Annotated in this window: 189 protein-coding genes and 12 pseudogenes (2 of these 201 running past the window's edge); 111 read left to right on the top strand and 90 right to left on the bottom strand. The window is 66.8% G+C overall.

Going from position 1 to position 230,686, the window contains the following annotated elements; all coding sequences use genetic code 11:
• Positions 1-1,222, bottom strand: the 5' portion of a protein-coding gene (locus LPA45_RS19340; RefSeq protein WP_317920588.1) for an AMP-binding protein. It extends 719 nt beyond the left edge of the window; the window shows 1,222 of its 1,941 coding nt (coding positions 1-1,222); its start codon is at positions 1,220-1,222; the stop codon falls past the left edge of the window.
• A 273-nt stretch (positions 1,223-1,495) separates the two neighbouring features.
• Between LPA45_RS19340 and LPA45_RS19335 the strand changes: the two genes are divergently transcribed.
• Both LPA45_RS19335 and LPA45_RS19330 read left to right on the top strand, forming a co-directional pair.
• On the top strand, positions 1,496-2,584 hold the full coding sequence (locus LPA45_RS19335) for a porin (RefSeq protein WP_116322721.1): 1,089 nt from the start codon (positions 1,496-1,498) through the stop codon (positions 2,582-2,584).
• Positions 2,585-2,894: 310 nt separating this feature from the next.
• Positions 2,895-3,323 (top strand): NUDIX domain-containing protein, encoded by a 429-nt coding sequence (locus LPA45_RS19330; protein WP_116322746.1) that lies wholly within the window; start codon positions 2,895-2,897, stop codon positions 3,321-3,323.
• On the opposite strand, the gene LPA45_RS19325 is transcribed toward LPA45_RS19330, so the two are convergent.
• The 3 genes from LPA45_RS19325 to ilvD all read right to left on the bottom strand — a co-directional run bounded on the left by LPA45_RS19325 (position 3,320) and on the right by ilvD (position 6,976).
• Positions 3,320-3,604 carry a DUF3574 domain-containing protein gene (locus LPA45_RS19325; RefSeq protein WP_317920587.1) on the bottom strand — a complete coding sequence of 95 codons (285 nt, stop codon included), beginning with the start codon at positions 3,602-3,604 and terminating at the stop codon, positions 3,320-3,322. The genes LPA45_RS19330 and LPA45_RS19325 overlap by 4 nt on opposite strands.
• Positions 3,605-3,869: 265 nt before the next feature.
• Positions 3,870-4,922: an alpha/beta fold hydrolase gene (locus LPA45_RS19320; protein WP_116322723.1), complete on the bottom strand. Its 1,053-nt coding sequence runs from the start codon at positions 4,920-4,922 to the stop codon at positions 3,870-3,872.
• A 194-nt stretch (positions 4,923-5,116) separates the two neighbouring features.
• Positions 5,117-6,976 (bottom strand): dihydroxy-acid dehydratase, encoded by a 1,860-nt coding sequence (gene ilvD, locus LPA45_RS19315; RefSeq protein ID WP_317920585.1) that lies wholly within the window; start codon positions 6,974-6,976, stop codon positions 5,117-5,119.
• 320 nt (positions 6,977-7,296) lie between these two features.
• Here ilvD and ligD point away from each other — a divergent pair, with 320 nt between their 5' ends.
• From ligD to LPA45_RS19300, 3 genes are read left to right on the top strand one after another with little or no spacing between them, the layout of a single operon-like run.
• Positions 7,297-9,822, top strand: a complete 2,526-nt coding sequence (ligD, locus tag LPA45_RS19310) for a DNA ligase D (RefSeq protein WP_317920584.1) — start codon at positions 7,297-7,299, stop codon at positions 9,820-9,822.
• 30 nt (positions 9,823-9,852) lie between these two features.
• Positions 9,853-10,749, top strand: a complete 897-nt coding sequence (locus LPA45_RS19305) for a Ku protein (protein ID WP_317920583.1) — start codon at positions 9,853-9,855, stop codon at positions 10,747-10,749.
• On the top strand, positions 10,746-11,564 hold the full coding sequence (locus LPA45_RS19300) for a tetratricopeptide repeat protein (RefSeq protein ID WP_317920582.1): 819 nt from the start codon (positions 10,746-10,748) through the stop codon (positions 11,562-11,564). The genes LPA45_RS19305 and LPA45_RS19300 overlap by 4 nt, the downstream gene beginning before the upstream one ends.
• A 36-nt stretch (positions 11,565-11,600) precedes the next feature.
• Here LPA45_RS19300 and LPA45_RS19295 read toward each other — a convergent pair whose 3' ends face one another.
• The 3 genes from LPA45_RS19295 to LPA45_RS19285 all read right to left on the bottom strand — a co-directional run bounded on the left by LPA45_RS19295 (position 11,601) and on the right by LPA45_RS19285 (position 14,308).
• Positions 11,601-11,855, bottom strand: a complete 255-nt coding sequence (locus LPA45_RS19295; RefSeq protein ID WP_116322728.1) for an RNA-binding protein — start codon at positions 11,853-11,855, stop codon at positions 11,601-11,603.
• Between the two features lie 53 nt (positions 11,856-11,908).
• The gene (locus LPA45_RS19290) at positions 11,909-12,757 is read right to left on the bottom strand and encodes a DUF2950 domain-containing protein (RefSeq protein ID WP_233528357.1); all 849 of its coding nucleotides are present in this window, start codon (positions 12,755-12,757) and stop codon (positions 11,909-11,911) included.
• A gap of 78 nt (positions 12,758-12,835) precedes the next feature.
• Positions 12,836-14,308 (bottom strand): DUF3300 domain-containing protein, encoded by a 1,473-nt coding sequence (locus LPA45_RS19285; RefSeq protein ID WP_317920581.1) that lies wholly within the window; start codon positions 14,306-14,308, stop codon positions 12,836-12,838.
• A 357-nt stretch (positions 14,309-14,665) separates the two neighbouring features.
• Here LPA45_RS19285 and ppk2 point away from each other — a divergent pair, with 357 nt between their 5' ends.
• Positions 14,666-15,547: a polyphosphate kinase 2 gene (gene ppk2, locus LPA45_RS19280; protein ID WP_116322731.1), complete on the top strand. Its 882-nt coding sequence runs from the start codon at positions 14,666-14,668 to the stop codon at positions 15,545-15,547.
• A 30-nt stretch (positions 15,548-15,577) separates the two neighbouring features.
• Here the strand turns inward: ppk2 and LPA45_RS19275 are convergent, their stop codons facing one another.
• Both LPA45_RS19275 and LPA45_RS19270 read right to left on the bottom strand, forming a co-directional pair.
• Positions 15,578-15,979, bottom strand: coding sequence for a hypothetical protein (locus LPA45_RS19275; RefSeq protein WP_116322732.1), 402 nt, complete (start codon positions 15,977-15,979; stop codon positions 15,578-15,580).
• Between the two features lie 76 nt (positions 15,980-16,055).
• Entirely contained in the window at positions 16,056-17,783 is a 1,728-nt protein-coding gene (locus tag LPA45_RS19270; protein WP_317920580.1) for a SulP family inorganic anion transporter, read from the bottom strand.
• 332 nt (positions 17,784-18,115) lie between these two features.
• Here LPA45_RS19270 and LPA45_RS19265 point away from each other — a divergent pair, with 332 nt between their 5' ends.
• The 3 genes from LPA45_RS19265 (at position 18,116) to LPA45_RS19255 (ending at position 21,316) form a co-directional block, all read left to right on the top strand.
• Complete coding sequence (locus LPA45_RS19265; protein ID WP_116322734.1) at positions 18,116-19,456, top strand: MFS transporter; 1,341 nt, start codon at positions 18,116-18,118, stop codon at positions 19,454-19,456.
• Between the two features lie 15 nt (positions 19,457-19,471).
• Positions 19,472-20,041, top strand: coding sequence for an alpha/beta hydrolase (locus LPA45_RS19260; RefSeq protein ID WP_116322735.1), 570 nt, complete (start codon positions 19,472-19,474; stop codon positions 20,039-20,041).
• A gap of 111 nt (positions 20,042-20,152) precedes the next feature.
• Positions 20,153-21,316: a porin gene (locus tag LPA45_RS19255; RefSeq protein WP_317920579.1), complete on the top strand. Its 1,164-nt coding sequence runs from the start codon at positions 20,153-20,155 to the stop codon at positions 21,314-21,316.
• A 149-nt stretch (positions 21,317-21,465) separates the two neighbouring features.
• Here LPA45_RS19255 and phaZ read toward each other — a convergent pair whose 3' ends face one another.
• The 5 genes from phaZ to LPA45_RS19230 form a co-directional block, all read right to left on the bottom strand.
• Positions 21,466-22,299 (bottom strand): poly(3-hydroxyalkanoate) depolymerase, encoded by an 834-nt coding sequence (phaZ, locus tag LPA45_RS19250; RefSeq protein ID WP_116322747.1) that lies wholly within the window; start codon positions 22,297-22,299, stop codon positions 21,466-21,468.
• Positions 22,300-22,359: 60 nt separating this feature from the next.
• Complete coding sequence (locus LPA45_RS19245) at positions 22,360-22,791, bottom strand: phasin family protein (protein WP_116322737.1); 432 nt, start codon at positions 22,789-22,791, stop codon at positions 22,360-22,362.
• A gap of 58 nt (positions 22,792-22,849) precedes the next feature.
• Positions 22,850-24,520: an alpha/beta fold hydrolase gene (locus LPA45_RS19240; protein ID WP_317920578.1), complete on the bottom strand. Its 1,671-nt coding sequence runs from the start codon at positions 24,518-24,520 to the stop codon at positions 22,850-22,852.
• 56 nt (positions 24,521-24,576) lie between these two features.
• A complete protein-coding gene (locus LPA45_RS19235; RefSeq protein WP_116322739.1) occupies positions 24,577-25,041 on the bottom strand; it encodes a MaoC family dehydratase in 465 nt (154 codons plus the stop codon).
• Positions 25,042-25,277: 236 nt separating this feature from the next.
• Positions 25,278-26,276 (bottom strand): AraC family transcriptional regulator, encoded by a 999-nt coding sequence (locus tag LPA45_RS19230; RefSeq protein WP_376790669.1) that lies wholly within the window; start codon positions 26,274-26,276, stop codon positions 25,278-25,280.
• A 250-nt stretch (positions 26,277-26,526) separates the two neighbouring features.
• Here LPA45_RS19230 and LPA45_RS19225 point away from each other — a divergent pair, with 250 nt between their 5' ends.
• From LPA45_RS19225 to LPA45_RS19195, 7 genes and pseudogenes are all read left to right on the top strand, one after another.
• Positions 26,527-27,582, top strand: coding sequence for a 3-keto-5-aminohexanoate cleavage protein (locus LPA45_RS19225; RefSeq protein ID WP_116322741.1), 1,056 nt, complete (start codon positions 26,527-26,529; stop codon positions 27,580-27,582).
• 84 nt (positions 27,583-27,666) lie between these two features.
• Entirely contained in the window at positions 27,667-27,870 is a 204-nt protein-coding gene (locus tag LPA45_RS19220) for a DUF1289 domain-containing protein (protein ID WP_116322742.1), read from the top strand.
• A gap of 58 nt (positions 27,871-27,928) precedes the next feature.
• Positions 27,929-28,627, top strand: coding sequence for a DsbA family oxidoreductase (locus LPA45_RS19215; RefSeq protein WP_116322743.1), 699 nt, complete (start codon positions 27,929-27,931; stop codon positions 28,625-28,627).
• 124 nt (positions 28,628-28,751) lie between these two features.
• Positions 28,752-29,729: a tripartite tricarboxylate transporter substrate binding protein gene (locus LPA45_RS19210; protein WP_317920576.1), complete on the top strand. Its 978-nt coding sequence runs from the start codon at positions 28,752-28,754 to the stop codon at positions 29,727-29,729.
• Between the two features lie 481 nt (positions 29,730-30,210).
• Positions 30,211-30,789: pseudogene (locus LPA45_RS19205) on the top strand (contractile injection system protein, VgrG/Pvc8 family); the annotation flags it as partial.
• Between the two features lie 212 nt (positions 30,790-31,001).
• Positions 31,002-33,431: a hypothetical protein gene (locus tag LPA45_RS19200; protein ID WP_317920575.1), complete on the top strand. Its 2,430-nt coding sequence runs from the start codon at positions 31,002-31,004 to the stop codon at positions 33,429-33,431.
• Positions 33,428-34,171 (top strand): hypothetical protein, encoded by a 744-nt coding sequence (locus tag LPA45_RS19195; RefSeq protein WP_317920574.1) that lies wholly within the window; start codon positions 33,428-33,430, stop codon positions 34,169-34,171. Before LPA45_RS19200 ends, LPA45_RS19195 begins: the two co-directional genes overlap by 4 nt.
• Before the next feature lie 105 nt (positions 34,172-34,276).
• On the opposite strand, the gene LPA45_RS19190 is transcribed toward LPA45_RS19195, so the two are convergent.
• The 3 genes from LPA45_RS19190 to LPA45_RS19180 are packed head-to-tail and all read right to left on the bottom strand — an operon-like array spanning position 34,277 to position 37,787.
• Complete coding sequence (locus tag LPA45_RS19190; protein ID WP_116322917.1) at positions 34,277-35,923, bottom strand: fatty acid--CoA ligase; 1,647 nt, start codon at positions 35,921-35,923, stop codon at positions 34,277-34,279.
• A gap of 22 nt (positions 35,924-35,945) precedes the next feature.
• Positions 35,946-36,794 carry a TauD/TfdA family dioxygenase gene (locus LPA45_RS19185; protein ID WP_317920572.1) on the bottom strand — a complete coding sequence of 283 codons (849 nt, stop codon included), beginning with the start codon at positions 36,792-36,794 and terminating at the stop codon, positions 35,946-35,948.
• A 12-nt stretch (positions 36,795-36,806) separates the two neighbouring features.
• Positions 36,807-37,787, bottom strand: coding sequence for a quinone oxidoreductase (locus LPA45_RS19180; RefSeq protein ID WP_116322919.1), 981 nt, complete (start codon positions 37,785-37,787; stop codon positions 36,807-36,809).
• A gap of 191 nt (positions 37,788-37,978) precedes the next feature.
• Between LPA45_RS19180 and LPA45_RS19175 the strand changes: the two genes are divergently transcribed.
• Together LPA45_RS19175 and LPA45_RS19170 are read left to right on the top strand one after the other, a co-directional pair.
• Complete coding sequence (locus LPA45_RS19175) at positions 37,979-39,007, top strand: AraC family transcriptional regulator (protein WP_317920571.1); 1,029 nt, start codon at positions 37,979-37,981, stop codon at positions 39,005-39,007.
• A gap of 54 nt (positions 39,008-39,061) precedes the next feature.
• Entirely contained in the window at positions 39,062-40,087 is a 1,026-nt protein-coding gene (locus LPA45_RS19170; protein WP_317920570.1) for an AraC family transcriptional regulator, read from the top strand.
• A gap of 23 nt (positions 40,088-40,110) precedes the next feature.
• Here LPA45_RS19170 and LPA45_RS19165 read toward each other — a convergent pair.
• Positions 40,111-40,209 (bottom strand): annotated as a pseudogene (locus LPA45_RS19165) (VOC family protein); the annotation flags it as partial.
• Positions 40,210-40,330: 121 nt separating this feature from the next.
• Here LPA45_RS19165 and LPA45_RS19160 point away from each other — a divergent pair.
• The 6 genes and pseudogenes from LPA45_RS19160 to LPA45_RS19135 all read left to right on the top strand — a co-directional run bounded on the left by LPA45_RS19160 (position 40,331) and on the right by LPA45_RS19135 (position 51,593).
• Positions 40,331-41,185, top strand: a complete 855-nt coding sequence (locus LPA45_RS19160) for an ESPR-type extended signal peptide-containing protein (RefSeq protein ID WP_317920569.1) — start codon at positions 40,331-40,333, stop codon at positions 41,183-41,185.
• Positions 41,091-42,626 carry a filamentous hemagglutinin N-terminal domain-containing protein gene (locus tag LPA45_RS19155; protein ID WP_317920568.1) on the top strand — a complete coding sequence of 512 codons (1,536 nt, stop codon included), beginning with the start codon at positions 41,091-41,093 and terminating at the stop codon, positions 42,624-42,626. The genes LPA45_RS19160 and LPA45_RS19155 overlap by 95 nt, the downstream gene beginning before the upstream one ends.
• A 17-nt stretch (positions 42,627-42,643) precedes the next feature.
• The gene (locus LPA45_RS19150; protein WP_317920627.1) at positions 42,644-47,998 is read left to right on the top strand and encodes a hemagglutinin repeat-containing protein; all 5,355 of its coding nucleotides are present in this window, start codon (positions 42,644-42,646) and stop codon (positions 47,996-47,998) included.
• Positions 47,961-49,145: a hypothetical protein gene (locus tag LPA45_RS19145; protein ID WP_317920566.1), complete on the top strand. Its 1,185-nt coding sequence runs from the start codon at positions 47,961-47,963 to the stop codon at positions 49,143-49,145. The genes LPA45_RS19150 and LPA45_RS19145 overlap by 38 nt, the downstream gene beginning before the upstream one ends.
• Positions 49,142-49,396: a hypothetical protein gene (locus LPA45_RS19140; RefSeq protein WP_147316297.1), complete on the top strand. Its 255-nt coding sequence runs from the start codon at positions 49,142-49,144 to the stop codon at positions 49,394-49,396. The genes LPA45_RS19145 and LPA45_RS19140 overlap by 4 nt, the downstream gene beginning before the upstream one ends.
• 473 nt (positions 49,397-49,869) lie before the next feature.
• Positions 49,870-51,593: pseudogene (locus tag LPA45_RS19135) on the top strand (ShlB/FhaC/HecB family hemolysin secretion/activation protein).
• Positions 51,594-51,679: 86 nt separating this feature from the next.
• Here the strand turns inward: LPA45_RS19135 and LPA45_RS19130 are convergent.
• Positions 51,680-52,162, bottom strand: coding sequence for a VOC family protein (locus LPA45_RS19130; protein WP_116322923.1), 483 nt, complete (start codon positions 52,160-52,162; stop codon positions 51,680-51,682).
• Between the two features lie 153 nt (positions 52,163-52,315).
• Positions 52,316-53,677, bottom strand: a complete 1,362-nt coding sequence (gene mdtD / locus LPA45_RS19125) for a multidrug transporter subunit MdtD (protein ID WP_317922424.1) — start codon at positions 53,675-53,677, stop codon at positions 52,316-52,318.
• A gap of 178 nt (positions 53,678-53,855) precedes the next feature.
• On the opposite strand from mdtD, the gene LPA45_RS19120 reads away from it, so the two are divergent.
• Positions 53,856-54,713, top strand: coding sequence for a LysR family transcriptional regulator (locus LPA45_RS19120; protein ID WP_116322925.1), 858 nt, complete (start codon positions 53,856-53,858; stop codon positions 54,711-54,713).
• Between the two features lie 12 nt (positions 54,714-54,725).
• Here LPA45_RS19120 and LPA45_RS19115 read toward each other — a convergent pair whose 3' ends face one another.
• The 3 genes from LPA45_RS19115 to LPA45_RS19105 are packed head-to-tail and all read right to left on the bottom strand — an operon-like array spanning position 54,726 to position 58,296.
• Positions 54,726-56,174: an amidohydrolase family protein gene (locus tag LPA45_RS19115; RefSeq protein ID WP_317922423.1), complete on the bottom strand. Its 1,449-nt coding sequence runs from the start codon at positions 56,172-56,174 to the stop codon at positions 54,726-54,728.
• A gap of 26 nt (positions 56,175-56,200) precedes the next feature.
• On the bottom strand, positions 56,201-57,280 hold the full coding sequence (locus LPA45_RS19110) for an asparaginase (RefSeq protein ID WP_317922422.1): 1,080 nt from the start codon (positions 57,278-57,280) through the stop codon (positions 56,201-56,203).
• Between the two features lie 26 nt (positions 57,281-57,306).
• Entirely contained in the window at positions 57,307-58,296 is a 990-nt protein-coding gene (locus LPA45_RS19105; protein ID WP_116322928.1) for a tripartite tricarboxylate transporter substrate binding protein, read from the bottom strand.
• Positions 58,297-58,468: 172 nt separating this feature from the next.
• On the opposite strand from LPA45_RS19105, the gene LPA45_RS19100 reads away from it, so the two are divergent.
• Positions 58,469-59,368 carry a LysR substrate-binding domain-containing protein gene (locus LPA45_RS19100; RefSeq protein WP_317922420.1) on the top strand — a complete coding sequence of 300 codons (900 nt, stop codon included), beginning with the start codon at positions 58,469-58,471 and terminating at the stop codon, positions 59,366-59,368.
• 41 nt (positions 59,369-59,409) lie between these two features.
• Here the strand turns inward: LPA45_RS19100 and LPA45_RS19095 are convergent, their stop codons facing one another.
• Genes LPA45_RS19095 through LPA45_RS19085 form a run of 3 tightly spaced genes read right to left on the bottom strand, consistent with a single transcriptional unit; the run spans position 59,410 to position 62,415 of the window.
• Positions 59,410-60,180: an enoyl-CoA hydratase/isomerase family protein gene (locus tag LPA45_RS19095; RefSeq protein ID WP_116322930.1), complete on the bottom strand. Its 771-nt coding sequence runs from the start codon at positions 60,178-60,180 to the stop codon at positions 59,410-59,412.
• Positions 60,181-60,211: 31 nt separating this feature from the next.
• A complete protein-coding gene (locus tag LPA45_RS19090; protein WP_317922419.1) occupies positions 60,212-61,423 on the bottom strand; it encodes a CaiB/BaiF CoA-transferase family protein in 1,212 nt (403 codons plus the stop codon).
• Positions 61,424-61,440: 17 nt separating this feature from the next.
• Positions 61,441-62,415: a tripartite tricarboxylate transporter substrate binding protein gene (locus tag LPA45_RS19085; protein WP_116322932.1), complete on the bottom strand. Its 975-nt coding sequence runs from the start codon at positions 62,413-62,415 to the stop codon at positions 61,441-61,443.
• A gap of 136 nt (positions 62,416-62,551) precedes the next feature.
• On the opposite strand from LPA45_RS19085, the gene LPA45_RS19080 reads away from it, so the two are divergent.
• The 5 genes from LPA45_RS19080 (at position 62,552) to LPA45_RS19060 (ending at position 70,578) form a co-directional block, all read left to right on the top strand.
• Positions 62,552-63,517, top strand: coding sequence for a LysR family transcriptional regulator (locus tag LPA45_RS19080; protein WP_116322933.1), 966 nt, complete (start codon positions 62,552-62,554; stop codon positions 63,515-63,517).
• A gap of 299 nt (positions 63,518-63,816) precedes the next feature.
• Positions 63,817-65,214, top strand: a complete 1,398-nt coding sequence (locus LPA45_RS19075) for a hypothetical protein (RefSeq protein ID WP_116322934.1) — start codon at positions 63,817-63,819, stop codon at positions 65,212-65,214.
• A 34-nt stretch (positions 65,215-65,248) separates the two neighbouring features.
• On the top strand, positions 65,249-65,833 hold the full coding sequence (locus tag LPA45_RS19070) for a hydrolase (protein WP_116322935.1): 585 nt from the start codon (positions 65,249-65,251) through the stop codon (positions 65,831-65,833).
• A gap of 106 nt (positions 65,834-65,939) precedes the next feature.
• Positions 65,940-69,341 carry an adenylate/guanylate cyclase domain-containing protein gene (locus tag LPA45_RS19065; protein ID WP_317922417.1) on the top strand — a complete coding sequence of 1,134 codons (3,402 nt, stop codon included), beginning with the start codon at positions 65,940-65,942 and terminating at the stop codon, positions 69,339-69,341.
• Between the two features lie 4 nt (positions 69,342-69,345).
• On the top strand, positions 69,346-70,578 hold the full coding sequence (locus tag LPA45_RS19060; protein ID WP_116322937.1) for a polysaccharide pyruvyl transferase family protein: 1,233 nt from the start codon (positions 69,346-69,348) through the stop codon (positions 70,576-70,578).
• Between the two features lie 71 nt (positions 70,579-70,649).
• Here LPA45_RS19060 and LPA45_RS19055 read toward each other — a convergent pair whose 3' ends face one another.
• Positions 70,650-71,360 carry an SDR family NAD(P)-dependent oxidoreductase gene (locus LPA45_RS19055; RefSeq protein WP_116322938.1) on the bottom strand — a complete coding sequence of 237 codons (711 nt, stop codon included), beginning with the start codon at positions 71,358-71,360 and terminating at the stop codon, positions 70,650-70,652.
• 298 nt (positions 71,361-71,658) lie between these two features.
• Between LPA45_RS19055 and LPA45_RS19050 the strand changes: the two genes are divergently transcribed.
• Complete coding sequence (locus tag LPA45_RS19050) at positions 71,659-72,570, top strand: LysR family transcriptional regulator (RefSeq protein ID WP_116322939.1); 912 nt, start codon at positions 71,659-71,661, stop codon at positions 72,568-72,570.
• Positions 72,571-72,579: 9 nt separating this feature from the next.
• On the opposite strand, the gene LPA45_RS19045 is transcribed toward LPA45_RS19050, so the two are convergent.
• Positions 72,580-73,044 carry a RidA family protein gene (locus tag LPA45_RS19045; RefSeq protein ID WP_116322940.1) on the bottom strand — a complete coding sequence of 155 codons (465 nt, stop codon included), beginning with the start codon at positions 73,042-73,044 and terminating at the stop codon, positions 72,580-72,582.
• A 313-nt stretch (positions 73,045-73,357) separates the two neighbouring features.
• On the opposite strand from LPA45_RS19045, the gene LPA45_RS19040 reads away from it, so the two are divergent.
• The 11 genes from LPA45_RS19040 (at position 73,358) to LPA45_RS18990 (ending at position 84,500) form a co-directional block, all read left to right on the top strand.
• Positions 73,358-74,098 (top strand): IclR family transcriptional regulator, encoded by a 741-nt coding sequence (locus LPA45_RS19040; protein ID WP_116322941.1) that lies wholly within the window; start codon positions 73,358-73,360, stop codon positions 74,096-74,098.
• A gap of 29 nt (positions 74,099-74,127) precedes the next feature.
• Positions 74,128-74,877, top strand: a complete 750-nt coding sequence (locus tag LPA45_RS19035) for an SDR family NAD(P)-dependent oxidoreductase (RefSeq protein WP_116322942.1) — start codon at positions 74,128-74,130, stop codon at positions 74,875-74,877.
• A complete protein-coding gene (locus tag LPA45_RS19030; protein ID WP_116322943.1) occupies positions 74,870-76,033 on the top strand; it encodes an acyl-CoA dehydrogenase family protein in 1,164 nt (387 codons plus the stop codon). The genes LPA45_RS19035 and LPA45_RS19030 overlap by 8 nt, the downstream gene beginning before the upstream one ends.
• A gap of 29 nt (positions 76,034-76,062) precedes the next feature.
• Positions 76,063-76,563 (top strand): MaoC/PaaZ C-terminal domain-containing protein, encoded by a 501-nt coding sequence (locus LPA45_RS19025; RefSeq protein ID WP_116322944.1) that lies wholly within the window; start codon positions 76,063-76,065, stop codon positions 76,561-76,563.
• Positions 76,560-78,695 (top strand): acetate--CoA ligase family protein, encoded by a 2,136-nt coding sequence (locus LPA45_RS19020; RefSeq protein ID WP_116322945.1) that lies wholly within the window; start codon positions 76,560-76,562, stop codon positions 78,693-78,695. Before LPA45_RS19025 ends, LPA45_RS19020 begins: the two co-directional genes overlap by 4 nt.
• Complete coding sequence (locus LPA45_RS19015) at positions 78,689-79,459, top strand: citryl-CoA lyase (RefSeq protein ID WP_317922412.1); 771 nt, start codon at positions 78,689-78,691, stop codon at positions 79,457-79,459. The genes LPA45_RS19020 and LPA45_RS19015 overlap by 7 nt, the downstream gene beginning before the upstream one ends.
• Positions 79,460-79,578: 119 nt before the next feature.
• A complete protein-coding gene (locus tag LPA45_RS19010; protein WP_116322947.1) occupies positions 79,579-80,319 on the top strand; it encodes an IclR family transcriptional regulator in 741 nt (246 codons plus the stop codon).
• A 150-nt stretch (positions 80,320-80,469) separates the two neighbouring features.
• The gene (locus LPA45_RS19005) at positions 80,470-81,252 is read left to right on the top strand and encodes a crotonase/enoyl-CoA hydratase family protein (RefSeq protein WP_116322948.1); all 783 of its coding nucleotides are present in this window, start codon (positions 80,470-80,472) and stop codon (positions 81,250-81,252) included.
• 70 nt (positions 81,253-81,322) lie between these two features.
• Positions 81,323-82,294: a Bug family tripartite tricarboxylate transporter substrate binding protein gene (locus tag LPA45_RS19000; RefSeq protein WP_376790668.1), complete on the top strand. Its 972-nt coding sequence runs from the start codon at positions 81,323-81,325 to the stop codon at positions 82,292-82,294.
• A 41-nt stretch (positions 82,295-82,335) separates the two neighbouring features.
• Positions 82,336-83,481 carry a CaiB/BaiF CoA-transferase family protein gene (locus LPA45_RS18995; RefSeq protein ID WP_116322949.1) on the top strand — a complete coding sequence of 382 codons (1,146 nt, stop codon included), beginning with the start codon at positions 82,336-82,338 and terminating at the stop codon, positions 83,479-83,481.
• A 95-nt stretch (positions 83,482-83,576) separates the two neighbouring features.
• On the top strand, positions 83,577-84,500 hold the full coding sequence (locus LPA45_RS18990) for a LysR family transcriptional regulator (protein WP_116322950.1): 924 nt from the start codon (positions 83,577-83,579) through the stop codon (positions 84,498-84,500).
• Between the two features lie 609 nt (positions 84,501-85,109).
• Here the strand turns inward: LPA45_RS18990 and LPA45_RS18985 are convergent.
• The 10 genes from LPA45_RS18985 to LPA45_RS18940 form a co-directional block, all read right to left on the bottom strand.
• Positions 85,110-85,880, bottom strand: coding sequence for an SDR family NAD(P)-dependent oxidoreductase (locus LPA45_RS18985; protein WP_116322952.1), 771 nt, complete (start codon positions 85,878-85,880; stop codon positions 85,110-85,112).
• A gap of 27 nt (positions 85,881-85,907) precedes the next feature.
• Complete coding sequence (locus tag LPA45_RS18980) at positions 85,908-87,011, bottom strand: acyl-CoA dehydrogenase family protein (RefSeq protein WP_116322953.1); 1,104 nt, start codon at positions 87,009-87,011, stop codon at positions 85,908-85,910.
• Positions 87,008-88,147 (bottom strand): acyl-CoA dehydrogenase family protein, encoded by a 1,140-nt coding sequence (locus LPA45_RS18975; RefSeq protein ID WP_116322954.1) that lies wholly within the window; start codon positions 88,145-88,147, stop codon positions 87,008-87,010. Before LPA45_RS18975 ends, LPA45_RS18980 begins: the two co-directional genes overlap by 4 nt.
• A gap of 24 nt (positions 88,148-88,171) precedes the next feature.
• The gene (locus tag LPA45_RS18970; RefSeq protein ID WP_116322955.1) at positions 88,172-88,942 is read right to left on the bottom strand and encodes an enoyl-CoA hydratase/isomerase family protein; all 771 of its coding nucleotides are present in this window, start codon (positions 88,940-88,942) and stop codon (positions 88,172-88,174) included.
• Positions 88,943-88,955: 13 nt separating this feature from the next.
• Positions 88,956-90,140, bottom strand: coding sequence for an acetyl-CoA C-acyltransferase (locus LPA45_RS18965; protein WP_116322956.1), 1,185 nt, complete (start codon positions 90,138-90,140; stop codon positions 88,956-88,958).
• A 24-nt stretch (positions 90,141-90,164) separates the two neighbouring features.
• Positions 90,165-91,184 (bottom strand): acyl-CoA dehydrogenase family protein, encoded by a 1,020-nt coding sequence (locus LPA45_RS18960; protein WP_116322957.1) that lies wholly within the window; start codon positions 91,182-91,184, stop codon positions 90,165-90,167.
• A gap of 13 nt (positions 91,185-91,197) precedes the next feature.
• Positions 91,198-92,361, bottom strand: coding sequence for an acyl-CoA dehydrogenase family protein (locus tag LPA45_RS18955; protein ID WP_116322958.1), 1,164 nt, complete (start codon positions 92,359-92,361; stop codon positions 91,198-91,200).
• A gap of 19 nt (positions 92,362-92,380) precedes the next feature.
• Positions 92,381-93,601: a CaiB/BaiF CoA-transferase family protein gene (locus tag LPA45_RS18950; RefSeq protein WP_116322959.1), complete on the bottom strand. Its 1,221-nt coding sequence runs from the start codon at positions 93,599-93,601 to the stop codon at positions 92,381-92,383.
• A 226-nt stretch (positions 93,602-93,827) separates the two neighbouring features.
• Positions 93,828-95,003: a porin gene (locus LPA45_RS18945; RefSeq protein ID WP_116322960.1), complete on the bottom strand. Its 1,176-nt coding sequence runs from the start codon at positions 95,001-95,003 to the stop codon at positions 93,828-93,830.
• A gap of 334 nt (positions 95,004-95,337) precedes the next feature.
• Positions 95,338-96,174 carry an enoyl-CoA hydratase/isomerase family protein gene (locus tag LPA45_RS18940; RefSeq protein WP_317925234.1) on the bottom strand — a complete coding sequence of 279 codons (837 nt, stop codon included), beginning with the start codon at positions 96,172-96,174 and terminating at the stop codon, positions 95,338-95,340.
• Between the two features lie 236 nt (positions 96,175-96,410).
• On the opposite strand from LPA45_RS18940, the gene LPA45_RS18935 reads away from it, so the two are divergent.
• On the top strand, positions 96,411-96,884 hold the full coding sequence (locus LPA45_RS18935; RefSeq protein ID WP_116322857.1) for an acyl-CoA dehydrogenase family protein: 474 nt from the start codon (positions 96,411-96,413) through the stop codon (positions 96,882-96,884).
• 75 nt (positions 96,885-96,959) lie between these two features.
• Here LPA45_RS18935 and LPA45_RS18930 read toward each other — a convergent pair whose 3' ends face one another.
• The 8 genes from LPA45_RS18930 to LPA45_RS18895 all read right to left on the bottom strand — a co-directional run bounded on the left by LPA45_RS18930 (position 96,960) and on the right by LPA45_RS18895 (position 107,927).
• The gene (locus LPA45_RS18930; RefSeq protein ID WP_317925232.1) at positions 96,960-97,970 is read right to left on the bottom strand and encodes a tripartite tricarboxylate transporter substrate binding protein; all 1,011 of its coding nucleotides are present in this window, start codon (positions 97,968-97,970) and stop codon (positions 96,960-96,962) included.
• A gap of 67 nt (positions 97,971-98,037) precedes the next feature.
• Positions 98,038-98,493, bottom strand: a complete 456-nt coding sequence (locus tag LPA45_RS18925) for a MaoC family dehydratase (protein WP_116322859.1) — start codon at positions 98,491-98,493, stop codon at positions 98,038-98,040.
• Positions 98,490-99,656, bottom strand: a complete 1,167-nt coding sequence (locus tag LPA45_RS18920; RefSeq protein WP_317925230.1) for an acyl-CoA dehydrogenase family protein — start codon at positions 99,654-99,656, stop codon at positions 98,490-98,492. Before LPA45_RS18920 ends, LPA45_RS18925 begins: the two co-directional genes overlap by 4 nt.
• Before the next feature lie 15 nt (positions 99,657-99,671).
• Positions 99,672-100,877 (bottom strand): acyl-CoA dehydrogenase, encoded by a 1,206-nt coding sequence (locus LPA45_RS18915; RefSeq protein ID WP_116322861.1) that lies wholly within the window; start codon positions 100,875-100,877, stop codon positions 99,672-99,674.
• 15 nt (positions 100,878-100,892) lie between these two features.
• Positions 100,893-101,804, bottom strand: a complete 912-nt coding sequence (locus tag LPA45_RS18910; protein WP_116322862.1) for an SDR family NAD(P)-dependent oxidoreductase — start codon at positions 101,802-101,804, stop codon at positions 100,893-100,895.
• A gap of 235 nt (positions 101,805-102,039) precedes the next feature.
• On the bottom strand, positions 102,040-105,849 hold the full coding sequence (locus LPA45_RS18905) for a LuxR C-terminal-related transcriptional regulator (RefSeq protein WP_317925228.1): 3,810 nt from the start codon (positions 105,847-105,849) through the stop codon (positions 102,040-102,042).
• Between the two features lie 141 nt (positions 105,850-105,990).
• Entirely contained in the window at positions 105,991-106,767 is a 777-nt protein-coding gene (locus LPA45_RS18900; protein ID WP_158577737.1) for an AMP-binding protein, read from the bottom strand.
• 125 nt (positions 106,768-106,892) lie between these two features.
• Positions 106,893-107,927, bottom strand: coding sequence for a tripartite tricarboxylate transporter substrate binding protein (locus tag LPA45_RS18895; RefSeq protein ID WP_116322865.1), 1,035 nt, complete (start codon positions 107,925-107,927; stop codon positions 106,893-106,895).
• Between the two features lie 372 nt (positions 107,928-108,299).
• Between LPA45_RS18895 and LPA45_RS18890 the strand changes: the two genes are divergently transcribed.
• The 7 genes from LPA45_RS18890 (at position 108,300) to LPA45_RS18860 (ending at position 115,331) form a co-directional block, all read left to right on the top strand.
• A complete protein-coding gene (locus tag LPA45_RS18890) occupies positions 108,300-108,839 on the top strand; it encodes a hypothetical protein (protein WP_317925226.1) in 540 nt (179 codons plus the stop codon).
• Positions 108,820-109,395, top strand: a complete 576-nt coding sequence (locus tag LPA45_RS18885; RefSeq protein WP_116322866.1) for a DUF2889 domain-containing protein — start codon at positions 108,820-108,822, stop codon at positions 109,393-109,395. The genes LPA45_RS18890 and LPA45_RS18885 overlap by 20 nt, the downstream gene beginning before the upstream one ends.
• A 50-nt stretch (positions 109,396-109,445) precedes the next feature.
• The gene (locus LPA45_RS18880; RefSeq protein ID WP_116322867.1) at positions 109,446-110,429 is read left to right on the top strand and encodes a tripartite tricarboxylate transporter substrate binding protein; all 984 of its coding nucleotides are present in this window, start codon (positions 109,446-109,448) and stop codon (positions 110,427-110,429) included.
• 96 nt (positions 110,430-110,525) lie between these two features.
• Positions 110,526-111,692 (top strand): thiolase domain-containing protein, encoded by a 1,167-nt coding sequence (locus LPA45_RS18875; protein ID WP_116322868.1) that lies wholly within the window; start codon positions 110,526-110,528, stop codon positions 111,690-111,692.
• Positions 111,693-111,720: 28 nt separating this feature from the next.
• The gene (locus LPA45_RS18870) at positions 111,721-112,119 is read left to right on the top strand and encodes a Zn-ribbon domain-containing OB-fold protein (RefSeq protein ID WP_116322869.1); all 399 of its coding nucleotides are present in this window, start codon (positions 111,721-111,723) and stop codon (positions 112,117-112,119) included.
• A gap of 42 nt (positions 112,120-112,161) precedes the next feature.
• On the top strand, positions 112,162-114,267 hold the full coding sequence (locus tag LPA45_RS18865) for an acetate--CoA ligase family protein (RefSeq protein WP_116322870.1): 2,106 nt from the start codon (positions 112,162-112,164) through the stop codon (positions 114,265-114,267).
• A gap of 92 nt (positions 114,268-114,359) precedes the next feature.
• Positions 114,360-115,331, top strand: a complete 972-nt coding sequence (locus tag LPA45_RS18860) for a bifunctional helix-turn-helix transcriptional regulator/GNAT family N-acetyltransferase (RefSeq protein ID WP_116322871.1) — start codon at positions 114,360-114,362, stop codon at positions 115,329-115,331.
• A gap of 13 nt (positions 115,332-115,344) precedes the next feature.
• Here the strand turns inward: LPA45_RS18860 and LPA45_RS18855 are convergent, their stop codons facing one another.
• The gene (locus LPA45_RS18855; RefSeq protein WP_317925122.1) at positions 115,345-115,758 is read right to left on the bottom strand and encodes a PPC domain-containing DNA-binding protein; all 414 of its coding nucleotides are present in this window, start codon (positions 115,756-115,758) and stop codon (positions 115,345-115,347) included.
• A 79-nt stretch (positions 115,759-115,837) separates the two neighbouring features.
• Entirely contained in the window at positions 115,838-116,764 is a 927-nt protein-coding gene (locus LPA45_RS18850; protein ID WP_116322912.1) for a LysR family transcriptional regulator, read from the bottom strand.
• 140 nt (positions 116,765-116,904) lie between these two features.
• Here LPA45_RS18850 and LPA45_RS18845 point away from each other — a divergent pair, with 140 nt between their 5' ends.
• From LPA45_RS18845 to LPA45_RS18810, 8 genes are all read left to right on the top strand, one after another.
• A complete protein-coding gene (locus LPA45_RS18845; protein WP_158577738.1) occupies positions 116,905-118,287 on the top strand; it encodes an MFS transporter in 1,383 nt (460 codons plus the stop codon).
• Between the two features lie 135 nt (positions 118,288-118,422).
• Positions 118,423-119,622, top strand: coding sequence for a 3-hydroxybenzoate 6-monooxygenase (locus tag LPA45_RS18840; RefSeq protein WP_116322874.1), 1,200 nt, complete (start codon positions 118,423-118,425; stop codon positions 119,620-119,622).
• A gap of 47 nt (positions 119,623-119,669) precedes the next feature.
• Positions 119,670-120,368 (top strand): fumarylacetoacetate hydrolase family protein, encoded by a 699-nt coding sequence (locus LPA45_RS18835; protein ID WP_116322875.1) that lies wholly within the window; start codon positions 119,670-119,672, stop codon positions 120,366-120,368.
• A 13-nt stretch (positions 120,369-120,381) separates the two neighbouring features.
• A complete protein-coding gene (maiA, locus tag LPA45_RS18830; RefSeq protein WP_116322913.1) occupies positions 120,382-121,020 on the top strand; it encodes a maleylacetoacetate isomerase in 639 nt (212 codons plus the stop codon).
• 24 nt (positions 121,021-121,044) lie between these two features.
• Entirely contained in the window at positions 121,045-122,088 is a 1,044-nt protein-coding gene (gene gtdA / locus LPA45_RS18825; protein WP_116322876.1) for a gentisate 1,2-dioxygenase, read from the top strand.
• Between the two features lie 17 nt (positions 122,089-122,105).
• Positions 122,106-123,608 (top strand): fumarate hydratase, encoded by a 1,503-nt coding sequence (locus tag LPA45_RS18820; RefSeq protein WP_116322877.1) that lies wholly within the window; start codon positions 122,106-122,108, stop codon positions 123,606-123,608.
• A gap of 180 nt (positions 123,609-123,788) precedes the next feature.
• The gene (locus LPA45_RS18815; protein WP_116322878.1) at positions 123,789-124,250 is read left to right on the top strand and encodes a DUF6130 family protein; all 462 of its coding nucleotides are present in this window, start codon (positions 123,789-123,791) and stop codon (positions 124,248-124,250) included.
• A 114-nt stretch (positions 124,251-124,364) separates the two neighbouring features.
• Complete coding sequence (locus tag LPA45_RS18810; protein WP_233528379.1) at positions 124,365-125,315, top strand: tripartite tricarboxylate transporter substrate binding protein; 951 nt, start codon at positions 124,365-124,367, stop codon at positions 125,313-125,315.
• A 118-nt stretch (positions 125,316-125,433) separates the two neighbouring features.
• Here LPA45_RS18810 and LPA45_RS18805 read toward each other — a convergent pair whose 3' ends face one another.
• The gene (locus LPA45_RS18805; RefSeq protein WP_116322880.1) at positions 125,434-126,150 is read right to left on the bottom strand and encodes a DUF899 family protein; all 717 of its coding nucleotides are present in this window, start codon (positions 126,148-126,150) and stop codon (positions 125,434-125,436) included.
• 26 nt (positions 126,151-126,176) lie between these two features.
• Positions 126,177-127,706, bottom strand: a complete 1,530-nt coding sequence (locus LPA45_RS18800; RefSeq protein WP_116322881.1) for a PLP-dependent aminotransferase family protein — start codon at positions 127,704-127,706, stop codon at positions 126,177-126,179.
• An 82-nt stretch (positions 127,707-127,788) separates the two neighbouring features.
• Here LPA45_RS18800 and LPA45_RS18795 point away from each other — a divergent pair, with 82 nt between their 5' ends.
• Together LPA45_RS18795 and LPA45_RS18790 are read left to right on the top strand one after the other, a co-directional pair.
• Positions 127,789-128,412, top strand: a complete 624-nt coding sequence (locus LPA45_RS18795; RefSeq protein WP_116322882.1) for an FMN-binding negative transcriptional regulator — start codon at positions 127,789-127,791, stop codon at positions 128,410-128,412.
• Between the two features lie 103 nt (positions 128,413-128,515).
• Positions 128,516-129,759 (top strand): IS3 family transposase gene (locus LPA45_RS18790; protein ID WP_317924294.1). Its coding sequence is split into 2 segments (ribosomal slippage): positions 128,516-128,869 and positions 128,872-129,759, totalling 1,242 coding nucleotides; the frame shifts between segments, so codons are not numbered across the junction.
• Positions 129,760-129,818: 59 nt separating this feature from the next.
• On the opposite strand, the pseudogene LPA45_RS18785 reads toward LPA45_RS18790, so the two are convergent.
• From LPA45_RS18785 to LPA45_RS18720, 14 genes and pseudogenes are all read right to left on the bottom strand, one after another.
• A pseudogene (locus tag LPA45_RS18785) lies at positions 129,819-131,545 on the bottom strand (tannase/feruloyl esterase family alpha/beta hydrolase).
• Positions 131,546-131,867: 322 nt separating this feature from the next.
• On the bottom strand, positions 131,868-132,890 hold the full coding sequence (locus LPA45_RS18780; protein ID WP_116322884.1) for a class I fructose-bisphosphate aldolase: 1,023 nt from the start codon (positions 132,888-132,890) through the stop codon (positions 131,868-131,870).
• A gap of 98 nt (positions 132,891-132,988) precedes the next feature.
• Positions 132,989-133,259: pseudogene (locus LPA45_RS18775) on the bottom strand (peroxidase); the annotation flags it as partial.
• A 100-nt stretch (positions 133,260-133,359) separates the two neighbouring features.
• Positions 133,360-134,397, bottom strand: a complete 1,038-nt coding sequence (fba, locus tag LPA45_RS18770; RefSeq protein WP_116322885.1) for a class II fructose-bisphosphate aldolase — start codon at positions 134,395-134,397, stop codon at positions 133,360-133,362.
• A 41-nt stretch (positions 134,398-134,438) separates the two neighbouring features.
• On the bottom strand, positions 134,439-135,674 hold the full coding sequence (locus LPA45_RS18765; RefSeq protein WP_116322886.1) for a phosphoglycerate kinase: 1,236 nt from the start codon (positions 135,672-135,674) through the stop codon (positions 134,439-134,441).
• A 54-nt stretch (positions 135,675-135,728) separates the two neighbouring features.
• Positions 135,729-136,418, bottom strand: a complete 690-nt coding sequence (gph, locus tag LPA45_RS18760) for a phosphoglycolate phosphatase (RefSeq protein ID WP_116322887.1) — start codon at positions 136,416-136,418, stop codon at positions 135,729-135,731.
• Positions 136,415-138,430 (bottom strand): transketolase, encoded by a 2,016-nt coding sequence (gene tkt, locus LPA45_RS18755; RefSeq protein ID WP_317924331.1) that lies wholly within the window; start codon positions 138,428-138,430, stop codon positions 136,415-136,417. Before tkt ends, gph begins: the two co-directional genes overlap by 4 nt.
• Before the next feature lie 26 nt (positions 138,431-138,456).
• Positions 138,457-139,335, bottom strand: a complete 879-nt coding sequence (locus LPA45_RS18750) for a phosphoribulokinase (RefSeq protein WP_116322889.1) — start codon at positions 139,333-139,335, stop codon at positions 138,457-138,459.
• 11 nt (positions 139,336-139,346) lie between these two features.
• Entirely contained in the window at positions 139,347-140,441 is a 1,095-nt protein-coding gene (locus LPA45_RS18745) for a class 1 fructose-bisphosphatase (RefSeq protein WP_116322890.1), read from the bottom strand.
• A 51-nt stretch (positions 140,442-140,492) separates the two neighbouring features.
• Positions 140,493-141,209, bottom strand: a complete 717-nt coding sequence (gene rpe / locus LPA45_RS18740; RefSeq protein WP_116322891.1) for a ribulose-phosphate 3-epimerase — start codon at positions 141,207-141,209, stop codon at positions 140,493-140,495.
• A gap of 1 nt (position 141,210) precedes the next feature.
• Entirely contained in the window at positions 141,211-141,975 is a 765-nt protein-coding gene (locus LPA45_RS18735) for an HAD family hydrolase (RefSeq protein WP_116322892.1), read from the bottom strand.
• A gap of 3 nt (positions 141,976-141,978) precedes the next feature.
• Complete coding sequence (cbbX, locus tag LPA45_RS18730) at positions 141,979-142,914, bottom strand: CbbX protein (protein WP_116322893.1); 936 nt, start codon at positions 142,912-142,914, stop codon at positions 141,979-141,981.
• 144 nt (positions 142,915-143,058) lie between these two features.
• On the bottom strand, positions 143,059-143,478 hold the full coding sequence (locus LPA45_RS18725; protein WP_116322894.1) for a ribulose bisphosphate carboxylase small subunit: 420 nt from the start codon (positions 143,476-143,478) through the stop codon (positions 143,059-143,061).
• Between the two features lie 39 nt (positions 143,479-143,517).
• A complete protein-coding gene (locus LPA45_RS18720) occupies positions 143,518-144,978 on the bottom strand; it encodes a form I ribulose bisphosphate carboxylase large subunit (protein WP_116322895.1) in 1,461 nt (486 codons plus the stop codon).
• Positions 144,979-145,129: 151 nt separating this feature from the next.
• Here LPA45_RS18720 and LPA45_RS18715 point away from each other — a divergent pair, with 151 nt between their 5' ends.
• The 5 genes from LPA45_RS18715 to LPA45_RS18695 all read left to right on the top strand — a co-directional run bounded on the left by LPA45_RS18715 (position 145,130) and on the right by LPA45_RS18695 (position 150,766).
• Positions 145,130-146,080, top strand: coding sequence for a LysR family transcriptional regulator (locus LPA45_RS18715; protein WP_116322896.1), 951 nt, complete (start codon positions 145,130-145,132; stop codon positions 146,078-146,080).
• A 169-nt stretch (positions 146,081-146,249) separates the two neighbouring features.
• On the top strand, positions 146,250-147,929 hold the full coding sequence (locus LPA45_RS18710) for an ABC-F family ATP-binding cassette domain-containing protein (protein WP_367395087.1): 1,680 nt from the start codon (positions 146,250-146,252) through the stop codon (positions 147,927-147,929).
• Between the two features lie 182 nt (positions 147,930-148,111).
• Complete coding sequence (locus LPA45_RS18705; RefSeq protein ID WP_317924328.1) at positions 148,112-148,321, top strand: hypothetical protein; 210 nt, start codon at positions 148,112-148,114, stop codon at positions 148,319-148,321.
• A 144-nt stretch (positions 148,322-148,465) separates the two neighbouring features.
• Entirely contained in the window at positions 148,466-150,049 is a 1,584-nt protein-coding gene (locus LPA45_RS18700) for an isocitrate lyase (RefSeq protein ID WP_116322898.1), read from the top strand.
• 375 nt (positions 150,050-150,424) lie between these two features.
• Positions 150,425-150,766: a YciI family protein gene (locus tag LPA45_RS18695; protein WP_317924327.1), complete on the top strand. Its 342-nt coding sequence runs from the start codon at positions 150,425-150,427 to the stop codon at positions 150,764-150,766.
• Positions 150,767-150,869: 103 nt separating this feature from the next.
• Here LPA45_RS18695 and LPA45_RS18690 read toward each other — a convergent pair whose 3' ends face one another.
• Both LPA45_RS18690 and LPA45_RS18685 read right to left on the bottom strand, forming a co-directional pair.
• Positions 150,870-152,981 (bottom strand): cache domain-containing protein, encoded by a 2,112-nt coding sequence (locus tag LPA45_RS18690; protein WP_317924326.1) that lies wholly within the window; start codon positions 152,979-152,981, stop codon positions 150,870-150,872.
• Positions 152,954-154,357 (bottom strand): sigma-54 dependent transcriptional regulator, encoded by a 1,404-nt coding sequence (locus LPA45_RS18685; protein ID WP_116322901.1) that lies wholly within the window; start codon positions 154,355-154,357, stop codon positions 152,954-152,956. The genes LPA45_RS18690 and LPA45_RS18685 overlap by 28 nt, the downstream gene beginning before the upstream one ends.
• Positions 154,358-154,654: 297 nt before the next feature.
• On the opposite strand from LPA45_RS18685, the gene LPA45_RS18680 reads away from it, so the two are divergent.
• From LPA45_RS18680 to LPA45_RS18640, 9 genes are all read left to right on the top strand, one after another.
• Entirely contained in the window at positions 154,655-156,094 is a 1,440-nt protein-coding gene (locus tag LPA45_RS18680; RefSeq protein WP_116322902.1) for an OFA family MFS transporter, read from the top strand.
• A gap of 35 nt (positions 156,095-156,129) precedes the next feature.
• The gene (locus tag LPA45_RS18675; protein WP_271815722.1) at positions 156,130-156,252 is read left to right on the top strand and encodes a hypothetical protein; all 123 of its coding nucleotides are present in this window, start codon (positions 156,130-156,132) and stop codon (positions 156,250-156,252) included.
• A 285-nt stretch (positions 156,253-156,537) separates the two neighbouring features.
• Positions 156,538-157,989 (top strand): cytochrome ubiquinol oxidase subunit I, encoded by a 1,452-nt coding sequence (locus LPA45_RS18670; RefSeq protein WP_116322903.1) that lies wholly within the window; start codon positions 156,538-156,540, stop codon positions 157,987-157,989.
• 20 nt (positions 157,990-158,009) lie between these two features.
• Positions 158,010-159,017: a cytochrome d ubiquinol oxidase subunit II gene (gene cydB / locus LPA45_RS18665; RefSeq protein WP_317923697.1), complete on the top strand. Its 1,008-nt coding sequence runs from the start codon at positions 158,010-158,012 to the stop codon at positions 159,015-159,017.
• 11 nt (positions 159,018-159,028) lie between these two features.
• Complete coding sequence (locus tag LPA45_RS18660; protein WP_233528378.1) at positions 159,029-159,154, top strand: DUF2474 family protein; 126 nt, start codon at positions 159,029-159,031, stop codon at positions 159,152-159,154.
• A gap of 2 nt (positions 159,155-159,156) precedes the next feature.
• Positions 159,157-161,241, top strand: coding sequence for an FUSC family protein (locus LPA45_RS18655; RefSeq protein ID WP_116322905.1), 2,085 nt, complete (start codon positions 159,157-159,159; stop codon positions 161,239-161,241).
• The gene (locus LPA45_RS18650; protein WP_116322906.1) at positions 161,228-161,440 is read left to right on the top strand and encodes a DUF1656 domain-containing protein; all 213 of its coding nucleotides are present in this window, start codon (positions 161,228-161,230) and stop codon (positions 161,438-161,440) included. The genes LPA45_RS18655 and LPA45_RS18650 overlap by 14 nt, the downstream gene beginning before the upstream one ends.
• Positions 161,437-162,240 carry an HlyD family secretion protein gene (locus tag LPA45_RS18645; protein ID WP_116322907.1) on the top strand — a complete coding sequence of 268 codons (804 nt, stop codon included), beginning with the start codon at positions 161,437-161,439 and terminating at the stop codon, positions 162,238-162,240. The genes LPA45_RS18650 and LPA45_RS18645 overlap by 4 nt, the downstream gene beginning before the upstream one ends.
• 168 nt (positions 162,241-162,408) lie before the next feature.
• Positions 162,409-163,089: a radical SAM protein gene (locus LPA45_RS18640; RefSeq protein WP_317923699.1), complete on the top strand. Its 681-nt coding sequence runs from the start codon at positions 162,409-162,411 to the stop codon at positions 163,087-163,089.
• 5 nt (positions 163,090-163,094) lie between these two features.
• Here LPA45_RS18640 and LPA45_RS18635 read toward each other — a convergent pair whose 3' ends face one another.
• From LPA45_RS18635 to LPA45_RS18615, 5 genes are all read right to left on the bottom strand, one after another.
• Complete coding sequence (locus tag LPA45_RS18635; protein WP_116322909.1) at positions 163,095-163,361, bottom strand: Rrf2 family transcriptional regulator; 267 nt, start codon at positions 163,359-163,361, stop codon at positions 163,095-163,097.
• Positions 163,348-164,808 (bottom strand): PLP-dependent aminotransferase family protein, encoded by a 1,461-nt coding sequence (locus tag LPA45_RS18630; protein ID WP_317923694.1) that lies wholly within the window; start codon positions 164,806-164,808, stop codon positions 163,348-163,350. The genes LPA45_RS18635 and LPA45_RS18630 overlap by 14 nt, the downstream gene beginning before the upstream one ends.
• 206 nt (positions 164,809-165,014) lie before the next feature.
• Positions 165,015-165,866 carry a formate dehydrogenase accessory sulfurtransferase FdhD gene (gene fdhD / locus LPA45_RS18625; protein ID WP_317923693.1) on the bottom strand — a complete coding sequence of 284 codons (852 nt, stop codon included), beginning with the start codon at positions 165,864-165,866 and terminating at the stop codon, positions 165,015-165,017.
• Between the two features lie 102 nt (positions 165,867-165,968).
• On the bottom strand, positions 165,969-168,296 hold the full coding sequence (locus LPA45_RS18620; RefSeq protein ID WP_317923691.1) for an FdhF/YdeP family oxidoreductase: 2,328 nt from the start codon (positions 168,294-168,296) through the stop codon (positions 165,969-165,971).
• Between the two features lie 210 nt (positions 168,297-168,506).
• Positions 168,507-170,438 (bottom strand): feruloyl-CoA synthase, encoded by a 1,932-nt coding sequence (locus LPA45_RS18615; protein ID WP_317923690.1) that lies wholly within the window; start codon positions 170,436-170,438, stop codon positions 168,507-168,509.
• Between the two features lie 273 nt (positions 170,439-170,711).
• Between LPA45_RS18615 and LPA45_RS18610 the strand changes: the two genes are divergently transcribed.
• The 5 genes from LPA45_RS18610 to LPA45_RS18590 are packed head-to-tail and all read left to right on the top strand — an operon-like array spanning position 170,712 to position 175,935.
• Positions 170,712-171,665 (top strand): hypothetical protein, encoded by a 954-nt coding sequence (locus LPA45_RS18610; RefSeq protein WP_317923689.1) that lies wholly within the window; start codon positions 170,712-170,714, stop codon positions 171,663-171,665.
• Complete coding sequence (locus LPA45_RS18605) at positions 171,662-172,546, top strand: ThiF family adenylyltransferase (protein WP_116321383.1); 885 nt, start codon at positions 171,662-171,664, stop codon at positions 172,544-172,546. Before LPA45_RS18610 ends, LPA45_RS18605 begins: the two co-directional genes overlap by 4 nt.
• Positions 172,539-173,792 carry a hypothetical protein gene (locus LPA45_RS18600; RefSeq protein ID WP_317923686.1) on the top strand — a complete coding sequence of 418 codons (1,254 nt, stop codon included), beginning with the start codon at positions 172,539-172,541 and terminating at the stop codon, positions 173,790-173,792. The genes LPA45_RS18605 and LPA45_RS18600 overlap by 8 nt, the downstream gene beginning before the upstream one ends.
• Positions 173,789-174,916, top strand: coding sequence for a GNAT family N-acetyltransferase (locus tag LPA45_RS18595; protein WP_317923684.1), 1,128 nt, complete (start codon positions 173,789-173,791; stop codon positions 174,914-174,916). The genes LPA45_RS18600 and LPA45_RS18595 overlap by 4 nt, the downstream gene beginning before the upstream one ends.
• A gap of 2 nt (positions 174,917-174,918) precedes the next feature.
• The gene (locus tag LPA45_RS18590) at positions 174,919-175,935 is read left to right on the top strand and encodes a hypothetical protein (protein WP_317923682.1); all 1,017 of its coding nucleotides are present in this window, start codon (positions 174,919-174,921) and stop codon (positions 175,933-175,935) included.
• Here the strand turns inward: LPA45_RS18590 and LPA45_RS18585 are convergent.
• Together LPA45_RS18585 and oxlT are read right to left on the bottom strand one after the other, a co-directional pair.
• Positions 175,932-177,587 (bottom strand): hypothetical protein, encoded by a 1,656-nt coding sequence (locus tag LPA45_RS18585; RefSeq protein WP_317923680.1) that lies wholly within the window; start codon positions 177,585-177,587, stop codon positions 175,932-175,934. The two genes, LPA45_RS18590 and LPA45_RS18585, sit on opposite strands and share 4 nt — an antisense overlap.
• Before the next feature lie 206 nt (positions 177,588-177,793).
• On the bottom strand, positions 177,794-179,116 hold the full coding sequence (gene oxlT, locus LPA45_RS18580) for an oxalate/formate MFS antiporter (RefSeq protein ID WP_116321388.1): 1,323 nt from the start codon (positions 179,114-179,116) through the stop codon (positions 177,794-177,796).
• 906 nt (positions 179,117-180,022) lie between these two features.
• Between oxlT and LPA45_RS18575 the strand changes: the two genes are divergently transcribed.
• Both LPA45_RS18575 and LPA45_RS18570 read left to right on the top strand, forming a co-directional pair.
• Entirely contained in the window at positions 180,023-180,250 is a 228-nt protein-coding gene (locus tag LPA45_RS18575; protein ID WP_116321389.1) for a hypothetical protein, read from the top strand.
• 3 nt (positions 180,251-180,253) lie between these two features.
• Positions 180,254-180,826, top strand: a pseudogene (locus LPA45_RS18570) (molybdopterin cofactor-binding domain-containing protein); the annotation flags it as partial.
• Here the strand turns inward: LPA45_RS18570 and pgaD are convergent.
• Genes pgaD through pgaA form a run of 4 tightly spaced genes read right to left on the bottom strand, consistent with a single transcriptional unit; the run spans position 180,783 to position 187,180 of the window.
• Complete coding sequence (gene pgaD / locus LPA45_RS18565; protein WP_116321390.1) at positions 180,783-181,277, bottom strand: poly-beta-1,6-N-acetyl-D-glucosamine biosynthesis protein PgaD; 495 nt, start codon at positions 181,275-181,277, stop codon at positions 180,783-180,785. The pseudogene LPA45_RS18570 and the gene pgaD overlap by 44 nt on opposite strands.
• Positions 181,274-182,611, bottom strand: coding sequence for a poly-beta-1,6-N-acetyl-D-glucosamine synthase (gene pgaC / locus LPA45_RS18560; RefSeq protein ID WP_317923678.1), 1,338 nt, complete (start codon positions 182,609-182,611; stop codon positions 181,274-181,276). Before pgaC ends, pgaD begins: the two co-directional genes overlap by 4 nt.
• Positions 182,608-184,638: a poly-beta-1,6-N-acetyl-D-glucosamine N-deacetylase PgaB gene (gene pgaB / locus LPA45_RS18555; protein WP_116321392.1), complete on the bottom strand. Its 2,031-nt coding sequence runs from the start codon at positions 184,636-184,638 to the stop codon at positions 182,608-182,610. The genes pgaC and pgaB overlap by 4 nt, the downstream gene beginning before the upstream one ends.
• Before the next feature lie 25 nt (positions 184,639-184,663).
• A complete protein-coding gene (pgaA, locus tag LPA45_RS18550) occupies positions 184,664-187,180 on the bottom strand; it encodes a poly-beta-1,6 N-acetyl-D-glucosamine export porin PgaA (protein ID WP_317923676.1) in 2,517 nt (838 codons plus the stop codon).
• Positions 187,181-188,100: 920 nt separating this feature from the next.
• Between pgaA and LPA45_RS18545 the strand changes: the two genes are divergently transcribed.
• The 8 genes from LPA45_RS18545 to LPA45_RS18510 all read left to right on the top strand — a co-directional run bounded on the left by LPA45_RS18545 (position 188,101) and on the right by LPA45_RS18510 (position 199,364).
• On the top strand, positions 188,101-188,793 hold the full coding sequence (locus tag LPA45_RS18545; protein WP_116321393.1) for a cytochrome c biogenesis CcdA family protein: 693 nt from the start codon (positions 188,101-188,103) through the stop codon (positions 188,791-188,793).
• A gap of 47 nt (positions 188,794-188,840) precedes the next feature.
• Positions 188,841-189,371 (top strand): thioredoxin family protein, encoded by a 531-nt coding sequence (locus LPA45_RS18540; RefSeq protein ID WP_116321394.1) that lies wholly within the window; start codon positions 188,841-188,843, stop codon positions 189,369-189,371.
• A 306-nt stretch (positions 189,372-189,677) separates the two neighbouring features.
• Positions 189,678-190,226: a fimbrial protein gene (locus LPA45_RS18535; protein WP_116321395.1), complete on the top strand. Its 549-nt coding sequence runs from the start codon at positions 189,678-189,680 to the stop codon at positions 190,224-190,226.
• 92 nt (positions 190,227-190,318) lie between these two features.
• A complete protein-coding gene (locus LPA45_RS18530) occupies positions 190,319-191,116 on the top strand; it encodes a fimbria/pilus periplasmic chaperone (RefSeq protein ID WP_116321396.1) in 798 nt (265 codons plus the stop codon).
• 160 nt (positions 191,117-191,276) lie between these two features.
• A complete protein-coding gene (locus LPA45_RS18525; RefSeq protein ID WP_317920394.1) occupies positions 191,277-193,892 on the top strand; it encodes a fimbria/pilus outer membrane usher protein in 2,616 nt (871 codons plus the stop codon).
• A 195-nt stretch (positions 193,893-194,087) separates the two neighbouring features.
• Positions 194,088-195,284: an EAL domain-containing protein gene (locus tag LPA45_RS18520; RefSeq protein ID WP_116321398.1), complete on the top strand. Its 1,197-nt coding sequence runs from the start codon at positions 194,088-194,090 to the stop codon at positions 195,282-195,284.
• 293 nt (positions 195,285-195,577) lie between these two features.
• Positions 195,578-198,634, top strand: coding sequence for a PAS domain-containing hybrid sensor histidine kinase/response regulator (locus tag LPA45_RS18515; protein ID WP_317920391.1), 3,057 nt, complete (start codon positions 195,578-195,580; stop codon positions 198,632-198,634).
• An 88-nt stretch (positions 198,635-198,722) separates the two neighbouring features.
• Complete coding sequence (locus tag LPA45_RS18510; RefSeq protein WP_116321400.1) at positions 198,723-199,364, top strand: response regulator transcription factor; 642 nt, start codon at positions 198,723-198,725, stop codon at positions 199,362-199,364.
• Positions 199,365-199,382: 18 nt separating this feature from the next.
• Here LPA45_RS18510 and LPA45_RS18505 read toward each other — a convergent pair whose 3' ends face one another.
• Positions 199,383-200,015 (bottom strand): M23 family metallopeptidase, encoded by a 633-nt coding sequence (locus LPA45_RS18505; protein ID WP_116321401.1) that lies wholly within the window; start codon positions 200,013-200,015, stop codon positions 199,383-199,385.
• A 148-nt stretch (positions 200,016-200,163) separates the two neighbouring features.
• Here LPA45_RS18505 and LPA45_RS18500 point away from each other — a divergent pair, with 148 nt between their 5' ends.
• Entirely contained in the window at positions 200,164-200,478 is a 315-nt protein-coding gene (locus LPA45_RS18500) for a zf-TFIIB domain-containing protein (protein ID WP_317920383.1), read from the top strand.
• Positions 200,479-200,531: 53 nt separating this feature from the next.
• Here the strand turns inward: LPA45_RS18500 and LPA45_RS18495 are convergent, their stop codons facing one another.
• The gene (locus tag LPA45_RS18495; protein WP_317920381.1) at positions 200,532-202,172 is read right to left on the bottom strand and encodes a hypothetical protein; all 1,641 of its coding nucleotides are present in this window, start codon (positions 202,170-202,172) and stop codon (positions 200,532-200,534) included.
• 173 nt (positions 202,173-202,345) lie between these two features.
• Here LPA45_RS18495 and LPA45_RS18490 point away from each other — a divergent pair, with 173 nt between their 5' ends.
• On the top strand, positions 202,346-203,182 hold the full coding sequence (locus LPA45_RS18490; protein WP_317920379.1) for a penicillin-binding transpeptidase domain-containing protein: 837 nt from the start codon (positions 202,346-202,348) through the stop codon (positions 203,180-203,182).
• Between the two features lie 46 nt (positions 203,183-203,228).
• Here LPA45_RS18490 and LPA45_RS18485 read toward each other — a convergent pair whose 3' ends face one another.
• A complete protein-coding gene (locus tag LPA45_RS18485; RefSeq protein ID WP_317920377.1) occupies positions 203,229-203,573 on the bottom strand; it encodes a hypothetical protein in 345 nt (114 codons plus the stop codon).
• 218 nt (positions 203,574-203,791) lie between these two features.
• Between LPA45_RS18485 and LPA45_RS18480 the strand changes: the two genes are divergently transcribed.
• From LPA45_RS18480 to LPA45_RS18450, 7 genes are all read left to right on the top strand, one after another.
• Positions 203,792-205,054, top strand: a complete 1,263-nt coding sequence (locus tag LPA45_RS18480) for an ROK family protein (RefSeq protein ID WP_317920375.1) — start codon at positions 203,792-203,794, stop codon at positions 205,052-205,054.
• Entirely contained in the window at positions 205,041-206,645 is a 1,605-nt protein-coding gene (locus LPA45_RS18475) for a sugar ABC transporter ATP-binding protein (RefSeq protein ID WP_367395086.1), read from the top strand. Before LPA45_RS18480 ends, LPA45_RS18475 begins: the two co-directional genes overlap by 14 nt.
• A gap of 136 nt (positions 206,646-206,781) precedes the next feature.
• A complete protein-coding gene (locus LPA45_RS18470; RefSeq protein WP_317921597.1) occupies positions 206,782-207,813 on the top strand; it encodes a ribose ABC transporter permease in 1,032 nt (343 codons plus the stop codon).
• 38 nt (positions 207,814-207,851) lie between these two features.
• Positions 207,852-208,826: an ABC transporter substrate-binding protein gene (locus LPA45_RS18465; protein WP_317921598.1), complete on the top strand. Its 975-nt coding sequence runs from the start codon at positions 207,852-207,854 to the stop codon at positions 208,824-208,826.
• A 61-nt stretch (positions 208,827-208,887) separates the two neighbouring features.
• On the top strand, positions 208,888-210,375 hold the full coding sequence (gene zwf / locus LPA45_RS18460) for a glucose-6-phosphate dehydrogenase (protein ID WP_317921653.1): 1,488 nt from the start codon (positions 208,888-208,890) through the stop codon (positions 210,373-210,375).
• A gap of 11 nt (positions 210,376-210,386) precedes the next feature.
• On the top strand, positions 210,387-212,036 hold the full coding sequence (gene pgi / locus LPA45_RS18455; RefSeq protein ID WP_317921599.1) for a glucose-6-phosphate isomerase: 1,650 nt from the start codon (positions 210,387-210,389) through the stop codon (positions 212,034-212,036).
• A gap of 21 nt (positions 212,037-212,057) precedes the next feature.
• The gene (locus LPA45_RS18450; protein ID WP_317921601.1) at positions 212,058-213,014 is read left to right on the top strand and encodes a carbohydrate kinase; all 957 of its coding nucleotides are present in this window, start codon (positions 212,058-212,060) and stop codon (positions 213,012-213,014) included.
• Here the strand turns inward: LPA45_RS18450 and LPA45_RS18445 are convergent.
• Both LPA45_RS18445 and LPA45_RS18440 read right to left on the bottom strand, forming a co-directional pair.
• Positions 212,971-213,687 carry a hypothetical protein gene (locus LPA45_RS18445; protein ID WP_317921602.1) on the bottom strand — a complete coding sequence of 239 codons (717 nt, stop codon included), beginning with the start codon at positions 213,685-213,687 and terminating at the stop codon, positions 212,971-212,973. The genes LPA45_RS18450 and LPA45_RS18445 overlap by 44 nt on opposite strands.
• A 352-nt stretch (positions 213,688-214,039) precedes the next feature.
• Entirely contained in the window at positions 214,040-215,011 is a 972-nt protein-coding gene (locus LPA45_RS18440) for a tripartite tricarboxylate transporter substrate binding protein (RefSeq protein WP_116321412.1), read from the bottom strand.
• A 206-nt stretch (positions 215,012-215,217) separates the two neighbouring features.
• On the opposite strand from LPA45_RS18440, the pseudogene LPA45_RS18435 reads away from it, so the two are divergent.
• The 4 genes and pseudogenes from LPA45_RS18435 to LPA45_RS18420 all read left to right on the top strand — a co-directional run.
• Positions 215,218-215,592, top strand: a pseudogene (locus LPA45_RS18435) (GlxA family transcriptional regulator); the annotation flags it as partial.
• Between the two features lie 4 nt (positions 215,593-215,596).
• Positions 215,597-215,761 (top strand): annotated as a pseudogene (locus LPA45_RS18430) (ABC transporter permease); the annotation flags it as partial.
• Positions 215,760-216,335, top strand: a pseudogene (locus tag LPA45_RS18425) (proline racemase family protein); the annotation flags it as partial. The pseudogenes LPA45_RS18430 and LPA45_RS18425, both read left to right, overlap by 2 nt.
• A gap of 156 nt (positions 216,336-216,491) precedes the next feature.
• Positions 216,492-216,671 (top strand): hypothetical protein, encoded by a 180-nt coding sequence (locus tag LPA45_RS18420; protein WP_317921607.1) that lies wholly within the window; start codon positions 216,492-216,494, stop codon positions 216,669-216,671.
• Between the two features lie 49 nt (positions 216,672-216,720).
• Here the strand turns inward: LPA45_RS18420 and LPA45_RS18415 are convergent, their stop codons facing one another.
• The gene (locus LPA45_RS18415; protein WP_317921608.1) at positions 216,721-216,924 is read right to left on the bottom strand and encodes a hypothetical protein; all 204 of its coding nucleotides are present in this window, start codon (positions 216,922-216,924) and stop codon (positions 216,721-216,723) included.
• A 317-nt stretch (positions 216,925-217,241) separates the two neighbouring features.
• Between LPA45_RS18415 and LPA45_RS18410 the strand changes: the two genes are divergently transcribed.
• Positions 217,242-218,585, top strand: a complete 1,344-nt coding sequence (locus LPA45_RS18410; protein WP_116321420.1) for a nucleobase:cation symporter-2 family protein — start codon at positions 217,242-217,244, stop codon at positions 218,583-218,585.
• A 209-nt stretch (positions 218,586-218,794) separates the two neighbouring features.
• Here the strand turns inward: LPA45_RS18410 and LPA45_RS18405 are convergent, their stop codons facing one another.
• Positions 218,795-219,964 (bottom strand): M20 aminoacylase family protein, encoded by a 1,170-nt coding sequence (locus LPA45_RS18405; RefSeq protein WP_116321421.1) that lies wholly within the window; start codon positions 219,962-219,964, stop codon positions 218,795-218,797.
• Between the two features lie 142 nt (positions 219,965-220,106).
• Between LPA45_RS18405 and LPA45_RS18400 the strand changes: the two genes are divergently transcribed.
• The gene (locus LPA45_RS18400; protein ID WP_317921610.1) at positions 220,107-221,066 is read left to right on the top strand and encodes a LysR substrate-binding domain-containing protein; all 960 of its coding nucleotides are present in this window, start codon (positions 220,107-220,109) and stop codon (positions 221,064-221,066) included.
• Between the two features lie 76 nt (positions 221,067-221,142).
• Here the strand turns inward: LPA45_RS18400 and LPA45_RS18395 are convergent, their stop codons facing one another.
• Both LPA45_RS18395 and argH read right to left on the bottom strand, forming a co-directional pair.
• On the bottom strand, positions 221,143-222,111 hold the full coding sequence (locus tag LPA45_RS18395) for a tripartite tricarboxylate transporter substrate binding protein (RefSeq protein ID WP_116321422.1): 969 nt from the start codon (positions 222,109-222,111) through the stop codon (positions 221,143-221,145).
• A 29-nt stretch (positions 222,112-222,140) separates the two neighbouring features.
• Positions 222,141-223,640, bottom strand: coding sequence for an argininosuccinate lyase (gene argH / locus LPA45_RS18390; protein ID WP_116321423.1), 1,500 nt, complete (start codon positions 223,638-223,640; stop codon positions 222,141-222,143).
• Positions 223,641-223,765: 125 nt separating this feature from the next.
• Between argH and LPA45_RS18385 the strand changes: the two genes are divergently transcribed.
• Entirely contained in the window at positions 223,766-224,644 is an 879-nt protein-coding gene (locus LPA45_RS18385) for a LysR substrate-binding domain-containing protein (RefSeq protein WP_116321424.1), read from the top strand.
• Between the two features lie 219 nt (positions 224,645-224,863).
• Here LPA45_RS18385 and LPA45_RS18380 read toward each other — a convergent pair.
• Both LPA45_RS18380 and LPA45_RS18375 read right to left on the bottom strand, forming a co-directional pair.
• Positions 224,864-226,144, bottom strand: a pseudogene (locus LPA45_RS18380) (PQQ-dependent sugar dehydrogenase); the annotation flags it as partial.
• Between the two features lie 72 nt (positions 226,145-226,216).
• Positions 226,217-226,528: a MarR family winged helix-turn-helix transcriptional regulator gene (locus tag LPA45_RS18375; RefSeq protein ID WP_376790696.1), complete on the bottom strand. Its 312-nt coding sequence runs from the start codon at positions 226,526-226,528 to the stop codon at positions 226,217-226,219.
• On the opposite strand from LPA45_RS18375, the pseudogene LPA45_RS18370 reads away from it, so the two are divergent.
• The 4 genes and pseudogenes from LPA45_RS18370 to LPA45_RS18355 all read left to right on the top strand — a co-directional run.
• Positions 226,476-226,604: pseudogene (locus LPA45_RS18370) on the top strand (MarR family transcriptional regulator); the annotation flags it as partial. The gene LPA45_RS18375 and the pseudogene LPA45_RS18370 overlap by 53 nt on opposite strands.
• Positions 226,601-227,323, top strand: a pseudogene (locus LPA45_RS18365) (sulfatase-like hydrolase/transferase); the annotation flags it as partial. The pseudogenes LPA45_RS18370 and LPA45_RS18365, both read left to right, overlap by 4 nt.
• Before the next feature lie 65 nt (positions 227,324-227,388).
• A complete protein-coding gene (rocF, locus tag LPA45_RS18360) occupies positions 227,389-228,309 on the top strand; it encodes an arginase (RefSeq protein ID WP_317921611.1) in 921 nt (306 codons plus the stop codon).
• Positions 228,310-228,475: 166 nt separating this feature from the next.
• Entirely contained in the window at positions 228,476-229,000 is a 525-nt protein-coding gene (locus tag LPA45_RS18355; RefSeq protein WP_116321427.1) for a host attachment protein, read from the top strand.
• A gap of 73 nt (positions 229,001-229,073) precedes the next feature.
• Here LPA45_RS18355 and LPA45_RS18350 read toward each other — a convergent pair whose 3' ends face one another.
• A complete protein-coding gene (locus LPA45_RS18350) occupies positions 229,074-229,334 on the bottom strand; it encodes a hypothetical protein (protein ID WP_158577691.1) in 261 nt (86 codons plus the stop codon).
• 321 nt (positions 229,335-229,655) lie between these two features.
• The gene (locus LPA45_RS18345) at positions 229,656-230,366 is read right to left on the bottom strand and encodes a GntR family transcriptional regulator (protein WP_116321428.1); all 711 of its coding nucleotides are present in this window, start codon (positions 230,364-230,366) and stop codon (positions 229,656-229,658) included.
• A 196-nt stretch (positions 230,367-230,562) separates the two neighbouring features.
• Here LPA45_RS18345 and LPA45_RS18340 point away from each other — a divergent pair, with 196 nt between their 5' ends.
• A protein-coding gene (locus tag LPA45_RS18340; protein WP_317921613.1) for a GMC family oxidoreductase crosses the window boundary here: on the top strand, positions 230,563-230,686 show its beginning. The gene runs 1,553 nt beyond the window's last position; only the first 124 of its 1,677 coding nucleotides appear in the window; its start codon is at positions 230,563-230,565; the stop codon falls past the right edge of the window.

Below are 230,686 nucleotides of genomic sequence, written 5' to 3'. Positions count from 1 at the left end.
GGCCACCGCCGAACGCCTGCTGGAACCACAGGAAATGCTCGGGCGCGATGCTCTCGCCCGCGGTGATCAGCAACCGGACCGTCGAGGTATCGCCTTGCGTGGCGACCGCTTCATTGGCGGCCAGGCCGCGGATCAGCGTCGGCGCCGAGCCGAAATGCGTCACGCCGTAGCGCTCGACGATGCGCGACATGCGCGACCAGTCCGGGTAGTCGGGGGCGCCGTCGTAGCAGACCAGCGTCGCGCCGCGCAGCAGCGCGCACGACATCACCAGCGTGCCGGCGACCCAGCCCATGTCAGCCGGCCAGCAGAACACGTCCTTCGGGCTCAGGTTAAAGTGGATCGCCGCGTCATGCGCGATCTTCATCGGGAAGCTGCCGTGCGTATGGACGGTGCCCTTGGGCTTCCCGGTGGTGCCCGAGGTATAGATGATCATGAAGGGATCATCCGGCGACATGACCGCAGGCGCGGCATCCGGCTGCGCACCGGCGACCTGCTGCCAGTCCGCCACCTTGCCGCCGAAGGCGATGTCCTCGCCTGCATGCTTCCAGACCGTGGTGCCGAGTTCCGGCAGGCGCGACAGCGCCTGGTCGACCAGGCTGCGGGTATCGACCCACTTGCCTCTGCGCGAGAAGCCGGTGGTAGCCACCAGCGCGCTGGCCGAGCACGACTCGAGGCGCGACACGATCGCATCGACGCCGAAGCCGCTGAACAGCGGCACCGCCACCGCGCCGATCCACGCGATGGCCAGCGCCGTCACCGTGGCCTCGACGCCGTTTTCCATCAGCAGGCCAACACGGTCGCCACGCCGGATGCCAAGGGCTTTCAGGCCGCCGGCAAAGCCGGCCACCTTGCGCGCCAGGTCGGCGTAGCTCAGCTGCTCGACCGCACCGCCCTCCTTTTCTGCCACCACGGCGGCCCGCGACGCCATCGCGGCATCGTCGGCCCAGCGCAGCGCGGACTTGACCCAGTTGAGCTTTCCGCCTGGAAACCACCGCGGAAACGGCTGCCCCCTGGAAGCGTCGACGTATTGCTCGTACGGCACGTCCCAGACCATGCCGCAGTAGTCGATGACGGCGTTCCAGTACGCGTCCGGCTTTTCATTCGAGAACGCCAGCAGCGCGTCGTAGTCCTTCAGGCCCAGGCGCGCGGCCAGCGCCGATACGTTCGCCGTGGCGATATCGTCGCTTGTCGGGACCCAGTCATTGTGCAGAGAATCACTCATCGGAAATCCAGCGGTAGGGTTGCACGGTTGCCGCGGCGCGATACGGCAGGGCCGGCTCGTGCCGCGTCGGCAGCGCCTTGGGACGCTCGCCATCGCATGGATTCAGCGTGCTCGCCGGCCTGGCCGCAGTCAACCGGCATGGGCGCGTTGTGCCGTACTTTGAAACGGCGCCGACGGGATTTTCATTGCACGGCACAATTGCGGCGTGCGCTTTGACGCGCCCCCATGGCATCTCCAGACTCCGCCCACACAAGACCACAACGGAGGAGATGCATGAAGACCCGGATCTACGCAGCAATGCTGTTATCGGCGGCCGCGCCATTCGCCGCCGCGCAATCGTCCGTCACGCTGTACGGCGTGGCGGATATCGGACTGGAATACCTGAGCCACGCCAACGCCGCCGGCGACAAGCTGTTCCGCATGACGTCCGGCAACGTGTCGGGTTCGCGCTGGGGCCTTCGCGGCGTCGAGGACCTGGGCAGCGGCATGAAGGCGGTGTATGCGCTGGAAAGCGGGTTCGAACTCGACAGCGGCGTTTCCAGCCAGGGCGGCCGGCTGTTCGGGCGCCAGGCCTTTGTCGGGCTTGACCACCAGTGGGGGCGCCTGACGCTGGGCCGGCAGCAGAACGCGCTGTTCGACCTGCTGATCAACTACGAGCCGATGGTGCTGGCGGCCCGCTACTCGGCGCTGGCGATCGATGCCAACCTGGCGGGCCGCTATGACAACACCGCCAAGTACACCGGCAAGTTCGGTCCTGTCACCGCCACCGCGCTGTACAGCTTTGCGCGCGGCACCAGCATCACCAGCGGCGGCACCACGACACTGGCGACCGAAGTGCCCGGCGACGTGAAGAGCGACCGTGCCTTCGGTGCCGGGCTCGAATATGCCGGCGGCAATTTCGGCGCCACCCTCATCTACGACCAGCAGCAAGGCACGCGCGGCATCACCGGCCAGAACTCGGGCCAGACCGACCGGCGCATCGCGGCGGCGGCAAATGCCAGCTTCGGCAGGTCGACGGTGCTGGCGGGCTACCGCTGGTTCAATGGCGATATCGGCGTCGCGCCGGGTTCGCCGCAGCGCCGCAACGACCTGTTTTGGCTGGGCTACCGCTTCCAGGCGACGCCTGCCCTGATGCTGACCGGAGCCGGCTACTACCTGAACAACAAGCGCAACGGGCAGGATCCGTGGATGCTGGTGGCATCGGCCAACTATGCGCTGTCCAAACGCACCGACGCGTTCCTGAACGTTGGCTACGTGCGCAACAAGGACAACTCCAACCTCGGCCTCAACGGCTTCGGCAGCACCGTCACGCCGGGCGAGAACCAGACCGGGGTGATGGTCAATATCCGGCATAAGTTCTGACGGCCGGGGAGTGGCCCGCTGCCTGTCCGGTTCTGGAGCACCTACCGGGCATCGCCATCGATGCTGGCCGATGTGCGGCCCGGCACGCAATGACCACCGGAAGCGTCACCGATCCGATCCAATAGTCATCGGCCGCTGGTGGTATTTCCTCCAGGCGGGCACCTGCACGCCCGACTCCCCTTGCGGGTGCCTCATGGTTCGCTTGATCTCCCCGCGGTAGCGCCGGAAGATGGCTTGTTGTGACACAAGTCCCGGACCCATGGCGTTCCGGGTGGCGCAAGTCCGCGCAAATCCTTACAGGGACATTCAGATGACACCAACCAAAGCCTGTCCGATTGTCCTCAGACGCACGCAGAACCGTGTGGAGATCCTCGCCTTCGAGCATCCCCTCTCCGGATTCCAGATCGTCAAAGGCACGATCGAGCCTGGCGAACCCCCGGCAGATGCCGCAGTGCGCGAACTGCGCGAGGAGTCAGGGATAACGGGCGTGGCTACGGCCGACCTGGGCTTGTGGGAATCCGGATTCGAACAACAGATATGGTCGCTCCATCTCTGCGAGCCAACGCAGCCGCAGCCGCTGCCGGACACCTGGGAGCATCACACCGCCGATGATGACGGCCATGTGTTCAGGTTCTTCTGGCATCCCTTAGGCGAGGCTCCATCCGAGCAGTGGCAATCGTTGTTCAGGGATGCGCTTTCCGTCATCGGCGAGCGACTGGCAAGGATGGGAAAGTCCTAGAGCGACATGCAGGCGTAGCTGCGGACCCTGAGCACCGCTTCCTGCTGGAAGCTGGTTTTGTACTCGCTGGCGATGGCGCGTGCCGCCGCCTCGCTGCGCTCGTCGGGGGCATGCATCAGGCTTAGCACGCGCGTGGCCTCGCTGACGACCTTGCCGTTTGCGCCGCGCCATTGGCCGGAAGCCGGCCAGACCGTGAAGCCGTCCGGGAAGCGCGGTGCCACGGAGGTTTGAACGAAGGCGTCCCATTCCGCCTCCGACACCGTTCCGCCGGGCTTTGCCATGCCGAAGTACAGCAATTCGCTGATCGCCGCCTGTTCTCCGGCCGGGCATGTGGGAGATGGCGCCGTTGCGCAACCGGAAAGCGCGGTTGCCAGCGCGATGGCGATGGCATTCCCGGCACGAGACGAAGGCAGGCAACGAATCTGCATCCGTGCAGATTAGTGCAGCGTCCAGCCTTCGTAAATGGCAAACGCGGTGAACGCGGTGAACGCGGTGAGTGGAGTGAACGATGCCGGATCCGCCTGCCTACCGGCATCCCTCCATGCCTCAGCGGCTATCAACGTCCAATACCGCCTGCGCAAACGCCACCGGCGCCTCGTGCGGCGGATTGTGGCCGATCCCGCCGGTCAGGTCGCGGTGCTCATACGGCCCGGTGAACTTGCTCGCATACGAACTGGGCGTCGGATGCGGCGCGCCGTTCGCGTCGCCTTCCATGGTGATGGTTGGCACGCTGATGGTCGGCGCGGTGGCGAGGCGCTTTTCGAAGTCGTCGAACCGCGCCTCGCCGGCAGCGAGACCCTGGCGCCAGCGGTAGTTGTGGATGGTGATGGCAACGTGATCCGGATTGTCCAGGGCAACCGCGCTGCGATGGAAGGTGGCATCGTCGAACTCCCATTTCGGCGACGCCAGTTTCCAGATCAGCCTGGCAAACTGGTGCGTGTATTGCTGGTAACCGGCCTGGCCACGGTCGGTGGCGAAGTAGAACTGGTACCACCATTGCAGTTCGGCCTCCGGCGGCAGCGGCTTCTTGCCGGCGGCCTGGCTGCCGATCAGGTAGCCGCTGACCGAGACCAGCGCCCGGCAACGGTCCGGCCACAGCGCGGCCATGATGCCGGCGGTGCGCGCGCCCCAGTCAAAGCCGGCGACCACGGCGGTCGGGATGCGCAGCGCGTCCATCAGCGCGATCATGTCGGCAGCGATGGCCGACGGCTGTCCGTTGCGCATCGTGGCAGACGACAGGAAGGTGGTCGAGCCGAAACCGCGCAGATAGGGAATGATCACGCGATAGCCGCGTGCCGCGAGCAGTGGCGCCACGTCGGCAAAACTGTGGATGTCATACGGCCAGCCGTGCAGCAGCAGCGCGACGGGCCCGTCGGCCGGGCCGGCTTCGGCGTAGCCGACGTTGAGTACCCCGGCGTTGACCTGGCGGATCGCCGCGAAAGTCTTATGGGTGCCTGGCGCGGTCGGCGGCAACGGGGCCGTCTTGCGAAATCCGGCCTGGGGCTGGGCGGCATGCGACAGGCTGACGTGCGCGGCGGCCAGCGTCAGGGCGGCGGCGCCCAGGAAGCCGCGGCGCGGCAGATCGATGGTTGTTGACATCCTTTTCTCCTAGCAAGTGATCGAACCGAAAACGAGTCTAGGAGGCGAAGGCAAGCGCAATGTGTCGAATTGCAGGGGGTCTTGTATCCGCATGTATCTGGGAGCACATGTCAGATACGCCGATACAAAATCGGCGCAAGAAAAAGGCCGCTCCGGAGAGCGGCCTTCTGCCGAGCGCGAAATCCGCGCGGGCGTCAGTCGTCCAGCAGCGACAGGTCGCGCACGGCGCCCTTGTCGGCCGACATGACCAGCTTGGCGTAGGCCTTCAGCGCCGCAGACACCTTGCGCGGGCGCGCCTTGGCCGGCTTCCAGCCCTTGGCGTCCTGCTCTTCGCGGCGGCGCGCCAGTTCCTCGTCGGACACCAGCACGTCGATGGTGCGGTTGGGGATGTCGATGCGGATCTTGTCGCCGTCGCGCACCAGGCCGATCGCACCGCCGGCTGCCGCCTCGGGCGAGCAGTGGCCGATCGACAGGCCCGAGGTGCCGCCCGAGAAGCGGCCGTCGGTCAGCAGCGCGCAGGCCTTGCCCAGGCCCTTGGACTTGATGTAGCTGGTCGGGTACAGCATTTCCTGCATGCCGGGGCCGCCCTTGGGGCCTTCGTAGCGCACGATCACCACGTCGCCGGCCTTGACCTTGTCGGCCAGGATGTTTTCCACCGCTTCGTCCTGCGACTCGGTGACATGCGCCGTGCCCTCGAACACCAGGATGCTCTCGTCCACGCCGGCGGTCTTCACCACGCAGCCGTCGAGCGCGATATTGCCCGTCAGCACGGCCAGGCCGCCTTCCTTGGAGAACGCGTGCTCGTAGGAGCGGATGCAGCCCTCGGCGCGATCCAGGTCCAGGCTCGGCCAGCGCGTGTTCTGGCTGAACGCGACCTGCGTCGGAATGCCAGCGGGGCCGGCCATGTAGAAGGTGCGGACCGCTTCGTCCTGCGTGCGGCCGATGTCCCACTGCTCCAGCGCATCCTTGAGCGTCGGGGCGTGGACCGTCGGCACGTCGGTATGCAGCTTGCCGGCGCGCTCCAGCTCGCCCAGGATCGCCATGATGCCGCCGGCGCGGTGCACGTCTTCGATGTGGTACTTGTTGGTGTTCGGCGCCACCTTGCACAGCTGCGGCACGACGCGCGAGAGGCGGTCGATGTCGTCCATGGTGAAGTCGATGCCCGCTTCCTGCGCGATCGCCAGCAGGTGCAGGATGGTGTTGGTCGAGCCGCCCATGGCGATGTCCAGCGTCATGGCGTTCTCGAACGCCTTGAAGCCCACCGAGCGCGGCAGGATGCGCGCGTCTTCCTGCTCGTAGTACTGGCGTGCCAGTTCCACCACGCGGCGGCCGGCGCGCTTGAACAGTTGCTCGCGGTCGGCGTGGGTGGCGACCACCGTGCCGTTGCCCGGCAGCGACAGGCCCAGCGCTTCAGTCAGGCAGTTCATGGAATTGGCCGTGAACATGCCCGAGCACGAACCGCAGGTGGGGCATGCGGAGCGCTCCACCTCGGCCACGTCGGCGTCGGAATAGGCGCTGTCGGCCGCCATCACCATGGCGTCGACCAGGTCCAGCTTGCGGAACTCCATGGTCTTGGTGACGGGGTTGGCCAGCCGCGTCTTGCCGGCTTCCATCGGGCCGCCGGAGACGAAGATCACGGGGATGTTGAGGCGCATCGCGGCCATCAGCATGCCCGGGGTGATCTTGTCGCAGTTGGAGATGCACACCATGGCGTCGGCACAGTGCGCGTTGACCATGTACTCGACCGAGTCGGCGATGATGTCGCGGCTGGGCAGCGAGTACAGCATGCCGTCGTGGCCCATGGCAATACCGTCGTCGACCGCGATGGTGTTGAATTCCTTGGCCACGCCGCCGGCAGCCTCGATTTCGCGCGCGACCAACTGGCCCAGGTCCTTCAGGTGCACGTGCCCGGGCACGAACTGGGTGAACGAATTGACCACCGCGATGATGGGCTTGCTGAAATCTTCGTCTTTCATGCCGGTGGCACGCCACAGCGAGCGGGCCCCCGCCATGTTGCGGCCGGCGGTAGAGGTTTTGGAACGGTATGTGGGCATTGTTTTGCTAAGGAATGTCGCCAGAAAGGTTGCGGGCCACGGGATGACCGGCCCTGCGCGCGCCCGTGCGGACAACCTCTTGAGCTGCGCCCTGGGCAAACCGGGGATTATCCCATAACAGGTCGGGAATCAGGCCCCCGGCGAGGCAGCGGGCCGAGAGCCAGCGGGAAAAACCTCAAACAGGCATGCCGATAACCGCACTTTCCCCCCGCACTTTCCCCCCGCGCGTAAGACGCCGCCCGATACACCGCCTCCGTGGCACCCCCTAGACTTCTTGAATCGCGGGCGCTCTCGTGGCGCGGCTGAGGCGCGTGAGTCTTATGGCAACGAATGCAAGGGCGACAACGGCCAGGCGCCGCGCAGCGGAGCAGCCGGACAGCCTCCAGGACTACCAGGAAAAGCGGAATTTCCACATCACCCCCGAGCCTGCCGGCTCTCGGCGCAGGGGTAAGGCGCAGCCGTTGCGTTTTGTCGTGCAAAAGCACTGGGCCCGGCGCCTGCACTACGATTTCCGGCTCGAACTGGATGGCGTGCTGCTGAGCTGGGCCGTGCCCAAGGGACCCAGCTACGATCCTGCCGAAAAGCGCATTGCCATCCATGTCGAGGACCACCCGCTTGACTATGCGGACTTCGAAGGCGAGATTCCGCCGAAACAATACGGCGCCGGCGCGGTCATCGTCTGGGACCGCGGCACCTGGGCGCCCGTCGGCGACGCGCATGACGGCATGGCGGCCGGCAAGCTGGTGTTCGACCTGTCCGGCGAAAAGCTGGCCGGCCGCTGGGAACTGGTCCGCATCGCCCGGCCGGGCGACAAGTCGGAACAATGGATTCTCTTCAAGAAGCGCGACGCTTGGGCGCGCCCGTTGTCGGAGTTCGACGTACTGGCAGCGCTGCCGGACAGCGTCATCGCCAGGCCGCTGGGCGCGTTGAACGCATCCGGGCCGGGCGTCGTCGAAGACGCGGCCGAGGCCATCAGGCACGCGCCACGCGCGCCGCTCCCGGCAAGACTGACGCCGCAGCTCGCCACGCCCTCGCCCACGCTGCCGGACGGCGCCGGCTGGATCATCGAAACCAAGTTCGACGGCTACCGCATCCTGGCGAGGATCGACGATGCCCGCGCAACGCTCTACACCCGCAACGGCCATGACTGGACCAGGAAGCTGGGCTCGGTGGCCGCCGAAATCGAGAAGCTGGATATCTCGCAGGGCTGGCTGGATGGCGAGATCGTCGTGCTGCGCGATGGCATGCCGGATTTCAATGCACTGCAGAACGCCATCGACGGGCATCGCCACGATGCGATCGTCTTCTTTGCCTTCGACCTGCCCTACTGGGAAGGGCGCGACCTGCGCGGCTTGCCATTGTCCCAGCGCCGGGAAAAGCTGGCCGAGCTGGTCGGCGCGCGCACCGACCGCGTCCGCTTCAGCGAGGCCTTCGAAGCGCCGCCCGCGCAGATGTTCCAGGCGGCGTGCCGGCTGGGGCTGGAAGGGCTGATGTTCAAGCGGGCGGACGCGGCCTACGTTTCGGCGCGCACGCAGAGCTGGCTCAAGACCAAGTGCAAGCTGCGCCAGGAGTTTGTCATTGGCGGGTTCGCGGACCGCGAAGGGTCGAAGACTGAAATCGGCAGGCTGCATCTTGGCGTCTATGACGAGGGCGATGAAGGCGGCCTGCTCTACGTCGGCGGCGTCGGCACCGGCTGGGATAGCGAGATGGCCGCGAAACTGCGCAAGCGGCTGGCGGCATTGCAGGTTGACGACAGCCCGTTCGCGACCGAGGCGCGTGCTAGCGGGCGCTGGGGCCGCGGCCGTGCTGCGCCGGGGCGATGGGTCAGGCCAACCCTCGTGGCGGAGATCGAGTTCTCCGACTGGACCCCGGAAGGACAGATCCGCCACGCCTCCTTCAAGGGCCTGCGCAGCGACCGCCCCGCCAGGTCGGTCCGACGCGAAGCGGTCCAGACCGCCGTGACGCCGCATGGCATGGCCGCCATCAAGGTCACCAACCCAGATCGCATCATCGACAAGGCCAGGGGCATCACCAAGGTCGAACTGGTGCGCTATTACGAGAGCGTCGCCAGCCTGATGCTGCCGCACCTCGCCGATCGCCCGCTGTCGCTGGTGCGCGCGCCGGAGGGCATCGACGCGCCGACGTTTTTCCAGAAGCATGCGGAGACGGCAATGCCGGGGCTGACCGAACGCCCCGCGTCGCTCTGGCCCGGCCATGGCGCACTGCTGACGGCCGACTCGGCCGACGCCATCGTCGCCGCGGCCCAGATGAACGTGGTCGAGTTCCACACATGGAATTCCACCGCATGCCATATCGACCGCCCTGACCGTGTGATCTTCGACCTCGACCCCGGCGAGGGCGTGGCGTGGGAGTCGATGCTCGAAGCCGCCATGCTGGTACACACGCTGCTGGATGAACTCGGCCTGCAGTCCTGGCTGAAGACCAGCGGCGGCAAGGGCCTGCACGTGGTTGTGCCGCTGGCGCCGCACCGCTCGTACGACGAGGTCAAGGCGTTTTCGCGGGCCGCAGTGCAACACCTGGCGGCCACCCTCCCCCAGCGCTTCACTGCCCGCTCCGGCGCGGCCAACCGCAAGGGGCGGATATTCGTGGACTACCTGCGCAACGGCTTTTCCCAGACCACCGCGGCCGCGTTCTCGGCCCGCGCCAGGCCGGGGCTCGGGGTATCCATGCCGGTGTCGTGGGAGCAACTTGGCAAGCTGAAAAGTGGCGCACAGTGGACGATCCGTGATGCCCGCGAGTACCTCAGCTTCCAGATCGCCGACCCGTGGCAGTCCTATTGGGACACAAGCCAGACTTTGACCGCCGCCATCGAGCGCTTAAGCTGATTCCAGCCGTATTGCATTGCGGAGACCTCCATGCCTGCCCGATCCCTCGCCTCGCTGTCCCTGTCCTTCGGTCTTGTCTCGATCCCCGTCAAGCTCTACACGGCCACCGAAGCCAGCTCGGCAGTGCGTTTCAACCTGCTGAGCAAGGAGGGTTCGCGCCTGAAGCAGCAGTACATCTCCGAGCAGACGCAGAAGGTGGTCGAGCGGGCCGAGATGGTGAAGGGCTACGAATTCGAGAAAGGGCGCTTCGTGACCTTCTCGCCGGACGAACTCAAGGCGCTGGAGGAAAGCGCCAGCCACATGGTCGATATCGTCGCGTTCATTCCCGAGCAAAGCGTCGATCCGCTGTACTACGACAAGGCCTATTTCATCGCGCCGGACAAACGCGGCGGCAAGCCCTACAGCCTGCTGCGCGAAGCCATGGCGAAGACCGGGCGGTGTGCCATCGCCAAGTGGGCCGCCAAGGGCAAGTCGCATATCGTGCAGATCCGGCCGGTCGAAGGCGGCCTGGTGTTCCAGCAGCTGTTGTTTGCCGATGAGGTGCGCAGTATCACCGAACTGCATATCGAGGATGTGTCGGTCTCGGATGCCGAACTGAAGCTTGCGATCCAGCTGATCGAGCAGGCATCGGAAGACCAGTACGATCCGACCCAGTACAAGGACGAAGAGAAAGCCAGGGTGCTCGCCGCCATCGACGCCAAGATCACCGGCAAGCAGATCGTGTCGCCGGAGCCGGCCGAAGTCGCCGCCGGCGGCGAGGTCATCGACCTGATGGATGCGCTGCGCGCCAGCCTGTCCAGGAAGGGCGCGCCGGCGGCCAAAGGCAAGGCCGCCGCCGACACTGCATCAGCCCGCCGTCCCGGCAAACGCGCGGCAACGCCGGCGGCGCCCACGCCGATCCGGCGCACCGCGAAGAAATCGGCGTGAACCGCAGCGAAGGCCTGACCACGCGAGCGCTGGAGGCGCGCCTGGGCGTGTCGCGCCGGCTGATCGGCAGCCTGGTCAGCGCCGGGCTGGTCACGCCTGCCCGCGGCCCGCGCGGCGAACATTTGTTCTCCTTCCAGGACGTGGTACTGATCCGTACCGCGGCCTCCCTGTACCAGGCGCGCGTGGCACCGGCGCAGATCCTGCGGGCGCTGCATCGGCTCGAACGGCTGGCGCCGGACCGGCACCTGTCAGGCGTGCGCATGTCCGCCAGCAGCGGCAAGGTATCTGTGCGCGACCGTCACGGCGCGTGGCTGGTGGAGAGCGGGCAACGGCTGATGGAATTCGAGCCGGCCCCGGACGACGTGCGCGTCGTTGAACTGGCACGCGCGGCCGCCAGCGAAGCGGCGGCCGACGAGGTATTTGCGCGCGCGCAGGCGCTGGAGCCCTTCGACGCCGTAGCTTCCGAAGCCGCTTACCGGCGCGCACTGACGCTGTCGCCCGGCATGCTGGACGCGTACCTGAACCTGGGGTGCCTGCTGTCCGACCAGCAGCGCTTCGATGAAGCGATCGCGCTATATGAGGGCGCGCTGGCCTGCCTGCCGGACGCGCCGCAACTGCATTTCAACCTTGGTGTCGCGCTGGAAGATATCGGCGCACCCCAGTCTGCGCTGTCCGCCTACGATCGCTGCATCGAACTGGCACCCGGCGATGCCGATGCGCATTACAACGCCGCGCGGCTGCATCATGAACTGGGGCACTTCCAGAAGGCGGTGCGGCACTTCAACCAGTATCGAAGGCTCAACCGCGCGGAGTAGCCGGCAGGCCGATGGGCACGCGGATGGCTGCCTGCTTCAGCTGAAGCGCTCCCGCAATACCAGCGCGCTGACCTTGTGGCCATGCCAGAACATCTGGTGGATGCGGGCCTTGAGCTTGTCCAGGGTGTCATCGTCCAGCGTGTCGAAGGTCAGCCGGACGGACGGCCTGCTGCCGTCGCCATCCAGGTGCTCGATGCTGTTGTATTCCGGGAAGCCGTATTTCACCAGGAAGGCGCCGATGTCTTCATCGGTGACTTCGGCATCGATGTTGCTGAGCATGAGAACGGACATGATTCACCTCCGTAGGTCGCGCAAGGGTGTCCAGCGTGCCGTCACCCGGGGCGTCATGGTTTGACCTCGGTCCACCCCGGCCCCGGGTCGAATGACCGGATCGCGCCGGCCCGGGCCGCGCTGTCCGGGCCCAGGTCGCGCTCGAAGACGCGGCCGTCGTGGCTCACCATGAAAGTCTTGACGCCGGTATCCCCGTAGCGGAGCGGCCACGCGATCACGGCAAACCCGCCAAAGAGCTTGCCGCCGACGACATAGTCATACTTGCCGCCGGGCGCATGCGTGCCTTGCGAGGTCAGCAGCCGGTAGCGATATCCATGGTAGCCGCCGCCCGGCGCGCTGCGATGTTCGGCGCTGAGGAACGCGGGGCCAAGCGGGCTTTCCGGTTCGCCGGAGCGGGTTGGCCAGTACAGGCCATCGTGCTTGCCGGGCGAACTGACCAGCTTCGATGCGTACGCTGTCACGCCGCGGTCCTGGCGCATCAGCTGCGCATACTCGTTCTGCGCATCGCACACGGCAAGCAAGGTCTGCATCACCGACAGTTCGTTGCGGCCGATCCGGCGCAGGCGCATCTCCTCGACCCCGGCGCGCGTGTCGAAATGCCAGCCCTTTGCCGTCTTCACCAGCGGAACCGGCATGGTCCAGTCGTCCTTGCCCGCGGCAATGCGGGCCCGGTCGGGTCCGTCGGAACGAATCGCGTGCGATTGGTGCCAGGCCTCCAGGAACTTGTAGCGGATATCCGCGCCGACCGGCGGGATCAGGTCGGTGTAGCGGGCGCCGAGCAGAGACTTCATGGCGGCGTCGTCGCTGGTGGCGACGGCTTCGCCGAAGGCATTCATTGCGGCCTCGGGCGTAGCGAAGTCCTTTTGCGCATAGGCTGGCGCCGTCGCCAATGCGACCAGCATCCCGCCGAGGGACAACGCCTTGCGGCACGGCCATGCCAGGCCCGATCGTTTCGTGCGCTGCATATCGCTGTCCCCCGCTCAACGCCGTCCGCCACCGCCACGGCCACCGCCCCCGCCACCGCGGCCACCCCCGCTGAAGCCCCCGCCGCCGCGGCCGCCGCCGCCACTGAAGCCACCCCCGCCGCCGCCACGCTGGCCGCCCCCGCTGAAGTTACCGCCACCACGCTGGCCGCCACTGTCGCGGTACGAGGCCGATTGCGTGCTGGCACGGCCGCGGTCAAAGTCTCGCTGCGCGGCCGCGCCTCCACCGCCCACGCCCTGGAACGCGTTGTCGCGTCCGCCGCCCGCGGCCCGGTCAGAAGTGCGAGCCCGGTCGGATGCTCCGGCCCGGTCGGAAGTGCGCGCCCGGTCGGATGCTCCAGCCCGGTCGGAGACGCCGGCGCGATCTCCTGCACCGCCACGTTCGCCAAGGCTTCCGCGCTCACCGCCGCGGTCGCCAAAGCCTCCGCGTTCGCCGCCACGGTCGCCGCCGAGATCACCGCGCCCACCGCGATCCCCGCCTGCCATACGGTCCGACACGCCACCGGCGCCGTCGCGGCCGCGGAATTCGTTGCGCCGGTTGGCGCCGGCGGCATCCCTGCCACCAAACTTCTCGCGCGAAGCGTTATCCCGGTATGCCACGCCTTTCCGGTGCGAGGCGTCATGCTGCCATTTCCCTCCGCCCTGCACCTTGGTGCGGTCGAAGTTGCGGTCGATATTGGCGGCCTTGTTGACGTTGATATTGACGTCGCCGCCGCCCCAGTTGCAGTTGCCGAAGATGGCACCCGCCGCGGCCAGGCCGACGCCCCAGGCAAAGCCGGTCATCAGCGCGGCGCCAGGATAGTAAGCGGGATAAGGGGGCCAGTAGTACGGCGGGTAGGCGGGATAGCTCCAGGCCCCATACACCACCGTCGGGTTGTAGGCTGGCACGTAGATGACTTCCGGGTTCGCCGGCTCGATTCGCACGATGGTCTGCGACGCCTGTGCCGGCGGTGCCTCCTGCCCCGCCTGTACCGGTGGCGCCGGCGCAGGCTCGACGATTACCTTCTGCTGCTCGTTCGACTTCAGGTTGCCCGATTGCTGCGCACGCGCCCGCAACCGCTGCACGGCGTCGAGCACCTCCTTCTCCTGGCCGAGGAAGGCGTCGCCCAGCTTCTGCGTCCAGTCGAGCTTGTCGTTCAGCGGCTCAAGCACCTGCGGGAAGGCCACCAGCGACTTGACGCTGACATCCCAGGGCTGGCTCTCGACTGCCTTCAGCGCGGCGTCGCCCTTCACCTTGGGGTTGGCCTTGACCCAGCGGGCCGCCTGCACGATCTCGAGCGGATACGTGGAGGCCATCAGCACCTGGGACAACACTGAATCGGGATAGAGCGCGATGGGGGCGACCAGCGCTTCAAGTTCTTCCGGCTTGAACGGCGCCTGCGCGGCTGGCGCATCCTGCGCATGGACATTCAGCGCCAGGCATGCCAGGCCGGCGCACAGACAGGCGCCGACCCGGCGCCACAGACGCATCCCCCGCCCCTCCATGGCCAGTCTCCCTTGCCCCGTTGCCGGACCACCGTCCGGGGCTGAACTTCCGGCCTGCCGCCAGCGCCCTGCCCGCGCCAGGTCCGGGAAACGATAAAAGCGATCGCGACGTCTTATTGCCCTGAGAAACTATAGGTGTCGGCGCCTGCCGCAGAGATGAAAAATTTACGAAAGTGATATAGGAAAAACTTTTGCGGCGAGAGCCAGGACACCACGCGCAATGCTCGAGATCCGATATTGCTGTCCGAATTGTCTATTGTGAGGAATGTGAGGAAGGTGAGACAGCACAACAACCCCGGACGTCTTGCCGTTCGAGGTGTCCGAACCCAATGGAGGTGGAAGATGGCCAAGCACAAGGACAAGCGCCACGACAGGGAGCAGGCCGAGACCGAGCCGCCGCGCCCGCGGGATGACGCCGGGGAGCGCCCGGATGCAGCGGACGAGCCGCGCGAACGCATGTCCGAGAAGGCTTACCAGAAGGAACTCCGCCACCTGCATGGCGAGCTGGTCAAGCTGCAGCTATGGGTGCAGGCCAGCGGCACCAAGGTCTGCGTGGTGTTCGAAGGCCGCGACGGCGCCGGCAAGGGCGGCACCATCAAGGCCATGACCGAACGCGTCAGCCCGCGCGTGTTCCGCGTGGTCGCGCTGCCCGCCCCGACCGAACGCGAAAAAAGCCAGATGTACGTCCAGCGCTATCTGCCGCACCTGCCTGCGGCAGGCGAGATCGTCATCTTCGACCGCAGCTGGTACAACCGCGCCGGGGTCGAGCGCGTGATGGGATTCTGCAGCGAAACGCAGGCCGAGGAGTTCCTGCGGGCCGTCCCGCTGGTGGAGCGGGCCATTGTCCATTCCGGCATCATCCTGATCAAGTACTGGCTGGAAGTCAGCCCCGAAGAGCAGACCCGCCGCCTGAAGGGACGCATCCACGACGACCGCAAGACCTGGAAGCTCACCGACATGGACCTGCGCTCATACAGCCGCTGGTATGACTATTCCCGCGCGCGCGACGCCATGTTCGCGGCCTCCGACAGCGACTACGCGCCGTGGTTTGTCGCCGATTCCAACGACAAGCGGCGGGCGCGGCTGAACATCATCCAGCACATGCTGGACCGCATCCCGTACAAAGAGGTCGAGCGCAAGCCGGTCAAGCTGCCGGCAAGGCAGAAGGCACACGGATACCAGGAACCGGACTACCCGTACCGGTACGTGGAGTCGCGCTTCTAGGCCGCTGCAGCAGCTGCAGGCCGCGATCGCCTAGCTGGCGAGCTTGCGCGACTTCCAGTCGCCGCTCCTTTCCCTGCAGTACCAGCCGGTCCAGCTCTCCGATTCGCCGGCACGGCGGAACTCGCTGTGCAGCTGCCGGCACCGGTCGCCGCGGTCCTGCCGCGTGCGCAATGGCGTGAAAGCGCCTTCCACCGGGCGCTCCCGCATGTCGGGCGGCAGCGTAAACGGCACGCGGGCACCATCGGCGCCCTGCTCCAGCGTCTTGCGAAAGACGCCGGTCAGGACTTCGAGCTGGCTCTTTGTCAGCGTGCCGACGATGGTGCCGGAGAGGTAGTGATCGAAGTAGGCAACGGCCGTCCCTGCCGGTGCCAGACCAGCAAGGCATGCGGCGACGCATGCCAGCACGTGCAAGACCCGGTATCGGCTGTTCATGTCGGCTCCTTCGAGGTGGTGCCCCGGTGAGCTTGGCGTGACCTGCAAGCGCTGCGGCCGGGCATCGGGCCCGGCGTCAGTCTGGCTTGCCAAGGTAATCATCGACCGCGCTGCCCACGGTGGGATGGAACTTGTCGCCGAACGATTCCATCAGCTCAAAGCGCTTGAGTTTGTCCCGTACCGGATCCTTCATCTCGGCGAAATGCAGGTCGATACCGCGCTCGCGCAGGATGCTGCCCAGGTCGCGCAGCATGTCGGCCGAGGTGACGTCGACGCTGGTCACCGGTTCCGCTGCGACCACAACGCGGCGCACGGGTGTCGGCGAGGCGTCGATCGCTTCTATCAGGCGTTCCTGGAACAGTTCGGCATTGGCGAAGAACAGCGGCGCGTCCCAGCGGAACAGCACCAGTCCGTCGATCAGCCTGGCCTCCGGGTAGCGCTCGATATCGTGGTATCCACGCAGCCCGTCCACTTTCCCCAGCACGGCGTAGTGCGGCCGCCAGCCGTCCCAGAGGAATTCGATCACGGCAATGACCACGGCCAGGAAAATCCCCTGGATGGTGCCGAACACGGCAACGACCGCGAAGCAAACCATCGACAGCCAGAACTCCCACTGCTGGATGCGGTAGATGCGCTTCAGGTCGCCGATCACAAACAGGCCGATGGCCGCGGCGATGACCACCGCGGCCAGCGCGCTGCTTGGCAGGTACTGAAGCAGGTTCGGCGCGAACAGCAGCAGGATGGCCACGGACAGCGCGCCGACCACGCCGGTGAGCTGTGTCTTGGCGCCAGCGGCTTCGGCCACCGGCGTGCGCGAAGCGCTGCTGCTGACCGGGAAGCCCTGGAACAGTCCGGCCGCCAGGTTGGCGGCGCCCAGCCCCACCATCTCCTGGTTCGGGTCGACGCGGGTGTTGGTGCGTGCCGCATAGGTGCGCGACAGCACGCTGGTGTCGGCGAAGGCAATCAGCGCGACCGCGCATCCGCCCAGCACGATCTTCATCAGGTCGGCGCCGTCCAGCCACGGCAGGACAAAGGCGGGAAGCCCCTGCGGCGTCTTGCCCAGCACTTTCACCCCGTGCTGGTCCAGGTCGAACATGCTGACCGCGAGCGTGGCGATGACCACCGCGATCAGGATGCCCGGCACGCGCTCGAAACGCTTCAGGCCCAGGATCAGCGCCAGACTACCGGCGCCGACGGCAAAGCTGTACCAGTTGGTCTGCCCGTCCAGGATGGCTCTGCCCAGTTCGAGCATCTCCCGCAGCGGCCCGGCATCCTCGACCGGGATGGCGAACAGCTTGGGCAACTGGCTGACCAGCACCGTCAGGGCGATGCCATTCATGTAGCCGTAGCGGATCGGCTTGGACAGCAGTTCGGCGACAAAGCCAAGGCGCAGCAGCCCCATCACGATGCAGACCGCGCCAGAGACTACCGCCATCATGCTGGCCACCAGCACGGCGCGCGCCGGATCGCCGCCGGCGACCTGCAGCACCACCGCCAGGATCGGCGCGGCCAGGGCCGAATCCGGGCCCAGCACCAGGATGCGGCTCGGCCCGAACAAGGCGTACACGAGCAGCGGGACCATGGTGGCGTAGAGCCCATAAACGCCGGGCACGCCGGAGGCTTCGGCGTAGGCGATGCCCACCGGCATCAGCATGGTGGTCAGCACCAGTCCCGCCGCCAGGTCCCGTGGCAGCCAGTCCGGCCGATAGGACTTCAGCACCCGGACGCCGGGGAGCCAGCGTAGCCAACCGACGGCCTTGCCGGCGTCCTGCCCTGCGAAGTGCGTCAATTTCTGGGGCTCCATGTGCAGCAATCTCGTTCGACACGCATCGACTATAGGCGGTGGCGACACGGTCTCGCCATGCCATGGCCCGGGCGCTTGCCGGCGGCGCCAGGTCGCGCGCCAAACGCACGGCGAGGTCGCGGCGCCGTCTGCCCCGGCCGCCCCCACGCGGCTCCCTCTCGTTTTCCCCGATTGTCCCTGAATGCAAAGGAGATGTCCCGCCAGGCCAAACCCGCGGTCGCCAATATCCGATACTTCGCCAGTCGCAACCGGCCTGCGACCACGCCCCAGAGGACTGCTTTTTCCTGCTGGCAACGCCGTGGCTCAGCCGGTCCACTACTGGAAAAATTCTCATGATCGGGCAACCCACTACCCATCGCACCGTTGCAACGCCGTCGGACAAGACATCGCGCTCAAGCCTCTATGCCTGGCTTGTCTTTGCCCTGAGCTTTGGCCTGCTGCTGTCGGACTATATGTCCCGCCAGGTGCTCAACGCGGTATTCCCCCTGCTGAAGGCCGAATGGTCGCTTAGCGACACCGAACTGGGTGCGCTGGGCGGCATCGTGGCGCTGATGGTCGGCTTGCTGACGTTCCCGTTGTCGATCCTGGCCGACCGCTGGGGCCGGGTCCGCAGCCTGGTGCTGATGGCGGCGCTGTGGAGCCTGGCGACGCTGGGCTGCGCACTGGCAAACGGCTTTGGCCAGATGTTCATCGCGCGACTGTGCGTGGGCATCGGCGAGGCAGCATACGGCAGCGTCGGCATTGCCGTGGTGCTGTCGGTATTCCCGCGCCACCTGCGCGCCAGCCTGAGTTCCGCCTTTATCGCCGGCGGCGCGTTCGGCTCGGTGCTGGGCATGGGGCTCGGCGGCGCCTTGTCGGCGCATTTCGGCTGGCGCTGGGCCTTTGCCGGCATGGCGGTGTTCGGGCTGGTGCTGGTGGTGGTCTTCCGCCTGATCGTGACCGAACCGCGGCTGCGGGCACGGCGCAAGGAGCTCGGCGAAGACGCTGATACCGGAGCGCGCGGGCCCGCCATGCCCCTGCGCCCGCTGCTCGCCGCGCTGTTCTCCGCGCGCTCGATCCTCTGCGCCTATGTCGGCAGCGCCCTGCAGCTGCTGGTGATGGGCGCCCTGATCACCTGGATGCCCAGCTACCTGGCGCGCTACTACGGCATGGCGACGGACCGCGCCGGCGCGGTCGCCGCGGGATTCGTGCTGGCCGGCGGCGTCGGCATGGTGCTGTGCGGGGCGATGACAGACTGGCTGGCCCGGCATGCGCCTTGCCGCAAGTGGGTGATCGCGACGGCCTACAGCCTGATCTGCTGCGCCCTGCTGCTGACGGCGTTCCGTCTGCCGGCGGGCACCTTGCAACTGGTACTGATCGGTGCCGGCATGCTGTTTGTCGGCGGCGCCGCCGGCCCTGCCAGCGCCGCGGTCGCCAACCTGACCCGCCCGGCCATCCACGCCACCGCCTTTGCCACGCTGACGCTGGCCAACAACCTGCTGGGGCTGGCGCCCGGGCCGTTTGTCACCGGCCTGCTGGCCGACCACATCGGCCTGCGCGGTGCGTTGCAGCTGGTGCCGATGGCGTCGCTGCTGGCCGCCGCCGCGTTCCTTGCCGGACGCCGTTACTACGCTGCGGACCTGCGCCGCCTGGAGAGCCGGCACGAGGCCTGCGCTTCCCGAACTTCTGACTGACATTCCTGCAGAACCATGAGCCTTTCCCCTGATACCACCGTGCTGCTGGTGCCCGGCCTGCGCGACCACGTGGCCGAACACTGGCAGACCCTGCTCCAGGCACAACTGCCCAACGCGCGCTCCGTGCCGCCGCTGGAGCATGACAAGCTGAGCCGCGATGCCCGCGTCGCGGCGCTGGACGCCGCCCTGGCCGACATCGACGGCCCGGTCGTCCTGGTCGCGCATAGCGCCGGCGTCATGATCACCGTGCACTGGGCCGCCCGGCACCACCGCAAGATCCGCGGCGCGCTGCTCGCCACGCCAGCCGACCTGGAAAGCCCCATGCCGGCCGGGTACCCGGACATCGCCACGCTCGCAGAGCACGGCTGGCTGCCGATCCCGAAGGACCCGCTGCCCTTCCCGACCATCCTCGCCGCCAGCCGCAACGATCCGCTGGCGAGCTACCCGCGCGCGGCCCAGATGGCCAGCGACTGGGGCAGCACACTGGTCGACCTGGGCGAAGTCGGCCACCTCAATCCCGCCGCGGGCTACGGCCCCTGGCCACGCGCGACCGCCCTGATCGACGATCTGCTGCGCGCCAACTGAAGCACGCGAAGAACGCGAAGAAAACGCATTGAATCGCAGTACCCGGCAATACCAGACCAGACGGAATTCATCCGCATCCCAAACCAAAGGAAAAGAAGGGGAGAACACTCCATGAAGCTCAGGACCATGGCTGCAGCCGCAGCGCTAACCTGCTCAGGCAGCGCCCTCGCGCAGTCAACCGTCACGCTATACGGCGTGGTGGACATCAATGTCGAATACGCAAACCATGTCGGCGCCGTGCCGGTGGCGAGCAACCAGTTCAACCGCGGCCCGGCGAACGACGTCTACCGCATGAACTCGGGCGGCGTCTCCGGGTCGCGCTGGGGCATGCGCGGTACCGAGGACCTCGGCGGCGGCCTGAAGGGCCTGTTCGTGCTGGAAAGCGGTTTTAACCTCGATACCGGCACGATGCAGCAAAGCAACCGCCTGTTCGGCCGCCAGGCCTTCGTCGGCCTGCAGAAGGCAGGCATCGGCCAGATCAGCCTGGGGCGCCAGTACACCTCGATGTTCGAAGCCCTGGCGAACTTCTCGCCGGCCGCCTATGCCACCCAGTACGAACCGGTGGTGCTGCAATCCGGCCCGAACTTCCGCGCCGACAACACCATCAAGTACACCGGCCAGTTCGGCCCGGTCACGGCGCTGGCGCACTGGTCCTTCGGGACCGGCCTGGCGCTGCCGGCGACCGTGGGCATTGCCACGCCGATCGGCGGCAACGGCGAAGTGCCCGGCCAGTTCCGGCGCGACACCGCCTGGGGTGCCGCGGTGGCCTACCAGGGCGGCCCGTTTGGCGTGACCTTCGGCTACGACCAGTGGAACCCGACCATCGGCACGAGCAACGGCGAGATCAAGAAGGCCGTGGTCGGCGCCAGCTATTCGTATGGTCCGGCAAAGATCATGGGCGGCTACCGCTGGGGCCAGAACAAGAACGCCGCGGACGTGGTGATCCAGCGTGACGATTTCTACTGGATCGGCGGTACCTACCAGGTCACTCCGGCCATCGGCCTGACGCTCGAATACGCCTACGACAACGTCAAGACCCTGTATGGCGATACCCATGTCCCCAACCCATGGCAGGTCGCCTTCATTGCCAACTACGCGTTCTCCAAGCGTACCGACGTGTACCTGACCACGGCCTACGCCAAGAATGCCGGCCTGATGATGGAATCGCTGGCCACGGTCTACGCCAACAGCCTGTCTCTGGGCAACAGCTACGCGCTGGCCAACGGGCAGAGCAACATGTTCGGCGCGGCAGTGGGCATCCGCCACAAGTTCTGACAACGCGTCTGGCAGCATCGACCCTGCAACCGATGCTCTTTTGCGGCCGCCCGGATTCCGGGACGGCCGCTTTTTTTTATGGGTGGTGGTTGGGGGTGGCTCCGGCGGCCACGAGCCGAAAGCGCCGTTGCTGGCGCTTCAATGCCGTGTCAGCGGCGCAAAAAGCCGTGGACGATGCCGGCCGCATGCTCCGGCCCGGTCACCAGGAAGAGGTGGCCGTCTTCGACCATCTGCAGCGTCGAGTCGGGGATGCGGGCTGCCAGGATCCTGGCATTGACCGGCGGCACGATCGGGTCGTCGCTGCCGTGCATGACCAGCGTGGGCTGTCGCAGCGCGCCCAGCCACGGCAGGCTGCTCCAGCCCCACGCCGCCAGCAGTTGGTAGAGATAGCCGCGCCCGGGCGGTGGCTGCATGTGCCGGCCGTGTTCGTCGAGCAAGTCCGGATCGCGGCGGAAGGCGCCACCGTAAAGGTCGGCGCCGATTCTGCGCAGGTATTGCGGATCGGTATAGCGCCGCACGCCGATCATCTTGGTGAGCACCGACAGGCTGCCCGGCACCATGAGCACGCCGGGCGACGTGGCGGCAAGCACCAGGCGCCGGCATCGCGCGGCATAAAGCCGGGCAAACTCCTGCGCCAGCGCCCCGCCCCACGACACGCCGAGCACATCGACCTGGCCCTGATAGCCGAGGTGCGACAGCAGGCGGTCAGCCAGCACGCAAACACTGGAAAGGCGATACGGCAGCACCGGCGCGGGCGAGCCGCCGGCGCCGGGAACGTCGAAAAGAATGACTTCGATGCCCGGAAGGGCATCGACAAAGGGGGCGAGCAGTTCAAGGTTGGCGCCGATGCCGTTGAAGATCAGCAACGGCGGCCCGGCATCGCTGCCGGGCCGGATACCGGCCTTTACTACCTGGCCGTCCAGGTCCACGGTCAGGACCTGCAGCTTGTGACCGGCATGCGTGCCGGCGTCTGTTGTTGTCATCAGTTCATCCTGGAGACGCAGCGCACGGGCATGGCCGGGGGCAGCCATGCCCGCCGCCACTTATTGTTTCGGGCGCAGGATCCCCTTCGCCTCCTCAACGTTCTCGGCGAGGCGGCGTCCGACCACCGAAATGCTGTCGGCCTGGGCCTTGTACAGCGTGTCGGTCAGGCCGCGCACGCCGGCTACCGCCTTCTGCAGCGAGCGCGGCAGGGCTTCCGCCAGCTTCGCGGGGGCCTTGCCGTCGACAGCCTGGCTGCCGCGCGACAGCGCCTGCAGGTCGGCGGCGGCATCGCACAGGAACTCGGCCTGCTGGCGCACCAGCGATTGCAAGCCGCCCAGCAGCATCACGTTGACGCTGGCAAGCGCCTCGATGTCCTTGCGGCGCGATTCCAGGACCGCGGACGGGTCCAGGCGGTTGTTGCGCACGAAGTCGAGCAGTTTCTTGTGCGGGGCCTGTGCGGCCGATGCACCTGCGGTGTTGGTCGTTTCCATCTTGGTTTCTCCTGACAGTTGGGTTGAGGAATTCAGATTGCAGTGTTCCGGCGGCGCATCAGGCCTCGGTCACATAACGGCCCGGGGCTTCGCCCAGGGGGGGAAAGTTCAGGCTGCCGGGCTCGGCGGGCGCATTGCGCTTCGGGCCCGAGCGCTTCTTCAGCCACTGGGTCCAGTGCTCCCACCACGAGCCCTGCTCGGCGGAGGCGCCTTCCAGCCAGGTCTCGGGCTGCGCATCGGGCGTGCCGTTGCGGAAATACTTCGCCTTGGCATTGCCGGGAGGATTGACCAGGCTTTGCACGTGGCCGCTGGAACTCAGCACGAACTCGGTGCGCCCGCCAAACGCCTGCGCCGAGCGGTACACGGCCTTCCACGGCGTGATGTGGTCGGTCATGCCGGCCAGCACGTACTTGTCGCAGTCGACGTCGGACAGCGAAATGGCGTGGCCAAGCACGTTCAGCGCGCCTGGCGTGGCGAGCTGGTTCAGCGTCAGCATGTCCAGGAACTGGCCATGCAGCCCAGCCGGCAGGCGCGTGGTGTCGTTGTTCCAGTAGAGGACGTCGAACGCCGGCGGCGCGTTGCCGAGCAGGTAGTTGTTGACCCAGTAGTTCCACACCAGGTCATTGGGCCGCAGCCAGGCAAAGACCCGGCCCAGCGCCTCGCCGTCGAGCACGCCTTGCGACGCGCTGCCATGCCGCGAGGCCGTAACCGCCTCGGGCGTGCTGAACAGGCCGAGTTGCGACTCCGCATCGAGCCCGAACACTGCCACCATCAGCGTGACGGCATGCACAAGCTTTTCGCCACTCGCCGCGCAATAGCCCAGCAGTGCGGCCATCGTCATCGCGCCGGAGCAGGCGCCATGCAGGTTGACGTCGGCACTGCCGGTGATATCGCGTATCGCATGGATCGCCTCGACCAGCGCGCCGACATAGGTATCGAGATTCCAGTCGCGCTGCGCCGCCGTGGGGTTGCGCCAGCTGACCACGAACACCTGCAGCCCCTGGCCCAGCATGTACTCCACCATGCTCTTGCCCGGTGCCAGGTCGAACACGTAGAACTTGTTGACCTGCGGCGGCACGATCAGCTGGGGCCGCGCATGCACTTTCGCGGTGGTCGGGGCGTACTGGATCAGCTCCAGCACCTCATTGCGGAACACCACGACGCCAGGCGTGGCAGCCAGGTTCTTGCCCACGCTGAATGCGCTCTTGTCGACCTGTGCGGGCATGCCGCCATTGGTCAGGACATCGGTGGCCAGGTTGACCAGACCGCTGACCAGGTTCATGCCGCACGACTCGAAGGTCTTGCGCAGTGCCGCCGGGTTGCCCGCCAGCGTGTTGGTCGGCGCCAGCGCATCGGCCAGCAGCGACGTGAAGTACTGCGCGCGATGCTTGCTGCGCGGGTCCATCACGGAACGCCGCACCGTGCCCTCGAGCGCGTCACGCCAGGCCTGGTAGCCTTGCAGCGACATCCGGAACAGCGGATGTTCGCGCCAGGCATCGTCAGCAAAGCGCCGGTCGCGCGCCGACGGCATCGGTGCCGAACCATCCAGCACGCTGACCAGGTCATGGGCCAGCTGCGCCTGCTGCTCGAGCACCAGCACCGGCTCCTGCACGCACTGTGCGCCGATCTGCTGCGCGGCCGTGATGAAGTCTTCGGGACGGATCCCGACGAAGGGATTGGGTCCCGCCAGAAGGTCGGTTGGCGCCTCCACGTTGGCTGCACTTGTCATGTTGCTTCTCATCTTTCGTTCCTGCTTGCTTTCCTGCTATATCCGCTGTTGCCACTTCACGCCATGACAAGCGCCAGGGCTTCGGCCACCATGGCCGGCTTGGCTTCGCCCTCGATTTCCATCGTGTTTTCCGTGCGCAGCAGCACGCGGCCATCGCCCTTGCTGTCGGCCGACATCAGCCTGACGCGATTGCGCACGCGCGCCCCCGTCTTCACCGGCGCCAGGAAGCGCGTCTTCTCTACGCCGTAGTTGACCGCGGCACGTGCATCCGCGGGTACCACGCCCATCTCGACCAGCTTCCCTGCCAGCAACGACAGCGTCAGGTAGCCGTGCGCGATGGTGCCGCCGAACGGGCTTTCGCGGCGCGCGCGTTCCACGTCCACGTGGATCCACTGGTGGTCTCCGGTGCATTGCGCGAATGCATCGATGCGCGCCTGATCCACCTCCATCCATTCCGAAACGCCGAGCTCCGTGCCGACGAATGCGCCGAGCGTGCTCATGCTGTAGCCTTCAATAGCCATATGCCTCCTTGCTAACCCTGGTTCTGTGCCTCCGACCGCGTCGGACACACGCTTGTTTGTCTGCCGCATCGTAGTGGCAAGGCGCGCCAGAACAGCTACCAAAACCTGCCCAATCGTTGACAATGCTTGCCGCTTTGCACGGCCTCGGCGCAGCGTGCGCGCAAAGCGCTGCCGAGTCCTCCCGGGATGGCACGATTTGTCAGTCACGCGGCCGGCATTGGCAGCCGCATGCGCGGCTACGGCGCGCGGCGGTACGTGTTGGGCGTGCTGCCGGTCCACTGCCGGAAGGCACGATGGAAGGCTGTGGGATTGTCGAAGCCCACGTCGAAGGCAATGGCCGCGATCGCGTCGCCGGTGCGTGTCAGGCGCTGGATGGCGATGTCGCGACGCACGTCATCCTTGATCGCCTGGAAGGTGGTGCCTTCCGCGGAGAGCCGGCGGCACAGCGTTCGCACGGAACAGTGCAGCGCCGCCGCCACCGCCTCGATCGTCGGCGCGACCGGCAGGCAATCCGCCACGTGCTGCCTGACGCGATGGCAGGTCATCGGCTCCGCGAACGTGACGAAGATCCAGTCCTCGGGCGCGCGGGCGAGAAATTTTTCAAGGTCGGCCTTGCGCTGCCGCACCGGCATGCCGAGGTATGCCGCGTCAAAGACGATAGCGCCGCGCTGGCAGCCGAAGTGCACCGGGCCAGGAAACAGGTAGAGATGGTCGCTTGCCTGCGCGGGCCGCCCGGACGGCAGCTGTACCGCCTGCAGCGGGATCTTTTGGCGGATCAGCCATGACGCCACGCCATGCACCAGCTTCAGCATCAGCTCGCGCGCCATCGCGTTCACCGTCGGCCCCGCGGCGGGCTCCACCAGCTCCACATAGGCCGCGTTGCCGTCGCGCCGCGACTCCACGCGGAACTCGTCCAGCAGCAGGCGGAAGAATTGCCCGAAGCGATGCAGTGCCACTTCCAGCCGTGGCGCATCCAGCAAGCTCAGGCACAGGTACTTGAGCGTGCCATTGCGCAGCGGACGGCTGAAGATGCCGGGCATTTCATCGTCGAGTTCGTGCGCCAGCAGCCGGTACAGGGTCGCGAACTGCTCCTGCGTCACGCGCGCCGCGGGCTCGTCCATCAGCTCCGTCGCAATGCCAGAGCGGGCTGCAAGCCGCGCGATCAATGCCGGGTCGGCACCTGGCAGGAAGCCATGGACGAAGGAGACCGGGACGGTGGGGGACAGGCAGTTCACTGGGGGGACGGAGAGGAAAGACGGCGCGTGCTGCGCCAACGCTCCGACACTTTGCAACGTCGCCCGATCCCCGCACATCGTGTTTTCCCTGACTGTCCCGAAATGCCAAACAAGCGTCCCGGATCGCCAAATCTCCGGACGCCGTTCGCCGATACTTCGATACATCCGAATGGCCACGACTACAGGCTCACGGACTGCGAGCCGGCGTGCTCGCAAGCGCCCATGCCGACAAATCACAGGAGCAACACACATGCAATTCCTCGACGATTCCCTGCACCCCGAGAACCAGGACAAGGTGGTTATCACCGTGGCCCCGTATGGCCCCGAGTGGATGCCGCAGGACTTCCCCGAAGACATCCCGGTGACCATGGAAGAGCAGGTGCAAAAGGCCGTGGATTGCTATAACGCTGGCGCCACCGTGCTGCACCTGCATGTGCGCGAACTGGACGGCAAGGGCTCCAAGCGCCTGTCGAAGTTCAACGAGCTGATCGCCGGCGTGCGCGCCGCCGTGCCCGACATGATCATCCAGGTCGGCGGCTCGATCTCGTTCGCGCCGGAAGACGATGGCCAGGCTGCCAAGTGGCTGTCCGACGACACCCGCCATATGCTGGCTGACCTGGACCCGAAGCCGGACCAGGTCACCGTGGCGATCAACACCACGCAGATGAACATCATGGAGCTGCTCTATCCCGAGTACCTGAAAGGTACCTCGCTGGAGCATCCCGCCTACCAGGCTGCCTACCGCGAAATGACGGTGCCGGCCGGCCCGGGCTGGGTGGAAGAGCACCTGCGCCGCCTGAGCAACGCCGGCATCCAGCCGCACTTCCAGCTCACCGGCATCCACGCGATGGAAACGCTGGAGCGCATGGTGCGCGCCGGCCTCTACAAAGGCCCGCTGAACCTGACGTGGATCGGCATCGGCGGCGGCTTCGACGGCCCCAACCCGTTCAACTTCTTCAACTTCGTCCACCGCGCGCCGGATGGCTGCACGCTGACCGCGGAGTCGCTGCTGAAGAACGTGCTGCCGTTCAACATGATGGCGATGTCGATGGGCCTGCACCCGCGCTGCGGCATCGAGGACACCATCATCGACCAGCACGGCAACCGCATGACGTCGGTGCAGCAGATCGAGCAATGCGTGCGCGTGGCCAAGGAACTTGGCCGCGAGATCGCCTCGGGCAAGGAAGCGCGCGAGATCTACCGCATCGGCACCTGGTACGACAGCGCCGATGAAACTCTTGCGGCGCACGGCATGGCGCCCAACCGCAAGGCCGGGGAGAAGAACCTGCCGCGGCGCGCTGCCTGACGTGCGTCGCCTGGCCGCGGGCCCCGGTCCCGGCCAGGCGTTTACCGGCCCACCCGCCGAGCGAACCACCACACTGCTGAAGTCATGAACCCTGCTGTCGCCGTCGCCAACCCGTGCCTCAACATCTGCCGCCTGGACGTGGCCGGCAAGTACTGCCAGGGCTGCGGCAGGACACCGCTGGAAATCGGCACCTGGGACAGCATGACCGACACCCGGCGCGCCGAGGTGCTGGCCGAACTGCCTGCCCGCCAGCCCTGGCGCCGCACGCAGGCCGCGACCGCGCCCTGACTCCCCATCGCCCGCTGGCAGGCACGCATGCGCCGGCGGGCGTCATCGAGCTGTTGCCATGAACCACCCATCCACGCTTACGGTCGATGCCTACTTCGACCTGATCTGCCCCTGGTGCATGATCGGCAAGAAGCACCTGGAAACCGCCATCGAATGGCTGGGCCAGGAGCACCCGAACGTTGCCGTCCAGGTTGCATGGCGGTCTTACCCACTGCTTCCAGTCACGCCACCGGAAGGCACGCCTTACCGCGAGTTCTACCTGGCACGGCTGGGAGGCCCCGATGCCCTGGCCGCGCGCCAGGCGCAAGTCTGCGCCGCGGCACTCGACGCTGGCATCGCGCTGGCGCTGGACCGCATCGAAACCTTTCCCAGCACGCTGCTGGCCCACCGCCTGGTACGCCACGCCGTGCAGCAAGCCGGCCCCGCTGCCGCTTCGCCGCTGCTGGACGAACTGTTCACGCGCTACTTCATCCGTGGCGAGAACATCGGCGATCCGCTGGTCCTGCGGCGCGCGGCGGCAAGCTGCGGCATCGCATTGCCTGACGACGGCGCCAACGCCGGCCGCCGGGACCTGGACTGGCTGCCACCACTGCACGACACGGAAGACCGGCCGCTGCGCGCCGGCTCCGGCGTGCCCTATCTCGTTTTCAACGGCACGCACAGCGTGTCGGGCGCACGACCGCCCGCCGTGCTGCTCGAAGCCATGAAGCGGGCCCTTGCGCGCGCAAAACAGCGCGCCACGCTGGCCGCCGGCTGAATCTGCCTGCGCCGGCACACCGGCGCACGCGCCCCCGATCTCTTCAAACCTGACCCCATGACCGTCCCGGCAAGAAGGCTGGCATGGGCCAGTTCCATCTCATATCTTTAAATTGGAGACAACCATGTCAACCCGCCCCACCCTGTTCCGTCCCCGCCACGCCGCGGTTGCCGCCATGCTGGCACTGGCAATGCCCGCCGCCATGGCCTGGACCAGCAAGCCCGTGCGCATGCTGGTGCCGGCGCCTGCCGGCGGCACCATGGACGTGATCGCACGCCTGCTGGCCGACCAGCTTTCGGCCGACCTCGGCACGCCCGTGGTGGTCGACAACAAGCCGGGCGCCGGCGGCGGCATCGCGATCAGCGCCATGCTGGCCGCGCCGCCCGACGGCCAGACCATCATGGTGACCGCGACCAACGTGCTGACGGAAGTGCCGCACGTGCTGAAGACCCCCTACAACACCATGAAGGACATCCGCCCGCTGGCCGCGGTGGCGCGGTCGCGGCTGCTGCTGGTGGGCGCTCCCACGCTGCCCGCCAAGGACTTCAACGGCCTGGTGAGCTACGCGCGTGCCAACCCCGGCAAGCTCAGCTTCGCTTCCTACAGCGCCGGCACGGCGTCGCATTATGCAGGCGTGATCGTGAACCAGAAGACCGGCATGGACCTGCAGCACGTGCCGTTCGCCGGTTCGGCGCCTGCGCTGGCCCAGGTGATGGGCGGACAGATCGCGGTGATGTACGACGGCATGGTAACGTCGCTGCCGATGATCAAGGCGGGCAAGCTGCAGCCTTATGCCGTGGCGTCGAAGAGCCGCTCGCCGCTGCTGCCGCAGGTACCGACCTTCGCGGAACTGGGCTATCCGGATGTCGAGTTCAGCAACTGGGTTGGCGTAATCGCCTCCGCGCGCGTGCCGGTCGAGCTGGCGCAGAAGATCCAGACCGCAACCTACAAAGCCGCGGCAACGCCGAAGGTGCAGGAGCGGATGCAGGCGCTGAGCTATGAACCGATGCCGGCGCAGTCGTTGCAGCAGCTTGGACAGTCGCTGCACGATGAGTTCGAGCGCAATGGCGCGATTGTGAAGGCGTTCAATATTCAGCCTTGAGCGGGCACTTCTTTTCCGACGGTTTGCTGCCTTCGTCGTCGGGCCCGCCACCCTCACGTGATAAAGAGCGGCGGGTTTTCTTACCCAAGGAGCCTGCCTGCCGTTTTCCAAAGACCGGCCACGTCGGCCATCTCTCCCATCTCTCCCATCCCCTCCCGCCTGAGCCCTGATCACCATCGACAACTCGTTCGCCACCGACGCCCGGTACGACGCGGGCGCGCTGGGGCACCTGCCAATGAAAATCATTCTGGCGAATTCAGATTATCTTAATACTGATTTCAGCGTGATCGGATGATTTCCAGGAGGCGTCCGATATTCCGCTGCGCCCCTTCCGTACCGTTCGACATCTATTGATGCGTCTCAAATGCGGGCGCAGCGATGCTCCGCACAATTGCCAATCCCTGGCTGCCTGCGGCAGCGAATGTCCAACCTGGCACGAAGTACCAAGCGTAACGGTATGGCGAAAGCGGAGTGAACAAGAATGGCGGAAGGATTTGACGAACTCAAGGCTCCCGGCGCCCGCGCACTCAACGAGCTGACCACCGGGCGGCAGGCTTACTTCCTCGAAGTACCCGGCACGGCCAGCGCCGCCGCGCTGTCGGTGGTGTCCTTCGAAGCGGTGGAACGGATGGGCGCCCCCTATGTCGTCACCATCCAGCTCACGCACCCGCTGGCACTCTCCCGTGCCGACTACCTGGGCCGCGAAGCGACCTTCCTGATCGCTCCCGCCAACGGCGGCGAGCCACGCAAGTTCGCGGGGTGCATCACCCACTTCCGCCAGACCCGCCAGACCCGCGATTTCGGTGGCTACGAGAGCGTGGTCGGGCCGCTGGTCGCGCGACTGCCGCTCACGCGCGCCAGCCGAATCTACCAGCAGCAGACCGCTCCGCAAATCATCGAGGCGATCCTGCGCCGGCACGACCTCAAGGGCCACCGGTTCATCTTCAAGACACGCCACAAATGCCCGCGCCACGCCTTCCGCATGCGGTATCAGATGCCGGATTGGGACAATATCCGGCTGTTGATGGCGCAGGAGGGCCTGTACTGCTGGCCTTCCCCGACGGCAACCACGCTGCCAAGAAGGCCGTGACAGGCAGCAGGGTGCCTACCTGCATTCGACGGCCACAGCGCCACCTTCCATTGCTCCGGCGCCTTCAAGGTGAAAGCCGCGTCCTTTACGTTCGAAGGTCCGGACGGGATGGACTTTGCCTTGCCGACCCTGCCGAATAGCCAATTGCAGCTCAGCAACCTGTATCCATCATCCCACTGATCATGATCATCAGCCCCCCCTTCCTGCCGGCCAACGGCATGGAATCCAGCGATCCGGCCAGGATTGACCCGATGATGGATGTCGTGGACAAGCTCGAATTGCCCCATCACGGCGTCTACCCAATCGCGTTTGACCGCCGCTGGCATTGCGGTGCGCATCTGCAGCCAAGCCTCCAGAATGAGGCGGTCCGAGCCATCGCGGATGGTGAAGTCGTTGCCTATCGCGTCAGCCAGAAAGCCATTGGAGATGGGCAAAAGAAGAACGACGGCAGCGATGCACTGAACTCGAACACCGGCTTTGTACTGCTCAAGCACACCACAGAGACAGGGGATGGCAGAACCATTACCTTTTATTCGTTGTACATGCACCTGCTGGATCTCGAAAGCACGCGCACGAACATCAAGCCGTTGCCGGCTAACCCACCGGCGGTCGGATCATCCACGGTGCTTCCGAAATGGCTTTGCTATCCGAGCGATGGCGTGAAGGTGCCGCAAAACCTGAAGGTCTACCGCAAGGACATGCTCGGATATCCCGGAGCCTGCCACGGGCAATCGCACCTTCACTTCGAGATCTTCATGACCGAAGTCGACTTCGGGGCATGGTTCGAACAGGCTGGCCACACGGTGCAGCTTGGAAATGCGGCTCCCACTACCCCAGCGTCAAAAGACTACTGGGGGCATAGCTACTTCGTCATCACAGGCCCTCAAGCGTTCGTCAGTACTCCGAATGCGGTCGGAGCAGCCGCCGAGTACTTTCCAGCGCTGCAGGCGGGCACACTGGACGCCGGCAACAAGCTGTATGTCGAAGCCTATTTTCACAAGGGCCAACGCTACACACGTTCCTGGCTGGAAAAGGTCGACACCATTACGCTGCTGACGCCTGCTCCAGAACGGGACGCCTATGCAGACTACGAGTACAAGATGTACGCGCGCGCCACCGCGCTCTATCCGTCATGCCCGAGCGACGGCTACGAGATGCTCCGGTTCGGGCGGATTTTAAGCAAAGATCTGACTCCGCCTGCTGCCCCGCCAAAGACGTGGGTGGCGGTGACCTTCGATGCGGGCAAGCAGGGCTATGTTGATATCAGCCAGAGCACAATCCAGAAACTCTCCGATGCGAATTTCCCGTTCTTTACGGGCTGGCAGAAGATCGACGAAGGCAATGCGCTGTTCAGCCAGGACGGACTCTGCGATCAAGACGCACTGCGCAACATTGTCAAGGTAGTCGAGGACCTGGAAACACCAACCGAGCGTTTGCGCCCTGAATGGGGGCAGGAAGACAAGCTGGCCGCTTACATCCAAACTCACGCCGAGGTAAGGGAAAAACTCAAGGGTTTCATTTGCCACGCCCCGAGCGAATGGGATGCAAGCGGCAACGAGGAGCGCTACGAGCGGTTGAATGACCCGAATGGGTTCTTCGGAAAGCGTAAGGAAACCGATCCAAATGGCTACAACAATTTCCTCAAATTCCAGAAGCAACTTCAGTTTCTTGACAAGACACCGCTGGACAGTGGGCAGAAATTCTGGTTCTTCCACCCCCTGGCGTTTGTGCGCCATTTCAGGAAATGTGGGTGGCTGGCTAGAAATGAACTTCTGCAACTTCTTCCTGCCTTTACATTCGATAAAAACGGGGCGAACTGGCTGTGGTCGAATATATCATTGAATGGAGCCGCATCGCTTCTTTCCAATGATTGTAGTGATGCCATTTCTCGCCGGCTCGAACTAAATGCAGCACTCCGAAAATACGGAATAACCCCTCTAGTTCGCATGGCTTGTTTCTTTGGAAATGCAACCCAAGAAACGCAGTGGTTTCAAAAATATCATGAGGGGTCGCCATACTGGTATAGGCCGTGGGATGGGCGAGGATTCCTCCAACTCACTCACGCAGCCAATTACATCAAATACTGGACATTTCGCGGGCTTACCACCAATGAACAGAGTAAGCTTATTTTGCAGCAGCATACCACCCAGGCGAATAATAATCGTCCCGTTATTAACGGCAAGAGGACGATGTTCGACCCAGCAAATTCGTTGAGCGACACATCGACACATATTTCTGCCGAAATTATAAATCGAAGAAATGACACAAAGAATGCATTCGAGGCTGCAGATAGCGCGGGCTCCTACTGGGCCTGGTCGAATGCGGCTTCTGGAGCCGATGAATATTATTCCACACCAAACGGAACTTTGAAGGTTCTCAACACCAATAGTGGCCCAAGGCATTATTATGAGAACAGAGCTTTTGGGAAAGTTGCCGGCACCGTCAATACCGGATCCCCCTCAAGCAGTTATTCAGCCATATGGGGCATCCAGGCTAGATTTCTGGCTTTTGGGAACGCACAAGTTGTATTGCTAGATGCACCGGCATTCAACCAGATAGACGGAAGTTTTAGCCAGATTCCAGTAGATTACGTTCGCCGGGAGATTCCGTGAAAAACGCAAACATGGCAGCAAAAGCCATTGGGATGACATTCATCCTGTCAAGCAATTTAACATTCGCTGAAATAGCGCCAGTACCAAAAACCTCCGTGGGAAACGATATTGGAAGCTCACAGTTCGCTGATGGGCCCGGAAATATCGCTGTTACCCTAGGGGATTGCAAATTTTCGATTAATCTTGCCAAAGACGACCACATTCGATTCAATGATCCTGATATGATTATTTATCGATCAGCGACGCGATTTTCTGATAATAGAATGCCATATCTTTCGCAGACCGAAATGGCGGCCGGCTATGATTGGTCGTTCAAAAAGAAAGGGAGACTTGATGACAGATGGATTGGAATAATGTGCGAAAGCACATCCAACTTTTCATGGGGTATTAAAAATATCGAAAATGTCACTCCGGAATTGACGCAAATAATAGCCACAAATTCATACAGGTGTCCAGCCAAATTTACCAACAATGCCTGGAATCCAATTTCAATGGGTAAAGGCGTGAAGTTTCGCGCGCTTGATGGGAAAGGATGGTCGGGAGTCGTAGTTGCATATCTCCATCGCAATAATCAAACCAAGCTTGAGCGAATAAATATTTGCATCGTTCAAGGCAGCAATGTATTGATTGGGGCGTCGGAAAATTTTAATGGAACTCTGCGTATTCCCGTTTCGTTTTTTGATGAAATCGCTGAACTCATGTCGTCCATAGAGTTTGATCACAGCGACAAAGAGAGATGAAATCCAACTCACAATCATCACTTGTCGAGGCGCGTTCATATAGGAGCCAAAAAAAAGGCGCCAGTCCCCGCCTGAGGACTGGCGCCAAGCTCCTTACCTTCTCTCTCAGGCTGCGTCTTCCCGCAGCTGCTTCTTGTTGATTTTGCCTACGCTGGTCTTCGGGATCGCATCGACGAACGTGATGCGGTCGGCCTCGGGCACCGCGTACTTGCTGATGCGCTGCGACGCGACATGTCCCAGCAGATGCCCGCGAACCTGCTCCGCATCCACCTCCACGCCCGCCTTGCGCACCACGAAAGCCATCGGCCGCTCACCCCACCGTGCATCCGGAACGCCGATCACCGCGCATTCCAGCACGCCGGGCACTTCGGTGATTAGGTTCTCCACCTCGATCGACGACACCCACTCGCCGCCGGTCTTGATCACGTCCTTGATGCGGTCGACGATCTGCACAAAGCCATCCTGGCCCATCACCGCGACGTCCTGCGTATGCAGGTAGCCGCCTGCCCACAGGTCTTCCGATGCCGCCGGCTTGCCGAAGTACGCCTTGGTCAGGAACGGCGCACGCAGCACGATCTCGCCCCGGCTCTTGCCGTCACGCGGCAGGTCCTGCATGTCTTCGCTGACGACGCGGTAGTCCACCAGCGTCACCGGACGGCCGGTGGAGCAGCGCATGCGGACTTCTTCCGCACGGTCCTTCGGCTTGCGGCCGGGCGGCAGCTGCGCCAGCGACACGATCGGGCCGGTCTCCGACATGCCGTAGCCGGCAAAAATGTCGATGCCGCGGTCCAGGGCCGCCTCGCACAGCGCCGGCGGCAGCGCCGAGCCTCCGATGATGATCTTCCAGCCGGACAGGTCCGGCTTGCCGTTGGCGGACGCCTGCAACAGCATCTGCAGGATGGTCGGCACGCAGTGCGAGAAGGTGACCTTCTCGGTCTCGCGCAGCTTCAGCAGCTGGTCGGGCACATAGCGGCCCGGCAGCACCGTGCGCAGCCCCAGCATCACGGCGATGTAGGGGATGCCCCACGCCAGCACGTGGAACATCGGCGTGATCGGCATGTAGACATCTTCGCGATGCATGCGCTGCCCTTCGCGCGGCGAGCACAGGCTCGTCGCCGACGCCAGCGTGTGCAGCACGATCTCGCGGTGGCTGTAGCAGACACCTTTCGGGTCACCGGTGGTGCCGGTCGTATAGAAGGTGGCCGCCTTGGTGTTCTCGTCGAAGTCCGCGAACTCGAAGTCCGGCGACGCCTGCGCCAGCAGCGCCTCGTACTCGCCGGCGAACGGCACGCTGGTCTTCGGCACGTCCTGGCCATCGGCCAGCAGCACGAAGCGCGGGTTGCCGGTCAGCTGCGGGCGGATCTGCTCGATCACCGGCAGGAAGTCCGGGTGCACCAGCACGATCGCGGCGCCGGCATCGTTGAGGGTATAGAGGATCTGCTGGGGCGACAGCCGCACATTGACGGTGAACAGCGTGGCCCCCATCATCGGCACGCCGAAGTAGCATTCCAGGTAGCGGTGGCTGTCCCAGTCCATCACGGCAACGGTGCTGCCATGGCGGACGTCCAGCGCAGCCAGCGCCGAGGCCAGCTTGCCGATGCGGTGGCGGAAATCGCGGAACGTATAGCGCATCTCGCCGCGGTAGCTGATCTCCTGGTCGCCATAGAGGCTCAGGGCGTTGGTCAGCAGCTGCTTGACCAGCAGCGGATAGGCGTAGGCCGACTTGGCCGGTGTAATCAGGTTGTCTTGCATGCTCTTTTGCTCTAAGCCTTGTTCAGTACGGGCGCGTGCCGATGATGCCGGCGCGTTCCATCTTGCGGTGGCAAGGCGGGTAATCCATCACCGCATAGTGCTGCGTGGCGGTGTTGTCCCAGATCGCCATGCTGTCCGGCGCCCAGCGCCAGCGCACCTGGTATTCGGGGATGTAGGCCTGGCTTACCAGGTAGCGCAGCAGGTCCCCAGCGCCCGGATTGGCGTCCTGGCCGAATCGCACGCGTGCGGCGGTGTGGTAGTTGGTGAAGTGCGTGGTGAAGGCGTTGACGTAAAGCACCTTCTCGCCGGTGTCGGGGTGCGTGCGCACGACCGGATGCTCGGCATCGGGATACTGCGCCTTCAGCGCCAGGCGCTTTTCGATCGGCATGGCGGCGCCAAAGCTGGCTTCGATACTGTGGCGTGCGCGCAGTTCGGCGATCTCCGACTTGATGTGGTCGGGCAGCCGTTCGTACGCCAGCGCCATGTTCGCCCACATGGTGTCGCCACCGACCGGCGGGCATTCCAGGCAGCGCAGCACTGCGCCGAACTGCGGCGCCTCGCGCCACGTGGTGTCGGAGTGCCAGGCGTTCTCGTAGCGGTCATTGGGCTGGTCGGGCGTCTTGTAGATGCGCACCAGGCCCGGGTGTTCCGGGTCGCTGCCGGCCACCGGGTGGTCTTCCAGTTCGCCGAAGCGGCTGGCGAAGGCAACGTGATCGGCCCGGCTGAGCTTCTGGTCGCGCAGGAACAGCACGCGGTGCTGCAGCAGCAACGCGCGGATCTCGGCGAACAGGCTGTCGTCGCGTACGGCATCAGCCAGGTTGACGCCGCTCAGTTCGGCGCCCAGCGCGCAGGTGAGTTGTTGGACTCGCATGGCTTTGGCTCCTTAAATGACAAAGATCGACGAACCGGTGGTCTTGCGCGACTCCAGGTCGAGGTGCGCCTGCACCGCGTCTTCGAGCGCGTAGCGCTGGTTGATCTCGATCCGGATGCGGCCGGAGCCGACGTGATCGAACAGTTCCCCGGCCAGCTGAGCCTTCTCGGCAGGATCGAAGATGTAGTCGGCCAGCGCCGGGCGGGTCAGGAACAGCGAGCCCTTCATCGCCAGCAGCACCGGGTCGAACGGCGGGATCGGTCCCGAGGCCGTGCCTACGCAGACCATGGTGCCGCGGCGCCGCAGCGAATCCAGCGACGACGCGAAGGTGCTCTTGCCGACGCTGTCGAACACCACCGAGACGCCGACGCCGTCGGTCAGTTCGCGCACGCGCTTGGCCACGTCTTCATGGCTGTAATTGATGACGTGGTCGCAGCCATGGGCGCGCGCCACTTCGCCCTTGGCCTCGCTCGACACCGTGCCGATCACGGTCAGGCCCAGCAGCTTGGCCCATTGCGAAACGATCAGGCCCACGCCGCCAGCGGCCGCGTGCAGCAGGATGGACTCGCCCGGCTGGAACGCATGGATGCGGCGCATCAGGTAGGCCGAGGTCAGGCCGCGCATGGTCATGGCCGCCGCGGTCTCGAAGCCGATGGTGTCGGGCAGGCGGATCAGCGGCGCGGCCGGCACCAGGCGCTCGGTGCTATAGGCACCCAGCGTGTTGATGAAGCCGGTATACGTGACGCGATCGCCCACGGCAACGTTGGTCACGCCCGGGCCGATGGCCAGCACCACGCCCGCGGCTTCCACGCCCATGCCGGACGGCAGCGGCACCGGATAGGTGCCATTGCGGAAGTAGGTATCGGCGTAGTTCAGGCCCACCGCCACGTGGCGGATGTGCACCTGCCCCGCGCCGGGCTCTCCCACCGGTGCGTCTTCGTAACGCAATACCTCGGGGCCGCCAGTCTCATACATACGGACGATCTTTGCCATGCACTTGTCTCCTTGAAACGTTGCGGCACCGATGTGTGCCGCGCATGCATGCAATGTAGGACGCCGCGGCCCGGCCAGCTTTGCAATAGACTCCAGCGGCTTTGCATTTCATGCCAACCCCGCCTATCATGCCGCTGCAAAGACAATGCGGCGGCCTTCCGACGGCCCGCCGCCATAAGTGGGAGACAACCTTGGACACGTTGGTACGGGCGGCGGTACTGACCAATTTCTTTGAAGTGGCCGGCGCGCTTGGCCTCAATACGCAGCCCTTGCTGCGCACCGCCAGGCTCAGCCAGGCGCTGCTGGCGGAGCCGGACCAGCGCATCCCGGTGGGCGCCTGCGCCACGCTGCTGGAAGCCGCCGCCAAGGCCGCGGACTGCCCGACCTTCGGGCTGCGCATGGCGGAATCGCGGCAGTTGTCGGACTTTGGCGTGATGAGCCTGCTGATCAGCCAGCAGCCCACGTTGCGCGCCGCGCTCGCCACCATCATCCGCTACCGGCACCTGGTCAACGAATCGGTGTCGATCCTGCTGGAAGAAGCCGGCGGCGCGGTCATCATCCGCCAGGAAATCGTGCTGGACCAGCCTTCGCGCCAGGGCACCGAGCTGGCGCTGGGGGTGTTGTTCCGCCTGTGCCGGGCCTTGCTCGGCTCGCACTGGCGCCCGCTGAGCATCAATTTCACGCATCCGGCGCCGGACGACCTCCGGGTCCACCGGCGCCTGTTCGGCTGCCCGATCGAGTTCGACAGCGAATTCAACGGCATCGTGTGCCGGGCGGCCGACCTCGACGCGGCCAACCCGACCGGCGATCCGGCCATGGCGCGCTATGCCCAGCGCTTTGTCGACACGCTGCCGCGCATCAACGCGCCGAGCATCGGGCGCGACGTTCGCAATGCCGTCTACCTGATGCTGCCGATGGGCCGCGCCACCTGCGAAGGCGTGGCGCAGGGACTGGGACTGAGCCTGCGTACCATGCAACGCCAGCTCGACGAAGCCGGCGAAACCTTTACCGACATCCTCAATGAAGTGCGGCGCGATCTGGCGCTGCGCTATGTGGAGAATCCGCAATACGCCCTGCTGCGGGTGGCGGAGCTGCTGGGCTACAGCTCGGCCAGCACGTTCACGCGCTGGTTCTCGATCCAGTTCGGCGAACCGCCGCTGACATGGCGCCGGCGCCACGCCACCGCAAGCGCGCCCGGCGCCGAGGGCACGCAACGATGAGCGCCGCCCGTCCGGACGCCATCCGCTTGCATTTCGCGACTATCGGATAACGCGATGTCTTACTACCTCCGCAGCGCCAGCCTCACCCACTACGTCGAAGTCGCCCGCGCCGTCGGCCTCGATCCGCACCAGCAAATGCGCGCGGCCAAGATCAGCCGCGACGTGCTGCTCGATCCCGATATCCGCATTCCCGCCGCGCTGGTGGGACGCCTGCTGGATGCTTCGGCACGCGCCGCACGGGTGGATGACTTCGGCCTGCGCATGGCGGAGCTGCGCCAGTTCTCGAACCTGGGGCCACTGGCCTTCGTGGTGCGCGAGCAGCCCACGCTGCGCCGCGCGCTGGAATCCATGGTGCGATACATGGGCCTGCAGAACGAAGCGCTGGCCATGCGCATAGAGGAAGGCGAAGGCCTGGTCCTCATCCGGCTCCATGTCCTGAGCGAGGAGCCCGGCGTGCTGCGCCAGGCCACCGACCTCGCCGTAGGCGTAATGTTCCGCATGCTGAGCCTCTTCCTGGGGGCGTCATGGCGCCCGCGCAGCATTTGCTTCACCCACCCCGCCCCCGCCAGCGGGGCGACCTGTATGCGCGTGTTCGGCATCGAGCCGCTGTTCAACCAGGACTTCGACGGCATCGTCTGCTCCGCCGCCGACCTGGAGGCCCCGCTGCCGTCCTACGATCCGGTGATGGCAGGCCAGGTCAAGCGCTACCTCGGCGGCCTGCTGGCGCAGGCCAATGCCACCGCGCCGGACAAGGTGCGCAAGCTGGTCTATGTGCTGCTGCCCACCGGCATGTGCTCGGTGGACCGGGTGGCGCAGCACCTGGGGGTGGACCGACGCACCATCCACCGCCGCCTGGCGCGGGAAGAAACCAGCTATTCCGAAATCCTGAACCAGGTGCGCGCGGGGCTGGTGGTCGGCTATATCGAGAACCCCGACAGGCCGTTGTCCGAGGTGGCAACGCTGCTGGGATTTACTTCATTGAGCACGTTCTCGCGCTGGTTCAGCGGGGAGTTTGGCTGCAGCGTGTCAAAGTGGCGGACCCAGCAGGTGCAGCAGGTGCCGCAGGCGCAGCACGTGTAGGCGCGGGGGCGCCAGCAGCCGGATCAGGCTCCCCGCCGCGCCGCCTCGATCTTGGCGATGTCGATTTTCCGCATCGTCATCATCGCTTCGAAGGCGCGCTTGGCCGCCGCGGGATCGGAGTTCCCTGTGACGCCGGTTCGCCAACCCTGCCGTCAGGCCCGCCACCCTCGTTTGGCGGCGAACCGGGCTCCCCACTTGCAACTCAGCCTCGAACGCTGCTAGGTCGAGATCGCTTTCTGGCGCGTGCTCGACGTCATCGCGGGTTTCGAGAAACCATCAACTGAGCCTGTCGCGCGCATCCAACGCAAAGTCAACGAGTGTGACATTTCGGCTACACCTATTCCTTCCGCAAGCCGCAGACCCGACAGTAATTGGATAAAGAAAAAGAACTCGAATTCAAGGTTACATAATTTTGTATTCAGTAATTTTTATTCCGAAAATCCCTCTCGTTTTCGGAATCGTCCGATTTTATTCCAGACCTCGATTCGCTATTTTCGGCCCAGCTTAGGCGCAGTGCGGCGTTACCCAAGCCCATGGCGGGCTTGCTCGTTTCTCCCCGACACGTACCCAATGAACAACAAAATTCATCGCCTGGTTTTCAGCGCCGCACGCGGCATGCTGGTGGCAGTACAGGAAAGTGCGGTGGGACGCGGCAAGGGCCGCCATGGTAGCGCGGCACGTCAGGGTGACGGCATGACGTTCGCGCCGGTATTGTGGCTGACGGTGCTGGCGGCATCGATGATGGGCATTCCCGTGGTACTGGAGCAGTCCGCACACGCGCAAACGCTGCCCATCCAGGTGGACAAGAGCGCGCCGGGTGCACGCCCGGTGGTGGGCGTGGCCGCGAATGGCGTCCCGGTTGTGAATATCGCACCGCCCAACCACAATGGCCGTACCAGTGTGAACAACTTCACGCAGTACCACGTCGGACCGTCTGGCCTCGTGCTGAACAACTCCGGCCAGAACTCGCAGACTCAAATTGCAGGGCTGGGTACAAGGGAACATGCAGCTGGGCAACAACAGCGCCAGCGTGATCGTCAACCAGGTCACCGCGCCCAACCCATCCCAATTGCTCGGGATGCAAGAAGTGGCGGGTAGCCGCGCGACAGTAATCCTGGCCAATCCTGCGGGCATCAACTGCTCGGGCTGCGGCGTGATCAATGCGGATCGCTTCACGCTCAGCACGGGCCGACCGGTATTCGGTGCCGATGGCAATCTGGCCGGCTTCGACGTACGCGCGGGGCACATTGCCATCGATGGACAGGGTCTGTCCAGCCCGCAAGCGCAGGTGGATTTGTTGGCGCGCTCAATCTCGATCAATGCCGAACTCTGGACCAAACATCTCAATGCCGTGACCGGTGCCAACCAGGTCGATTACCAGAGCCTGAATGCCACCGCCCAGGTGGGCAGCGGTGCCGCACCCCAATTCGCGCTCGATGCCTCCGCAGTGGGCTCAATGTTCGCGAATGGCGCAATCCGCCTGATCGGCACCGAAAAGGGCCTCGGCTTCAACCTGGGCGGCGTAGTTGGCGCGCGCGGTGGCGATATCACGGTGGACAACAACGGCGATGTCCGCGTGCTGGCAAGCGGACGGGTGCAGGCCGAAGGCGGCGCCACGATGACCGGTGCAAACATCAGCAATGCGGGCACCGTCACAACGCGCAGCAGCATCACGGCCACCACGCCGGGCCAGTTGACCAACAGCGGCACCCTGGCGGCGGGCATCGACCTGCTGGGCATGGCCGACCGGATCGCGAACACGGGCACCATCGGCGCGGGGGTGGACGCCAACACCAATGTCACCGGTGCGGGCACGGCGAACCTGGCCGCACGCACCGCCATCCAGTCCAGCGGCAAAATCGTCACCGGGGCGGATACCAACCTTTCGGCGCCGACGTTGGACCTGTCCAACGGCACAACCGTCGCGCACATCACCGCCAACCTGTCGGCTTCTGGCGACATTGTGAGCCGTAACGCCCGCGTCGAGGGCGCGGCGCTCCAGGTCGTCGCAGGTGGCAACGTGGACAACCAGGGCGGCGCACTGGTGGCGGGTGCCTATGGTGGGCAAGTCAATGGCGCCAGCATTCTGAATCAGAACGGCGCCATCACCAGCACCGGCGCGCTGGGTGTGTCCGGCACGCAGGCGGTGGACAACACCGGCGGCACCGTTGCAGGTAACGGCACCACCACCCTTTCCGCTCCCAGCCTCGTCAACCGCAGCGGCACCATCGGCTCGGTAAATGACAAGCTACTTGTTACCGGCGCGCTCGACAACACCTCGGGCAAGGCGCTGGCCGCCACCGACCTGACTGTAGCGGGCGGCAAGATCATCAATGACCATGGGCTGATTTCTGCAGCCAGAACTTGCGCCTGGATACCGCCGGGCAAGAACTGGTCAACACCTCGGGCGGCATTGCTGGCAGCAACGTCCATACCGATTCAGCTCTCTTCGATAACCACGCGGGCATCGTGCAGTCCACCGGCCTCCTGGTGGTCGACACGCACGGGCAACTGTACGACAACAGCCAGGGCGGGCTGACCGTGGCCACCGGCGCCATGAGCCTCCATACCGGCGCCTTCAACAACCAGGACGGTACCGTCTCGGGGCAGCAGGCCGTCACCGTGACGGGCACCGCGCTGAATAACACGAGCGGCAAGATCGTGTCCGGCAGTTCGCTGGCCGTGAAAGGCGATAGCCTCGCCAACCAGGATGGCTATCTCGCCACGAATGGCGACGCGAAGATCCAGCTAACCGGCGCCTTCGACAACACCGCAGGCTTTACCCACGCTGGCGGCCTGCTCGACGTGCAGGCGAGCACGGTGGTGAACCGCAGCACGCTCGGCGGCACAGACGCGTCTCCCAAGGGCATGGAAGGCGGCACTGTCCAGATTGCCGCTAGCACCATCGACAACATCGACGGCGCGCTGCGGGCTGACACGGCCATGACCGTTGGCGCGACGAAGCTGGATAACAGCCGTGGCGAAGTGACCTCGGGCGGCACGGCGCAACTCCAGGTTGGCGCCACCACCAACACCGATGGCCTGCTGTCCGCCAACAGCCTGCTTGGCATCGAGGGCAGCAGTCTTACCAGCGATGGCACGCTGCAGTCGAATGCGGGTGACGTCACTGTCAAGCTTCAAACCGATTTCCATAACACCAAGACCTTGGCCGCTGCGCAAGACCTCCAGGTCTTGATCGAGGATGGTAACGGCAACGCCATCGGCGACATCACCAATGATGGCAAGATGGTGGCTGGACGGGACGGCAGCTTCCACGGGAAAAATGTGAACAACAGCGGTGAACTGTTCGGAGCCCGCGCCAATACCGTCCGTGCCGACGCGGCGGTTACCAACAGCGGCCTGATCGACGGTGGCGCGGTGCGCGTGCAGGCCGGCATAACGGTCACCAATACCGACCGCATCTTCGGCGACTCTGTCGCCATCGGCGCGGGCGTGCAAATCCTGAACGACCGGAACGCCGCCACCGGTAAGGGGGGCGTGATCGCCTCGCGCACAGGCGATGTGGACCTTGGCGCGCCGGACATCGTCAACCGGGAGCACGCCCTTATCCTCTCCTCGCGGGACCTGAGGGTGGGTGGTGCGCTGGATGCCGAGGGCAAGGCCACGGGACAGGCCAACTCGCTGACCAACGCCTCGGCTGTTATCGATGTGGCGCGCGACGCCAACATTAATGCGGCCAGCATCCGCAATAAGAACAGCCATTTCGAAACGCAGGTGAAGGACACTGGCGTCCAAACGTCGCTGGTCTATCGTCTCAAGGGCTCCCTGGAGGATATCGACGCCACGACGGCGCTCATCTTCGATTGGAGCGGTAAGGACGATTACTTCCATCCTGGCACGGATGTAGGCTGGCTGTACCGAGACGGCAACCAGAAAGGTGTCGCACGCGTACTACTGCTGCCCTCGGAGCAGTATCCATTTGCTGAGTTCGGCCCGCCGTTCGCCTGGTCACGCGGCCTTGATGGCAAGGCGGGACCTGTCATGCCTTGGCAAAGCGCCTGGCTAGGCTTCTCTAACCCGGACTTCTACGGCGGACTGCCAGAAGACCATTGGTCGCCGGTGGGATTGGCCTATACATCGGGCTACGTGACGGATGCCAACAACGATCCGGTGACGGAGCAATACCACTACCCGTTCGACCACCCGATCTGGGATAAGCTGAAGGTCGCGCGGCCCGACAGCGCGCCACCGCCCTATGCCGCACCCTGCGAGGTCAACGCCCCGCCAGCGTGTCTTGCGGCGCGCCAGCAGTACGTGGACTGGCAGACGGTCAACAACGACCGGTATAAGGTGCTGAACGACAAGATCATCGCCTTCAACCAGGACTTCCACGCGCGCACCGTCGACGAATTCTACTCCGTCGATAAGCAGACGCAGATGCGCGAGGAAGTCGTTCTGCATACCGATCCCGCCCGAATTCTGGTCGGCGGCAATGCCGCGCTCAATGGGGCCGTGGTCAATGACAAGAGCGAGATCGCCATTGGCGGCACGCTGACCGTGCCTGCACCGGTGCGCAACGAAGGCTATACCGGCACGCGGTACGAGACAGAAACCGGCACGCAGGCGTGGCACTACATCAACCATGGCGTCAATGCCCCGGACCGGCGCAGCGATAGTTCCACCTTGCCGCCGCTCAATCTGACGCTCCCGCTGGTACTGGCAACCGGCACCACGCAGGAGCACTTGCAGACTGTCCCGGGCAGCGGCGCCGCCCTCGACCCGAGGGCAGGTCTCGCCCCGATTGCCACGGCGCCAACCTTGACGCAGGTGTCGCTCAACCCAGGGGGCAGCACCGCCGGGGGCCGTCTGGGCGGCGAGGTGATCCGCACCGTCACGCCCTCGCTGGCGATGCCCAACAATGCGCTCTTCGTCACGCGCACCGATCCCGGCGCGCGCTACCTGATCGAGACCGACCCGCGCTTCACTAACCAGCGCCAGTGGCTATCAAGCGACTTCATGCTGACGCAACTCGGCCAGGACCCGACCCGGGTCCTCAAGCGCCTCGGCGATGGCTACTACGAGGCGCGACTGGTGGCCGACGCCGTGATGCTCGCCACCGGCCAGCGCTTCATGGGCGACTACACCGACAACGAGTCGCAGTACAAGGCGCTGATGCAGTCTGGCGTGGAGTTCGCCAAACAGTTCTCCCTGAACGTCGGCACGGCTCTGACCGCCGAACAGATGCGGGCGCTGACCACCGACATCGTCTGGCTGGTCGAGAAGACCGTCACGCTGCCGGACGACTCCACCCAGCAGGTGCTGGTGCCGCAGGTGTATCTGAAGGTACGCGAGGGGGACCTCAAGGGCGACGGCACGCTGATCACGGCGCGCAACATGGCGATCCAGACCGGCGGGGATGTGAAGAACAGCGGCACGATCGCGGCACGGGACGTGATGCTGATCGACGCGGGTAATATCCGCAACGAGCGCGGCACGCTGTCCACCGGCGCCATGGGCCTGAATGCAAAGCAGGATATCGACAACCTGGCGGGCAAGATCAGCGCAGGCAACCTGGCGGCGACGGCAGGCCGGGACATCAACCTGACCACCACCACGGCATCGGCCAGCAACAAGGTCGGCGAATCGACTGCCAGCCGCACCGTCATCAGTGGGGTCGCCAGCGTGGACGTGGACAATGCCATCCTCGCGGCGGGCCGCGACGTCAATAGCCAGGCGGCCAGCATCACGGCAACCGGCAGCCTCGGCATGGGCGCGGGGCGGGACATCAACCTGGACACCGTGAAGGTGGCCGACAGCTTCGATGCCGTCGTGGACGCTAAGAACCGCACCAGTGTGGCGCGCAGCGCGGAGATCGGCTCCCAGATCACAGGCCACGACGTGGCGCTCGTTGCCGGCCAGGATATCAATGCCAAGGCTGCGTACGTGAACGCCGATGGCGCGCTCGCCGTCAGCGCAGCGCGTGACATCAACGTGAAGGCCGGCGAGGCCAGCGCCACCATCCGCGACGAGCAGTCGAAGCAAAGCGGCGGCGTCCTGTCGAAGAAGTCCACCCATACCATCGATGCGGCGAGCCGCAGCGAGGCCCTGGGCAGCACCTTCTCGGGCAATACGGTTGACATGGCGGCGGGACGTGACCTGACCACCTCAGGCAGCACCATTGCGGCCACGCACGATGTGAACCTCGACGCGGGGCGCAACATTACCGTCGGCACCGCCGAAACCACGTCGTCGGCATACAGCTTCAAGGAGGAGAAGAAGACCGGTTTCGGCGCCACCGGTTCCGGCCTGTCCTACGGCAAGCGCGAGCAGAAGGACACCGTCAACGACAATGGCACGCAGCAGGTGGGCAGTCTGGTCGGCTCCACGGATGGCAGCGTGCACATGAATGCGGGCAGTACACTCAAGGTCACGGGCAGCGACCTGATCGCCGCGAAGGACATCACTGGCGTGGGCGCTGACGTGACCATCGAGGCCGCACAGAACCGCCAGCACCACGACGAGACGCACGAGGTGAAGCAAAGCGGCTTGACGCTGGGCGTGTCGGGCGGTGCCATCGGCGCGGCGATCAACGCGGGCAACAAGGTCAGTTCGGCCAGCCAGAGCCAGGACGGACGAGCGTCTGCGCTGTGGAGTATGGCCGCCGGACGGGATGCATACGACGCCGCCAAATCGCTCGCCAAGGACGGACTTACCGGCGGCGCCGCGCTTACGCTGTCTTTCGGCACCAGCCAGAGCAAGCAGACGCTCACAGAGGACAGCCTCAGCCATAACGGATCCAACGTGTCGGCAGGCGGAACCACTGCCTTCATTGCCACCGGCGTCGATGCCAATGGCAACAAGACGGCAGGCAACCTGAACATCATCGGCTCGAACATCGACGCCAACAAGGTTGCGCTCGGTGCCAAGAACGACATCAACATCGTGGCGGCCACGGACACGAACGAGAGCCACAGCACCAACAAGTCGAGCAGCGCCAGCGTGGGTGTCTCCTACGGCACTGGTCCAAACAACGCAGGCTTCGGCGTATCGGCCTCGGCCTCCAAGTCCACGGGTAACTCGGACAGCCAGGGCACAACCCAGGCGAACAGCCATGTGACCGGCAAGGAGTCCGTCACCTTCGTCTCCGGCAATGACACCAACATCCTGGGCGCCACGGCCACCGGCGGCAAGGTGATGGGCGATGTGGGCGGCAACCTGAATATCGCGAGCCGGCAGGACACCGAGGAGATGCGCGCCAAGCAGGAAAGCATGGGCGGCGGCTTCAGCATCAGCCAGGGCGGAGGCTCGGCGAGCTTCTCGGCGAGCAAGGGCAAGGCCAGCGGCAGCTATGCGAACGTGAGCGAACAGTCGGGCATCCAAGCGGGCGAAGGTGGCTTCGATATCCGCGTGGAAGGCAATACGGACCTCAAGGGGGCAGTGATCGCCAGTACTGCAGGCAAGGACAAGAACCACCTCGACACCGGCACGCTCAGCTTCAGCGACATCCAGAATCATTCCGACTACAGCGCAACCTCGTTCGGCGTGGCGGGAGGCATTACCGCTGGCCCACAGAACAGCGAGAAGAACAGCGGTCAGACCGCCGGCAGAAACACCGGCGGCATCAGTCCGATGATTCCGCAGCACGAGAGCGGCAGCCAGGACGGCGTGGCGCACAGTGCTATTGCGGACGGCACCATCACGATCCGCGATGAGGCCAGTCAGAAGCAGGACCTGGCGGACCTCAAGCGGGACACCACTGGCGCCAACACCACGGTGGGCAAGAACCCCGACCTGAAGCACGTGCTCGACAAGCAGTCGGACATAATGGCGGCGGCGCAGGCAGCGGGCGAGGCGGTTGCCAAGACCGTAGGGGATATCGCGCAATCGAAGCTCGATGATGCCAACAAACGATATGCCGCAGCAGAAAAAGGCAAACAAGCTGAATCCTAGCGCCGAGAACCAGACTGCAATGGACGCGGCGCAAGCCGACATTGACGGTTGGAAGGACGGAGGCAGCTACCGAGCAGCGCTACACATCGCCGGTGGTGCACTGATTGCCGGTCTTGGTGGCGGCAATGCGCTGGCAGGAGCCGCTGGAGCTGGAGCCGCATCGCTTGCTGGTGGGAAGCTTGGCGAGCTGAGCGGCGCGGTGGCTGGCGGTGCCGATACCGGCAACGCGGCACTGAACGAGACTCTCGGCAATATTGCCGCCAACATCGTAGCGGGGAACATCGGCGCAGTAGTGGGCGGCGGGTCTGGTGCGGCTACGGCAGCGAATGTAGACCGCTACAATCGTCAGTTGCATCCCGATGAAAAGCAACTTGCGAGAAAGATGGCTGCAAACAGCGGCGGCAAGTACACCGCCGAGCAGATCGAAGCGCAAATGCGTCTGTCGGATCGAGTGGATATGAACGGGAAGGTACTGGAATACGGCACGCCCGACCAAATCGATGCAGCCAAGACCAAGCCGAGCGACACAGGTGTGGAATGGACATCGATCGCAGGTACGACTCAGGCCAAGGAAGTTCAAGCGAAACCGGACGCTGAAGCTATTGCATACATCCAGGCCCAGCAGACAACCATGCAAGGTGACGTCCCATATACCAGCCGGCTTGACTTTGGCAACGCACAGAAGACCAGCTACGCACCGGGAGTCTTAACGACTGCGAAGTGTGGCGCCGGCCAAGCGGACTGCGCTGCCGGTCTTCCTGCAGGCTACAGCGCTGAGGAAATTGCGAATCGAAGGACAGCGGTCGCTGACGCAGCGAGCTACTTGGGAACTCAGGCTGGGCGCGTAGGTGCCGCAGCGACAGCTGCGGGAACTGTACCCGGGCCTCACGTCGTCGCAGCTGACGCACTCGCGGCAGTGGCCACCGCCGCAAACCTTGCGATAACTGCTATTCAGCAGGTTGCGAAACCTAATCCCGGAGGACTGGCAGCGGACACTATCTCGGCTGGATTGGGGGAGGCGGCAAATGCTATACCTGGCTATGGAAAGGCGCTGGCGCCGGTTGTAAATGAATTTATCGAACTCGGCAAGAATTCAGCAGCTTCTTCTGCAGCACAGGATAAATTGAACAAGGCCCTTCAGAAATGAAATATCTCTTAAAAGACGGAAACCTAAGTGGCTTCGCGATTATTGTCCTGCTGGTGGTAGGTTTGTTGCTGGTATATGCCTGTGTCTCCTGGATTGAAAGCTATCTTGGTCGACTTGCCAGCTTCTCAGTGGGCCTTGTGTGTGTCGCATCTGCGGGATATGCGGGAAGGGCCAAAGCACTAGGATTGCGCCCGTTCGGAGAATCGCCGTGGCGCAAAGCGAAAAGAACTTATGAAGAAAAGGATAAATAGCAAGCCACTTTCATAAGTTCCGTTTCCTGGCCCTCCAACCGTAGCAATACATGCCGATCACCAATCCGTGATGGTGTCTTAGCAATACGATCAAACAAGTCAAGGAAAAGAAACAATGAGCTTGGAAATTGGTACGGCAATACTAACGGCATTATCGCTAATCTTAACCTGGTTAATTTTTGGAAAATCCTTAGATGGGACCGGGAAGGGTCGATTTTTATACTGGCTTAAGTCCACAGCAATCACCAGCGGTGTCTTGTTGGCTTGGCTGTTGTATAAGGAGCCTTCTCTTGGATATTGGATGGCAATAGCTATTGCCGTACTGATTTCCGCAGTCGTGAATCTTGTTCGCTCTCAATGGGTGTTCTTGATTCCATAAAAACGCCTAATCGCTATAGCAAGAAGGAACGCCACCAAGTGAACATTGATTCGAAATATCGCAATCAATAAAGCCGTCGCAGACAATTTGATCCATGTTACAGAGTTTATGCACCACGCGCCGCAAGACGCGCGGCGTCTCCCCTTTTGTCCCTTTTTTCCTGGCCCTGCCCTCGCTGGCGGTGGCCCAGGCGCTGCCGTTCTTCCCGCCGGTCACGCCGAACGACGCCATCGAGCGGCGCCAGGAGCAGCAGCAGGAAGCGGCTAAGCAGCGCGCCATGGCCCGGCCCGATGTGCTCTCTCCCACCACCACCGAGCCCGCGCCATCCGGCCCGCTGCTCCTGCCCGCCGAAGCGCCCTGCTTCCCGGTCCAGACCGTGACCTGGGAGGGCGCAGGGGACTTCCCCTGGCTGCAGGCCGAAGTCGGCATTCTTGTGGGGCAGTGCGTCGGAAAGCAGGGACTGGAAGCCATCCAGGATTACTTTTCCGCGCGTCTGGTCAGCCATGGCTACATGACCACGCGCGTGCTGATCCCGGACCAGCACCTCGCCAGCGGCGAACTGCGGCTGCGCGTCGTCGCCGGACATATCACCGGCGTCAAGTCTGACGACACCGCAGGCTGGTGGCGCACCGCCCTGCCGACCGGCCCCGGCGGCGTGGTCAACCAGCGCGACCTGGACCAGGGCATGGAGAACATCCGCCGCCTGCAGGGCCAGGCCGATGCCAGCATCGACCTCGTGCCCGGCGAGGCGCCGGGGGCCACCGACCTGGTCATCAAACCCGGCACCGGCAAGCGCTGGCACGCTCTCATCACCGGCGACAACGCCGGCCTGGAGAACACCGGCAAGTACCAGATGGGCGGCACGCTGACGGTGGACTCGCCCCTCTTCCTCTACGACAGCCTGACTCTCTCCGCCAACACCAATGCCAACTATGGCAACGGCGCGGCGGGTACGCGCTCCTCGGCCATCAACTACAGCATCCCGTTCGGTTACTGGAATGCCTTCTTCAATGCCAATCAGTCGCGCTACAAGCAGACCGTGGCAGGCTTCGAGGAAAACATCGTCTACGGCGGGCGCAGCACGCAGATCGAGGCGGGCCTGGGCTATGTGCCCTTCCGCAATGCCTCGGGCAAGGCCAGCCTCTACGGCAAGGTTTTCCGCAAGACCGCGCGCACCACCATCAATGGCCTGGACATCCCGGTGCAATCCCGGGACTTTGTCGGCTACGAGGTCGGCGCCGCGCATCGCCAGTACTTCGGCGCGAGCGTGCTCGATCTCGGTGTTGGCTGGCGCGCGTCGTTACCGGCCCACTCCAAGTCCCCCGGCTTCGTCCTGGGGGATCCGACCTGGGATGGCAAGTCCGGGATCCTGCTGGCTAATGCCGGCCTGATGGTGCCGCTCCAGGCCGGAAGCCAACGCCTGCGCTACCAGGGCAACGTGCGCGCCCAGTACGCCCGCACGCGCACCCTGCCGTCCGACTACTTCACTATCGGTACTCGGTGCGCGGCTTCGATGAGCAGCTGACTTTGGCCGCCGAGAACGGCGTGACTATGCGCAACGACCTGGCGTGGCAGCTCGGCAGCGCCGGGCAGGAGGCTTTCGTCGGTTTCGACATGGGCCATGTCAGCGGGCCGTCCGCCGCGTTCCTGGTGGGACAGACACTGATAGGCGCCGTGATAGGGGCCCGAGGCCGCTGGGCAGCCAGCCGCTATGCCGCGCTGACCTACGAGATAACGCTGGGCTGGCCGGTCAAGAAGCCGGAGTTCTTCCGCACCCACTCACCCAACATCGCCGCCCAGATCGGGCTCGAATTCTGAACGCCCCCGCCCCGCTCGCCTCGCGCGAGTTCCACTAACCTTGGGTCATCGCAGCACGTGTAGGCGCGGGGGCGCAAGCAGCCGGATCAGGCTCCCCGCCGCGCCGCCTCGATCCTGGCGATGTCGATTTTCCGCATCGTCATCATCGCTTCGAAGGCGCGCTTGGCCGCCGCGGGATCGGAATCGAAGACCGCCGCGGTAAGCGCCCGCGGGGTGATCTGCCACGACAGCCCCCACCGGTCCTTGCACCAGCCACATTCGCTTTCCTGCCCGCCATTGCCGACGATCGCATTCCACAGGCGATCGGTCTCGGCCTGGTCGTCCGTTGCGATCTGGAAGGAAAACGCCTCGCTGTGCTTGAAGTGCGGGCCGCCGTTCAGGCCAAGGCAGGGAATGCCGGCGACCGTGAACTCGACTGTCAGGACATCGCCCTGCTTGCCATCGGGATAGTCGCCGGGGGCGCGGTGGACGGCCTTGACAGCGCTGTCGGGGAAGGTCTCGGCATAGAAGTTCGCGGCATCCAGCGCATCGCGGTCGTACCACAAACAGATCGTATTCTTGCTCGGCATACTGTGTCTCCTGGAAAGGTGAGCACGGGGCATCCGTGGTCGTCGAACACTCCAGGGCAGCGGCCGGGCACGGTGTGCCGGTCGTCCGCCTCAGACGTCGATATTAGCCCTATCTCGCCGCCCCCAATATGCCGTGAGCGCCACACACAGGCACTAGCGTGCCTGCACCGCCTCGCGCTTCACGCTCTTGGGATTGATCTGCCCGGCATCGAGTCGGCGGAAGACCAGCCCGGACAGTACGGTAACCAGGCCCATGCTGAGGAAGGCGAGCCGGTAGGCCGGCGCGGCCACCCCGAGCTTGGCCGAGAACAGGCTGACCAGCCCGCCGCCGATGGTCACGCCCAGGCCGATCGCCAGCATCTGCACCATCGAGAACAGGCTGTTGCCGCTGCCGGCGTCCTCGCGCGACAGGCCCTTCAGCGTGACGCTGTTCATCGCGGCGAACTGCATCGAATTGGCGCAGCCGAAGACCGACAGTTGCAGGATCGACAGCGCCAGCGGCCAGCCCGGCGCCATGGCCGCGAACGATGCAATGGACACGCCCACGATCCAGGTGTTGACCAGCAGGAACATGTCGTACCCGAACCGGTTCACCAGCGGCACGATCCAGCGCTTGGAGATCGTGCCCGCGATGGCGATCGGCAACAGCATCAGGCCCGAATGAAACGGCGAGTAGCCAAGCTGGAGCTGGAATAGCAGCGGAAGCAGGAATGGCACCGCACCCGAGCCGATCCGGCAGACGAGGTTGCCGACCAGGCCGACGCTGAAGTTCGGCTCGCGGAACAGCGCCAGCCGGAACAGCGGCGTGGCGTGGCGCCTGGCATGCGGGATATAGAGCAGTCCGCTGCCGAGACTGACGGCGATCAGCAATGCGCTCCACAGGCTATGCGCGCCGTTTTCCAGCGCCAGCGAAAACGTGACCATGCATAGCGACAGCAGGCCGCAGCCGATCCAGTCGAACGGCGGCGCCACGCCCGCCTCGCCCTTTGGCAGGTAGCGGCGCACCGCGAACAGGCCGACCAGCCCCACCGGCACGTTGATCAGGAAGATCCAGTGCCATGAGGCGCTCTGCACCAGCCATCCACCCAGGACCGGGCCGAAGATCGGGCCAACCTGGCCGGCAATGGACACGAAGGCCAACGCGGCGATGTACTGCTCGCCCGGGACATTGCGCAAGACGGCCAGCCGGCCGATCGGCAGCAGCATCGATCCGCCGATGCCCTGCAGCACGCGCGCGACCACCAGTTGCGGGAGCGTCCAGGCAGTGGCACAGAACACCGAGCCGAGCACGAAGATCAGGATTGCGCAGAAATAGACGCGCCGCGTGCCGAACTTGTCCGCCAGCCAGCCCGATGCCGGCGTCAGCAGCGCCATGGTCAGCGTATAGGCCACCACCACCGGTTTCAGGTCGAGCGGGCTTTCGCCGAGACTGCGCGCCATCGACGGCAGCGCGGTATTGACGATCGTCGTGTCCAGCGTCTGCATGAAGAAGCCGGCAAAGACGATCCAGAGCATGGCTTTGCGGGAAAAATCCTGTCCTGCGGCGGGGGCTGAGGCGGTATGCATGGGAACCTTCGGTGATGCCTGCCCGGAGAGCTCGGGCAACTGTCTTGCATGCTACGCATGCGCCGCCTCATCGGGAACCCCTCTGGCCTTATTGACTGTCATCGGCAAATCCGATGACAATGCCGCGATGCTCAACCCCATATGGATCCAGACCTTCGCCACGGTGGCCACGGCGCACAGCTTTACCGACGCCGGGCGCCAGCTCGGCCTGTCGCAGTCATCGGTCAGCGATCACATCCGCCGGCTGGAACAGAGCGTGAACCGGCGGCTGTTCGTGCGCGACACCCACTCGCTGTCGCTGACGCCCGATGGCGAGGCACTGCTGGTGCATGCGCGCCTGATTCTTGAGTCCCTGGCGCGCGCCGAGTCGCAATTCAGCGGGCCCCGGCTGCAGGGCCGGGTGCGGCTGGGCACGTCCGAGGACCTGGCGCAGGGACCGCTGCCCAACCTGCTGGCGGCGTTCCGGGCCACGCACCCGGACGTCGAGCTGGAGATCACGATCGCCATGACCAGCAAGCTGTATGAGGGCATCGAGGCCGGCACGCTGGACCTGATCGTCGGCAAGCGCCGCGAAGGCGAGCGCCGTGGCGTGCCGCTGTTCCTGGGCCAGCTCGAATGGCTGGCGCGGCCCGGCACCGTTGTCGACGTGGGCCAGCCGGTGCCGCTGATCCTGGTCAACGAGCCGAGCGTGACCCGCTCGGTGGTGCTGGACACGCTGGCCAAGGCCGGCTGGCGCTGGCGCGTGACCTGCACCAGCAGCAGTCATTCCGGCTGCATTGCGGCGGCGCGCGGCGGCCTCGGGATTACGGTGCGGGCACAGAACCTGACCGGCGGCGGGCTGGTGCCCCCGGTCAATGTCGAGGCCTTGCCGCCGCTGCCCGGCGTCGAATTCATCACGCTGGCGGCGCGGCGCCTGAGCAAGCCCGCCGAGACGCTCCAGCAACTGATCCGCAAGAGCGACCTGCGCGCGGGGCGGGTGGACTGAACGCGAGGCCTCTCATTCCGATCGGCCATGCCGCAGCACCCTGCCCGCGTGCACATCGACCGTCCGGCCGTTCCGGCAGGCGAGCTTGCCATTGACGAACACCGCGAGGATGCCGGTACTGACCGCCGTCGGGTTCTCGAAACTCGCGGTACCGCTGACGGTCGCTTCATCGAACACAACCACGTCGGCATGAGCGCTCTCGGCAAGCACGCCCCGGCCTGCCAGGCCAAATCGGGCTGCACTCAGGCTAGTCATCTTGTGGACAGCCTGTTCGAGCGCCAATATGCGCCTTTCGCGCACATAGTGCCCCAGCACTCGGGGAAACGTGCCCCACAGCCGCGGGTGCGGGCTCACGTCATGTGCCAGCCCATCGGATCCGACCATGGTCAGCGGATGCTGCAGGATGCGGCTGACGTCGTCCTCGCTCATGGCGAAGTAGATCGCGCCGGCCGGCTGCAGCGTCTGCGCCAGTTCTTCAGGCGCCACGCCGCGCTCGCGCGCCAGGGCAAACAACGAGCGCCCGGCAGCGCTCGGGTCCGCCTTTGACCAGGTGACCCGCACATCGTCCGACTGCGCCACGCGGCCCGGCAGCAGCATGGTCGACGAGGCGTTGTAGGGATAGCAGTCCAGGCAAACCGACTGGTTCCGCGACGCTTCCTCGATCATCGCCAGCGTTTCCACCGAGCGTCCATGGTTGGCCTTGCCGACCAGCTTGTGGTGCGACAGCACGGTGTCGATGCCCAGGGCGCGTCCGATCAGCAGCGCCTCGCGCAGGGCACTGTCGATGGCATCGCCCTCGTCGCGGATATGCATGGTGATGACGCCCCTGGCACTCGTCAGCGGCGCGCCTACCGCGATGACCTCGTCCGTGCTGGCGGCTTTCGCAGGCGGGTAATAGAGGCCGGTAGACATGCCGATGGCGCCGGCTTCCAGCGCAATGGCCAGGTCCAGCGCCATCAGCCGCTCCTCATGCGCGGTCGCGGCGCGATCCAGGCGGTCCATGCGCCGCACGCGCAGCGTCGAGTGGCCCACCAGGCAGGCGGCATTCACCGCTGGCCCGGTCTGCTCCAGTTCGTCCAGGTAGTCGCCGAAACTGCCGAAGCGCCAGGCGTCCGTTCCCAGCAGGTCCAGCGGCGCCGGCGGCGTCGCCACGGCCTGCAGCGGTGCCAGGCTGATGCCGCAATTGCCCGTGACGACCGTCGTCACGCCTTGCGACAGCTTCGGATGCGGGCCCGCGGGGGCATCGAGCAAGAGCCGGTCGTCATGTGTGTGGACATCGATGAAGCCAGGGGCAACGACGCGCCCCCGGGCATCGAAGCGCTCCCTGGCCGGCACATTCGTCAGGTCGCCAAGTCGGACGATGCGGTCCCCGGCAATGCCGACATCCGCTTGCCGCCGCGGCGCCCCGGTCCCGTCGATCACCGCGCCGCCTTCGATGATGAGATCAAGCATGGTGTTCATTCAGTCGCCTCGCTCGCCATTGGCATTCATTGCTGCGCAAAGAAGTCGGAGATCTGCCGGATGTCCTTTGTCCTGGTCAACGCAAGCATCAGCAGGATCCGCGCTTTCGCTGCCGTGAGCGCCCCGGCGGCCATGCTTCCCGAGACCTTCGGCGTCACGATGCCGCTTACCACCCGCGAGCCGCGCACGATCGGGATACCTTTGCCGCCGAATTCGCGGATCAGCGCTTCGTGATCCGGGCTGGCATTGCCGTTGCCGGTGAAGCCGATGACGACGCCCTGCGCGCCCTCGTTCACCGCATCGCGCACCAGTTGCATCTCCTGCCCCTGGTAGCGGTACACCAGCTCGACGCGCGGCAGCTTGGTGACGCCTGAAACGTCGAAGTACAACTCGCCCTTGGCGCGCGCCGGCTCGTAGTAGTAGATCACCCGTTCGCCGGCCACTGCGCCAAGGTAGCCTTGCTCGACGGAGCCCATGGCATCGACATTGAGCGTGTTCATCTTGGTGACGTACCGCGCCGCACTGATGCGGTCGTTCATCACCACCATCACGCCCCGGTCGCGCGAGCCCGGGTCGGCGGCCACCATGACGGCGTCGAGCAGGTTGACGGGCCCGTCCGCGCTGAGCGACGTTGCCGGGCGCATCGAACCCGTCACGACGATGGGCTTGCTGGACCGCGTGGCCAGGCTCAGGAAGTAGGCCGTTTCCTCCATCGTGTCCGTGCCGTGCGTGACCACGACACCGGCGACGTCCGGGTCCGCCAGCACCGCATTCACCCGCTTCGCGAGGTTGAGGATATTCTCGCTGGTGATGACGTTGCTGCCGACGTTGACGATCTGCTCGGCCCGCACGTTCGCGTAGTTGTGGATCTGCGGCACCGCCTTCAGCAGGCTGTCGACACCTGCCAGCGGGCCGCTGTAGTTGGCCATGTCGGTGGCCGAGCGGGTCGAACTGACGATGGTGCCACCTGTGGCAAGGATGACCACACCGGGCTTGGGTGCGGCGCCGGGCTGCGGCGATTCCTTTGCCGGTTGAGCGGTGGCGGGAAGGATGAACAGGTTTGCCATGGCAAAGCACGCCAGCAGTGCGCGAAATGAAGTCTTCATGATTTCCAGTCGGGGATGGTCGGTACTCAGTCCACTTGCGCGCCGGAGCGCTGCACTACGCTGGCCCAGAGCGGGGTTTCGCGCGCGACACGTTCGGTCAGCCGCTCGGGTGCACCGGTCAGCGTCTCGAATCCGATCGCGGCGTACCTTTCACGGACGGACGGCTTCGCCAGCACGGTGTTGATGACGCTGTTCAGCTGCGCGACGATGGCTTTAGGGGTCCTGGCGGGTGCGACGATGCCGCCCCAGGCAACGATGTCGTAGCCCGGCACGCCGGACTCGGCAATCGTCGGCGTTTCCGGAAACAGGGCGCTGCGCTGCGCGCCGGTCACGGCCAGCAGCTTGAGCCGCCCCGCCTTGATATGCGGCGTGATCGAACTCAGGTTGTCGAACATCAGGTCCACCTGCCCGCCCATCAGGTCCTGGATGGCCTGCGGGCTGCCGCGATACGGCACATGCGTCATCGAGGTACCGGTCATGGCCTTGAACAGCTCCCCGCTCAGGTGCCCGGTCGTGCCGTTGCCGGCGGAACCCATGGTCAGCACGCCCGGCTTCGCCTTTGCCATTGCGATGAGCCCCTTGACATTGCTCACCCCAAGGTCCTTGCGCACCACCAGCGCATTCTGGACATAGCCGAGCAGCGCGACTGGCACAAGCTGCTTGTCCGGGTCATAGGGCAGCTTCCTGAACAGGGCCTTGTTGATGGCCAGCGTGCCCACGTTGCCATAGCCAATGGTGTAGCCGTCCGGCGCCGCATTGACCAGGTCGACCATGCCCACGTTGCCCGCGCCGCCGGGCTTGTTGTCGACGATGAAAGACTGGCCCAGCGAGACGGACAGCTCTTCCGTCAGCAGCCGGCAAATGGCGTCGGGCGACCCGCCCGCGGCGGAGGGCACCACCAGCCTGACCGGGCGACTGGGCCACCCGGCGGCACGCGGCAGGCCGGAAACGCCAAGGGATGCCGCCGCGATGCCAAGCTTCAGCACGTCGCGGCGGGTTAGTTGTCTCGTTGTCATTGACTCACCTCTCCTCGTTGGAAACACTGGGTGTGTTCAGCACGGATGGTAGAAAGGGCCTCGACATTGGACAAACCACATTTACTGCGGATAGCATGAGATTTCCTCATGGCTAATTGGCGGATTGCCCAGGTACCGGCGCCTCCACCACACTCCTGCCCCCGCTTTTCTCATGAACCTTCACGTACGCGCGCCTTCGACGATGTCATTGCTGTGCCTGGAAGCCAGTGCCCGCCTGCACTCCTTTACGGCGGCGGCGAAAGAGCTGCAGCTGACGCAGGGGGCCGTGAGCCGGCAGATCCAGACGCTGGAAGACCGGCTTGGCGTGAGGCTCTTCACCCGCACGCGGGAAGCCCTGGTGCTGACGGATGCCGGGCGCTACTACCTGGGCGAGATCGGACCGCTGCTGCAGAAGCTCGAGCGTGCCACGGCCAATGTGATGGCACTCAAGGGGCGCGGGGGAGCCCTGTCCTTGTCGGTCGGCGCCTCGGTAGGCACGTATTGGCTGATTCCACGTTTGCCGGCCTTCACACGGGCCCATGGTGAAATCACGCTCAACCTGGGAACGCGCGTGGGCCCTGTCGATTTCCGCACCATGGCCGTCGACGCTTCCCTGGAATTCGGCGATGGCCGGCGCACGGGCCTGCACAACGAGTTTGTGTTGCCGCTGGTGCTTTCGCCGTATGCGGCGCCGGATTGGATCGCCAGGCACGGGAAGTCGGTCGACGCCAATACGCCCCGCGCGTCGTTGATCCACCATCAGACCCTGCCCGACGCATGGGACGAATGGTTCCGGCTGGATGGCATCCCTGGCGAAGGCGGCCGGGAAGGCCCCCGCTATGAAATCATGTCGATGGCGCTGAATGCCGCGGTGGCCGGGATGGGCGTGGCGTTGCTGCCGCCGTATATGGCGGACGACATGGTGGCGCTTGGGCGGCTAAGGCGCCTGTCGCGCCGCAAATGGCGCTATGCCAAAGGTTATTACCTGGTTTATCCCGAGGAGTCCGCGGCGCTGCAATCGCTGCAGGTGTTCAGGGAGTGGCTGCAGGAGCAGGCAAGGGAAAGCGCCTAGTCAGCCCGTTCCCTGGGGTTGCGGGCTTCGGCATGCCGGGTCTATCCGCGCCACTGCGGCCGACGTTTTTCCACGAACGCCGCAATTCCCTCCTTCGCATCGTCGGTCGCGGCCACCTGGCAGAACGTATCGACGGCGTACGACACCCCGCGACGATAGTCGCTGTCCGCTGCGCGGTGAAACGCGGCGCGGCCGATCGTCATGGCCGAGCGTGACTTGGACGCGAGCGTCCGGGCCAGGCGGCGCGCCTCGGCCAGGACTTCCTCCTCGGCTACCAGGCGGTTGACCAGGTGCAATGCATGTGCCTCGGCGGCATCGAAGGTGCGGCCCGTGAACAGCAGGTCGAACGCAACATGCCGCCCGACAATGCGCGGCAGGTGGGTGAAGTGAATCGCGGGCAGCATCCCGACATCGATTTCCGGGTAGCCGAAGCTTGCGTTCCCTGCAGCGACGATGAGGTCGCAGGAAATCGCCACGGTCATGCCGCCCCCGCGCGCCGCGCCGGCCACCGCCGCGATCGAGGGCTTGCCTAGCTGGTATTGCGCATCGCTCAGGCGCACATAGAGCTTGTCGAGCAGGGCATGGACGTCGGCCGCGGAGGCGCCCTGCAGCGCGCTGATATCCAGCCCGGCACAAAAGCGGCCGGGCACCTTGCTGGCGATGATGACGGCTCGCGCAGCATCGTCGGCGGCGGCTCGCTGCAATGCCTGAATCAACGCATCGACCATCGGGATGGTCAGTGCATTGACGGGTGCGTTGTCCAGCAGGATTTCGGCGACGTGGTCGCGTACGGTGTAGGTGACAAGTGACATGGCGAATGTTGAAGATGAATAGACAGAGGGCTCAGGCGGCATCGGCTTGCGCCACACCGATGCCAATCGTGCCATCGTCGGCCAGGCGATGGACGTGGTCGACCGGGTAGCCCGCCTCCCGCAGGATTTCCTCGGTATGTTCGCCCAGCAGCGGTGCGGGCCGGTGTGCCGCGCGTGGCGCTTGCCCGAAGCGTACCGGCAGGCCGACGTTGCTGACCGTCCCCAGCACCGGGTGGTCGGACTCGACGATCAGTTGCCGCGCGGCCACCTGCGGATGCGCAAGCGCCTGGTCCAGCGTCTGGATCGGCGAGCACGGCACGCCGGCCTGGCGCAGCCGATCCAGCCAGAAAGCGACCGTATCCCTGCCGATCCGGTCCTGCACAAGTGCCACCGTACGCGTGAAATGCCGTACCCGGCTGGCATTGGTGGCAAAGTCCGAGTGGTCCATCCACTGGTCGAGCCCTGCCACGGCGCAGAAGCGGCGCCACTGCGCGTCGTTGCCGACGCCGAGCATCAGCGGCCCATCGGCGGCCTCGAACGCCTGGTAGGGAGACATCGACGGATGGGCCGTCCCCATCTTCTGCGGCACCTGGCCCGTGCGCCAGTAGTTCTGCGCCATGTAGCCCATGAAGCCGAGGGCGGTTTCCATCAGCGCCACTTCCAGGTAGACGCCTTTGCCGGTCGACTGGCGCTCGATCAGCGCTGCCAGGATGCCGCTGAACGCGTGCATGCCGGTGCCCAGGTCGACCGGCGAGAAGCTCGCCCGCGCAAAGCTGCCGCCCGGCTCGCCCATGGTGCTGATCATGCCGCTGAAGGCCTGCAGCATGACGTCGTAGCCCGGCTCCTGCCCGAGCGGACCATCGCGGCCGTAGCCGGAGATCTCGCAGTAGATCAGCCGCGGATTGAGCGCGCGCAGCGTGTCGTAGTCCACGCCAAGCCTGGCCGCGGTGCCGCCGCCGAAGCCCTGCAGCACGACATCCGCCTGCGCCGCGAGGCGCTGCACGACCTGCTGCCCGGCCGGGGTCTTCAGGTCGACCGCGATGCTGCGCTTGTTGTGGTTGACGGACAGGAACACCGCCGACTGGCCCGCCTCCTGCGGCAGCCATGCGCGCGTGTCGTCGCCCGTGCCCGGCGGCTCTACCTTGATGACATCGGCGCCAAGCTCGCCGAGATACTGGCCGCATAGCGGCCCGGCCAGGACCTTGCTCAGGTCCAGTACGCGAATGCCTTTCAGTGCTTGCATGGTCAGATCCCTTGTTGTCATTCCGGCTTGATGCCGATGTCGCGCGCGACGGTGGTCCAGCGCTGGGCGTCGGTGCGCACGAAGGCCGCCAGTTCGGCGGGCCGGGTGGCCATCGGCTCCGCGCCGCGCGCCCGCAGCGCGGCGATGTAGCCGGGATCGTTGACCGCCTTGGCGGCGGCGGCGCGCAACCGCTCGATTACCGCCTTGGGCGTCTGCGCCGGCGCCTGCAGCGAGAACCAGTATTTCAGGTCGACGTCCGGATAGCCGGCCTCCTTCAGCGTCGGCACGTCGGGCAGCAAAGGCGAGCGCTGCGAAGCGGTGATCGCCAGCGGGCGCAGCTTGCCGCCCTGGATCTGGCCGATGCAGGTGGTGAACGAGTCGAAGACGAAATCCACCTGCCCCGCCATCACGTCGGTCAGCGCCGGTGAACTGCCCTTGTACGGCACCGCCACGGCCCGGAAGCCGGCGGCCTTTTGCAGCAATGCGCCGTAGATATGCGGCGACGTGCCGGCGCCAAAGGTGGCGTAGGTGAGCCCGTTCGCGCTGGCCTTGCCAAGCCGGATGAGGTCTGCCAGCGACTTCACCGGCAGCTTGCCCGGATGCACCACCAGCACATTGGGCATCGCCGCCGTGGTCGCGATGGGGACGAAGTCGCGCGCGGGCTGGAAACGCGCCTGCGGGTACATCAGCGGATTGACCGCCTGCATGCCCACGGTGTTGTGCAGCAGCGTGTAGCCGTCGGCCTCGCCGTCCAGCACGTTCTGCGCGCCGAGGTTGCCGCTGGCGCCGGGACGGTTCTCGATGACCACCGGCTGGCCCAGCGCCTGGGACAGCGGCGTCGCCAGCAGCCGGGCGATGAAGTCGGTGGGCCCGCCGGCGGCAAAGGGCACCACCAGCCGGATCGGCCGGCTGGGCCAGTCATTGGCGAAAGCGGGCGGTGCCAGCGCGGCGGCAGCGGCACCCAGCAGCAAAGTGCGTCGTTTTGGATTCATTTGGTGTCTCCTGACCGGATTCGTGGGCCGATCATGGCAGCGCACCAGCCATAAGTCCAAGACAGATACAGGATGACTGATATAAGATTTCACGATACCCCGGGGTGCCCCCGGCGCTTTTTCCGGAACCCAACCCATGGCATTAGACCTGCGCGCCTTGCGTGCCTTCATGGCTGTCGCTTCCGCCGGCTCGATCTCGCGGGCTGCCGAGCGCATCCACATCGCGCAGCCGGCGCTGAGCCTGCAGATCAGGAACCTGGAAGAAGAACTGGGCACCGCGCTGTTCGAGCGCACGCCCAGGGGCGTCACGCCCACCGCGCCCGGCAACATGCTGCTGGCACATGCGGCCGATATCCTGCGCCGCGTCGACGTGGCCTGCGAAGACATCCGCACCGCGGTAAAGGAGCCCCAGGGACGGGTGGCGGTCGGCCTGCCCCAGTCGCTGGCCAAGCTGGTGACGGTACCGCTCGTGCGGCAGGTGGTCGCACGCTGGCCGGGGATCGACCTGCAGATCATCGAGCAGAGCACGGGCTATATCCCGCAGAACCTGCTCACCGGCCATATCGATATCGGCATGACCTTCGGCCCCGCGCCGGAAGCGGGGCTGCGCACCGAGGTGCTGTTCGAGGAGGAGTTGCTGCTGGTTGCCGCACCGGGCCAACTCTCGGGCTTCGGCGAGGACAGCGTTGCGCAGGCGATGGTGGTGCCGTTTGCCGATCTGCCCCGCTACCCGCTGGTCTTGCCCGCCGGACTGCACGGTTTGCGCAGCGTGATCGACCACCATAGCGCCATGCACAGGACAGCGCTGAACGTGATCGCCGAAGTCAATGCGATCCCCGAACTGATCGCGCTGGCCGGCGCGGATGTCGGCTTCACCATCCTGTCGCATGCGGCCGTGCAGGAGGAATGGCGCACCGGGCAGGTATCGTGCGCACGCATCGTGCAGCCGGCCATGACGCGGCAGGTGTGCATCTGCCGGTCGGCGACGATGCCGGCTTCACTGGCCACGAGCACGGTGTGGACGCAGTTGCTGGAGATAACCGGTGGGCTGGTCGACAGCGGCGCCTGGCCGGCGCGTCCGGTCGGCAGGCACAGCGCGTGAACAAACCCTGCCCCGTTCGGGCCATGGCTACACGGCACATTTCTCATGGTGAAAGCGCCGGGCATTGGCCATTGCGGGGATCCGTCACCGTCGCCTATCCTGTCCTAACCGACACGGCGAACTGTGCGGAACAAGACATAGCTGAACAAGACTGAACAATAACAAGGGGATATTCCCCAAAAGCGGGCCGATGCACCAAGCATGCGCCGTCCGCGCGATCGGCCTGGCTGTAACCACGGGGTGGAACCATCGCACGCGGCGCTGTCCCGGCCGTGGGCGGGATACTCCGTTGACAAACCATGGCCGATGCTTTCCTGTTCAGCAAGCCCTTCACCTTTCTCGCCTGTCCCGGCATGTCGGAAGTCAGGGCTGGCGTCGATGCGCTCGAATCCCTGCCCGGACATATGTTCTGGCTCGAGAACGAGGACTTTATCCGTCGCGTCCACGTGCCGGATTTCCTCGCGCAGAGCCGTGCCGCGCTAGAGGCGGTCATGCCCGGCGGGGTTGCGCTGGTCGACGCGAAGGCGGACGAAATCCGGCGCAGCACGCACCTGGTCCCGGCCTTGCAGCGCCTGGATGCGGAAGCGGCGGCTGCCGCCCACTCGTATTGCTACTGGCGCTATTCCGCCGACGTGCTGGGACGCTCGCTAGGCATTCCGCGCAGCGCGATCGAGCGCCAGTTCGACCGCGCGGTCGCGCCTCGCGACGGCGCGCACAAGCTCGAATGGATCTGCCCGTGCTGCGACGGCCAGGCGCACTACCAGGTCGATGGACTGCTCGCGTCGCAGCGCGCCGCGCGGCAGGGTGGCTTTTCGGTGGAATGTCCGCATTGCGGGCACCTGGAGCGCCTGTATGCCGGCTTCCTGCACTCGGGCCGGCTGGAGTGTCACTGCAGCATCTGCACCGGCTTTATCCAGACACTGGCGGGCCAGCTTGCCAGGCCCGCGCGCAAGCTGGTGGGCGGCCTGGAAGCGTTTGCCTGGAAGCACGCCGCCGATGCCGTAGCCGAGATCCAAGAACTGAAGGAAGCCGCGTTGCAGCGCCTGGCACGCGGCGACACGCCCTCGGAAAACGCGATGGCGTTCGCGCATGCCGTGCAGGCAGACGGCAATCGTCCCCTGCCAGACATCCTGGGCGACATCGATCCCACCCTCGAAGGCCGGCTCGACAAGAATCCGCGGGTGTGGGCGCTGCTGTGCGAGCTGCTGCAGGAAGGCGTGCTCGACTGCCAGTGCACCATCTACGACCAGGACAGGTGCCAGCGAGTCGCGCTGGAGATCGCACTGCTTGATGAGGATTCGGCCGCGGCCAACCCCGCGGCGCACGAACAGCTCAATACGTTGCTGAAGGGATACCAGCCGTCGGATCGAGACGCCTTCATCAACTGGCTGCAGGCGCTGAAGCGTCTGCGGCTGTGCACCGCGCGGTTCAATGTCGCCGTCGACGTGTCATGGAAGCCCAGCGTGGAGCATTGCCGCATCCTGACCGCGCGGCAACCGGACAGCCTGGCCGCGGCCGGCCCGCATGCCAGCGCCCCGCCGCGCTGGCAGCCCGCGCCACGCCTGCGGCCACCGGATCGTCCCGTTTATCTCGATGCCGAGCTGGAAGCGGTGCAGCTGTTGAAGGCGCTCGGGTATATCGTGTTCAGTCCCGAGGATATCCGGGCGCAACAGGACAACCTGGAAAACATCTCGTAGATCTTGAAGCGCAGTTTCCTGGCCGAAGCACGACATGACCTCCGCTGAACTCAAACTGGATCCTGCAACCACGGCGCTCGTCCTGATCGACCTGCAATACGGCATCGTCGCCCTGGAAGTGCAGCCGCAGCCGGCCAGCGAGATTGTCGCCAGGGCGCGGCAGCTTGCGGCAACGTTCCGCCAGCTCCAGGCGCCCGTCGTGCTTGTCACGGTTGGCAACTCGCCCGATGGCAAGGATGCGCTTGCGCCGACGGTGGATACACCCGCTCCCCAAAGCCAGCGCGGCCCCGACTGGTCGACCGTGGTTGCGGAACTGGGCGCCGAGCCGACCGACCTGCGCATCATGAAGCGCCAATGGGGCGCCTTCTATGGCACCGACCTGGACCTGCAGCTGCGCCGCCGTGGTATCCGCACCATCGTGCTGGCCGGAATTTCGACCAACGTAGGGGTGGAGTCCACCGCCCGTGACGCCTTTGAACGTGGCTATGGCCAGGTGTTCGTGACCGATGCGATGGGCTCGCCGTCCGCGCAAGCACATGCCAACACGCTGAAATACACCTTCCCCCGGATTGGCCGCCTGCGCACTGCCGACGAGGTCATCGCCGCGCTGCAGGCCTGACTTATCCGCCAGCTTCAGCAGATGGCAATGCCCCGGCGGCGACCTCCTCTTGCGATGGACGGCTTTGCGCACTACTCCTATGAGGGAAGCGTCCCGAGGAGGCCCCATGGCGCAATGCACAAAGTGCGGATGCGATAACACCGCGGGGGCCAATTTTTGCCAGCAGTGCGGCAGCGCCCTCACCCGCCAATGCCGCCGCTGCGGCCAGGCCCTGGCGCCGGCGGCGCGCTTCTGCAGTGCGTGCGGCGAACCCTGCGGCGATCTGGCATCCGCTGCGCCCACCGCCCCTGTCTCCTATACGCCACCCCACCTGGCCGAGCGCATCCGCAACGAGCAGGCGGCGCTGGAAGCCCGGGGCGAGGCCGCCGGCGAGCGCAAGACCATCACCGTGCTGTTCGCGGACATGGCCGGTTCGACCGCCCTGATCCATGACCTGGACCCGGAAGACGCCCACCGGCTGATCACGCCGGTGATCGACCTGATGATGGAGGCGGTGCACTACTACGAGGGCTACGTTGCCAAGTCATTGGGCGACGGCATCCTGGCGCTGTTCGGCGCTCCGATCGCCCACGAGGACCACCCCCAGCGTGCGCTGTACGCCGCGCTGCGGATGCAGAAGGCGATGCAGCGGCACAGCGACCGGCTCAGGCTGGAGCAAGGCATCTCGCTGCAGATCCGGGTCGGCATCCATACCGGCGAGGTGGTCGTGCGCTCGATCCGCAAGGACGATTTGCACACGGACTACGATCCGGTCGGCCACACCATCCACATTGCCTCGCGGATGGAAACCATGGCCGCGCTCTCGTCGATCTTCGTCAGCGAATCCACCCAGCGGCTCGCCGCAGGGTATTTCGCCTTCAAGCCGCTTGGGGTTGCGCAGGTCAAGGGCATTCCCATGCCGCTGGCCGTCTACGAGCTGACCGGCATCGGGCCGCTGCGCACGCGCTTGCAACTGGCGGCGCACCGGGGTCTCGCATGCTTCGTCGGGCGCGACATGGAACTGCAGACGCTGCACCATGCGCTGGAGCGGTCCGCGGGTGGACAGGGGCAGATCGTCGCGGTGGTCGGCGAGGCCGGGGTCGGCAAGTCGCGGCTCTTCCATGAATTCAAGGCGCGTTCGCCCGGCAGTTGCCTGAAACTGGAGACGTTCTCGGTGTCCCACGGAAAGGCCTTTGCCTACCTCCCGCTGATCGAACTGGTGAAGAACTATTTCCAGATCGAGGCCCAGGACGACGAACGGAAGTGCCGCGAGAAGGTGGCGGGCCGCGTGGTGATGCTCGACCGGGCACTGGAAGACGTGCTGCCCTACCTGCTGCATCTGCTAGGCATCAGCGAGCCCGGCTCGGCATTGCCGAACATGGATCCGCTGATCCGGCGCCAGCGCACGTTCGAGGCGATCACCAGCCTGCTGGCGCGCGAGAGCCGCAACCAGCCGCTGGTGCTGTTGTTCGAGGACCTGCAATGGCTGGACAGCGAGACCGAAGCCTTCCTGGATGTTCTGGTCGAGCGCCTTGCCGACGCGAGGATCCTGCTGCTGCTGAACTACCGGCCGGAGTACCAGCATGGCTGGGACCAGAAGGACAGCTACACGCCACTGCGGCTGGCGCCGCTGGGCCAGGCGGAGGCCGGGCAACTGCTTACCGCGCTGCTTGGCGACGATCCGACGCTGATGGCCCTCAAGCGCCTGATCCTGGCAAAGACCGAGGGCAATCCCTTCTTCATGGAAGAGGTGGTACAAACCCTTTGCGAGGAGAAGGCCCTGCTTGGCGAACCTGGCCACTACCGCATCGAGACGACGCCCACCGCGCTGCATATCCCGACGACGGTGCAAGGGGTCCTGGCCGCCCGCATCGACCGGCTGTCCCGTGCCGAGAAAGACTTGCTGCAAACACTGGCGGTGATCGGGAAAGAGTTTTCCCTCAGCCTGATCCAGCGGGTAGTCGCGCAGCCGGATGACCAGTTGCGCCCGCTCCTCGCGCAGCTGGAGGCGGGCGAGTTTATCTACGAGCGGCCGGCGTTCCCCGACACCGAATACACGTTCAAGCATGCGCTGACCCAGGAGGTGGCCGGCAACAGCCTGCTCACGGAGCAACGCACGGCGCTGCACCAGCGCACGGCGCAGGCGATCGAGGCGCTCTTCCAGAACCAGCTGAAGGACCACTACGGCGAGCTGGCCCGGCATTACAGCCTCAGCGGCAACGATCCGAAGGCGGTGGAATACCTGCAGTACACGGGACAGCAGGCTGTCCAGCGCTCCGCCTACCACGAGGCAATCAACCACCTGAGTGCCGCACTGGAATTGCTCGGGCGCCAGCCCGACACCCCGGAACGCGCGCACCAGGAGCTCGCGCTGCGGCTTGCCATCGGGCCGGCGCTGATCGCCGCGCGGGGCTTTGCCGCATCCGAGGTGGAGACGACCTACAGCCGCGCGCTGGCACTGTGCGGCCAGGGCGGCGACACGCCACAGCTGTTTCCAACGCTGGTCGGCTTGCGTACCTATTTCTCGCTGCGCGCGGAGCATGCGAAGGCCTACCGGCTCGGCAAGCAGCTGCTGCGGATGGGCGGGCAATCGAACGACCGGGAGTGGCTCGGAGAAGCGCATGTCGCGCTCGGGATGACCGCGTTCTACCTGGGAAGATTCGGCATCGCGCGTTCCCACCTGCGCGATGCCCTCGCGGTCTATGGCGCAGGGCCGCATCTCAGCCACCTGAATGTCCATGGCGTGGACCCCGAAGTGCGCGCCCTGTCGATGTCGGCGCTGGTGCTGTGGTGCCTTGGCTATCCTGACCAGGCCTGCCAGTGCGCGCAGGAGGGGCTTGCGCTGGCGCGGCAGCTTTCCCACCCCTTCAGCCTGGCGCATGCGCTGTGCCAGGCAGCAGAACTGCACCAGTTCCGCCGCGAGCCCCAGCTCACGCAGGAATATGCCGAGGCCGCCATCACGCTCTCGACCGAGCAGGGTTTCCCGCTCTGGCTCGCATGGACGACCATCCTTCGCGGCTGGGCGCTGGCCGAACAGGGGCAGCAACAGGCTGGCATCGCGCTGATGCACGAAGGCCTGGAGGCCTATCACGCCACCGGGGCGGTGTTGGGGAATCCGCATTTCCAGTGCCTGCTGGCCCACGCCTATGGACGCCAGGGACAATGGCAGGCTGGTCTGGATGCGCTTGCCGAAGCCAAGGACGCATTGGACAGGACCGGGGAGCAATACTGCGAAGCGGAATGGCACCGGCTCAAGGGCAAGCTGATACGGCAAGGTCCTGGTCCGGAATGCGATGCGGAAGCGGAAGCGTGTTTCCACAAGGCGATCGAGGTCGCCCGCCACCAGCATGCGAAGTCGCTGGAATTGCGGGCCGCGCTGGATCTGGCGCAGCTATGGCGGCAGCAAGGCAAGGAGGAACCCGCCACACAGTTGATGGCCACCGTCCGGGCGGGATTCACCGAGGGTTTCGACAGCGCGGACATGCAGGACATGCAGGGCATGCAGGACATCGTGCCTGCCTGCCGCTGATGCCATGGCAGTGTCCGGATCCAAGCCGCCGGCAGATGCCACCCCTGTTCTCACGATCCTGTTTGGTGCCTTCGACCGCCACAACTTCGGCGACCTGCTGCTGGCGCACGTGGTGCAACGCATGGCCGGGCTGGGCAGTCCCTGTTACGGAGGACTTGCCGACCGCGACCTCAGCGTGCAGGGCGGCCATCGGGTCGATGCCCTGCGGCGGCTTTCGGCCATTGTTGGCGACGCGCCCGTCGATGTCATCCACGTAGGCGGCGAAATCCTGACCTGCTCGCTGTGGGAAGCCGCCGTGATGCTGCTGCCGCCCGGGCAGGCCGAGGCCGTAGTGGCGCAGCTCGATAGCCGGCCGCAAGCGCGCACGGCGTGGGCACGGAACCAGTTGGGCCTGCCGGACCTGGTTCCCTACCTGTTGCCTGCCGGCCTGTTTGCCAACGTCAGGCGCGTGATCGTCCACGCCGCCGGCGGCATTGACCTTGGCTCGGTCGATGCTGGCATGCGGGCGGAAGTTGCAGCCAAGCTCGGTGCCGCTACCAGCGTTGGGATCCGCGACCATCAGACCCAGGCGCTGCTCGCTGAAAGCGGCATTGACTGCCGCCTGGAGCCCGATCCGGCGGTGCTGGTGGCCGAGTTGTTCGGCGACGGCATCCGCCGGCGCGCCGGCCGCGGCGAGTGCGCCCGCATCGTTTCGGCCTTCGCTGACGGATACCTCGCGGTGCAGTGCAGCGCCGATTTTGGCGACGACGAAACCCTTTCAGAGCTGGCGGCCCAGCTCGATCGCGTCGCCCGGGACAGGCGCCTGGGCGTCGTGCTGTTCCGCGCCGGCGCCGCGCCGTGGCATGACGACCTGGCTTGCTACCAGCGCCTAGCGGCCCGGCTGCGCGGCACGCCCGTCGCGCTGTTTGGCTCGCTTGACCTCTGGGATATCTGCGCCCTGATCGCGCACAGCCAGGGTTTTGTCGGCAGCAGCCTGCACGGCGGCATTGTTGCAGGCGCCTTTGCCTTGCCAAGGCTGGGCCTGCTGCGGCCCGCGCAACCGCCCGCGGCCAGCAAGCAGGTTGCCTTCGCCGCGGCCTGGGGCACTGCCGGCGCGCCGGCCGCGGTGCCCGTGCAGGAGGTTGCGTCCGGCATGGACCAGGCGATGGCGGCCCCGCCCGCACGGCGCAGAGCGCTGGCCCGGGAATGGACCACGGCATGCAGGGCCGCATTCAAGCTGGTTCAGCAGAGCGAATAGCACCGGGCCAACGCAAGACGGCGCGACAGGCATCTACCCCGTCGCGCCGTCGACGCCTTGCGGCGGAAGGCTTAATGGCCGGCGCTCTGGCCGCCGTCGACGTGCAGGATCTCGCCGGTCACGAACGGCGCGCGGTCGAGGTACAGCACGGCATCGACGATATCGCGCATTTCTCCCATATGCCCCATCGGATGCAGCGCGCCCAGCGCCTCATGCGTTTGCGCCGGATGCATCGGCGACTTGATGATGCCGGGCGACACAGCGTTGGCGCGGATGCCGGTCTTCGCATACTCGATCGCCAGCGACTTGGTCGCCGCGTTCAGCCCGCCCTTGGTCAGCGAAGCCAGTACCGACGGCACGCCGCTGATCGCATGGTCGACCAGGCTGGTCGTGATGCTGACCACATGGCCGCTGCGCTGCTTCTCCATTTCGGCGATGGCCAGTTGCGTGATATGGAAGAAGCCGTTCAGGTTGATGCCCGTGACGGTGGCATAGTCCTCGTCGGTATAGCTGGTGAACGGCTTGGCGACGAAGATCCCCGCATTGTTGACCAGCGTATCGACGCGACCGAACTTCGACACGGCTTCCGCGATGACGCGGCGCGCGGTGGACGGATCGGCGATATCGCCGGCCACCGCCAGGATATCCTGGTCGTCCGACGGCTTGATGCTGCGCGCCGTGGCGACGACCCGATGTCCGCGCTCGCGGAATGCCTTGACCAGTTCTGCGCCGATGCCCTGCGATGCGCCGGTGATGACGACAACCTTCTGTGCTGCACTCATTTTCTAACCTCGATGTCTGTTGACTCGGCCTTCCGGCCGATCGGGCCGACGGCTCCGATGGGCTCAAATTTAGGAGAACCGTCCTGGCATTCGAAGACCTCCACGGAACAAACAGTTATGCACGCGCGGAACAAATGGCGCCGAGACCACGGTTGCCAGAGCGATGTTTAAAGCTGCATGACGTGGGGTCCCGGCCACATTTCCGTCCCTGAGGCTCCCGCCATCGACTTCTGGCATTGGCCCACATATGATGGCGGCACCGCTTCCAGCCACACCTTGCAGCGCCCGATCCCACGCCATGAAAAGGCAATTCGATGACCTCCAGCTCGGCAGCATCGAGCTGTTCTGCCTGGCCGCCGAGCTGGGCAGCTTTACCGCCGCCGCGGCCGCGGCCGGCGTGACACCGCCCGCCGTCAGCCGCACCGTGCAGCGGCTGGAAGAACGGCTGGGGGTACGCCTGTTCGTGCGCACCACGCGGCAGATCCGCCTGACGGATGAAGGACGGCTGTATTTCGAGCAAAGCCGCGGCGCGCTGGCGCAGCTGCTGGATGCGGAGCGGCAGGTCAGCGGCCAGCGCGCGGCACCCGCGGGCCGGCTGCGGATCAGCTTGCCGACGCCTTACGCGCACTATCGCGTGCTGCCGATCCTGCCGGCGTTCCGGGCGCAGTACCCGGAAGTCGAGGTCGACGTGCACATCAGCAACCGCAACGTCGACTTCGCCGATGACACCTATGACCTGTCGGTGCGCGGCCGCGCGCCGGACGATTCGAACCTGATCGCGCGCAAGCTGGAAGATGCCGAGCTGGTGGTGGTGGCAACGCCCGCGTACCTGCAGCGCGCGGGCACGCCCAGGTCACTGGAAGACCTGCTCAGGCATGAGTGCATCCAGTTCGAACGCCCCAGCAGCGGCCGGCGCATTCCCTGGACCTTCCGCGTCAATGGCGAAGACGTCGATATCGCCACCACCGGCGGCTATGCGGCGACCGAAGACATCCTCGGCGGAGCCACGCTGGTGCGCGCCGGCGCGGGCCTGTTCCAGACCTATCGCTTCGTCGTGGAACAGGATCTGCGCGACGGCACGCTGGTAGAAGTGCTGCAGGAATATGCCGGCAGTACGCGGCCGTTCGTGCTGCTTTACCCGTCGGCACGGCATGTCACGCGCCGCGTGCGGGTCTTTGTCGACTTCCTGGTCGAGAAATTTTCCGCGTAGAACCCGGACTCAGGCAGGCCTGACCTGCGCAATGACCACGAGGATCACGGCCGCATTGGCGGGCTGCTGGAAGTGCGACGAAATGGTCCGCGCATGGCCGGCCTTGTCCCCCAGCACATCACGGAACAGGTCGGAAGCGCCGTCGAGGACCGCCGGCTGGTCGAACCAGCCCGGCGCACCGGCAATATGGCCGTCGACGCGGACAATGTGGTCCAGCCGCTCGAAGCCGCCCAGATAGGCGTCGATCTGCGCCAGCACATTGAGCGCCGCCAGTTCGGCGGCGCGCTTGCCCTGCTCCACTGTCAGGTCCTTGCCGAGCTGGCCTTGCCAGACCACCTTGCCATCCTGCAATGGCAACTGCCCGGAGATAAACAGCAGGTCTGCGGCCTGGCTGACGGCGGTATAGCTCCCCAGCGGCTGCGGGGGCTGCGGCAGCGCCAGGCCGCGCGCTGCGAGTCGTTCATGTACGGACATTCTTGCTCCAATCGGATCAGGTGTGCTCGCAACGGGCGGGTGCGCCGTGCGCGTTGGCCGAGCCGGCGGGACGGCACAGTTTGACCGCCGCCGCCGGCCTGTCGTGGCCACTTTAGGTGCGCCAAGCGCGTGAATACAGGCACCGGCAGGAACAGGAAAAGAAACGGCGGGGAACAAATCCCTCGCTTAAGCGCGCTTAATACAACCCGTCGTACTTATCTCCACCCCCTCGAAATATCGCTTGCACGGCCCTCCGACGGCACGTACATTATTTCCATATATCGTAATTTATTACGACATCTCGGAGATAAAAGTGCCTGTCAATATACCCGCCGCGAGCCGCGCCATGGCCGTGTTCGAGGTCTTCGCCCGCGAACAGCGCGACCTGTCCAACTCCGAGATCGCGAAACTGCTGGCAGTCGCCGACAGCAGCTGCTCCGACCTGCTGCATACCCTGCAATCGCTTGGCTACCTGATGCGCACCACGCGCACGCGGCGGTTCTATCCCACTGGCCGCCTGCTCGAGACTGCGCGGCAGATCGCCGAAAACGACCCGCTGAGCCGGATTGCGCGGGAAGCCGTGCGCCGCCTCGCCGAGGCCACCAACGAAAGCGCCTTCTTCGGCTTGCTGGAGCCACAGGCCGTGCGCGTCGCCGCGGTGGCGCAGAGCCGCCAGCCACTGCGCTACATCCTCGACGTCGGCGAGCGCGTCGCGCTGCATGCCTCTGCCCTGGGCAAGGCCATGCTGGGCCTGCTGCCGGAGGACGAGGCCCGGTCGCGGCTGGACACCATCAAGCGGACGGCGGTCACACCGAACACGGTGGTGGCGCTGGACCAGCTGATGACGCAGCTTGCCCGGTGCCGAGAACAAGGCTGGTACGAAGCCATCGATGAAGGCACGGCCGGTGTAACGGCGCTTGCGGTCTCGGCGCGCCTGGGCGAGCGGCCGGTAGCCATCTCCGTGGCCGGCCCAACGGAGCGCATCGAACGGCAACGCGACTTCTATCTTGCGGCCCTGCGCGAAGTGCGCGACGCACTGTTGGCCGACCACTGAACCTGCGCAATTCCAACGAAGGAGGAGAAATGGATCTTGGACTGAATGGCCGCGTGGCGGTCGTCACCGGCTCGGCCCGCGGCATCGGCGCGGAAACCGCCCGCATGCTGGCACAAGAAGGCATGGCCGTGGTCATCACCGACCTGGACCTCGACGCCGCGCGCGAAACCGCCAGCGGCATCGGGCGCGACGGCGGCAAGGCAATCGCCGTGCAGTGCGATGTGCGCATGGAAGACCAGGTGCGAAACATGGTCGGCGCCGGCAAGGAAGCGTTCGGCAGCATCGACGTGCTGGTCAACAACGCCGGCCTGGTCAAGGACCGCACCATCCTCAAGATGGACGAGTCCGACTGGGACCTGGTGCTGGACGTGACGCTCAAGGGCGCCTTCCACACCTGCCGCGCCGCGCTGCCCTTCATGCACGAGAAAGGCTGGGGCCGGATCATCAATATCAGCTCGCGCGCGCTGTTCGGCAACCCCGGCCAGGCCAACTACTCCACCGCCAAGGCCGGCATCGTCGGCTTTACCCGCGCGCTGTCGCTGGAGCAGGCGCGCAAGGGCGTGACGGTCAATGCCATCGCGCCCGGCTATATCGAGACCGAGTACATCAAGAGCCTGCCCAACTACGACACCATCCTGGCCAACGTGATGGCCAGGAACGCCGTGACGTTCCCCGGCGAAACCAGCGATATCGCCGGCGCCGTGGCCTTCATGGCGTCCGAACATGCCCGCTACATCACGGGCACCACCCTGTTCGTCACCGGAGGCCGCTATGGTTGATCCCAATGTCGACGTCGATGGCCTGGATGCCAGCCAGCAACTGCTGCGCGACAACATTCGTCGCTACCTGAAGGAAAACATCGCCCCGCGCATCGACCAGGCCGAGCAGGACAAGCAGTTCCCGCACGAGCTGCTGACAGGCCTCGCCGACTTTGGCTACTTCGGCGGCCACCTGCCTGAAGCCGACGGCGGGCTGGGCCTGGACTACCTGACCTGGGCGGTGATGATGGAAGAGGCAGGCTATTGCTGGTTGTCGCTGCGCATCCTGCTCAACGGGCTGAATATCGTCTCGGGCATCATCAATGCCTATGGCACCGAGCAGCAGAAGGATCGCTTCATGCGTCCGCTGCTGCGCAACGAGCGCAAGACCTTCGTGTCGATCTCCGAGCCGGACGTGGGCTCCAACGTGGCCGAGATCAAGACCCGCGCCGACAAGCGCGGCGACCGCTACGTGCTCAACGGCAGCAAGCTGTGGATCACCAACGGCATGTTCGCCGACTTCGGCATCGTGGTGGCGCGCACCTTCAGCGAGACCTGCAACGGCGAGCTGTCGCTGTTCCTGGTGGAGCGCGACGTGACCCCGTACAGCGCCACGCCGGTGGAAACCATGTTCACCCGCAGCACCGGCACCGCGGCCTTCACCTTCGAGAACGCCGAGGTCCCGGCCGCCAACCTGCTGGGCAAGGAAGGCCAGGGCCTGCGCCAGATCCTGATCGGACTGAACTTCGGCCGCCTGAACGTTGCCATGGGGGCGGTGGGCGCGGCGCAATGCGCGCTGGACCTGTCGGTGGACTACGCGCTGCAGCGCAAGCAGTTCGGCCGCCCCATCGGTTCGTTCCAGCTGGTGCAGAAGCACATCGTCGACATGACCATGCGCACGCAGGCCGCACGCGCACTGGGTTACCGCGCGGCACGGTCGATGCAGAACGGCACGTCGCGCACGGAATGCTCGATCGCCAAGCTGTACGCCACCGAAGCCGCGTTCGAGGTGTCCAACCTCGCGCTGCAGGTGCACGGCGGCATGGGCTACGCCACCGGCTACCCGATCGAGCGCATCTTCCGCGACACGCGCGGCGGGATGATCCCCGAGGGCACCACCGAGATCCAGACGCTCATCATCGGCCGGGAAATCCTGGGCATCAGCGCACTGACCTGATGCTCACAGACAATACGGAGACACTAGACATGACCCAACCCGCCATCCTCGAACAAATCGCCAACACCACGCTCTACTGGGAAGACCTGGTGCCGGGCATGACGTACAGCACCTCGTCGCGCACCATCACTGAAGCCGACGTGGCCGCGTTCGCGGCACTGACCGGCGACTTCAACAAGGTGCACGTCGATGCCGAGTACGCCAAGGGCACGATCTTCGGCCAGCGCATTGCCCACGGCATGCTGGTGGCCGCCTTCATGGCCGGCCTGACTTCGCGCTCGATCCCCAACCAGTTCTTCGAAGGCTCGCTGTTCAGCGTGCTGGAGAACCGGCTCAAGTTCCCCAAGCCCACGTTTATCGGCGACACCATCCGCGTGGAAATCGAAGTGGTTGAGCAGAAGGCCACCAGCCGACCGGACCGCGGCATCATTGCCTTCCTGCGCAAGGGCATCAACCAGCGCGGCGAAGTGGTGGCCGAGATGGCAGCCACCTGCCTGTTCAAGCGCCGCCCGCAGGGAGAGGCGCAATGAGCAGCCATCCGACCTGGTTCAGCGACCTGTCGCGGCTGGTGAACCCGCGCTCCATCGTGCTGGTCGGCGCCTCCGAGAAGCCGGACAGCATCGGTGGCCGTACGCTGGAAAACCTGACCACCTTCTCCGAGTTCAAGGGCGACCTCTACCTGGTCAATCCCGGCCGCGCGGAGATCCACGGCAGGCCGTGCGTGGCCTCGGTCAATGACCTGAAGGAAGCGCCGGACCTCGCCATCCTGGCCGTGCGCGCCGACATGGTCCTCCAGACGCTGCGCGACTGTGGCAATCGCGGCATCAGGTTCGCCATCGTCTTCACCTCCGGTTTCGGCGAAACCGGCGAGGACGGCCGCGCGGTGGAAGCCGGGATGCGCGAGATCGTGGCCAGCACCGGCATGCGCATCTACGGCCCGAACTGCCCGGGCCTGAACAACATGAATGCTCGGCTGGGCCTGACCTTCTCGCCGGCCTGGCGCATCGACCGCCGCGCCGGCCCGATCGGCGTGGCCACGCAGGGCGGCGGCCTGGGCCGCTCGTTCATCCAGGCGATGGACCGCGGCGTGGGCGTGGGGCTGTGGTGCTCCGGCGGCAATGAAGTAGACCTGGAGGTCAGCGACTATATCCACTACATGGCCGACGCGCCGGACATCGAGGTGATCGTGACCACGCTGGAAGGCGTGCGCAACGGCCCGCGCTTCATGGCCGCCGCACTGCATGCGGCGCGGCGCGGCAAGCCCATCGTCGCCATCAAGGTCGGCAAGTCGGAATATGGCGCCAAGGCGGCGCAGTCGCACACCGCGGCGATCGCCGGCTCGGCGGAGATCAACAGCGCGGTGTTCAGCCAGCTCGGCATCATCGAGGTGGATGACATCGACGAGCTGATCGACGTAGCCTCGCTGCTGGCGCGGCGCAAGCCCACCGGCAAGGAGCAGCTGGCTGTCTACAGCTTCTCCGGCGGCACCGCGGCGCTGGCCTCCGATATGGTCGGCCTGGCGGGACTGAAGCTGTCCGAATTCGCGCCCGCGACGATCGAGGCGCTGCGTAACGCCCTGCCCGGCTTTGCGGCATTCAGCAATCCGGTGGACGTGACCGCCGAGGTGCTGGTCAATACCGAAGTCAGCTATGCCACCCTGAAGGCCACCGCCGCCGACCCCAACACCGACCTGGTGCTGGTGCCGATCCCGGTGGAATACGGCAAGACCACGGCCATGCTGGCCGACAGCATGGTGCGCGTGCAGTCGGAAGAGACCGGCACGCCGATCGTGCCGGTCTGGATGAGCGACCGCACCGGCGAAGGCCATCGCAAGATGATCGACGGCGGACTGATGCCGATGCGTGCTGTGGGCAACGCCGTGCTTGCCATCCAGCGTTTCATCGAGTACGGGCGCTGGAAATCCGGCTTCGAACGCGAATGGCAGCCACTGGCCAACGTGGCAGGCACCGAGGCCACTGCCAACCTGTCTGAAGCAAGGACCAAGGCGCTGCTTGAGAAAGCCGGCATTCCGACACCGCGAGGCGTGGTGGCGCGCTCACCCGCCGACGCCGCGCTGGCCTTCCGCAATGCCGGCAATGGCAAGGCGGTGATGAAGATCGTCAGCGCCGCGATCACTCACAAGACCGACATCGGCGGCGTGCGGCTGGGCATCGCCTCCGGCGGCGACGCCATGGCAGCGTACGAGGAAATCCATGCCAACGGCGCCAAAGCCTGCGATCCGTCGCGGATCGAGGGCGTGCTGGTGGAACCGATGCTGCCCGCGCCGTTTGTCGAAGCGGTGGTCGGCATCCATCGCGATCCGGTGTTCGGCCACGTCTGCACCTTCGGCCTCGGCGGCGTCAGCATCGAGCTGTTCAAGGATGTCAGCCGGCGCCTGCTGCCGCTGACCCCGGCAGCCGCGCGCGAAATGGTCACGGAAACGCGCTGCTACGAGTTGCTCAAGGGCTATCGCGGCCAGCCGGCCTTCGACATCGATGCGCTGGCCGACATGCTGGTGAAGCTCTCGGATCTTGTCGCCAGGCACGCGGACAGCATCGAAGAACTGGAAATCAACCCGCTCGCGGTACGTCCGCAAGGCGAGGGAGTGATCGCGCTCGACGCGGTTCTCTCGTATCAAGGCACGGAGCCTTCGGCATGGTAAAGACTGACATCGGCTACACCACCACCGACACCATCATGGTGCGTGGCCTGAACCTCTCGACCGAGATCATCGGCAAGTTCGACTTTGTCGACATGATCTTCTTCACCACGCTGTCGCGCCTGCCGGCCCCGCGCGAGAAAGTCATGGTCAATGCGCTGCTGGTGACCACGGCCGACCATGGCATCACGCCCAGCTCGCTGTCGGCGCGCCTCACCTACATCGGCGCGCCGGAAGCGTTGCAGGGCGCCGTGGCCACCGGGCTGCTGGGCGCGGGCAGCGTATTCCTCGGGCCCATGCAGAACGCGGCGGAAATGCTCAACGAAGGCGCCGCCGATCTGGCCGACGGCGCCACGGACGAACAAATCCTGGATGTAGTCCGCGCGCTGATCCGCCGCTACAAGGAGCGCCGCCAGCAGATCTTCGGCGTGGGCCACCCCATCCACGTCGACGGCGACCCGCGCGTGCCGGCGCTGCGCGTGCTGTCGCGCGAGCACGGCTACTACGGCCTGCACTGGCGGCTGATGGACGCCATCGTCGAGGTGCTGGTGAAGGAGCAGCACCGCAAGCTGCCGATGAACGTGGTGGGCGCCATCGGCGCGATCGTCGCGGCGATGGGGCTGGACCCGCTGATTGCGCGCGGCCTGGCGCTGGTAGGCCGCTCGGCCGGCCTGCTGGCCCATGTGCTGGAAGAGAAACAGCAACCAATGGCGCGCGAGGCATGGCAGCTGGTCCTGAAGGACGACCCGCGCAACGTGCTGCCCTGACAGGCGCGACCCAGGCGGCGGGATATCGCGTGGGCGTGGCGTGATGGCGGGGCCGGCTTCCGGCAGACTACGAAATTTCGTATAGTACTGTCGTTGACCGAATCCCCAACTGCCAACCCATGCCTACCCTGATCCCCGCTGCCGGCCGCGCCATGGCCGTCTTCGAAGTCTTCGCCCGCGAGCGGCGCGAGCTGTCCAACTCCGACATGGCGCGCCTGCTGTCGCTGCCGGAGAGCAGCACCTCCGACCTGCTGCACACGCTCCAGTCGCTCGGCTACCTGGTGCGCACCACCCGCAGCCGGCGCTTCTATCCCACCGGGCGCCTGTTCGAGGTCGCGCGCCAGATCGCGGAGAACGACCCGCTCAGCACCGTCGCGCAGGAAGCCGTGGAACAGGTCGGCGAGAAGACCAACGAAAGCGTCTTTTTCGGCGTACTGGATACCGCCGCGGTCAAGGTCGTTGCCGCCCAGTCCAGCCGCCAGCCGCTGCGCTACATCATTGAAGTCGGCTCGCGCGCCGCGCTGCACGCCTCGGCGCTGGGCAAGGGCCTGCTGAGCCTGCTGCCGCCCGAGGAGGCGCGCGCTGCGCTGGGCCGTAGCCAGCTGCGCCAGATCACGGAGCACACCATTGTCGACGTCGACACGCTGATGGCGCAGATTGCCCGCGGCCACAAGCGCGGCTGGCACGAGGCGCGCGAAGAAGGCAGCGAGGGCGTCTATGGCCTGGCGGTGACCGGCCTGCTCGGCGGACAACCCGCGGGCATCTCCCTCGCTGGCCCGGCGGATCGCATGAAGAGGAACCATGACGCCTACCTCGCCGCATTGATTGAAGTCCGCGATGCACTGATGGAGAAGGCATAGCCGCGCGCCGGGTGCCAGGCGCGATACAAGCGATGTATTACGCGACATACCGAAAGTATTTTTCACAGCGCCGCTCTGTCCTTAGCATCGATTGGAAATCGCCGTGCACGTTTCCGCGCCGGTCCTTCCACCCTTTAAATCGACCTGGACATGAGCAGCTTCCTGGATATCCGGCGCGATGGCGCTGTCGCCATCGTCACCATGAACCGCCCCGAGACACGCAATGCGATCTCGGACGACGACGCCATCGAAGCCCTGGTGCAGATGTGCGAGACCATCAACCGGGACCTGACGGTGCGCGCCGTCATCCTGACCGGCGCCGGGTCGGCCTTCTCTTCCGGCGGCAACCTGAAGACGCTGCGCGACAAGCTCGGCAGCGGCCTGGCCCACCCCGTGCTGAGCCGCTATGGCTATCGCGACGGCATCCAGCGCGTGCCGCTGGCCATGTGCAACCTTGAAGTGCCGGTCATCGCCGCGGTCAACGGCCCCGCGCTGGGCGCCGGCAATGACCTTGCCTGCACCTGCGACATCCGCATCGCCTCCGAACATGCAAAGTTCGCCGCCACCTTCGTCAAGCTCGGGCTGATCCCGGGCGACGGCGGCGCATGGCTGCTGCCCCAGGCGGTGGGCATGTCGCGCGCCTGCGAACTGGCCTATACCGGCGACACCATCGATGCGCGCCAGGCGCTGGCATGGGGCCTGGTGTCGCAGGTGGTCGCCGCCGATGCGCTGCTGCCCACCGCCATGGAACTGGCCCGGCGTATCGCGCGCAACTCCGGCCATGCGCTGCGCATGACCAAGCGCCTGCTGCGCGAGTCGGTCCATGCGCGGCTGGACACCATCATGGAGATGTCAGCGGGCTTCCAGGCGCTGGCACACAACACGCCCGAACACGACGCCGCGCTGGACGCCTTCCTCGAGCGCCGCGTCTGAGGGCGTGATGGCGGTACGCCGCCCGCGCCGAAGTGCGCGGGCGGACAAAAAAATACAGCAAGGAGACAACATGGCATTCCACCATTTCATGCATGGCCTGGTCGCGGCATCGCTGGCGCTGAGCGCGATGCCGGCCACGGCGCAGTCCGACTTCCCGAACCGGCCGGTCAAGGTCATCGTCTCGCTGCCGCCGGGCAGCGGCGCCGACACCACGGCACGCTTCATCGCCCAGCACCTGGGCGAAAAATTCAAGCAGCCTTTCGTGGTGGAAAACCGCCCCGGCGCCAACAGCTTCATCGGCGCGCGCGCGGTGGCCGAGGCAGCCCCGGACGGCTACACCCTCTTCGTCGGCAGCAATTCGTCGATGGTGACCAACGTGGCGGTGTTCCGCAACATGCCCTATGACCCGGTCAAGGATTTCGTGCCGGTGGAACGGATCGCACGCTTTGCCATGGTGGTGGTAGTGCCGGCCAGTTCGCCCTACAAGACCCTCGACAACCTCGTGGAGGCCGCCCGCAAGGCGCCCGGCAAGCTCAACTATGCCAGCGGCAGCGCAGGCTACCAGGTGGCTGTGGAACTCTTCCATGAACGCTTCCGCATCAAGGGCAACCCGATCGCCTATAAGGGCACGGCGCCGGCGATGACGGACGTGGCCGCAGGCAACGTCGACTACTCGATCGGCGAGATCAGTTCAGTGCTGCCCCTGATCCGCGCGGGCCGCCTGCGAGCACTGGCCGTCACCGACACACAGCGACTGAAGGAACTGCCGCAGGTACCCACCGTTGCCGAAAGCGGCGCGCCCGGCTTCGAGGTGTTTGCCTGGACCGGCGTGTTCGCACCGGCCAGGGTTCCGGAGAAAATCGTCAAGTCCCTGTCGGACGCGGTGCGCGAGACCATGCAGCAGCGCGACAGCGTGAAATTCATCGAGAACCTGGGCGGCAGCGTGTTCTCCGGCGGTCCGCAGCAGCTCAGGCAGTTCCAGCTGGCAGAGATCCAGCGCACGCGCGACATCGTCAAGACTGCCGGCATTCCCGTGGAATAACGCCCCGCAAACCAGATCCAACCGACCGCAAGAGGAGAACGATGGGCCCCCTCGCAGGCATGAAGATCATTGAACTGGCCGGCATCGGCCCCGGCCCCATGGCGGGCATGGTGCTCGCCGACATGGGCGCCGAGGTACTGCGTATCGAGCGCCCCGGCGAAGCCGACCTGGGCGTCAGGCGCGAACGTCGTTTCGACCTGATGCTGCGCAACCGCAAGTCGATCGCGCTAGACCTGAAAGATCCCCGGGCCGTGGCCATCGTGCTGGACCTCGTGGAACAGGCCGACGCGCTGATCGAAGGCTTCCGGCCGGGTGTCACCGAGCGCATGGGCCTGGGGCCGCAGGACTGCATGGCGCGCAACCCGCGCCTGGTCTACGGCCGGGTCACCGGATGGGGCCAGACCGGCCCGCTGGCCCACACCGCCGGCCACGATATCAACTACATCTCGCTGACCGGCGCGCTGAACGCCATCGGCGCACGCGGCCAGGCACCCGCCATTCCGCCGGCCTACCTGGGCGACTTTGCCGGTGGCGCCATGTTCCTGGTCACGGGCGTGCTGGCGGCGCTGATCGAAGCCGGAAAGTCCGGACAGGGACAGGTGGTGGATGCCGCCATTGTCGACGGCGCCGCGGCACTCGGCACTGTCTTTTACGGCATGACGGCGGCCGGCCAGTGGCGGCAGGAACGCGGCACCAATGTGCTCGACTCCGGCGCCCACTACTACAACGTCTACCAGTGCCAGGACGGCCGCTGGATCTCGGTGGGACCGATCGAGGCGCGCTTCTACCGCGACCTGCTGGCGCGGATCGGCATCGATCCCGCCGGCCTGGGCGAGCAGCTGGACGCGGACACCTGGGAACCCGCGCGCGACCGGCTGGCGGAGGTCTTCCGCAGCCGTACCCGGGACGAATGGTGCCGGTTGCTCGAAGGCACCGACGCCTGCTTCGCCCCCGTGCTGGACTTCGAGGAGGCGCCGCAACACGCCCACCTGAAGGCGCGCGAGACCTTCGTCGAGGTGGACGGCATTCCCCAGCCCGGCCCCGCGCCGCGTTTCAGCCGTACCCGGAGCGCCCCGCCCGTGCCGCCGAGCGCGCCCGACGCAAGCCGCTATGGCGAGGTGCTGGCCGGCTGGCTTCCGCCCGAGACTATCGAACAGGTACGCACGCTGGGCGCCACCGGCCGCTGAATCGCGCACGGGGCAATGCCCGATTGCGCATTGCCCCCGCTTGCCGCATAGTCGGTCGCGCGGCACTGGTGCCGCGCCCGACCCGCCTTATCCGCATGGACCTCCGTCAGATCAAGCAGGCGCTGGTGCTGAGCGAAACGCTCAACTTCCACCGCGCCGCCGAGCGGCTGCACATGGCGCAGCCGCCCCTGTCCACCGCCATCCGCAAGCTGGAAGAAGAACTGGGCGTGACCTTGTTCGAGCGGCTGCCATCCGGCCTGCGCCTGACGCCCGTGGGCGAAACCGTGCTGCGCCAGATGCGCAACACCCTGTTCTTCGCCGACGAAATCCGCCGTGCCGCCAGTGAAGGCGAGCGTGGCGAGCAAGGCAAGCTGCGCGTGGGATTCGTCGGCTCGGCGGTGTATTCGCTGATGCCGCGGCTGATCCGCACGTTCCGCCTGCAGTATCCGCGTGTCGACCTGGTGATCGAGGAATCGACCACGGTAGAGCTGCTGCGGCGATTGGACGAACACTCGCTGGATGTAGCCCTGGTGCGCTATCCGATCCTGGAACGGTCCGGCGCCAGCGTCCTGCTGCTGCAGCCCGATCCGATGGTGCTGGCCGTCAGCGTCGATTCGCCGCTGGCTGCGCGTGATGTGGTGGATATCTCGGAGCTGGGCACCACACCGTTCATCTTGTATTCGCGGACCTTCGTGCCCGCCATGCATGCGATGACGATGATGGCCTTCCATGAGGCCGGCATCCAGCCTCCCATCGCCCAGGAAGCGGTGCAGGTGCCATCCATCCTGGCATTGGTGGAAAGCGGGCTGGGCGTGGCGCTGGTGCCGGCCACGGCCTCCCGGCAGGCCGGCGATGGCGTGAAGCTGGTGCGCCTGACCGGGATGCCGCCCAGGATGGAGTTGGGCATCGCGCTAGTGACGCTTCCGGAAACGGTCAACGCGACCACGCGCAATTTCGTTGCCATTGCGCGGGAGATCATGCCGGCGGCGCCGGGGACAACGGAGCCGGAAGCAGACTGATCTGGCGACCCTGCCAGCGGGCCTTGTCCGGCGCGGTTTACAGGGAATCCCGTGAATCTGGTCAGTGCGTGGCCCGGCAGCGGGCACGACACCAGGTCACCCTTGCGCGCGGCCTGGCGTCCCATGACCACCATCGTTTCCGAACCAGTAAGAATGACGCCACCGGGAGTTGTGGCATCGCCTACATAAGCAATCGAGGACATGGGTTTTCGCTTTTGCTGAGGCTAGTTCGTTTCTGAGCAGGGCCGTTTCAAAGCCGGAGCATCTTCCGAAGCGGCGTCAAGAAAGCAGCGCAAGCGGCTGCCTCCGAGTCGAAAGACTGCTCCTCTGTATGTTGTCCATGCCCGCTGTAGTACACGCACCAGCGCCCGTAACTTTCCAAAAGACATAACGCCTCATCCTTCTCACATCCAAGGCAATAGCTGTCTCGTGGCGCGCCAGCGGCACGAAGCTGCCCGCCTCGTGCAGGTACAGCGACGCCCCCTGCCACTGGTTGGCCTCGTCCAGCGTATGGATGCGCTGCGCCACTGGCAGGGAATACTCCAGGCGAAGGATCGCGAGAGACAACCCTGGCAGTATTGGTTTTGTCAGCAGTCCGCTGCCCTTACCTCAGCTCGCCAGGTGATACCCCCCATTCACCCCGATATGCTGCCCCAGGATGTACGACGCCGCGTCCGACAGCAGGAAGCAGATCGGCTGCGCCACCTCCTGAGGCTGCGCCCAGCGTCCCATCGGGATCATCGACAGGATGCCGTCGCGGAAGCGGTCGCCGCGGATGGTCTCCGTCATCGGCGTTTCCACCACGCCCAGGCAGATCGAGTTGGTACGCACGCCGTACTTGCCCCACTCGCGCGCGGCGCTCATCGTCATCCCAAGCATGCCGGCCTTGGCGCTGGAATAGTTGATCTGCCCGATCGAGCCGCGGCGGCCTGCCTCGGACGAGATATTGACGATGGAACCGCTGACCTGTTCGCCCTTCTTCGCGCGCTCCACCAGGTGCGCGCCGACTGCCTGCAGCCACAGGAAGGAGCCCGTCAGGTGGCAGTCGATGACCTCGTTCCACGTTGGCAGCGTCATGTTCTCGATCATCGACGCGCGCACGATGCCGGCGCAGTTGACCAGACCGTCCACCTTGCCGAAGTGCGACAACGCGTGCTCCATCGACGACGCGACGAAGTCAGCGTCGGACACGCTGCCGGTATAGGCAACCGTCTGTCCCGGATAGCGCGCGGTGATTTCCTGCAGCGCTTCGCCCTGCATGTCGACCAGCCCGACCCTGGCGCCCAGTTGCAGCGCGAGTTCCGCCGTGGCCTTGCCGACGCCCTGCGCGGCGCCGGTGACGATGATGACTTTGCCTTTCAGGGACATAAGATCCGACATAGTGTTCTCCTCGGTGTTTTCAACGGTTCAGTGGTACTGGCGGCCTTCCAGGCAGCCCATGTGGTATTGCGTGTCGCCGTGCAGCTGGTCCAGCACGAGCACGCGGCGCAGGTAGTGCCCGACGGCATATTCTTCGGTCATGCCGATGCCGCCGTGCATCTGGATCGCCTCTTGCGTGACCTGCCGTGCGGCACGGCCGATGTAGGCCTTGGCGGCATGCACCTGGTCCGCGCCGGCGGCCAGGTCATTGCGGCCCGCTAACGCCACGGCCAGCGAGAGCGACAGGCTGCGGCTCTGCTCCAGCGCCACCAGCATGTCCACCGCGCGGTGCTGCAAGGCCTGGTTGGATCCGATCAGCTTGCCGAACTGCTTGCGCGTCTTGAGGTAATCCACCGTCAGGTCACAGGCGCCCTGCATGGCCCCGACCATTTCGGCGCAGGCGGCGTTGATGCCGGCGTCGAGCACGCGCCGCAGCGCGGCCCCGTCCGCCTCGCCATCCAGCAGTTCGGCCTGGACGCCGTCGAGCCTCACATCGGCGGCCGGCGTGCCGTCGATCAGCCGGTAGCCTTCGCGCTGCACGCCGACGCTGTTTCCGTCCACCAGGAACAGCGCTGCCCCGCCTGCCGGCACCTGCGCGCTGACGACCAGGTAGTTGCTGCCCGCGCCGTGCACGACGCAGGGCTTGCTGCCGAACAGCGCCCAGCCGCCGACCCCGGACGCGGCCTGCACGGACACGCGTCCCGGCATGGCTTCGCCATGCGCCCATGCGAGCGTCACGTCGCCCTGGGCGATGCGCGGCAGCAGCCGGGCCTTTTGCGCGGACGAGCCCGCAGCCGCCAGCGCGGCGCCGGCCATCACCGCCGTGCCGTGGTAGGGCTCCAGCGACAGGACACGGCCCAGCTCGCGGGAAATCAGCATCTGGTCGACGGCATCGCCGCCGAAGCCGCCGAATTCCTCGGCGATTGCCGCCCCTGGCACGCCAAGCCCGGCCAGCGCGCCCCATACCTGCGAGCTGTGTCCGTCGTCGTGCACCACGTACTGCTGGCGCTTCTCAAAGTTGTACTCGCGGCCCAGCAGCCGCGACAGGCTGTCCAGCAGTTGCTGCTGGACGTCGTTCAGTTGCAGGTTCATCGCAGGTCCAGGACAGTGACCGAAAGAATGTTCTTTTGCACCTCGGTGCTGCCGCCGAAGATCGAGACGGCTCGGGAGTACAGGTAAGACCTGGTGAGCGTGCCGGTATCCGCGCGCAGTGCATCGGTGCCGCTCATGCCGCAGATCACGTCCGTGATGGCCTGGAAGATCTCGCTGCCGCGCGCCTTGAGCATCGGCGAAAGATTCATGTCGGCATCGCCGCCATGCATGCGGAATTGCGTGACCTCCAGCGCATGCAGGTCGGTCTCGATCATGGCAATGCGGCCGCGCCAGGGGGCCAGCATCTCGGCCGGCCGGCCTTCGGCCTGGTGCCGCGCAAGCAGGTCCCTGGCATAGGCCACGCGCTCCTTGCTGCGGCCGATGCCGGCAATGTAGGCGCGCTCGTGGCCGAGCAGGAACTTGGCGTAGTCCCAGCCCTTGTTCTCCTCGCCCACCAGGTTAGCCGCCGGCACCAGCACGTTGTCGAAGAAGACTTCGTTCAGGCTGTGCCGTCCGTCAATGCTGATGATGGGCCGCACCGTAATCCCCGGCGACTTCAGGTCGACCAGGATGAAGGAGATGCCTGCTTGCGGCTTGGCCGCGCCCGGGTCGGTACGCACAAGGCAGAAAATCCAGTCCGAGTAATGCGCCTGGCTGGTCCAGATCTTCTGGCCGTTGACCAGGTAGCCGTCCGCCGTGCGCTCGGCTCGGGTCTTAAGCGAGGCCAGGTCCGATCCGGAGCCCGGTTCCGAGAAGCCCTGGCAGACCTGGATGTCGGCGTTCAGCAGCTTCGGCAGGAAGTATTCGCGCTGCGCGTCGCTGCCGAAGTGGACCAGCACCGGGCCCAGCATGGTGATATTGAAGATATGCGGCGGCGGCGCGGGCGCGCAGGCGCACTCGTCGGCGAAGATCTGCTGCTCGGCGGCATCCCAGCCGGCACCGCCGAAGGCCTTGGGCCAGGCCGGCGCGCCCCAGCCGCGCGCGTTCAGCCGGCGCTGCCAGAGTTCAGTGTCGGCCTTGGAGGCAAAGCCGCCGGCGCGCAGCCGCTGGCGCATATCGTCGGGCAGGTTGGTGGCGATAAAGTCGCGGATTTCCTGCCGGAACGCCTTGTGTTGCCCGGAATAGAGCAGGTCCATGGTTGTCCTTCCGTTGGTTGGGGCTCAGCACCCCTTGAATACAGGCGCGCGCTTCTCCGCGAAGGCACGCAGCCCCTCTTGCATGTCGTATGAGCGCTGGTGGTCGCGGAACGCCAGCAACTCATCGCGCAATGCGTCGCTCACGGTCTTGTCCGTGGCCTGCGCCGCCACCCGCTTCATGCGCGACAGCACCAGCGGGCTGCGGGCGGCCAGCTCTTCGGCAAGTGCCTGGGCGTGGCCGGCCAGTTCACCGTCGGGCACCACTTCATTGACGAGGCCATGGCGCTCCATCTGCGCCGCCGTGAAGGTGCGGCCGGTGAAGAGCAGGTAGCGGGCCACGTTGACCGGCACCTTGCGCGGCAGCACGGCCGCGCCGCCGGCGCCGGGAAACACGCCGAAATTGGCATGCGCGTCACCGAGGCGCGCCGATTCGGCAGCCACCACCAGGTCGCAGGCCAGCACCAGCTCCAGTCCGCCAGCCACGGCCAGTCCGTTGACGGCGGCGAGCACCGGCTTGGGGAAGGCGCGCAGCGTGGCGAAGAACGCCGTGGCCACGTCGATGAAATCCGGCTCGCCGGCGGCAACGGGCGCAGAGACTTCCTTCAGGTCGGCGCCGGCACAGAAGGCGCGGCCATTGGCGGCCAGCACGACCACGCGCACGGCGGGATCGTCGGCCCAGCGCCGCAGTTGCGTGTCGAGTCCCAGCATCAGCTCGCGGCTCAGGCTGTTCATGGCAGCGGGCCGATCCAGCGTCAGCCAGCCGACGGCGCCACGAAGTTCATGCAGATGGCTCATCGTCAGGCTCCGTTCAGCACAGCTCGATCGCCACGGCCGTGGCCTCGCCGCCGCCCAGGCACAGGCTGGCCATGCCGCGGCGCAGGCCGCGCTGCCTGAGCGCGTGGATCAGCGTCACCAGCATCCGCGCGCCGGTGGCGCCGACCGGATGGCCCAGCGCGCAGGCGCCGCCGTTGACGTTGAGCCGGTCACGGGAAATGCCCAGTTCCTGCAGCGTCACCAGGGTGACCACGGCAAAGGCTTCATTGACCTCGTAGAGATCCACGTCCTGCGCCGTCCAGCAGGCTTTGTCGAGCACACGGCGGATCGCGGCAGCCGGAGCATCCACGAACTGCTGCGGGGCCTGGGCATGCGTGGCATGGCCGACGATGCGGGCGAGCGGCGCCACACCCTGGCGCTGCGCATCGCTTTCACGCATCAGCACCAGCGCGGCGGCGCCGTCGGAGATCGACGACGCATTGCCGGCGGTGACGGTGCCGTCTTGCCGGAACACGGCCCTGAGCTTTGGCAGCTTGTCGGCATCGCACTGGCCCGGCGTTTCGTCGCGGGTGAACAGCGTCTCGGCACCCTTGCGCTTGAGCGTGACGGGCGCGATCTCGTCATCGAACGTTCCCTCCTGCACCGCACGCTGCGAACGCTGCAGGCTCTCACGGGCATAGGCGTCCTGCGCCTCCCGGCCGATGCCGCGCTCCTGCGCGGAGAGGTCGGCGTAGTAGCCCATCAGGTGGCCCTCATACGCGTCTTCCAGGCCATCGCAGTACATATGGTCGAGGAACTGGCCGTGGCCGAGGCGGTAGCCATGGCGGCCGCGCGGCACAATGAAGGGCGCGTTGGTCATGGATTCCATGCCGCCCGCCACCGCCACCGAGCAGGTGCCGGCGCGCAGCAGGTCGTGCGCCAGCATCACGGCCTTCATGCCGGAGCCGCACATCTTGCTTAGCGTGGTGGCCGGTGTGGAAACCGGCAGGCCAGCGCCCAGCACAGCCTGCCGCGCCGGTGCCTGGCCCAGGCCGGCGAACAGGCAGCAGCCCATCAGGGCTTCGTCGACCGAGGCCGGGTCAACGCCCGCCCCGGCTACGGCGGCGCGGATGGCCACCGCGCCCAGTTGCGGCGCCGTGTGCTGCGCCAGCGCGCCATTGAAGGCGCCGATCGGCGTGCGCCTGGCGCCGACGATCACGATCGAATCAGTGTTCTGCATGTCAGGTTCCAGCCAGTCAGGGGGTCAGGCCGCGGCCGGTGCCAGCTGCAGCCGCACGAAGTCCAGGATCTCCTGGCCGGTGCCGCTCGCCTGGCTAAACAGCGCATCGCCAAGCGCGGTGGCGCAGGCGGTCTCCGTGCCGGCGCATGCGCGCCATTCATGCAGGCGGCGCGTGAACAGGCCGAGCGCCAGTTCCTCGGTGATGCCGATGGCGCCGTGCACCGCGTGCGCAATCGCGGCGACGCGGCTGGCCGCCTCGCTGCAGCGCAGCTTGGCCGCCGCTGCCAGCAGGGGACGCGGCAGGTAGCTGTCCGCGGCGCAGCCCAGGCGCGCGCCGAAGGCCGACGCATTGGCCTGCTCGGCCAGCACGCTCACCTCCTGCTGCATCGCCTGGAACTGCGAGATGGCGCGACCGAACTGCTGGCGGTCGTTCACGTAGCCGACGCTCATGGCCTGGATGCGCACCATGGCGCCGGCCATGCCCGCGGCGTGCATGGCGTTGCAGATGGCCAGCACGTCGCCCTCGCCGGCCGGCAGCCGGCGGATGGCCTGGGCCGCTGAATCCCAGCGCAGCGTGGCCGAAGCCTGCGGACGATAGGCCCCGGACGTGGCCTGGGCCAGCGCGCGCGGCATCAGCAGCCACTCGCCACGCCAGCCCACCAGCACCTGGTGCGCCAGCGCGCCGCCCGGCACTTCACGGCAGACGATGGCATCGCCTGCCTGGGTCAGCGCCGGGGCGATGGCGATACATTCGCCATCGTGCTCGTGGCCGGCGTCGGCGAGGATGGCGCGGGCGATGGCGGTCTCGGCAAACGGATGGCTCAGCCCGGCGCGCCCGGCGGCCAGGAACAGCGGGAAGGCTTCCGCCAGCGGCAGTCCCGCCCCGCCCCGCTCCACCGGGACCAGCGCGTCGGTGAAACCCAGCGCATCGATGGCGGACCATTGCGCGTCGGCACCTTCGCCGGACTCGCTGCGCCGTACTTGTTCATCCTGGCACAGGCCGGCCAGCGCGCGCTCGAAGGCTTCCAACAGGGAATCAGTCATGGTGTCTCTCGTATCAGCGAAGCCCGAGCGATCGGGCGATGATGCCGCGCAGGATCTGGCGCGTGCCGCCGCGCAGCGAAAAGCTCGGCGCCAGCTGCGTGATATAGGCGTGGGCGCGCAGCAGGTCGTCGGACGGGGCAAAGTCAGGCATCTGCTCCATCGCCTCGCTGATCCAGCCCGGTGCGGTCTGCTCGAACTCCGTGCCGAGGTCCTTGACATACGACGCGTCGATTTCCGGGTTCTCGCCCTTGTCAAGGCGGTCGGCCACGGCAAGCGACATTGCCCGCAACACGGCCATGCGCCCGGCGATGCGCCCGGCAATCGCCTTGACCGAATCCGGCACCGGCAGGCCGGAGGCCTTCACCTCGGCCAGCCATGTCTCGGCCAGCATCAGGCTGGTCAGGATGCGTTCCGGCCCGCTGCGCTCGAACGCCAGTTCGGCGGTCACCTGCTTCCAGCCGGAGCCCTCCTCGCCCACCAGCGCATCGGCCGGCAGGTCCACGTCTTCGAACACCACCTCGCAGAAGTGGCCATCACCCGCGAGGTCGCGGATCGGCCGCGCGGTGATGCCGGGCAGGCTCAGGTCGATCAGCACCTGCGACAGGCCCTTGTGGCGGTCGCCATGCTGGCCGGAGGTGCGCACCAGCGCGCACATGTACTGCGCCCGGTGTGCGTTGGTAGTCCAGATCTTGCGGCCGTTCAGCCGCCAGCCGGTCTCGGTGCGTACCGCCCGGGTGCGTACGGAAGACAGGTCCGAACCCGTATCCGGCTCGCTCATGCCGATGCAGATGAAGATCTCGCCGCGGATCAGCTTCGGCAGGAAGAACTGCTTCTGCGCTTCGCTGCCATAGCGCAGGATCAGCGGGGCAGTCTGCCGATCGGCGAACCAATGCGCGGATACCGGCGCGCCGGCGGCAATCAGCTCTTCCACCAGCACGAAGCGGGCAAAGGCGCTGCGGCCCGCGCCACCATACTCGGGCGGCAGGGCCAGGCCGATCCAGCCCTGCTCGCCGAGCGCACGGCTGAAGCCGGCATCAAAGCCCATCCAGGTGCGCGCGCGCACCGGCGCCGGCACGTCGCGCAGCGCGGCTTGCAGGAATTGGCGGATCGGGGTCCGCAGCGCCTCGTCCTCGGGCGGGATGCTGACGAGCGGAAGGGAATCGAGGGTCGAGTTCAAGTTAACTCCCGGTTTGGGTTCAGGTTCGGTCGCCGGCGTTCCCGCCGAGGCGCGTGGCGCCCTGCCTGGCCAGCTCGCGGATGCCTTGCTCGCTGTAGCCGGCCTCGGCCAGCACCTGGGCACTGTGTTCGCCCAGGCGCGGCGCCTGCCGCGTGACCGTCGGCTGCGACTTCGACCATTGCGACGGGATCGCCATCGAGCGGATCGCGCCTTCGCTGGGGTGTTCGACAACGTCGAAGAAGCCCACCGCGTCGAGGTGCGGGTCCGCCATCAGCGAATCCACCGTGTGCAGCTGCATCACCGGCATGTCGGCGGCTTCAAGCACGGCGATCCATTCCGCCGTGGTGCGCGTGGGCATGATCTCCGCGACCATGCGGTACAGCTCGTGGATATGCTTGTTGCGCTCGACGATCGAGCTGAAGCGCGGGTCGCTGTCCATCAGGCCGGGCTGGCCGATCAGCTCCAGGAACTTGCGCCACTGCTTGTCGTTGTAGAGCAGCACGCACAGGTAGCCGTCCTGGGTGCGATAGGGACGGCGGTGTTCGTTGAGAATGCGCGAATAGCCGCTGGGGCCGATGGGCGGCTCGAAGGTCAGCCCGCCCATGTGGTCGCCGAGGATGAACTGGGCCATGGTTTCGAACATCGGCACGTCGATCGACTGCCCTTCTCCGGTACGCTCGCGGTGGAACAGCCCCGCGGTGACCGCGTTGACCGCCGCCAGGCCGACGATGCGGTCGGCAATGGCGCTCGGCGCGTAGCGCGGCACGTCGCTGCCGGCCTGCTTGGCGAGCGCCGGGATCGCGACCGCGCCCTGGATCAGGTCGTCGTATGCGGACTTGGCCGCGTAGGGGCCACCCTGCCCGTATCCATACAACCCCACGTACAGGATGCGCGGATTGACCTTCGCCACTTCCTCGTAGCTCAGGTTCAGCCGCGCCATCGCCTGCGGCCGCACGTTGTAGATCAGCACGTCGGCATCGGCGGCGATGCGCAGCAGTGCCTCGCGCCCGGCCGCGGCCTTCAGGTCCAGCACGATGCTGCGCTTGCTGCGGTTCGCGTGCAGGAAGATGCCGGACATGCCGGCGTTACGGCGCGGGCCGACCTCGCGCACGGTATCTCCGTCCGGTGGCTCGACCTTGATCACGTCCGCCCCGAGGTCGCCCAGGATCTGCGTGGCGTAGGGGCCCATCAGCACCGTCGTCATGTCGACGATGCGCACGCCCTGCAACGGGCCGCTCATGTTGCGCTCCCCGCCCGTGCGGAGACGGGGAAAGTGAATGCGTTGAAAGTCATCATGCCTCCTTGAATCGCGTTGATGGAAATCCTACGGAAGCACGCAGGGTTGGAAAAATACTTTGTGTATGTCGCTCAATACATGGCTTGTATCGGTACCGGCGAGGGCAATGCCGTGCGGGGACGCGTGCACCACGGGTCCCCGCACGTACTCCCGCGACCGCCGGATGGCGTCAGAAGACGTGGCGAATGCCCGTGGTCACGCCGACCATGGCCTTCTGTCCTGCCATCGACGGATAGCCGTACAGGAACAGCGTCTGTGACGAGTCGAAGTTCAGGCCTGCATTGCGCGAGTAAGCCGCCGACAGGTAGACGTCGGTGCGCTTGGACAGGTTGTAGTCCACCAGGAACGACACCTGCCACGGGTTGGCAGGATTGCTGGCAGGTGCCGTCTGGCCCAGGCTCAGGCGCTTGAAATCCGCGTAGTAGTAAGCCAGCGACAGTCCCAGTGCCCTGGTAGCCTGGTAATTGACCCCCGCCCAGTAGTAGTCGTCGCGCGCCAGCGTATTGCCGTTGGCGAAGTCAACCTTGGCCCAGCGGTAGCCCACCATCGCCTTGAACGGGCCGGTGGCATAGCTGAACGCGGTGCCGGCCTTGCGGCTGGTTCCCTGCTGGCCCGAGGTCACGGTCGGATGCCATTCGTCATAAGCGAGGGTGGCGCCGAAGCCGTTGCTCAGCCACGTCAGCGAAGCGCCGTAGCCATTGTTGTCGCGGAACGCCCCCGGCGTTTCGCCGGCGCCGCCGTTGGCCAGCGCGGTGGCGCCGATCGCCGGCACCCCAACGCCGAACGAGTAGTGCGCGACGGCCTGCACCGGGCCAAACTGCCCCACATACTTGACCGTGTTGTCTTCGCGGTAGTTCGTGCCGAGCTGCCAGGCGACAGGTTCATAGGTCGTGGCAAAGCGCAGCGGCGCGAAGTTGGCCATGCCCTCGAAGAAGGAGGTGTACTGCCGGCCCAGCATCAGCTTGCCGTAGGACTGGTTCTGCAGGCCGACAAAGGCCTGGCGGCCAAACAGCCGGCTCGACTGGATCGCGCCGGTGTCCCAGGCAAAGCCGCTTTCCAGCACAAAGATGGCACTGTTGCCGCTGCCCAGGTCCTCCACGCCGCGCAGGCCCCAGCGCGAAGGCGACAGGCCGCCCAGCGTCGGCATCCCCACGCGCTTGCCGCCGGTGGTGGCAAAGACCGGCTGGCCATTGACGACGGCAGGCTGCGCCGTCGCGACGCGATTCACGTATTCGATGGACCCGTCGACCACCCCATACAACGTCACGCTGGAATTTGCCCGGGCCGTCGCGCCAAACCCCCCAAGGGCGCCCATCGCCGCCAGGGCGAAAATCGTCTTCCTCATTTCTTGTCTTCTCCTTGTCAATCGTCTGCGCCAGACGCAAGCTTCCCGTCCGGTGCGGGCACGCCTCCTCCAGAAGCGCGGCGCACGCCGTTTCCTCCGTGTGCGCGGTGACTAGGAGAACATTGCGCGGACCTCCCGATACCCCCCTGTCGGGAGGCGTTGGCCCTGCCCACACCCCCACTCATGTCGAGGGGGGACAAGCAGCACCAGGCGTCTAAAAAAATCCCGCGCGCAAAAAAAACTCCGGCACCAGTGCCGGAGATGAAACGCCCGTCACATCGAGCCTGTGACAGGGCATGGAGACATTTGCGTGTCGAGGCTCCGCCAACCCTGGTCAGGGCCGCGCCTCCCTGTCCCAGTCGAACCGTGCCGGCTTGCCGTTGAGAAAGGCATCCACCGCCTCCGCGTAGTACGGCACCGCCGAAGCCAGCGCCTGCGCCTGGCACTCCAGCTCCAGCAGGGTGTCGTATGAGCTTTCGAAGGTGCGGTTGAGCGCGCGCTTCATCAGCGCGAGCGCCTCTTGCGGCGCTGCCACGAAGCGTTGCGCGAAGTGCCGCGCCTCCTTCGCCAGTTCCTTCGCCGGATGGATCGCATGCACGATGCCGCAGCGCCTGGCATCGACGACTTCGAGGCGCCGGCCGGTGAACATCAGTTCCTTGGCCAGCATCATTCCCACGGCACGCGGCAGCGCATACAGCGAGCCCATGTCGGGCAGCAGGCCGACCTTGGCGAACGACATGCAGAACGACGCACGCTCCGAGGCCAGCACGAAGTCGGCCGCCAGCGCCAGCGAGAACCCCGCGCCGGCCGCCGGCCCGTCCACCGCCGCGATGACCGGGATTTCCAGGTCGCGCAACCGCCGCAGCCACTTGTGGATGTCCTGCAGGCGGCGGCGCATGGCCTCCGGCGCGCGCGCGGAAGGATCGGGACTTGCGAAGATCTCCCTGATCGACTTCAGGTCGCCACCCGCGCAGAAGCTGCCGCCTGAGCCGGTCAGGATCAGCGCGCGGATACCGCGGTCGGCTTCCACGCAATCGAGCATGTCGTGGTAGTCCTGCCGCATCTGCAGCGTCAGGGCGTTGCGCGACGCCGGACGCTGGTGCGTGAACTCGGCCACGCCGTCCGCAATGGAAAGGTGGCTGTGGCGCATCGGGATTTGCCGGGCCTGCATCGTCGTATGTCCTCCAGGAAGTGGCGGAAAGCCGTTGGCGGCAGTGTGGCGCTGCGCATGGTCTTGCCGCCCCCCTCATCTCAAGGGGGATGCTCCCAGCGTGTCCATAAGCCAGCGCCTATGCGCCAGCGGCACCCCCAGTGGTGGGGGGCGTTCCCGGCGTGGCCCGGGCTTAATGTGGACGGCATCGGCAATGCAGGCTGGCCTGCCTGCCGCCAACCAACTGGAGCGCCTTCATGAACTTTGCCCCCGACCCCAATCTCGCTGCGTTCCGTCAGGAGGTACGGGACTTCCTGCGGCAACACCAGCCGGCGGACCTGCCGCGACGCAAGGACGGCCTGCGCTCGCCGCGTGCCGACGTGGTGCGCTGGCAGCGCATCCTCGATGCCCAGGGCCGGGGCGCGCCCTACTGGGCAACCGAGCATGGCGGCACCGGCTGGAGCGTGCAGCAGCGCCTGGTGTTCGACGAAGAATGCGCGAGCGCCGGAGCTCCCTCCCAGGATGCGTTCGCGCAGAAGCTGGTCGGCCCGGTCCTGAACCATTTCGCCACGCCGGATGCGGAACCGACGGCAACGGCCCCGATGCTGCCGATGGCGGAGGTCGCGCAAGGCATGGCGTCGGAGATGTTCTTCCGCCGCGCCACCACCATCTATGGCGGCACCAGCGAGGTGCAGCGATCGATCATCGCCAAATCGCTGTTCCAGTTCTGAAGCCGCGGAAAGCAAGAATGTCCTTCGGCATACCGCCCGAAGGACTCTTGCAACCGGCAGGGTCGACTACGACTGCTATTCGGGCTGCAGGCCGGACGCCGCGATCAGCCGCTTCCATGTCTGCTGGTCCGCCATCACGGCCTTGCCAAGTTCCGCCCCGCTGCCCGGGTTAGGCAAGCTGCCACGGCTCGCGTAGTGGACCATGGCTTCAGGCGAGTTCACAAACTCCAGCGTCAGCCTGGCGATCTTGTCGACGATCGGCGCCGGCGTGCCTGCCGGCGCAAACAGGCCGCTCCAGTTGATGCGCGACACCGCCTCAACCACGGTGTTGTTCTGCATGCCGGCTTCAGCCAGCGTCGGCACCTCTGGCAGCAACGATACGCGCCGCGGGCTGAGCACCGCCAGCGCGCGCAGCTTGTTCGACTGGATCAGCGGCAGTGCCGCGGTGAACTCGACCATGGTGAAGTCCACATTGCGGCCAATCAGGTCCGGCAACAGCGTTGCGGTCGCCTTGTAGGGTACATCCACCGTCCTGATGCCCGCCGCCTCCGTGAACGCCGCTGCCATCAGCCGGTAGCCGGTGCTGCTGCTGGCGCCGTTGAGCTTGCCGGGCCGGGCGCGTGCGGCGTCGACGAGATCCGAAACCGACTTGTACGGAGAACTCGCGGCGACTACCAGCGCCACCGGCAGCGACGACATGCGCGCCACCGGCACGAAATCCTTGCCCGGGTTGTACGGCAGTTGCCTGAACAGGTAGGGGTTCGCCGACATCGCGCTGGATGCGGTGAGCAGCAGCGTGTAGCCGTCAGGCGCGGACTTGGCCACATAGTCACTGGCGATGATCATGTTGGCGCCTGGCCGGTTCTCCACCACGACGCCCTGCCCCAGCTTCTGCGACAGGAATTTCGCCAGGAGCCGGGTGTAGTCGTCGATGCCGGTGCCGGGGCTGGCAACGGATACGATCCTGATCACGCGTTCCGGATAGTTCTGTGCCTGCGCCCCCGCCGGGGCGGCCAGGACCGCCAGCGCGCCGCTGGCGGCGGCAGCGAGAATGCGGCGGCGCTGGCGTGAAATGCGATCTTGCATGCGTGTCTCCTCCTTGCTTGTACTGCCCCGGTACGGGGCAGCTGGTCTTGTAGAGAGGTCCGGCGGGTTACGGGAACCGCCTGATGATCGATTCCGCGATGCAGACCGGCTTGCTGCCGCCCTGCCGCTCCACGATCATCTCGAGCTTCAGCTGCGCGCCGCCGTTTTCCAGCGGATCGAACGACACCAGCTTGAAATGCGCGCGCAGCAGGCTGCCGACCGGAACCGGCGCGGGAAAGCGCACCTTGTCCAGGCCGTAGTTCACGCCGGTGCTGCTGTGCTTCACCTTGTAGGCGGTATGGGAAAACGCCGGCAACAGGCTCAGCGTCAGGAAGCCGTGCGCGATCGGCGCGCCGAACGGGCCGTCCTTGGCACGCACCGGGTCCACGTGGATCCACTGGTGATCGCCGGTCGCATCGGCAAACAGGTTGATGCGGTCCTGCTCCAGCATCAGCCATTCGCTGGTGCCGATGACTTCCCCGACCAGCGGCTGCAGGTCGCTGATGTTCTCGTAGATCTTCATGCTTGCAATGCCTCCTGGTTCAGGGCTGCCTGCAGGGCGCGAGCGTTGCAAGCCTCGTGCAGGTCTGCGTTGCCAAACAGCACGTCCGCCACCACGGCGCGCTTGAAGTAGTGGCCCACGGTGTACTCCTCGGTCATGCCGATGCCGCCGTGGAGCTGGATGCCTTGCCCGCTGACGTAGCGGGCGGCACGGACGATCAGTGCCTTGGCCTGCGACACCGTTCGGGCCAGGTCGCCATCGTCGTCGTTCTCGATCGACGCCAGCAGCGCATACAGCATTGAGCGCGCGACTTCGAGTTCGGCCGCCATGTCCGCCATGCGGTGCTGCAGCGCCTGGAAGCTGCCGATGGGCACCCCGAACTGCTTGCGCACCTTCAGGTACCCGGCCGTGATCTCGATGGTCTTCTCCATGCCGCCGACCAGCTCGGCACAGAGCGCCGCGATGCCATGCGTGAGCCCGTGGCGCAGCGCAGCCTGTCCCGTGCCCGCTTCGCCAAGCAATGCATCAGCCGGTACAAAAGCCTGGTCGAAGGTGACTTCCGCCGCCCAGCTGCCGTCGTGCAGCGGCAACGCAACGCGCTGCAAGCCCGCCGCGTCGGCCGGGACCAGGAACAGGCTGCACAGGGCAGCCTCGCCGGACGCGCCTGGCAGCATGGCGGACACGATGAAGGCATCGGCATCGCAGCCGCCCAGCACCAGCGTCTTGGTGCCGTGCAGGCGGTAGCCGCCGGGCGCCGGCTCGGCGCGCGTCGCCACGGGTTCGGGCAGGCCGCGCGACTGCGCCTCGCTGTAGGCCAGCGCGACGCGGCGCGAGCCGTCCGCCAGCGCGGGGATCAGTGCGTCCAGCTGGTCGGGACCGGCAGCCGCCGCCAGGGTCTGTGCGGCCAGCACCGCGCTGCCGAGATACGGTTCCACCACCAGGCCCCGGCCCAGTTCGGTGGCGATCAGCACGGTTTCGATGATCGAGCCGCCCAGGCCTCCGGCCGACTCCGGCAGCGCGGCCGCCAGCCATCCGTTCTCGGCAAAGATGGCCCAGTGCCTGGCGTTGCAGGGCTCGGCGGACCTGATCCTGGCCGTGCGCGCCTCGAAGTCGTAATCTTTGTCGACGAAGCGGCGCACGCTGTCCTGAAGCAGGCGCTGTTCGTCAGTCAGGTTGAAATTCATGATCGGTCAGTGCCTTCAGAGTTGGAACATTGACTTGGCGATGATCGTGCGCTGCACCTCGCTGGTACCGCCATAGATCGTTGACGCGCGGCGAAAGAACATCTCGTTGGTGATGCCGCGGGCGACGTCCTGTGCGGGCAGCGGCGCGGCGGCATCGGCGGCGGCGTCCTGTGGCGTCGGGTAAGCGACGGCGCCGTAGTCCCCCAGCGCCTCGACCAGGAAGCTGCTCATCTTCTGCAGCAGCTCGGTGCCGCGGATCTTCAGGATCGAGCCCATGGCATGCGCGGCGGGGCTGTGATCCTCTTCCATCGCCGCCACGCGCTGCACCAGCGTGGCGATGGCGGCAAGCTCCGCCTCGAAGCGCGCCAGCTGCAGCGCGAACTCATGCCGCTCCAGCAGCACGCTGCCGCCCTCGCACCGGCGTGTCGCCAGCGCGTGGATCTGCGCCAGGTAGCGGCGCAGCATCGGCAGGTCGGCGGCCGTGGCGTGTTCGTTGTTGAGCAGGAACTTGGTGATCTTCCAGCCTTCGCCCTCGGCACCTACCAGGTTCCTGACCGGCACGCGCACGTTGTCGAAGAAGGTCTCGTTCAGGTGGTGGCAGCCATCGATGGTGACGATGGGCCGGACCGTGATGCCCGGCGTCTTCATGTCCACCAGCAGGAAGCTGATGCCTGCCTGCTTCCTGACCTCGGTGTCGGTGCGCACCAGCAGGAAGATCCAGTCGGCGCGATGCGCGTAGCTGGTCCAGATCTTCTGGCCATTGACCACGTAGTGGTCGCCATCGCGGTCGGCGCTGGTACGCAGCGAGGCCAGGTCCGAGCCGGAGCCCGGCTCCGAAAAGCCCTGGCACCAGTGCCGTGCGCCGCTGAAGATATGCGGCAGGTGCTCGGCTTTCTGCTCCGGCGTGCCGAATGCATTCAGCACGGGACCGAGCAGCTTCTGCGCACCGGTATCTTGCGATGGCGCGCCAACCGCCGTGCACTCCTCGTCGAACACCAGGCGCTGCAGCACGCTCCAGCCGGTGCCGCCATGCTCGGTTGCCCAGTACGGCGCGCCCCAGCCCTTCTCGTTCAGGATGCGCTGCCAGTGCTTGAGTTCCGACGCGGGCGAGCGCGTGCCGATGCGGATGCGGCCGCCCAGCTCGGCGGGCAGGTTCTCGCGCAGGAAGGCGCGCACCTGCTCGCGAAAGGCCTCCAGGCCCAGGTCACGTTCAAAATCCATGTTCGTCTCCGGCCGTCAGACCGGATCCCAGCCGAACACGTCGCGCGACAGGTCCAGCTTGTAGAAGGAATCCTGGAACATCGGGATGGCGCGCTCGACGCAGCTGTCGACGGTCCAGCCTTCGCCGTTGTGGGCGGTGCGGATCGGGCGCGGCTGCGAGAACAGGTAGATCTCGTTGTTGCGCACGCCGAAGACCTGTCCGGTGACGTGCTTCGCCCGATCCGTCAGCAACGCCAGCGTGAACGGCGCGATCTTGCCGGCTTCCAGGCGCATGTTGATCTTCATGCGTTCGGCCGCTTCCGGCGTGTTGGTCGGAATGCTGCCCACCATGCGCGTGAAGGCAAACGGTGCGATGCAGTTCGAACGGACATTGAACTTCTGCATATCGACCGCGATGGACTTCGACAGGCCGACGACGCCGAGCTTGGCCGCCGAGTAGTTAGCCTGGCCGAAATTGCCGATCAGGCCTGCGGTCGAGGTCATGTGCACGAAGGCGCCGCTTTCCTGCGCCTTGAAATGCGGCGCCACGGCGCGCGACACGTTCCAGCTGCCCTTCAGGTGCACGCGGATCACGGCATCGAAGTCGTCTTCGCTCATCTTGTGGAAGATGATGTCGCGCAGGTTGCCGGCATTGTTGACCACGCCATCGACGCGGCCATACAGGTCCAGCGCCTGCTGCACGATCTTCTGCGCCGGGTTCCAGTCCGCCACGCTGTCGGTGCTGGCCGCTGCCTCGCCGCCGGCCGCCTTGATCTCGTCAACGGCCTGCTGGGCCGGGCCCGCACTGCCGCCGGACCCGTCGATGTTGACGCCCAGGTCGTTGACGATCACGCGCGCGCCCTGGCGCGCTGCTTCCAGCGCGATACCTTTGCCGACGCCGGCACCGGCGCCCGTGACGATAATGACTTTCCCTTCAAGCAAGCTCATGTTTGGTACTCCGGAATGAATCGTTTGGATAAGGCTGTCGGCAGGGCGAATCGGGTTGCTGCCTCGGTAACCATGATTGCGGGAGGCGCGCAGGCGGGCACTCCCCGACCCGGGGGGCGGGCGAAAACGTAGCTTAAGAAACGCGGAGATGAGGGATAAGGCGCCGGCGCAAGCGCTCAATGGCTGCCTTGCCATTGCGGCAAGCAGCCATCGAGCACGCTGAATTCCGGCCGGATCAGGCAGCGCGGAGAGTGGGCTGGATCGAGTCGCCGCTCAGGTCGCGCAGGCGCGCCGCCGCACCGCCGCGCCCCCCCACGCCAAGCTTGGCATAGACATTCTTGAGATGCCATTTGACCGTCTCGGTCGAGAGGTTGAGCACCCTGGCAATCTTCTTGTTCGACATCGCTTGCGCCAGCAGATGCAGGATCTCGCGCTCGCGCTCGCTCAGTGCGGCCATGGGTCCGGCGTCCTCGCTTCCACGCGCCTGCCCCTGCCGAGCCGTGGCCACGGACGACATCTTGTGCAGGCGCTCGACGTAGAAGGCCAGCACTGGGTCGGGTGCGGCGTCGCGGCCGAGCCGGATGAGCAGATCGGGCGCGCTTTCCAGGACATCGAGCAGCGTCCGTGTCAGCTCAAGCCGATGACCTTGCCGGATCGCGCGCAGGAAGTCCTGGCGCGCCGCCTGCTGCTCGCCCAGGCCCAGCCGCGCGATGGCCAGTTGCAGGCGCAAGCCGGCAGCTCCCGGTGCCTGCTCGCTGCCTGCCAGCAGCAACTGGATGCGTTCGATGGCGTTGGCATAGTCCTTGGTATGCAGTGCCATCTCGACGCCGCCACGCGCAGCGGCCAGCGCGATCTGCCCCGAACGCTCCGGGCCCGCTCCGGCATAGCGCTCCGCCACCCCCTGCACGCACTCCAGCACGACACTGGCGCGCTCCATCTCATCCTGCTGCAGGTGGCGGCGCAGGCGCAGCACCAGCGCTTCGGCAAGGAGCCGGTCGAGACCGTAGCGCACCGCGTAATTTTCGAGACGGTCCAGGTAGGCGAGCGCCTGCGCCTGGCGGCCCGCCAGCCAGTGGGAATTGGACAGCACCCGGCACGCGCGCAGCACGATCTCCGGCAATGACACGCGCTCAAGCATGTCGATGCGCGGCTCCAGCAACTGGCACGCTGCCTCGGCCTCGTTCGATTCGTGGAGCGTATCGGCCAGCAGCCCCGCAGCCATGCATGCCAGTCCCTGGTAGGCAGCGCCGCGGCGTTCGGCTTCCTCCATCACCTCGCGCACGATCTTGCCGGCCTGCTTGATCCTGCCTTCCCGAGCCAGGCTGATGGCATGGATGCAACGGCCGAGCTGCCCGCTGCGGTGCGCACCGGTGCGTAACTCGGCCTCCTCCAGCACACGCCGGGCCAGGTCGTACTCGCCGCGCGCGGTGAGCAGCCAGGACAGCACATTGCCGCGTGCATGCCACGCAAAATCGTCGAGATCGGCAGGCGCGTCCAGCAGTCGCGGCAGCATGGCCGCCGCGGCGTCGGTGTTGTCCAGCTGCAAGGCAAAGCCTGCCCGCAACAGGCACAACGCGTAGCGCTCGCTCGCGTCGAGCTGCTCGCTCCGGGACTCGATCTGGTCCAGGCTGCGCTGGAGCTGGTCGAAGTCCCTCGAATAGAGCTGCATGTACGCATTGACAACATGGAGCCCGAAGCGCCGCTGCACCAGCTCGACCGGCAGCAGGCGCATCAACGCGGCCAGCTGGCGCAATTGGCCGCGTGTCAGCAGCGCCTGGGCGCAGCCTTCTACCATGCTCGCCGCGGCGTCCACCTGGCCGGCCTTGACGGCGTGGAACACGGCTTCTTCGATATGGCCGTGGCGCTCGAACCAGCGCCACGCCGTCTGGTGCAGCGCGCGCTGCCCGGCCTCGCCGCGCGCCGGAAGACGCTCGAGCAGCGCTTCACGCAGCAACGGATGAACGCGATACCAGGTCACGTGGTCCGCGCCGCATTCCGCCGTGACGAAGAGATGATCCAGCACCATCTGGCCCAGCCGCGACTGGATCGGCGCGATCGCCGTCGGCCGGCCCACGATCTCAGCGCAAAGCGGCGCGCAGAAACGCTGGCAGATGGCCACGCTGGCCAGCATGTCAAGATTGGCTGGTGCCAGGTGCACCAGCACTTCACGCTCGAAGTAGCCGGAAAAGGCGCCGGTACCCCCGACGCGGGCCAGCGGCGACCTGCCTCCCTGCCTGGTGCGCAGTTCGATGGCAAAGAGCTGCAACCCCGCCACCCAGCCGTCGGTCAGCGCATGCAGCGTGGCTGCGTCATTGCTGCCGATGCTGCCGAGCTGCTCGCGCAGGAAGCGTTCCGACTCGTCCGGCGTGAAGCGCAGGTCACGCATGTCGAATTCCGCCAGCGCGCCCTGCAGGCGCAACCGCTCCATCGACAGTTCGAGCGCGCTGCGCGAACTGAAGGCGAGGTGCAGTGGCGCCGGCGCATAGTCGAGCAGCCATTGGAGCGCCTGCAGGATGCGCATGTCGGTGATATGGTGCAGGTCATCGATCATCAGCACCAGTTCGCGCTGGCGCCGGGCCAGCGCCCGGACAAGGGTGATCACCCACAGTTCGACGGCAGTGTCGCTGCTGTCGGCGCCGACCACCCGCGCGGCTTCGCTGGCTGCGGCGGGATCGACTTCACCGATGCTGGCCAGCAGGTAGTCGAAGAAGCGGACCGGCTCGTCGTCTTCGGCCGTCAGCGTCAGCCAGCAGACGTCGTACCCGAGCGGCAGGATTGCCTTGCGCCATGCCATCAGCGTGCTGGTCTTGCCGCTGCCGGCCTGCCCCTGGATCACCACGCAGCGCTGGCGGCGCGCTTCCATCAGGCGCTTCAGCAGCGTGTCGCGCGGCATGAGCTGGCGCGTGCCCCGCGGCGGCAGGACCCTGTCGCCGGCGATCGGCGTACGCTCGCGCGCCTCGGCAGTGGGTGCCTGCCAGCCGGCGGGCGATGGCACCGTGGCGGGCTGGATGCGCGCCGGCTCTGCCGCCGGAGGCACGTGCCGTGCGCCGGTCGTTGTGCGGACCCACTGGAAGGGTGCATCGGTGCCGGCACGCATGGCGGCCTCCACGGCCGCCAGCAATTCGGGGATGCCGGCGGGAAAGGCCCCTGCCCGCTCGGCCTGCGTGTCGCGCACGAAGCGATGCACCATGCGCAGCCAGCTGGCCGGGCCATGCGCCAGTTGCACGGTAATGCGCGGGTGCGCCCGTAGCCAGTGCTGCAATGGCGCATCGCAGGCGCCAGCGTGGCTGACCGCCAGCGCCAGCAACCTGCGCCCCGGCGCAGCCGCGGCTTGCGCCTTCTGCAGGAACGATGCCAATGCTTCATGGCCGGTGTCGCTGGCCGGGGCACCGGGCAGGCCGCCCTCCAGCATCGCCAGTGCCGTGACCAGCGAAACAGCGAGACTGCGCCGATGGGCGGGCAGCGTGCGCATGTGGTTGCTGCCATGCGGTGGGAGCGGTCCAGCGGCATCGTTGTCTGCCTGGTCTGCCTGGTCTGCCTGGTCTGCCGTGTCGGCCACCGACAGCACCAGCGCGTAAGCAGGCGGCGCGGCGTAGAGCGCGATGATTTCTGGCGACGGGGCTTCCGGAGCAAAGGATGCCTCCGCTGCGCCACCAGACTCCTGCATCGGCATGCCGCCGGCCTGGCTACTGGCGCCCGGTCTTGCTCCGGCCGCGCGCCAGTGCCGCGAAACGCTCATCGCGCTCACGCCGAGTTCCGCGGCAAGGCTGCGGGTGCTCCAGCCACGCGAGACGCCCGTCATTTCGCAGCCGGTCAGCATGGCCAGGCGTTCCACGTCCACCCGCACCGGCGGCGCGCCACGCGGCAGGTCGCGCAGGATGCCGCTCACGCCGGACATCGCATAGCGCTCACGCCAGCGTGCCACCTGGGCCCGGCTGATCCCAAGCTGCGGGGCGATCGCCTTGTTCTGTTCGCCACTGGCGGCGAGCAGGACAATGCGTGCGCGCTGTGCCAGGCGGGCGGGGGCGTCGGGGGCTCGGGTCATTGCCTCGAGCTCGGCGCGTTCGTGCTCAGTCAGGGAGATTCGGGGTGCAACACGCATAAGCAACCTCTGCGGATTGGCGGTGGCTAGCCTGCCAAGGGAATGCGCCGGCGGTTCGGATGCCCGCGCCGCCGGTACGACGTTTCAGCCCAGTGCGGCAATGGCCGCGGGCACCGGCTCCTGATAGAGCGCTTCAATCAGCGCCTTGCGGCGCTCACGCGTGACCACGCCTTTGGGCACGCCGGTGGACCCCGAGGTAAAGAAAATCCGCGCGATGTGTTCGGCGCGCACCGCGCCGTGCGCTGCCTCGATCCGCGCCAGGCGTTGCGGTGTCAGCTCGGTATCGAGCAGCGCGTCCCACCTCATATTCCCGTCGGCGGCTTCCTCCACGGCAATAGTCGCCTGCGCCGGCAGCGCCAGTGCCCGCAGCGCGCGGGCAAAGCCGGGCGCCGATTGCACGAACACCGCGGCCGGCGCCAGCAGCTTATGGACATCTTTCAGCCGCACGAAGTCCTGGCTCTGCAGCGAATAGGCGGCGGATACCGCGGCGCAGGGAATGCCCACGTATTCGGCGGCTGCCACCACCACGGCATGCTCGATCGAATTGCCCGACAGGATCATCAGGGGCTGTTGGCGCGACGGGCCCATCTCAAGCAATCCGGCCGCCACCGCCAGCATCTGCCGGTGGAAGTCGCCCCAGCAAAGCGTGCGCCAGGCGCCGGCGCTGTCGCGCTGGGCCAGCGCGGTCTGCGTGGCGCGCTGCCGCGCCCAGCCCTTGACGAAGCCGCTGAAGCCCAGGTGCGGCGATGGCACCGGCGCCGTGCCGGCGCGCAGCAGCAGCGTGCCATCGGGGCGCACCTCGTGGATCGCCTGCGCGGTGCGCAGAGCGGCGTCGCGATACCGCGGCTGCATTCGTGCCATGTCGCTCGTCGACGAGGTGGCGTCAGTAGCGTGTGGCCGATGGTGCAACATTGTCTTGCGTCTCCTCTCTCTTGCGCCCCGGGGACCTGCCGCCGCCAGGGTCGATGTCGTTCAGTCGATGTCGTTCAGTCGATGGTGGCGCCCGAGCGCTCGATGGTGGCCTTCCACTTGCTGCGCTCGGCCTGGATGAAACCGGCGAACGGCTGGCCGGCCAGCGGCAACGGCACCCCGCCCATCTTGTTCAGGGCCTCCACAGCGGCGGGATCCTTCAACATGCGCCCGACCTCCGCCTGCCACCTGGCCACGATGGCGGCAGGCGTGCGCGCCGGGAAGAACAGGCCGATCCACGAAGTGGACTCCGCCGCCGGATAGCCGGCCTCGGCAATGGTTGGCACCTGCGGCAGCGCCGGCAGGCGCGTGGCGCCAGTGACGGCGAGCGCGCGCAGCTTGCCCGCCTGGATCTGCGCCAGGGTGGAAACCGGATAGTCGAAGGTCATGTCGACCTGCCCTGCCAGCAGGTCATTGATGGAAGGCGCGCTGCCCTTGTACGGGATATGCACGAACCTGACGCCGGCCTGCGCCTGGAACAGTTCGGCGGCGAGGTGCGTGCCGGTACCGTTGCCGGCGGAAGACACCGTCAGCTTGTCCGGATTCGCCTTGGCGAACGTGACCAGGTCCTTGACCGACTGGTACGGCAGGCGGCTGTTCACGACCAGCACATTGGGGATCGAAACCAGCCCCTGCGCGGCAACGAAATCCCGGGCCGGATCGAAGCGCAGCGCCTTGTACAGGTACTGGTTGCTGGCCATGGTTCCTTGCGTGCCCATCAGCACCGTATAGCCGTCAGGCTCGGCCCGTGCCGCCAGCTCGGTGGCCAGGTTGCCGCCCGCGCCGGGGCGATTGTCGACGACGACGCGGATGCCGCCGTCGCGCGCCATGCGTGCCGCGACCAGTCGGCCGAGCTGGTCGGTAATGCCGCCGGGCGGCCCTGGCACCACCAGCGTGACCGGCTTCTCCGGATAGAACGCCTCTGCCCGCGCAATGGGCATCCACGCGGCCAGTACGCCACATGCCAGTGCCGCGGCACTCGCCGCGACCAGCCTTCTCCCGCACGCGCGCAGGCGCGGCACCTTGCCATGCGTTTGCCCTTGTCTTTGCATTACCCAGGTCTCCTGTTCGCACCGGGGACGTCCCGGCTGGCTACCGTCACTCGGCGTGGCACTCCTGCTATCTACGAATACCCGTAGTCAATCACGGAATTTCGTACAAATTGAATACTACGTCATTTCGTATAGATCTACAAAATATCGTAGGCGAAGCGGAATATGGCTCACATACGCCCGTGCAGCCAATGCGCCCCCCTGTATCGCTGATAGCAAGGCTTATCCGCTGGGCCACCGCGTATTTGCCCGCATATCGACCGCATGCCCCCCCTTGGTCGAGTGGGGCGAAGGCCGGGGCACTGCGTGACACTGTCCAGCAGAAACCGCAGCCCATCAGCGAATGCCGGCTGCCACCAGTGAGACAAGCCGATGCAGTGCCACCCTTCCCCGACGCTTTCCGCGCCATTCAAGGCCGACCCGCCGCCGGCAACGATCCAGCCCTTGCATGGCCTCGCGCCGATGGAGCGGCTGATGGACCTGCTGCAGGAAGTCCGCCACGTCAGCCGCCAGCTGCAGCGCAAGGCGCGGCAACTGGCGCGCTGCGATGACGAGCCCGCGTATGCCGAGGTCCTTCACGCCATGCTCAGCGACCGCATGCGCAGCGGCGATGCCCGCATGCGCATCGTTTGCTACGCGTCGGCGGCCGAACTGGGCGTGCCGGTGGAGCTGCCCGCGGAACACTGCAGGCAGGCCATGGCCGGTGGCCCGGGCTTCGCGCTGCGCGTGCTGTTCTGGGCCGCGCACCGCCGCATGCAGGGCGCCAGGCGGCCGCGACGGCAGGCCGGGAATGACCTGGTGCTGACGATGCCGCCCCGCACGCCACCGAGACTGACGCTACCGATCGACCTGCCGCCGGCTGCGCTGCGCGCGCCGGCAGGGAAGCCATGCCATGACCCAGACCACCACTGACCGCATCGCCATCCACACCCGCGAAGTGACCTGCCGCGGCTATGAACGCAGCGATGGCCTGCTCGATATCGAGGCCGAAATGCGCGATATCAGCCCCACCGGCACCGACCTGCTGTTCCGGCAGGTGTCGCCGGGCGGCGCCATCCACCACATGCGCATCGTCGTGACCATGGACCGGGCACTGGTGATCCGGGACGTCAGGGCGGTGATCGAAGCCGGGCCCACCGAGTACTGCAACGCGATCGAGTCGGCCTACGCCGGCCTGAAAGGACTGCAGATCCGTGGCGGCTTCCGCCAGCAGGCCAAGGCGATCGTCGGCGGCGTGCACGGCTGCACCCATCTGACCGAACTCCTCGGTCCACTGGCCACCACCGCCACGCAGACCACCATGGCCATCGGCCGCCGCGAGCGCAATGGCCGCTGGCCCGGCGAAGGCACCGGCCCCATGCCGAAGCCGGTGCTGATCGGCAGCTGCCATACCTACCACGAGGATGGCGAGGCGGCGAAGCAGCTGTGGCCAGTGCACCGGCGCAGGCCCGCCACGCAGGAAGCCTGAACCCCGGCACGCCCTGCGCGGCCGGCAACCATGAGAACCACGGAGGAGACATGAACTGTTTTGCGGAACGGACCCGCGCACCCTGGCGCGCATTGCTGGCGCTTTGCCTGCCGGCCCTGGCAGCACCCGCGGCCGCCCAGCCATACCCGGAACGGCCCGTGCGCATCGTGTCGATCACCAGCGCCGGCACCGGGGCAGACGACTACACGCGCCTGCTGGCCAAACACCTGGGACAGAAGCTGGGGCAGAGCTTCGTGGTCGAGAACAAGCCCGGCGCCAACATGATCCTGGCCTGCGACTATGTCGCCAAGGCCGCGCCCGACGGCTACACGCTGCTGTTGTCCGCCTCCGGCGCCATGGCGGCCAATCCTTTCCTGTTCAAGCGCCTGCCCTATGACCCGCTGAAGGACTTCGTGCCGATCGCGCGCATGTCGGTGATTCCGGTGGCGCTGGTCGTGCCGGGCACGTCGCCGTACCGCACCGTGGCCGACCTGGTCAGTGCGGCCAAAGCCAGACCGGGCACGCTCAACTTCGGCACGTCGAGCACCGGCTACCGGACCATCATCACCGCCTTCAACGACGCCGCGAAGATCCAGGCCATGAGCGTTCCGTACAAGGCCATGAGCACGCTGCTGCCAGACCTGATGAGTGGCGTGGTCGATTACGGCGTGGTGGAGGTCTCGGCGGTGGTCCCGCACGTGCAGTCGGGCAAGCTGCGCGCGCTGGCGGTTACGGCCAACGCGCGCATGCCGCAACTCAAGGATGTCCCCACCATGGCCGAGGCCGGCATGCCGGCGGCGGCGATCAACAGCTGGACCGGCCTGTTCGCGCCGGCCGGCACGCCGCCGGCCATCGTGGAAAAGCTCACCCGGTACACGCTGGAATTCGTGAACTCGCCCGAAGCCATGGCGCACTACGGCGCACGCGGCAGCGTGCCGTATCCCGCTGGCGGTGCCGAGCTGCGCAAGACCATCGCCGCCGACCAGCAGATGTGGAAGCGGCTGATCACGCTGGCCGGCATCGAGCCGGAATAGCACCTGCTCTGACACAACCTCTGACACCACCTCAGCCGCCCGGCGGCATGCCGGGCGCGCCCGCCCTCCCACCTTACCGACCTACAGGAATCAAACATGAGCATCAAAGGCAAGGCCTATATCGTCGGCGCCTATGAGCACCCGACCCGCAAGGCACCGGACAAGACCGTGGCGCAGCTGCACGCGGAAAGCGCCAAAGGGGCGCTGGAAGACGCCGGCCTGACACTGGCCGATGTCGACGGCTACTTCTGCGCCGGCGACGCCCCCGGGCTGGGCGTGCTGAACATGGTCGACTACCTTGGCCTGAACGTGCGCCACGTCGACTCCACCGAGACCGGTGGCTCGTCTTACCTCGCGCACGTGTCGCATGCCGCGCAGGCCATCGCCATGGGCAAGTGCAACGTGGCGCTGATCACGCTGGCGGGCCGCCCGCGCTCCGAAGGCTCCAGCGGCACCAAGCCGCGCAACTGGGGCGACAACCTCCCCGACCTGCCCTTCGAAGCGCCCTACAGCCCGCTGACCGTCAATTCGTATGCCATGGTGGCGATGCGCCACATGTACGCATACGGCACCACCAGCGAACAGCTGGCGTGGATCAAGGTGGCGGCCTCCCATCACGCCCAGTACAACCCGAACGCCATGCTGCGCGAGGTGGTGACCGTGGAAGACGTCCTGAACTCGCCAATGATTTCCGACCCGCTGCACAAGCTGGACTGCTGCGTGGTCTCCGACGGCGGCGGCGCGCTGATCGTGGCCCGGCCGGAGATCGCGGCAAAGCTGAACCGTCCGAAAGTCCGCATCCTCGGCGCGGGCGAGCACGTGAAGGGGCAGCTTGGCGGCAACGTGGACCTGAGCTGGTCCGCGGCCAGGGTATCCGGCGCCGCGGCCTTCGCCGAAGCCGGCGTCACGCCCGCCGACATCCAGTACGCCTCGATCTACGACAGCTTCACCATCACCGTGCTGATGCAGCTGGAAGACCTGGGCTTCTGCAAGAAAGGCGAAGGCGGCAAGTTCGTGGCCGACGGCAACCTGATCTCGGGCGTAGGGAAGCTGCCCTTCAACACCGACGGCGGCGGCCTGTGCAACAACCACCCGGCCAATCGCGGCGGCATTACCAAGGTGATCGAGGCGGTGCGCCAGCTGCGCGGTGAGGCCCATCCGGCCGTGCAGGTCAGGAACTGCGGGCTGGCACTGGCGCAGGGCACCGGCGGCCTGCTTGGCTCGCGCCACGGCAGCGCCACCCTCATCCTGGAACGTGAATAACCCCTGCACGCAGGCATCGAGCACAGCCATGACGACACCCTATACCCCTACCCCCTTCAAGGCGCCCGCCGAACACCCCGACAACACCGAATTCTGGGCCGCCGCGCGCGAAGGCCGCCTGCTGCTGCGCCACTGCGACAGCTGCGGCAAGCCCCACTGGTATCCGCGCACGCTGTGCCCGTTCTGCCTGGGCACGACCCAGTGGAAGCAGGCCAGCGGCCGCGGCACGATCTACTCGTACAGCGTCACGCGCCGCGCCGGCCCGACGCCATTCTGCATGGCGTACGTGACGCTGGACGAAGGCGTCACCATGATGACGCAGATCGTCGACTGCGACCTCGACACGGTGCGGATCGGGCAGAAGGTGCTGCTGCGCTTTGCGCCGTCGGACGGCGGTGCGCCGCTGCCCACCTTCACGCTTGCCTGAGCCACATCGGCCCTGCCCCGCACCCAACCTAGCCAGCCTGTTATGAATACGACTGCCTCCCTGGAAAGACTGTTGAACCCCCGTTCGGTCGCCGTTATCGGCGCTTCGGACGATCCCTCCCGTATCGGCGGACGGCCCATCGCCTCCATGCGCAAGCTTGGCTATGCGGGGCGCATCCTGCCGGTCAACCCCAACCGCCGTGAAGTGCAGGGCCTGCAGGCCTGGCCTTCGGTCGCCGCGTTGCCCGAAGTGCCCGACGTGGCCATTGTCGCCGTGCCCTCCGGCCAGGTGCTGGAAGTGGTGACGGCACTCGGCGAGCGCGGCGTGGCCGCGGCCATCCTGTTCAGCGCGGGCTTCGCCGAGGTCGGCGGCAGCGGCGTCGCCATGCAGGCCGAACTGGTGGCCGCGGCGCGGCGCACCGGCATGCGCCTGCTGGGGCCGAATTCCCTGGGGCTGGTGAACCTGCATACCGGCTTTGTCGGCAGCTTCTCTTCGCTGGCGGGGCTCGACGACGTGCGCGCAGGCCGCGTCGGCATTGTCAGCCAGTCCGGCGCCTACGGCAGCCACCTGGTGTCGGCCATGGTCGATACCAACGTGGGCCTGTCCAACATCGTCATGACCGGCAATGAGGCCGACCTGACCCTGGGCGAGATCGTCAGGCTGATGGTGGCCGATCCCAACACCGACGTGATCGCCCTGTACTCCGAAGGCATCAATGATGGCGATGGCCTGGTCGAGGCGCTCAAGGCCGCGCGCGCGGCGCGCAAGCCGGTGGTGATGATGAAGGTCGGCCGCAGCAAAGTGGGCGGCGCCGCGGCGCAATCGCACACCGCATCGATTGCGGGCAACGATGCCGTGGTCGACGCCGTGCTCGAAGAGCTTGGCGTGGTGCGCGCCTACACCACCGAAGCCATGCTCGATATCGTGCGGCTGGCCACGCGCGGCGTATTCCCGGCGGATAACACGCTGGGCGTGATCACCGTCAGCGGTGGCGCCGGCGTGATCATCTCGGACGCGGCCGAGGAATACGGCGTGCCGGTACCGGAAATGCCCGCATCCGCCCAGGCCACGATGCTGAAGATGCTGCCGATCTGCGCCCCGCGCAACCCGGTGGACACCACGGCCCAGTTCATCAACGACCCGACGCTGGTGAAGCCGTTCATGGAGATGATGCTCAACGAAGGCAGCTACCGCTCCATGCTGGGCTTCTTCAGCTATGCCGGCACCACGGCCGAAGTGGCACCGGTGCTGCGCCAGCAGCTCTCCGAAGTACGCGCCGCCTGTCCGGACCGTCTCTACGTGCTGGTGCTGCGTGGCCCGCGCGAGGTGATGCGCAGCTACGAGGCAGAGGGTTTCACGGTATTCGAAGACCCGACCCGCGCCGTGGCCGCCATTGCAGCCATGGGCCGCTTCGGCCGCGCCTTCGCCATGCAGCCGCTGGCACCGGCACCAACGGGCGGCACGGTCACGCTGCCAGCGCAGACGCCGAGCGAGGCGCAGGCGAAGCAATTGCTGGCCGAAGCGGGCATCGCCAGCGCGCCGGAGCGCGCGTGCGGCGACGTCGGGAGCGCCGTGCTGGCCGCGCGCGAGATCGGCTATCCGGTGGTACTGAAGATCCTGTCCCCGGACATCCTGCATAAGTCAGAAATCGGTGGCGTACTGCTCGACGTGCGCGATGAAGCGGCGGTGCGCAGCGGCTTCGGCACGCTCATGGAACGCGCCCGTGCGGCCGCGCCGGACGCGCGCATCGAAGGCGTGCTGGTAGCCAGGCAGCTGGGCGGTGGCGTCGAATGCATCATGGGCATCAACCGCGACCCCGTGTTTGGCCCGATCGCGATGTTCGGCCTGGGCGGGGTGTTTGTCGAGGTACTGAAGGACGTGGTGTTCCACCGCTGTCCCTTCGGTGAAGACGTCGCCGAGGCCATGATCCGGTCGATCAAGGGTGCCCCGCTGCTGCTGGGCGCCCGTGGCCGGCCGGTGGCCGACATCCCCGCGCTGGCGCGCACGCTGTCGCGCCTGTCGGCATTCGCCGCCGCCGCAGGGCCGCGGCTGCAGTCGATCGACCTGAACCCCGTCTTTGCGATGCCGCAGGGTGAAGGGGCTTTTGCGGCAGACGCGGTCATCGAAATCAACGCGGACGCCACCTGAGCGGGCGAGGCCGGGGCCGCTGCGCGCGGCTTGACGAAGTTGCGCAACGCAACTATATTGGTTGCGTTGCGCAACCCACATCAAGACAAGCCATGCCCGCCGATTCCCCCGCCGCCCAACAAGAGGCAACCATCCTCGAACTGCGGGAGTTCTCCCGCCGTCTTGTCCGTGAACTGGGTTTCATGCGCTCTACCCTGGCGGGAAGCGACCTGGCCCCATCGGCGGTTCATGCCGTGCTGGAAATCGGCATGGCGCCAGGCGTTAGCGCGAAGGACCTGGGACAGACGCTCAGGCTCGACAAGTCAAATACCAGCAGGCAGCTTGCGAGGCTCGAATCCGAGGGATATGTGGAGCGCCGTGCCTCAGCCGACGATGCGCGATCATCGGAGTTGTACCTGACAGCCGCCGGGAAAGAACTTCGGAGAAAAATCGACCGCTTCGCTACGGATCAGGTGTCGAACGCACTGCGGCGCATGGTGCCTTCTGACCAGCAGGCGCTGCTGCGTTCCCTTGCGCTCTACGCCGACGCACTGGCGCAAGACAACGCAAGCAAGCCGACCGGAGCAGAGAGCGGAACCTCGGGAATTCGCCAGGGCTATCAACCGGGCTGCATTGGCGATGTCGCAAGCCTCCATGCACGCTTCTATTCGGAGCATTGGGGCTTTGGCGCCTTCTTCGAGAAGCGCGTCGCAACCGAGCTTGCGGCGTTCGCGAGCACGCTGCCAGCGGAAGGCAAGGCACTCTGGCTTTACGTCGAAAATGGCCGTTCGCTCGCCTCGCTTGCGATTGACGGAGATACCGGGACCGGCGTCGCGCATCTGCGATGGTTTATCGTGGACGATTCGTTGCGTGGCTCCGGCATCGGGCGACAGCTTATGTCGATCGCGATGGCCTTTGTCGACGAGCATTACAAGGAAACATACCTTTGGACGTTCAAGGGCCTGGATTCGGCGCGCCACTTGTATGAGGCGTTTGGCTTTGCGTTGGCCTCCGAATTCGAGGGAGACCAATGGGGGACCAGGGTCACCGAACAACGGTTTACCCGCGAAAAGTTACACGTGTAAAGGCGTAGACAGCCTATGGTCCCTCCATAGGCTGCTCATTTCGTATCACCAGTTCCACGAACCCCGAATCCGTATCGTACTCCCGCGCAAACCGATGCCCGGGAAGAAGCGCCAGCAATATCTCGGCAGTGGTACGGACCGTGCAGCCGGGTGCCACATGACCGCCGGACACCCGCCCGCGCTGGTCGGCAACCGACATATGCAAGTGGGCCCCATCTGGTGACAGCGATCCGGCGAGCGTCAGGATTTCCAGATCGCCACGCAACTCGGCAGGATCCTCGTTTCCGGCAAATCGCAGTTGTGCAACGCTGAGGCTCCCGATGCCCTGGATGACGAAGGCCGCAGGCACCTTGAGCTGGCGCAGCGCGTCTTCCAGCGCGCCACGCAGATCGTCGCCGGGAGAGAGTCGCAGGGGATGTGCTTGCATCACGGAGATCCGGATTGGGGGGGATTGGGGGGATTGGGGCTTCGGGGCAGTTTAGGGCCAGGTTGACCGGGCCGCCATCTCATTCCTGCTCGCCCGTTGTTTCACCGAACAACTCCTGCGTAAGCCCCCGCAGCCAGCGATTGCCCGGATCGTCATGCTGGCAGCGGTGCCAGTGTTGCCTGAGGTCGAAAGCGGGAATCGGAAACGGTGGCTGGAGGACCTGCACATCCGCGATGCGCGCGAACAGCTCGCCCACCGGCAGCGGCACCGTGACGACGAGGTCGGTCGATGCGACCACGAGCGGGATGCTCAGGAAATGCGGGGAGCGCAGCAGTTCGCGGCGCACGATGCCATGCTGCCGCAGGTATTCCTCGACGATCTCCTGGCTACGGCTTTCGCTCTGGATCACGGCATGAGGTAGCGCACGGAACTGTTCCGCCGTCATGCGTCCCCTTGCGCTCGGATGGTCCCTTCGCGCCAAACACACGAACCCGTGCCGGAACAGGCGCTGCTGGAACACGTCCGAGCCGCCGAGGTCCGGGTAGTAGCCAATGGCCAGGTCGATCCTGCCGCGTTCGAGCTGATCCATGATGTCCGTGTGCCGCGCCGACACCGTGCGCACGTCCACATGGGGCGCCTCTTTCATCAGCCGGGCCAGCAGGCGCGGCAGGAATGCCGCTTCGCCCACGTCGGACAGGGCCAGCGTAAAGGTCCGGCGAGCCTGCGCGGGCTCGAAGCGCGGGGCCGTCAACAGATGCTCCCGCACCTGCGCCAGCACGCCCTGCACTACCGGCGCCAGCGTTACCGCGCGGGGCGACGGCTGCATCCCTTTTCGCACTTTCAGGAACAGCGGATCGCCGAGCTGGTCGCGCATCCGCTGCAACGCGTGCGACATGGCCGGCTGGCTCACGCCAACCTCCTCCGCCGCTCGCCCCAGGTGACCATGCCGCCACAGCGCGTCGAACACGCGCAGCAGGTTCATATCGAAGTTATCCATTTCGCTCATGACCGTCATTCCCGTCATTTGATTGCCGAATGATAGGGAAGAAACGAGACTTCGGTCATCCGGATTGGCCCGTAGCGCGGCAAATGCCAACGGAACACGACCTGACTACAAGACATAGCACCGCGCATCCAAGGAGACACATGTACCCGCCCCCGATCAGCATTGCGTCGGTGATCGACGCTCGGCCACTTGGCGCTTATCGCCTTCGCATCTTTATCGTCTGCTTCCTGATCGTGCTGATGGATGGCTTCGACACGCAGGCGATCGGCTTTGCGGCCAAGGCCATGTCATCCTCGCTCGACATTCCCATCGCACTTTTCGGGCAGGTCTTCTCCGCGGGCCTGCTGGGCGCCATGGTTGGCGCCTTCCTGCTCGGACCGCTTGCCGATCGCTTTGGCCGCCGCTGGCTGCTGGCGGCGTCCATCGTGATCTTTGCTGTGTTCTCGCTGCTGACGCCGCATGCGCCCACGCTGCCGGAACTGCTGCTGGTGCGCTTCGTCGCTGGCCTTGGCCTGGGTGGCGCGATTCCGAACCTGCTGGCGCTGTCCGCCGAATACACGCCGCGGCGCATGCGCGGCATGATGACCGGCGTGCTCTATGCCGGCTTCCCGCTGGGCGGTGCCGTGGGCGCTCTCGCCAGTTCGCACATCGTGCCGCACTACGGCTGGCCGGCACTGTTTTATCTCGGCGGCGTGCTGCCGCTGGCGCTGGCTGTACTGGTCATCGTCGGCCTGCCGGAGTCGCTGCCGTTCCTGCTCAAGCGCAAGGGCGGCCAGGATGCCGTGCGAGCTATCGTCGCGCGCATCGCGGGCCGATCGTCCGCGCCCGACTGCAATGCGAGCTATGTCGACGCCGAGGAAAACGTGCGTGGCCTGCCCTTCCGGGAACTCCTGTCAGGTGGGCGTCTCGCTTCCACGCTGCTGCTCTGGACCGGCTTCTTCATGTGCTTTGTGCTCTTGATCGTGCTGGTGCTGTGGACGCCCGCGCTGCTGCGCGGCGAGGGCGTCGGCGAACACGATGCCGCGCTGGTGGTCGCCCTGATCAATCTCGGCAGCGTCGCCGGCACCGCCGCCGGGGGCCGCCTGGTGGACCGTTTCGGCCCGTACCTGACGCTGCCGCTGCTGTTCATGCTCGGCGCGCTCAGCGTGTCCGGCCTGGGTTACGTCACCGATTCGCTGGCCCCGCTTGCGATCGCCGCCACGCTGTGCGGCGTGTTCATGGGTGCCGGCAGTTCGGGCCTGCTGGGCCTGGCCGTGCTGAGCTACCCGAGCGGCATGCGCGCCACCGGGGTGGGCTGGGCGATGGCGCTGGGCCGCATGGGCCAGGTCACCGGCCCGCTCATCGTCGGCGCCTTGCTCGCCAGCGGCTTCAGCATCAAGACCATCTTCCTGTGCAGTGCCGTTCCAGCCGCCATTGCCGCCGCCGCGATCCTGGTGCTGCGCGTGGCCCAGGCCGCGACCCCGGCTCACGGTGACGCACCGGCCGAAAGGACCGCGCTGCCCGCGGCGCTGGACGGTCGCTGACGGTCGCTGACGGTCGCTATCGACCGCTATCGACCGCTATCGACCGCTACCCCGCTTCCCTTCCATCCATTCGTTGTACGCGACGGCGGTCACGGCTCGTCGTGACCCGTGTCGCCTGAAGAAGCAAGGAGTCTCATGCGTATTTCCACCCAATCCAACCCGGTGCTCGTCGTTGGCGGCGGCATCGGAGGCCTCGCGGCGGCGCTTGCGCTGGCGCGCGAGGGCTGTCATGTCAAGGTGCTGGAGCAGGCCAGCGTCATCGGTGAAATCGGTGCGGGCGTGCAGTTCGGCCCCAATGCCTTCGCCGCATTCGACGCGCTCGGCGTGGGCGAGCGCACGCGCGCGCATGCCGTCTACACCGATCACATGATGATGGTCGACGCCGTCGACGGCGGCACCATCGCCGACATTCCCGTTGGCGCGGCCTTTCGCAAGCGCTTCGGCAACCCGTATGCGGTCACGCATCGCGCCGACGTCCACAGCACGCTGCTCGAAGGCGTGCGCGAGACCGACCGGATCGAATTCGTCACCGCGACCCGCATTGTCGAGGTCAGTCAGTCGGACAGCGGCGTCACTGCGTTCGACGAACACGGCAACACCTATCGCGGCTGTGCCCTGGTTGCTGCCGACGGCGTGAAGTCCGCCATCCGCCAGCAACTGGTCGGCGATCCGCCGCGCGTATCCGGGCATGTGGTGTACCGCGCCGTGATCGATGCCGCGCAGTTCCCCCGCGACATGCAATGGAACGCGCCGGTGCTCTGGGTCGGGCCGAACTGCCATGTGGTGCATTACCCGGTCCGCGCCGGCGAGCAGTACAACCTTGTGGTGACCTTCCATAGCCGCCAGCAGGAGACCTGGGGCGTCAGCGACGGCAGCCAGGAAGAGGTGCTGTCCTACTTCCAGGGCATCGATGCCCGGCCCTTCGGCCTGCTGTCGCTGCCGCCGACGTGGCGCCGCTGGGCCACGGCAGACCGCGAGCCGATCGGCCAATGGACGCACGGCGCCATCACCATGCTCGGAGACGCCGCCCATCCGCTGCTGCAATACCTGGCACAGGGAGCCTGCATGGCCGTGGAAGACGCCGTCACGCTTGGCGCCGCGGTACGCGCCTGCGACGGCGACCTGCTGCGCGCGTTCTCGCTGTACCAGGACGCCCGCATCACCCGCACGGCGCGCGTGGTGCTTTCCACCCGCGAGTTCGGCCGCCTGTGCCACGCATCCGGCGTGGAGCGGCTGGTGCGCAATGCCCTGTGGAAGGGCCGCTCGCCGGAGCGCTTCTACGACGCGCTGGAGTGGCTGTATGGCTGGAAGGCAGAGACCTGCCTGTCCGCCTGAACACCGCCATGCATGACGAATCCCGATCCCGAAACCTGGAGTCCCACATGACCTTTGTCGTTCCGCCCGTTCCCACTGTCACCATTCCCGTCGCCGGTGGCAACGGCCAGTTTCCCGTGCGCCGCATCTACTGCGTCGGCCGCAACTACGCCGCGCACGTCCGCGAGATGGGCATGGACCCGAGCCGGGAAGCGCCCTTCTTCTTCTGCAAGCCTGCCGATGCGACCGTGGTCGCGCCGGAGGGCGCCGGCGCGCAGGTCGACTATCCGCCGGCGACCGGACAGTTCCATTTCGAGATCGAACTCGTGGCGGCGATCGGCCGCGCGGGGCGCAACATTGCGGTCGAGGACGCCAATTCGCACATCTGGGGCTATGGGGTCGGCATCGACATGACGCGGCGCGACCTGCAGATCGCGGCGCGCGACCGCGGCCGACCCTGGGAGCCCGGCAAGGCCTTCGACCAGTCCGCGCCGGTCTCGCTGCTGCATCCCGCCACCGAGGTCGGCCATCCCGCCGGCGGCGCCATCTGGCTGCAGGTCGATGGCCAGGACCGCCAGCGCAGCAGCCTGGACAAGCTGATCTGGTCGGTGCCGGAAATCGTCGCCAACCTGTCGACGCTGTTCGAACTGCAGCCCGGCGACCTGATCTTCACCGGCACCCCGGAGGGTGTCGGACCGGTAAGCAGCGGCGAGGTCATGCGTGGCGGCATCGACGGGCTCACCAGCATCGAAGTGCGTGTCGCGTGAAGGCGGGCTGACCATGGACCTGTACGACTTCTTCAATAGCTCCGCGGCATACCGGGTACGCATCGCCATGGCGCTTAAGGGTATCCCCTGGAACCATGTCGGCGTCAACCTGCGCGCCGGCGAACAGCACCAGCCCGGATACAAGGCACGCAACCCGAACCAGCTGGTGCCGGTGCTGCACGACGGCGGCGAGACTATCACGCAGTCCCTGGCGATCATCGACCACCTCGACCGCAAGTGGCCAGTGCCGCGGTTGATACCTGCCGACGGCCCGGCCCGCACGCGCGTGCTGGAGATTGCGCTGACCATCGCCTGCGACATGCACCCGTTGAACAACATGCGCGTGCGCAAGTACCTCGGCAACCCGCTTGGGATCGATGAGGCCGCCGGATCCGAATGGGTCGCGCACTGGCTCGACGCGGGCTTCAGCGCCCTGGAGCCCTGGCTGCCGGCGGACGGCGGCTGGTGCGTCGGCGACGCACCCACGCTGGCCGACTGCTGCCTGGTGCCGCAGGTCGCCAACGCGCTGCGCGCGACGTTCAGCCTCGGACCATTCCCGCGCGTGCGCCAGGCCTACGCGCACTGCATGCGCCACGAGGCCTTCCGCCTTGCGGCGCCGAGCGCGCAGCCGGACTACGTTGCCGCCCACTGATACTGCCGCCAGAGGCATCCGATCATGACCACGAACCCCACTCCCGACCTTTCAAACCGGCGCGATGCCTTCTACCGCGACCTGGAACCGCACGCGATGGCCGCCCTCTGGACCCGGTTGCGCAAGCTGATCCCGGTGGAGCCCACGCCGGCCGGCGTGGCACACCGCTGGGCCTATGCCACGGCGCGCCCGTACCTGATGGAATCCGCGACGCTGATTTCGGCCGAAGAAGCCGAGCGGCGCGTACTGCTGATGGAGAACCCCGGCCTGCCAGGCACGTCGCGCATCACCAACACCCTGTATGCCGGCCTGCAGTTGATCCTGCCCGGAGAAGTCGCGCCGGCGCACCGCCATAGCCAGTCGGCACTGCGCTTCATCGTGGAAGGCTCGGGCGCCTACACCGCGGTCGACGGCGAGAAGACCTGCATGGAGCCCGGCGACTTCGTCATCACCCCCGCATGGACCTGGCACCATCATGGCCACGAGGGCAGCGCGCCAATGGTCTGGGTCGATGGGCTCGACATTCCCATCGTGTCGTTTTTCAACGGCGGCTTCCGCGAGGAGTTCGATGCCGACGAAGCGCCGGTCACGCGGCCCGCCGGCGATGCGCTGGCGCGCTACGGCTCGGGCCTGATGCCGGTGGGCTATCAGCCGTCTACGCTGAACTCACCGGTATTCAACTATCCCTACGCGCGCACGCGCGAAGCGCTGTACGCGCTGCCCCATGCCGGCGAACCGGATCCGCACGCCGGCTACCTGATGCGCTACACAAACCCGGTGGACGGCGGCTGGGCCATGCCGACCATCGCCACCATGATCCGGCTGCTTCCCTCCGGCTTCGGCACCTTGCCATACCGCTCAACCGATAGCACCGTCTTTATCTGCGTGGAAGGTACCGGCTACGCGATGATCGGCGATCAAAGGCTGGACTTCGCGCCGCACGATATTGTCGTCGTACCGGGCTGGAGCCGGTTCACGCTGCATGCCGAGCGGGATCTTGTGTTGTTCTCGTACTCCGATCGCGTCGCGCAGGAGAAGCTCGGCCTGTTCCGCGAGCAGCGCTTCTGAAGGCGGAGGCCGGCACCGTGACCACCGTCGTTTCGTATGAAGACTTTGTCGACAGCATCGCCGCGGCACTGCAGTTCATCAGCCACTATCACCCGCCGGAATTCATTCGGCACCTTGCCCGCGCCTATGAACGAGAAGCCAGCGAGCCGGCAAGGCAAGCGATTGCGCAGATCCTGATCAACTCGCGGATGTGCGCGGAGGGCAGGCGTCCGATCTGCCAGGATACGGGCATCGTCAACCTGTTTGTCCGCGTCGGCATGGACGTGCGTCTCGACGGATTTCCGTCGGGCGTCATCGACGCGGCCAATGCGGGCGTGCGCCGGGCCTATCTCGACCCGGACAATACGCTGCGTGCCAGCATCGTCGAAGATCCGCTGTTCACGCGGCGCAATACCGGCGACAACACGCCGGCGGTCGTCCACGTCGAACTCGTGCCGGGCAATACGGTTGTCGTGGACGTGATGGCGAAAGGCGGCGGCAGCGAGAACAAGAGCAAGTTCGCCGTGCTCATGCCCAGCGATTCGGTCGCGGACTGGATCGTCGGCATGGTGCCGTCGATGGGCGCGGGCTGGTGTCCGCCGGGCGTGCTTGGCATCGGCGTCGGCGGCACGGCCGAGAAAGCCATGCTGCTGGCCAAGCAGAGCCTGACGGCGCCGCCAGACATGCTCGAACTCAAGGCCCGGGGCCCGCGGAATCCGGTGGAAGCGATGCGCATCGATATCCACGACCGCATCAATGCGCTTGGCATCGGCGCGCAGGGCCTCGGCGGATTGACCACGGTGCTCGACGTCAAGATCGAGACCTACCCCACGCATGCGGCAAGCATGCCGGTCGCCGTCGTCCCTAACTGCGCGGCAACGCGACACGCGCGCTTCGAACTCGACGGCAGCGGTCCGGTCATGCTGACACCCCCGTCTCCCGATATCTGGCCGGAGCTGCCAATGCCCGATGGCACGGCAATCCGCCGGGTGGACCTGAACACCCTGACCCGGGAGGAAGCCGGCAGCTGGCGCGCCGGGGAGACGCTGCTGCTGTCGGGCCGCATGCTGACCGGACGCGATGCCGCCCACAAGCGCATCGACGAGATGCTGTCGCGTGGCGAGCCGCTACCGGTCGACTTCCGCAATCGCATGATCTACTACGTCGGCCCCGTCGACCCCGTGCGCGATGAGGTGGTCGGCCCCTGCGGCCCCACCACGTCAACACGGATGGACAAGTTTGCGGACCGCATGCTCGGCGCCACCGGCCTGCTCGGCATGATCGGCAAAGCCGAACGCGGGCCAGCTGCGATCCGTGCCATCGTCAGGAACCGCTGCGTCTATCTGGCGGCAACCGGAGGCGCCGCGTACCTGATCTCCAAGGCGGTCCGATCCTCCCGGGTACTGGCGTTTGGCGATCTCGGCATGGAAGCCATCTACGAGTTCGACGTGGAGAACCTGCCCGTCGTCGTCGCCGTGGATGCCACCGGTGACAGCGTCCACGAGAGCGGCCCGCGCATATGGCGCATGGCTACGGCGTGACATGGTTGCAGCGATCAGCCTGCGTGTTGTATCTCAACCGCCATGTTGGGAACGCGACGCCACATCCGGCAGCGATCGCATGAAAGTCGTCACGAACACACTACTCTGTACTTACGCGCGAGGAGCGAAACAGCCTCGCGCGCCGAGGCAATCCGCCTTGCGAAGAAAAGGGAACGCATCATGCCCCATCTACTCCGAGACCTGTCAGTCGCCGCAGCCGGCGCGGCATTCAGCCTCATCGCGTTCGCCCAGGCGGCGCCAGATACCAGGTCCCCTCCCGCAGTTCTCCCGCTGGCATCGGAGCCCGCCCCCAGGCTGGTTCCGTACGCGCCGCTGCCCGAACCGCTTGCCCGCGGTGTCGTCATCGTCCAGTTCCGCACCGAGCATTTCCGTGTCATGCCTGTCTTTGGCAAGACCGCCGCCGAACTATCCCCGCGGATCGGGCACCTGCATGTCACGGTTGACGAGACACCCGGCACCTGGGCCCATACCAGCCAGGATCCCATCATCGTGGTCGGGCTGACGCCTGGTGCGCACAAGCTCCGGCTCGAACTGGCCGATCCCAACCACAAGATCCTGGCCACCGAGATCGTCAACGTCACCGTGCCCGACCTGAAAGCGCCGGCAGCGCACAAGCACTGAGGACGCGACGCCCAGCGATCCGAAAAGTCTTTGTCAGGCAAGCGACGGTATGATGAGCCCGAATCACCGACCCACAGACGGAGACATGCCTTGACAATAAAATGCCGATTCACCCTGGGCCTGCTTGCCACGGCAAGCCTGATCGCAGCCGCGCCCGCTTGCGCCCAGGGCCAGTGGCCGGCCAAGCCGATCCGCTTTGTCGTGCCATTTGCCGCCGGCGGCGCCAATGACCTGATGGCGCGCGCGGCGGCCGAGGGGGCTTCCAAGGAGCTGGGCCAGACCGTACTGGTCGAAAACCGCCCCGGCGCGGGCGGCACCGTCGGCGCAGACATGGTGGCCAAGAGCAAGCCCGATGGCTACACCTTCCTGATCAGCGCCGCCGGTGTCATTTCCAACAGCATGATCAAGAAGTCGATCCCGTTCAAGGACGACGACCTGGTTCCCGTCGCCATGATCGGCCTGGCTCCGTCGGTCATCGTGGTGCCGAAGAACGCGCCCTACAAGGACCTGCGCGACTTTGTCGAGGCATCCAGGAAAGGGAACGGCTTCAACTTCGCCACCGCGGGGACCGGCAGCACGCCCCACTTCGTCGCCGAAATCCTTAACGTGAAATACGGCGCGAAGCTGCAGCCGGTGCCGTACAAGAGCGGGTCGGAGAGCACCACGGCAGTACTGGGCGGCCAGGTCGAAGGCACCTCAGAGGCCAGTATCATCGCGCTGCCGCATATCCTGCAGGAAGGCAAGTTCAAGGCGCTGGCGACCACCTGGACGCAGCGCATCTCGGCCTACCCCCAGCTCTCCACCGCCGTCGAGCAAGGCTTTCCGGACTTGCAGATCGCCCACTGGGCGGGCATCCACGCGCCGAAGGGTACGCCTAACGCCATCCTCGACAAGGTTGCCGCAGCGGTAGACAAGGCCATGAAAGATCCGGACGCCTCGGCAAAGCTCAAGGCCGTGGGCATCGAGCCCATCGGCGGCACGCGTGCGGACTTCGTGAAGTTCGTCAGCGCGGAACGGAAGCGACTGGGCGAGATCGTCAAGGCCGCCAAGATGCAGGAGAAGTGATGGCCGCGCAGGCCATTCCGGTGGCCTGCGGTTTCCGGCATTCGGTGACGGAAAGGAGGTCGCGCGTGGGACGCTCAGGGGGTCGCGCGTGGGACGCTCGGGGGACGCTCGGGGGACGCTAATAGGCAAGTTTTGGCATGAACTGCCCACGCCCCTCGGGGGTCATGTCGAGCAGGCCCCAGAGCGCACTGACGGCATCGCCGGAGCGGTGGTCCGTGCCAGGCTCCGAGGGCGCCCAGGTCAGGTCGCTGCCCCAGAAATGGCGGACCTTGCCGTTGTCGAGGCGGAATACGTTGAATGCGGTATCGTCCCACTCCTCGCCGGCCTTCCCGCCGCGCAACGTCCGTATCTCCGCCGGCAGTTTGGTTGAGTCTCCGAAATAGTCGGCGACGTAGCTGTTGCCGGCGGTCGAGAGGAACTGCAAATGCGCCCATCCCCGCTCGCGCGCCCACGCGACCAGCCGGGCGATTGGCGACTTGGCCACGATATACAGCGAGGCGCGCTGGCCGATATGCCTTGCCGCGCCGTTGACGGAGTCGAGCAAGAGCGTACACATCGGGCACGGCGTGTCGCGGTCGGGGCCGTACATGAAGCTGTACAGGATCAGGGTGCGATGGGGGCCGAAGAGTTTCGACATCTCGACCTTTTCGGGCATACCGTTGGCGCCGATCCGCTCGAACCGGTAGTCCTCCGGCACTTCGCCGCCTGGCGGCAGCGCGCGGCGTTGTGCCGTGACGGCCTCGATATGCCTGCGCAATGCAATTTCCTCGTCAACCAGCGCGTTGCGCGCCTTGCGGTATTCGGCGCTTTCGTTGGGATAAGTGATGTGCGACATGCTTATCTCCTGCGGTTTGCTCCCTGTTAGTCTTGCCGGCGCCCGGATCGGTTCATCGCCGCGATGACCGTGCCGAGCGTACGCATGCCCTGCAAGATCTGCCCGGTCGTCAGGCTGGCATAGCCCAGCACCAGCCCGGGCGGCCGGCCTTGCGCCCGCGGCATGGCAAACAACGGCGACAACGGATAGACGCCCACTTCCTGCTGCCGCGCAGCGGCCACCAGCGCCGGCTCATCCTGCGGACGCAGGGACGGCAGCCACAGCACCACATGCAGGCCGGCCGCGGTGCCGCTGACCTGCGCGTCCGCGGGCAGGTAGCGGGCAATGCCATCCAGCAAGGCCGCACGGCGGCGCTCATTCTCGCGGCGCATGCGCCGCACATGGCGTTCGTAGGCACCGCTTTCGATCAGCGCGGCCAGCACGCGCTGCTCCAGCACGGGTGCATGGCGGTCGGACAACCGCTTGGCCTGCCGGAATACCGGCACCAGACCGGCCGGCAGCACCACGTAGCCGAGCCGCAGTTGCGGCGACAGTGCCTTGGACACGGTGCCGACGTAGATCACGCGCCCGTCGGTGTCGATCGAGCGCAGCGTGTCGATCGGGCGCTGGCCGTATCGGAACTCGCCGTCGTAGTCGTCTTCGACGATCCAGGCGTCATGGCGCTGTGCCCATTGCAGCAACTCCACGCGCCGGCCGACCGGCAGCACGCCGCCCAGGGGGAACTGGTGCGACGGTGTCACGTAAGCCAGACGGACGCGCTCGTCCTGCGGCAGGCTGGCGGTATCCAGGCCATGCTCGTCCACGGGCGTGGGCAGGCACGTGGCGCCGGTGGCCGCGAAGCAGCATCGGGCCATCAGGTAGCCGGGGTCTTCAAAGACGAAGGCGTCGCCGGTATCCAGCAGCAATCGCGCGCACAGGTCGATGGCCTGCTGCGAGCCATTCACCACCACGATCTGCGCGGCGTCGCAGGCAAGCCCCCGGGCCCGTCGCAGATAGCCCTGGAGCGCGCGCCGCAGCGCCACATCGCCTTCCGGCGCGGCGTAGTAGAGGCCGTCCTGCTGGCGCAGCAGTTCGGCCTGGTAGGCGCGCCGCCAGGGCAGCGTGGGGAAATCCCGGGACGCCACCGCCCCATAGCGGAAGTCAAAGCGAAGCGGTTCCGCGTCGGGCAATCCCGGCATGCCGAGGCCCGCCAGCCGGCGTCCAAACCGGGACAAGGGCAACCGTGACGTGGGCCGCTGCTTTATAACCGCCGTGGCCGCCGTGGCCGGTGCCGGCGTTGCCAGCGCGCTGGCAACCCGCGCCGCCCGCCCTGCTGATGTAACCAGAAAGCCCTCTGCCGCCAGCTGCTCGTAAGCTGCAGTGACCGTGGTCCGGGACACGGCCAGCTCTGCCGCCAACGCCCGCGTGGACGGTGCCGGCGCGCCAGGCGGCAGCGTGCCGTCCGCGATCTGGCTGCGTAGCAGGTCGTAGATCCGGCGCCCCGCGCCCGTAGCGCCGGGCCGGTTACTGGTAGGCGGTCGGGTAGGCGGTCGAGTAGGCGGTGGTGACTGGCCCATAAAGAATGTAGAAAACTGGATCTTCCGATTGTGCCAGTTACAGGCGACAGTATCCACGACTCCATCGCCCACGATTCGCCCCATGTACATCCCTGCCCACTTCGCCGAATCCCGCCCCGATGAACTCGCGCGCATCATCCGCGCGCATCCGCTCGGCATGCTGGTCACCCAGGCAAACGGCGCGCTGGATGCCGACCACATCCCGTTCGAGTTCGATGCCGATGCCGGCACGCACGGCATACTCACCGCCCACGTGGCCCGCGCCAACCCGCTCTGGCAGCGCTGCCCTTCGGGCACGCCGGTCATGGTCGTGTTTCGCGGCGCACAGGCGTATATCTCGCCGAACTGGTACCCGAGCAAGCACGAGTCGCATCGCCTGGTGCCGACCTGGAACTACGAGGTGGTACACGCGCACGGCACGCTCACCGTGCATGACGACGAACGCTTCGTCAGGCGCCTCGTCGCGCGCCTGACGCGCCGGCACGAGGCGGACGAATCGCGGCCGTGGAAGATGGGCGATTCCGCACCCGAGTTCATTGACGGCCTGCTGCGCCATATCGTCGGCATCGAGATCGCCGTGACCTCGCTGCAGGGCAAGGTCAAGCTGAGCCAGAACCGGGAACTGCGCGACCGGCTGGGCGCTGCGGAAGCGCTGGAGGCACGGGGGTACGCCGAACTGGCGCAGTCAATGCGCAGCGCCGGCTAACGGAAAGCAAAAAAGGCAGGCCGCACGGGCCCGCCCCTTTCTCTTGCACCTGACCCGTCCTGAATAAGGTTGACACTTTTCTGGCTGTGACGAGGAGAGTGCCTTGGAGACGGATCGAAAGCGAACCCAGCGTGATTACACGCTGGCTTTTAAGCTGGCGGTTGTGGAGGAAGTAGAAAGAGGCGAGTTGACGTACAAGCAGGCGCAAAGCAAGTATGGAATCCAGGGCCGGTCCACGGTGCTGGTATGGTTACGCAAGCACGGACTACAGGACTGGAGCGGCACGTTGCCACAGGGCACCCGGTACGCCACGATGGGAAAACAAGACAAAGCCAAGCCCCGTACCCCTGAGCAGCGGATCAAGGAGCTGGAGGCTCAGTTGCGCGAAGCGCAGGAGAAAGCGCGGCTGTTCGAGACGGTGATCGACGTGATTCAGAAGGAGCACGGGGTTCGCATCGTAAAAAAGCCTTCGGGCAAGTCCTCGCGCAAGAGCTCATCCAAGGGCTAAGCGTTAGCAGGGCTTGCCGTTACTTCGGCATCAGCCGCCAGGCATACTACAAGCGCCGCGACAGTGAGCTTAGGCAGGCCGCCCGGGATGCCAGGATTTGCGCGCTGGTCACCGAGGTGCGACTGCGCCAGCCGCGCATAGGCACTCGCAAACTGCAGCGGGTGCTGCAGGTGCCGTTGGAGAAGGCGGATATCCGAGTGGGCCGTGATCGGCTGTTCGATGTCCTGCGCGCGGCGCGGCTGCTTGTGAAGCCGCATCGGGCGTATCACAAGACCACCAACAGCCATCACCGCTTCCGACGCCATCCCAACCTACTCAAGGACGGGCCGCAGAAGGTGGTGCCTACCGCCGCCGAACAGGTCTGGGTGGCTGACATTACGTATCTTCCCACCGCCGGGCAGACGGTCTATCTGAGCCTCGTCACGGATGCCTGGTCGCGAAAGATCGTGGGCTACCACGTCCATGACGGCCTGCAGACCGAGCAAGTAAGCCAGGCGCTGAAGATGGCGCTACGCTCGCGCCAGTCCCGGCAGGCGCTGGTGCACCATTCGGACCGAGGAATTCAATACTGCGCCACCTACTACCAGGCCATCCATCAGCGGCATGGCCTGACCTGTTCCATGACCGACGGCTACGACTGCTACCAGAACGCCATGGCAGAGCGCATCAACGGCATCCTCAAGAGCGAATTCCTGCTGAACCGACCGGCTGATCTGCAGCAAGCGGCTCGCATGGTAAGGGAGTCAGTTGAGATCTATAACCGTGAACGCCCCCATCAAGCCCTGAAATACAAAACGCCCGATGAGGTTCATCGGGCGTCCGTTGCTATGGGTTGCTAGGTTCAAATGACCCAGCAGAACCTGTCAACCTATGTCAGGACTTGACAACCTGCGTGCGGTTATTGCGTCGCGCAGCTAAAGCTGGCTGCCACGTTTACGTCGCCGGCACCGTTGTACTTTGGCCAGTTCGGATACTCACACAGCGGACGCGTGCGGCCCGGCACGCCAACCGTGTCGGTCACCGTCAGCGAAGCCGGCGCGGTGCCCTGCTCGACCCACTTTTCCAGTGCGGTCAGCGAGTCCCACGAGGCATTGAACACGGAGCTGGTCGCGTGCCCATAGCCCGGGATCTCGTAGTAGCGCATGAAGTTGCTGACATTGCCAGCACCCATCGCGCCCTGCACCCGCGTGAAGTAGTCCTCCGTCGCGCGCGTGCTGACCAGTGCGTCGGACATGCCGTGGGCCATCAGGATCTTGCCGCCCTTGTTCATGAACGCGGACAGGTCGGTCTTGTTGATGTCCTGCAAGGCGGTCAGCTGGCTGATGCGGTCCTGCCATGGGCCCGGGTTCTGCGGGTCAAGCGTCAGCGAGTTGAAGGTCGGATCACGAGTGACAAAGTAGCGCACCCACTGGTCCCAGAACACACTGAAGTACGGCGCGGTGTTCGGCATCGGGTTGGCCGGGGCATCGGTGTTGAGCGCCAGCGCAATCACCGTGGGCTGGACCGTTGCGTTGCCGGCCATGCCCAGATCGGCGCCCCAGACGTTGAAGCCCGGATACTGCGTCTCGCCGCTGCCCAGCGCATAGCCGAACACGATCTGCGAAGCGTAGACCTTCAGCGCGCTGATCTGCGCGTCGGACAGGCAGGTGTCACCCGTGTCGGCGCCGTTGGCACAGCGGACTGGCTGGCCATTGAGCATCGCCGTTGACGGGTCGAAGCTGGCGTTGCAGGCAGCGATATTGCTGATCAGGCCGTCCTTGACGCCATCGAGGTCATCGCACGCGGCGATGGCGGCATCGTAGAGCACCTTGCGCTTGGGCTGGTTCGGGTATGCACCCGGCGCTGCCAGCGCGCGGGTGATGCGGCCGAACTGCAGGTCAGGCTGGCAGCATTCCAGGCGGGGTAAAGCACGATGGCACCATCCCAGTCCTGCGGCCAGCGCTGCACCACGGCCAGCGCCTCGCGGCCGCCGCTCGAGCCGCCGGCAAAGTAGGCCTTCTTCGGGCCGTCGGCCTGGTAGTGCATCTGGATCAGCGCGATCGCGACGTCGCGCGTCTTCTTCAGCGCGTCGCTGGAGAAATTGCGGACCGCCTCGTCATTGGTCCCGAACGAACCGTCGCGGCTGCCGAGCGCGCCCGCCTGGTGCCCCGAATCGCTGGCGAAGGTGGCATAGCCGCGCGCCAGTGGCGAGGGCTGGTCGGTCGGGCCCGCCGGAACATTGCCCGCGGTATTGGGGATCGTGCCGTCATAGCCGCCGCCACCGAACATGACGACCTTCTGGTTCCAACTGGCGGGCATGTCGACCTCGAACCGGATCGACGGCGCCGTGGGGTCGACCGGTGCGATCGTCCCGGTCACCTTGCAGTACGCGCCAGTACCCAGCTGGCCGCCACCGGTAGCCGGCACCATGACGGCATCGGCAACGGTCGCGCCGTTGGTCGGAAGGCCGATACTGCCCGCGGCGACAGTCTTGCCCGGCAGGTTCTGGCAGGCTACCGGCGTCTTTGACGGCGGGGGCGGATTATCGTCCCCTCCGCCGCCGCAGGCACTCAGCACCAGGCCGGCCGCCGACACGACGATGAGGGGTGCCAGTCTGAAAGTCGCTGGCGAAACTTTGCTTTGCATGTCTTTTGACATTTGTCTTCTCCACGATGTCTCCGGGGGACGGGATAGCGGCAGCGGGACCGGCCCGGCGCTATCTCCCGGTGGCTGCGTCTGCATTCGGCGTGCCAGTACGCAGGTGACGAGACGGAGGTGGAGTGCGAAATATGTCCGGCGTTGCAGAAGCGGTACACCCGGGTATCACCTGGATGACGGCATCACACGCCCTCCCGGCGTGTAGCGGGAAAGTCTTTCAATCGAGCGCGAAGTAACTGCAACCGGCCCGGCAGCCGCCGGGGCATGCGCGCCGGTCGGCGACAAGCACCGCCAGCGCATTGCGGAAGGTTCAACTCCCCGCATTTTCCATTGCGGCTTCGTACTGCCCGAGGCACGCCATGCCATTCAGCCGCGAGCGCTGCAGCAGCGCCTGTTGTGCCTGCCCCGCATTGCTGGCCTCGCCGCGCCAGGCCAGCAATGGCGGCTCCTGCAAGGCGCGCCCGTAGGAGAAGCTCAGCCGCCAGGGCAACGGGCCCAGCCGGTTCATGGCGTCAAGATTGGCCGTGGCTTCGGCGGGCGTCTGGCCGCCGGACAGGAAGAAAACGCCGGGCACCGCGGCGGGCACGGTGCGCCGGAGCACCTGCACGGTCTGCTTCGCGACCTCTTCGGGCGCCGCGTGACCTGCGTCCTTGCCGGGAAGCACCATGCTGGGCTTCAGCAGCATGTGCTCGAACACCACCGCGTGCCTCTGCAAGGCGTCGAAGACTGCATGCAGCACGGCTTCGGTGACTGCAGCGCAGCGCGCCATGGTGTGTGCGCCATCCATCAGCACCTCGGGTTCGACGATCGGCACGACGCCCGCTTCCTGGCAGATCGCGGCATAGCGCGCCAGGGCCTCGGCATTGGCGTGAATGGCAAGCGGCCCCGGCAGCGTGTCGGACACGTTGTAGACGGCGCGCCATTTGGCAAACCTCGCGCCCTGCTGGCGATAGCCGGCAAGCCGCTTGCCAAGACCGTCGAGGCCCTCGGTGATCTCGTCGCCGGGCGCATGGGCGAGCGCCAGCTTGCCCTTGTCCACCTTGATCCCGGGCACGATGCCCTGGCGCGCGGCCAGTTCCGGCAGCGGCGTGCCATCGTCGGCCAGCTGGCCGAGTGTTTCCTCGTACAGGATCACGCCGCTGATGAACTCGCCCAGGCCCGGCGTGGACAGGAGCAGGTTGCGCCACGCCCGGCGGCTTTCTTCATTTGACGCTACACCGATGCGCTCGAATCGCTTGGCGATGGTCGGCCCGCTTTCGTCGGCGGCCAGCAGGCCTTTGGCGCCCTGCACCATGGCATCGACGGTGGCTTGCAGTTCGCTTGCTTGGTCCATGACGTTGCTCCGTGAGGGGGTATAGCAACAAGGATTGGCGCCTCGATGCGATTGCGCAAGCGACGGGCGTGCGGGCCATCTCGGACCGCCACGCAGAACTAAGGAGCCTGACCGGTATCAGCACCGGCGCCGTCCGGCCGGCGTTCGGCAAGCGCCTCCAGCAGCGAGGCGGAGGGCACGAAAAACAGGTTGCCGCTGACCGCCTCGCTGAAATCCAGCAGCCGGTCATAGTTGCCGGGCGGGAGAGCGGGCATAGCCGATAAAGAACGTGCTGAACTCGCCCTTGCCCGGCTGGCCGAACAGCATGTTGTCACGCAGGATCTTCACGTCCTCGCCGTTCTCGGGAAGGCGGTGACAACCGGCAGGCTTTGCTTCGTTGATGCTCCGGCCCCTCTCCCCTCTCCCCCACCCCTCTCCCGCGCGCGGGAGAGGGGAACGTATGCATGGGTTGGTGGTGCTGCGAGCACTGTCAGCGATAGCGCCCCGCCATCCTCTCCATCCCCACCGGCTTGATCCGCGCGGCCTGCCCCGCGCACCCGAAGGCCTCGAAGCGCAGCTTCACCACGCCCTTCGCTCCCTTCTTGGCCGCCAGCAAGGCCTTGCGGGGATCGAATTCGCTGCGGTCCTCGGCCAGGGACTTGCGGATCGCCCCGGTCATGGCCAGGCGGATATCGGTGTCGATATTCACCTTGCGCACGCCCATCCTGATGCCGCGCAGTATCTCCTCGACCGGCACGCCGTAGGTCTCCTTGATGTCGCCGCCGTACTGGCGGATGATCTCCAGCCATTCCTGCGGCACCGAGCTGGAGCCGTGCATCACGAGATGGGTGTCCGGGATCTGCGCGTGGATATCCCGGATGCGGTCCATCGCCAGGATGTCGCCGGTAGGCTTGCGCGAGAACTTGTAGGCGCCGTGGCTGGTGCCGATGGCGATGGCCAGCGCATCCACGCCGGTGCGGGCGACAAAGTCGCGCGCCTGCGCCGGGTCGGTCAGCATCATGTCGTGCGACAGCGTGCCGGCCGCGCCCACGCCGTCCTCTTCGCCAGCCTGGCCGGTTTCGAGCGAGCCCAGGCAACCCAGTTCGCCTTCCACCGAGACACCGATTGCATGAGCCATCTCGCACACGCGCCGCGTGACGTCGACGTTGTAGTCGTAGTCCGCCGGCGTCTTCATGTCTTCACGCAGCGAGCCGTCCATCATCACGCTGGTAAAACCGGAGCGGATCGATGCCTGGCACACCGCCGGGCTGGAGCCGTGGTCCTGGTGCAGCACGATGGGGATGTCCGGATGGGTCTCGGCCGCGGCCAGCACCATATGGCGCAGGTAGGCCTCGCCGGCATACTTGCGGGCGCCGGCCGAGGCCTGCAGGATGACCGGGCTGTCGGTTTCCCCGGCCGCTTCCATGATCGCGTGGATCTGCTCCAGGTTGTTGACGTTGAACGCCGGGACGCCGTAGCCGAACTCTCCCGCGTGGTCCAGCAGCTGTCGCAAGGAAATGAGTGCCATGGTGAAGCTCCTTTGGTCGATGCGGATTCGGTGATGCGGGGTCAGCTGGCGGCGCGCTGCTCCAGCACGTCCAGTGCGGGCAGCTTCTTGCCTTCCAGAAACTCCAGGAAGGCGCCGCCGCCGGTGGAGATGTAGCCCACGCGGTCGGCAATGCCGTACTTGGCGATGGCGGCCAGCGTGTCGCCGCCGCCTGCGATCGAGAACGCCCTGGAATCGGCGATGGCCTGCGCCAGCACCCTGGTGCCGTTGCCGAACTGGTCAAACTCGAACACGCCCACCGGGCCGTTCCAGACGATGGTGCCGGCGGACTTGAGCTGCCCGGCGAGCTGGGCGGCGGTCCTGGGACCGATGTCCAGGATCATGTCGTCGTCGGCCACGTCCTTCACATCCTTGACTGTGGCCGCGGCGGTCGCGCTGAACTCCTTCGCGCAGACCACGTCGACGGGGATGGGCACCGAGGCGCCGCGCCTGGCCATGATGTCGATGATGGCCCTGGCGTCCGCCACCAGGTCGGGCTCGGCCAGCGACTTGCCGATCTTCAGGCCAGCGGCCAGCATGAAGGTGTTGGCAATGCCGCCGCCGACGATCAGGTTGTCGACCTTGTCGGCCAGCGACTTCAGGATGGTCAGCTTGGTGGAGACCTTGGAGCCGGCCACGATCGCCACCAGTGGCCGCGACGGCTGGCCCAGTGCCTTGCCCAGCGCGTCGATCTCGGCGGCCAGCAGCGGGCCGGCGCAGGCGATCGGGGCATACCTCGCGATGCCGTGGGTGGTGGCCTCGGCTCGGTGCGCGGTGCCGAAGGCATCGTTGACGTAGATATCGCACAGTGCGGCCATCTTCTGCGCCAGTTCGTCGCTGTTCCTCTTCTCGCCCTTGTTGACGCGGCAGTTTTCCAGCAGCACCAGCTGGCCGGGCGGTACCTGGAAGCCGCCCGCGGTCCAGCCGGACAGCAGCGGCACCTGCCGGCCCAGCAGCTCCGACAGCCGGCGGCCCACCGGCGCCAGGCTGTGGCGCGGGTCCGGCTGGCCTTCCTCGGGACGGCCCAGGTGCGAGGTGACCATCACCGCGGCCCCCGCCTGCAGGCAGGCCGCGATGGCGGGCACGGAAGCGCGGATGCGGGTGTCGTCGGTGATCCGGCCCGCATCATCCTGCGGGACGTTGAGATCGGCGCGGATAAAGACCCGCTTGCCCGCCAGCCCGCCGGATGCGAGCAGCGCGGCCAGCGTGTGCGGCGCCGTGGATTTCGGTTGCCCCGTAGCGTGGGAAATATTCGTCATTGCCATCCGTCTCCGTTGACTTGTCCTGGTATCTCTGCCGGCCTGCCCCGGCTGTCAGGCGGCGGGCGCCAGCCGCGCCGGCGTCAGCAGCGCCGGCAAACCCTCCATGGAATCGACCAGCGCATCGGCGCCCAGCGCGCCGGGCCCGCCCGGGCCGGCGTAGCCGTAGCGCACCAGGCAGACCGGCATGCCGGCCGCGCGGGCCGCGGCCACGTCCACCGGCGAGTCCCCCACCAGCACGCCCTGCGCCGGATCGACGTCGAGCAGGCGGCAGGCATGGCGCAGCGGTTCGGGATGCGGCTTCATCTGCGCGATCGAATCGCCCGCCACCAGCACTTCCAGGTATGGCGCCAGTCCTGTCATGGCCAGCAGCGGCGCCGCCAGCGCGCGCGGCTTGTTGGTGACGCAGGCCAGCCGGTAGCCCTCGCGCCTGAGCGCGGCCAGGCCCGCTTCCACGCCCGGGAACACCGATCCCAGGCGGCCGTTGGTGTCGTCATAGTGGCGATGGAACAGCGCCTCGGCATCGGCGGGCGCCACCGCCAGCCGCGCGGTCTCCAGCACGCGCAGCACGAGGTTGGGCACACCGCGGCCGATAAAGCCGGCCACGGTGTCGAACGGCAGCGGCGGGCTGCCGAGGTCAGCCAGCATGCGGTTGGCGGCCTCGACGATGTCCGGGGCGCTGTCGACCAGCGTGCCGTCCAGGTCGATCAGCACCGCGGCGCAAGGCAGGGATACGGTAGTCATGACGTGCCCTCCAGCAAGGCGCGCGCAGCAGCCGCGACATCCGCCGGGGTCAGGCCAAAGTGCTGGTACAGCGCCTCGGCCGGGGCGGATTCGCCGAAGCTGTCGAGGCCCAACGCCACGCCGCCTTCGCCCACCACGCCGCGCCAGAACCAGGTGACACCCGCCTCCACGCTGACGCGCGGCACGCCCGGCGGCAGCACCGTGGCGCGGTAGGCCGCGTTCTGCGCGTAGAACAGCTCCACGCACGGCATCGACACCACGCGCGCGGCGATCCCCGCATCGGCCAGTTCCTGCGCGGCGCGCACCGCGATCTCCACTTCGGAGCCGGTGGCCACCAGCACCACGCGCGGCGGCGCGGCATCGCGCAAGATGTAGCCACCACGCGCAATCGCCGCGCGCTGGTCCGCATCGCGCTCGAACGGCGTCAACGCCTGCCGCGACAGCACCAGGCAGGTGGGACCGTGCTCGCGCAACAGCGCGGCCTGCCAGGCGTACGCGGTCTCGGCGCCGTCGCACGGGCGCCAGACCTGGTTGTTGGGGATCAGCCTGAGGCTGGCGGCGTGCTCCACCGGCTGGTGGGTGGGACCGTCCTCGCCGAGGCCGATCGAATCATGCGTCAGCACATGGATCACGCGCAGCCGCATCAGCGCCGCCATGCGGATGGCATTGCGCGAGTAGTCCGAGAAGGTCATGAAGGTGCCACCGTAGGGGATCAGCCCGCCGTGCAGCGCGACACCGTTCATCACCGCCGCCATGCCGAACTCCCGGACGCCATAGCTGATGTAATTGCCGTGCCCTTCGTGGTTGACCCAGACCGACGCCTTCACGTTGGTCAGGTTGGAACCGGTGAGGTCGGCCGAGCCGCCCAGCAGCTCTGGCAAGGCCGCCGTCAGCGCCTCAAGGCAGAGCTGCGAGGCCTTGCGCGTGGCGATCTTGCCTTGCAGTGCCGAGGGCGCGTCGAGCAGCGCCATCATTCCCGCATCGAAGCCTTCCGGCAGGCGGCCATCGACACGGCGCAGGAATTCCTGGGCCAGTTCGGGATGCGCGGCGCGATAGGCGGCGAAGCGCGCCTCCCATTCGGCCTCCCTCGCCGCGCCCTGGACGCTTGCGTCCCAGGCGTCGGCCACGTCCGGCGGCACAGTGAAGGGCTCGGCCTCCCACCCCAGCGCCTCGCGCATGGCGGCGATTTCCGCCGCGCCCAGCGGCGCGCCATGCACATCGTGGCCGCCGGCCTTGGCCGGGGCGCCCTGGCCGATCACGGTGCGGCAGCAGATCAGCGTAGGCCGGCCGCGCTCCGCCCTGGCCGCGTGCAGCGCGGCATCGATGGCATGCGCGTCATGCCCGTCGACACCGTCGATCACATGCCAGCCGTATGCGGCAAAGCGCTTCGGCGTGTCGTCGGCGAACCAGCCGGCAACGTCGCCGTCGATGGAGATGCCGTTGTCGTCGTACAGGCAGACCAGCTTGCCCAGCCCGAGCGTGCCCGCCAGCGAGCAGGCCTCATGGCTGAGGCCCTCCATCAGGCAGCCATCACCCAGGAAGACATAGGTGCGATGGTCGACGATGTCGAAGCCGGGCCGGTTGAAGGTGGCGGCCAGCAGCTTCTCCGCCAGCGCCATGCCGACGGCATTGGTCAGGCCCTGCCCCAGCGGGCCGGTCGTGGTTTCCACGCCGGGCGTCACGCCGAGTTCCGGATGTCCCGGCGTGGCCGCGTGCAGCTGGCGGAACTGGCGCAGCTGCGACATGGGCAGGTCGTAGCCGGTGAGGTGCAGCAGCGCGTACTGCAACATGGAAGCATGGCCGTTGGACAGCACGAAGCGGTCACGGTCGGGCCAGGCCGGGTTGGACGGGTTGTGGCGCAGGTGGCGGCGCCACAGGACCTCGGCCATCTCGGCCATGCCCATGGGCGCGCCGGGGTGGCCGGACCTGGCCTGTTCCACCGCGTCGGCGGCGAGGAATCGCAGCGCGTTGGCGCAGCGGGCCGCGGAGTCGATACGTTCGGGTGCATTCATATTTGGTGTCCTGGCAACGCTGCGGCTTACAGGGCGGCGCGCTTGCGGCGCTCCATCATGCGCAGCACGAACGGCGTGAAGATCAGCTGCATGGCCAGTTCCATCTTCCCGCCCGGCACCACGATGGTGTTGGCGCGCGACATGAAGGAGTCGTGGATCATGCTCAGCAGGTACTGGAAATCGATGCCCTTCGGGTTGGCGAAGCGGATCACCACCATGCTTTCATCCGGCGCGGGGATCTCGCGCGAGATAAAGGGATTGGAGGTGTCCACGCACGGCACGCGCTGGAAGTTCACATGCGTGCGCGAGAACTGCGGGCAAATGTAGTTCACGTAGTCCGGCATGCGGCGCAGGATGGTGTCGGTCACCGCCTCGGTCGAGTAGCCGCGCTGCTTCTTGTCGCGCCAGAGCTTCTGGATCCATTCCAGGTTGATGACCGGCACCACTCCGATCAGCAGGTTGGGATACCTGGCGACGTCGACCTCGTCGGTGACAACGCCGCCGTGCAGGCCCTCGTAGAACAGCAGGTCGGTGTCGGCGGGCAATGGCTCCCACTCTGTGAAGGTGCCCGGCTCCTGCACGAACGGGGCGGCCTCCTCGGCGCTGTGCAGGTAGTGCCGGCGCGTGCCGGTGCCGCATTCCGCATAGGAGCGGAACAGGTTTTCCAGGTCGGCGAACAGGTTGTTCTCCGGGCCGAAGTGGCTGAAGTTCATATTGCCGGTGCGCTCGGCCTCGGCCATCTTGACCTTCATCTCGGCTCGGTTATAGCGGTGGAAGCTGTCGCCTTCGATCACGACTGACTTCACGCCTTCGCGGCGGAAGATATTCTCGAAGGTACGGGTCACCGACGTGGTGCCGGCGCCGGAGGAGCCGGTGATGGCGATGATGGGGTAGCGTTCTGACATGGCCGTGAACCTCAGGCGGACGCGCGAAACAGGCTGCGCTCGTTGAACAGGGGATTGGGAAGATCGGGATCGGACTGGTCGGCGTGGTAGTCCTCGATCCGCTCCACTTCCTTGCGCGAACCGAAAATCACGCCGATGCGCTGGTGCAGCCCTCCCGGCGCCACCGACATCAGCGCCTGCCGGCCGGTGCTGGCGCGCCCGCCGGCCTGCTCCATCAGGAAGGCAATCGGGTTGGCCTCGTAGAGCAGGCGCAGGCGGCCCGGCCTGGCCGGGTCCCGGGTATCGCGCGGGTACATGAAGACGCCGCCGCGCATCAGGATGCGGTGCGCCTCGGCCACCATCGACGCGATCCAGCGCATGTTGAAATCCTTGCCGCGCGGGCCGCTCTTGCCGGCCATGCACTCGGAGATATAGCGCCGCACCGGCGCTTCCCAGAAGCGGCTGTTGGAGGCGTTGATGGCAAATTCCTGCGTCTCGGCGGGAACCCGCAGGCCGGGATGTGTCAGGAAGAATTCACCGAGGTTCGGATCGAGGGTGAAGCCGTTGACGCCGTTGCCCACTGTCAGCACCAGCATGGTGGTGGGGCCGTAGAGCGCGTAGCCGGCCGCGACCTGCGCCGTTCCCGGCTGCAGGAAGTCCTGCTCGGTCACCGGGTCGGCGCCATCGGGCGCGCGCAGCACTGAGAAAATGCTGCCCACCGAGACGTTGACGTCGATGTTCGAGGAACCGTCGAGCGGGTCGAACACCAGCAGGTACTTGCCGCGCGGGTAGCACGCAGGGATCTGGTATGGCGTCTCCAATTCCTCCGAGGCCATGCCGGCCAGGTGGCCGCCCCACTCGTTGACGCGCAGGAAGGCCTCGTTGCTCAGCACGTCCAGCTTCTGCTGGATCTCGCCCTGCACGTTGATGGCCGCGCCCTCGCCATCCGCGCTGCCGGCGCGGCCGTGCAGGCCGCCCAGCGCGCCGAAGGCCACCGCGCGCGCGATCTCCTTGCAGGCCACGGCCACATTGAGGATCAGGCCGTTGAAGCCGCCGCTGGCTTCCGGGTAGCGGCGGCGCTCCTCGATCAGGAACTGCGTCAGGGTCATCCTCTGGACTTCGGGCATGGCAGGTCTCCTTTTCATTTGCTGTGTGTGCTTGCATGGCGCCGACGCGGGCTAGGTGAACGTGGCGGCCTCGCGCAGGCGGCGCAGGATGCCGCGGTAGCCGCCGTCGGTATCCGGCGCGCCAAACACGGCGCTGCCGGCAACGAAGGTGTCGGCGCCCGCGCGGGCAATCGCCGCGATGTTGTCGGCCTTGACGCCGCCGTCGATCTCCAGCCAGACCGCCCGCCCACCGGCCGCCACCTGCCGGTCGATGCGCGCGCGCACCTGGCGCAGCTTGTCCAGCACGCCGGGGATGAACGCCTGGCCGCCGAAGCCGGGATTCACGCTCATCAGCAGCACCAGGTCGAGCTGGCCGAGCGTGTGGTCGAGCCAGCCCAGCGGCGTGGCCGGGTTCAGCACCAGGCCCGCCTTGCAACCGTGGTCGCGGATCAGGCCGATGGTGCGGTCCACGTGGCGGCTCGCCTCGGGATGGAAGCTGATGATCCCCGCGCCTGCCTTGGCGAACATCGGGATCAGCGCGTCGACCGGCTCGACCATCAGGTGCACGTCGATGGGAATGGACACATGCGGGCGGATCGCCTCGCACACCAGCGGCCCGATGGTCAGGTTGGGCACGTAATGGTTGTCCATCACGTCGAAGTGCACCAGGTCCGCACCCGCTGCCTCGATCGCGCGCACCTCTTCGCCCAGCCGCGCGAAATCCGCCGACAGGATGGACGGCGCCAGGCGGACGGTGTGTTGGTCGGTACGTTGGTCGGTGGCGTGCATGTCAGGCTGCCTCGCACCGGGTGCCGCGATGCCAGTTGCGCAGCGCGCCCAGGTCAGCCCAGCGCTGTGCCGCGCCGGGCAGCTGCCGCGGCAGCGGCTGCGCCGGGTCGCCCAGGTGCGGCAGCACCAGCAGCGCGCCGTCGAAGCGATCCTGCGCGGTGTAGGCGGTGGGCGTGATCACGGTAGCAATGCCGGCCGCCTGCGCCGCCCTTAGCCCGTTCTCCGAATCCTCGATCGCCAGGCAATCCCCGCCCTCCAGCCCCAGCTGCTCCAGCACGGCCAGATAGACATCCGGGGCCGGCTTCTTGATGGCGGTGGTACCGGCGTCGCCGATGGCAGCGAAGCGCTCGCGCCAGCGCTGGCCCAGCGGCACCTGCAGCAGCGCATCGAGGTTGGCCGGCGTGGTAGTGGTAGCAATGGCGATGGGCACGCCGGCATTGCCGGCCTCTTCGATCAGCCGGGCAATGCCAGGGCGCAGCGGCAGCTGGCCGCTGCCGACGCGCTCGGCATAGTGGCGGGTCTTGATGGCGTGCACGGCGTCGATCGTCTCTTTGACCTTGCACCCTTGGGCTTCCTCGGGATCGACCATGCGCCAGTAATGCATCAGCCGCTCTTTGCCACCGGCCACCCTGAGCAGGCGCGTGTAGAGCGCCTCGTCCCAGCACCAGTCGAGGCCGACCTCGGCAAAGGCGGAATTGAAGGCCTGCAGATGGGCGGTCTCGGTATCGGCAAGCGTGCCGTCGACATCGAAGATCAGGGCTTTCATGGCTTACTCCGCGGCCACAGGTTGCGAGAACACGCGGCTGGCGCGCAGGTCCTCGGCCGTGATGGTGGTCAGGGCCCGGTCGTCAATCACCGTGCCGGGATCGTCGAGCAGGCGCGAGGCATGGCGCAGCCGCGCGCGGTCCAGCGCGTTGCGCACGCTGCGGGCATTGGCGAAATGCGGTTGCGCCATGCGCCGGGCCAGGTAGTCGGCAAACACGGCCCTGCTCTCGTCGTCGAAGTGGTACTGCATCCCGGCCAGCATCAGGTCGGCGATCTGGCGCAGTTCCTCGAGCTGGTAGTCGGGGAAGTCGATGTGGTGGGCCACGCGCGACGACATGCCGGGGTTGGACTCGAAGAAGCGGTCCATGCGGTCCTTGTAGCCGGCCAGGATCACCACCAGGTCTTCGCGGTTGTTCTCCATCACCTGAAGCAGGATCTCGATGGCCTCCTGGCCGTAGTCGCGCTCGTTCTCGGGCCGGTAGAGGTAGTAGGCCTCGTCGATGAAGAGCACGCCGCCCATGGCCTTCTTCAGGATCTCCTTGGTCTTGGGCGCGGTATGGCCGATGTACTGGCCGACCAGGTCGTCGCGGGTCACGGCCACCAGGTGGCCGCGGCGCACATAGCCGAGCTGGTGCAGGATCTGCGCCATGCGCATGGCCACCGTGGTCTTGCCGGTGCCGGGATTGCCGGTGAAACACATATGCAGGCTGGGCGCGCCCGCGCTGAAGCCGCGCGCGGCGCGCAGCTTGTCCACCAGCAGCAAGGCGGCAATGTCGCGGATGCGCGCTTTCACCGGCTTCAGGCCGATCAGCTCGCGGTCGAGCTGGGCCAGCAGTTCGGTGATGCCGGCGCTGGCCAGCGTTTCTGCCAGCGACGTGGCCAGCGATCCCGGCAAGGCAGGCGGCGGCTGCAACTGTGCTGTCGTTTCAGGTGCGGACATGGCAGGCTCCGTGGGTGCTCATCAAAATCCGGGCGCAGCTTCCCCGGCGCGCTGCCTGGCGGCCGCGCCCCCAATGGGATTGCACAGGGAAAGGTCGCCGGCGGGCAGCGCGTGGGCGCTACGCGCCGGCTCGATTGCCGCCGCTCAGTAGCGGCTGCCTTCGGGCCGCGCCTGCACGGCGTAGCTCTCGATCGTGTAGCGCATCGTGCGGCCGGGCTCCTCCTGGCGCACCAGGCGGAAGCCGGGCTCGTCGGCGGGCCGGTTGACGATGAACGACATCACCACCGACTCCACCGTATGCGTCGAATCGAAGGCCGTGACGCGGATGTAGTGGTTCGGGAAGGTGTTCCGCGCGTTGTTGATTTCCATCAGGATGCCGGCGGCATCGCGCAGGTCGAACATCGGCAGGCCGAACATGTCCCAGTACGTGTTGCGCGGATGCGGGTCGTCGGTGTACTCGATGCCGACCGCCCAGCCCTTGTCCAGGCAGTATTCGAGCTGCCTGGTGATCTGCTCGTCGGTGAGTTCGGGCAGGAAAGAGAAAGTGCCTTGAGTGATGCGCATGATGTCCTCTCGTTCTGTGGGATTCAGGGGCTCAGGGGCTCAGGCCACCGACGCGGTGGGCACGAAGTCCGAGGTATCGGTCGGCGTGTAGTTGAAGCTGATGTCGCCCCAGGTATCGAGCGCCGCCCGCAGCGGTGCGCACCAGCGTGCTGCATCGCGCAGGATTTCCGGCCCTTCGTTGAGGATGTCGCGCCCCTCGTTGCGCGCCAGCACCATTGCTTCCAGCGCCACGCGGTTGGCCGTCGCGCCCGCCTGGATCCCTTGCGGGTGGCCGATCGTGCCGCCGCCGAACTGCAGCACCACGTCGTCGCCGAAGAGGTGGATCAGCTGGTGCATCTGGCCGGCGTGGATGCCACCCGATGCCACCGGCATCACCTTGCGCAGCGAGGCCCAGTCCTGGTCGAAGAACAGCCCGCGCGTCAGGTCGGTGTGGGTATAGGCATCGCGGCAGACGTTGTAGTAGCCCTGCACCGTCAGCGGATCGCCTTCCAGCTTGCCCACGGCGGTGCCGGTGTGCATGTGGTCGACGCCGGCTAGGCGCAGCCATTTGGCGATCACGCGGAACGACACGCCATGGCTCTTCTGGCGGGTGTAGGTGCCATGGCCCGCGCGGTGCAGGTGCAGGATCATGTCGTTCTGGCGGCACCAGTTGCTCATCGACTGGATGCAGGTCCAGCCCACGATCAGGTCGACCATGATGATGACCGAGCCCAGCGACTTGGCGAACTCCGCGCGCCGGTACATCTCTTCCATGGTGCCGGCGGTCACGTTCAGGTAGCTGCCCTTGACCTCGCCGGTGGCGGCGGACGCCTTGTTGACCGCGTCCATCACGAACAGGAAGCGGTCGCGCCAGTGCATGAAGGGCTGCGAGTTGATGTTCTCGTCGTCCTTCATGAAGTCAAGCCCGCCCTTCAAACCCTCGTAAACCACGCGGCCGTAGTTGCGGCCCGACAGCCCCAGCTTGGGCTTGGTGGTGGCGCCCAGCAGCGGGCGGCCGAACTTGTCCAGGCGCTCGCGCTCGACGATGATCCCGGTCGACGGGCCGGCGAAGGTCTTCACGTAGGCGACCGGGAAGCGCATGTCTTCCAGCCGCGCCGCCTTGATCGGCTTGAAGCTGAACACGTTGCCGATGATCGATGCAGTCAGGTTGGCGATCGAGCCTTCCTCGAACAGCGACAGGTCATAGGCCACGTAGCAGAAGAACTGCTCGGGGTTGTTCGGCACCGGCTCGACCCGGTAGGCCTTGGCGCGGTACATGTCGCACGCGGTCAGGCGGTCGGTCCACACCACCGTCCAGGTGGCGGTCGACGATTCGCCGGCGACCGCGGCGGCAGCCTCGACCGGGTCCACGCCGTCCTGCGGCGTGATGCGGAACAGCGCCAGCACGTCGGTGTCCCTGGGCACGTAGTCCGCGTCCCAGTACCCCATCTCCTTGTACTTCATCACGCCGGCGTCATAGCGCTTGCGCGGCTTGGCTTGGATCATTTCAGGTGCGTTCATGCTGGTCTCCCTTCCGTGGTTTGGCGGCGTGACTGCGCGTTGGAATGAAAGATATCGGGCGCCCAACATAAGGTAAATTCAGATATTCTTAGCCCCTATATAAGGAATCCCTTAAGTGAGGCGCAGACCGCACATCCACGGAACACTCGCTATGTCCTTTCTGCGCGCCCTCACCCTTCGCCAGCTCCAGATCTTCGTCACCGTGGCCAGGCATGCCAGCTTCGTGCGCGCGGCCGAAGAACTGCACCTAACGCAGCCGGCAGTCTCGATGCAGGTCAAGCAGCTGGAATCCGTGGTGGGGCTGCCGCTGTTCGAGCGGATCCGGGGCCAGCTCACGCTGACCGAGCCCGGCGACCGGCTGCTGCACCATGCCTCGCGCATCCTTGGCGAGATCAAGGATGCGGAAGAAGGCCTGCAGGCGGTCAAGGACGTCGAGCAGGGAACGATCACGATCGGGCTGATCAGTACGGCCAAGTACTTCGCGCCCAAGCTGCTGGCGGGTTTTACGGCGCTGCACCCCGGCATCGACCTGCGCATCGCCGAGGGCAACCGGGAAACGCTGCTGCAGCTGCTGCAGGACAATGCCATCGACCTGGCATTGATGGGGCGCCCGCCGCGCGAGCTGGACGCGGTTTCAGAACCGATCGCCGCGCATCCATACGTGCTGGTGGCGTCGCCGCGGCATCCGCTGCGCGCCGAGAAGCGGTTCGACCTGCAGGAACTGCGTCACGAGACCATCCTGCTGCGTGAACCCGGGTCTGGCACCCGCACGGTGGCGGAGTTCATGTTCCGCGATCACCTGTTCACGCCCGCCAAGGTGATTACGCTGGGCAGCAACGAGACCATCAAGCAGGCAGTGATGGCGGGCATGGGGATCAGCCTGCTGTCGCTGCATACGCTGTCGCTGGAACTGCGTACCGCGGAAATTGCCTTGCTGGACGTGACCGGGACACCGATCGAACGGGTCTGGCATGTGGCACATATGGCGAGCAAGCGGCTGTCGCCAGCGGGCGAGAGTTGCAGGGCCTACCTGCTCGAGCACACCGCGGAGTTCCTTGGGAAGGAATATGCCGGCCTGCTGCCGGGCCGGCGCGTGGCGTGATGAACCACTGGCAGGTTCGCCGGGATTTGCCGCCGATCCGGCGGATGTCGACCTTTGTGGCCGACGGGCGCCGCGGAGCGCAAGCGGCTCTTCACGCATGCGGCCAGAAAAGAGACAGCCCTGCACGTCAGGTCGGCTATCATGCCAATCCCCTCCGAAGTAGCTCCCTATGATTTCCGTCCGTAATGTCACGCTGCGTCGCGGCGTCAATGTCGTACTCGACCAGGCGTCCGTCACCTTCAACCCCGGCGAAAAGATTGGTCTTGTCGGCCGCAATGGCGCCGGCAAGTCGTCCTTCTTCGGCCTTCTCAACGGCACGCTGCACGAAGACAGTGGCGAGTTCTCGATTCCCGCTGCGTGGAAGATGGGCCAGGTCGCGCAGGAGATGCCGGAGACCGAGCAAAGCGCGACCGACTTCGTAGTCGAGGGTGACACCGTGCTGCTGGCCGCGCAGGCCGAAGTAGCCGCCGCCGAGGCCAGCGATGACGGCATGCGCATGGCGCACGCCTACATGGCCCTGCACGACGCGGGTGCGCACGATGCCCCCGCACGTGCTCAAGCGCTGTTCCTGGGCCTTGGCTTCAGTGCTGCGCAGCTTGGCCAGCCGGTCAACAGTTTCTCCGGCGGTTGGCGCATGCGGCTGCAACTGGCGCGCGCGCTCATGTGCCCGTCCGACCTGCTGCTGCTCGACGAGCCGACCAATCACCTCGACCTCGACGCGCTGGTCTGGCTGGAAGCCTGGCTCAAGCGCTATCAAGGAACCCTGGTAGTGATCAGCCACGACCGCGAATTCCTCGACGCGGTCACGCAGGTGACGATGCACGTCGACAACGCCAAGCTCGTGCGTTATGGCGGCAACTACAGCAAGTTCGAAGACATGCGCGCCGAGCAACTCGTATTGCAGCAGGCCGCGATGGCCAAGCAAGCGGACAAGATCGCCCACCTGCAGAAATTCATCGACCGTTTCAAGGCCAAGGCCTCGAAGGCGAAGCAGGCGCAGAGCCGGGTCAAGGCACTCGAACGCATGGAGAAGATCGCACCGGTGCTCGCCGACGCAGAGTTCAACTTCGAGTTCAAGGAGCCGCTCAACGTCCCGAACCCGCTGTTGTCGATGCTGGACGCGAGCTTTGGCTACCCGGCGCCGACCGGCGCACTGCCGGGCACGCCGCCCACGGTCATCGTGCGGGGCATCAACCGTTCCGTGCTGGCCGGGCAGCGCATCGGCATCCTCGGTGCCAACGGCCAGGGCAAGTCCACGCTGGTGAAGACGGTGGCGCACGCGCTGGCGCCGATTGCCGGCGAAATCAGCGAAGGCAAAGGGCTGAATATCGGCTACTTCGCACAACAGGAACTCGACGTGCTGCGCCCTCTCGACACGCCGATGGAACACATGATCCGCCTTGCCAAGGACACGCCGGTGCACATGCGCGCCCCCGGCCAGAGTGGCACCGAACAATCGCTTCGCACCTTCCTCGGCACCTTCAACTTCAGTGGCGACATGGTCCATCAGGCGGTCAGCACGATGAGCGGCGGCGAAAAGGCGCGGCTCGTGCTGTGCATGATCGTGTGGCAGCGCCCCAACCTGCTGCTGCTCGACGAGCCTACCAACCACCTCGACCTGGCCACACGCGAAGCGCTAGGCATGGCGCTCAACGAATTCGAAGGCACAGTGATGCTGGTCAGTCACGACCGGGCCCTGCTGCGCGCCGTATGCGACGAGTTCTGGCTGGTCACCAAGGGCGGCGTCGAGCCCTTCGACGGCGATCTGGACGATTACCAGCAGTTCCTGCGCGACGAAGCCCGCCGCATGCGTGAGCAGCCTGCCGCAGAGCAGAAGGTCATCGCCTGAAGTTGTGGGACAAAGGGCAGGCGTGAGCTTCGCGGGGGCCGGTGCGGGATCGTCCGTTGCCAGGACCTTGTCCAATCAAGTTCGCGTGGAACTAGCCCACAACCCATTCGATCTTTGAATGGGAGCTCGCTGAGTTATTCACCAGCCGCTTTGGTCCGCAGGAGGCGCCCGGCCCCTGGTCCATGGATGCCGACCAGTTCCGGCTGCGCAATGAGCGCCGAAGGCCGGTCATTCTCGCCAGTTTTGCCAGCGCAACTTCATCGCCCCCTCCGACAACTGAAAGCGCATTTCACATGGTGGAATTGACGCGACTTTTCCTGCTCCGCCCGTTTTCGTTTCTTGAAAAAGCATTCCACATCGCAAAATTTAGCGCCTATCCTATTGAAAAATAAGGAAAAATCAAGTCTTATGTCTTATATAAGACCTTGCCGCAACGCATCAGGAAGGCCCTACAATGAGTCCACGCTGCTTGCATCGACACCCGTCGGCAAACTCAACGATTTTTTCAAAACGCGCTTATTTTTTAGGAAATTGACATGGCCCAGTATCAAGACGACATCAAGGCAGTTGCTGGTTTGAAAGAGAACCATGGCAGCGCGTGGAATGCCATCAATCCCGAGTATGCCGCCCGCATGCGTGCCCAGAACAAGTTCAAGACGGGCCTGGACATCGCCAAGTACACCGCCAAGATCATGCGCGCCGACATGGCCGCCTATGATGCCGACCCGTCGAAGTACACCCAGTCGCTGGGTTGCTGGCACGGCTTCATCGGCCAGCAGAAAATGATCTCCATCAAGAAGCACTTCAACAGCACCGACCGCCGCTACCTTTACCTGTCCGGCTGGATGGTAGCCGCGCTGCGCTCCGAGTTCGGCCCGCTGCCGGACCAGTCGATGCACGAAAAAACCTCCGTCAGCGCGCTGATCCGCGAGCTGTACACCTTCCTGCGCCAGGCCGACGCCCGTGAACTGGGTGGCCTGTTCCGCGAGCTGGACGCCGCCCAGGGCGCTGCTGCCAAGGCCGCCATCCAGGAAAAGATCGACAACCACGTCACCCACGTGGTGCCCATCATCGCCGACATCGATGCGGGCTTCGGCAACGCCGAGGCCACCTACCTGCTGGCCAAGCAGTTCATCGAAGCGGGCGCATGCTGCATCCAGATCGAGAACCAGGTGTCCGACGAGAAGCAGTGCGGCCACCAGGATGGCAAGGTCACCGTGCCGCACGAGGACTTCCTGGCCAAGGTCCGCGCCATCCGCTACGCCTTCCTGGAACTGGGCGTGGACGACGGCGTCATCGTGACCCGTACCGACTCGCTGGGCGCCGGCCTGACCAAGCAGATCGCCGTGACCCACACGCCGGGCGACCTGGGCGACCAATACAATTCCTTCCTCGATTGCGACGAAATCTCGGCCGACGCACTGGGCAATGGTGACGTTGTCATCAAGCAGAACGGCAAGCTGATGCGTCCCAAGCGCCTGGCCAGCAACCTGTTCCAGTTCCGCGCCGGCACGGGCGAAGCGCGCTGCGTGCTGGACAGCATCACCTCGCTGCAGAACGGTGCTGACCTGCTGTGGATCGAAACCGAAAAGCCGCATATCGAGCAGATCGCCGGCATGGTCCGCGAGATTCGCAAGGTCATCCCGAACGCCAAGCTGGTGTACAACAACAGCCCGTCGTTCAACTGGACCCTGAACTTCCGCCAGCAAGCGTATGACGCGATGAAGGCCGCGGGCAAGGATGTGTCGGCCTATGATCGCGCCCAGCTGATGAGCGTGGAATACGATCAGACCGAACTGGCGGCCGCCGCCGACGAAAAGATCCGCACCTTCCAGGCCGACGCGGCCCGCGAAGCCGGTATCTTCCACCACCTGATCACGCTGCCGACGTACCACACCGCCGCACTGTCGACCGACAACCTGGCCAAGGAATACTTCGGCGAGCAAGGCATGCTGGGTTATGTGGCTGGCGTGCAGCGCAAGGAAATCCGTCAGGGCATCGCCTGCGTCAAGCACCAGAACATGTCCGGCTCGGACATCGGCGACGACCACAAGGAGTATTTCAGCGGCGAAGCGGCCCTGAAGGCGGCGGGTAAAGACAACACCATGAACCAGTTCTGATACCAGTAGTACCCCTGGGCAAAACGCCAACCCATACGGGTTGGCGTTTTTTTATCCGGCACTTTGCAGCAGATGTGCGGCGACACACGTGTACACAAAGGAGCAAAAGGCAAAACATACCACGACATCTGATGACCCTCATGGCAAGATCACACTGCCGCTGGCCAGGTGTAACGAGCAGGCGCTAAAACACGGCAAATTCAATGCTGGATGAAAATACAGCCAATGAGAGCAAAGACGATGCAGGATCAACTGCTTGCATGCTCGGAATCTGCACGTGTCAGAGCGCATCATCCGTGTCAGGGCGCGTTACACGTCGCCGCATGACACGTTAGGCCTCACAAACAGCACCGACCTCAACCGAAGGACCGAACGATGACGAAATACCTTGTCTCCTTTCCTGCAAGGGCGATGGAAGTCCCCGCCGAGGACTTTGCCGCCGTGGGCGAAGCTGCGCACGAGGTCATCCGCGAGGCGAAGGCTGCAGGCGTGTACGTGTTCGGTGGTGGTATCAACGAGGATGTCGCACCACTCATGGTCGCCTCAGACGGCACGGTCACAAACGAAACCTATCCCGAGACGAAGGAGTTCGACGGCGGCTTCTGTGTCCTGGAGCTCCCGTCGCGCGAAGCCGCCATCCTGTGGGCTGCAAAGATCGCCAAAGCTTGCCGCTGCTCGCAGGAACTCCGCGAGTTTGGGTATGACCCCGAGAGCTGACAGGTTGTGGAGTGGGTCGAAAGTCTGACACTACCGCTGCATGAGGGAAAGCTTCCCTCCATGTCAGGATAGTTGTCGCTCCCCCGACTGCGTCTCCAGCACGTCATGACACGCGGTCATCAATCCCTGGCGTCGCCGCAGACCCGTCTTCGCGCAGCCAGACGATGAACTCCGCGCCCTGCCCCACCGTGCTTTCCACGGTAATGCGGCCACCATAGCGCTCCACCAGCGCGTAGCTGATGGACAAGCCGAGGCCGGTCCCCATCTGCTTCCTGGTGGTGAAAAACGGATTGAACAGATTGGGCAGGTCTTCCTCGCGGATGCCGCGGCCCGTGTCGCGCACATGCAGCGTCACGCCGTGCCCTTCCCAGTCGCGCGTGGCCAGCGTAAGGTTGCCACCCTCCGGCATGGCGTGGATGGCATTGGTCAGCAGGTTGACGATGACCTGCTGCAGTTCGCTGCGGCTGATGCGCACGCGGCGTGTGGCCAGGCAGGCCAGTTCGACCCGGATGGCCGCGTCCTTCAGCATGTGCCGGACCAGGTCCACGCAGCCGGCAGCGACCTCGCCCACATCCAGGCGCTCGGTATTGCCGGCGTATGCCTCTGGCCGGACAAACTGCAGCAGCCGGTTGGTCAGCAGGTAGATGCGTCGCACCTGCTCATCGATCAGCCGCAATTCATGCCGGACCGGCTCCGCAGCCGGACCGAGAATATCGCGGGCCACGTCCAGGTTACCCTGGATCACCGCAATCGGATTGTTGATCTCATGTGCCACGCCTGCCGTAAGCTGCCCCGCGAGCGCAAGCTTTTCCGATGTAATCAGCTGCTGCCGGGTCGCGCGAAGCACTGCGTTCGCATCCTCAAGCTCGCGGGTGCGCTCGGCGACCTTGCGATCCAGCGAGTCCGCCCAGTCCCTGAGCGCGGCATTGCGCTGCTGCAGGTCCGACAGCAACTGGTCGAACTGTCCGGCGAGCTGGCCCAGTTCATCCTCGCTGCCCACCGGACCCACGCGCGCAGAGGCATCGCCGGCCTGGAGCGCGCGCATGGTGCCGACCATCTTCGTCATCGGCATGAATACGCGACGGGCCCATAGCAGCGAGAACAGCGCGCCCGCCACCGCCAGCAAGATGAACAGGCCCACCAGCACGCCCAGCGCAAGGTCCTTGGCCTGGCTCACCGGCCGCGCCAGGTAGCCCACGTAGAGCATGCCGATGCGCCTGCCGCCGCTGTCCGCGATGGGCTCGTAGGCGCTCATGTAGCGGTCGTTGACCACGAAGGCCAGGTCCAGCCATTTCTCGCCGCGCAGCAGCACCTTGTCGCGCACCTCGCGCGAGACGCGCGTGCCCAGCGCGCGTTCGCCATGGAACAGCCGCACATTGGTGGCGATGCGGGTATCGTCCAGGAACAGCGTCGCGGTGCCCTGGCTGCCGCGCGGCAGGGATTCCGGCTGGTAGACCAGCGCGTTGATGGTGTCGATAAAGCCAAGGTTGTTGTTCAGCAGCGTGCCGCCGTGCAGGATCGCCACCAGCTCGCCGGCTGCGTTGAACACCGGCGCCGCGGCATGCACCACCATGCCGCGGGTTTCCAGCGTCCTGTCGGTCGGCGCGGCATTGGGCGTGGCGCGCAGCGCCACCTGGGCGCGGCGGGCAAGATCGCCGGACACCGCGGCCAGCTGCGCCGCCGACCAGGCATCGGTGGCGGCGTCGGCGCGGCCGGCCGCCGCGCTGGATACCACGCGCCACCCAGCCTGGCTGGTCCCGGAAGCGTCGGCCGGCGCGGCGCTAAGCACCCGGCCTTGTGGGAAGCCTTGCGGGAAGCCTTGTGGGAAGCCTTGCGGGTCGAGCAGTTGCAGGAAATCCAGCCCGTGCGCGCGCCGCGCCTCGTCCAGGACGGCGGCCATGGCACTGCCCCGGTCAGCTCCATCTTCCAGCCCTTCGACCAGCGCGTGCGACCTGGCCTCTTGCAGGACGCGGTCTTTCACCCCATCGACCATATGCTCGAAGTACTCATGAGCAACGAGCAGGTCGCTGTTGACCTTGTACGCCAGCAGGGCCTGGAACACGCGGTCGCCCCACAACGCCATCAGCAGCAGCAGCGCCACCAGCGCCACCAGCAAGGGCGCGACCACGATCGACACCAGCTTGGCGCGCAGCGAGGCGCGATAGCGGCGCAGCAGCGCTGAGGGCGTCAAGCGCGCAGGCCCCACTGCAGGCATTTGCGATCCAGCGTGCGGCGCGAGATGCCGAGCCGCCGGGCCGCTTCCACGCGGTTGCCACCCTCCGCCGCCAGCACCTGCAGGATGTGCCGGCGCTCGACGGATTCCAGCAGCGTGGCGTCGTCGGCGGGCGTCACGGAAGCTGCGCCATGCGTCTGCGGTGCAGCGGCGTCTCCGCTCTCGGCGGCGTGGGCCAGCAGTTCGACCGGGTACTCGCCCAGTATCAGCGCCCGCTCCACCAGGTTGCGCAGCTCGCGCGCATTGCCCGGCCAGTCATAGCCCTTGAGCAGGCACACCAGCGACGGCGACAGCGGCACCGGCGGCAGCCCCAGTTGCGCCGACAGCTGCTCCGAGAAATGCTCGGCCAGCGGCACCACGTCTTCCGGCCGCGTGCGCAGCGGCGGGATGGACACGCCGACCACGTCGAGCCGGTAAAACAGGTCCTGGCGGAAGCGCCCGGCGGCGACCTCGTTGGCCAGGTTGCGGTTGCAGGCGGCAACGATGCGCACGTCCACCGCGATCTCGCGTTCGGTGCCGAGCGGGCGGATGCGCCGGTCTTCGATGACCCGCAGCAGCTTGGCCTGCATCGCCAGCGGCAGTTCCGAGATCTCGTCCAGGAACAGCGTGCCGCCGTCGGCATAGAGGAACAGGCCGTGGCGCGCGCCGGCCGCGCCGGTGAACGCGCCCCTGGCGTGGCCGAACAGTTCGCTTTCGATGATCTCGGGCGCCATCGCGCCGCAGTTCAGCGGCACGAACTGCCCCTGGCGTCCGCTGAGCCGGTGCAACTCGCGCGCCACCACTTCCTTGCCAGTGCCGGATTCGCCCGTGACCAGCACCGTGGACGGCATCGGCGCGACCCGCGCGACCAGCGCCATCACCTTCTTCATGGCTTCCGAATCGCCGATGAAGTCCTTGTGGATGGTGTACTTGTCCAGCTCGCGGCGCAGCAGGTAGTTTTCCCGCGCGAGCCGGGCCTGGTTGAAGCAGCGCCGGATGGCGTTGAGCACCTGGTCGACGCGGAAGGGCTTGACGATGAAGTCCGCCGCGCCGGAGCGCAAGGCGGCAATGGCCGTGTCCATGTCGGCGAAGGCGGTCATCAGGATGACGTCGGCGGGATTGCCGGCCGCGCGCAGTGCCTGGAGCCATTCCATGCCACTGGCACCGGGCAGTGCCACGTCCAGCAGGATCAGGTCCACATGGCGCTGCTCCAGCAGCGCGGCGCCCGCTTCGGCGCTGTCGGCCGTGAGCACGCTGCCCACCTTGGCTTCCAGCGCCCGTGACAGGAACGAACGCATGCCGGGCTCGTCGTCCACCACCAGGATCGTGCGGCGCTGCCAGTTGTCGGCTTCGGCGGCGTTGCTTTGTCGTTCGCTCATCACTTTGGCTGTTGCGGGGGCAGTAGGAGAGTCTAGCGACTGTGCTCGATCCGCCTGTATTGGGGTTAAACCGACCCAGCCGCGCGCTGCGGCCGCCGCGGATGGACATTTTGACCCGCCCGCGGGGTCCGCGTCCGGACATTTTGTCTATCGGCCAGCCCTTCAGGCAGGCCACACACCGCAACCCATTGAAGGCAAACGGCATCCGCCATCGGCACAGCTCTTGCTGAACGACGCGCTCCAGCCCTGCGCACCCGCGCAACAAGAGGCTGCCACTTCCAGGTAGGAGACAACTACATGTCCTATTCCGCGCAAGCGCAAACACCCGCCGAGCAGACGCAACACCGTGCCGGGCCATCGCCATCCCGGCCGGCATCGCGGCCATCGCCCTTCTCCAAAGAAGCGATCATCGCGCGCCCGGGCTTCAACCGCTGGATGGTGCCACCCGCTGCGCTGGCGGTGCACCTGTGCATCGGCCAGGCTTACGCGTTCTCGGTCTTCAATGAACCGCTGACCCGGATCCTCGGCGTCACGCGCCCGGCGCCGGGCGACTGGCAGCTGACCACGCTGGGCTGGGTGTTCTCGCTGGCGATCTTCTTCCTTGGCATCTCGGCCGCGTTTGCGGGCAAGTGGCTGGAGAAGGTCGGTCCGCGCCGCACCATGTTCACGGCCGCCTGCTGCTTCGGCGGCGGCTTCCTGGTGTCGGCGGCGGGGATCTGGCTGCACCAGATCTGGATGCTGTACCTGGGCTACGGCGTGCTGGGCGGGATCGGGCTCGGGCTTGGCTACGTGTCGCCGGTATCCACGCTGATCCGCTGGTTTCCGGACCGCCGCGGCATGGCCACCGGGATGGCGATCATGGGCTTCGGCGGCGGCGCGATGATCGGCGCGCCGCTGTCGGTCGCGCTGATGAACCACTTCAAGAGCGCCACCAGCGCGGGCGTGGCCGAGACCTTCCTGGTCATGGGCGTGATCTATTTCATCTCGATGTCGCTCGGCGCGCTGGCCATCCGCATCCCGGCCCCGGGCTGGGCGCCTCCCGGCTTTGTGCCCAAGGCCAAGGCGAGCAAGATGGTCACGCACGCCAACGTGCATATCGACCAGGCGCTGAAAACGCCGCAGTTCTACCTGCTGTGGCTGATCCTGTTCCTGAACATCACCGCCGGCATCGGCGTGCTGGGCCAGGCGGCGGTGATGATCCAGGAAACCTTCAAGGGCACCATCACCGCGGCCGCCGCGGCTGGCTTCGTCGGCCTGCTCAGCATCGGCAACATGACGGGGCGCTTCCTGTGGAGTTCCGCCAGCGACTACTTTGGCCGCAAGCTGACCTACGCCATCTTCTTCGCCTTCGGCGCCGCGCTCTACCTGGCCGTGCCGGCGATCGGCGCGGCCGGCAATGTAGCCATGTTCGTGGCCTGCTATTTCCTGATCCTGACCATGTACGGCGGCGGCTTCAGCACCATTCCCGCCTACCTGGCCGACATGTTCGGCACCGCCTACGTGGGCGGCATCCATGGCCGCCTGCTGACCGCCTGGGCCGCAGCCGGCATTGCCGGGCCGGCGCTGGTGAACTACATCCGCGAACACAAGCTGGCGCTCGGCGTGCCCCGCTCCGAGGTCTACGTCGACACCCTGCACATCATGGCGGGCCTGCTGGTGGTGGGTTTCATCTGCAACCTGCTGATCCGGCCCGTGCATGCGCGGCACCACCTGCGCGAAGCCGCCAGCGCGGCCTGACCGCGCCTGCCATCAAAACAACCAGGAGACAAGCCATGCAAAACGACCGCACCTTCGGCAAGACGCTGCTGCTGCTCGCGTTCTGGACCTACGTGCTCATCCCGCTTGGCGCGGGCATCTGGTCGACCCTCGGCAAGGCCATGACGCTCTTCACCTGAGCCGCCGCGGCGGCTGTCCGCCGCATCACGCTCCGTGCCTGCGGCGGCGGGCGCGATCCCGCCGAGTTCAAGGCGGGGTCTGCCCATGACTGTGATCCCGCGCAGCGGCGCCATCTGTACTGGTGGCGCCATGTGCCTGGCCAGCCCTGCTTCCGGCCCGCACAACTGAGCTTGAACAGTTCCGCAGGAACTGTATCCCTGGCGGGCAGGCTGTCATCCGTACGCTTGTCCGTAATGTCGCGGCACGGCCCATCGTGCCGGCGGCGCCCCACGGAGAGCACCTCAATGCACGGACTCACAGCCCTGGACCTTGCCCGAACCCAGTTCGGGTTTACGGTTTCCTTCCATATCCTGTTTCCCGCCATCACCATCGGGCTGGCCTGCTTCCTGGCGTTCCTGGAAGCGCGCTGGCTGCGCACGCAGGACACCGTCTACAAGACCCTGTACCAGTTCTGGATCAAGATCTTCTCGCTTAACTTCGGCATGGGGGTCGTCTCCGGCCTGGTCATGGCCTATGAGTTCGGCACCAACTGGTCGGGCTTCTCGCAGTTCGCCGGGGGCGTCACCGGCCCGCTGCTGACCTACGAGGTGCTGACCGCCTTCTTCCTGGAGGCGGGCTTCCTCGGCGTGATGCTGTTCGGCTGGAACCGCGTCGGGCCGGGGCTGCACTTCTTCTCGACCGTCATGGTGGCGCTCGGCACCATGATTTCCTCGACCTGGATCCTGGCATCGAACAGCTGGATGCACACCCCCGCCGGCTACGTCATCGTTGCCGGCAAGGTGGTCCCGACCGACTGGCTGGAAGTAATCTTCAACCCGTCGTTCCCCTACCGCCTTGCGCACATGGTCATCGCCGCGCTGCTGTCCACCGCGCTGTTCGTGGCGGCGTCCTCGGCCTGGCAACTGCTGCACGGGCGCGCCGTGCCCGCCGCACGCAAGATGCTGTCGCTGGCGATGTGGATGGTGCTGATCACCGCGCCGATCCAGGCGATGGTGGGCGACGCACACGGCCTGAACACGCTGGAACACCAGCCCGCCAAGATCGCGGCGCTGGAGGGACACTGGCACACGGCCCCCAGGGATGACAAGAACGGCTTCCCGCTGATCGTGTTCGGCATCCCGGACATGGAGCGCGAGGAAACCCGCTACGCCATCGAGATCCCGCGCCTGGGCAGCCTGATCCTGACGCACACCCTTGACGGCCAGATCCGCGGCCTGAAGGACTTCCCCAGGGAAGACCGCCCCAATGCCACGGTGCTGTTCTTCACCTTCCGCACCATGGTGGGCCTGGGCGTGGCGATGATCGGCTTCGGCCTGCTGGGATGGATACTGCGCCGCAACGGCGCGCTGTACCGGTCCAGGGCGTTCCTGCGCCTGGCCGTGGTGATGGGCCCCACCGGCCTGATCGCGCTGCTGGCCGGCTGGATGACCACGGAGATCGGCCGCCAGCCGTGGGTGGTGTACGGGCTGCTGCGTACCCGGGATGCCGTGTCCGCGCATGCGGCCGGCCCGGTGGCGCTGTCGCTGGCGCTGTTCGTGGTGGTCTATTTCGTCTGCTTCGGCGTCGGCATCCGCTACATGCTCAAGCTGGCCAGCGCCGGCCCCGCTCCCGATGCACACCCGCACCCGCATCCAGACGACAGGCCTTCCTACGGCCCCGGCAGCGTCGTTCCCGCCGCCATCGCCGCGGCTTCCGTTCCCCACGCGATGGCCCGGCACGGCCGCCGCGAATCCTGAACCCTGAACAGGTGATCGACATGGGTATCAACCTTCCCGTTATCTGGGCCACCCTGATCTTCTTCGGCGTGATGATGTACGTCATCATGGACGGCTTCGACCTGGGCATCGGCATCCTCTTCCCCTTCGTCGGCGACCGCCATGACCGCGACGTCATGATGAACACCGTGGCGCCGGTCTGGGACGGCAACGAGACCTGGCTGGTGCTGGGCGGCGCGGCGCTGCTGTGCGCCTTCCCGCTGGCCTACTCGGTGCTGCTGACCGCGTTCTACCTGCCGCTGATGTTCATGCTGCTGGGCCTGATCTTCCGCGGCGTGGCCTTCGAGTTCCGCTTCAAGGCCAGCGACCGCAGCCGCCCTTACTGGGACGCTGCCTTCACATGGGGCTCGGTGGTTGCCGCCTTCTTCCAGGGCGTGACGCTGGGCGCCTATATCGACGGCATCGCCATGGACGGCACCACCTACACCGGCGGCGCGCTGGACTGGCTGGCACCGTTCCCGATCTTCGCGGGCGTGGGCGTGGTAATCACGTACGCCTTCCTGGGTGTCACCTGGCTGATCATGAAGACCGAAGGCCGGCTGCAATGGACCATGCTGCGCGTGACCAACGTGCTGACTGGCGTGATGGTGGCCATGATCGCGGCAGTGAGCGTGTGGACGCCGCTGACGCACCCGGAGATCGCGCAACGCTGGTTCGCGCTGCCCAACGTGTTCTTCTTCCTGCCGGTGCCGCTACTGGTTCTTGTCTCCGCCGCGGGCATCTACCGCGCCCTGCACCGCCGCCCGAACGTGGCGCCGTTCCTCTACGCGCTGCTGATGATCTTCATGGGCTATACCGGGCTGGCCATCAGCATCTGGCCCAATATCATCCCGCCGGGGATCTCGATCTTCGACGCGTCGTCGGCCCCGCAGAGCCAGGGCTTCGCGCTGGTCGGCACGCTGTTTATCGTGCCGATCATACTGGCCTACACGTCCTGGTCCTACTACGTGTTCCGCGGCAAGGTGAAGCGCGGGGAGGGGTACCACTGATGGCCAGGCTCATGCGTTCCGGGCTCGCGTCGCGCCTGGGCTGGCTGCTGGCACTGTGGCTGGCGGGCGTCGGCACGGTCTTCGCGTGCGCCAGCCTGATGCGGCTGCTGATGCGCGCGGTCGGGCTCTCGAGCTGAACATGGCCTCGTCCACCCCGATCCCCCGCGCCACGGCACATGCGCCCGATGCATCCGGCACGCTCGCGGCAGCATGGGCACGGAGCCCGGACTTTGCGCCGTGGCTGCATTCTCTGAAGGTGTTCGGCGCGGCCATGCTGGCGCTCTGCGTGGCGCTGGCGCTCGGCCTGCCGCGACCCTACTGGGCCATGGCCACGGTGTACCTCGTGTCCAGCCCGCTGGCCGGCGCCACCCATGCCAAGGGCACTTACCGCGTGCTCGGCACGCTGCTGGGCGCGGTATGCGCGGTGGCACTGGTGCCGCTGCTGGTCGACGAGCCCGTGCTGCTGATGGCGGCGATCGCGTGCTGGACCGGGGCCCTGCTCTACCTGTCCCTGCTGGAGCCGGCACCGCGCAACTACATCTGCCTGCTGGCCGCCTACACGCTGCCGATCGTTGCGCTGCCCACGGTGAGCCATCCGGCGACCGTCTTTGATGTGGCTCTTGTCCGCATCGAGGAAATCGTGATCGGCATCGTCTGCGCCAGCGTGGTCAGCGCGGTGGTCTTCCCCGTGCACACCACCCCGGCGCTGGCCGCGCGCGCATCCGCCTGGCTGGACCACGCCTCGCGCTGGATCGATGACTTGCTGGCCACCGATGCCAGCGCGGGCCAGCGCCACGACAGCTTCAGCCTGCTGGCCGCCGACATCCTGGCGATGGAAACGCAGTTCGCCCCGCTCAGCTATGAAACCGACGGCGCACCGGCACTGCGGCGCGCCCGCGCCCTGCACCAGCGCATGACGGCCCTGCTGCCACTGGTGCTGGCACTTGCCGATACCGTCGGCGCCTTGCGCCGGCACCCGTCGGGCATGCCCGACGCGCTTGCGCAGCGGCTGCACGCTACGCTGGCCTGGATCGCCGGCGAGAAGGGCGCAAGCCGCCCCGCGCCTTGCTGGCTACCCTCAGGCGCTGCACCGGCCGCAACCGCGGACTGGCATGCGCGCCTGGCCGCGGCCACCGGCACCTATCTCGATGAACTGGCAGACCTCTGGCAAGACTGCCGCCTGCTGCAAGCGAGCCTGCGCCACGATGGCGGCGAGCCGGCAACGCTGCGCTATCGCGTCGAGCCCGCCGGACAGGCCCGCCACCATGATCACGCCCAACTGTTGTTTCGCGCCGCCACCGCCGGATCGGCCACCTTCGCGGCGGGCTTGCTGTGGATGGTGTCAGGCTGGATCGACGGCGCCGTTCCGGTCGGGCTGGTCGCGCTCGCCAGCTGCTTCATCGCCAGCACCGCGGAGCCGCGCCTGGTGGCCGGCCGGGTGATCGCGTGGGGCATCGCCTGCGCGCTGCTGTCCTGGTACTACCAGTTCGTGGTGCTGGTGCTGGCGCATGACTTCGGCTCGCTGGCAGCGCTGCTGTTCGTTCCGTACCTGTTGATCGGCGCCATGACGACACAGCCGCGCAATGCGCTGTTCGGCGTGCTGCTGGCGGTCACCGCGGCGTCCTTCCCGGGGCCTCGGCACCTCGATGCGGCCAGCTTCGCAGGCATCTTCAACGGCAGCCTGGCGAGCCTGGCGGCGCTGGTGTTCGCCGCGTTATGGGCCGTGCTGATGCAGCCATTCGGCCAGCAACTGGTGGCGTACCGGCTGGCCAGGGCCAACTGGAACGAGATCGCGCTGGCCGCGCATCCGCGCGCGGCGGTCAACAGCGCACGGCTGCGCGGCCGCATGCTGGACCGGCTGCTGCGCCAGTGGCCGCCGCTGACGCGCCGCAATAACGCCAGCGACAAGCCGGCCGGCGATGCCGTTGCCGACTTCCTGGTGGAATCCGCCGTACTGGTGCTGCGGCGCGCCTGTGTCGGTACCCGGGCCGTGCCTTGCCGTGCCGTCGAGCGCGCGCTGGCAGGTGTGGCGCGCCACTACCGGCAGTGCGCACGCATCGGCCATGCCGCCACGCCCGCGACGGCGCCCGCCGCGCAGATCGATGCGGCCTGCGCAGCGCTGGCCACGACGGTTCACGCCAGCCCCCGCGCGGCACTGGCGGCACTCACCACCCTGCGGCTCGCGCTGTACCCGGACCATGGAGATCACCATGCACGCCACTGAATTCGACCTGTACGGCGTCTTCGTGCCGGCCACCGTCGTGTGGATGCTGGCGGCGTTCGCCATCACCGCCGGCGCGCGCGCCGCGCTCTCCCGGATCGGCTTCTACCGCGTCGTGTGGCACCGGTCCCTGTTCAATCTCTCGCTTTATATCCTCGTGTTGGGCGCGATCGTCGCGCTCGTCTGGCAGGCTCCATCATGAATCGCAAGCTTTCGCTGCTCGGCCCCTACGCGGTGACCCTGGCAGCCGTGGTCGCGGCGGCACTGACCGCCTGGCATCTTTGGCAGTACTACACCGAGGCGCCCTGGACGCGCGACGGCCATGTGCGCGCCGAGGTGATCCAGGTCGCGTCCGATGTCTCCGGGCTGGTCACGGCCGTGATGATCGATGACAACGCCCGCGTGCACCGCGGCCAGGTCCTGTTCGTGCTGGACCAGGAGCGCTTCAGCCTGGCGCTGCGCCAGGCGCGGGCCGAGGCGGCTTCGGCACGTGCGGCACTCGCTCAGGCCCGGCGCGATCCGGCCGCCCAGGCGCGCATCGACGCAGCCGATGCCGCCGTGGAACTGGCCAGCCTGAACCTGGCCCGCTGCCGCGTGACCAGCCCCGTGGATGGCTACGTCAGCGACCGGCTGCCGCGCGCGGGGGATTTCGCCATGCGCGGCAGGCCGGCCTTGTCGGTGGTGGCCAGCGGCTCCCAGTACGTCGAGGGCTACTTCGAGGAAACCAAGCTGCAGGCGATCCGGGTCGGCAACGTCGCGGACGTGCACATCATGGGCCTGCCCGCGCCCCTGCGCGGGCGTGTGCAGAGCATTGCCCCCGGCGTCGAAGACCAGGACCGCAACCGCGGCCCGAACATGCTCCCCAGCGTCAACCCGACCTTCAACTGGGTGCGGCTGGCACAGCGCATCCCGGTACGCATCGCGCTGGACAAGGCGCCGCCCGGGGTACGCCTGATCGCCGGCCAGACCGCGACGGTGCGCATCCGCGAGCTGCGCGAGTAGGCGCGCTGCCGCCTCGCCCCAACTGTTCTGCTCCTGCGGCGGCCAATGTGTGCGCCCTGCCGGGCGCAGCCCCTCCCTACCATGGAGACTGAACCGGCCCCATGCTGCCGGGCCATTGGGGCCATTGCCCACCGGAGATCCGCCATGCAAGCAGCGCTTGTGCAACAAATGCCCCTCGCCACCCACGCTGGCTCCTACGTGCCGGAGCCGGCACCGGCGGCCTGCAGGGACCAGCTTGGCCGCCCGCTGCGGGACCTGCGGCTCTCCGTGATCGACCAGTGCAACTTCCGCTGCACCTATTGCATGCCCAAGGAGCGCTTCGGGCGCGGCTATCCCTTCCTCTCCCCCGCGCAACGCCTGTCAGACACCGAGTTGCTCGGCATCGTGCGGGCCTTTGTCGGCCTGGGCGTGGAGAAAGTGCGTTTGACGGGCGGCGAGCCACTGCTGCGCAAGGGCATCGAGTCGCTGGTCGAGGGCATTGCCAGCATGCGCACCCTCGACGGGGCCCAGGTGGAAGTAGCCATGACCACCAACGGCAGCCTGCTGGCACGCAAGGCCCGCGCGCTGCGCGATGCCGGCCTCGGGCGCGTCACGGTCAGCCTGGACAGCCTCGACGGCGTTTCGGTGGATGGAGGCCGCCTGCACCTGTGCCTGTTCGCCACCAGCTCCGTTGACCTGCGCCCGCACCTGTCGGCCGCCCGCCCTGCCGAAGCACTCGCCGCTGCCATCAGCCAGGCTTGGCAGGCGCGCGGCGACCGCTACTCCGAACTGCGCGCGGAACGGCTTGCCAGCGGCGAGCAGCACCCGAGGCAGTACCCGACCGTACGCATGTCGCTGGTGGGCGGCTGAGCCGCTCAGTCAGTCTCCGGGAACACCTGCGCGGCAAGCTCCACCCCCGCCTGCGTCAGGCTGGCGTGGCCGTGCCCCGCCTCGTCGATCGCAAACTCGGCCAGCCCCGCGGACTGTAGCTGCGTCAGCACGCGCCTCAGCACGCTCATCGGCAGTTGCGCCCGCTTGGCGATTTTTGCAAGCGACCAGGGCGTTGCGCCGCCTTCGTGCGCGGCCTGGTGCAGCACCTCCAGCGCGGCGAGGATGGCGGGATCGATCTCAGTGTCCAACATGGCCTGGTTTTTCCTGTGCTTGCTGCCGGCTCCGCGCCAGCAGGTGCTGCGCGATCTTGCCCAGCGTCTGCACCGCGGATTCGATGCCGGGCGACCATTCGGCGCTGTAGTTCAGCCGGATGCAGTTGGCGTAGGTGGCGCCGGGCGCGAACATATGGCCCGGCGCGACCGTGATGCGGTGGTCCAGCGCGGCGTGGTACATCTCCATGGCATCGATGCCTTCCGGCAACTGCACCCACAGCACGTAGCCGCCCGCCGGCCGCGACGTGGTCGTGCCTTCGGGGAAGAAGCGGCGCACCGCCGCCGCCATGATGCTGGCCTGCTGCGCGTAGGCCTTGCGCACACGCCGCAGGTGGAAATCGTAGCCGTCGTTCTTCAGGAACTCGGCGATCGCCAGCTGCGGGATCGCCGGCGTGGTCAGCGTATTGAGGAACTTGAGCCGCTCCACCGCTTCGCGGTAGCGGCCCGGCAGCGCCCAGCCGATGCGGTAGGCATTGGTCAGCGTCTTGGAGAACGAGGCGCAGTGCAGCACGATGCCGGCCTTGTCGTGGGCCTTCAATGAGCTGGGGTGGACTTCGCCGTAATAGAGTTCGCCATAGACGTCGTTCTCGATGACCGGGATGTCCTTTTCGGTCAGCATCGCCACCAGGCTGGCCTTCTTGTCGTCGGGCATCCGGAAGCCGAGCGGGTTCTGGAAGTTCGGCATCACCATGCACGCCTTCACGCCCTTCTCGTCGATCAGCCGCGCCAGCGCCTCCTGGTCGATGCCTTCCACGGGGTCGGTCGCCACCTCGATGGCGCGCATCCCCAGGCGTTCGATCGCGTGCAGCATCGCGTAGAAGGTCGGTGACTCCACCGCGATGGTATCGCCCGGCTTCGCCACCGCCTGCAGGCACAGGTTGATGGCTTCGGTGGCGCCGATGGTAACGATCACTTCGTTGGGATCGATGGCCTGGCCGTTATCCAGGTAGCGGCGCGAGATCTGCCGGATCAGCTCGGGGCTGCCGGGCGGCAGGTCGTCGAGCAGCGTCCACTTGGCATAGCGGCGGGCGATGTTGTTGGCGTACTGGTTGATGCGCTGCCAGGGGAACAGCGACGGATCCGGATACGGCGAACCCAGCGGCACGGCATCGTCCGAGCGGATCGAGCGCAGCGTGGACAGCACCAGCGCGCTGACGTCAACCGCCGAGGGCTTGGCGCTGGGCCGGGACGTACGCAGTTCGATCGCGGGCTCGCCCGGACGCGCGCGCACGAAGTAGCCGGACTGCGGCCGGCTTTCGATCACGCCGCGGCTTTCCAGCAGCACATAGGCGCGGATCACCGTGGTAATGCTCATGCGGTGGTGCTGGCTGGCCTGCCGCACCGATGGAATGCGCTCGCCCGGCAGCAGTACGCCCTGCTGCACCAGTGCCTCGATATCCGCAGCCAGTTTTTCATAGAGTTTCACGCTGCGCCCCCCGCCTGCCGTGCCGCCGGTCTTGTTCAACCAAGCCAACGATGGAGATCATAGTACGGCAGCGGCACATGATGGAGCGATCCGGCGCTTTGCGGCCCCACGCGCACAAAGCCGCTGGCCTGGCCGAGCGCGGATACGGACGCCGCGCCCTGCTGCGCGGTGACCTGCACGACGCTGTCCCGGCTGCCCGTCGAAGCTCAACATGTCGCGTCTTCCGTCATTTCCAGCGCAACACCGGTGTAGTCGACGTAACCGTCGGCGCGGCAGAAGCTGAGCAGGCGCACGCCGGCCTGCTCGGCAATGCGGATCGCCAGCGAGGTCGGCGCCGAGATCGTCGCCAGCATCTGGATGTTCATGCGCGCGGCCTTGCGCACCAGTTCATAGCTCGCACGGCTGGACAGCAGCACGAACCCGTCGTCCAGCGCCACGCGCCGCATGGCCAGGTGGCCGATCAGCTTGTCCAGCCCGTTGTGCCGGCCGACATCTTCGAACGCATGCAGGATCTCGCCGCTCGCGTTGCACCACGCCGCCGCATGCACACCACCGGTGGCGCGCATCAGCCGCTGGTGCGAAGGCAACGCCGAGACGGCGCGCCCGAGCAGTTTGCGCGAAGGTTCCAGCCGCCGTGCCGGCTCGCGGATACGCGCAGGCTGCAGGTCGAGCAGTTCCAGGCTCTCGATGCCGCAGACGCCGCAGCCGGTGCGGCCCGCCAGCGCCCGGCGCTGCGCCTTCATCGCGGCGAAGGCCTGTTCGCTGATCTGCAGCTGGACTTCGGCGCTGTACCGGTGCACGCGGACCTCGATGTCATGGATCTGCGCGTTGTGGGCGACGATGCCTTCGGTCAGCGAGAAACCCACGGCGAACGCTTCCAGGTCCAGCGGCGTGGCCATCATCACGGCGTGTGAGATGCCGTTGTAGACCAGCGCGACCGGCAGCTCCTGCGCCACGTTGTCGAGCGCCGGCCGTGCCTCGATGTCCTTGTGGCGGACGATGGAGCGGGATTCATAGCCTGTGTGCCGGATCTGTTCGACCTGTTCGATGCAATGCATGGGGACCTCATGAAACTGTGAATTACCACCGGTTTGCTCCCCTCTCCCGCTTGCGGGAGAGGGGAGCGTCTGCCTGGGGTGGTGGCAAGCACCAACCAACGACTACGCTGCCACGGCCGGCTTTTGGCGCGACGCGGTCAGCAGCACCGGCACCGACTTCGAAGTAGGCGTGCCGCAGCCGTCCCCAGTGCTTTCCAGCGGCACCAGCGGGTTGGTCTCGGGGTAGTACGCGCCGAGGCAGCCCTGCGGGATGTCGTAGTCGACCAGCACGAAGTCCTCGACATGGCGCTGCACGTCATCGTCCCAGACGCTGGTGATGTCGACATGCTGCCCGGACTCCAGCCCAAGCCGCTCGCGGTCGGCAGCGTTGATGAAGACCACGCGGCGCAGGCCGAACACGCCGCGATAGCGGTCATCCAGGCCGTAGATCGTGGTGTTGTACTGGTCGTGCGAGCGCGTGGTCATCATCACCATCAGCTTGTCGCCGTATTTTTCCCGCGCGCGATGGATCGGCGTGTCCTTGTCGATGCGGTTGACCAGGAACTGCGCCTTGCCCGACGGCGTCTGCCAGACCCGGTTGCGCGCTGCCGGCGTCAGGTGAAAGCCGCCCGGCACGGCGACGCGCTCGTTGTAGTCGTCGAAGCCGTCGATCACCTGCTCGATGGCATCGCGGATGCGCGCATAGTCCTGCGCATACCAGAGCCAGTCGATCCTGTCCGAGCCCAGCGTGGCAGCGGCCATGCGCGCGACAATGGCTGTCTCCGACAGCAGGTGCGGCGACGCCGGCGCGTTCATGCCGAACGAGATATGGACCATGCAGACCGAGTCCTCCACGGTCACGCCCTGCGGCACGCCCTCCTGCAGGTCGATCTCGGTGCGGCCCAAGGTCGGCAGGATCAGCGATTCCTTGCCGTGCACCAGATGGCTGCGGTTGAGCTTGGTGGCGATGTTCACGGTCAGCGCACACTGGCGCAGCGCCTCGAAGGTGCGCGGCGTGTCCGGCGTGGCGGTCGAGAAATTGCCGCCAAGGCCGACAAAGACCTTGACCTTGCCCTCCAGCATCGCGGAAATGGTCTCGACCACGTCATAGCCGTGCTCGCGCGGCGGCTCGAAGCCGAAGGCGGTGCCCAGGCGGTCCAGGAACGCTGCCTCCGGCTTTTCCTCGATGCCCACGGTGCGGTCGCCCTGCACGTTCGAATGCCCGCGCACCGGCAGCAGTCCGGCACCCTCGCGCCCGATATTGCCGCGCATCATCATCAGGTTGGACAACAGCTGCACCGTCGGCACCGAATGCTTGTGTTGCGTCAGGCCCATGCCCCAGCAGGCGATGACGCGCTTGCCGCGGGCATAGACCTGCGTCAGCGCGTCGATGTCTTCCAGCGAAACGCCCGACTCCGAGACGATGTCGGCCCAGCTTTCCGCGCGCAGGTCTTCGACGAAGGCACCAAAGCCGATGGTGTGCTCGCGCACGAAGTCGACGTCGACCAGCCGTTCGCGGCCATGCCGGATCGCATCGTCGTCGAGTTCTACCAGGCGCCTGGCCATGCCCTTGATCAGCGCGAAGTCGCCGCCCAGCCTGGGCTGCACGAACATCGACGCAATCTTGGTGCTGGACCCGGTCAGCATCTCCACCGGATGCTGCGGGCTGGTAAAGCGCTCCACGCCGCGTTCGCGCAGCGGGTTGACCGACACGATGGTCGCGCCGCGCCGGGCGCATTCGCGCAGATCGCCCAGCATGCGCGGATGGTTGGTGGCCGCGTTGTGGCCGAACAGCAGGATGGTGTCGGCATGCTCGAAGTCATCGAGCACTACGGTGGCCTTGCCCACGCCTACCGTCAGCGGCAGGCCGCGGCTGGTGGCCTCATGGCACATGTTCGAGCAGTCCGGGAAATTGTTGGTGCCATAGGCGCGCACGAACAGCTGGTACAGGAACGCGGCCTCGTTGCTGGCGCGGCCCGATGTATAGAATGCCGCGTGGTTCGGATCCGGCAGCGCGTTCAGGTGGCGGCCGATCATGGCAAAGGCCTCGTCCCAGGGGATCGCGCGGTACTTGTCGGTCTGCGCGTCGTAGACCATGGGATGCGTCAGGCGCCCGTGCTGCTCCAGCTCGTAGTCGGTCTGCGCCATCAGCGACGTCACCGTGTGCTGCGCGAAGAATTCCGGCGTGACCCGCATGCTGGTGGCTTCCGCGGCCACCGCCTTGACGCCGTTCTCGCAGAACTCGAAGGTCGATGCGTGCTGGCGGTCGGGCCAGGCGCAGCCAGGGCAGTCGAAGCCGTCGGCCTGGTTCTGCTTGAACAGCATCTTGTACTTGCCGCCGGCCACCTTCTCCTTGATCAGGTTAATGGCAACGTACTTCAGCGCACCCCAGCCGGCGGCGGGATGGGTGTAGGGGGCGATGTGGCCTTTCTCGGGGGTCGGGGTGCTCATTGGCGTGGTGTCCTGTAACGACGGGGGCATCCGGGGCTGCTGGACCAGGGGTCGCATCCGGATCGTTGCGGTGACACCAGAGTAGGCCGGCGGGGTGGCGCGGGAGACGTACAAAGCGTGAGATGGCCGGGGAGTACAGTCTCGCCGGGCGGCCCGGCCGCCGCCCATGCGGTGTTGCGTCAGGCCGGCTGGCTGCCGGCCTGGCCATGCCTATGCCGCACAAGCGACATGCGCCGCAGGTTGCGCCTGGAACAGCGCCTCGACCAGCCCGGCGCGGCGCGCGCGGGTGGCGGCCTGGTTGACGTAGCCCTTGTCCGCGATCTCGTTGGCGTCGATCGACGGGGGCTCGGCCATCAGCAGCACGCGCCTGACGCTGAGGCTGGCGCCTGAACCGGCGCTTGCCTGCAGCCGCTCCCGGATCGCATCGACCACGCGGGGATGGCGCACCAGTGCCTGCGCATCCAGCTCCGCCAGTTCGGGATGCAGCGCCCGGCACGCGGCGACGTTCGGCCACGCCAGCGCGGCCACGTAGTCGTGGTCATGGCCGCAGATCACGGCATCGGTCAGCAGCGGTGCGCATTGTTCGACCAGTCCCAGCCTGACCGCGCCAACCCGCACCCAGGTGCCATTGACCAGCTTGAAGTCTTCCACCACGCGGCCGGCAAAGCGCACGCCCCTGGCCGGATCGGCAGGGTCGGCCAGCCGCACGGCATCGCCCAGGCAGAAGTAGCCTTCTTCGTCGAACGCGGCGGCGGTCAGGTCGGGCCGCTTGATGTAGCCGTTGAACAGGAACGGCCCGCGCATGCGGATTTCATAGCGGCCGCCCGCGCCGCCCGCGCCGCCCCCGCTTTCCTCGCCTTCCAGCGGCACCAGCTTGACCTCGGCGCCGGGCATCGGCACGCCGACGTTGCCGGTGTCCTCGGTGGGCCAGCTGCAGTAGATACCCATGCCGCTGGTCTCGGTGCAGGCCAGCCCCGAGCAGAACACGATGCGCTCGCCAATGGTGTCTTCGGCCGCGCGGTGGATGCGGTCCCAGACGTCGCGCGGCAGGCTGGCACCGCCGTAGGAGAAATTGACGACCTTGGCGAACAGGCTGCGCGCCAGCTCGGGATCGCGTTCGAGCTCGGTGGCGAGCATGCCCCACGCGGAGGGGACGCTGGTGAAAATCGTCGGGGATACCTCGCGCAGGTTCCGCACCGTGCGGGCGAATTGCCCGGGCAGCGGCCTGCCGTCGTCGATATAGTGGGTCGAGCCCAGCGTCACGGCACGGCTCAGATTCAGCACCCCGCCAAGGCCATGGTGCCAGGGCAGCCAGTCGAGGAACACCGGCTGGCGGTCGACCAGCGGCTGGTAGAGATCGGAGAAGTAGGCCGCCACGGCCCGCAGGTTGCGATGCGACAGCGGCACGCCCTTGGGCACGCCGGTCGACCCGGAGGTGAACAGGACCCTTCCCGTATCTTCATCGCGCACCGCGGCGTGGGCCGCGCGCACCGCCGCGTCCCGCTCCGCCGTCAGTTCGGCGCCGGCCAGCGAGGCCCAGGGAAGCTGCCCCGCTGCGACCTTGCCGACCGCAATGACCGGGACCTCGGGCAGGGCCAGCGCATCCACCGCCCGCGCGTACGCCGCGCCGTCCTGCACGAACAGTGCTGCCGGCGGCACCAGCTCGGCCACCCCCTTCAGCCGCACGAAATCCTTGCTGAGCAGCGAGTACGCCGGGGAAACCGGCGCGGTCGGCACCCCCACATACTCCGCCGCCAGCAGCAGCACCGCCTGTTCGACCGAGTTGCCGGACAGCAGCATCAGCGGACGCTCCGGGCCGAGGCCCAGTTCCAGCATGCGCGCGCCGACCGCCTGCACCTGCCGCCACAGTTCGCCCCAGTTGACCGAGCGCCAGGCGCCCTCGCCGTCGCGTTCGCAGAAGGCGCGCACGTCCGGGCGCCGCTCGGCCCACCAGGACACGAAATCGCCCAGCCCACGCTGGACCGGATCCGGCGCGGGAGCCGCGCTGCGCAGCAGGATGCTGCCATCCTTGCGGTGCTCGACCAGCGTGGCGCGTTCGACAAACACGGTCGGCCTGTACTTGGCTTCTTGCCTGGCTTCTTGCCTGGCTTCGGGCTTGCGAACGGCAGCGGAAATGGTCATCTCGGGTGTCTCCTTTATGCCCGCGGCTGATGCGCCGGGTCTTGTTCAGCGCCGGTCATGCGAATTGCAAGCCGGCTGTGCTGTCAGCGTAGGCCACCTTGCGCCCGGGCCATACCACCCGCCTCAGGTGGCGGTGCGCCCGACTGCGCCTGGCCGACGAAATGCGTACGGGCCCCGATCTTGTTATATGCTGCGCGCTGCACCTCCATTTCCTGGAATCTCCGGGAATTCCTGGACCGCTTACATAAGAACAAAGGCATCGGGCAAACCTGCATGTTCCAAGTCATCCGTCGAATCCGCCAGCGGCTGCGCTACCTGGACCTGACCCTGAACGCCAGCCGCAGCGTGCGCATCCGGGTCGTCGAGCGGCCCGGGCTGTGGATGGACAGCACCCGGCTCGACGCCATGCTGGCCGAGATGCGCGGCGTGGTGCACCGGGGCATCGGCAAGGATCTCGACTATGGCGTGCTGTCCGGCGATCCCGAGCGGCTGCGCCGCGCCGTGGTCACGCTGCTCTACGACCGGGACAGCGGCCGCCCCATCGCCTTCAACGCGCTGTCGATCATGCCGATCGAGCTCAGGGGGCGACCGGTCGAGGCCATCCACCTCGGGCTGGTGATGGTCGACCCGGGTTATCGCACGCAGGGGCTTTCCTGGGTGCTGTACGGCCTGACCTGCATCCTGCTGTTCTTCCGCCGCGGCTTGCGTCCGATCTGGATCAGCAACGTGACCCAGGTGCCGGCGATCATCGGCAAGGTGGCCGAGGTCTTCGTCACGGCGTATCCCAATCCGTTCGCGCCGGCACGGCGCAGCTTCGAGCACCTGAGCGTGGCGCGCGAGATCATGAAATCGCATCGCCACGTCTTCGGCGTCGACGAGGGCGCCGGCTTCGACGAGGCCCGCTTTGTCATCACCGACGCTTACCGGGGCGGCTCGGATAACCTCAAGAAGACCTTCGACGCAGCGCCCAGGCATCGCGATGAACGCGTCAATGCGCTGTGCCAGCGCGAACTCGACTACCAGCGCGGCGACGACTTCCTGCAGGTCGCGCGGCTGGACCTGGCCAGCGCGCGCAAATACCTGTTGCGCGAAGTCCCGCGCGACTCGCTGCCGGCGATCCTGTCGCAGGTGGCGTTCCTGGCGCTCGGCCGGATCGTCCTGCCGCTGGTGCACTGGCTGAACCCGCGCGAGCCGATGGGAGACCTGCGCGCAAGGAACCACGCATGACAGCAAACCCTGCCTTTTCCTACGAAGAATTCACCACCCGCAATATCGGCTTCGTGACCGAGGCCGAGCAGCAACGGCTGCGCGACGCGCGCATCCTGGTCTGCGGCGTCGGCGGCATGGGCGGCGCCTGCCTGCAGGCGCTGGCGCGCATGGGCATCGGCGGCTTCGCGCTGGCCGACTTCGACGTGTTCGAAGTGTCCAACATGAACCGGCAGGTGTTTGCCAGCCTGGCCACCGTCGGCATCGGCAAGGTCGAGGCCACCGTCGCGCAGCTGCACCAGGTCAATCCGGCGCTGCAGATCGAGACGCTGGGCGAAGACTGGCCGGGCCGGCTCGACGACCTGCTGGCGCGCTACAAGATCGTGGTCAACGGCATGGATGACATGGCCGCGGGCATCGCGCTCTACCGCAAGGCGCGCGAGCATGGCGCCACCGTCATCGACGCCTATACCGCTCCCCTGCCCTCGGTCACCGTGGTGCGGCCACACGACCCGCGGCCGGAGACGCGCCTGGGCTATCCGAGCATCGGCATGGACTGGCAGGCGCTGACGCCGGCGCTGCGGCAGGCGTGCCTGGGCAAGGAACTGGAGTACGTCATGATCCATTCCAGTTCGGTCCGGCATGTCGATCTTGCGATTGCGAAGGACCTGCTTTCGGGCAAACGCAAGCGCATGTCGTTTGCGCCGATGGTGATCACCACCGGCAACCTGATGGCCTTTGAAGCCGCCAAGCTGGTGCTGGACCGTCCCCGGCTGGCGGATGCACGCGGCTATTTCTTCAACCCCTGGACCATGCGCGTCGAGACGCCGCGCAACGCACTGGCCGCCTGGCTGCTGCGCGCCACGGTGCGGCGCTTCATGGCGAGGCTGCTCCGTGATTAACGCGCTGGCCAGCGATGTCACCGTGACCTGGCTGGGCGCGCTGGGTTGCGGACTCTACCTTCATTTCCTGTGGACGCGCCGCGAAGCCGGCACCGGCATCGGCACCGGCCTGTTCCTGTTCGGCGTGCTGACGGCATTGCTGGCGGTGCGGGGCTTTGCCTGGCTGCTCGGCGGCCCGATGCTCAGCCCACTACTCGGCCGGCTGGTATTCGCGGCGGCCACGCTGCTGCCGATCGCGACCACGCTGTTTGCCGAGCAGCTGCTGCGGCGCCACCATCCGCTGTGGCTGAAGCTGCTGGCGCTTGGTGTGTCGGTGGTGTTCTTCGCCATCAACCTCGTTGCCGACCTGTCCACGAACGTGCCGCTGCTGCTGGCGTTCCTGGCCTGCTATGCAGTGGTGACGGCGAGCAACGGCTGGTTCCTGCTCTGGCTGCGCGATGCCGACCTGTCCAGCAATGAAGAGCGGCTGGCGCGCGCGGTGGTCGTGGTGGTGGCGCTGGCCGTGCCGCTGGCGGCGACGGATTTCCGCGAGGAACTCGGGCACGTGCCGGTCCGGCTGGGCGCGCTCGGGGCGCTGGCCTTTGTCTATGTGCTGCTGAGCCTGTCGGATTCGCAGCGGGTCGTGCGCGGGCTGCTGGCGCATATTGCCGCGGCACTGGTCTTCGCGGTGGTGCTGGCCGGCGCCATGGCGCTGGCGTCGCATGGGCCGGGCCCGGGGTTCCTGCAGGCGGGCCTGCGCGGCATGCCGGTGGCGCTGGCGTGGGTGTTGCTGACCGCCATCTTCGTCCGTATCCGCGCGGTGTCGCTCGCGGGCGACGGCAACGCCTTCCTGCGCTGGCTGCTCCATGCCCGGCTCGATACACCGGACGGATTCCTCCATTCGCTGCGGCGTCTGCCGCAAACCGCCGACCATGTAGTGCTGGGCGACGCCGAGCTGGCAGGCTATGCGCTGGGCGAGCTGTTCGCGCTGGCCGGCAAGCGGCGCGAGCCGGTATCGATCGGCGATGCCAGGGCGTGGGCCCGGCAGCCCCACGCAAGCGGCATCGGCAGCGGCATCGAAGCCGCGGAACAGCTGGTCGACCTGATGGAACGCCACGAAATGACCCACGCCCTGCTGATCGCACGGCAACCCGCCATGGTGGTACTGCTGAACCTGCCGCAGGGCGCCAATGCCGCCATCGGCGAGCTGCGCGCCGCTGTCATCCTGCGGCTGGCGCGGCACCTGCGCCGACAGGAGCCCGCATGAACCTGGAACTGCGCGAAGGCGATTTCAATGCCTTCTTCGCTGCGCCGTTCGCCTGCTATGGCGACGATACCCATTTCGTCTCGCCAATGAAGGGCGACCTCGCGCGGGCACTGGATGCTGAAAAGAATCCTTTGTTCCGGCAGTTTGCGCGCCGCACCTGGTACACCGCGCACCGCGACGGACGCATCGTGGGACGCATCCTGGCGCATGTGCACGATGCCTCGAACCGGCTGTACGCGCAGAAGCGCGGGTATTTCGGCCTGTTCGACTGCATCGACGACATCGCCGTGGCGCGTTCGCTGCTCGATGCCGCTGCGGGGTGGGTCAGCCGGCAAGGCTGCGACGAACTGGCGGGCAGCTTCAACCTGACCATCACGCAGATGATCGGCGTCGTCACCGATGGCTTCGGGCACGCGCCGTACACCTACCAGGAATACACGCCGCCGCATATTGCCCGGCTGCTCGAAGCCTGCGGCTTCGAGCGCATCTTCCCGATGCGCACCTTCGAGATGGATGTGCGCGGCTACGATCCCGACCAGTTGCTCGGCAACCGGCAGCGTGCACTGGCCAGCGATCCGGATTGGCGCTTCGCTCCGATCCGCCGCCGCGGCTTCGAAGGACGCCTGCGCGAGGCGTGCGCCGTGCTGAACGATGGCTTTGCCGCCAACCCGATGTTCGTGCCGCTGACGGAAGCAGAATTCCTCTACCCCTGCGCCGGCATGATGTGGATCATCGACGAGCGCCTGTCCTACACGGCCTACTACCGCGGCGAGCCGGTCGGGGTGCTGCTCTGCGTGCCGGACCTCAATCCGTTCCTGCACGCCACCGGTTTCCGCCTGAAATGGTCGACGCTGTGGCACCTGCTGCGGTTCCGCGCCAGCCGCAAGCGCGCGGCGGTCATCTTTTTCTCGGTACGCCAGGCGTTCCACGGCCAGGGCGTCAACGGCGTGCTGCTGCACCGCCTGCTGACGGCGATGCGCGGTGCCGGCTATTCGCACCTGGGCATCAGCTGGGTGTCGGACACCAATGGCGCAAGCCTGCGGCAGATGGAAAAGCTGGGCGCCACCGAACTGCACCGCCTGCACCTGTTCCGCAGGGCGCTGGCACCGGATCAAGGCAACTGACGATGCTGACACCTGACCAGCAACTGGCCATGGTCGCGCAGGCCGCGCGCGCCCCGAGTGCCCACAATATCCAGCCGGCCCGCTGGCACTTTGCCGGCGACCGCATCCTGCTGCTGGAAGACCCGGCGCGCTGGCTGTCCGTGGGCGACCCGACCGGCCGGGACAACCAGATCGCGCTGGGCATGGCGTGGGAAGGCATGGCGCTGGCTTTATCGACGATCGGCATTTCGCTTTCCCCGCCGGAGACTGAGGCGTTGCCTTACCCGCCCCCAGCCGCCGGCTTGCGGGTCGCGGCCTCCGGCCAGCTCCGGCCCGGTGCCAGCGCGGATCCCCTGGCCGCCGCCCCGGACCAGCGCCGCGCCTGGCGCGGCACGTTCGCCCGTGCCGACGCCGCGCAGTTCGCGGCCATGGACCAGTGCATCGCCGCGCATGCCGGGGTTGCCATGGTGGCGGAACTGGCCAGCACAGCGCAGTTCGCCAAATGGCATGACGACGCCGCGGCGGCCGCCTTCCACGATCCGGCCTTTGCGCGCGAGCTTTTCTACTGGCTGCGCCTGTCCCCGCGCGCCGCTGGCTGGGCCCGCGACGGACTGTCGGCCGAGTGCATGGCGCTGTCGCGCTGGGAAACGATGGCAGCATCGGTCGCACTGCGGCCCACGGTAGTGCGCGTGCTGGCAGCGCTGTCGCTGACCGGGGTACTGGCCGGGGACGGCGCCAAGGTCAACAGCGCCGCCCGGATCGTGCTGATCCACGCCGCGCGCGACGTGACGGACTTCGAGGTCGGGCGCCGCTGGTACCGCTTCTGGCTGGACATGGCCAGCCGGGGCATCGCCGGCGTGCCGATGTCGGCGCTGGCCGATTCGCCCCGCCACGCCGCATTGCTGACGGAGTGCCAGGCGCTTCCAGCGGGGCACCGGCTGGTCAACGTGATGCGTTTCGGCCCAGTCGCTGGCGTAGCGATCCCCCGCAGTGCCAGGCTGCCAGCGTCGGAGCTGTTGCAGGCGGACGGCCCGCGCTAGAGCAGCTTCAGGAATTCCAGCAGCGCGTCCTTGTCGCTTTCCGACAGGGCGGTGAACTCCCGCTCGTGGCCCCGGTTGTCCCGCCCCGCGGTCGTGGTGTCATAGAGCACCGGGCTCGACCATGGCTGGTAGTGCGGCGGATAAACCCACGTTCCTTGCGCGCCGAACCGCCCGGCGATCCCCACGCTGGCGTAGTCCAGCGCATGGCCGCCCACCCAGAACCGGCGCGGCCGCGCCTCCGGATGCATCAGATGCCACAGCGTGGGAACCGAGCCATTGTGCAGATAAGGCGCCGTCGCCCAAAGGCCCGACAGTACGGGTGCTACATAGCCGCCGGTGTTGGCCGCATCGATATGCTTGCCCAGCGCCGAGCGCCCGATGGCCTGCAGCAGGCTCGCATCGATCGCCTGCCAGCGCGTGGCATCGGTGCCAAGCTCCGCCTGCGCCACCAGACGGTTGGGATAGCTGACCAGCCGGGGCCGTGCCGTGTCTACGTCCATGTCCTGGCTGTAGCGGCCATGGCACTGCGCGCACTGCGCCGCGTAGATGCCGGCGCCGCGTGCCGCGCGGACCCGGTCGACTGGTCCGGGAAACGGCGGCGGCTTGTAGCCCGCCATGAACCGCATCACGTCTTCCACCTGCGGGATGGCACGGCTGGCGCGATCCGGCGGCATGCCCATGGTCGGCACGGTAAAGAACGCCACGATATGCGCGAGTCGCCCGGGGTCATTGGGGTCATCCGAGGCAACCGGCGCAAAGCGCGCCGCGCCCTTGCTGGTATAGACCCCGTCATAGAGCAGCGAAGAACGCAGTTGCCGGTCGCCCAGTTCCGGGATCGACGTCGAGCCGCTCGCGCCCGCTCCGCCAGAGAGCAGATGGAACTGGAACTTCAGCGCCGCCACGCCATTGGTGCTGCCGGCCGCGCCATTGCTGAACGGCAACGGCGCATCGCCCCTGGCCGCGAGTTCGTCGATCCGCTTGACCAGCCGCGGCCATACGAACCTGCGGATGGTCGCCAGTTCATCCGCCGAGGTATCGGGATACAGCCGCGGAATGGCGGCCAGCAGCTTGTCGGGGTCGGACTTGACCCGCTTGACCGCCTGGTAGACCGCGTTGACGAAGCCGTCGAGATTGAGCGAGGTATTCGGCAAACCCAGCCACACCTTGCCGGTCGGTTGACCGTCCTTGCCGTAGGTCACCCCCGCATGGCACGCGGCGCACCCCAGGTTCGAGACTTCCAGCCGGATCCTGGGCAGGTCGCGGCCAACGTTGCCGCTGACGATGCCAAGCGGCTTGTCGAACCCTGGCTGCTGCGCAAGCGGCCAGTTCAGGATGCCGTCGGGATAGATAAACCCGAACTCGCGCAGTGCGCGCCGCAGTGTCTCCGGCGCAGGTGCCGCATCCGGGGCGTTGGCCAGCACCAGCGCGGTCGTCGCCAGCTTCCACGGCAGCGCATTGGTCTCGAGCGTATCGGTGCTCAGGCCGCCAAAGTCGTCGAACACAAAGCGGGCCGCGCCGATCTGCTCCGGCGTGCCACCGGCGGCAAACCCGCGCATGACCGTGGATTCTCCGTCGGCATAGCCACGCAGGAAGTCGCAGCCCGTCAGCGTGGACAGCAGCAGCCCTATGGTGATTGCGCGTGCAAGAGGCATTGTTGTCCCAGTGGACGAAGCTTCGCATTTTAATCTGCCGGGGACATCTGTCGAAATATTCAAATCTCGTCATCACCGTCCAGGACGAAGTTTGCAGGCGGTCAGCATGCGAAGCCGCCACGGCGCAAAAAAAAACGGCGGGCTTCCGAAGAAGCCCGCCCAGTCAGCTACCAGTGGATCGGTCTATCTGCAGCGCCGCGCGTGGACTAAGCCGCCACTTGTGCGCCAGCTGCAGCGGATTCTTTCGCAAACTTCTGCCTCGCGGTCGCAACGTGCGAGGCCAGCACCGGCCGCAGCACCATGATGGCAAGGAACGCAGCCGTCAGGTCCATCACCGCCACCGTGTAGAGCACCGTCGACCACGTGCCGGTGGCTTCCATCAGCAGGTTGCCGATCGGGACGAACAGCGCGCCGATGCCCTTGGCGGTGTACAGCACGCCGTAGATCTTGCCGATGTGCTTGGTGCCGAAGGCGTCGCCGGCCAGTGCCGAGAACAGCGAGTAGACCTCGCCCCAGGCCAGGAACACCACGCCCGACAGGATCAGGAAGGCATACGGGTTGCTGCCGAAGTAGCCCAGCGCGATGATGCCCAGCCCTTCCAGCGTGAAGGCGATCACCATGGTCTTTTCACGGCCGATGTTGTCCGAGATCCAGCCGAACAGCGGACGCGAGATGCCGTTCATGATGCGGTCGAGCATCAGGGCGAGCGGCAACGCAGCCATCACGAAGAAGTGCAGGTCGACCTGGAATTCCTTCACGCCCAGATCCTTGGCAATGACGCCCAGCTGTGCCACGGCCATCATGCCGCCGGTGACCACCAGCACGAACATGACCAGCATCAGCCAGAACAGCTTGGTGCACAGGGCTTCCTTGAGGGTGTAGTCGCGCGTGGCCTGGGCCAGCTTCTTCGACCCCCGCACCTCGCCGGTCTTGGGCGAGCGCAGGAACCACGCCGCGACAAAGGCCAGCGATCCTTGCAGCAGGCCAAAGAACAGGAAGGTGTGCTGGAAGCCCTGCGACTCGATCATCGCCGCGATCGGCAGGATGGTTGCCGCTGAGCCCGCGCCATAGCCGCCGGCGGTCAGGCCGACCGCGAGGCCGCGGCGGTCCGGGAACCACTTGAGCGCGTTGTTGATGCAGGTCGCGTAGATCGAACCCACGCCCATGCCGCCGACCGCCGCGCCGACATAGAAGCCCATCAGCGTGGTCGCCTGCGAGTTGATGCACCACGCCGTGCCGATGAGGATCGCGCCGAAGGCCACCATCATGCGCGGCCCGAACTTGTCGATGAAGTAGCCCTCGATCGGCGCCAGCCAGGTCTGCACCAGCACGAACACGGTAAAGGCAATCTGGATGCTGGCACGCGACCAGCCGTAGGTTTCCTGGATTTCGGGCACAAACAGGGTCCAGGCGTACTGGATGTTCGCGGTCGCGATCATACAGACCACGCCGACGACCAGCTGGATCCAGCGCGTGGACTCGGAAGTCCCGTGATTGGGGCTCAACGCCCCTGCCGTTGCGTTACTCATAGCGCGCTCCTTGAACCGTGCGTTTCGGGAAATCCGTGGGAATGGATGAAGGTGGGGACGCCATGCGCGTCAACTTGCAGGTGGCTCCTGGCATTTTCTGTCTCCTGTGTCGTTGGCATTTACTGCCTTTTATCGCGACGCCTGATCGACGTCTCCCGCACTCACCTGTTTCCAAATCCGAGTAGCGATGGGATACACAGTATGTGATATATCAAGTAAGTCAAGGCGAACCAGCGGCAGGGTTTTCACTAGCCCAGCGATTAATGAGGGAAGTGGCTGGAAAACGTAATTCAGGTTATTTCCGCATCAGTGCGTGGGGCACATGAATAAGCCGCGTATATTCCCGGAAATCCAATACCGACGCGGCGTTGCGGCGAGTCTTGACGATCACCTCAAAAGCAGGTCAAATGCAGACCAACGCAGAAACATTGCGATTTTGTAATGTTTCTGGGAAAATCAGGGTTTTCACCAGCCCGAATCAGAAGGCGGCAAAATAAGATTCCTGATTAATATCGATCCTGAATAATAAGAATAAAAAAAAGCCCGCAGGCGTCCCGGCGGGCGGAGTCATGGTGCGGGACATCAGCCGCAACATGTCATGCATTTATAAGCGATTATCTGCGGCAAATAAATAGGGGTGCGACTAATGGAATACCCGTTGTCTGTGTACGCGACAGCACAGTGCGGGGCTACACCAGCTGCGGCCAGCAGCCTCTGATCCCATTCGCCCAATTCTGCGTTTCATTGCGCACGAGGCGTGTCCCGCATATGCAAGCCTGGCACGCCCCGTCCGAAAAGGCGCGTCGGCACGCCGCCCGGCATTCCGCCACCCCGCGAACCCAACGCCGCGCCCAGGCGGCGTTTCGCCTTTTCTCCGGAAAGCGCACGACGCAAGGAGCCCCAGGCATGGAAGACCTCAGCGATATCAAGATCACGCAGCGAGACCTGCTCAAGGCTGGCGCTGCCTCGGCCACCGGCATCGCCCTGCCCGCCGCTGCGCAGGACACTGCGGCCAGCGGCTCGCAGGTTGCACAGACCGCAACGCGATCACCGAGGTTGCGGGGAGCAAGGCATGAAGCCCTTCACGCCATCGCGCAGCACGCCGGCCTGGATCCGCGCCAGGCGGTGTTCTAGAACAGCCAGGTCCGCGCCGGCGGGCGCAGCGTGCCGCTGGCGAGCATTGCCGTGAGCGCCCCCGAAGGCAGCCTGGCGGCCGAGGATGTGCTGGAGTTCGGCGACCTCGACAAGCGCTACCAGCAATCCACCTTCGGCGGCCATTTCGTCGAGGCGGCGGTCGATGCCGCCACCGGCGAGATCCGCGTGCGGCGCATGCTGGCGGTCTGCGCCGCGGGCCGCATCCTCAATCCCAAGTCGGCACGCAGCCAGGTGATCGGTGCCATGACCATGGGCGTGGGCGCGGCGCTGATGGAGGAGCTGGCCATCGACAAGCGGCTGGGCTGCTTCATCAACCACGACCTGGCCGGCTACGAGGTGCCGGTGCATGGCGATATCCCGCACCAGGAGGTCATCTTCCTCGACGAGACCGACCCGCTCTCTTCGCCGATGAAAGCCAAGGGCGTGGGCGAACTGGGCATCGCCGGCGTGGCGGCGGCCGTCGCCAACGCGGTCTACAACGCCTGCGGCGTGCGCGTGCGCGACTACCCGATCACGCTGGACAAGCTTCTGCCGAAGCTGCCACTGCAGGCTTGACCGGCGCGACCATCCATTCGTAACCCAGCCGCACGCCGGCGATGCCGCCGTCGTGGTCGTGGTCGATGACCGTCACCTTGGCCCGCTGCAGCGCCTCTACGCGCTGGCCCGGCAGGCCGAAGCTGGCCACCAGCTCGTCGTCGCCCAGCGGCGGCAGTGGCTTGCGACGGTCCATGCCGGAGAAGCGGATCTGGTTGTACAGCGCCCACGCCAGCAGCACCACGCCGTTGAACACGCCCACCAGCACGTACACCGACAGCGTGCCCATGGTGGGCATCATCGCGGACCAGAACGGCACGTCGAGGCCGGTCGACGCTTCCAGCAGGATGTCGCGGATGCCGCTGGCAAAGAGGTAGAAGAAGCCGATCCACGCCAGCGCGGTCAGCACCGCGTCGAACGCCCAGCGCAGCGGTGCGCGCCGGGTGCGGATGATCATGTTGTCGGGATTCATGACGATTTCATCGATTGGATGCCGCGATCGGGACTGTCCCAGCGCGCGCGCTTGCGCCGGGTCTTGAGCATGACCTTGGGGAAGGCCAGCAGCGTGGTGAACATGCCGACCAGCCAGTACGCCAGCGGGTACCAGATGATCCAGTACAGCGTGCGCCCCAGGCGCGGCTCGTAGCGCCGGTCGATCGCCACGCTGATCATGAACTGCAATATGCAGACCGCCGCCAGCACCATGCCGGTAAAGCCCGGCGGCATCAGCTTCTGGATGCGGATATGCTGCGGCAGCTCGACGAAGTGCCCCAGCGCCCACAGCACGATCGACATGGCAAAGGCAAAGGCCCAGCCCGCCGACAGGCAGTACTCCGCCATCAGCGGCCACAGCCGGCGGTGGCGCCAGATCCAGATCGAGCGCACGTTCTTCATGAAGACCTCGGCGCCGCCCTGGGCCCAGCGCAGCCGCTGCTTGAACAGGCCGCGCACGGTCTCGGGCATCAGGATCCAGCACAGCGCGCGCGGTTCGTAGAAGATCGACCAGTGGTCGCGCTGCAGCTTCCAGCTGATGTCGATGTCCTCGGTGATCATGTCCAGGCTCCAGTAGCCGACGCGGTCCAGCGCGCGGCGGCGGAACGCGGCGACCACGCCGGACACGGTGAAGACCTGGCCATAGACGCGCTGGGTGCGCTTGATCAGCCCGATGATCGACGAGAACTCGCCAACCTGGATGCGCCCCACCAGCGTGGAGCGCGTGCGGATGCGCGGGTTGCCGGTGACCGCGCCGACGCGCGGGTTGGCCACCATCGGCGCGACCAGGTAGGCCGCGGCGTCCGGGTCCAGCGCCGCGTCGCCGTCGATGCAGACCAGGTACTCGCCGCGCGCGGCCAGCGCGCCCATGCGCAGGGCCATCGCCTTGCCCTGGTTCTGCGCCAGGTGCACCACGCGCAGCCGTTCATGGCGCTGCGCCAGCGCTTCCAGCACGGCGCCGGTGCCGTCGCGCGAGCCGTCGTTGATGGCGATCACCTCGAAGTTGGGATAGCGTTGTCCCAGCGCGGCCAGCAGCGTCTCTTCGCCGCTCTGCTCTTCGTTGTAGCAGGGCACCAGGATCGAGATGAACGGCGCGCCGGGCACCTGGGGCGCCTCGCGCTGCGCGCCCCACTGCCATTTGCGCTCCCAATGCAGCCAGAAGTACACGCCCCCGGCCATCCACAAGCCGGACATGAACAGCGGATAGAAGAACACGAAGGCCAGCAGCAGGTCGCCGGTGGCAAGCGCGGCCAGCGCGAACGGCAGCGCCAGCGCGACGCACAGGATGACCAGGGCAAACAGTCTTTCGATCATGGTGCGGGGTACCAGGCGTTAGACAGCGCCGGGCGGATCACGTCGAGCCGGGGCTGGTTGTTCAGGAAGTCGTCGGGGTAGTAGCCGAAGCTGCGCGCGCCGCGCTGCTGCAGGCGCTGCATCCAGCCGGCCAGCACCTTGCTGTCGACCGGGCTTGCGGCCCCACCTTCGGGCTTGCGCCAGTCGCGCGCCTGCAACTCGAACACCGTGCGCCGGAGCGCGCCGGGACGCTGCGCCACCGCATCGACGATGCGGTCGAGCCACTGGTTCTCCCGGCCGCGCGGCACCTGCTCCATGTACGGCATCGCCATCGGTGCGGTCCAGTCATATGCCGCCAGGAAGTCGTCGAGGTTCTGCGCGAACCAGGCTTCGCTTTCCGGCTGCAGGATGGGCATGGCAAAGATGTTGCGCGCGGTCTTGATCGCGGGGCCGCGGATCGCGCGCACGCGCTGCGTCAGCTCCTGCGTGAAATCGACCAGCGCCCGGCTCTTCACGCGCGTCCAGCGCTGCATGATCTCCGGGTCGGCGCGCAGCGCGGCAATGTTGTCCGGCAGCCCGGCCTTGCGGTACGCGGCCAGTGCCGGCGCGCTGGCGTCCTCGAAGTCGCTGAGGATGGCATCGTCGTGGAACAGGAGGCCCTCGAAGAAGGCGTGGCGGGCCAGGTCTTCATAGACTTCGGTGATGCGCTGGCGCGCCACCGGGTCGAACGGCGACAGGCGGCGGTACTGCTTCGCGTCGACCTCTGCGTGGTGGGTGGCCGGGTCCCAGCGCGTCACGCGCGGCAGCGACGGGTCCATGTCGAAGCTCAGCACCGGCATCCAGGCGTAGACCTTGACGTTGGTGCGGTTGTCGAGCTGCCATGCCACGCGGTTGAACAGGTCGGCGCGCATCGGCAGCCAGCGGTTCGGGAAGTACACCGACTTGACCAGGCCGTCGCCATCGTCGTCGGAGAAGGCCTGCAGGAAGACCGTATTGATCTTCAGGTCGTAGATGCGCTGCACCAGCTGGTCGAGGTTGCGGTTGAGCTGGGCCGGGTCCGGGTCATAGACGTAGTCCAGGTCGACGTGCGCGACGCGCATGGCGCTCGGCTCTTCCATCGTGGCCACCGACTGCGCGAAGGCGCGCAGGCCGGGGTTGTCGGCGAGCAGCATGCGCGCGCCGGACATCAGCTTGTCGACCTTGGCCAGGCCGTCTTCCAGCGTCAGCGCCATCTGGTAGCCGTTCTCGCCGATGATGCGCAGCGCGGTGCCGCCTTCGGCGCCGTACGGCCAGATCCACACGCGCACCGGCTTGCCGGTGACGGCCTGGATCTTCTTCGTGATGCGCTGCACGTCGGTGCGCACGCGCGCCTCGTAGGCGGCGTCGGTCTCATAGCGGCCGGTGCCCGCGTCGAAGCCGCGCACCGCCGCGGCCGGCTCGGTGTTGCCTTGCGGGTTGGCGTTGATGCCGTAGTGCAGGGCGTCCGTGTGCGCGCCGATCTCGACCAGCCCGGAGGCGGAAATCTCGCGCAGTTGCTGCCAGGTCAGCAGCCGGTCGCGCGCGGTCGGCGTGCCGCCGAAATCGACCGGCTGGCCCGCCGGCGTGTCGAGCCACGCGCCCACCGGCGCCAGCACCGCGGGCCAGCGGTAGGCCTTCAGAATCGGCAGCACGCGCGCATGGAAGCTGCGGTAGCCGTCATCGAAGGTCAGCAGCACCGCGCGCGCCGGCAACGGCTTGCCGCCGCGGCGCGCGGCCAGCACCTGGTCGACCGAGACCGCCTGGTAGCCGTTCTCGCGCAGCCAGGCCAGCTGGCCGATCAGGTGGTCGGTCCGCACGCTCAGGTAGGCCTGGTCAGGGTCCTTGTCCTCGACGTCGTGGTAGGCCAGCACCACCAGGTGGTTGTCTGGCCAGGGCTGTTCGGCGGCGGCGAGCGGGCGCTGCGCCGGCGGCGTGAACACCGGGATGTCCTTGGCGCAGCCGGCCAGCAGGCATGCGGCCAGCAGCAGCCAGAGCAGGCGGCGCCAGGCGTGCAGCGGAAATCGTGTCATGGCGGGGTCCGGGTCAGAGTCGGGATCAGAATCGATAGGTCAGGTCGAACACGATGCGCAGCTCGCGCTCGCGCTGGCCGTCATAGGGCCGGCTGGTAGCGGTGACGGTGGCGCCCACGTCGAACACGTCGTTGGTGCGAAAGCGCTGGCCGTAGCCGAGCAGCAGAATCGCGCCGGTGCCGAAGCCTTGCTGGCTGTACGTGCCGGCGCCCGCCAGGAACTGCTGCTCCCAGGCGGTCTCGTAGCGGCGGTACAGCGTGTGCGTGAGCCGGGCCGACGGCAGCACCGTCAGGTCGGCGCGCGGGCTGTAGTACGACACGTCGGTGCGGCTGTTGCGCGAGCTCCACAGGTCCACCAGCAGGTCGGCCTTCAGGTGCGGCGCGGTGTAGATCCGCTGCACGCCGGCGATGCCGCCTTCGAGCCGGTCATTGCCGTCACTGAAGTGCGACGGCGCCACCGTCAGCATCCACTCGCTGGCCTCGCTGGCGCGCCAGCGGCCGTAGACCTGCACGGTGTTGGCATAGACGCCATTGAGCAACGCCTGCAGCGGCGTCGCGGTCGAGCGCAGCGCGGCCGAGGCGCCGATGCGCCAGCGGTCATCCAGGTCATAGTCCACCGCCACCCGGCCGCCCTGCCGCACGCCATAGCCATACCAGTGCGTGGACAGCTCGGCCTCGACGGTCAGGTCGCGCACGCGCCGCTGCACGCCGGCGCGGGCCCAGCGGTAGTCGACACGCCCTTCGTCGAAGCGGCCGGTGGCATAGCCCACGCCGCCGAAGGCGCGCCAGTCATAGTGGATCGGCGGCGTGTACAGCACCGACTCGATGCCGAAGTTGCCGTCGCCCACCACCGGGCTGTCGTTGGCCAGGCCGCGATAGCCTTCGATGCGCAGTTCGGCCTTGTTGTGCACGGCCCATTCGCGCGCCAGGCGGCGGGCGGTCAGGTCCTCCGGGAAGCGAGCCAGGGTATCGTCGCGCAGCATTTCCGCCTGGCGCCATTCCTGCAGGTCGAGCGCGGCATGGCCCTGCTGCACTTCCACCGCGAGCGCGCGCGGCGCCAGCGCTTCGGCGGCCTTCAGTTCCTGTTCGGCGGCACGCGGCCAGCCGCGCGCCAGGTAGACATTGGCCAGGCCCGCGCGCAGGCCGGAATGGCCGGGCGCGTTGCGCACCAGGTCTTCCGTGCGCTGCTGGGCCTGCACGGTGTCATCGGCCTGCAGGCGCGCGCGCGTGGCGGTCTGCTCGGCGGACAGCCACAGGTCGTTCGGCTGCCGCGTCGGCTGGCCGCGCACCCAGAGCCATTGCGGCTGCTCGGTGCGGGCCTCGCTCACCACCTCGCCCGCGGGCTCGAAGGCTTCGGCTTCGGCGTTTGCGTAGTACAGGCCGGTCTGGGCCTTCAGGCGCGTTTCGGGGTCGAGACCGAGCGGATAGGCTTCGCGCACCTGGCGGAACAACTCGGTGGCCTGTTCGGGGTGGCGCAGGTAGAGGTAGGCCGAGGCCACGTCGCCCAGCGCGTAGACGGGCACCGCAACGTCCTCGGCGCGCAGCGCCTCGTAGCTGTCGACCACGTCCTGCATGCGGAAGCGCGCGTGCAGCGCGCCGAGACGGTCGATGCGGGCGCGCCGGTACAGGGTCTCGCCTTGTCCTGCCTTCGCGCCCTGACCTTGCAGCACGGGCAGCAGCGCATCGTAGCGCGCCAGCGCGCGGTCGGCGATGGCAAAGCGCTCGGCTTCCATCCGCGTGGGCATGTCAGCCAGCCGCACCAGTTCGGCGGCGGCATCCAGTTCCAGCGTCTGCCGGGCCGCGCTATCGAACAGCGCCGGATGCTCGCCGGCAACGCGCAGCGCGGCATCGGCCAGCCCGGCACGCTGCAGCGCGGCCACGTATGCGCGCACGGCGTCGGCGCGTTTGGGTGCACGGGTGTAGGCCTGGTCGGCCTCGAACAGGGCCTCGTACGGTTCTCCGGCGCTGGCCTGCGCGTAGGCCAGCACCAGGCGGCTGTCGACGTCATCCGGCTGGCTGCGCACCAGTGCCTGGCCCGCTGCGACGGCTTCCGCGGCCTGGCCGCTGTCGGACAGCACCCCGACCTCGCCCAGCGCAAACACCGCCTCGTCGGGGAAACGCCGGCGGCCTTCGCGGTAGCGCGCCAGCGCCTCGTCCCAGCGCTTCTGGTCGCGCAGCGCGCCCGCCACCGCGGCCAGCACCTGCGGCGGCGCGGACCGCGCGACGCCCGCCTGCTCCAGTGCTCCGTAAGCGGCCAGCACCTCGCCGGGGCGCCCGGCCCAGCCGGCGATGATGATCCGGTCAAACGCCGCGCGCCGGTCCGAGGGAGCGCTGGCTACGCGCTCGCGCAACATGGTCAGCGCACTGGCGTAGTCACCGGCGCGGGCGCGCTGGATCAGGGCATCGTATGCGGCGTCAGCCTGCGCGGGTGCCGGCATGCAGCAAAGCGCTGCCGCCAGGCCCGCCGCGAGCCCGGCCGGCATGCGCCGGCGCAAGGTCTTGCGCCGGGCCGCACCGGTGCCGGCACGCGAAGGTTGCGTCATCAGTGAATCCATGGGATTCGCAGCCTGTCTCTTGTTATGCCCGAGCGCCGGCCCGCCTGCTGGAAGCGTGCGCGCGCCTGGGGTCCGTTATCGGCAGATGACATGCGGCACGGAGACACGGAACCCGATCGGGCCTGGCCGCAGGAGAGAGAGGCGGCAGGACAGCCCTACGGGATCCGGCGGGCACCGAGGAACCACGCCGGATGGCCAGCCCGCGATGGGCATGGCGTCGTGCAGACGCTACCGCCGCCTGGGGCGGGGTGCGTTGTCGCAAATCGGGGGGAATTGTAAGCGCTGTTTAGCGCTGCAAATCGTTAACATTCGCAAACGAATTTACAACTTGCTTCGAATTCCAGGTGCGAATTCTGTTCGCAATCCGCGATACAGGGCAATACCCGTTCGGGGGAAACATTACACACTTTTTACCGGCTTGCCTTGTCCGGCCTGGCTTGGCGCCGCGCGGGCCGCAGGGTGAGGCGGGGGTTTTGAGGCGGGTTTTCCGCGAACGTAGGTAATGGCCGACATAACCCATGCTCCCGAATATCTTTTCTATTTCGCGAGCCGGCAAATGTCCCTAATTCCATAACTCAACCAAATGGCGGATTTATGAACGATTAAATGCCGGCCGTGGGGCGGCGGCCAACCACCTGGCCCGCGTGACCGAGTAGGCAGCGGCGTCCATCTCCTGGCCGGGGACGACGCCAGCCACTTCGGCCAGCCCGCCACTTTGTATCGCACTGTATCTGGCGCGGTCCCGGACATGAAATGTTGCATTCCGGCGCTGCGGGGAAACAAGCGGGATACGCGTGGGCGCTCCAATGCGGTCATCGACCCAACCGGAGCCCGACGATGCCCGCCTGCCCTGCCCTGCCTGCCTGTGTTGCGCGGTGTGCCGCGCCGCACTCCCGCCGGAGCCGCCAATGATCGACGCGCTGCTCGCCTTCCTTGCCGGCGTGCTGACGATCGCATCGCCGTGCGTGCTGCCGGTGCTGCCGATGCTGCTCGGCGCCTCCCTCGGCCAATCCGACCGCTTGCGCCCGCTGGCCATCGCGCTGGGCTTCGTGGCCGCGTTCTCGGCATTCGGCATTGCCTTCGGCGCGCTGTCCAGCGCCTTTAGCGATGCCCATGGCGTGGTGCGCAACGCCGCCATCCTGATCCTGCTGGTGACCGGACTGGCGCGGCTGTGGCCCGCCGGGTTCGCGCGGCTGGCCGGGCCGTTCGGCGGCATGGCCGAGCGCCTGGCGGACAGGTTCGGCAGCGTGGGCGGCAGCGGCATGGCCGGCGGCTTCGTGCTGGGCATGTCGCTGGGCGTGGTCTGGACCCCGTGCGCCGGGCCGGTGCTGGCGTCGATCCTGGCGCTGGTGGCCAAGGCCCAGGACCTGCGGCGCGCCACCGCGCTGCTGGGGGTGTATGCCGCCGGCGCGGCCATCCCGATGCTGCTGATCGCCTACGGCGGCCAGTTCGCCACCACCCATGTGCGCCGGCTGGCGCGCCACACCCAGCGGCTGCAGCAAGGCTTCGGCGCGCTGGTGGTGGCCACGGCCATCGCCATGTATTTCCAGTACGACACCCTCGCCGTCGCGTGGCTGACGTCGCTGGTTTCCTTCACCTGAATCCCCTGGCTGAATCCTTCCCGACTGTCCGACACGGAGACTGCACCATGCACCGCATCCTGCGCACCCTGCTTGCCACCACCGCCATCCTCGCCGCCACCCACGGAGCCCCCGCTTCCGCCGCGCCGGCGGACTTCGGCAAGGCCCCCGAATTCACCGGCATCGAGAAATGGCTCAACTCCGAACCGCTGACCCTTGCCGGCCTGCGCGGCAAGGTCGTGCTGGTCGATTTCTGGACCTACGACTGCATCAACTGCATCCGCACCCTGCCCCATGTGCGCCAGTGGTACGACAAATACCGCGACAAGGGCCTGGTGGTGGTCGGCGTGCATACGCCCGAGTTCGGCTTCGAGAAGTCCACCGCCAATGTCCAGGCCGCGATCAAGCGCTTCGACATCCGCTACCCGGTGGCGCAGGACAACATGTATGCAACCTGGAATGCCTGGCGCAACCAGTACTGGCCCGCGCTGTACCTCGTAGATGCCGGCGGCAACGTCGTCTACAAACACTTCGGCGAAGGCAACTATGCCCAGACCGAGGCGGCCATCCAGAAGGCCCTGGCTGCCGCCAGGCCCTGACCCCTCCGGCGCGCGTTCGCGCGCCTGCTTTCCTCTCTCTTGCCGTCCATGGCGACGGCACCCCTCCTGGCACGCCACCCATTCCGGCCGAGCTTGCCGGCCCACCCCGAGTCCTTTCGGATATTTCCTAGGGTGGCACCAAGGGGGCCTCCATACACTGCCCCTTGTCCCCGCCACGCCCGGACCTGGCAAGGCCACAGCGGCCTGCCGGGGGGCGCGGCGGGACAGGGCGAGCAGCCCGCTTCTGCAGCGCACCGACAGGTTGCCGCGGCTGCCGCCGGTCCATCAACCCTCGACAAAGCCATCATGACGCAAACCAAGCTTTTCGCCGCTCTCCTCCTGGCCGGGACCGCACTGGGCGCGCAGTACGCCCATGCCGCCGACGGCACCATCACCTTCAACGGCATGGTCACCGCGCAGACCTGCACCATCAACGGCAACGGCAGCGGCAGCAAGAACTTCAGCGTGAACCTGCCGACGGTTTCGGCCTCGACACTGCAGGGCGCCTCCACGGCCGGCCGCACGCCGTTCTCCATTGCGCTGACCAACTGCACGCCGACGTCGGGCAACGTGCATACGTTCTTCGAGTCCGGCGCCACCACCGACCTGAGCACCGGCAACCTGATCCTCGACAGCGGCCCGGCACCGGTTGCCACCAACGTGCAGATCGGCCTGCTGAACGCCGACGCTTCGCCGATCAAGGCAGGCTTCGCCGATGCCCAGCAGAACTCCAAGGCCGTGGCGCTGAACAACGGCGCCGCCACGCTGCAGTACTACGCCCAGTACGTGTCGACCGGCAACGCCGGCGCCGGCTCGGCCAATTCGAGCGTGATGTACACCATCGCCTACGAATAAGCCGTCACGGCGCTACCGCGGAGCGTGTTACCGGCCGCTCCGCGGCTTGCCAGGCAAGCCGCCGGTCATGACGCACCGATGCCGCCAATCCAATGACATCGACCTTCAAGACTCTCGTTGCCGGCTGCGCCTGCGCCGTTTCGCTCATGGGCGCACTGCCCGCGCAGGCTTCAGTGGTGATCGCGGGCACCCGGGTCATCTACCACGCCACCGATGCCGAGGTGACCATCAAGCTTTCCAACGAAGGGCAGACACCTGCGCTGACGCAATCGTGGATCGACAGCGGCGACCTGCGCGCGGCGCCATCGGCGATCGACGTGCCGTTCATGCTGACGCCGCCGGTGTCGCGCATCGATCCCGGCAAGGCCCAGACGCTGCGCATCGTCTATACCGGCGAACCCCTGCCGCAGGATCGGGAGTCCGTGTTCTGGCTCAACGTGCTGGAAGTGCCGCCGCGGCCCGCTGCCGAGGACGCCGACAGCAACAAGCTGCAACTGGCGTTCCGCTCGCGCATCAAGCTGTTCTTCCGGCCGTCCGGCCTCAAGGACAGCGCCGCCGATGCGCCGGCGGCGATCCGCTGGCGCATGACGCGCGCCGGTTCCCATGCCGCACTGGAAGCGCATAACCCGACCGCGTACCACGTCTCCTTCTCCGGTGTGGAACTGCTTGGCGGCGGCAAGACCGCCAGGTCCGAGGACGGCAGCATGGTCGCGCCTGGCAAGACCGCCATCTTCCAACTGGCCGGCGATGCCATGTCAGGCGCGGACAGCAAGGTGCGCTACCGCGCGATCAGCGACTACGGCGGCGAGATCACCGGCGAAGCAATGCTGGACACGTCCGTGCCAGCCGAGCCGCCTGCGCCGTCCAAGCAAGACACCCATCAGCCTTAGCGGCCCTCCTGTACGGGTGCGCCGGGTTTCCGGCCCGGCCCACCCGAACCCTCCCCTCCCGCCCGACGATGCCGCCTACGCGGCAGGGCCCGCTGTTGCCCGCGGCTGGCATGCGGATCGTCCGCGGCTTGCCCGCGGGCCGGCACTGACAGCAACGAGCATGCAAACATTCCCTCCTATTCCTTCCAGGCTGCGCCCGGCAAGCGCGGTGGCATTGTCTCTGTTCGCCAGCGTCGGCACTTTCGCCGCCAAGCCTGGCATGGCCGTCACAGCGGCCGCGGCGGCAGCTGCGGCTACAGCGGCCACAGCCGCCGGCGGCGCGCCGCTGGTCGCCGAGGTCGACTTCAACGACACCTTCCTGCGGCAGCCGGGCGGCGCCCGCCTTGACCTCAGCCGTTTCAACCAGGGCAACCCGGCCGCGCCCGGCGAATACCGCGCCGACCTCTACGTGAACCAGGTCTGGCTGGGCCGCGCGCCGGTGCTGATGAAGCAGGTCGGCGACGACCCGCGCAATGTCCAGCCGTGCCTCGACCGGGGACTGCTGGAGCGCATCGGCGTGGACCTACACAAGCTTGCGCCCGAGGCCGCCGCGAGGCTGGAGGACGCGCATGCCTGCGCGCCGTTGCCCGAGCTGGTGCCCGATGCAAGCGCCATCTTCGACAATGGCGAACAGCGTCTCGATGTGTCGGTGCCGCAGGCTTCGATGGTGCGGCAGGCGCGGGGCTACGTCGATCCACGCTACTGGGATGACGGCGTGCCTGCCGCGCGCCTGCAATACATGGGCAACGTCTACCACCTGGATAGCGCCGGCCTGTCCAGCACGCAGGCGTACCTGGGGCTGAACGCCGGCTTCAACGTCGGTCCATGGCGCTTCCGCCACGTCGGCAACCTGACGCGCGACGAATGGGCGGGCACGCATTACCAGAGCGTGCAGACCAGCCTGCAGCGCGCGATCGCACCGCTGCGCAGCCAGCTCATCTTCGGCGATGCCTTCACCGACGGGGTCATGTTCGACAGCGTCGGCTTCCGCGGCGTGCAGCTGGCCACCGACGACCGCATGTATCCCGAATCGCAGCGCGGCTACGCGCCGACCGTGCACGGCATCGCCAACAGCAACGCGCGCGTGCAGGTGCGGCAGAACGGCAACCTGCTGTACGAAACCACGGTCGCGCCCGGCCCCTTCGAGATCAACGACCTCTACCCGACCGGCTACGGCGGCGACCTGGAAGTGCTGGTGACCGAGGCCGACGGCAGCGTGCACAGCTCGCGCGTGCCCTACGCCGCCGCGGTCAACGCCTTGCGCCCCGGCGTGACCCGCTACAGCGTCACCGCCGGGCAGTACCGCAACAACGCCGTGCACGGCACGCCGATGATGGTGCAGGCCACGGTACAGCACGGTTTCACCAACCTTGTGACCGGCTATGGCGGTGTGACGGCGGCGCGCGACTATGCCGCCGCGGTCGCCGGCATTGCGCTGAACACCGACCTGGGCGCAATCGGCGCCGACCTGACCCAGGCTTACGCGCGCCTGCCCAACCAGGCCAGCCGCAACGGCCAGAGCCTGCGGCTGTCGTACAGCAAGCTGCTGCTGCCGACCAGCACCAACCTGACGCTGGCTGCCTACCGTTATTCCAGCAGCGGCTTCCTCAGCCTGACCGACGCCGTGGCGCTACACGAACTGGACAGCCGCAACCTGGCATACCTGTCGAACGGCGTCACGCGCGGGCGGCTGCAGGTCACGATCAGCCAGGCACTGGCGCCGGGATACGGCAACGTGTTCCTGGCCGGCTCGGTGCAGGACTACTGGAACCGTGACGGCACCGACACCCAGTTCCAGTTCGGCTACAACAACGTCTACAAGCGCATCAGCTACGGTGTGACCGCCGCCCGGCAGTTCAACGTCGGCGTAGGCCGCTGGGAAAACCGGGTCATGCTGAATGTCGGCGTCCCGCTCGGCACCAGCCAGCATGCACCCTACGCGCTGACCAGCTTCAGCCGCGACTCGCGCGGCAGCACCACCTTGCAGGAATCGGTCACGGGCACACTGGGCGTCGACAATGCCTTCAGCTATGGCGTGAACGCCGGCTATATCGGTGGCGGCGGCGCGCGCGACAGCGCCAGCGTCGGCGCCAATGCCAGCTATGCGTCGCCGATGGCCACGCTGACCGCCAATGCCAGCACCAGCCGCGACTACACCCAGGCCGGGCTGGGCCTGAGCGGCGGCATCGTGGCCTACGCCGGCGGTGTCGCCTTTACGCCGACGGTGGGCGACACCATGGCCATCATCGAGGCTGGCGATGCCGCCGGTGCGCGCATCACCAACGGCAGCGGGCTGCGCATCGACCCGTGGGGCCATGCGATCGTGCCGACGCTGACGCCGTTCGCCAGCAACCAGGTCGAAATCGATCCCAAGGGACTCCCACTCAGCGTCGAACTCAAGGCCACGCAGCAACACGTGGCGCCGACCTCGGGCGCCGTCGTCAGGATGGCCTTTGAAACGGTCAATGCCGGCCGCAGCGCGCTGGTCCGTGCCACGGGCGCAGATGGCACCCCGGTGCCCTTTGGCGCGCAGGTATTCGACGCGCTGGGCAACGAACTCGGCACGGTCGGCCAGGGCGGGCGCGCGATCGTGCGCGGGCTGCATGAAGACCAGGGCCGCCTGACGGTGACATGGGGCAAGGGCGCGGCCGAATCCTGCGCCTTCGACTATGCGGTCACGGACGGCCAGCGCAGCGACGCGCCCTGGCTGCTGCTGCCGGACAGCCAATGCCGGTGAGGTCACGTCGGGCGCAGCCCGGGAGCCAGCACAGGAGGGAACAGGAGGCAATGCAGGAGCCGTTTCGGATAAATCCGATGCATCGACATCGCGGGCAAACCTATCTTCTTGAAGAAGTCAACGCGGCATGGAAAGCCGCTACAGCGCCGCACGTCTTTGATCATCGGTTTTGCCGATTCTTGGGATACCCCAGCAATGACCTCCAACGTACTCGTCCTGCTCGACCGCGCCACGGCATGCGCCCCTGCGCTCGAGCTGCTGCAGCGAACCGCAGGCCTGCGCTGCGAAGCCGTCACCGACATCGACGCAGCGGTGCAGCGCCTTGGCGCAGCCCGCTGGGAACTGCTGCTGTGGGCGGCGCCGCTGCGCGGTACCGCCTTCGCGCGCCTGGTGCAGGCGCTGTCGCGGCGCCCGCAGCGCCCGCTGCTGGTGCTGGCCACCGCCGACGACCCCGCCCTGCTGACCGCAGCCATGCGCTACGCCCACGGCTGCGGCGTCACCGTGCAAGGCTACGTGCGCGGACCGCTCGACGGCGCTGCAGTCTCGGCGCTCCTGCATGGCCGGGGTAACGCCGCGGTGCCAGGGCCCGCCATCCCGCCGGTGCATGGCTTCGGCGGGAGCCAGCCGGATGCGGCGCCCGGCCGCGACGAGATCGCCGTGGCATTCCTGCCGCAGGCCTGCGCGACCGACCCAGGCGATATCGAAGCGGTGGAGGTGGTGCCCTGCTGGCGCCATCCCCTCCATGGCGGGCCTGCGGGCCAGCGCTTCCTGCCGCCGCCGGCCGACGGCGAAGTCGCGCTGCGGCGGCTCAGCCAGGTGCTGGGGCTGGCCGCGGCGGCGCTGGCGGCGTGGCTGCCCCTTGGCTTCCACCCGTCGCTCTCCTGCCCCTTTCCGCTGGCGCTGCTTGACCTCGACGACTGCGCCGGGCGCGTGGCGCGCGTGATACAGGATCACGGCTTGCATGCCAGGGACCTTACTTTCGAACTGGACCTGTCCGGCGGCGACCACGACCTCCATGCCATGGCTCCGGCGCTGCTGGACCTGCGTGCGGAGGAGCTGGAGTTTGCCGTGTCCTGCGGGGCACGCCATGACGGCATCGGCTATGCCACGCTGCTCGACGTGCCGGTCAGCGAGCTCAAGCTGGCGCCGGGGCTGACCGACGGCGTGGCGTTCGACCCCCATGTGCAACAGCTGGTGGCCGGCATGGTCGCGCTGGCCAAGCGGCTGGACATCCGTGTGGTCGCCACTGGCGTGGCGCAGCCGGAGGACTTTGCCGTGCTGCGTGACCTGGGATGCGATTTCATGCAGGGGCCGGTGGTTGGCGGACTGTGGCCCGCGGCATCGCTGGCGCGGCCATGCGTGCCCTGGCATGCCGACGTGCAGCACGCCTGAAGCGCCGCCTGACCCTTTGTCGCCCGCCCCCCCGGGCGTAGGGCACCGGATTCGGAATACTCCTACCCGGCACCTGCGGTGGCCTTCCTACTATTCGCCCTGCGGAGCCCTTTCCGCCCTGCGGCAACCACTGCCGCTTGCGCAACGTCAGTGTCGCATCTTGCGAACTGTGCATAGTCGAGAATCAAAAAGGGGCGCGCGCGCTGCGGCATTTTCCATCCAGAAACGCTGGCACCGACCCCATCCATACAGCATTGCCGGGACAAGACACACCGGCCCAGGGGGAAATCAGCATGGACCAGGATCGGAGCCGGCGCCACAGGGCTGGGCGGGCTGGCGGCACGCCGCGCCGCGTTGCCGGCGCCGCCACCTTCGCCCTGCTCCTGGCCTGCCTGCTGGCGCCGGCTGCCGCGCAACTCGCTGCACAACCGCCCGCCCCCCACGGCGCGCTGGCGCCCTGGGCGTGGCCGCTGGCGCTGCTCAGTGCCGCCGCGCTGCTGGCGTTGGCCGTCAACTACCTGCGCCTGCGCCGCCAGGTACGGCTCACAATCCATGCCGAGACCCTGCTCCAGCGGCAATTGGCATTCAAGAACGCCCTGCTCGGCGCGCTGCCCTATCCGGTGGCTGCGCGCGATGCCGCGCAGCGCTACATCGAGGTCAATCCGGCCTTCGAGGCCCTGTGCGGATTCGGGCGCGACGACATCATCGGCCGGCCCGCCGGCGCCGCCATCTCGGGCCAGAGCGCCGAAGTCACGGCCGCTACCGACTCGCTCTGCCGCGAGGCCCTGGCGACCATGGCGCCGGCCTGCTTGCAACTGGACATCCGCAGCAACGGCGGGAATATCCGCCGCGTCCTTTACTGGGCCAGCCCCTTCCGCGACGGTGACGGTGACGGCAGCACCGGCGGCGTGATCACGACACTGGTCGACATCACCGAGATCTGCGAAGCGCAGCAGCGTGCGCGGTTGCTGGAACGGCGCCTGCAGGACGTGACCAGCAGCTTGCCAGCCATCGTCTACCAGATCCGCAAGCCCCATGATGGCAGCCCGCCGGCCTACACCTACGCCGCCGGCGGCACCGACTCCTCGCTCGGCATCACGCCGATGGCCCTGATGACGCCGCCCGGTGCAGTGGGCCGCCACCTGCATCCGGACGATATCGCGCTGGTGCACGATGCGCTTTCGCGGCCGCCACCCTGCACGCCGGTAGATCTCGACGTCCGTGTGCTGGGCCGGCATGGCCTGCGCTGGGCCAGAATTCGGTCGGTCGGCCGCTACGAGGGCGATGCCACGGTATGGAGCGGCGTGGTGGCCGACGTCACCGACCAGCACCGCCAGGCCGCGGCGCTGGCGCGCGCCAAGGATGCCGCGGAAGCCTCGCTGCGCGCCAAGGAAAGCTTCCTGGCGATGATGAGCCATGAAATCCGCACCCCCCTGAACGGCGTGCTCGGAATGGTCGAGGTGCTGCGGCGCACGAAACTGGATACCGAGCAGCACCGCATGCTGGCGCTGGCGCAGGAGTCAGGCTACGCGCTGGCGCAGATCCTCGACGACGTGCTCGACTACGCCCGCATCGAGGCCGGCCGCCTGGCCATCCTGCCTGCGCCGATGGACCTGCGCGCCTTGTCCGACAGCGTGCTCGGCCTGCTCGCGCCGCAGGCGCACAACAAGCAGCTGCACCTGCGCGTGCATATCGCCGCCGAGGTGCCCGCCAGTATCGAGGCCGACACCATCCGGCTGCGCCAGATCCTGTTCAACCTGCTGGGCAACGCCATCAAGTTCACCGACCACGGCTCGGTAACGCTGCGGCTGGAAGCCGCTCCGGTACAGGACGGCGCGGTGCTGGTCATCCTCAGCGTCAGCGATACCGGCATCGGCATCTCGCCGGAAGACCAGGGACGGCTGTTCGCCCCCTTCGTGCAGAGCGAGCAAAGCTCCGCGCGGCAGCATGGCGGCACCGGCCTGGGACTGTCGATCTGCAAGCGGCTGGCGGACCTGATGGGCGGCAAGCTGTCGATACACAGCGAGCCCGGTGAAGGCACCCTGGTGTCGCTGCGGCTGCGTTGCCCGGTCGTTGCCCGCGACTACGACCTGCCGGCGCTGCGCGGGCGCACCGTGCTGCTGGACCTGGCCGACGCCGCGCTGGCCGGCACCCTGCGGCAGCATGCCAGGGCCGCGGGCATGCGCGTATTCGATCCAGCGGGCCAAAGCGAGTCCGGGTCCGAGTCCGAGTCCGGGGCCGGGGCCGACTGCATCCGCCTGACCGATGCCGGGCCGCCTGCCGGGGAAGCTCCCGCCGCTGCCCCCGCGGACCGGGTCGTCCATATCACGAGCACGCCTAAACAGCTCGGCTTCCGCGTCTGCGAATCGGGCGTCAGGCTGAGCCAGAACCCCCTGCGCTGGTCGGCTTTCCTGGGTGCCATGGATGCGGCGCTGGGCATGCCCGACGCCGGTGCCGGTGCCGGACAGGAGCCCGCCGCGGGCGCCGACGGCCCCGACATCTCCACGCATCCCGCCGATCCTGTTGTGGTGACCACACCCGACGGCGAACCCGTGCACGTGCTGGTCGTCGAAGACCATCCGATCAACCGGGAACTGATCCGGCAGCAGCTGGACGTGCTCGGCTACGCCCGCACCGTCTGCCGCGACGGCGCCGAGGCGCTGGCCAGGCTGCAGCAGTCGCGGTTCCACCTGGTGCTGACCGATTGCCATATGCCGGGCATGGACGGCTTCGAGCTGGCGCACGCCATCCGCGCCAGCGCAGACGCGCGCGTGCGCGGCCTGCCCATTGTCGGCGTGACCGCCACCACGCTCGCGGAAGAGCATGCACGCTGCTTTGCGGTGGGCATGAACCAGTGCGTGCTCAAGCCCACCACGCTCGCTTCGCTGCAGGCTGCGATGTCGCGCGCGCTGGAATTTCCGGAAGCCATCGCGGATGCCATCATCCCCAGCGGCCGGCAAGGCCCGCCGACGGAAGCCGCGCCGCTGCGCTTCGAGCCTGCCCGTCTGTGCGCCGGGCAGCTGGGCGGTGCGCTGGGGCCGCCGCCCTGGTCCGGGCCCATGCTGGCGACCTGCATCGGGGCGCTGCGGGCCGACCGCGATGAACTGAAGGCGCTGCTGCCCGGCGCGGCAGTGGGCGAGCTGCGGCGCTGGTGCCACCGTGCCAGCGGCGCGATGTCGGTGTTCGGGCATGCCTATGTCGACCAGCTCGTCGACCGGTTCGGCGCCGCCCTGAAGGCCAGCGATCCGGCACGCATCCGCGCAGTCGGCGCCGTCGTGCTGGCCATGATGGAGCACCTGCTCGGCCTGCTCGGGCAACAACAACAGCCAGACACAACTGGCGTGGACTGATGGCCGGCCAACCGACTCTCCGGCTCTCCGGCTCTCCGGCGATGCCACGACCAGGCCAGCGATCGCAAGACTTTGACGGGAGCTTTCGATGTTCATACGTGTCATGCTTGCCGATGACCACCCGCTGATCCTGCTGGGGGCGCGCCAGGTGCTGGGCGCCGAACTCGGCCTCACGCTGGTGGGCGAGGCCAACAACGCCGACGCGCTGTTCGACCTGCTTGGCAGCGTCGAATGCGATGTGCTGGTGACGGACTTCTCCATGCCGGGCGAGCGCAATGCCGACGGCCTGGTGATGCTGGGCATGATCCGGCGGCGCTTTCCCGCCGTGCGCATCGTCGTGCTGACCATGCTGGACAACCCGGCGCTGCTGCAGAACATGCGCGATGCCGGCGCGCTCGGCCTGCTCAGCAAGCGCGGCGACATGGCCGAACTGCCCGCCGCGATCATTTGCGCGTACCGGCATCGCGCCTTCCTTGGCAAGTCCGTGCAGAAGGCAATCGAGACGCTGCGCAGTGCGCGCGGCTCGGCAGTCCCGGCGCAGGCACTAAGCCCGCGCGAGATCGAGGTCCTGCGCCTGTACGTCGGCGGCATGTCGGTGTCGGAGGTGGCGCAGCACCTGCACCGCAGCATCAAGACCATCAGCACGCACAAGCACAGCGCCATGGAAAAGCTGGGCCTGCGCAGCGATGCCGATCTTTACCACTATGCGGTGCAGAACGGCCTGGTCTGATCCCGGCGCGGTGCCTGGCTAGCGCCGCGGCGCGCTGGCCGCCGGTGGCGGCTTCAGCAGCGGAAACGGGTTGATCGCGCCGCCGGCGGCATAGATGCCGTAGTGCAGGTGCGGCGGCGTGCCGCGGGCATTGCCGGTGGTGCCGACATAGCCCAGCACCGTGCCCGGCGCAACGATATCGCCCGCGCGTATCGCCGCGTAGTCGTCGAGGTGGGCGTAGTAGTGCATCTGCCGGCCCGGTCCCATCACCCAGACCACCTTGCCGCCGAGCGAATTGGTGCCCACCCGCGAGACGATGCCTTCCGTGGCCGACAGCACCGGTCGGCCGCGTGGCGCGAAGATGTCGATACCTTCATGCTTGCGGCCGCCAGAGCGCGCGCCGTGCCAGGTATCGCGCAGCGCCCGCGCCGCGACGCCCTGCACCGGGACCGGCAGCGCCGCCGGCGCCGGGCGGGTGGCGAGGCGGGCCGCGTAGATGGCGCGTTCCAGCTGGGGCTGCAGCCATGGCCATGCGGCCCAAAGGATGGCGGCCACCACCGCCGCTGCGGCCAGGCGCGCCAGCAAGGGCCGGCGACGGGGGGCATCGCCGGCCCCTTCTGGCGAAGAGGACGGGTCAGGAGCCGGGCCGCGATGGGGATCGAATTGAGGCATATCCGCTTCGACGGCAACGCGGCAGACAAATTCCGCACGCCGCCGGGTGTCGCCCCCGTCACTACGCAGGCAACAACCGCGCTTCCGCGAACCAATTGCGTGGCGGGCCGGTCATACCTCGACTTATCGAAAGCAACTAGGAGAAGGCATGGATTGTCCGGTGTGCCCGCAGACGCAACTGGTGATGTCCGAACGTCAGGGCATCGAGATCGACTACTGCCCGAAGTGCCGCGGCGTATGGCTGGACCGCGGCGAACTCGACAAGATCCTGGAGCGCTCCGTCGCCGCGGCGCCCGCGCCGCAGGCCGTGGCGCCCGCCGCGACGCCCCAGCAAGGCTACGGCGACCGGGACCGCGGCCATGATCGTGACCGCACTCGTGACCATGACCGGGACCGCTATTACGACGATCGCCAGCAGAAGCACTATCGCAAGAAGAGCATCTGGCACGAGTTGTTCGACTGAACGCCGGCAGCGCGCAATCGCGTGCCATCGAGCGGAGTAATCCGGCGGTCCTGCTAACCCTTGCGCCGCCGGCGCGCTACCTCCGCAGCCGCGTCGCGCAGTTCCGGCGGCAATGCGCGGAGCTCCGCCGCGAAGAACGCCCGCTCGGCGGCGCGCAGCGCCGGAAACTGCGCCGCCAGCCGCTCCACCGCCGCGCAGGCTTTTGCCGTGGCGCCTTGTTCGTGCGTCAGGTACCAGGCCGATTCCAGCAACAGGTTGGCCAGTTGCAAGGGCCCCAGGCTGACATGGCCCGCGTCGTGGTCCTCCAGCGCAAAGGCGGCCACTGCCGACCAGCGCACGAAACCCTTGGCCGGCGCGAACGGCGCATGGAAGGGGCGCAACGCGTCGATGGCATCGGCCACGGATAGCGGGCGCTGGCGCCGAAAGGCGGCCACGCTGGCCGCACCCTTGACCTCGCCGGCCCCTGCACCGCCGGGTGCATCCGGCCCACAGCTGCCGCGCGCGATGCGCAGCAGGAATATCGCGTTCCACGCGGTGCCGCCGCCCACCCCGAAGCGGTCGCAGATCCATTCCGACAGCCCCAGCCAGCGCATCGCCTGACGTTGCACTGCGCCGGCATCGAGCGCGCGTCCGGGATCGACCAGGCCATGGCGCCAGAACAGCCACAGGCACAGGCCGATATTGGCCGAAGCATGCTGTACGGCATCGACCGAATCGGCTTCGTAGCCCGCCTGCAAGGCTGCCGCGAAAGCATCGAGGGCATGCTGCGCCGACAGCGCCGGCGCCACGTTACCGGCGGCGGCCTTGCCCATCGCACCGGCCTTGTACAGTAAACCCTCCAGGTTCAGCACCTCGAAGCGCAGGCGCGGGTTGTAGCGTATCGCCGGGGATAGCTCCGGATCCGCGCGCAGCGCGGCCAGCCCGGCGCCTGCGCCCTCGTGGTCGCCGCGCGTATAGCGGGCCCAGGCGCGCACCACGTGCGCCATCGCCGCGAAGGTGGGCATGGCGGCGGCGGGACTGCCGGCCCGCGCCAGCCGGTCAAAGCGAGCCAGCGCGGCGCGGCTCTGCCCGAGGCTGCCGCAGCGGCGCCACGCCAGGCTTTCCTTGAGCAACGACAGCGCCTGCTGGAACGGGTCGCCGGCACTGCGTTGCGCCGCGCGGAATGCCTCGGCCACGGCGGTGCCGTGCGCGCCGGCATAGCCGTCCTGCGCGCTGCGCATGGCCTGCGTCAGCTCGCTCCAGAAAGCCATGTCGCGCATCACGTAGGCCGCGCCGTCCGGCATGCCAGGCGCCGGCGCCGCCGCCTCGCCAAAGCCCAGTTGCCGGGCCAGCGCCGCCGGTCCCAGCGTGCGGCCGTGCGCGACGAAGCGCAGCCGCCCGGCCTGCGCCTCCGTCATCCAGAACGGCCCCCGGCTGCGCTGCGCGGGGTTGGCTGTCGCCGGATCGCGTTGCCGGTCCGCGCCCCAGCCCACCGCCACGCCCCATCGCGCGAAGTCCGCGAAGGCGCGCGAGACCAGCATGCGAAGGTTGGCGGCAGCGGGGAAGGCGCTGCGCACGGCCGCTACTTTCACGTCGAGGCCGCTGCGCTGCGCATGCCAGGCGCGCGCCAGCAGCCAGACCGACTGGAAGCGGGCTGGACCGCCATTGACGCGGTACGGTGCGCAGACGTCGATGCAAAGCTGGGCGGCGGGCATGGCGGAAGCAGTGGCAGGCTGGATCGGGTCGAAGGGGGGTGCAGCGCCGCCATGTTACGCAAGTTACAGCGTGCGCGGTTGGCGTGCTCAGGGCGCTCTCCTATGCTGCGCACCACGGTCCGGGCCCGGATTGCCAACAGAAGATTTCCATCTCACCCCAACACGCTACTGCCATGCCTATCCGAATCGCCCGTTTGCTGTCCCCGCTGGCCGTGGGATTCGCCCTGCTTGCCGCCACGCTGCCCGCTGCCGCGCGCCAAGACGCGACGCTCGACGCCGCCGCGCTGTTCCGCCAGGCCGGCACCACCGGCACCATCGTCATCCATGACCTGCGCCGCGATCGTGTGCTGACCTACAACGCAGCGCGCGCCGCCACGCAATACTCACCCGCTTCCACCTTCAAGATCATGAACTCGCTGATCGGCCTGGACAGCGGCGCCGTCGCCGACACCGGCCACGACAAGCTGCCTTGGGACGGCAAGGTCTGGCTGGTCGGCGGCAAGGCCATCCTGCCCGAAGCCTGCAATGCAGACGTGCCACTGAGCGTGGCCTTCCCCAATTCGTGCGTGCCCGCCTACCAGGCGCTGGCGCGGCGGGTCGGCAGCGCGGCGTACCAGCGCTACCTGAGCGCCTCGCACTATGGCAATGCCGACAGCTCGGGGCCGGTGGACCGCTTCTGGCTCAATGGCAGGCTGCAGATCTCCGCCTACCAGCAAATCGATTTCCTCAAGGGCCTGGTGCAACGCACGCTGCCGTTCTCGCCGGCCGCGTTCGATGGCGTGGACCGGCTGACAGTGATCGAACGCACGACGGGCTATACGCTGCACGGCAAGACCGGCTGGGCCGATTCGACGCAGCCGGCCGTGGGCTGGCTGGTCGGATGGGTGGAGCGCGGCGGCGACAACTACCTGTTCGCGCTCAATCTCGACATGCTGAAGCCCGAGCACGCCAAGGCGCGGATGGAGATCGTACGCGCGGCGCTGCGGCAGGTCGGGGCACTGCCGGATTGAACGGCTCTCGCGCCAAGAGGCACCGGCGGCGGCTAGGGCCTTCGAACTACGGCACCGTCCCGCCGAGCTGCCGCAATAGCGTCTTCACGATTTCGTCGTGCAGATCCAGCGCGGCAGCGAGCGTCGGCGCGCCGTAGCTTTGATTGTCGTGCTCGCCCATGCCGGTCACGCGGGTCACGAACAGCGGTGCGTCGCCTGACGCCTGCGCCAGTCCCCGAAAACGCGTGGTGACCACGCCGCCGCTGTCCTGCAACAGCGTGCGGCGGAATATGGGGTCGTTCTCGGCCATCCAGCGCTCCCACGCCTCGCGCCCCGCCACCTCCACCGGGCGGTTCTTCAGGTCCAGGACGTAGTAGCGGCTCCAGCGGCCGGGTTCTGCGCGGGCCTTCATCGTCTTGCTCCACCTCCGGTTGTCCGGTTTCTACGCTAGCCAGCTGACGGGCGGCGCGCAAGCAAAGTGCGCTATTAGCAACCCATAAGTCATGCGGCGCATCGGCCGTGCGGGTTTTCCCGTGGTTGAGTTCTGCCCTCGACTAATCTTTAATTCAACATGAATTAATTAATACCGGAGCCGGCGCCCATGTGCGTCGGCCAGAGGACGGAGACAACATGACCGCATCCAAGGCAGGCCGTGGCGTGAATTCCGCCAGCCTGCGCCTGTACAACGAACGCGCGCTGCTGTTGGCGTTGCGCCGGGCCGGAGAGGCGTCGAAGGCCGATCTAGCGCGGATGGCGCAGCTGACCAACACCGCCGTCGGCAGCATCGTGCAAACCCTCGCCGACGAAGGGCTGGTCGAGCAGGCCGGGCGCCGCACCGAAGGCCAGCGCGGCCAGCCCGCCAGCCTGATCCGGCTCAAGGCCAAGGGCGCCTTCGGCATCGGCGTGCGGCTCGACCGCGGCAGCATCGAGACCGTGATGGTGGACTTTGCCGGCGAACTGCTCGCCAGCCATGCCCACCAACTGGTCCTGCCCCACCCCGAGCAGGCACTGGAACTGGTGCGTCGCGATATCGAGGCGATGCGCGCCCAGCTCAGCCCGGACGAGCAGAAGCGGCTGCTGGGAATCGGCGTGGCGCAGCCCTATAACCTCGGGGCGTGGCTGCGCGAGCTGGATGTGCAGGGCCAGGACTTCCAGGCGAGCTTCCGCGCCTGGGACGAAGCCGACTTCGCTGCGATGCTCAATAGCGTCACCGGCCTGCCGGTGTTCAGCGAGAACGACGGCACCGCCGCCGCCGTGGCCGAGCTGTTCTACGGGCGCCACCATGCGCAGCATTTCCTCTATGTGTTCCTGGGCCCGGCCATCGGCGGCGGCGTGGTGCTCAATGGCGACTGCGTGCGCGGCGTGTCGGGGAATGCCGGCGATATCGCCATGATGCCGGTGCCGCCCAGCACCCTGCCCTCCGCGCCCGCCCCCGGCGGCAAGCGGCGCGACCTGCTGCTGTCGCGCGCGTCGCTCAATGCGCTGACGCGCCACCTGCGCTATCACGGCGTGGCGGTCAACGGCCATGCCGACCTGCAGCGACAGGCCGAACTGGGCCATCCGGCGGTGGCGGAATGGATCGACGACTGCGTCGACGCGCTGGCGCCCGCCCTGCAATCAGCGCTGGCGGTGCTCGACGTGCCGCTGGTGATCTTCGACGCCGACATCGACGGCGGGCTGGTGTCGACCCTGATCGACCGGCTGCAGCAGGCGCTGGCCGACAGCGCGCCCGAAGCGCGCGCGCCCGCCACCGTGGTGCGCGGCTGCTTCGGCGCCAACGCTGGCGCGGTCGGCGCCGCGTCGCTGCCGATGTTCATGAACTTCTCGCCGCGCGCCGAACTGCTCAAGGGCGCCTCGGCCATCGTCCCGGAGGCCAGCCATGCCATGGTCTGAAGCATCGCGCACCCTGCCCCTGTCGCAGCGCCCGCTTGACGCCGCCGCCGCTGGCGCTGGCGCGCCGCTGCTGGCGCTGCGCAATATTTCCAAGACCTTTCCCGGTGTGAAGGCGCTCAGCAACGTGCAGCTGACCGTCTACGCGGGGGAAGTCCATGCGCTGATGGGCGAGAACGGCGCCGGCAAATCGACGCTGATGAAGATCCTGTCGGGCGCCTACACCGCCGACCCTGGCGCCGAGTGCCACATCGCCGGAGAGCCGGTCGCCTTCGGCGGCCCCGCCGCGGCGCGCGAGCACGGCATCGCCGTGATCTACCAGGAACTGAGCCTGGCGCCGAACCTGAGCGTGGCCGAGAACATCTACCTGGGCCGGCATCTGCACCGCCGCGGCATGGTCGACCGGGCCGCCATGGCCAGCGCGTGCGAAGCCACGCTGGCGCGGCTCGGGGCGGATTTCACGCCGGCCACGCCGGTGCACACGCTGTCGATCGCGCAGCGCCAGCTGGTCGAGATCGCACGCGCGGTGCACTTCGAGACGCGCATCCTGGTAATGGATGAACCCACCACGCCGCTGTCCACCCGCGAGACCGACCGGTTGTTCGCGCTGATCCGCCAGCTGCGCGCCGAAGGCATGGCGATCATCTACATCAGCCATCGCATGGCCGAGATCGACGAGCTGGCCGACCGCGTCACGGTGCTGCGCGACGGCTGCTTCGTCGGCACGCTGGAACGCGACGACCTGACCCGGGCCGCACTGGTCAAGATGATGGTGGGCCGCGACCTGTCCGGCTTCTACACCAAGACCCATGGCGAGACACGCCGGGGCGAGATCATGCTGTCGGTGCGCAACATGTCCGATGGCCGGCGCGTGCGGCCATGCAGCTTCGACCTGCGCGCCGGCGAAGTGCTGGGGCTGGCCGGGCTGGTCGGCGCCGGCCGTACCGAGCTGGCGCGGCTGGTCTTCGGCGCCGATGCGCGCACCGATGGTGCCGTGTTCGTCGCTGGCACGCCGCTGGCGATTGCCAGCCCGCGGCAAGCGATAGACGCCGGCATCGCCTACCTGACCGAGGACCGCAAGCTGCAGGGCCTGTTCCTGGACCAGAGCGTGCACGAGAACATCAACCTGATCGTGGCGGCCCGCGACGCGCTGCGCGGCGGCCGGCTCAATCGCGCCAGCGCGCGGCAGCGCACCGCGCAGGCGATCCGCTCGCTCGGCATCCGCGTGGCGCATGCGCAGGTCAATGTGGGCGCCCTGTCCGGCGGCAACCAGCAGAAGGTAATGCTGTCGCGGCTGCTGGAAACGCGGCCGCGCGTGCTGATCCTGGATGAGCCAACGCGCGGCGTGGATATCGGCGCCAAGGCGGAGATCTATCGGCTGGTGGACGAGCTGGCCCGCTCGGGCGTAGCCGTGCTGCTGATCTCCAGCGAACTGCCCGAGGTGGTCGGCCTGTGCGACCGCGTGCTGGTGATGCGCGAAGGCGAACTGGTCGGGGAAGTGGCCGGCTGTGCCGATGCGGCTGGCATGCAGGAACGGATCATTGCGCTGGCGACAGGCGCGGGTGGGGACATTCAACACACCACACTGCATTGACGAGGCCCGCGGTTGCTCCCCTCTCCCAAGCGGGAGAGGGGAGCAAACAATCGGTTCAGCAGTCGCCAATTGCAAGACATATACGCACATAAGCACTTCGGCCCCCGCAGGCACGACGTTCCGACAAGGAGACACCATGCGCAACCCCTTCCATCCCACCGCCCACGCCACTGCAGCCGTCGCCCCATCCACCGGCCCGGCCCTGCCGGGCGCCGCCGGCCGCGCCACTACGCAGGAGCGCCTGCGCGCGCTCGGCATGCTGCCGGTGCTGGTGCTGCTCTGCTTCGGCTTCACGCTGCTGACCGACAACTTCGCCAGCCTGCAGAACCTGTCGATCATCGCGCAGCAGGCGTCGATCAACCTGGTGCTGGCCGCGGGCATGACCTTTGTCATCCTGACCGGCGGCATCGACCTTTCGGTGGGATCGATCCTGTCGGTGTCCGCGGTAGTGGCGATGCTGGTTTCGCTGGTGCCGCAGCTGGCGGCGCTGAGCGTGCCCGCTGCGCTGCTGTGCGGGCTGCTGTTCGGGCTGGTCAACGGCGCGCTGATCGCCTTCATGAAACTGCCGCCGTTCATCGTGACGCTCGGCAGCCTGACCGCGGTGCGCGGCCTGGCCCGGCTGGTGGGCCATGACAGCACCGTCTACAACCCCGACATCTCCTTTGCCTTCATCGGCAACGGCGACCTGCTGGGCATGCCCTGGCTGGTCGTGATCGCCGCAGCAGTGGTGGCGGTGTCGTGGCTGGTGCTGCGCCGCACGGTGCTGGGCCTGCAGATCTATGCCGTTGGCGGCAACGCCGAGGCGGCCCGGCTGTCGGGCATCAAGGTGTGGGTGGTGCTGCTCTTCGTCTATGCCGTGTCCGGCCTGCTGTCGGGGCTGGGTGGCGTCATGTCGGCATCGCGGCTGTACGCGGCCAACGGCCTGCAGCTTGGCCAGTCCTATGAGCTGGACGCGATTGCCGCGGTGATCCTGGGTGGCACCAGCTTCGTTGGCGGGGTCGGCTCGATCACCGGCACGCTGGTCGGCGCACTGATCATCGCGGTGCTGTCCAACGGCCTGATCCTGCTGGGCGTGTCGGATATCTGGCAATACATCATCAAGGGGCTGGTGATCATCGGCGCGGTGGCGCTGGACCGCTACCGCCAGAAAGGCTCGGCGCGGACGTGACTAACGCCCCTGCACAACGCCCTGACAGGAGACAGATCGTGATCAAGCCTTTCCTCTGCGCACTGGCAGTGGGCGCCCTGGCCGCGCTCAGCGCGCCGCCGGCCGCCGCGCAGGCGCCGTCGCAGCCTGCCGCACAAACCCCGCCGCGCCAGCTCAAGAAGGTCGGCGTAACGCTGGGCTCGCTCGGCAACCCGTATTTCGTCGCGCTGGCGCGAGGTGCCGAAGCCGCGGCACGGCAGGTCAATCCCGACGTCAAGGTCACCGTGCTGTCGGCGGACTATGACCTGAACAAGCAGTTCACCCATATCGACAGCTTTATCGTCGCCAAAGTCGACCTGATCCTGATCAACGCGGCGGATGCGCGGGCGATCGAGCCCGCCGTGCGCAAGGCGCGCAAGGCCGGCATCGTGGTGGTGGCGGTCGATGTGGCGGCCGCCGGTGCCGATGCCACGGTGCAGACCGACAACACCCAGGCCGGCGAGCTGGCGTGCGGCTTTATCGCCGAGCGGCTCAAGGGGCGCGGCAACGTGATCATCCAGAACGGGCCGCCGGTGTCGGCGGTGCTCGATCGCGTGAAGGGCTGCAAGGCCGTGCTGGCGCGGCACCCCGACATCCGCATCCTGTCGGACGACCAGGACGCCAAGGGCTCGCGCGAGGGCGGCCTGAACGTGATGCAGCTGTACCTGACGCGCTTTCCCAAGGTCGACGCGGTCTTCACCATCAACGACCCGCAGGCCGTGGGCGCCGACCTGGCCGCGCGCCAGCTCAACCGCCGCGACATCCTGATCGCTTCGGTCGACGGCGCACCCGATATCGAAGCCGCGCTCAAGGCCGATACGCTGGTGCAGGCGTCGGCCAGCCAGGACCCGTGGGCCATCGCGCGCACCGCGGTGCGGCTGGGCGTCGGCATGATGAACGGCCAACGTCCCGCCGCGCCGACGGTGATGCTGCCATCGACACTGGTGACGCGCGCCAATGTCGGCCAGTACAAGGGCTGGGCCGCGCCGCGCTGAGCGGCATGGCCTGCCATCTTTTCAAATCGCCTTGCCTAACACACCGTTTCTTCCTGACATGATGGACAGCCTTTCCACCGCGGCCCCGGCCGCGGCCCACGCGCCCGAATTCGGCTTCGTCCTGTTCGGCGCCACCGGCGACCTGGCGCGGCGCAAGCTGCTGCCGGCGCTGTTCGATGCGCACGCCGCCGGCGCGTTGCACCCGCGCGGGCGCATCCTGGCGCTGGGCAGCCAGCCGCTGTCGCACGACGCCTATGTTGCCATGCTGAACGACGAGGTGCTGCCGGCGCTGGCCGGCAACGTCGCGGCCTGGCAAGGGTTCCTGGAGCGCATCGTGTACCTGCAGGTCGATGCCAACGCCGATGCCGGCTTCGATGCGCTCGCCGAACTGGTCAACGCCCGCGCGGCGCCGGTGGTGGTGTGCTACCTGGCAACGGCACCTCACCTCTTCGCCACCATCTGCGCCCAGCTGGCGCGCGTTGGGCTGGCCGGCGAGCGCAGCCGGGTGGTACTGGAGAAGCCGCTCGGCCATGACCTGGCGTCGTCCGAAGCCATCAATGCCGAAGTGGCGCGGCATTTCGCCGAGGACCGCATCTATCGCATCGACCATTACCTGGGCAAGGAGTCGGTGCAGAACCTGATGGCGATGCGTTTCGGCAACGTGCTGTTCGAGCCCCTGTGGCGGCGCGAATGGGTGCGCCAGGTGCAGATCACCATTGCCGAAGAGCTGGGCGTGGAGCGGCGCGGCGGCTTCTACGACGGCATCGGCGCGCTGCGCGACATGGTGCAGAACCACTTGCTGCAGCTGCTTTGCATGGTGGCGATGGAGCCGCCCACCAGCCTGTCGGAAGACGCCATCCGCGACGAGAAGCTCAAGATCCTGAAGGCGCTGCGCCCGATCCGCACCGAGGACGTGGCCGAGAAAGTGGTACGCGGGCAGTATTGCCGCGGCGCCGCCGGCGGCAATCCGGTGCCGGGCTACGCCAGCGAGCCGGGTATCGCCCCGGACAGCCGCACCGAGACCTTTGTCGCGATCCGCGCCGAGATCGCCAACTGGCGCTGGGCCGGTGTGCCGTTCTACCTGCGTACCGGCAAGCGCATGCAATCGCGCGTGGCCGAGATCGTGATCCATTTCCACGACGTACCGTACCCGCTGTTCCCGCATCCGCTGGGCACCATGGCCGGCAACCGTCTGGTGATCACGCTGCAGCCGGAAGAGAGCATCCGCCTCTATTTCCTGACCAAGCAGCCGGGCGACACGCAGGCGCTGCTGCCCGCCTCGCTCGACCTGCAGCTGACCAGCGCGGCCCCGCGCGTGCGGCGCGTGGGTGCGTATGAGCGGCTGCTGCTCGACGTGATCCGCGGCCGGCTGGGGCTGTTCGTTCGCCGCGACGAGCAGGTGCAGGCGTGGCGCTGGGTCGCGCCGATCCTGCAGGCGTGGGAGAACACTACCGCGCCGCCCAAGCCATATACCGCCGGCACCTGGGGGCCGGCGGCCTCCAGCGCCCTGCTGTCTCGCGACGGCCAGGCCTGGCACGAGGAAATGTAGGAGCCATCGACATGCACACCACCCTCCCCGCCTGGCAAGCGCTGCGCGCCCATGCCGAGACCCTGCTCCATACCCATATGCGCGACTGGTTCGACGGCCCGCATGGCCTTGTGCGCGCCGAGCGCCTCACCGCCGAGGCCTGCGGCCTGACGCTCGACTTCGCCAAGAACCGCATCACCGGCGAGACCCTGCAACTGCTGCTCGACCTGGCAGGCCAGGCACGCGTGGCAGAACGGCGCGATGCCATGTTCGCCGGCGAGCCGGTCAACACCACCGAGCGCCGCGCCGCGCTGCATATCGCGTTGCGCGCTTACCCGGAAGACGGTTACCGTGCGCTCGGCGTGCCGGTCGGCGAGGACGTTGCCGCGGTGCTGGCGCAAATGGAACGATTTGCCGATGCCGTGCGCAGCGGCGCCTGGACCGGCTTTGACGGCCGCGCGATCACCGATGTGGTCAACATCGGCATCGGCGGCTCGGACCTGGGACCGCGCATGGTCTGCCGTGCGCTGGCAAGCGCCGGAATGGCCGACCACGCCGGGCCGCGCATGCATTTCGTCGCCAACGTCGACGGCAGCGACCTGGCGCGCACGCTGGCGCCGCTGGACGCCGCGACGACGCTGGTGATCGTCTGCTCCAAGACCTTCACCACGCTGGAAACGATGGCCAATGCCGGCACCGCGCGCGACTGGTTCGTGCAGCAGGGTGCGTCTCGCGCGGACCTGGCGCGCCATTTCGTGGCGGTCTCGACCAACCGCGAGGCGGTGGCCGCGTTCGGCATCGACCCGGCCAACATGTTCCCGTTCTGGGACTGGGTAGGGGGACGCTTTTCGCTGTGGTCGGCGGTGGGACTGTCGATCGCCGTGGCGGTGGGCTTCACGCGCTTCCGCGAACTGCTCGACGGCGCGCGCGCGATGGACCTGCATTTCGCCAGCGCGCCGCCGGCGCAGAACTTGCCAATGCTGCTGGGACTGCTCGATGTCTGGTATCGCAGCTTCCTCGGCGCCGGCAGCCGCTGTGTTGCCCCTTACTGCGAACCGCTGGAGCTGTTGCCTGCCTTCCTGCAGCAACTGGAGATGGAAAGCAATGGCAAGTCGGTGCGGCTCGATGGCGGCAGCATCCAGGCAGGCTCGGCCCCCGTGGTGTGGGGCACGACCGGCACCAACGGCCAGCACGCGTATTTCCAGATGATGCACCAGGGCTCGCAGCTGGTTCCGGTAGACTTCATCGCCACGCTGGAGCCGGTCAGCGACCTGCCGGGGCACCATGCCAAGCTGCTGGCCAATTGCTTCGCGCAGGGCGAGGCGCTGCTGCGCGGGCGCACCGCTGACGAAGTGCGCGCCGAAGGCGTCAGCGATGAAGCGCTGGTGCCGCACCTGGTGTTCGAAGGCAACCGGCCCAGCAATACGCTGCTGCTGCAGCGGCTGGATCCGTGGCACCTCGGTGCGCTGCTGGCATTGGCCGAGCATCGCACCTTCGTGCAGGGCGCGCTGTGGCAGATCAACTCCTTTGACCAGTGGGGCGTTGAACTGGGCAAGAAGCTGGCCGCACCGATCCAGCGCGAGCTGGAAGGCACGGCGGCCGCGACCCGGCACGACGCCTCCACCGCCGCACTGATCCGCCGCGCGCAGGCCGCCCTGGCCGCGCAAGGCGCCGAGGCCTGAGTTTTCCGCCGGAGACAACCGATGTCCACGCCTACCTCCCTGCCCCGCTATGTCGTCTTTGGCGAAGCCCTGACCGACATGGTGCGCCAGCCCGACGGCAGCTGGCTTGGCCTGCCCGGCGGCTCGTGCTGGAACGTGGCGCGCACCGGCGCGCGGCTGGGCATTGCCACCGCATTCGCCGGCAGCGTCAGCCAGGACCTGTTTGGCGACGACCTTGCCCACGCCAGCGCCGCGGCCGGGTTGGACACGCGCTTCCTGCAGCGCGTGCCGCGCTCTCCCTTCCTGGCCTTCGTCGCCTCGCGCCATCCGCCGCAGTATTTCTTTGTCGGCGACGACAGCGCCGACCTGCACTTCGATCCCGCCGCGCTGCCTGGGGGCTGGCGCCAGGCCGCTGAGGTCGTGCATTTCGGCTCGATCAGCCTGGTGCGCCAGCCGCTGGCCGCGCGGCTGTGCGAAGAAGCCACGCAGGCTGCGCAAGCCGGCAAGCGCATCGCCTTCGATCCCAATTTCCGCGACCTGATGCGTACGCCGCACTACGGCGCGGTGCTGGCGCATATGCTGCGACTGGCGAGCTACGTAAAGATCTCCGACGAGGACCTGGCAGGCCTCTTTCCCACCCTCGACACTTCTGCCGCCTTCGCGCAGGTACGCGCCATGGCGCCCGACGCCACCGTGATGCTGACGCGCGGCGCCGAGGGCATGACGCTGTTCAAAGGCAGTGCCACGGTCGAACAGCCGGCGCTGCGCGTCGAAGTCGCCGACACGGTCGGCTGCGGTGACGCCGCGATGGGCGGGTGGATGGCAGGCGTGCTGTCGGGCGCCGCACACGACCTGGCGGCGCAGGCGCGGCTTGCCGCTGCGGCGGCGGCGGTGGCGGCGACGAGGGCCGGGGCATATCCGCCGTCGCGGGAAGAAGTCGAGGGATTGCTGAACGCTAAGGCAAAAACGCCGGCGACAGCAACCGCAATCCGATCGTAAAAAACCGCTCGCCAGTCCCTCCGCCGAACACATTGCCATAGGTGGTATCGACCTGCACCCGGTCCCGCACGACCCAGAAGCGAAGCCCCGCCTGGAACGAGGGCTTGCCGCGGTTCTCGCCAAAGGTCTCGGCGACGACGGCCACACGCGGATGTACCTGGGTTTCGGTGCCTACACCCCATGTCATGCGCGTCTGTCCCGCTTCGGTGTCACGATTGGCACCGACGTTAAGGTGCGCCAGGAAGCGATCGTCGGCAAACGAGAACGACACCGGCACGTTGACATAGACGTTGCCGAACAGCTTGCGCTGTTCCGCGGTGGGATGGTGAATCAGGCCAGCCGTCAAGGCAACGCCATAGCCGCCGGTTTCCAGCGGCTTGAGCAGCGTCTTCCCCTGGAACTGCACGTTGGTGAAATCCGTGCCGCCGTCCACGCGCTGCAGCGACCCGCCCAGGCTCAGCTCCAGGTTCCCTGTAGGGTTGCAGCCCGGCAGCGCCCAGAACTCATTGCCGGCGGATTGAAACTGCATCCACGATTCAAGCTGGCAGGACTTCGGATCGACGATGCGGGCATCGTCGGTGATCAGCGGCCGCGCGGCGATCGCGGCCCGGCTGGTGACCGCGGCCAGCAAGGCCAGCGCGGCGAGACGAACAAAGACATGGTGCCATGCCATGGCAGCCCTCCTGAACACATGCGGGAACACGGCCGGCGACGATACACGGCGGTCGTGACAGGATTTCGATGAGCAGGAAAGGGACGCCGGCGGCACCGCAGCAGCGTGCGCGTGTGCCGGATTGACGTGAATGAAGCCTTGCCGGTGGCAAGGACGCTGCAGGCCGCGTCAGCGCGCGCCTGCAGCCACAAGACTGCAGTTGCTCAGCGCGCCACGGCGGCCCGGGGCGATCCCCTTCCGCGAGAATAACTGGGACAACTGTCCACGGATAGCTCCGTTTATCAGAACGGGGCGCAGTGTAATGCCTGCGCCGGAAGCGGGTCAACCCGCGCGCGGCGGGTCTTGCATCGGATCAGGAACCGGCCTTGTAGTTGGTTTCCTTGACGATTCGGGCCCAGCGGGCCGTATCTTCGGCGATGGTGGTGGCGAACTGCTCCGGCGTGCTGCCGACCGCCTCGTAGTCGATCGCCGCCAGTTTTTCCTTGATTTCCGGCAGCGCGACGATGCGCGTCACCTCCTGGTTCAACCGGGCGACAATCTCCCTGGGCGTGCCGGCAGGCGCCAGCAAGCCCGCCCACGAGTTGAACGCCATGCCGTCGAAGCCCGCCTCCTGCATGGTCGGCACCTGCGGCAGCGTCGGTGAACGCCTGGAAGCAAACACCGCCAGCGGACGCAGCTTGCCGGCCTTGATCATCGCCATCGAATTGAACGGATCGATGGTCATGTCGACCTCGCCCGACGCCACGGCCTGCATCTGCGGCCCGGTGCCCTTGTACGAAGCGCTGACGACATCAGGAATCCCCGCGTTCGCCTTGAAGCTCGCCCCGATCAGCTCGATCATGCTGCTGCCGACTGACATGCTCAGCGGCCTGGTCTTGGACTTGGCCAGCGCCACGAATTCCTGCACGGTCCTGGCCGGCACGGATGGGTGGACCACCATGACGAAGCCGATATTGCTGATCAGCGAAATCGGCGCAAAACTCTTCAGCGGCTCATAACCGGCCTTGTACAGCAGCGGGCTTAGCGTTTGCGCCCCGGCACTGTTGAGCAGCAGCGTATAGCCGTCCGGCGCGGCGCGCGCCACGATGTCGGTGCCGATGATGCCGTTGGCGCCGGGCCGGTTTTCCACCACTACCGACTGCTTCAGCGCCTCGCCCAGCTTCTGCGAGATCAGCCGCGCCACCACGTCGGTAGCGCCGCCGGGAGAGAACGGCACCACCACGCGGATCGGCTTGCTGGGATAGGTGTCGCTCCAGGCCAGCGTGGGCAGGGTGCCCAGCACGGCGGCGCACAGCATCAGGCGGCGGCGCAGGTTGACGGTCATCGGGCAGTCTCCGGTTAGCGGGCCGCCGGCACATCGCCAGGGCCCGTCATTATTCATGGTTATGAATTGGATTTTATGCCCATAAATTTCATCGTCAACTGAGGGTATGTACGGACAACGTTGGCTGGCGCGCCAGCTACTCCGGCCGCTGCTGCCGCTTGAATTCCCGCGGCGTCATTCCGAACCGTGCACGGAAATCACGCGAGGTTGACGAAGGCGACCTGATTACCTGTGCCGGGTCGACCGCGGCCATTGACCTGGGGCTGTATCTCGTTGCGCGCCATTGCGGAAGGGAGAAGGCGCAGCAGGCGGTGCGCCACATGATGTTGCAGGGGATGCGGCCGGCCAAGCTGCCGCAGGCGCATTTCTATGCCGACCTGACCCATATCCAGGATGCGCGCGTACGCCAGGCGGCCCACTTTATCGAGCAGCGCATCGACAACCCGCCTTCGCTTGATGCCATCGCGCGCTATGTAGGGCTGGGGCGGCGCCAGCTCGAACGCGCGTTCCACGAGGCGCTGGCGATGTCGCCGATGAGCTTCCAGCGTTCGCTGCGGCTCGAATACGGTAGCTGGCTGCTGCACGCCGTTCGTGCTGCGGGCCACGCTGGCGCTGATGACGCCCGAGCAGAAGGCCCTGGAAGAAGCCTCCGCCGACCTCGGCGCGAACCCGTGGACCACCTTCGTCCTGGTCACGCTGCCGCAGATCCGCGCGGGCATCGTGACGGGATCGATCTTCGCGTTCATCTCCCGCGTATGTGGCCGCGCAGGACATCCCGGTGCACCTGCCCGGCTACGGCGACCTGAAGGCCGACCTGGTCTGGGGCGGTAACTACTTCGGCATCGTCGACCTGTCGCCGTGCGCGCTGCGCATCTCGCCCGACAACGGCACCGAGCTGTCGCGCCTGGGCATGCTGGTGCGCGAGCAGATCAAGGAACAGATGCGCATCCAGCATCCGACCGAAGCGCATATCAACAACCTGAACTTCGTCACCTTCTGGCACCAGCCCACGATCGAAGGCGCCTTCTACAAGAATGTCCACGTCTTCAGCGCCGGTCAGCTGGACCGCTCGCCCGGCGGCACCGGCACCAGCGCGATGATGGCGATGTTCGAGGCACGCGGCAAGCTCGGCATGAACCAGCCCATCCTGTCCGAGGGCCTGCTCGGAAGCGGCACGTTCGAGGGCTGCCTGCTTGGCGAAGTGAGCCTGAACGGCACCCGCGCAGTGCGCCCGACGGTCAAGGGCACCGCCAGCATCCTGGGCACGGCGCGCTGGCTGATCGACCGGAACGATCCGGTGGGGGCGGGGTTCCTGGTGCGCTGAAGGCGGGTCCATCCCGTTCAGCCGGGGCGGGATGGACTACTGTCAGACGGACGCCGACGCGGCTATCAGCGCGCAACCGGGAGCGGCGAAGGCGGCGCTTTCATATGCTTCCTCTAAGGGGAGCGGCGCCGATCATCTGCCGTGAAACGACAGCTCATGGAGCCCATCGTGCAGATCACCAGCTACCGGCCATTCGGGGTCATACCCCACCGCTCCCCTGACAAGCCCGCGCATCGCGCCGCGCGGGCGGCAGACAATTCGCTGCTGCTGGTGTTGTGGGTTCTGCTATCGCTCGCATGCTGTGCCGCCGCCATGGCGGTGGTTGACGTGCTCTGATTTTCCCTCTCCTCCTTGACCCTCCGAAGCGGAGGTCTGGCTGACCGCCTCACGGTACCGCCAGACGTGCCGCCCGGCGTTGGCAGGCGCCGGGCGGCAATTTTTTTTCATTTTCCACACAGTCCATTGCACGACAATCCGGCAAGACAATATCAAGCGTAACGCGGCGCAGACAGACCGGCACTGACAAGGGAAACCGAAGATACATGTCGCCGCCGATTATTGTTTTGACAAACCCGGCCAGCGGAATCAATTGATGATTTCACCTGCTATTTCCATTACCGATTCCCGTCATCTATCGACACGCATCGCCTCCGATTATTATCGACCGACAATATATCGCCCGGCCGGTTCTATATACACCAATTCAAGCCCCTGCCGCATCACGGCAGCGTAATAATCAAATCGATTGATTTTCTATTTACTTTCCGGATAGCATGCCGGGCGCGCCGCGGAAGCCGGATCGATGCTTCCGCGGCACGTGCATTGCCCCTCCCGGCGGCATATGCCGGCCGGCCCGGAACAAATGAAAAAGGTGGAACCATCCACCCGCATAATCAGGAGACGTGAATGGCGCCTTTGCTGTTCAAGGTGGAAGACCGTCCGCCGCGCATCACTACCGTGCTGTTGGCACTTCAGCATCTGCTCGCCGCCCTCGGCGGCATTATCGCGGTACCGCTGGTGATCGGCGGGGCATTAAAGCTGCCAACCCCGGAAATCATTGCCCTGGTGAATGCCGCCCTGATCGGCTCGGGCGTGGTGACGATTATTCAATGCAAGGGCGTGGGCCCGGTGGGGATCCGCTTGCCGTGCGTGATGGGCACCAGCTTTTCCTTCGTCGGCGCTGCCATCAGCGTGGGCGCCGAGCACGGCGTGGCCGGCATCCTGGGCTCGGCGCTGGCCGGTTCGCTGCTGATGATCGTCGGCAGTCATTTCATGCCCACCATCCGCAAGCTGTTTCCCCATACGGTCACCAGCGTGGTCGTCACCATGATCGGCCTGTCGCTGATTCCGGTTGCGGTGGACTGGGCCGCCGGTGGCCGAGGCAGCCCCCAGTATGGCGCGGTCGGCAACCTGGCGATCGCGGCCTTCGTGCTGGCGCTGGTGATCGCCATGGTGCAGTGGGGCAAGGGCATGATCTCGGCCTCCGCCATCGTGATCGGCATCCTGGGCGGCTACCTGCTGTGCCTGGCGCTGGGGCTGGTCGATTTCACGCAGATGCGCAATGCGCCGGTGCTGGCGCTGCCGCAGCCGCTGCACTTCGGCCTGGCGTTCCCGGTGTCCGGCATCGTGGCGATGGCGATTGCCTACCTGGTGACGACGGTGGAATCCACCGGCACCTTCATGGCGCTCGGCTCGGCCACGCAAACGCCGATCACGGGCAACAAGCTGTCGCGCGGAATCCTGTGCGACGGCTTCGGCTCCGCCTTTGCCGCGCTGATTTCGAGCCCGCCGCTGTCCACCTTCGCGCAGAACGTCGGGGTGGTGTCGCTGACCGGTGTCGCCAGCCGCCACGTGGTGGCGCTGACCGGCGTGATGCTGCTGCTGGCCGGGCTGTTCCCGGTGCTGGGCGCGCTGGTGGTGACGATTCCGCAGCCGGTGCTCGGCGGCGCCGGCCTGATGATGTTCGCCATGATCGTCTCGGGCGGCATCAACATGCTGAGCCGGATCGAGTTCACGCAGCGCAATACGCTGATCGTGGCCGTGTCGATCGGCTGCGGCCTGGCGGTGACCTTCCGCCCGGAGTTGCTGTCCAGGCTGCCGCTGTTCGTGCAGGAAGTGTTCGGCTCGGGCATCTCGGTGGGGTCGCTGGTGGCGGTGACGCTGAACCTGGTGCTGCCGGGCGGCAAGGCTGAAGCCGCCGAGGAGGCGCAGCACGACGAAGTGGCGCAGACTTCCGGCGAACTGGCCTGAACCCAGCCGCGACGCCGGCGCGGCCGGGCAACCACCGCCTGGCCGCGTCAGTTTCCTCGCATGACCAGGCATCGCCTTGCCTGGCCACCTCCCGGCTTAAGCGGGAGCGGGCCTTGCCCTGGCCCTTTGGAATGGTTGGCTTGATCCAGCGGATGCGGCGCGGGAACAGTTCGGTGATGGGCACCACGGCAGGCACCACGTTCAGCACCTCAGCGCAGGTAGCGCTCGACCAGCTTGACCCAGTAGGTGGCGGCAAGCGGCAGGCATTCGTCGTTGAAGTCGTAGCCCGGGTTGTGGACCATGCAGCCGCCCTCGCCATCACCGTTACCGACGATCAGGTAGCAGCCAGGACATTCCTCCAGCATGAAAGAGAAATCTTCGCTGCCGGTCAGCGGCACCATGTCGCCGATCAGGCCGCCCTCGCCCAGCCACTCGCGGGCAACCTCGCGCGCCAGTTCCGTGGTCGCGGGGTCGTTGACCAGCACCGGGTAGCGGCGGTCGTAGTGCACCTCGGCACTGGCACCAAAGCTGTCCGCCTGGGCATGCGCCAGCGCGGTGATGCGCGCCTGCAGCAGGTCGCGCACTTCGGCCTTCAGCGCGCGTACCGACAGCCGCAGTTCGGCACTCTCGGGAATCACGTTGGACGCCTTGCCGGCTTCGATCGCGCCGACGGTCACGATGGCCATGTCAAGCGGGTTCACGTTGCGCGACACCACCGACTGCAACGCCATCACCATCGACGCGCAGGCCACCACCGGATCGACCGCCCGATGCGGAACCGCGCCGTGGCCACCGCGGCCCGTCACGCGGATGGTGACGGTGTCCGAGGACGCCATGAACGGGCCGGGCAGGAAGCCGAACTTGCCGGTCGGGTGTCCGGGCATGTTGTGCAGCGCGAACACCGCATCGCACGGGAACAGCCGGAACAGGCCGTCCTTGATCATCTCGCGCGCGCCGCCCATGCCTTCCTCGGCCGGCTGGAAGATCACGTGCAGCGTGCCCCGGAAGGACTTGTGCACGGCCAGGTAGCGCGCCGCGGCCAGTAGCGTGGCAGTGTGGCCGTCATGGCCGCAGGCGTGCATCTTGCCGTCGATCTTGCTCGCATACGGCAGGCCGGTGGTTTCACGGATCGGCAGCGCATCCATGTCGGCGCGCAGGCCGATGGCAGGGCCGTCGCCGTGGCGCAGCGTGCCGACCACGCCGGTGCCGCCCAGGCCGCGATGCACGGCATAACCCCATGCCCGCAGGCACTCGGCCACCAGGTCGCTGGTGGCGAACTCCTCGAAGCCCAGCTCGGGATGGGCATGGATGCGGTGGCGCAGGTCCACCATCTCGGCTTCGATGGCGCGGATGCCGGGCAGGACGGGATCTGGATGCATGGGGTTTCCGGCGTTTTGTGGGGGTGATTGCGGGTGCGATTGCGGGGAATCGGGTGCGGCGATCTTAGGCATCGCCCGCTCGTGCCGATAGCCGCAAAACTGTTACCCTGACAACCTTTGGTTGTCACCCACCCGATCCAGCATGTCGATGAAACTGCACCAGCTCCAGGCGCTGGTCGCCGTTGCCGATGCCGGCAGCATCCGCGCCGCCGCCCGGCTGGCCGGGCTGTCGCAGGCGGCGGTGACCAAGGCGCTGCGCGAACTGGAAAGCGAAGCCCGGCTGCCCCTGCTCTCGCGCACTGCCAGCGGCGTGGCGCTGACCGCGGCGGGACAGCGGATGCTGGGCCATGCCCGGCTGGTGGTGGGCCAGCTCGCACGCGCCAGCGAAGAGCTGGCGACGCTGCGCGGCGAAGGCGTGGGGCGGCTGAGCATCAGCGTCACGCCGTGGGTCATGCTGACGTTCCTGCCGCGCGTGCTGCTGCGTTTTCGCGAACGCATGCCGGGCGTGCAGGTGGAGATCTTCGAGGGCCTGACCGCAGTGGCCTTGCCCCGCTTGCGCGAAGGCACGCTGGACTTTGCCGTGGGGCCGTTCACGGCTGCGATGTCAACGCAGGAATTCGAGTGCGAGCCGCTGCTTGCGTACACCTCGTGCGTGATCGCCCGGCGCGGCCATCCATGCGGGCAGGCGCGCTCGCTGCACGAACTGCTGGAGCAGGACTGGGTCGTCAACTACACCACGGCCAGCTACGAGTCCTTCATGCGCAACCTCTTCTGGCAGCATGATGCACAGATCGACCCGTCTCGGCTGCATTGCGCGCACTCCACCTCGTTGCTGCTGGAACTGATCCGCAATGCCGGCATGATCAGCTACTGCCCCCGGCCGCTGCTGCTGGCCGAGCCGATGCGTGGCTGGGTCCACGCCTTTGCCCTGGAGGAGCAGTTCGAAACCAGCCGGCTTGGCATCATCACACGCCATAACGCGGTGCGCAGTCCCGCGGCGCAGTGCTTTACCGACTGCCTGCTGCAGGAGATCCGGCGGCGCGCGCGCTCGGCGGCGCAGAAGGACAGCGAGTTGTTCGACGAGCTGGACGTGTTGTACTGAGCTCAGGAGCCCGCGGCAGGAAACGGCCGGATCCGTGCAATGCACGCACCCGGCCCGCGCGGTCCTCGCCGGAGATTCAATCCAGCGTAATGTTTGCCTTCCTGATCACCTCGCTCCAGCGCTGAGTCTCGACGCGCACCAGCGCGGCATATTCGGCGCTGGTGCCGGGCATCGGGACGGCCCCCTGGGCTGCAAGGCTCTCGGCAGTTTTCTTCTCTTTCGCGATCCTGTTGATCTCGAGCGAGAGCCGGTCGACGATAGCCTTGGGCGTTCCCGCCGGCGCCAGCACGCCGGACCAGGAGTCGACCACCAGGTCAGGGATGCCGGCCTCCGCCATGGTGGGAACGCCCGGCAACGAAGCCACCCGCCGCGAACTCGCGACCGCCAGGGCGCGCATCTTCCCGCCCTGGATTTGCGGCAGGACATTTGGCAGGTTGACGAACATCAGGTCGATCTGCCCCGCCATGAGATCAACCGCCGCCGGGCCCGCGCCCTTGAACGGCACATGCTCGAAGCTGGTGCCGGTCTTGTGCTGGAACAGCTCCCCGACCATCTGGTTGACGCTTCCGTTGCCGGCGGAGCCCATGAACAGCGGCTTGCCGCCAGATTTGGCATAGGCGACGAAATCCTTGACGGTCTTCGCCGGCACCTTGTTCGAGACCACCAGCACGTTCGGCACGGCGGCAAACAGTGCCACCTGCACAAAGTCCCTGTTCGCGTCGTACGGCAGCTTCTTGTAGATCAGCGGGTGGATGGACTGGTGGCCCGAAGACGCGAGCAGCAGCGTATAGCCGTCAGGCGGCGACTTGGCGACCAGGTCCGCACCCAGCGTGCCGCCCGCACCGGGCTTGTTCTCCACGATGACCTGCTGGCCCAGCGTCTCGGAAAGGCGCTGCGCCAGCACTCGGCCGACCAGGTTGACGGTGCCTCCCGCCGGGAACGGAACGATGAGGCGGATCGGCTTGTCCGGATACGCGGCGGACGCGCCTGGGGCAACGCAAGCAGCGCTTACGGCCGCAATCAGTAACTTGGCGATGAGCTTCATGGGGCTTGGGCAGGAAGTGGATGGATGGATCAGGCCGCTGCCAGGGCGGCGATATCGCGCTTCATCTGGTCGCGCGCCGCATCGAGGCGCTGCCGTGTCGACGTCACCGAAGCCAGCACGGCTTCAAGATGAGCGCGTTGGCGCTCGATGGCAAGGGTCACCTCCGCCGGCGCAGGGCCGCCGTTGCCGCGCGAGTTGATGCTTTCGACGGGGTCCAGGTACTGGCGCAGCCTGGCTTCCGGCCATTCGATCGCGCGGCCGATGACGTCCACCGCCGCGCGGTCGAGCATGGTGCTGGTCACTTCGCCCGCGGACTGGCCGGCATCCAGTGCCATGCGCACCAGGCCGCCCACGACGTGGTGGGCGTCGCGGAACGACAGTCCCGCGTCGGCAACGAGCCCGTCGGCCAGGTCGGTGGCCACGGAAAAGTCGAACCTGACCCGCTGCAGCATGGATTGCCGCTTCGGCTCGACGCTGCCGACGACCAGCCTGAACAGCGCCAGGCAGCGCGCCGTTTCCTCGCAGCACTCCCAGAAGCTGCGGATGCTCTCGCGGCTGCTGTCGCCGGTGTGCGTGAAGTGGGTGCCCTTGACCGCAATCAGCGCGGTCGTCAGCAGCCCGACGACATGGGCGCTCTTGCCGCGCAGGTATTCGAGCACGGCGGGGTTCTTCTTCTGCGGCATGATGCTCGAGGTACTCGCCACGCGGTCGGGGAAGGACAGCAGGCCGAACTCCGGCGTGGACCACACGTAGAAGTCCTGCGCCACCCGACCCCATGTCAGTGCGACGATGGTCATGGCGGACATGGCCTCCCACGCGAAGTCGCGTGACGCCACTGCATCCAGCGTGTTGTGGACCAGCGCACCGAAGCCGAGCGCGGTCGCGGTGACTTGCCTGTCGATCGGGAACCGCGTACCGGCCAGCGCGCCTGCACCCAGCGGCATGGCGTCGATCCGCGCCAGAGCCGCATGCAGCCGGTCCATGTCCCGCCCCAGCGTCTCGGCCACGGCGCTCAGGTAGAAGCCGAACGTGATGGGCTGCGCGGGCTGCAGGTGCGTGTAGCCAGGCATGACGGCATCGGCGAATTCACCTGCGCGTTGCAGCGCCACCCTGCGCACGCTGCCCAGCGCCTCGATGGTGTCGAGGACGATGCTGCGGGCGCGCATCCGGTCGATGGTGGCGGCGATGTCGTTCCGGCTGCGCGCCATGTGCAGGCGTCCGCCGATGTCCCGGCCGCTCACTTCCATCAGCCGGGCTTCATAGTTGAAGTACGGATCCTCGCGGGCGGGATCCAGCGTCACCGCGTCAGGCCCCTCGGCCTCCATCCGCTGCAGGCCGCCTGCCAGCTGCCGTGCGACTTCCGGTGACACCAGGCCGGTCTTGTGCAGCATCAGCAGGTGCGCCTGGTTCACCTCGGTGAGGTAGGCGAATTGTCTCGTGAAGTCGCGCGCAAGGCGCGGACCGTAAATGTGCTCGCAGATTTCCTGGGCAAGCGGCTCGTTGAGCCGGCGGCTGACTTTCGATTCCATGGTTCCGGATACGTTGTGTGGTGAACCCAGTATCGAAGCCAGCGGCATACCGGTCAAATGACAGTTTCACGGGGGCGCATGCATTTTTGATATGGGCATCCGGGAATGCCTGTACCATTGCCGGCATGAACTTCAAGCAGATCGAGACCTTCCGCACCGTCATGCTGACCGGCTCCATGACCGTCGCGGCGAAGCAGTTGCATACCTCGCAACCGAACGTCAGCCGCGTCATCGGCAAGCTGGAAGCGGAGCTCGGTTTCGAGCTGTTCGACCGGTTGCCGGGACGCGTGGTGGCAACCAAGGGCGCCGAGGCGCTGTTCAAGGAAGTGGAACGTGCCTTCGTCGGACTGGACAGCCTGAGCGACTCGGCGCGCGCCATCCGCGACGTCGGCGTCGGCACGCTGCGGGTGGCAGCCGCCGCGTCGATATCGCTGAGCGTGTTGCCGCAGGCAGTCCGGCGCTTCAGCGAAAAGTACCCACAGGTACGCATCGTCTGTGACACCAGCGAGTCCTATGTCATCGCCAACTGGATTGCCACGCAGCACTGCGACATCGGCTTTGTTTCCAACATCTCCGACAAGCCGGGTGTCGTGGCGTCGGTCATACACACCGAAAGCGCCGTGTGTGTCGTGCCGGCGCGTCACCGTCTGGCGAAGAAGAAGCGGCTCGTTCCGGAAGACCTGGCCGGCGAGCGCTTTATTTCCCTGCCCGGCGGAAATACCTCACGGCGTGCGATCGATGCCGTGTTCCGTGACGGCGACCGCATCATGGCGCTCGAAACGCCTTTCGCCGCGACGATCTGCAGGATGGTCAGCGAAGGCCTCGGCGTGAGCCTGGTGAACCCCATCGTCAGCCGGACAATGAAGTTCCCGGGCGTGGTCGCCATCCCGTTCAAGCCCGATATCCCGTTCAGGAGCTACATGCTGCGCGCGCAACTGGCGCCACGCGACACGCACGCCAACCATTTCGCCGCCTGCATGCGAGCGGCCTTCGACGCCGTGTAACGCAGGGCGAGGCTTACTGCCCGCCGACTGTGGCATCGACCCGGTACACCGCCCCACCGGTCGCCGAAGTCCCGCTGTCCGCCAGCACATACAGCGCCTGCGCGGCATCCACGCCAAAGGAATGCTGCCGGGGATCGTGACGTTCCAGTCGACCTGCTCGGCCGCACCGCCATCGCGGAACACAAAACTCAGCAGCTTGCCGGTGCACAGGTCCGAATAAAAGTAGCGCCCTTGCAGCGCAACCAGCGCACTGCCCCGGTACACATAGCCGCCGACGATGGCGCAGCCGCCGGCATCGTGCCCGTACTCGAACACCGGCAGCGTCAGCCCGGCCGTGTCACAGGTGGCGGCGCCCACGCACGCAGTGCCTTCCATGCGGTTCCAGCCGTAGTTCAGCCCGGCGCTGGTGGCCGCCGCGACGTCGACTTCTTCGCGCTGGTTTTGGCCAACATCCGCGATATACAACTGTCCGGCATCGAAGGCGAAGCGCCAGGGATTGCGCAGTCCATATGCCCAGATCTCGCCGCGCCTGCCAGACTGGCCGGTGAACGGATTGCCGGCAGGAATGCCATAGGGCTGTCCGGATGCGCCGCTGGCATCGATGCGCAGCACCTTGCCGAGCAGCACGCCGAGGTTCTGCGCATTGCCGGACGGATCGCCCCCGCCGCCGCCATCGCCAGTGCCGACATAGAGCATCCCGTCGGGGCCGAATGCCAGTTGGCCACCGTTGTGGTTCTGGAAGTTGCTGTGCGGGATCGACAGCAACACCGTACCGGCCGTATCGGCAACGTCGGGATTGCTTGCGGAAGCCTGGTAGCGCGCGACGGTGATGGCGCCGTTGTTATCGGTGTAGTAGACGTAGAAGCGGCCGTTGCTGGCATAGGCTGGGTCAAAGGCCATCGACAGCAGGCCGCGCTCGCCGTCGGTGGTGGTCAGTGCATCGATATCGAGGAAGGGCGTGGCCAGCAGCGCGCCATTGCGTACGATGCGGATGCGCCCTGCGCGCTCCACGATGAACAGGCGCGCGTCGCCCGCGGGCGCGGTGAGATAGATCGGCTCGCCCAGCCCGCCCGCCACCTGCACCAGCGACAGGCGCACCGACCGGGGCGCGCCGTAGACGACGTTTGCCGTAGCCCCGGCCCCGACATCTACCGACTGGGCAGGTTGCTGTGGTTGGTACTGGCTGGTGCCGGCGAGCACATCGGCGGCGCTGATGGTGTAGGTACCGGTGGCGAGATTGGACAGGGTTGCCGACTGGGTGACGGTCTGGCGGTATTGCCCCGGGCCGGTCACCGTGACCGCGGCCGGCGATCCGGCCGGCAGGCCCGTGACCGCCACCGACAGCGTTCCCGGCCCATCCGGCCCATTGCTGCCCCCGGAGCCGTTGCCGGGGTTGCTACCGGTACTGCCGCCATCACCACCACCGCCGCCGCACGCCGCCAGGCCCAGGCAGGCGGCAAGGAACCACTGGCACAGCGAAGATCGTAGTGAGACTGACATGGCACGCTCCTGTCACCCCGGCGCCCGCTGCCACGCAAGAACCGCTCCTTGCCGTGGCAAGCTTCGCCTGCCCTACCCCTTGCCGCCGCGCCACACCTGCAGCGGATCCCAGGCCGGCGCGGCGTCTTCCGGCTGTGGCAAGGCCTGCGCCTGCTCCATCATGGCCTCGGCCCGCGCCTGCAGCTTGTCCAGGCAGCGCGACAGCACGCGCGCCTCTTCGGCGCTCAGGCACGCCGCCAGTTCCCGGTTGAAGGCACGCGCCTGCGCAAAAGCGCGGCGGTAGACCGCTTCGCCTTCCTCCGTCAGCGTGAACGCGGCGGCGCGCCGGTCCGAGCAGCCCGGCACGCGGCTGACCGAGCTGGCGCAAAGCGCCGGCCTGGACAAGGTGCTGGCCAGCCGGGCCGTGCACGCGCTGGTCGAACGCGGGCTAGTGCGGCGCGAGGCGCGTGAGCAGGGTCGGATACGGTGCGCCCCGCCTACCAGGGCCTGATCCAGCAGATCGATGACCGCCTCGGCCTGCTGTGGGACCAGCTGGAACGGCTGGGCCGCTGGCAGGACACGCTGATCGTCTTTACCGCCGACCATGGCGACTTCCTCGGCGACCACTGGCTGGGTGAAAAGGAGCAGTTCTACGACACCGTGCAGAACGTGCCGCTGATCGTCTACGATCCCTCGCCCGAGGCCGATGTCACCCGCGGCAGCGCGCAGCAGAGCATGGTTTCGGCAGTCGACGTGGTGCCGACGGTGCTCGACGCACTGGGGCTGCCGCCAGCCGACCATCGCATCGAGGGCCGCTCGCTGCTCGATCTGACCCGCGCGCGCAATGCGGGCAACTGGCGCGATTTCGTGGTCTCGGAACTCGACTACGCCTACCGCGGCGCACGGGTCGCGCTAGGCCGTCATCCGGGCGAATGCCGCGCCTGGATGGTGCGCGACGCACGCTGGAAATACGTCCACTGACACTGCTTCCGGCCACAGCTGTTCGACCTGGAAAACGATCCGGACGAGTATTTCGACCTGGGCGCCGACCCCGCCCATGAAACCGTGCGCAATGCCATGCGGCTGCGGCTGCTGGACTGGTTCTGCACGCTCAAGCCGCGCGTGACCGTGACCAACGAGGAAGTCGCGGCCAAGACCAACGTGTACAAGCAGGCCGGCGTGTTCTTCGGCGTGTGGTGAACGCGGCGGGTACGGAACCTGCAAACGCATTGGCGTCCGCACTCACCGCACTCCCCCACCCCGCCATGAAACCTGTCACGCTGATTGGCGCCCCCACCGATGTCGGGGCCGGCACGCGCGGCTGCTCGATGGGCCCCGAGGCGCTGCGTGTCGCCGGCCTGGCGCAGGCGCTGGCACGCAACAACCTGCAGGTCGAGGACGCCGGCAACCTTGGCGGCCCCGCCAATCCCTGGCAGCCGCCGCAAGGCGGCATGCGCCATCTCGACGAAGTCGTGGCCTGGAACCAGGCCGTCTACGACGCGTGCCTGGGCACGCTGCAGGCGGGCCGGCTGCCGCTGCTGATGGGCGGCGACCATTGCCTGGCAATCGGATCGATCAGCGCGGCGGCGCGCCATTGCCGCGATACCGGCAAGACCCTGATGGTGCTGTGGCTCGATGCGCACGCCGACGCCAATATCGGCACCACCACGCCCACCGGCAACATGCACGGCATGCCGGTGGCCTGCCTGTGCGGGCACGGACCGGCGCCACTAACCACGCTTGCCGGCGCGGCGCCCGCAGTGGACCGCAGCGCGATCCGGCAGATCGGTATCCGCAGTGTCGATACGGAGGAAAAGCGCCGCCTGCACGAACTGCAACTGGCGGTGTACGACATGCGCTACATCGACGAGAACGGCATGCGCCACACCATGCAACAAGCGCTGGCCGGCATCGACGCGCAGACGCACCTGCACGTCAGCTTCGACGTGGATTTCCTCGACTGCGCGATTGCGCCCGGCGTGGGCACCACCGTGCCGGGCGGCCCGACCTACCGTGAGACCCAGCTCTGCATGGAAATGATCGCCGATACCGGCCGGCTGGCGTCGCTCGACGTGATGGAGCTGAACCCGGCCTGCGACGTACGCAACCAGACCGGGCTACTGGCCGTGGACCTGATGGAAAGCCTGTTCGGCAAATCGACGCTGTGGCGTCCGCCGCCAGCCTGAAAAAGTTGCACGGCGTGCCTGTCGATACTGCAACGGCATGGCCGATACGGCACCCAGGCACCCGCCAGGCCTGCGTGACGGCGCCGCGGCGGGTTGGCGCACGGTGGCGTACCCCTTGCAACACCGGTGATCAGGCCCACCGTTCGGGCCGGCAACCGGAGCGATCATGAAGAACATCTGGATCCTGGTGGCGGATGAATCCGTCGCCCGCGTCTTTGCCTCGCATGGCGACGCCGCCCCGCTGGCGGTGGTCGAAGAGATTACCGATGCCGCCGCGCATGCCGACCGCGCCGACCTGCGCCGCGATGCCTACGGCCGGCGTGGCCAGGCCGCCTCGCAGGGCGATGCCGGCCACCCGGGCGCGCACCAGGTTGGTCCGTCGACTGTCACCTCGTCCGCGGGGGAGGACGAACTGCACCAGGAAGCGCAGCTGTTCGCGCACCGTGTCGCGGACCTCCTCTCGGACGCCCGCAACAAGCAGCGCTATGAAGAACTCGTGCTGATCGCGGCGCCCCGTTTCCTCGGGCTGCTGCGCAAGACCTTGCCCGCTTCGGTCACCGGCGTGGTAACGCGCGAGATCGGCAAGGACCTGATCCACGTGCCCAACAACGACCTGCAGCAGCGGCTGGCCGACGAAGGCGTGGTGCCTGCGCGCCGCGACGAGCGTGTGAATATGGGAAGGGACCGCTGACGACTGGAAACGCGCCACAGAAAAGCGGCCGCCCGCACCCGCCTGCGGTCGGCCGCGCGTGCGGCTGCGCGTGTCAGCGCGCCGTACCGGAACCGCTGGTCGCGCCGCTGGAGCCGCTGGACGTGCCACCAGGGCTGGTGGTGCTGGTCGCGCCGGACGTGCCGGTGGAAGTGCTGCCCGGCGAGCCATAGCCGCTGCGGCTGCGGTTCTGTTCAGACACCGAGCCGGAACCCGACAGCGATCCCGAGCCGCTGGTGCTGCCGGTTGCCGAGCAGCCGGCCAGGATGCCGAGCGAGGCAAGCAATGCAATGCCGATGCGTAGCGTCGTTTTCATGTGGTCCTCCGTCTTGCTGGTTGCGGCCGGCCCTCGCATCGATGCAGGACCGGCCGGCGAGCGCGCTGAAATCGCCGCTCCGCTGCACATGACGCAACTGACGTACCAGTGGAGGTCGGCGATGGCAGGAATGGGGGTTGTGTTGCCGATGCTGCGGCAGGAAAGGACCAGTGTGCGGGATTGCTGCAGTAAGAAGTGCGCGGCGCGGGTAAAACTTACCGCGACTTACTGCGACTGCCCGCGACTGCCCGCGGCTTACAGCGGCTTACCGCGCGGCCAGGCGTTGGCCGCATGTAGTTCAGCGCTTAAAGAAAACCCTGGCTAGCGCTTGAGCGTCCATTTGTACGCGTAGCGGTCCGGGCGGAACAGCAGTTCGGCGCAGAGCAGCGGCGTGCCGTCGATGTCGTATGGCGTGCTGCGCAGCCGCAGCAGCGGCTCGCCTTCGGCCACGCCCAGGCGCCTGGCCACGTCCGCCGGCGCGGCCACGGCGCTCGCCTCCATGGTCGACTCCTTGAAGCGGTAGCCGAGGCGGTTTTCAAGCACCGACATCGCATCGTTGGTCTCCAGGTCTTCCTGCACCATCCGACGCATCAGCGGCTCGCGCCCCAGCAGCGTGAAATACGCTACCGGCGCATCGTCCCAGAAGCGCACGGTCGACACACTCAACACCTTCTCCGCGGGTTCCAGGTCGAGCACGCTCGTCACGAAGGCCGGGGCGCGCACCAGCCTGACCGACGCCAGCTTGCCGTAGGCCAGCTTGCCGCGCGCGCGGGCAGTCTCATAGAAACCGGTCAGCGCCCCCAGGCTCGGCGTATCGGTCGGGCGCGTGACGAAGCTGCCCTTGCCGTTGACCTTCTCGATCAGCCCGGCATTGTGCAGGCCCGACAACGCCTGGCGCACGGTGATCCGGCTCACGGCGAACTCCGTCATGAGTTCTGCCTCGGACGGCAGCTTGGCGCCCGGCCCCAACAGGTTGCGGACGATCCGCTCCCGGATTTCGTTCTCGATCTCTTTGAATCTTGGCAGCGCCACGTTTGTGCTCCGCCTGAAGGCGGACTCCGATGCGGGGGATCAGGGATTATACCTATCATGACAGGTCAGGCAGCAAACCCGGTTGACCTGTTATAACAGGTAATGGCAGTATCGCATCGCCAGTGCATGCCAACGCCCCCGCCTTCCCTAACCGACCCTTCGACCCTTGCATGCGGGCGACTCAGGAGACACACAATTGGAAACCCAGGCAACAACACGGGCCGCCCGCGTAACGGCGGAATTCGACTACATCGTGATCGGGGCCGGCTCGGCGGGCTGCGCCGTGGCCGCAAGGCTCGCCGAAGACCGGCGCGTGACCG

Source organism: Cupriavidus sp. Agwp_2 (assembly GCF_040784895.1).
Classification (GTDB): domain Bacteria; phylum Pseudomonadota; class Gammaproteobacteria; order Burkholderiales; family Burkholderiaceae; genus Cupriavidus.
Note: the sequence above shows the minus strand (reverse complement) of the source record. Positions and strands in the feature narration are given on the sequence as shown.

Coding starts and splice junctions, on each gene's coding strand:
- LPA45_RS18640 (WP_317923699.1), top strand. CDS start 162,409: ATGCCCCTCGCCACCCACGCTGGCTCCTACGTGCCGGAGCCGGCACCG.
- LPA45_RS18870 (WP_116322869.1), top strand. CDS start 111,721: ATGACGACACCCTATACCCCTACCCCCTTCAAGGCGCCCGCCGAACAC.
- LPA45_RS18725 (WP_116322894.1), bottom strand. CDS start 143,478: ATGCGCATCACTCAAGGCACTTTCTCTTTCCTGCCCGAACTCACCGAC.
- LPA45_RS19080 (WP_116322933.1), top strand. CDS start 62,552: ATGGCATTAGACCTGCGCGCCTTGCGTGCCTTCATGGCTGTCGCTTCC.
- LPA45_RS18510 (WP_116321400.1), top strand. CDS start 198,723: ATGTTCATACGTGTCATGCTTGCCGATGACCACCCGCTGATCCTGCTG.
- LPA45_RS18650 (WP_116322906.1), top strand. CDS start 161,228: ATGCACGCCACTGAATTCGACCTGTACGGCGTCTTCGTGCCGGCCACC.
- LPA45_RS19245 (WP_116322737.1), bottom strand. CDS start 22,791: ATGGAAACGACCAACACCGCAGGTGCATCGGCCGCACAGGCCCCGCAC.
- cydB (WP_317923697.1), top strand. CDS start 158,010: ATGGGTATCAACCTTCCCGTTATCTGGGCCACCCTGATCTTCTTCGGC.
- LPA45_RS18980 (WP_116322953.1), bottom strand. CDS start 87,011: ATGAACCTGCAACTGAACGACGTCCAGCAGCAACTGCTGGACAGCCTG.
- LPA45_RS18520 (WP_116321398.1), top strand. CDS start 194,088: ATGACCTCCAACGTACTCGTCCTGCTCGACCGCGCCACGGCATGCGCC.
- LPA45_RS18485 (WP_317920377.1), bottom strand. CDS start 203,573: ATGAAGGCCCGCGCAGAACCCGGCCGCTGGAGCCGCTACTACGTCCTG.
- fba (WP_116322885.1), bottom strand. CDS start 134,397: ATGGCACTCATTTCCTTGCGACAGCTGCTGGACCACGCGGGAGAGTTC.
- LPA45_RS18445 (WP_317921602.1), bottom strand. CDS start 213,687: ATGGCATGGCACCATGTCTTTGTTCGTCTCGCCGCGCTGGCCTTGCTG.
- LPA45_RS19000 (WP_376790668.1), top strand. CDS start 81,323: ATGGCATTCCACCATTTCATGCATGGCCTGGTCGCGGCATCGCTGGCG.
- pgaA (WP_317923676.1), bottom strand. CDS start 187,180: ATGACGCAACCTTCGCGTGCCGGCACCGGTGCGGCCCGGCGCAAGACC.
- LPA45_RS19270 (WP_317920580.1), bottom strand. CDS start 17,783: ATGGAGCCCCAGAAATTGACGCACTTCGCAGGGCAGGACGCCGGCAAG.
- LPA45_RS19065 (WP_317922417.1), top strand. CDS start 65,940: ATGGCGCAATGCACAAAGTGCGGATGCGATAACACCGCGGGGGCCAAT.
- LPA45_RS19240 (WP_317920578.1), bottom strand. CDS start 24,520: ATGACAAGTGCAGCCAACGTGGAGGCGCCAACCGACCTTCTGGCGGGA.
- LPA45_RS18815 (WP_116322878.1), top strand. CDS start 123,789: ATGCCCCATCTACTCCGAGACCTGTCAGTCGCCGCAGCCGGCGCGGCA.
- LPA45_RS19060 (WP_116322937.1), top strand. CDS start 69,346: ATGGCAGTGTCCGGATCCAAGCCGCCGGCAGATGCCACCCCTGTTCTC.
- LPA45_RS18700 (WP_116322898.1), top strand. CDS start 148,466: ATGGCCCAGTATCAAGACGACATCAAGGCAGTTGCTGGTTTGAAAGAG.
- LPA45_RS19075 (WP_116322934.1), top strand. CDS start 63,817: ATGGCCGATGCTTTCCTGTTCAGCAAGCCCTTCACCTTTCTCGCCTGT.
- LPA45_RS19090 (WP_317922419.1), bottom strand. CDS start 61,423: ATGCAAGCACTGAAAGGCATTCGCGTACTGGACCTGAGCAAGGTCCTG.
- LPA45_RS18655 (WP_116322905.1), top strand. CDS start 159,157: ATGGCCTCGTCCACCCCGATCCCCCGCGCCACGGCACATGCGCCCGAT.
- LPA45_RS19325 (WP_317920587.1), bottom strand. CDS start 3,604: ATGGCAAAGCCCGGCGGAACGGTGTCGGAGGCGGAATGGGACGCCTTC.
- LPA45_RS18405 (WP_116321421.1), bottom strand. CDS start 219,964: ATGCATCCAGATCCCGTCCTGCCCGGCATCCGCGCCATCGAAGCCGAG.
- pgaB (WP_116321392.1), bottom strand. CDS start 184,638: ATGACACGATTTCCGCTGCACGCCTGGCGCCGCCTGCTCTGGCTGCTG.
- LPA45_RS18695 (WP_317924327.1), top strand. CDS start 150,425: ATGACGAAATACCTTGTCTCCTTTCCTGCAAGGGCGATGGAAGTCCCC.
- LPA45_RS18545 (WP_116321393.1), top strand. CDS start 188,101: ATGATCGACGCGCTGCTCGCCTTCCTTGCCGGCGTGCTGACGATCGCA.
- fdhD (WP_317923693.1), bottom strand. CDS start 165,866: ATGCATTGCATCGAACAGGTCGAACAGATCCGGCACACAGGCTATGAA.
- LPA45_RS18935 (WP_116322857.1), top strand. CDS start 96,411: ATGAACTTTGCCCCCGACCCCAATCTCGCTGCGTTCCGTCAGGAGGTA.
- LPA45_RS18800 (WP_116322881.1), bottom strand. CDS start 127,706: ATGGGCCAGTCACCACCGCCTACTCGACCGCCTACCCGACCGCCTACC.
- LPA45_RS19235 (WP_116322739.1), bottom strand. CDS start 25,041: ATGGCTATTGAAGGCTACAGCATGAGCACGCTCGGCGCATTCGTCGGC.
- LPA45_RS19035 (WP_116322942.1), top strand. CDS start 74,128: ATGGATCTTGGACTGAATGGCCGCGTGGCGGTCGTCACCGGCTCGGCC.
- phaZ (WP_116322747.1), bottom strand. CDS start 22,299: ATGACAACAACAGACGCCGGCACGCATGCCGGTCACAAGCTGCAGGTC.
- LPA45_RS19100 (WP_317922420.1), top strand. CDS start 58,469: ATGAACCTTCACGTACGCGCGCCTTCGACGATGTCATTGCTGTGCCTG.
- LPA45_RS18890 (WP_317925226.1), top strand. CDS start 108,300: ATGCAGTGCCACCCTTCCCCGACGCTTTCCGCGCCATTCAAGGCCGAC.
- LPA45_RS19085 (WP_116322932.1), bottom strand. CDS start 62,415: ATGAATCCAAAACGACGCACTTTGCTGCTGGGTGCCGCTGCCGCCGCG.
- LPA45_RS18595 (WP_317923684.1), top strand. CDS start 173,789: ATGAACCTGGAACTGCGCGAAGGCGATTTCAATGCCTTCTTCGCTGCG.
- LPA45_RS19030 (WP_116322943.1), top strand. CDS start 74,870: ATGGTTGATCCCAATGTCGACGTCGATGGCCTGGATGCCAGCCAGCAA.
- LPA45_RS19225 (WP_116322741.1), top strand. CDS start 26,527: ATGCAATTCCTCGACGATTCCCTGCACCCCGAGAACCAGGACAAGGTG.
- gph (WP_116322887.1), bottom strand. CDS start 136,418: ATGACTACCGTATCCCTGCCTTGCGCCGCGGTGCTGATCGACCTGGAC.
- LPA45_RS19055 (WP_116322938.1), bottom strand. CDS start 71,360: ATGAGTGCAGCACAGAAGGTTGTCGTCATCACCGGCGCATCGCAGGGC.
- LPA45_RS19120 (WP_116322925.1), top strand. CDS start 53,856: ATGCTCAACCCCATATGGATCCAGACCTTCGCCACGGTGGCCACGGCG.
- LPA45_RS18720 (WP_116322895.1), bottom strand. CDS start 144,978: ATGAACGCACCTGAAATGATCCAAGCCAAGCCGCGCAAGCGCTATGAC.
- LPA45_RS18400 (WP_317921610.1), top strand. CDS start 220,107: ATGTCGATGAAACTGCACCAGCTCCAGGCGCTGGTCGCCGTTGCCGAT.
- LPA45_RS18960 (WP_116322957.1), bottom strand. CDS start 91,184: ATGACTGATTCCCTGTTGGAAGCCTTCGAGCGCGCGCTGGCCGGCCTG.
- LPA45_RS18915 (WP_116322861.1), bottom strand. CDS start 100,877: ATGGATTTTGAACGTGACCTGGGCCTGGAGGCCTTTCGCGAGCAGGTG.
- LPA45_RS19105 (WP_116322928.1), bottom strand. CDS start 58,296: ATGACAACGAGACAACTAACCCGCCGCGACGTGCTGAAGCTTGGCATC.
- LPA45_RS19285 (WP_317920581.1), bottom strand. CDS start 14,308: ATGCGTCTGTGGCGCCGGGTCGGCGCCTGTCTGTGCGCCGGCCTGGCA.
- LPA45_RS18470 (WP_317921597.1), top strand. CDS start 206,782: ATGCGCAACCCCTTCCATCCCACCGCCCACGCCACTGCAGCCGTCGCC.
- ilvD (WP_317920585.1), bottom strand. CDS start 6,976: ATGCCCACATACCGTTCCAAAACCTCTACCGCCGGCCGCAACATGGCG.
- LPA45_RS18910 (WP_116322862.1), bottom strand. CDS start 101,804: ATGAGCTTGCTTGAAGGGAAAGTCATTATCGTCACGGGCGCCGGTGCC.
- LPA45_RS18590 (WP_317923682.1), top strand. CDS start 174,919: ATGCTGACACCTGACCAGCAACTGGCCATGGTCGCGCAGGCCGCGCGC.
- rocF (WP_317921611.1), top strand. CDS start 227,389: ATGAAACCTGTCACGCTGATTGGCGCCCCCACCGATGTCGGGGCCGGC.
- LPA45_RS18965 (WP_116322956.1), bottom strand. CDS start 90,140: ATGCAGAACACTGATTCGATCGTGATCGTCGGCGCCAGGCGCACGCCG.
- LPA45_RS18490 (WP_317920379.1), top strand. CDS start 202,346: ATGCCTATCCGAATCGCCCGTTTGCTGTCCCCGCTGGCCGTGGGATTC.
- LPA45_RS18880 (WP_116322867.1), top strand. CDS start 109,446: ATGAACTGTTTTGCGGAACGGACCCGCGCACCCTGGCGCGCATTGCTG.
- LPA45_RS18540 (WP_116321394.1), top strand. CDS start 188,841: ATGCACCGCATCCTGCGCACCCTGCTTGCCACCACCGCCATCCTCGCC.
- LPA45_RS18985 (WP_116322952.1), bottom strand. CDS start 85,880: ATGTCGGATCTTATGTCCCTGAAAGGCAAAGTCATCATCGTCACCGGC.
- LPA45_RS18805 (WP_116322880.1), bottom strand. CDS start 126,150: ATGTCGCACATCACTTATCCCAACGAAAGCGCCGAATACCGCAAGGCG.
- LPA45_RS19015 (WP_317922412.1), top strand. CDS start 78,689: ATGGTAAAGACTGACATCGGCTACACCACCACCGACACCATCATGGTG.
- LPA45_RS19140 (WP_147316297.1), top strand. CDS start 49,142: ATGAAATATCTCTTAAAAGACGGAAACCTAAGTGGCTTCGCGATTATT.
- LPA45_RS18680 (WP_116322902.1), top strand. CDS start 154,655: ATGTCCTATTCCGCGCAAGCGCAAACACCCGCCGAGCAGACGCAACAC.
- LPA45_RS19260 (WP_116322735.1), top strand. CDS start 19,472: ATGAGCCTTTCCCCTGATACCACCGTGCTGCTGGTGCCCGGCCTGCGC.
- LPA45_RS19290 (WP_233528357.1), bottom strand. CDS start 12,757: ATGCTGGTCGCATTGGCGACGGCGCCAGCCTATGCGCAAAAGGACTTC.
- LPA45_RS18610 (WP_317923689.1), top strand. CDS start 170,712: ATGTTCCAAGTCATCCGTCGAATCCGCCAGCGGCTGCGCTACCTGGAC.
- LPA45_RS19200 (WP_317920575.1), top strand. CDS start 31,002: ATGATCATCAGCCCCCCCTTCCTGCCGGCCAACGGCATGGAATCCAGC.
- tkt (WP_317924331.1), bottom strand. CDS start 138,430: ATGAATGCACCCGAACGTATCGACTCCGCGGCCCGCTGCGCCAACGCG.
- LPA45_RS18480 (WP_317920375.1), top strand. CDS start 203,792: ATGACCGCATCCAAGGCAGGCCGTGGCGTGAATTCCGCCAGCCTGCGC.
- LPA45_RS18660 (WP_233528378.1), top strand. CDS start 159,029: ATGCGTTCCGGGCTCGCGTCGCGCCTGGGCTGGCTGCTGGCACTGTGG.
- LPA45_RS18350 (WP_158577691.1), bottom strand. CDS start 229,334: ATGAAAACGACGCTACGCATCGGCATTGCATTGCTTGCCTCGCTCGGC.
- LPA45_RS18885 (WP_116322866.1), top strand. CDS start 108,820: ATGACCCAGACCACCACTGACCGCATCGCCATCCACACCCGCGAAGTG.
- LPA45_RS18995 (WP_116322949.1), top strand. CDS start 82,336: ATGGGCCCCCTCGCAGGCATGAAGATCATTGAACTGGCCGGCATCGGC.
- LPA45_RS19150 (WP_317920627.1), top strand. CDS start 42,644: ATGAGCCTCCATACCGGCGCCTTCAACAACCAGGACGGTACCGTCTCG.
- LPA45_RS19145 (WP_317920566.1), top strand. CDS start 47,961: ATGCCGCAGCAGAAAAAGGCAAACAAGCTGAATCCTAGCGCCGAGAAC.
- LPA45_RS18605 (WP_116321383.1), top strand. CDS start 171,662: ATGACAGCAAACCCTGCCTTTTCCTACGAAGAATTCACCACCCGCAAT.
- LPA45_RS18970 (WP_116322955.1), bottom strand. CDS start 88,942: ATGAGCCATCTGCATGAACTTCGTGGCGCCGTCGGCTGGCTGACGCTG.
- LPA45_RS18860 (WP_116322871.1), top strand. CDS start 114,360: ATGCCCGCCGATTCCCCCGCCGCCCAACAAGAGGCAACCATCCTCGAA.
- LPA45_RS18495 (WP_317920381.1), bottom strand. CDS start 202,172: ATGCCCGCCGCCCAGCTTTGCATCGACGTCTGCGCACCGTACCGCGTC.
- LPA45_RS19130 (WP_116322923.1), bottom strand. CDS start 52,162: ATGCCGAGCAAGAATACGATCTGTTTGTGGTACGACCGCGATGCGCTG.
- LPA45_RS18835 (WP_116322875.1), top strand. CDS start 119,670: ATGACCTTTGTCGTTCCGCCCGTTCCCACTGTCACCATTCCCGTCGCC.
- LPA45_RS19110 (WP_317922422.1), bottom strand. CDS start 57,280: ATGAAGACTTCATTTCGCGCACTGCTGGCGTGCTTTGCCATGGCAAAC.
- LPA45_RS18875 (WP_116322868.1), top strand. CDS start 110,526: ATGAGCATCAAAGGCAAGGCCTATATCGTCGGCGCCTATGAGCACCCG.
- LPA45_RS18525 (WP_317920394.1), top strand. CDS start 191,277: ATGCAAACATTCCCTCCTATTCCTTCCAGGCTGCGCCCGGCAAGCGCG.
- LPA45_RS18900 (WP_158577737.1), bottom strand. CDS start 106,767: ATGGCACGAATGCAGCCGCGGTATCGCGACGCCGCTCTGCGCACCGCG.
- LPA45_RS19050 (WP_116322939.1), top strand. CDS start 71,659: ATGAAAAGGCAATTCGATGACCTCCAGCTCGGCAGCATCGAGCTGTTC.
- LPA45_RS19320 (WP_116322723.1), bottom strand. CDS start 4,922: ATGTCAACAACCATCGATCTGCCGCGCCGCGGCTTCCTGGGCGCCGCC.
- LPA45_RS18385 (WP_116321424.1), top strand. CDS start 223,766: ATGAACTTCAAGCAGATCGAGACCTTCCGCACCGTCATGCTGACCGGC.
- LPA45_RS18780 (WP_116322884.1), bottom strand. CDS start 132,890: ATGGACCAAGCAAGCGAACTGCAAGCCACCGTCGATGCCATGGTGCAG.
- LPA45_RS18515 (WP_317920391.1), top strand. CDS start 195,578: ATGGACCAGGATCGGAGCCGGCGCCACAGGGCTGGGCGGGCTGGCGGC.
- LPA45_RS19185 (WP_317920572.1), bottom strand. CDS start 36,794: ATGCGAGTCCAACAACTCACCTGCGCGCTGGGCGCCGAACTGAGCGGC.
- LPA45_RS18575 (WP_116321389.1), top strand. CDS start 180,023: ATGGAAGACCTCAGCGATATCAAGATCACGCAGCGAGACCTGCTCAAG.
- LPA45_RS18530 (WP_116321396.1), top strand. CDS start 190,319: ATGACATCGACCTTCAAGACTCTCGTTGCCGGCTGCGCCTGCGCCGTT.
- LPA45_RS19255 (WP_317920579.1), top strand. CDS start 20,153: ATGAAGCTCAGGACCATGGCTGCAGCCGCAGCGCTAACCTGCTCAGGC.
- rpe (WP_116322891.1), bottom strand. CDS start 141,209: ATGCACGCCACCGACCAACGTACCGACCAACACACCGTCCGCCTGGCG.
- LPA45_RS19115 (WP_317922423.1), bottom strand. CDS start 56,174: ATGAACACCATGCTTGATCTCATCATCGAAGGCGGCGCGGTGATCGAC.
- oxlT (WP_116321388.1), bottom strand. CDS start 179,116: ATGAGTAACGCAACGGCAGGGGCGTTGAGCCCCAATCACGGGACTTCC.
- LPA45_RS18920 (WP_317925230.1), bottom strand. CDS start 99,656: ATGAATTTCAACCTGACTGACGAACAGCGCCTGCTTCAGGACAGCGTG.
- LPA45_RS18950 (WP_116322959.1), bottom strand. CDS start 93,601: ATGAGCGGCCCGTTGCAGGGCGTGCGCATCGTCGACATGACGACGGTG.
- LPA45_RS19020 (WP_116322945.1), top strand. CDS start 76,560: ATGAGCAGCCATCCGACCTGGTTCAGCGACCTGTCGCGGCTGGTGAAC.
- ppk2 (WP_116322731.1), top strand. CDS start 14,666: ATGGCCAAGCACAAGGACAAGCGCCACGACAGGGAGCAGGCCGAGACC.
- LPA45_RS18855 (WP_317925122.1), bottom strand. CDS start 115,758: ATGCAAGCACATCCCCTGCGACTCTCTCCCGGCGACGATCTGCGTGGC.
- LPA45_RS19070 (WP_116322935.1), top strand. CDS start 65,249: ATGACCTCCGCTGAACTCAAACTGGATCCTGCAACCACGGCGCTCGTC.
- LPA45_RS18615 (WP_317923690.1), bottom strand. CDS start 170,438: ATGACCATTTCCGCTGCCGTTCGCAAGCCCGAAGCCAGGCAAGAAGCC.
- LPA45_RS19210 (WP_317920576.1), top strand. CDS start 28,752: ATGTCAACCCGCCCCACCCTGTTCCGTCCCCGCCACGCCGCGGTTGCC.
- LPA45_RS18450 (WP_317921601.1), top strand. CDS start 212,058: ATGTCCACGCCTACCTCCCTGCCCCGCTATGTCGTCTTTGGCGAAGCC.
- LPA45_RS18715 (WP_116322896.1), top strand. CDS start 145,130: ATGTCCTTTCTGCGCGCCCTCACCCTTCGCCAGCTCCAGATCTTCGTC.
- LPA45_RS18535 (WP_116321395.1), top strand. CDS start 189,678: ATGACGCAAACCAAGCTTTTCGCCGCTCTCCTCCTGGCCGGGACCGCA.
- LPA45_RS18750 (WP_116322889.1), bottom strand. CDS start 139,335: ATGTCAGAACGCTACCCCATCATCGCCATCACCGGCTCCTCCGGCGCC.
- LPA45_RS18670 (WP_116322903.1), top strand. CDS start 156,538: ATGCACGGACTCACAGCCCTGGACCTTGCCCGAACCCAGTTCGGGTTT.
- argH (WP_116321423.1), bottom strand. CDS start 223,640: ATGGAATCGAAAGTCAGCCGCCGGCTCAACGAGCCGCTTGCCCAGGAA.
- LPA45_RS18905 (WP_317925228.1), bottom strand. CDS start 105,849: ATGACCCGAGCCCCCGACGCCCCCGCCCGCCTGGCACAGCGCGCACGC.
- LPA45_RS19305 (WP_317920583.1), top strand. CDS start 9,853: ATGCCTGCCCGATCCCTCGCCTCGCTGTCCCTGTCCTTCGGTCTTGTC.
- LPA45_RS18975 (WP_116322954.1), bottom strand. CDS start 88,147: ATGGACCTGCTCTATTCCGGGCAACACAAGGCGTTCCGGCAGGAAATC.
- LPA45_RS18420 (WP_317921607.1), top strand. CDS start 216,492: ATGGAGCCCATCGTGCAGATCACCAGCTACCGGCCATTCGGGGTCATA.
- LPA45_RS18930 (WP_317925232.1), bottom strand. CDS start 97,970: ATGCAAGATCGCATTTCACGCCAGCGCCGCCGCATTCTCGCTGCCGCC.
- LPA45_RS19335 (WP_116322721.1), top strand. CDS start 1,496: ATGAAGACCCGGATCTACGCAGCAATGCTGTTATCGGCGGCCGCGCCA.
- LPA45_RS18845 (WP_158577738.1), top strand. CDS start 116,905: ATGTACCCGCCCCCGATCAGCATTGCGTCGGTGATCGACGCTCGGCCA.
- LPA45_RS19330 (WP_116322746.1), top strand. CDS start 2,895: ATGACACCAACCAAAGCCTGTCCGATTGTCCTCAGACGCACGCAGAAC.
- LPA45_RS18585 (WP_317923680.1), bottom strand. CDS start 177,587: ATGCCTCTTGCACGCGCAATCACCATAGGGCTGCTGCTGTCCACGCTG.
- LPA45_RS19295 (WP_116322728.1), bottom strand. CDS start 11,855: ATGTCCGTTCTCATGCTCAGCAACATCGATGCCGAAGTCACCGATGAA.
- LPA45_RS18765 (WP_116322886.1), bottom strand. CDS start 135,674: ATGACGAATATTTCCCACGCTACGGGGCAACCGAAATCCACGGCGCCG.
- LPA45_RS18865 (WP_116322870.1), top strand. CDS start 112,162: ATGAATACGACTGCCTCCCTGGAAAGACTGTTGAACCCCCGTTCGGTC.
- LPA45_RS18795 (WP_116322882.1), top strand. CDS start 127,789: ATGTACATCCCTGCCCACTTCGCCGAATCCCGCCCCGATGAACTCGCG.
- LPA45_RS18505 (WP_116321401.1), bottom strand. CDS start 200,015: ATGCCTCAATTCGATCCCCATCGCGGCCCGGCTCCTGACCCGTCCTCT.
- LPA45_RS18990 (WP_116322950.1), top strand. CDS start 83,577: ATGGACCTCCGTCAGATCAAGCAGGCGCTGGTGCTGAGCGAAACGCTC.
- LPA45_RS18410 (WP_116321420.1), top strand. CDS start 217,242: ATGGCGCCTTTGCTGTTCAAGGTGGAAGACCGTCCGCCGCGCATCACT.
- LPA45_RS19045 (WP_116322940.1), bottom strand. CDS start 73,044: ATGTCCGTACATGAACGACTCGCAGCGCGCGGCCTGGCGCTGCCGCAG.
- LPA45_RS19265 (WP_116322734.1), top strand. CDS start 18,116: ATGATCGGGCAACCCACTACCCATCGCACCGTTGCAACGCCGTCGGAC.
- LPA45_RS18395 (WP_116321422.1), bottom strand. CDS start 222,111: ATGAAGCTCATCGCCAAGTTACTGATTGCGGCCGTAAGCGCTGCTTGC.
- LPA45_RS18840 (WP_116322874.1), top strand. CDS start 118,423: ATGCGTATTTCCACCCAATCCAACCCGGTGCTCGTCGTTGGCGGCGGC.
- ligD (WP_317920584.1), top strand. CDS start 7,297: ATGGCAACGAATGCAAGGGCGACAACGGCCAGGCGCCGCGCAGCGGAG.
- LPA45_RS18895 (WP_116322865.1), bottom strand. CDS start 107,927: ATGCAAAGACAAGGGCAAACGCATGGCAAGGTGCCGCGCCTGCGCGCG.
- pgaD (WP_116321390.1), bottom strand. CDS start 181,277: ATGAATCCCGACAACATGATCATCCGCACCCGGCGCGCACCGCTGCGC.
- LPA45_RS18635 (WP_116322909.1), bottom strand. CDS start 163,361: ATGTTGGACACTGAGATCGATCCCGCCATCCTCGCCGCGCTGGAGGTG.
- LPA45_RS18925 (WP_116322859.1), bottom strand. CDS start 98,493: ATGAAGATCTACGAGAACATCAGCGACCTGCAGCCGCTGGTCGGGGAA.
- LPA45_RS18620 (WP_317923691.1), bottom strand. CDS start 168,296: ATGAGCACCCCGACCCCCGAGAAAGGCCACATCGCCCCCTACACCCAT.
- LPA45_RS18710 (WP_367395087.1), top strand. CDS start 146,250: ATGATTTCCGTCCGTAATGTCACGCTGCGTCGCGGCGTCAATGTCGTA.
- cbbX (WP_116322893.1), bottom strand. CDS start 142,914: ATGTCCGCACCTGAAACGACAGCACAGTTGCAGCCGCCGCCTGCCTTG.
- LPA45_RS18690 (WP_317924326.1), bottom strand. CDS start 152,981: ATGCCTGCAGTGGGGCCTGCGCGCTTGACGCCCTCAGCGCTGCTGCGC.
- LPA45_RS19170 (WP_317920570.1), top strand. CDS start 39,062: ATGTCTTACTACCTCCGCAGCGCCAGCCTCACCCACTACGTCGAAGTC.
- mdtD (WP_317922424.1), bottom strand. CDS start 53,677: ATGCTCTGGATCGTCTTTGCCGGCTTCTTCATGCAGACGCTGGACACG.
- LPA45_RS18475 (WP_367395086.1), top strand. CDS start 205,041: ATGCCATGGTCTGAAGCATCGCGCACCCTGCCCCTGTCGCAGCGCCCG.
- LPA45_RS18945 (WP_116322960.1), bottom strand. CDS start 95,003: ATGAGGAAGACGATTTTCGCCCTGGCGGCGATGGGCGCCCTTGGGGGG.
- LPA45_RS18745 (WP_116322890.1), bottom strand. CDS start 140,441: ATGCCCGAAGTCCAGAGGATGACCCTGACGCAGTTCCTGATCGAGGAG.
- LPA45_RS19025 (WP_116322944.1), top strand. CDS start 76,063: ATGACCCAACCCGCCATCCTCGAACAAATCGCCAACACCACGCTCTAC.
- LPA45_RS19215 (WP_116322743.1), top strand. CDS start 27,929: ATGAACCACCCATCCACGCTTACGGTCGATGCCTACTTCGACCTGATC.
- pgaC (WP_317923678.1), bottom strand. CDS start 182,611: ATGATCGAAAGACTGTTTGCCCTGGTCATCCTGTGCGTCGCGCTGGCG.
- pgi (WP_317921599.1), top strand. CDS start 210,387: ATGCACACCACCCTCCCCGCCTGGCAAGCGCTGCGCGCCCATGCCGAG.
- LPA45_RS18500 (WP_317920383.1), top strand. CDS start 200,164: ATGGATTGTCCGGTGTGCCCGCAGACGCAACTGGTGATGTCCGAACGT.
- LPA45_RS19155 (WP_317920568.1), top strand. CDS start 41,091: ATGCAGCTGGGCAACAACAGCGCCAGCGTGATCGTCAACCAGGTCACC.
- LPA45_RS18685 (WP_116322901.1), bottom strand. CDS start 154,357: ATGAGCGAACGACAAAGCAACGCCGCCGAAGCCGACAACTGGCAGCGC.
- LPA45_RS19095 (WP_116322930.1), bottom strand. CDS start 60,180: ATGTCACTTGTCACCTACACCGTACGCGACCACGTCGCCGAAATCCTG.
- LPA45_RS19005 (WP_116322948.1), top strand. CDS start 80,470: ATGAGCAGCTTCCTGGATATCCGGCGCGATGGCGCTGTCGCCATCGTC.
- LPA45_RS18850 (WP_116322912.1), bottom strand. CDS start 116,764: ATGAGCGAAATGGATAACTTCGATATGAACCTGCTGCGCGTGTTCGAC.
- zwf (WP_317921653.1), top strand. CDS start 208,888: ATGGACAGCCTTTCCACCGCGGCCCCGGCCGCGGCCCACGCGCCCGAA.
- LPA45_RS19180 (WP_116322919.1), bottom strand. CDS start 37,787: ATGGCAAAGATCGTCCGTATGTATGAGACTGGCGGCCCCGAGGTATTG.
- LPA45_RS18440 (WP_116321412.1), bottom strand. CDS start 215,011: ATGACCGTCAACCTGCGCCGCCGCCTGATGCTGTGCGCCGCCGTGCTG.
- LPA45_RS18940 (WP_317925234.1), bottom strand. CDS start 96,174: ATGCAGGCCCGGCAAATCCCGATGCGCCACAGCCACCTTTCCATTGCG.
- LPA45_RS19010 (WP_116322947.1), top strand. CDS start 79,579: ATGCCTACCCTGATCCCCGCTGCCGGCCGCGCCATGGCCGTCTTCGAA.
- LPA45_RS19275 (WP_116322732.1), bottom strand. CDS start 15,979: ATGAACAGCCGATACCGGGTCTTGCACGTGCTGGCATGCGTCGCCGCA.
- LPA45_RS18735 (WP_116322892.1), bottom strand. CDS start 141,975: ATGAAAGCCCTGATCTTCGATGTCGACGGCACGCTTGCCGATACCGAG.
- LPA45_RS18355 (WP_116321427.1), top strand. CDS start 228,476: ATGAAGAACATCTGGATCCTGGTGGCGGATGAATCCGTCGCCCGCGTC.
- LPA45_RS19190 (WP_116322917.1), bottom strand. CDS start 35,923: ATGCAAGACAACCTGATTACACCGGCCAAGTCGGCCTACGCCTATCCG.
- LPA45_RS18645 (WP_116322907.1), top strand. CDS start 161,437: ATGAATCGCAAGCTTTCGCTGCTCGGCCCCTACGCGGTGACCCTGGCA.
- LPA45_RS19220 (WP_116322742.1), top strand. CDS start 27,667: ATGAACCCTGCTGTCGCCGTCGCCAACCCGTGCCTCAACATCTGCCGC.
- LPA45_RS18675 (WP_271815722.1), top strand. CDS start 156,130: ATGCAAAACGACCGCACCTTCGGCAAGACGCTGCTGCTGCTCGCGTTC.
- maiA (WP_116322913.1), top strand. CDS start 120,382: ATGGACCTGTACGACTTCTTCAATAGCTCCGCGGCATACCGGGTACGC.
- gtdA (WP_116322876.1), top strand. CDS start 121,045: ATGACCACGAACCCCACTCCCGACCTTTCAAACCGGCGCGATGCCTTC.
- LPA45_RS18705 (WP_317924328.1), top strand. CDS start 148,112: ATGGATGCCGACCAGTTCCGGCTGCGCAATGAGCGCCGAAGGCCGGTC.